The 230,686-nt window shown below is 73.2% G+C and carries 187 protein-coding genes, 1 tRNA gene, 1 pseudogene and 1 riboswitch (2 of these 190 only partly in view); of the genes and pseudogenes, 73 read left to right on the top strand and 116 right to left on the bottom strand.

Annotation, left to right across the window (positions count from 1 at the left end; genetic code table 11):
* The 3 genes in view from ACSNOA_RS14590 to ACSNOA_RS14580 are tightly spaced (each overlapping or abutting the next) and all read right to left on the bottom strand, a layout consistent with a single transcriptional unit that may run on beyond the window.
* Positions 1-565: the 5' portion of an amino acid ABC transporter ATP-binding protein gene (locus ACSNOA_RS14590; protein WP_436658695.1), read on the bottom strand. The gene continues 200 nt to the left of window position 1, outside the view; 565 of the gene's 765 nt are visible here — the first part of the coding sequence; the start codon lies at positions 563-565; the stop codon falls past the left edge of the window.
* Positions 562-1,527, bottom strand: coding sequence for an amino acid ABC transporter permease (locus ACSNOA_RS14585; protein ID WP_436658693.1), 966 nt, complete (start codon positions 1,525-1,527; stop codon positions 562-564). The genes ACSNOA_RS14590 and ACSNOA_RS14585 overlap by 4 nt, the downstream gene beginning before the upstream one ends.
* Positions 1,524-2,408 (bottom strand): ABC transporter substrate-binding protein, encoded by an 885-nt coding sequence (locus ACSNOA_RS14580; protein ID WP_436658691.1) that lies wholly within the window; start codon positions 2,406-2,408, stop codon positions 1,524-1,526. The genes ACSNOA_RS14585 and ACSNOA_RS14580 overlap by 4 nt, the downstream gene beginning before the upstream one ends.
* A 319-nt stretch (positions 2,409-2,727) precedes the next feature.
* On the opposite strand from ACSNOA_RS14580, the gene ACSNOA_RS14575 reads away from it, so the two are divergent.
* From ACSNOA_RS14575 to ACSNOA_RS14550, 6 genes are read left to right on the top strand one after another with little or no spacing between them, the layout of a single operon-like run.
* Complete coding sequence (locus ACSNOA_RS14575; RefSeq protein WP_436658689.1) at positions 2,728-4,809, top strand: septum formation family protein; 2,082 nt, start codon at positions 2,728-2,730, stop codon at positions 4,807-4,809.
* On the top strand, positions 4,806-5,588 hold the full coding sequence (locus tag ACSNOA_RS14570) for an FHA domain-containing protein (protein WP_436658687.1): 783 nt from the start codon (positions 4,806-4,808) through the stop codon (positions 5,586-5,588). Before ACSNOA_RS14575 ends, ACSNOA_RS14570 begins: the two co-directional genes overlap by 4 nt.
* Entirely contained in the window at positions 5,585-6,709 is a 1,125-nt protein-coding gene (locus tag ACSNOA_RS14565; RefSeq protein WP_436658685.1) for a serine/threonine-protein kinase, read from the top strand. The genes ACSNOA_RS14570 and ACSNOA_RS14565 overlap by 4 nt, the downstream gene beginning before the upstream one ends.
* Complete coding sequence (locus tag ACSNOA_RS14560) at positions 6,706-7,272, top strand: hypothetical protein (RefSeq protein WP_436658683.1); 567 nt, start codon at positions 6,706-6,708, stop codon at positions 7,270-7,272. Before ACSNOA_RS14565 ends, ACSNOA_RS14560 begins: the two co-directional genes overlap by 4 nt.
* A complete protein-coding gene (locus tag ACSNOA_RS14555; RefSeq protein ID WP_436658681.1) occupies positions 7,265-9,751 on the top strand; it encodes an Hsp70 family protein in 2,487 nt (828 codons plus the stop codon). Before ACSNOA_RS14560 ends, ACSNOA_RS14555 begins: the two co-directional genes overlap by 8 nt.
* Positions 9,748-10,671 carry a hypothetical protein gene (locus ACSNOA_RS14550; RefSeq protein ID WP_436658679.1) on the top strand — a complete coding sequence of 308 codons (924 nt, stop codon included), beginning with the start codon at positions 9,748-9,750 and terminating at the stop codon, positions 10,669-10,671. The genes ACSNOA_RS14555 and ACSNOA_RS14550 overlap by 4 nt, the downstream gene beginning before the upstream one ends.
* A gap of 10 nt (positions 10,672-10,681) precedes the next feature.
* Here the strand turns inward: ACSNOA_RS14550 and ACSNOA_RS14545 are convergent, their stop codons facing one another.
* Together ACSNOA_RS14545 and ACSNOA_RS14540 are read right to left on the bottom strand one after the other, a co-directional pair.
* Positions 10,682-11,014 carry an EthD domain-containing protein gene (locus ACSNOA_RS14545; protein WP_436658677.1) on the bottom strand — a complete coding sequence of 111 codons (333 nt, stop codon included), beginning with the start codon at positions 11,012-11,014 and terminating at the stop codon, positions 10,682-10,684.
* Positions 11,015-11,078: 64 nt separating this feature from the next.
* Complete coding sequence (locus ACSNOA_RS14540) at positions 11,079-11,837, bottom strand: SDR family NAD(P)-dependent oxidoreductase (protein WP_436658675.1); 759 nt, start codon at positions 11,835-11,837, stop codon at positions 11,079-11,081.
* A 163-nt stretch (positions 11,838-12,000) separates the two neighbouring features.
* Between ACSNOA_RS14540 and ACSNOA_RS14535 the strand changes: the two genes are divergently transcribed.
* The gene (locus ACSNOA_RS14535; protein WP_436658673.1) at positions 12,001-12,906 is read left to right on the top strand and encodes an AraC family transcriptional regulator; all 906 of its coding nucleotides are present in this window, start codon (positions 12,001-12,003) and stop codon (positions 12,904-12,906) included.
* Between the two features lie 20 nt (positions 12,907-12,926).
* Here the strand turns inward: ACSNOA_RS14535 and ACSNOA_RS14530 are convergent, their stop codons facing one another.
* Positions 12,927-13,877: an NADP-dependent oxidoreductase gene (locus ACSNOA_RS14530; RefSeq protein WP_436658671.1), complete on the bottom strand. Its 951-nt coding sequence runs from the start codon at positions 13,875-13,877 to the stop codon at positions 12,927-12,929.
* Positions 13,878-14,023: 146 nt separating this feature from the next.
* Here ACSNOA_RS14530 and ACSNOA_RS14525 point away from each other — a divergent pair, with 146 nt between their 5' ends.
* Positions 14,024-14,794 (top strand): SDR family NAD(P)-dependent oxidoreductase, encoded by a 771-nt coding sequence (locus ACSNOA_RS14525; RefSeq protein WP_436658669.1) that lies wholly within the window; start codon positions 14,024-14,026, stop codon positions 14,792-14,794.
* Between the two features lie 95 nt (positions 14,795-14,889).
* Here ACSNOA_RS14525 and ACSNOA_RS14520 read toward each other — a convergent pair whose 3' ends face one another.
* Complete coding sequence (locus ACSNOA_RS14520) at positions 14,890-16,530, bottom strand: hypothetical protein (protein ID WP_436658667.1); 1,641 nt, start codon at positions 16,528-16,530, stop codon at positions 14,890-14,892.
* Positions 16,523-18,370, bottom strand: a complete 1,848-nt coding sequence (locus ACSNOA_RS14515) for a hypothetical protein (RefSeq protein ID WP_436658665.1) — start codon at positions 18,368-18,370, stop codon at positions 16,523-16,525. Before ACSNOA_RS14515 ends, ACSNOA_RS14520 begins: the two co-directional genes overlap by 8 nt.
* 519 nt (positions 18,371-18,889) lie before the next feature.
* Here ACSNOA_RS14515 and ACSNOA_RS14510 point away from each other — a divergent pair.
* Positions 18,890-20,437 (top strand): hypothetical protein, encoded by a 1,548-nt coding sequence (locus ACSNOA_RS14510; protein WP_436658663.1) that lies wholly within the window; start codon positions 18,890-18,892, stop codon positions 20,435-20,437.
* Here the strand turns inward: ACSNOA_RS14510 and ACSNOA_RS14505 are convergent, their stop codons facing one another.
* Entirely contained in the window at positions 20,438-20,905 is a 468-nt protein-coding gene (locus tag ACSNOA_RS14505; RefSeq protein ID WP_436658661.1) for a DUF1348 family protein, read from the bottom strand.
* Positions 20,906-21,110: 205 nt separating this feature from the next.
* Between ACSNOA_RS14505 and ACSNOA_RS14500 the strand changes: the two genes are divergently transcribed.
* From ACSNOA_RS14500 to ACSNOA_RS14480, 5 genes are all read left to right on the top strand, one after another.
* Entirely contained in the window at positions 21,111-22,085 is a 975-nt protein-coding gene (locus tag ACSNOA_RS14500; RefSeq protein WP_436658660.1) for a hypothetical protein, read from the top strand.
* 63 nt (positions 22,086-22,148) lie between these two features.
* The gene (locus ACSNOA_RS14495) at positions 22,149-23,324 is read left to right on the top strand and encodes a sensor histidine kinase (protein ID WP_436658659.1); all 1,176 of its coding nucleotides are present in this window, start codon (positions 22,149-22,151) and stop codon (positions 23,322-23,324) included.
* Positions 23,321-23,974, top strand: coding sequence for a response regulator transcription factor (locus ACSNOA_RS14490; protein ID WP_436658657.1), 654 nt, complete (start codon positions 23,321-23,323; stop codon positions 23,972-23,974). The genes ACSNOA_RS14495 and ACSNOA_RS14490 overlap by 4 nt, the downstream gene beginning before the upstream one ends.
* Before the next feature lie 117 nt (positions 23,975-24,091).
* The gene (locus ACSNOA_RS14485) at positions 24,092-24,919 is read left to right on the top strand and encodes an SDR family oxidoreductase (RefSeq protein WP_436658655.1); all 828 of its coding nucleotides are present in this window, start codon (positions 24,092-24,094) and stop codon (positions 24,917-24,919) included.
* Between the two features lie 76 nt (positions 24,920-24,995).
* A complete protein-coding gene (locus tag ACSNOA_RS14480; RefSeq protein WP_436658653.1) occupies positions 24,996-26,048 on the top strand; it encodes an SEC-C metal-binding domain-containing protein in 1,053 nt (350 codons plus the stop codon).
* Positions 26,049-26,076: 28 nt separating this feature from the next.
* Here the strand turns inward: ACSNOA_RS14480 and ACSNOA_RS14475 are convergent, their stop codons facing one another.
* Positions 26,077-26,277 (bottom strand): AfsR/SARP family transcriptional regulator, encoded by a 201-nt coding sequence (locus ACSNOA_RS14475; protein ID WP_436662299.1) that lies wholly within the window; start codon positions 26,275-26,277, stop codon positions 26,077-26,079.
* Positions 26,278-26,573: 296 nt separating this feature from the next.
* On the opposite strand from ACSNOA_RS14475, the gene ACSNOA_RS14470 reads away from it, so the two are divergent.
* Positions 26,574-27,410, top strand: coding sequence for an aldo/keto reductase (locus ACSNOA_RS14470; protein ID WP_436658652.1), 837 nt, complete (start codon positions 26,574-26,576; stop codon positions 27,408-27,410).
* 19 nt (positions 27,411-27,429) lie between these two features.
* Here ACSNOA_RS14470 and ACSNOA_RS14465 read toward each other — a convergent pair whose 3' ends face one another.
* The gene (locus ACSNOA_RS14465) at positions 27,430-28,014 is read right to left on the bottom strand and encodes a hypothetical protein (RefSeq protein ID WP_436658650.1); all 585 of its coding nucleotides are present in this window, start codon (positions 28,012-28,014) and stop codon (positions 27,430-27,432) included.
* Between the two features lie 402 nt (positions 28,015-28,416).
* Positions 28,417-29,094: a transglycosylase family protein gene (locus tag ACSNOA_RS14460; RefSeq protein ID WP_436658649.1), complete on the bottom strand. Its 678-nt coding sequence runs from the start codon at positions 29,092-29,094 to the stop codon at positions 28,417-28,419.
* Positions 29,093-29,278, bottom strand: a riboswitch (cyclic di-AMP (ydaO/yuaA leader). It overlaps the preceding gene by 2 nt.
* Positions 29,279-30,173: 895 nt before the next feature.
* On the opposite strand from ACSNOA_RS14460, the gene ACSNOA_RS14455 reads away from it, so the two are divergent.
* The 3 genes from ACSNOA_RS14455 to ACSNOA_RS14445 all read left to right on the top strand — a co-directional run bounded on the left by ACSNOA_RS14455 (position 30,174) and on the right by ACSNOA_RS14445 (position 33,375).
* Complete coding sequence (locus tag ACSNOA_RS14455) at positions 30,174-30,512, top strand: hypothetical protein (protein WP_436658648.1); 339 nt, start codon at positions 30,174-30,176, stop codon at positions 30,510-30,512.
* A gap of 237 nt (positions 30,513-30,749) precedes the next feature.
* On the top strand, positions 30,750-31,082 hold the full coding sequence (locus ACSNOA_RS14450; protein WP_436658646.1) for a putative quinol monooxygenase: 333 nt from the start codon (positions 30,750-30,752) through the stop codon (positions 31,080-31,082).
* Between the two features lie 70 nt (positions 31,083-31,152).
* Positions 31,153-33,375, top strand: a complete 2,223-nt coding sequence (locus ACSNOA_RS14445) for an FUSC family protein (protein ID WP_436658645.1) — start codon at positions 31,153-31,155, stop codon at positions 33,373-33,375.
* Here ACSNOA_RS14445 and ACSNOA_RS14440 read toward each other — a convergent pair.
* From ACSNOA_RS14440 to ACSNOA_RS14430, 3 genes are read right to left on the bottom strand one after another with little or no spacing between them, the layout of a single operon-like run.
* Positions 33,311-33,916 carry a TetR/AcrR family transcriptional regulator gene (locus ACSNOA_RS14440; protein WP_436658643.1) on the bottom strand — a complete coding sequence of 202 codons (606 nt, stop codon included), beginning with the start codon at positions 33,914-33,916 and terminating at the stop codon, positions 33,311-33,313. The genes ACSNOA_RS14445 and ACSNOA_RS14440 overlap by 65 nt on opposite strands.
* A complete protein-coding gene (locus ACSNOA_RS14435) occupies positions 33,906-34,367 on the bottom strand; it encodes an SRPBCC family protein (RefSeq protein ID WP_436658642.1) in 462 nt (153 codons plus the stop codon). The genes ACSNOA_RS14440 and ACSNOA_RS14435 overlap by 11 nt, the downstream gene beginning before the upstream one ends.
* 30 nt (positions 34,368-34,397) lie before the next feature.
* A complete protein-coding gene (locus ACSNOA_RS14430; protein WP_436658640.1) occupies positions 34,398-35,018 on the bottom strand; it encodes an L-threonylcarbamoyladenylate synthase in 621 nt (206 codons plus the stop codon).
* Between the two features lie 551 nt (positions 35,019-35,569).
* Here ACSNOA_RS14430 and ACSNOA_RS14425 point away from each other — a divergent pair.
* Positions 35,570-36,343 (top strand): hypothetical protein, encoded by a 774-nt coding sequence (locus ACSNOA_RS14425; RefSeq protein WP_436658639.1) that lies wholly within the window; start codon positions 35,570-35,572, stop codon positions 36,341-36,343.
* A gap of 40 nt (positions 36,344-36,383) precedes the next feature.
* On the opposite strand, the gene ACSNOA_RS14420 is transcribed toward ACSNOA_RS14425, so the two are convergent.
* A complete protein-coding gene (locus ACSNOA_RS14420; RefSeq protein ID WP_436658638.1) occupies positions 36,384-37,580 on the bottom strand; it encodes a CynX/NimT family MFS transporter in 1,197 nt (398 codons plus the stop codon).
* A 305-nt stretch (positions 37,581-37,885) separates the two neighbouring features.
* Positions 37,886-38,473: a TetR/AcrR family transcriptional regulator gene (locus ACSNOA_RS14415; protein WP_436658636.1), complete on the bottom strand. Its 588-nt coding sequence runs from the start codon at positions 38,471-38,473 to the stop codon at positions 37,886-37,888.
* Positions 38,474-38,586: 113 nt separating this feature from the next.
* On the opposite strand from ACSNOA_RS14415, the gene ACSNOA_RS14410 reads away from it, so the two are divergent.
* Complete coding sequence (locus tag ACSNOA_RS14410) at positions 38,587-39,822, top strand: low temperature requirement protein A (protein WP_436658634.1); 1,236 nt, start codon at positions 38,587-38,589, stop codon at positions 39,820-39,822.
* Positions 39,823-39,870: 48 nt separating this feature from the next.
* On the opposite strand, the gene ACSNOA_RS14405 is transcribed toward ACSNOA_RS14410, so the two are convergent.
* Complete coding sequence (locus ACSNOA_RS14405; RefSeq protein WP_436658633.1) at positions 39,871-40,479, bottom strand: TetR/AcrR family transcriptional regulator; 609 nt, start codon at positions 40,477-40,479, stop codon at positions 39,871-39,873.
* A gap of 152 nt (positions 40,480-40,631) precedes the next feature.
* Between ACSNOA_RS14405 and ACSNOA_RS14400 the strand changes: the two genes are divergently transcribed.
* Positions 40,632-41,189: a hypothetical protein gene (locus ACSNOA_RS14400; protein WP_436658631.1), complete on the top strand. Its 558-nt coding sequence runs from the start codon at positions 40,632-40,634 to the stop codon at positions 41,187-41,189.
* Positions 41,190-41,209: 20 nt separating this feature from the next.
* Here the strand turns inward: ACSNOA_RS14400 and ACSNOA_RS14395 are convergent, their stop codons facing one another.
* From ACSNOA_RS14395 to ACSNOA_RS14375, 5 genes are all read right to left on the bottom strand, one after another.
* Complete coding sequence (locus tag ACSNOA_RS14395) at positions 41,210-42,415, bottom strand: hypothetical protein (protein ID WP_436658629.1); 1,206 nt, start codon at positions 42,413-42,415, stop codon at positions 41,210-41,212.
* Positions 42,412-43,383 carry a carbohydrate ABC transporter permease gene (locus ACSNOA_RS14390; RefSeq protein ID WP_436658628.1) on the bottom strand — a complete coding sequence of 324 codons (972 nt, stop codon included), beginning with the start codon at positions 43,381-43,383 and terminating at the stop codon, positions 42,412-42,414. Before ACSNOA_RS14390 ends, ACSNOA_RS14395 begins: the two co-directional genes overlap by 4 nt.
* Positions 43,380-44,246, bottom strand: coding sequence for a carbohydrate ABC transporter permease (locus ACSNOA_RS14385; protein ID WP_436658626.1), 867 nt, complete (start codon positions 44,244-44,246; stop codon positions 43,380-43,382). Before ACSNOA_RS14385 ends, ACSNOA_RS14390 begins: the two co-directional genes overlap by 4 nt.
* A 168-nt stretch (positions 44,247-44,414) precedes the next feature.
* Entirely contained in the window at positions 44,415-45,725 is a 1,311-nt protein-coding gene (locus tag ACSNOA_RS14380) for an ABC transporter substrate-binding protein (protein WP_436658623.1), read from the bottom strand.
* A 148-nt stretch (positions 45,726-45,873) separates the two neighbouring features.
* The gene (locus ACSNOA_RS14375; RefSeq protein ID WP_436658621.1) at positions 45,874-46,752 is read right to left on the bottom strand and encodes an AraC family transcriptional regulator; all 879 of its coding nucleotides are present in this window, start codon (positions 46,750-46,752) and stop codon (positions 45,874-45,876) included.
* Between the two features lie 91 nt (positions 46,753-46,843).
* Here ACSNOA_RS14375 and ACSNOA_RS14370 point away from each other — a divergent pair, with 91 nt between their 5' ends.
* A complete protein-coding gene (locus ACSNOA_RS14370; protein ID WP_436658620.1) occupies positions 46,844-47,869 on the top strand; it encodes a LacI family DNA-binding transcriptional regulator in 1,026 nt (341 codons plus the stop codon).
* 41 nt (positions 47,870-47,910) lie between these two features.
* Here the strand turns inward: ACSNOA_RS14370 and ACSNOA_RS14365 are convergent, their stop codons facing one another.
* From ACSNOA_RS14365 to ACSNOA_RS14345, 5 genes are all read right to left on the bottom strand, one after another.
* A complete protein-coding gene (locus ACSNOA_RS14365; RefSeq protein ID WP_436658618.1) occupies positions 47,911-48,858 on the bottom strand; it encodes a zinc-binding dehydrogenase in 948 nt (315 codons plus the stop codon).
* Between the two features lie 28 nt (positions 48,859-48,886).
* Entirely contained in the window at positions 48,887-51,019 is a 2,133-nt protein-coding gene (locus tag ACSNOA_RS14360) for a hypothetical protein (protein WP_436658617.1), read from the bottom strand.
* A 20-nt stretch (positions 51,020-51,039) separates the two neighbouring features.
* Entirely contained in the window at positions 51,040-51,957 is a 918-nt protein-coding gene (locus ACSNOA_RS14355) for a sugar phosphate isomerase/epimerase family protein (RefSeq protein ID WP_436658615.1), read from the bottom strand.
* Complete coding sequence (locus tag ACSNOA_RS14350; RefSeq protein WP_436658613.1) at positions 51,954-52,688, bottom strand: phytanoyl-CoA dioxygenase family protein; 735 nt, start codon at positions 52,686-52,688, stop codon at positions 51,954-51,956. Before ACSNOA_RS14350 ends, ACSNOA_RS14355 begins: the two co-directional genes overlap by 4 nt.
* 126 nt (positions 52,689-52,814) lie before the next feature.
* Positions 52,815-53,888: a Gfo/Idh/MocA family protein gene (locus tag ACSNOA_RS14345; protein WP_436658611.1), complete on the bottom strand. Its 1,074-nt coding sequence runs from the start codon at positions 53,886-53,888 to the stop codon at positions 52,815-52,817.
* Between the two features lie 191 nt (positions 53,889-54,079).
* Between ACSNOA_RS14345 and ACSNOA_RS14340 the strand changes: the two genes are divergently transcribed.
* From ACSNOA_RS14340 to ACSNOA_RS14330, 3 genes are all read left to right on the top strand, one after another.
* On the top strand, positions 54,080-55,336 hold the full coding sequence (locus tag ACSNOA_RS14340) for an endo-1,4-beta-xylanase (protein ID WP_436658609.1): 1,257 nt from the start codon (positions 54,080-54,082) through the stop codon (positions 55,334-55,336).
* A complete protein-coding gene (locus tag ACSNOA_RS14335; RefSeq protein ID WP_436658607.1) occupies positions 55,333-55,995 on the top strand; it encodes a ThuA domain-containing protein in 663 nt (220 codons plus the stop codon). The genes ACSNOA_RS14340 and ACSNOA_RS14335 overlap by 4 nt, the downstream gene beginning before the upstream one ends.
* Before the next feature lie 124 nt (positions 55,996-56,119).
* On the top strand, positions 56,120-57,373 hold the full coding sequence (locus tag ACSNOA_RS14330; protein ID WP_436658605.1) for an MFS transporter: 1,254 nt from the start codon (positions 56,120-56,122) through the stop codon (positions 57,371-57,373).
* A 50-nt stretch (positions 57,374-57,423) separates the two neighbouring features.
* Here ACSNOA_RS14330 and ACSNOA_RS14325 read toward each other — a convergent pair whose 3' ends face one another.
* Together ACSNOA_RS14325 and ACSNOA_RS14320 are read right to left on the bottom strand one after the other, a co-directional pair.
* Positions 57,424-58,305, bottom strand: coding sequence for a nucleoside hydrolase (locus ACSNOA_RS14325; RefSeq protein ID WP_436658604.1), 882 nt, complete (start codon positions 58,303-58,305; stop codon positions 57,424-57,426).
* Positions 58,306-58,415: 110 nt separating this feature from the next.
* The gene (locus ACSNOA_RS14320) at positions 58,416-61,538 is read right to left on the bottom strand and encodes an amidohydrolase family protein (RefSeq protein ID WP_436658602.1); all 3,123 of its coding nucleotides are present in this window, start codon (positions 61,536-61,538) and stop codon (positions 58,416-58,418) included.
* 599 nt (positions 61,539-62,137) lie between these two features.
* Between ACSNOA_RS14320 and ACSNOA_RS14315 the strand changes: the two genes are divergently transcribed.
* The 4 genes from ACSNOA_RS14315 to ACSNOA_RS14300 all read left to right on the top strand — a co-directional run bounded on the left by ACSNOA_RS14315 (position 62,138) and on the right by ACSNOA_RS14300 (position 63,937).
* Complete coding sequence (locus ACSNOA_RS14315) at positions 62,138-62,347, top strand: YbaB/EbfC family nucleoid-associated protein (RefSeq protein WP_436658601.1); 210 nt, start codon at positions 62,138-62,140, stop codon at positions 62,345-62,347.
* A gap of 109 nt (positions 62,348-62,456) precedes the next feature.
* Positions 62,457-63,221, top strand: coding sequence for a hypothetical protein (locus ACSNOA_RS14310; RefSeq protein ID WP_436658599.1), 765 nt, complete (start codon positions 62,457-62,459; stop codon positions 63,219-63,221).
* Positions 63,218-63,562, top strand: a complete 345-nt coding sequence (locus ACSNOA_RS14305) for a transcriptional regulator (RefSeq protein ID WP_436658598.1) — start codon at positions 63,218-63,220, stop codon at positions 63,560-63,562. The genes ACSNOA_RS14310 and ACSNOA_RS14305 overlap by 4 nt, the downstream gene beginning before the upstream one ends.
* Before the next feature lie 57 nt (positions 63,563-63,619).
* Positions 63,620-63,937: a hypothetical protein gene (locus ACSNOA_RS14300; RefSeq protein ID WP_436658597.1), complete on the top strand. Its 318-nt coding sequence runs from the start codon at positions 63,620-63,622 to the stop codon at positions 63,935-63,937.
* Here ACSNOA_RS14300 and ACSNOA_RS14295 read toward each other — a convergent pair.
* The 4 genes from ACSNOA_RS14295 to ACSNOA_RS14280 all read right to left on the bottom strand — a co-directional run bounded on the left by ACSNOA_RS14295 (position 63,934) and on the right by ACSNOA_RS14280 (position 69,109).
* Positions 63,934-65,499 (bottom strand): bifunctional 3-(3-hydroxy-phenyl)propionate/3-hydroxycinnamic acid hydroxylase, encoded by a 1,566-nt coding sequence (locus tag ACSNOA_RS14295; RefSeq protein WP_436658595.1) that lies wholly within the window; start codon positions 65,497-65,499, stop codon positions 63,934-63,936. The genes ACSNOA_RS14300 and ACSNOA_RS14295 overlap by 4 nt on opposite strands.
* A 110-nt stretch (positions 65,500-65,609) precedes the next feature.
* On the bottom strand, positions 65,610-66,626 hold the full coding sequence (locus ACSNOA_RS14290; protein ID WP_436658593.1) for an alpha/beta hydrolase: 1,017 nt from the start codon (positions 66,624-66,626) through the stop codon (positions 65,610-65,612).
* An 11-nt stretch (positions 66,627-66,637) separates the two neighbouring features.
* Positions 66,638-67,867, bottom strand: coding sequence for an SGNH/GDSL hydrolase family protein (locus ACSNOA_RS14285; RefSeq protein WP_436658591.1), 1,230 nt, complete (start codon positions 67,865-67,867; stop codon positions 66,638-66,640).
* Positions 67,868-68,197: 330 nt separating this feature from the next.
* Positions 68,198-69,109, bottom strand: coding sequence for an NADP-dependent oxidoreductase (locus ACSNOA_RS14280; RefSeq protein WP_436658590.1), 912 nt, complete (start codon positions 69,107-69,109; stop codon positions 68,198-68,200).
* A gap of 140 nt (positions 69,110-69,249) precedes the next feature.
* On the opposite strand from ACSNOA_RS14280, the gene ACSNOA_RS14275 reads away from it, so the two are divergent.
* On the top strand, positions 69,250-69,729 hold the full coding sequence (locus ACSNOA_RS14275; RefSeq protein WP_436658589.1) for a MarR family winged helix-turn-helix transcriptional regulator: 480 nt from the start codon (positions 69,250-69,252) through the stop codon (positions 69,727-69,729).
* Between the two features lie 34 nt (positions 69,730-69,763).
* Here ACSNOA_RS14275 and ACSNOA_RS14270 read toward each other — a convergent pair whose 3' ends face one another.
* Together ACSNOA_RS14270 and ACSNOA_RS14265 are read right to left on the bottom strand one after the other, a co-directional pair.
* Positions 69,764-69,895, bottom strand: coding sequence for a hypothetical protein (locus tag ACSNOA_RS14270; RefSeq protein WP_436658586.1), 132 nt, complete (start codon positions 69,893-69,895; stop codon positions 69,764-69,766).
* A gap of 146 nt (positions 69,896-70,041) precedes the next feature.
* Positions 70,042-71,382, bottom strand: coding sequence for a nicotinate phosphoribosyltransferase (locus tag ACSNOA_RS14265; RefSeq protein WP_436658584.1), 1,341 nt, complete (start codon positions 71,380-71,382; stop codon positions 70,042-70,044).
* A gap of 277 nt (positions 71,383-71,659) precedes the next feature.
* Here ACSNOA_RS14265 and ACSNOA_RS14260 point away from each other — a divergent pair, with 277 nt between their 5' ends.
* Positions 71,660-72,886: a PucR family transcriptional regulator gene (locus ACSNOA_RS14260; protein ID WP_436658582.1), complete on the top strand. Its 1,227-nt coding sequence runs from the start codon at positions 71,660-71,662 to the stop codon at positions 72,884-72,886.
* 177 nt (positions 72,887-73,063) lie between these two features.
* Here the strand turns inward: ACSNOA_RS14260 and ACSNOA_RS14255 are convergent, their stop codons facing one another.
* From ACSNOA_RS14255 to iolC, 11 genes are all read right to left on the bottom strand, one after another.
* Positions 73,064-74,092, bottom strand: coding sequence for an aldo/keto reductase (locus ACSNOA_RS14255; protein ID WP_436658580.1), 1,029 nt, complete (start codon positions 74,090-74,092; stop codon positions 73,064-73,066).
* Between the two features lie 89 nt (positions 74,093-74,181).
* Entirely contained in the window at positions 74,182-74,628 is a 447-nt protein-coding gene (locus ACSNOA_RS14250) for a nitroreductase/quinone reductase family protein (protein ID WP_436658578.1), read from the bottom strand.
* Between the two features lie 154 nt (positions 74,629-74,782).
* Positions 74,783-75,694, bottom strand: a complete 912-nt coding sequence (locus ACSNOA_RS14245; protein WP_436658576.1) for an AraC family transcriptional regulator — start codon at positions 75,692-75,694, stop codon at positions 74,783-74,785.
* 124 nt (positions 75,695-75,818) lie between these two features.
* Positions 75,819-76,517: a hypothetical protein gene (locus ACSNOA_RS14240; RefSeq protein WP_436658574.1), complete on the bottom strand. Its 699-nt coding sequence runs from the start codon at positions 76,515-76,517 to the stop codon at positions 75,819-75,821.
* A gap of 463 nt (positions 76,518-76,980) precedes the next feature.
* The gene (locus ACSNOA_RS14235; protein ID WP_436658572.1) at positions 76,981-78,894 is read right to left on the bottom strand and encodes a Xaa-Pro dipeptidyl-peptidase; all 1,914 of its coding nucleotides are present in this window, start codon (positions 78,892-78,894) and stop codon (positions 76,981-76,983) included.
* Positions 78,895-79,449: 555 nt separating this feature from the next.
* Positions 79,450-82,860, bottom strand: coding sequence for a S8 family serine peptidase (locus ACSNOA_RS14230; protein WP_436658570.1), 3,411 nt, complete (start codon positions 82,858-82,860; stop codon positions 79,450-79,452).
* Between the two features lie 245 nt (positions 82,861-83,105).
* The gene (locus tag ACSNOA_RS14225) at positions 83,106-85,535 is read right to left on the bottom strand and encodes a M14 family zinc carboxypeptidase (RefSeq protein ID WP_436658568.1); all 2,430 of its coding nucleotides are present in this window, start codon (positions 85,533-85,535) and stop codon (positions 83,106-83,108) included.
* A gap of 495 nt (positions 85,536-86,030) precedes the next feature.
* Positions 86,031-87,875 (bottom strand): 3D-(3,5/4)-trihydroxycyclohexane-1,2-dione acylhydrolase (decyclizing), encoded by a 1,845-nt coding sequence (iolD, locus tag ACSNOA_RS14220; protein ID WP_436658566.1) that lies wholly within the window; start codon positions 87,873-87,875, stop codon positions 86,031-86,033.
* Positions 87,863-88,777: a 5-deoxy-glucuronate isomerase gene (gene iolB, locus ACSNOA_RS14215; protein WP_436658564.1), complete on the bottom strand. Its 915-nt coding sequence runs from the start codon at positions 88,775-88,777 to the stop codon at positions 87,863-87,865. The genes iolD and iolB overlap by 13 nt, the downstream gene beginning before the upstream one ends.
* Complete coding sequence (locus ACSNOA_RS14210) at positions 88,774-89,661, bottom strand: Cgl0159 family (beta/alpha)8-fold protein (protein WP_436658562.1); 888 nt, start codon at positions 89,659-89,661, stop codon at positions 88,774-88,776. Before ACSNOA_RS14210 ends, iolB begins: the two co-directional genes overlap by 4 nt.
* On the bottom strand, positions 89,658-90,641 hold the full coding sequence (gene iolC, locus ACSNOA_RS14205; protein WP_436658561.1) for a 5-dehydro-2-deoxygluconokinase: 984 nt from the start codon (positions 90,639-90,641) through the stop codon (positions 89,658-89,660). Before iolC ends, ACSNOA_RS14210 begins: the two co-directional genes overlap by 4 nt.
* A 182-nt stretch (positions 90,642-90,823) precedes the next feature.
* Here iolC and ACSNOA_RS14200 point away from each other — a divergent pair, with 182 nt between their 5' ends.
* The 9 genes from ACSNOA_RS14200 (at position 90,824) to ACSNOA_RS14160 (ending at position 102,042) form a co-directional block, all read left to right on the top strand.
* Positions 90,824-91,561: a GntR family transcriptional regulator gene (locus ACSNOA_RS14200; RefSeq protein WP_436658559.1), complete on the top strand. Its 738-nt coding sequence runs from the start codon at positions 90,824-90,826 to the stop codon at positions 91,559-91,561.
* 151 nt (positions 91,562-91,712) lie between these two features.
* A complete protein-coding gene (locus ACSNOA_RS14195; protein WP_436658558.1) occupies positions 91,713-93,110 on the top strand; it encodes an extracellular solute-binding protein in 1,398 nt (465 codons plus the stop codon).
* Between the two features lie 4 nt (positions 93,111-93,114).
* A complete protein-coding gene (locus ACSNOA_RS14190; RefSeq protein WP_436658557.1) occupies positions 93,115-94,032 on the top strand; it encodes a carbohydrate ABC transporter permease in 918 nt (305 codons plus the stop codon).
* Positions 94,029-94,910 carry a carbohydrate ABC transporter permease gene (locus tag ACSNOA_RS14185; RefSeq protein WP_436658556.1) on the top strand — a complete coding sequence of 294 codons (882 nt, stop codon included), beginning with the start codon at positions 94,029-94,031 and terminating at the stop codon, positions 94,908-94,910. Before ACSNOA_RS14190 ends, ACSNOA_RS14185 begins: the two co-directional genes overlap by 4 nt.
* The gene (locus ACSNOA_RS14180; RefSeq protein ID WP_436658555.1) at positions 94,910-96,043 is read left to right on the top strand and encodes an ABC transporter ATP-binding protein; all 1,134 of its coding nucleotides are present in this window, start codon (positions 94,910-94,912) and stop codon (positions 96,041-96,043) included. The genes ACSNOA_RS14185 and ACSNOA_RS14180 overlap by 1 nt, the downstream gene beginning before the upstream one ends.
* Before the next feature lie 2 nt (positions 96,044-96,045).
* The gene (locus tag ACSNOA_RS14175; RefSeq protein WP_436658553.1) at positions 96,046-97,254 is read left to right on the top strand and encodes a CehA/McbA family metallohydrolase; all 1,209 of its coding nucleotides are present in this window, start codon (positions 96,046-96,048) and stop codon (positions 97,252-97,254) included.
* Positions 97,245-98,156, top strand: a complete 912-nt coding sequence (locus ACSNOA_RS14170; protein ID WP_436658551.1) for a sugar phosphate isomerase/epimerase family protein — start codon at positions 97,245-97,247, stop codon at positions 98,154-98,156. The genes ACSNOA_RS14175 and ACSNOA_RS14170 overlap by 10 nt, the downstream gene beginning before the upstream one ends.
* Positions 98,153-99,301: a Gfo/Idh/MocA family protein gene (locus ACSNOA_RS14165; protein ID WP_436658550.1), complete on the top strand. Its 1,149-nt coding sequence runs from the start codon at positions 98,153-98,155 to the stop codon at positions 99,299-99,301. Before ACSNOA_RS14170 ends, ACSNOA_RS14165 begins: the two co-directional genes overlap by 4 nt.
* Positions 99,298-102,042, top strand: coding sequence for a hypothetical protein (locus tag ACSNOA_RS14160; protein WP_436658548.1), 2,745 nt, complete (start codon positions 99,298-99,300; stop codon positions 102,040-102,042). The genes ACSNOA_RS14165 and ACSNOA_RS14160 overlap by 4 nt, the downstream gene beginning before the upstream one ends.
* 97 nt (positions 102,043-102,139) lie before the next feature.
* Here the strand turns inward: ACSNOA_RS14160 and ACSNOA_RS14155 are convergent, their stop codons facing one another.
* Positions 102,140-104,059 carry a GTP-binding protein gene (locus ACSNOA_RS14155; protein ID WP_436658546.1) on the bottom strand — a complete coding sequence of 640 codons (1,920 nt, stop codon included), beginning with the start codon at positions 104,057-104,059 and terminating at the stop codon, positions 102,140-102,142.
* Positions 104,060-104,304: 245 nt separating this feature from the next.
* On the opposite strand from ACSNOA_RS14155, the gene ACSNOA_RS14150 reads away from it, so the two are divergent.
* On the top strand, positions 104,305-105,267 hold the full coding sequence (locus tag ACSNOA_RS14150) for a hypothetical protein (RefSeq protein ID WP_436658545.1): 963 nt from the start codon (positions 104,305-104,307) through the stop codon (positions 105,265-105,267).
* Between the two features lie 213 nt (positions 105,268-105,480).
* On the opposite strand, the gene ACSNOA_RS14145 is transcribed toward ACSNOA_RS14150, so the two are convergent.
* Complete coding sequence (locus ACSNOA_RS14145; protein WP_436658544.1) at positions 105,481-105,939, bottom strand: SRPBCC family protein; 459 nt, start codon at positions 105,937-105,939, stop codon at positions 105,481-105,483.
* Positions 105,936-106,298: an ArsR/SmtB family transcription factor gene (locus tag ACSNOA_RS14140; protein ID WP_436658542.1), complete on the bottom strand. Its 363-nt coding sequence runs from the start codon at positions 106,296-106,298 to the stop codon at positions 105,936-105,938. The genes ACSNOA_RS14145 and ACSNOA_RS14140 overlap by 4 nt, the downstream gene beginning before the upstream one ends.
* A gap of 191 nt (positions 106,299-106,489) precedes the next feature.
* On the opposite strand from ACSNOA_RS14140, the gene ACSNOA_RS14135 reads away from it, so the two are divergent.
* On the top strand, positions 106,490-106,918 hold the full coding sequence (locus tag ACSNOA_RS14135; RefSeq protein ID WP_436658541.1) for a hypothetical protein: 429 nt from the start codon (positions 106,490-106,492) through the stop codon (positions 106,916-106,918).
* 66 nt (positions 106,919-106,984) lie between these two features.
* On the opposite strand, the gene ACSNOA_RS14130 is transcribed toward ACSNOA_RS14135, so the two are convergent.
* The 6 genes from ACSNOA_RS14130 to htpG all read right to left on the bottom strand — a co-directional run bounded on the left by ACSNOA_RS14130 (position 106,985) and on the right by htpG (position 120,163).
* A complete protein-coding gene (locus tag ACSNOA_RS14130) occupies positions 106,985-110,932 on the bottom strand; it encodes a ThuA domain-containing protein (protein ID WP_436658538.1) in 3,948 nt (1,315 codons plus the stop codon).
* A 232-nt stretch (positions 110,933-111,164) separates the two neighbouring features.
* The gene (locus tag ACSNOA_RS14125; RefSeq protein WP_436658536.1) at positions 111,165-112,352 is read right to left on the bottom strand and encodes a multicopper oxidase domain-containing protein; all 1,188 of its coding nucleotides are present in this window, start codon (positions 112,350-112,352) and stop codon (positions 111,165-111,167) included.
* On the bottom strand, positions 112,349-113,314 hold the full coding sequence (locus ACSNOA_RS14120; protein ID WP_436658534.1) for a sugar phosphate isomerase/epimerase family protein: 966 nt from the start codon (positions 113,312-113,314) through the stop codon (positions 112,349-112,351). Before ACSNOA_RS14120 ends, ACSNOA_RS14125 begins: the two co-directional genes overlap by 4 nt.
* A gap of 17 nt (positions 113,315-113,331) precedes the next feature.
* Positions 113,332-116,451, bottom strand: coding sequence for an OmpL47-type beta-barrel domain-containing protein (locus ACSNOA_RS14115; RefSeq protein ID WP_436658532.1), 3,120 nt, complete (start codon positions 116,449-116,451; stop codon positions 113,332-113,334).
* A 784-nt stretch (positions 116,452-117,235) separates the two neighbouring features.
* Positions 117,236-118,168 (bottom strand): diacylglycerol/lipid kinase family protein, encoded by a 933-nt coding sequence (locus tag ACSNOA_RS14110; protein WP_436658531.1) that lies wholly within the window; start codon positions 118,166-118,168, stop codon positions 117,236-117,238.
* An 81-nt stretch (positions 118,169-118,249) separates the two neighbouring features.
* Positions 118,250-120,163 carry a molecular chaperone HtpG gene (gene htpG, locus ACSNOA_RS14105; protein WP_436658530.1) on the bottom strand — a complete coding sequence of 638 codons (1,914 nt, stop codon included), beginning with the start codon at positions 120,161-120,163 and terminating at the stop codon, positions 118,250-118,252.
* A 166-nt stretch (positions 120,164-120,329) separates the two neighbouring features.
* Here htpG and ACSNOA_RS14100 point away from each other — a divergent pair, with 166 nt between their 5' ends.
* Both ACSNOA_RS14100 and ACSNOA_RS14095 read left to right on the top strand, forming a co-directional pair.
* Positions 120,330-120,815, top strand: a complete 486-nt coding sequence (locus ACSNOA_RS14100) for a winged helix-turn-helix transcriptional regulator (protein WP_436658528.1) — start codon at positions 120,330-120,332, stop codon at positions 120,813-120,815.
* Positions 120,816-120,871: 56 nt separating this feature from the next.
* A complete protein-coding gene (locus ACSNOA_RS14095; RefSeq protein WP_436658526.1) occupies positions 120,872-121,570 on the top strand; it encodes an SDR family oxidoreductase in 699 nt (232 codons plus the stop codon).
* Between the two features lie 58 nt (positions 121,571-121,628).
* On the opposite strand, the gene ACSNOA_RS14090 is transcribed toward ACSNOA_RS14095, so the two are convergent.
* The 3 genes from ACSNOA_RS14090 to ACSNOA_RS14080 all read right to left on the bottom strand — a co-directional run bounded on the left by ACSNOA_RS14090 (position 121,629) and on the right by ACSNOA_RS14080 (position 125,953).
* The gene (locus tag ACSNOA_RS14090) at positions 121,629-123,494 is read right to left on the bottom strand and encodes a bifunctional metallophosphatase/5'-nucleotidase (protein WP_436658525.1); all 1,866 of its coding nucleotides are present in this window, start codon (positions 123,492-123,494) and stop codon (positions 121,629-121,631) included.
* A 272-nt stretch (positions 123,495-123,766) separates the two neighbouring features.
* Positions 123,767-124,270, bottom strand: a complete 504-nt coding sequence (locus ACSNOA_RS14085; protein WP_436658524.1) for a hypothetical protein — start codon at positions 124,268-124,270, stop codon at positions 123,767-123,769.
* Positions 124,271-124,459: 189 nt separating this feature from the next.
* Positions 124,460-125,953 (bottom strand): M28 family peptidase, encoded by a 1,494-nt coding sequence (locus tag ACSNOA_RS14080; protein WP_436658523.1) that lies wholly within the window; start codon positions 125,951-125,953, stop codon positions 124,460-124,462.
* A 1,424-nt stretch (positions 125,954-127,377) separates the two neighbouring features.
* Between ACSNOA_RS14080 and ACSNOA_RS14075 the strand changes: the two genes are divergently transcribed.
* From ACSNOA_RS14075 to ACSNOA_RS14065, 3 genes are all read left to right on the top strand, one after another.
* Complete coding sequence (locus ACSNOA_RS14075) at positions 127,378-128,025, top strand: C39 family peptidase (protein WP_436658522.1); 648 nt, start codon at positions 127,378-127,380, stop codon at positions 128,023-128,025.
* A gap of 275 nt (positions 128,026-128,300) precedes the next feature.
* Positions 128,301-129,230, top strand: a complete 930-nt coding sequence (locus ACSNOA_RS14070; protein WP_436658521.1) for a DUF1996 domain-containing protein — start codon at positions 128,301-128,303, stop codon at positions 129,228-129,230.
* A 75-nt stretch (positions 129,231-129,305) separates the two neighbouring features.
* Positions 129,306-129,968: a DUF305 domain-containing protein gene (locus ACSNOA_RS14065; protein ID WP_436658520.1), complete on the top strand. Its 663-nt coding sequence runs from the start codon at positions 129,306-129,308 to the stop codon at positions 129,966-129,968.
* Positions 129,969-130,059: 91 nt separating this feature from the next.
* Here ACSNOA_RS14065 and ACSNOA_RS14060 read toward each other — a convergent pair whose 3' ends face one another.
* Entirely contained in the window at positions 130,060-130,587 is a 528-nt protein-coding gene (locus ACSNOA_RS14060) for a winged helix-turn-helix transcriptional regulator (protein WP_436658519.1), read from the bottom strand.
* Positions 130,588-130,672: 85 nt separating this feature from the next.
* Between ACSNOA_RS14060 and ACSNOA_RS14055 the strand changes: the two genes are divergently transcribed.
* Positions 130,673-132,130: an MFS transporter gene (locus ACSNOA_RS14055; protein ID WP_436658518.1), complete on the top strand. Its 1,458-nt coding sequence runs from the start codon at positions 130,673-130,675 to the stop codon at positions 132,128-132,130.
* Between the two features lie 89 nt (positions 132,131-132,219).
* Here ACSNOA_RS14055 and ACSNOA_RS14050 read toward each other — a convergent pair whose 3' ends face one another.
* The 9 genes and pseudogenes from ACSNOA_RS14050 to ACSNOA_RS14010 all read right to left on the bottom strand — a co-directional run bounded on the left by ACSNOA_RS14050 (position 132,220) and on the right by ACSNOA_RS14010 (position 138,214).
* On the bottom strand, positions 132,220-132,453 hold the full coding sequence (locus ACSNOA_RS14050; protein ID WP_436658517.1) for a hypothetical protein: 234 nt from the start codon (positions 132,451-132,453) through the stop codon (positions 132,220-132,222).
* A 152-nt stretch (positions 132,454-132,605) separates the two neighbouring features.
* A complete protein-coding gene (locus ACSNOA_RS14045) occupies positions 132,606-132,794 on the bottom strand; it encodes a hypothetical protein (RefSeq protein ID WP_436658516.1) in 189 nt (62 codons plus the stop codon).
* A gap of 49 nt (positions 132,795-132,843) precedes the next feature.
* On the bottom strand, positions 132,844-133,539 hold the full coding sequence (locus ACSNOA_RS14040) for a hypothetical protein (RefSeq protein ID WP_436658515.1): 696 nt from the start codon (positions 133,537-133,539) through the stop codon (positions 132,844-132,846).
* A gap of 166 nt (positions 133,540-133,705) precedes the next feature.
* Positions 133,706-134,398: a S1 family peptidase gene (locus tag ACSNOA_RS14035; protein ID WP_436662297.1), complete on the bottom strand. Its 693-nt coding sequence runs from the start codon at positions 134,396-134,398 to the stop codon at positions 133,706-133,708.
* Positions 134,399-134,416: 18 nt separating this feature from the next.
* Positions 134,417-134,890 (bottom strand): annotated as a pseudogene (locus ACSNOA_RS14030) (snapalysin family zinc-dependent metalloprotease); the annotation flags it as partial.
* A gap of 117 nt (positions 134,891-135,007) precedes the next feature.
* Positions 135,008-136,156, bottom strand: a complete 1,149-nt coding sequence (locus ACSNOA_RS14025) for an ABC transporter ATP-binding protein (protein WP_436658514.1) — start codon at positions 136,154-136,156, stop codon at positions 135,008-135,010.
* Complete coding sequence (locus tag ACSNOA_RS14020; RefSeq protein WP_436658513.1) at positions 136,153-136,989, bottom strand: ABC transporter permease; 837 nt, start codon at positions 136,987-136,989, stop codon at positions 136,153-136,155. The genes ACSNOA_RS14025 and ACSNOA_RS14020 overlap by 4 nt, the downstream gene beginning before the upstream one ends.
* A gap of 2 nt (positions 136,990-136,991) precedes the next feature.
* Positions 136,992-137,792: a molybdate ABC transporter substrate-binding protein gene (gene modA / locus ACSNOA_RS14015; protein ID WP_436658512.1), complete on the bottom strand. Its 801-nt coding sequence runs from the start codon at positions 137,790-137,792 to the stop codon at positions 136,992-136,994.
* Entirely contained in the window at positions 137,789-138,214 is a 426-nt protein-coding gene (locus tag ACSNOA_RS14010) for a TOBE domain-containing protein (RefSeq protein ID WP_436658511.1), read from the bottom strand. The genes modA and ACSNOA_RS14010 overlap by 4 nt, the downstream gene beginning before the upstream one ends.
* A gap of 249 nt (positions 138,215-138,463) precedes the next feature.
* Here ACSNOA_RS14010 and ACSNOA_RS14005 point away from each other — a divergent pair, with 249 nt between their 5' ends.
* From ACSNOA_RS14005 to ACSNOA_RS13970, 8 genes are all read left to right on the top strand, one after another.
* On the top strand, positions 138,464-139,042 hold the full coding sequence (locus ACSNOA_RS14005) for an AMIN-like domain-containing (lipo)protein (protein WP_436658510.1): 579 nt from the start codon (positions 138,464-138,466) through the stop codon (positions 139,040-139,042).
* Between the two features lie 98 nt (positions 139,043-139,140).
* On the top strand, positions 139,141-139,821 hold the full coding sequence (locus tag ACSNOA_RS14000; protein WP_436658509.1) for a response regulator: 681 nt from the start codon (positions 139,141-139,143) through the stop codon (positions 139,819-139,821).
* A 10-nt stretch (positions 139,822-139,831) separates the two neighbouring features.
* Complete coding sequence (locus tag ACSNOA_RS13995; protein WP_436658508.1) at positions 139,832-141,307, top strand: ATP-binding protein; 1,476 nt, start codon at positions 139,832-139,834, stop codon at positions 141,305-141,307.
* Positions 141,304-142,209 carry a Gmad2 immunoglobulin-like domain-containing protein gene (locus tag ACSNOA_RS13990; RefSeq protein WP_436658507.1) on the top strand — a complete coding sequence of 302 codons (906 nt, stop codon included), beginning with the start codon at positions 141,304-141,306 and terminating at the stop codon, positions 142,207-142,209. The genes ACSNOA_RS13995 and ACSNOA_RS13990 overlap by 4 nt, the downstream gene beginning before the upstream one ends.
* A gap of 212 nt (positions 142,210-142,421) precedes the next feature.
* Positions 142,422-143,912, top strand: coding sequence for a DHA2 family efflux MFS transporter permease subunit (locus ACSNOA_RS13985; RefSeq protein ID WP_436658506.1), 1,491 nt, complete (start codon positions 142,422-142,424; stop codon positions 143,910-143,912).
* A gap of 158 nt (positions 143,913-144,070) precedes the next feature.
* A complete protein-coding gene (locus ACSNOA_RS13980) occupies positions 144,071-144,352 on the top strand; it encodes a zinc ribbon domain-containing protein (RefSeq protein ID WP_436658505.1) in 282 nt (93 codons plus the stop codon).
* A gap of 88 nt (positions 144,353-144,440) precedes the next feature.
* Positions 144,441-145,694 (top strand): formamidase, encoded by a 1,254-nt coding sequence (fmdA, locus tag ACSNOA_RS13975; RefSeq protein ID WP_436658504.1) that lies wholly within the window; start codon positions 144,441-144,443, stop codon positions 145,692-145,694.
* A 71-nt stretch (positions 145,695-145,765) separates the two neighbouring features.
* Complete coding sequence (locus ACSNOA_RS13970; RefSeq protein ID WP_436658503.1) at positions 145,766-146,152, top strand: UBP-type zinc finger domain-containing protein; 387 nt, start codon at positions 145,766-145,768, stop codon at positions 146,150-146,152.
* A gap of 32 nt (positions 146,153-146,184) precedes the next feature.
* Here the strand turns inward: ACSNOA_RS13970 and ACSNOA_RS13965 are convergent, their stop codons facing one another.
* Both ACSNOA_RS13965 and ACSNOA_RS13960 read right to left on the bottom strand, forming a co-directional pair.
* Entirely contained in the window at positions 146,185-147,384 is a 1,200-nt protein-coding gene (locus ACSNOA_RS13965; protein ID WP_436658502.1) for an RtcB family protein, read from the bottom strand.
* A gap of 23 nt (positions 147,385-147,407) precedes the next feature.
* Positions 147,408-147,479 (bottom strand) — tRNA-Glu (locus ACSNOA_RS13960).
* Between the two features lie 392 nt (positions 147,480-147,871).
* On the opposite strand from ACSNOA_RS13960, the gene ACSNOA_RS13955 reads away from it, so the two are divergent.
* On the top strand, positions 147,872-148,465 hold the full coding sequence (locus ACSNOA_RS13955) for a DUF6058 family natural product biosynthesis protein (protein ID WP_436658501.1): 594 nt from the start codon (positions 147,872-147,874) through the stop codon (positions 148,463-148,465).
* A gap of 51 nt (positions 148,466-148,516) precedes the next feature.
* Here ACSNOA_RS13955 and ACSNOA_RS13950 read toward each other — a convergent pair whose 3' ends face one another.
* The gene (locus ACSNOA_RS13950; protein ID WP_436658500.1) at positions 148,517-148,939 is read right to left on the bottom strand and encodes a VOC family protein; all 423 of its coding nucleotides are present in this window, start codon (positions 148,937-148,939) and stop codon (positions 148,517-148,519) included.
* Between the two features lie 87 nt (positions 148,940-149,026).
* Between ACSNOA_RS13950 and ACSNOA_RS13945 the strand changes: the two genes are divergently transcribed.
* Together ACSNOA_RS13945 and ACSNOA_RS13940 are read left to right on the top strand one after the other, a co-directional pair.
* A complete protein-coding gene (locus ACSNOA_RS13945; RefSeq protein ID WP_436658499.1) occupies positions 149,027-149,998 on the top strand; it encodes a helix-turn-helix transcriptional regulator in 972 nt (323 codons plus the stop codon).
* Between the two features lie 91 nt (positions 149,999-150,089).
* Positions 150,090-150,914 carry an alpha/beta hydrolase gene (locus ACSNOA_RS13940; protein ID WP_436658498.1) on the top strand — a complete coding sequence of 275 codons (825 nt, stop codon included), beginning with the start codon at positions 150,090-150,092 and terminating at the stop codon, positions 150,912-150,914.
* Between the two features lie 7 nt (positions 150,915-150,921).
* On the opposite strand, the gene ACSNOA_RS13935 is transcribed toward ACSNOA_RS13940, so the two are convergent.
* The 6 genes from ACSNOA_RS13935 to ACSNOA_RS13910 form a co-directional block, all read right to left on the bottom strand.
* Complete coding sequence (locus ACSNOA_RS13935; RefSeq protein WP_436662295.1) at positions 150,922-151,380, bottom strand: DinB family protein; 459 nt, start codon at positions 151,378-151,380, stop codon at positions 150,922-150,924.
* Between the two features lie 133 nt (positions 151,381-151,513).
* On the bottom strand, positions 151,514-152,386 hold the full coding sequence (locus ACSNOA_RS13930; protein WP_436662293.1) for a M15 family metallopeptidase: 873 nt from the start codon (positions 152,384-152,386) through the stop codon (positions 151,514-151,516).
* Positions 152,387-152,458: 72 nt separating this feature from the next.
* Entirely contained in the window at positions 152,459-154,828 is a 2,370-nt protein-coding gene (locus tag ACSNOA_RS13925) for a beta-glucosidase family protein (RefSeq protein WP_436658497.1), read from the bottom strand.
* A 38-nt stretch (positions 154,829-154,866) separates the two neighbouring features.
* Positions 154,867-155,682, bottom strand: coding sequence for a carbohydrate ABC transporter permease (locus ACSNOA_RS13920; protein ID WP_436662292.1), 816 nt, complete (start codon positions 155,680-155,682; stop codon positions 154,867-154,869).
* A gap of 47 nt (positions 155,683-155,729) precedes the next feature.
* On the bottom strand, positions 155,730-156,728 hold the full coding sequence (locus tag ACSNOA_RS13915; protein ID WP_436658496.1) for a carbohydrate ABC transporter permease: 999 nt from the start codon (positions 156,726-156,728) through the stop codon (positions 155,730-155,732).
* Positions 156,725-158,032 carry an ABC transporter substrate-binding protein gene (locus tag ACSNOA_RS13910; RefSeq protein WP_436658495.1) on the bottom strand — a complete coding sequence of 436 codons (1,308 nt, stop codon included), beginning with the start codon at positions 158,030-158,032 and terminating at the stop codon, positions 156,725-156,727. The genes ACSNOA_RS13915 and ACSNOA_RS13910 overlap by 4 nt, the downstream gene beginning before the upstream one ends.
* A gap of 140 nt (positions 158,033-158,172) precedes the next feature.
* Here ACSNOA_RS13910 and ACSNOA_RS13905 point away from each other — a divergent pair, with 140 nt between their 5' ends.
* On the top strand, positions 158,173-159,231 hold the full coding sequence (locus ACSNOA_RS13905; protein ID WP_436658494.1) for a LacI family DNA-binding transcriptional regulator: 1,059 nt from the start codon (positions 158,173-158,175) through the stop codon (positions 159,229-159,231).
* Between the two features lie 73 nt (positions 159,232-159,304).
* On the opposite strand, the gene ACSNOA_RS13900 is transcribed toward ACSNOA_RS13905, so the two are convergent.
* The 3 genes from ACSNOA_RS13900 to ACSNOA_RS13890 all read right to left on the bottom strand — a co-directional run bounded on the left by ACSNOA_RS13900 (position 159,305) and on the right by ACSNOA_RS13890 (position 162,967).
* Positions 159,305-160,177, bottom strand: a complete 873-nt coding sequence (locus tag ACSNOA_RS13900) for an alpha/beta fold hydrolase (RefSeq protein ID WP_436658493.1) — start codon at positions 160,175-160,177, stop codon at positions 159,305-159,307.
* Between the two features lie 109 nt (positions 160,178-160,286).
* Positions 160,287-161,147 carry a peptidylprolyl isomerase gene (locus ACSNOA_RS13895; protein WP_436658492.1) on the bottom strand — a complete coding sequence of 287 codons (861 nt, stop codon included), beginning with the start codon at positions 161,145-161,147 and terminating at the stop codon, positions 160,287-160,289.
* A gap of 551 nt (positions 161,148-161,698) precedes the next feature.
* Positions 161,699-162,967 (bottom strand): D-alanyl-D-alanine carboxypeptidase family protein, encoded by a 1,269-nt coding sequence (locus ACSNOA_RS13890; RefSeq protein WP_436658491.1) that lies wholly within the window; start codon positions 162,965-162,967, stop codon positions 161,699-161,701.
* Between the two features lie 282 nt (positions 162,968-163,249).
* On the opposite strand from ACSNOA_RS13890, the gene ACSNOA_RS13885 reads away from it, so the two are divergent.
* A complete protein-coding gene (locus ACSNOA_RS13885; RefSeq protein ID WP_436658490.1) occupies positions 163,250-165,523 on the top strand; it encodes an ATP-binding cassette domain-containing protein in 2,274 nt (757 codons plus the stop codon).
* Positions 165,524-165,587: 64 nt separating this feature from the next.
* Here the strand turns inward: ACSNOA_RS13885 and ACSNOA_RS13880 are convergent, their stop codons facing one another.
* The 4 genes from ACSNOA_RS13880 to ACSNOA_RS13865 form a co-directional block, all read right to left on the bottom strand.
* Positions 165,588-166,007: a protein-tyrosine phosphatase family protein gene (locus tag ACSNOA_RS13880; RefSeq protein ID WP_436658489.1), complete on the bottom strand. Its 420-nt coding sequence runs from the start codon at positions 166,005-166,007 to the stop codon at positions 165,588-165,590.
* A gap of 338 nt (positions 166,008-166,345) precedes the next feature.
* A complete protein-coding gene (locus ACSNOA_RS13875; protein WP_436658488.1) occupies positions 166,346-167,134 on the bottom strand; it encodes an SDR family NAD(P)-dependent oxidoreductase in 789 nt (262 codons plus the stop codon).
* 51 nt (positions 167,135-167,185) lie between these two features.
* A complete protein-coding gene (locus tag ACSNOA_RS13870) occupies positions 167,186-167,761 on the bottom strand; it encodes a TetR/AcrR family transcriptional regulator (protein ID WP_436658487.1) in 576 nt (191 codons plus the stop codon).
* Positions 167,762-167,847: 86 nt separating this feature from the next.
* On the bottom strand, positions 167,848-168,273 hold the full coding sequence (locus ACSNOA_RS13865) for a MarR family winged helix-turn-helix transcriptional regulator (protein WP_436658486.1): 426 nt from the start codon (positions 168,271-168,273) through the stop codon (positions 167,848-167,850).
* Between the two features lie 109 nt (positions 168,274-168,382).
* On the opposite strand from ACSNOA_RS13865, the gene ACSNOA_RS13860 reads away from it, so the two are divergent.
* The 3 genes from ACSNOA_RS13860 (at position 168,383) to ACSNOA_RS13850 (ending at position 171,424) form a co-directional block, all read left to right on the top strand.
* Positions 168,383-169,276, top strand: coding sequence for an MBL fold metallo-hydrolase (locus ACSNOA_RS13860; RefSeq protein WP_436658485.1), 894 nt, complete (start codon positions 168,383-168,385; stop codon positions 169,274-169,276).
* A gap of 191 nt (positions 169,277-169,467) precedes the next feature.
* Positions 169,468-170,445, top strand: a complete 978-nt coding sequence (locus ACSNOA_RS13855) for an aldo/keto reductase (protein ID WP_436658484.1) — start codon at positions 169,468-169,470, stop codon at positions 170,443-170,445.
* A gap of 25 nt (positions 170,446-170,470) precedes the next feature.
* A complete protein-coding gene (locus tag ACSNOA_RS13850) occupies positions 170,471-171,424 on the top strand; it encodes a D-2-hydroxyacid dehydrogenase family protein (protein ID WP_436658483.1) in 954 nt (317 codons plus the stop codon).
* Positions 171,425-171,451: 27 nt separating this feature from the next.
* On the opposite strand, the gene ACSNOA_RS13845 is transcribed toward ACSNOA_RS13850, so the two are convergent.
* From ACSNOA_RS13845 to ACSNOA_RS13810, 8 genes are all read right to left on the bottom strand, one after another.
* On the bottom strand, positions 171,452-172,096 hold the full coding sequence (locus tag ACSNOA_RS13845; RefSeq protein ID WP_436658482.1) for a response regulator: 645 nt from the start codon (positions 172,094-172,096) through the stop codon (positions 171,452-171,454).
* Positions 172,087-173,223 (bottom strand): sensor histidine kinase, encoded by a 1,137-nt coding sequence (locus ACSNOA_RS13840; RefSeq protein WP_436658481.1) that lies wholly within the window; start codon positions 173,221-173,223, stop codon positions 172,087-172,089. Before ACSNOA_RS13840 ends, ACSNOA_RS13845 begins: the two co-directional genes overlap by 10 nt.
* Positions 173,220-174,014: a DedA family protein gene (locus ACSNOA_RS13835; RefSeq protein WP_436658480.1), complete on the bottom strand. Its 795-nt coding sequence runs from the start codon at positions 174,012-174,014 to the stop codon at positions 173,220-173,222. The genes ACSNOA_RS13840 and ACSNOA_RS13835 overlap by 4 nt, the downstream gene beginning before the upstream one ends.
* Before the next feature lie 249 nt (positions 174,015-174,263).
* The gene (locus tag ACSNOA_RS13830) at positions 174,264-175,796 is read right to left on the bottom strand and encodes a protein kinase domain-containing protein (RefSeq protein WP_436658479.1); all 1,533 of its coding nucleotides are present in this window, start codon (positions 175,794-175,796) and stop codon (positions 174,264-174,266) included.
* Positions 175,797-175,921: 125 nt separating this feature from the next.
* On the bottom strand, positions 175,922-176,125 hold the full coding sequence (locus tag ACSNOA_RS13825; protein WP_436658478.1) for a hypothetical protein: 204 nt from the start codon (positions 176,123-176,125) through the stop codon (positions 175,922-175,924).
* Positions 176,126-176,127: 2 nt separating this feature from the next.
* On the bottom strand, positions 176,128-177,192 hold the full coding sequence (locus tag ACSNOA_RS13820) for a LacI family DNA-binding transcriptional regulator (RefSeq protein ID WP_436658477.1): 1,065 nt from the start codon (positions 177,190-177,192) through the stop codon (positions 176,128-176,130).
* Between the two features lie 92 nt (positions 177,193-177,284).
* Positions 177,285-178,166: a helix-turn-helix domain-containing protein gene (locus tag ACSNOA_RS13815; RefSeq protein WP_436662290.1), complete on the bottom strand. Its 882-nt coding sequence runs from the start codon at positions 178,164-178,166 to the stop codon at positions 177,285-177,287.
* A 129-nt stretch (positions 178,167-178,295) separates the two neighbouring features.
* The gene (locus tag ACSNOA_RS13810) at positions 178,296-178,535 is read right to left on the bottom strand and encodes a DUF397 domain-containing protein (RefSeq protein WP_358176320.1); all 240 of its coding nucleotides are present in this window, start codon (positions 178,533-178,535) and stop codon (positions 178,296-178,298) included.
* 261 nt (positions 178,536-178,796) lie between these two features.
* On the opposite strand from ACSNOA_RS13810, the gene ACSNOA_RS13805 reads away from it, so the two are divergent.
* Positions 178,797-179,444 (top strand): GGDEF domain-containing protein, encoded by a 648-nt coding sequence (locus ACSNOA_RS13805; RefSeq protein WP_436658476.1) that lies wholly within the window; start codon positions 178,797-178,799, stop codon positions 179,442-179,444.
* A gap of 37 nt (positions 179,445-179,481) precedes the next feature.
* Here the strand turns inward: ACSNOA_RS13805 and ACSNOA_RS13800 are convergent, their stop codons facing one another.
* Positions 179,482-179,955, bottom strand: a complete 474-nt coding sequence (locus ACSNOA_RS13800) for an SRPBCC family protein (protein ID WP_436658475.1) — start codon at positions 179,953-179,955, stop codon at positions 179,482-179,484.
* Positions 179,939-180,283 (bottom strand): ArsR/SmtB family transcription factor, encoded by a 345-nt coding sequence (locus ACSNOA_RS13795; RefSeq protein ID WP_436658474.1) that lies wholly within the window; start codon positions 180,281-180,283, stop codon positions 179,939-179,941. The genes ACSNOA_RS13800 and ACSNOA_RS13795 overlap by 17 nt, the downstream gene beginning before the upstream one ends.
* A gap of 146 nt (positions 180,284-180,429) precedes the next feature.
* Here ACSNOA_RS13795 and ACSNOA_RS13790 point away from each other — a divergent pair, with 146 nt between their 5' ends.
* Positions 180,430-181,080, top strand: a complete 651-nt coding sequence (locus ACSNOA_RS13790) for a flavodoxin family protein (RefSeq protein WP_436658473.1) — start codon at positions 180,430-180,432, stop codon at positions 181,078-181,080.
* Positions 181,081-181,083: 3 nt separating this feature from the next.
* Here the strand turns inward: ACSNOA_RS13790 and ACSNOA_RS13785 are convergent, their stop codons facing one another.
* The gene (locus tag ACSNOA_RS13785; protein ID WP_436658472.1) at positions 181,084-181,569 is read right to left on the bottom strand and encodes a type II toxin-antitoxin system PemK/MazF family toxin; all 486 of its coding nucleotides are present in this window, start codon (positions 181,567-181,569) and stop codon (positions 181,084-181,086) included.
* 205 nt (positions 181,570-181,774) lie between these two features.
* Here ACSNOA_RS13785 and ACSNOA_RS13780 point away from each other — a divergent pair, with 205 nt between their 5' ends.
* The gene (locus ACSNOA_RS13780) at positions 181,775-182,458 is read left to right on the top strand and encodes a hypothetical protein (RefSeq protein WP_436658471.1); all 684 of its coding nucleotides are present in this window, start codon (positions 181,775-181,777) and stop codon (positions 182,456-182,458) included.
* On the opposite strand, the gene ACSNOA_RS13775 is transcribed toward ACSNOA_RS13780, so the two are convergent.
* Positions 182,455-183,210, bottom strand: coding sequence for a class I SAM-dependent methyltransferase (locus ACSNOA_RS13775; protein WP_436658470.1), 756 nt, complete (start codon positions 183,208-183,210; stop codon positions 182,455-182,457). The two genes, ACSNOA_RS13780 and ACSNOA_RS13775, sit on opposite strands and share 4 nt — an antisense overlap.
* A 93-nt stretch (positions 183,211-183,303) precedes the next feature.
* Here ACSNOA_RS13775 and ACSNOA_RS13770 point away from each other — a divergent pair, with 93 nt between their 5' ends.
* Entirely contained in the window at positions 183,304-184,581 is a 1,278-nt protein-coding gene (locus tag ACSNOA_RS13770; protein ID WP_436662288.1) for a hypothetical protein, read from the top strand.
* 783 nt (positions 184,582-185,364) lie between these two features.
* Here ACSNOA_RS13770 and ACSNOA_RS13765 read toward each other — a convergent pair.
* The 15 genes from ACSNOA_RS13765 to ACSNOA_RS13695 all read right to left on the bottom strand — a co-directional run bounded on the left by ACSNOA_RS13765 (position 185,365) and on the right by ACSNOA_RS13695 (position 221,299).
* Positions 185,365-190,902 carry a non-ribosomal peptide synthetase/MFS transporter gene (locus tag ACSNOA_RS13765; protein ID WP_436658469.1) on the bottom strand — a complete coding sequence of 1,846 codons (5,538 nt, stop codon included), beginning with the start codon at positions 190,900-190,902 and terminating at the stop codon, positions 185,365-185,367.
* Positions 190,899-194,021, bottom strand: coding sequence for a non-ribosomal peptide synthetase (locus ACSNOA_RS13760; protein ID WP_436658468.1), 3,123 nt, complete (start codon positions 194,019-194,021; stop codon positions 190,899-190,901). The genes ACSNOA_RS13765 and ACSNOA_RS13760 overlap by 4 nt, the downstream gene beginning before the upstream one ends.
* On the bottom strand, positions 194,018-194,206 hold the full coding sequence (locus tag ACSNOA_RS13755) for an MbtH family protein (protein ID WP_436658467.1): 189 nt from the start codon (positions 194,204-194,206) through the stop codon (positions 194,018-194,020). The genes ACSNOA_RS13760 and ACSNOA_RS13755 overlap by 4 nt, the downstream gene beginning before the upstream one ends.
* A gap of 1 nt (position 194,207) precedes the next feature.
* Positions 194,208-195,161 carry a TauD/TfdA family dioxygenase gene (locus tag ACSNOA_RS13750; RefSeq protein WP_436658466.1) on the bottom strand — a complete coding sequence of 318 codons (954 nt, stop codon included), beginning with the start codon at positions 195,159-195,161 and terminating at the stop codon, positions 194,208-194,210.
* 72 nt (positions 195,162-195,233) lie between these two features.
* Complete coding sequence (locus ACSNOA_RS13745) at positions 195,234-200,693, bottom strand: SDR family NAD(P)-dependent oxidoreductase (protein ID WP_436658465.1); 5,460 nt, start codon at positions 200,691-200,693, stop codon at positions 195,234-195,236.
* Between the two features lie 11 nt (positions 200,694-200,704).
* Positions 200,705-204,220, bottom strand: a complete 3,516-nt coding sequence (locus tag ACSNOA_RS13740) for an amino acid adenylation domain-containing protein (protein WP_436658464.1) — start codon at positions 204,218-204,220, stop codon at positions 200,705-200,707.
* Positions 204,217-204,411: a hypothetical protein gene (locus tag ACSNOA_RS13735; RefSeq protein ID WP_436658463.1), complete on the bottom strand. Its 195-nt coding sequence runs from the start codon at positions 204,409-204,411 to the stop codon at positions 204,217-204,219. Before ACSNOA_RS13735 ends, ACSNOA_RS13740 begins: the two co-directional genes overlap by 4 nt.
* Positions 204,408-207,575, bottom strand: a complete 3,168-nt coding sequence (locus ACSNOA_RS13730) for a thioesterase domain-containing protein (RefSeq protein WP_436658462.1) — start codon at positions 207,573-207,575, stop codon at positions 204,408-204,410. Before ACSNOA_RS13730 ends, ACSNOA_RS13735 begins: the two co-directional genes overlap by 4 nt.
* On the bottom strand, positions 207,572-211,048 hold the full coding sequence (locus ACSNOA_RS13725) for an amino acid adenylation domain-containing protein (protein WP_436658461.1): 3,477 nt from the start codon (positions 211,046-211,048) through the stop codon (positions 207,572-207,574). Before ACSNOA_RS13725 ends, ACSNOA_RS13730 begins: the two co-directional genes overlap by 4 nt.
* 326 nt (positions 211,049-211,374) lie before the next feature.
* A complete protein-coding gene (locus tag ACSNOA_RS13720; RefSeq protein ID WP_436658460.1) occupies positions 211,375-211,776 on the bottom strand; it encodes a DUF2267 domain-containing protein in 402 nt (133 codons plus the stop codon).
* A 130-nt stretch (positions 211,777-211,906) separates the two neighbouring features.
* Entirely contained in the window at positions 211,907-212,305 is a 399-nt protein-coding gene (locus ACSNOA_RS13715; protein ID WP_436658459.1) for an NUDIX hydrolase, read from the bottom strand.
* A 130-nt stretch (positions 212,306-212,435) separates the two neighbouring features.
* On the bottom strand, positions 212,436-217,886 hold the full coding sequence (locus tag ACSNOA_RS13710; protein ID WP_436658458.1) for a biotin carboxylase N-terminal domain-containing protein: 5,451 nt from the start codon (positions 217,884-217,886) through the stop codon (positions 212,436-212,438).
* A 79-nt stretch (positions 217,887-217,965) separates the two neighbouring features.
* Entirely contained in the window at positions 217,966-219,447 is a 1,482-nt protein-coding gene (locus ACSNOA_RS13705) for an MGH1-like glycoside hydrolase domain-containing protein (RefSeq protein WP_436658457.1), read from the bottom strand.
* A complete protein-coding gene (locus ACSNOA_RS13700; RefSeq protein WP_436658456.1) occupies positions 219,444-220,262 on the bottom strand; it encodes a TIM barrel protein in 819 nt (272 codons plus the stop codon). The genes ACSNOA_RS13705 and ACSNOA_RS13700 overlap by 4 nt, the downstream gene beginning before the upstream one ends.
* Positions 220,259-221,299, bottom strand: coding sequence for a zinc-dependent alcohol dehydrogenase (locus ACSNOA_RS13695; RefSeq protein ID WP_436658455.1), 1,041 nt, complete (start codon positions 221,297-221,299; stop codon positions 220,259-220,261). Before ACSNOA_RS13695 ends, ACSNOA_RS13700 begins: the two co-directional genes overlap by 4 nt.
* A 117-nt stretch (positions 221,300-221,416) precedes the next feature.
* Here ACSNOA_RS13695 and ACSNOA_RS13690 point away from each other — a divergent pair, with 117 nt between their 5' ends.
* The 3 genes from ACSNOA_RS13690 to ACSNOA_RS13680 are packed head-to-tail and all read left to right on the top strand — an operon-like array spanning position 221,417 to position 224,633.
* A complete protein-coding gene (locus ACSNOA_RS13690; RefSeq protein ID WP_436658454.1) occupies positions 221,417-222,811 on the top strand; it encodes an ABC transporter substrate-binding protein in 1,395 nt (464 codons plus the stop codon).
* A complete protein-coding gene (locus ACSNOA_RS13685) occupies positions 222,808-223,767 on the top strand; it encodes a carbohydrate ABC transporter permease (RefSeq protein ID WP_436658453.1) in 960 nt (319 codons plus the stop codon). Before ACSNOA_RS13690 ends, ACSNOA_RS13685 begins: the two co-directional genes overlap by 4 nt.
* The gene (locus ACSNOA_RS13680) at positions 223,767-224,633 is read left to right on the top strand and encodes a carbohydrate ABC transporter permease (protein ID WP_436658452.1); all 867 of its coding nucleotides are present in this window, start codon (positions 223,767-223,769) and stop codon (positions 224,631-224,633) included. Before ACSNOA_RS13685 ends, ACSNOA_RS13680 begins: the two co-directional genes overlap by 1 nt.
* A 14-nt stretch (positions 224,634-224,647) precedes the next feature.
* Here the strand turns inward: ACSNOA_RS13680 and eccB are convergent, their stop codons facing one another.
* Positions 224,648-226,036, bottom strand: coding sequence for a type VII secretion protein EccB (eccB, locus tag ACSNOA_RS13675; RefSeq protein ID WP_436658451.1), 1,389 nt, complete (start codon positions 226,034-226,036; stop codon positions 224,648-224,650).
* Positions 226,037-226,171: 135 nt separating this feature from the next.
* On the opposite strand from eccB, the gene ACSNOA_RS13670 reads away from it, so the two are divergent.
* A complete protein-coding gene (locus ACSNOA_RS13670; protein ID WP_436658450.1) occupies positions 226,172-226,513 on the top strand; it encodes a hypothetical protein in 342 nt (113 codons plus the stop codon).
* Positions 226,514-226,673: 160 nt separating this feature from the next.
* Positions 226,674-227,390, top strand: a complete 717-nt coding sequence (locus ACSNOA_RS13665) for a spermidine synthase (RefSeq protein WP_436658449.1) — start codon at positions 226,674-226,676, stop codon at positions 227,388-227,390.
* Between the two features lie 128 nt (positions 227,391-227,518).
* On the opposite strand, the gene ACSNOA_RS13660 is transcribed toward ACSNOA_RS13665, so the two are convergent.
* From ACSNOA_RS13660 to hflX, 3 genes are all read right to left on the bottom strand, one after another.
* A complete protein-coding gene (locus tag ACSNOA_RS13660; RefSeq protein ID WP_436658448.1) occupies positions 227,519-229,333 on the bottom strand; it encodes an acyl-CoA dehydrogenase in 1,815 nt (604 codons plus the stop codon).
* Positions 229,334-229,543: 210 nt separating this feature from the next.
* Positions 229,544-229,996, bottom strand: a complete 453-nt coding sequence (locus ACSNOA_RS13655) for a DUF4383 domain-containing protein (RefSeq protein ID WP_436658447.1) — start codon at positions 229,994-229,996, stop codon at positions 229,544-229,546.
* 100 nt (positions 229,997-230,096) lie between these two features.
* On the bottom strand, positions 230,097-230,686 hold the 3' portion of the coding sequence (gene hflX / locus ACSNOA_RS13650; protein ID WP_436658446.1) for a GTPase HflX. Its footprint extends 559 nt past the window's final position; the window shows 590 of its 1,149 coding nt (coding positions 560-1,149); its start codon lies beyond the right edge, outside the window; it ends in the stop codon at positions 230,097-230,099.

Below are 230,686 nucleotides of genomic sequence, written 5' to 3'. Positions count from 1 at the left end.
CCTCGCCCACCAGTTCGGGGTCCAGCGCCGACGTCGGCTCGTCGAACAGCATGAGATTGGGCGACATCGCCAGCGACCGCGCTATCGCCACCCGCTGCTGCTGCCCGCCCGAGAGCTGCGCCGGGTAGTGGTGCGCCCGGTCGGCGAGCCCCACCCGGTCGAGCAGGTCACCGGCCCGCTCGCGGGCGGCCGCCGCCCGTACGCCCTTCACCGCGACGAGGCCCTCCATCACGTTCTCGAGGGCGGTGCGGTGCGGGAAGAGGTGGAAGCGTTGGAACACCATGCCGATCGACTCGCGCTGCCGGCGCAGCCGGGCGTCCGGCAGCGGCCGCAGCCGCCCGCCGCGCTCCTCGTAACCGATGAGCTCGCCGTCGACGTACACCCGCCCGGCCTGCGGCTCCTCCAGGTGGTTGAGGCAGCGCAGCAGGGTGGACTTGCCGGAGCCCGAGGGACCGACCACGCAGACCACCTGGCCGCGCTCGATGACCAGGTCGATGCCGCGGAGCACCTCGAGGCGGCCGAAGCTCTTGCGCAGCTGCCGGCACCGCACCATGGGCGCGGTCATCGCGCGCTCCCGGTGAACCGCAGGTTGCGGCCGATCCGGCCGCGCAGGGTGCCCGGGACGGCGGTGCCGAAGCCCCGGCTGAACCGGCGTTCGAGGAAGTACTGCCCGACGCTGGCGACGGTGGTGAGCACCAGATACCAGATGGACGCCACGATGAGCAGGGCGATCACCTCGAAGTTGGTCAGGTAGAGCCGCTGGGCCACGGTGAGCAGGTCGGCGCCGGCGATCACCGAGACCAGCGAGGTGGTCTTGAGCATGGAGATGAACTGGTTGCCGGTGGGCGGGACGATGATCCGCATGGCCTGGGGAAGCACGACCCTTCGCATGATCTTCGCGCGGGACATGCCCAGCGCCGCCGCGGCCTCCTGCTGACCGGGGTCGACCGCCCGCAGCCCGGCCCGGACGATCTCGCTCATGTAGGCGCCCTCGTTGATGCTGAGCCCGAGCAGCGCGGCGACGAAGCCGGTCACGAGGGTGTTCGTCTCCCAGGTCACCAGCTTGGGGCCGCCGAACGGCACGCCGAGGCCGATCTCCGGGAAGATCAGCGCGATGTTGAACCAGAAGATCAGTTGCACCAGCAGCGGCGTGCCGCGGAAGAACCACACGTAGGCCGCCGCGCCGGTGCGCAGGATCCGGCTGCGGGATATCTGCATGAGGGCGGCCACCACGCCGAGCACCACGCCGATCAGCATCGACGCGACGGTGAGCTGGATGGTCACCCACAGCCCTTCGAGGATGACCCGGTCGAACTGGTAGGCGACGACGATGTCCCAGTGCAGGTTGGGGTTGACGGCGATGGTCCAGCCCAGCCAGACCAGGACCAGGGCGGTCAGCCCGGCGGCCAGCCACCGCCCGGGGCGCACCGGGTGGCTGATCCGGTTCGCCTCCGAGATGTCGGGCCCGTCCGCCGGGTCCGCGGCACGTACCCGCTCGTCGGCCGAGGGGTTCACGGGCGTGCTCACTTCTGGTCGTTGACGGTGGCCGCCGGGACGGCGCTGCCCGTCACGCCCCACTTCTCCAGGATCTTCGTGTACTCGCCGGTGTCGATCAGCTCCTGGAGCGCGCGCTGCACCGCGTCACGCAACTGGCTGTCCTTCTTGTCGACCGCGATGCCCCACGGCCCGGCCTCGTACTGCGCCTCCAGCACGTCGTACTTGCCGCTTTCCGTCGCGAGCAGCTTGGCCACCGGGTAGTCGACGATGGTGGCGACGGCCCGCCCCGCGTCGATCTGCAGCAGGCCGGTGGGAGCGTCCTCGCTCTGGGAGATCGTCATCTTCTTCGCGCACGCGGCGTTCTGCTTCTCGCCGATGGCGAGGTTGGAGCTGCCCTTGGCCAGCACGACGGCCCGGCCGCACAGGTCCGCCAGGTCCTTCACACCGGCGGGGTTGCCCTTGGCCACCATGATGGCGCCGCCGGCCTGGAAGTAGTCGACGAAGTCGACCGCCTTGCGCCGCTCCTCCGTGTCGCTCATGGAGGACATCGCGAGGTCCCAGCGGTCGGCCTGAAGGCCGGGGATGAGGCCGGGGAAGCTCGCGTTGGTCATCTCCAGCCGGAGGCCGAGACGCCCGGCGATCGCCGCGGCAAGATCCGGGTCGACGCCGATCAGCTCCTGGGTGCCCTTCTTGTACATCTCCATGGGCGGGTAGCCCTCGGCCGTGGCCACCCGGAGCACACCCTTGTCCTTGATGGCAGCGGGCACGAGGTCGGCGGCCTTGGCGTCGGCGGCGACCGAGGCGACGCCGGGCTGCGTCGTCTGGCCGCTCGTCGAACGGCCGCATCCCGCTGCGGCGACCGAGAGTGTGAGGAGACCGATGACGAGGGGGAGCGCACGCTTTCTGAGCACCGTGAACCTCCTGGCTGGGCGACTGGCGGGGACCCTATCCGGGATCGGCCAGCGTGAACAGCCAGAGGGCTTTGCATGGTGAGCATCGAACGGATCGGCGCTCGGCGAGGCGGCCGGAAGCCGTACATCTGATTTCCAACTGTTTTCCGTCGCTTCGGAGGCGGACGTCCTGCGAGACTCGGACGGCAGCCGGAACACGGGTTCCATCATGGACGATGATGTTCGGCGAGCCGCACATCGTCGGGTTTCGCTGGGGACGTTACGTTCTCAGGGAATGAGCCGATCTGTCGCGTAGGTAGTGCGTTCCTGGGGAGCCGGCGTGGATGAGACGGTACTGACGGGCCTGCGCGAGCTGGCCGGGCCGGAGCTGTACCGGCGCAACGCGTTCCGGGTCACCGGCCTGCCGGTCGACGTGGACCGGCCGACGGCGCGGCGCCGGCAGCAGCGGTTCACGGCGGCGCTCAAGGTGGGTGCGGACGTCGAGGGTCTGGGCCCGTCCGTCGGCCCCGAGGAGCTGCGGGCCGCGTTCGACGTCGTGTTGGGCGATCCGCGGCGTCGCCTGCTCCACGAGATCTTCGCCCCCTGGGGCACGCCCGACGGCTGTGGGTGCCCGAAGACCACGCACGCCGACCACGACCGCGCGGCGCAGGCGCACGCCGACGCGTTGGGCATGGAGCCGGCCGAGGTGCTGGCGCTGGCCATGGCGGGCCGCGTGGACGAGCGGTGGACGACGGCGGCCGCGGCCTGGACGTCCACCCTGCGGTCCGCCGCGTTCTGGCGCCACCTGCACCACCGCATCGAACGGCTCGACGACCGCCAACTCGACGCGTCGGTCGTGGACGCGCTCCGCGCCGAGCTGCCCGCGGCGCTCGTGCAGCCGCTGCTGCGGATGGCCGCGACCGCGGACTACCCGGCCCCGCTGCGCAGGAGCCTCGCCGACTGGCCCGTCGCGGAGCGGGACCGCGACCGGCTCATCGAGGAGGCCGCCGGCCCGCAGTACGAGAAGCTCGACGAGATCGTGGGCGACCTGCACCGGCTCGTGGACTCCGGCGACGTCGAGGACGCCGTGGCGCGGGTCCACGCGCAGGCGAATCCCGCTCTCGCCCGCCTGGAGGGGCTGGCGCCCGCCGACCGCCACCGCCGTACGAGCACCGTACGCAACCGCATCGCCGTGGTCCTCAACAACTGCGCCGTGGCCCAGCACGCGAGGAGCGGGCGGTACGAGGGCGACGTGCGCACCTGGCTGGCCGAGGCCGAGAAACTCGCAACCGACCCGGAGACCGTGCGGAGGATCCGCGACAACCGCGACGGGTTCGTCGGTGAGGAACGGGCGCTTCGGGAGTTCCGGGCGACGGTGAAGCAGCTGGAGCGGAACCACGGACGGTACGCGGCCGGGCAGTTCCTGCGTACCCTGCTCGCCCGTACCGACGACGAGGCCCTGGCCGCGGTGATCCGGCAGATGCTCGCGGAGCTGAACGCCGGCTCCGGGTCGGGCTACCGGCCGGCGCAGACCCCGTACCGACCGGCGTACGCGGGGCCGCGCCGCCGTCGGGTCTTCGGGGTCGTGGCGGTGTGCGCGTTCCTGGTCCTGTTCTACCTGCTGTACCAGCGGGTCACCGGTCCGTCCGAGCCGCAGCGGGTCAATCCGCACGGCCCGCGTCCGGCCGACAATCCGGCGCTGGTCGCCTGCGTGGCCGACGGTGACGACTGGCGCGACGGCGACGGGGCCGTTGGCGTCGTGGACTGCGCGGAGGAGCACTGGGCCGAGGTGGTGGCGTACGTGCCGCTGGCGACGGGCGCGTCGGCGGACCCGGGCACCGAGGTCGCACGGCTGGCCATGTTCCTGTGCACGGAGAAGGTCATGCAGTCCCGGTTGTCCCCCCACACCTACGCCACCGAGGTGATCTATCCGATGGGAGCGGACTGGAAGGAGGGAGACCCGGAGGCGAACTACGCGACGTGCGCGGCGCGCCGGATCGACGGCACACGGTGGAGCGGCCGGGCCGCCCTGGCGAGCCCGAGCCAGGCCGAGGTCGCCGCGCTGATGCCGTTGACGTCGCGCCAGGGCAGCCTCGAAAATCCTCCGATCGGCTCCTGCGTGCAGATGGCGCAGTCCGGCCGGTGGGACGAGGTCGTGCCCATCGTGCGCTGCGACGAGCCGCACTGGGCGCAGATCCTCGGCTATCCCCAGGTGTCCGGGCCGTGGCCCAGCGAGGACGCGGTGGCGCAGGACGCCGGCCAGGCGTGCCGCAAGCTGGCGGAGGCGCACAGGCTGCCCGGCCGGTACACCGTCACCGCCGCCTGGCCGCCGTGGTGGAGCGAGCCCACACCGCCGGACTACGTGGCCTGCCTGGCGCACCTGCCGGACGACGAGCTCTTCCAGGGAGGGATCTGGCGATGACCGCCACGCCACCGACCAGGATGCTGCGCGTCCGCTCGCCCGAGGGAAGGGTCGCCGGGGTGGAGCTGACGGACGGCCCGGTCACCGTCGGCCGCACCGCACCCGACCACGCGCCCGACGTGACCCTGGAACCGGACCCGCAACGCTGGGTGGGCCGGCTGCACTGCACGCTGGACGTGGTGGACGGCGGGTGGTCGGTGACCGACAACGCGAGCGTCAACGGCACCCTGCTGCGGACGCTCGACGGGCGCACCGAACGCCTGGTCGGGCGCCGGCGCCTACGGCACGGCGACACGCTGCTGGTCCTCGGCGACATGTCGCCGGAGGGCGAGCCGCTCTACTGGGAACTGACGCTGCTCGACCCGCACACCACGCAGCCCGCGCCGTTCGAGCCGCCGCCCGCCGTGCCCGTACGCGGGCCCGCCCTGCGCTACGACTGGGTGGAGGCGCGCGCGTACCGCTGCGACGCCGACGGCGAGACCGCGGTGACCGGCCTGCGGCCACAGGGCCACCAGTTGCTGCGGTACATGGTGGGTCGCAGCAGCAACGGCGCCGCCGTGGCGTGCGGCCACGAGGAGCTGATCACGGCGTTGTGGGGCCCGCCCGAGGAGTGGCCTCCGAGCCGGTCCTACACGCGTGCCGATCTGGCCGGCGTGGTGCGCGCCGTGAGGCGCAGCATCGAGGCCGACCCGTCCGCGCCGCGCATCCTGGAGACGGTCACCGGCATCGGCTACCGGCTCAACGTCCACACGCCGGGCGCGGCGGAGGACGGCCGGTGACCCTGCTCGACAACGGCGACCGGGTGACCGAGACGCTGGTCGTGGACCGGATGCTCGGGGAGGGCGCGTTCGCCGAGGTGCACCGGGTCCGTCACGAGTACCTCGGCTGGCAGGCCATGAAGGTCTTCAAGCGGGTCGCGTCGCTCGACGAGACCCGGACGCTGCTCGAGGAGGCCCGCCTGTTGTCGACGCTGGGGCATCCGAACATCGTCCGCGTGTTCGACGCCGGCACGGTGCGCACGGCCAGAGGTGTCCGCGGCTTCTTCACCATGGAGTACGTCGCGGGCGGCAGCCTGGAACGGCTGGCCCGCGCCCACTCCCCCACCGTCCCCGTCGATCTGGTGGTCAACGTGGTCGAGCAGATCGCCGCCGGCCTGACCGTCGCGCACGACCAGGACCCGCCGATCCTGCACCGGGACGTCACGCCCGCGAACATCCTCGTGGGGTACGACAGCACCGGCATGCGGGTCCGCATCAGCGACTTCGGGCTCGCCAAGCGCGCCGACCCGTTCACGATGCTCGCGAGCGCCCAGGGGACGTTCGCCTTCATGGCGCCCGAGGTGCTGCGCCGGGAGGGCTACTCGCGGGCCAGCGACGTCTGGTCCGTCGGCACCATCGCCTACCTGCTGCTCACGAACCGCCTGCCGTACGACGACGGCGGACCGCTGTCGTCGTACTCGCCGAGCCGGTTCGCGCGGGCGCCGCTGCCGCCCAGCCGCTACAACCCGGACGTGGACGCGGACCTCGACGAGATCGTGCTGGCCACGCTCGGGACCGCTCCGGCGGACCGGCCCGCCTCCGCGGGCGTCCTGGCCGCGGAGCTGCGGGCCCGGCGGCGAAGCGGCGCCGCGCTGGGCGTGAGCGGCGGCGCGGTGGGCGCGAGCGGCGCCGCGTTCGGCCCGAGCGGCGGCGCGGTGGGCGCGGGCGCGGGAGCGTCGGCGCCTCCCCCGCCGAGCGCGCGTGCCCTCCGGCTCGCCGAGGAAGCCCTGGGCCTGTCCCGGCGCGCCGGGCAGCTCGACCGCGCCGCAGACCTCATGGAGGAGGCGGTGAACCTGTCGCCGGAACTCCGTGCGCGCTACCTGCCCATGCTGACCCTGTGGCGACGAGGGGTGACGATGTGACACGGCTGACCCGGCTCCGCGAGGACCTGCGCCAGCGCCGGCACCACCGGGCGTTTCGGATCCCCCCTCCCGTGTTGACGGACGAGCAGTGCCGCCTGGTGGAGCACCTGCTGGCGCAGGCACGGGCGGCCGCTCCCCCGCCGGAACCGGCACCGGCAGCGGCACCGGAGCCGGAGCCGGAGCCGGAGCCGACCACCGAGCCGGCGCCCGACGAGGCCGCGCTCGCGACGGCCGCCACGAACCTGTGGCGCGCCGAGCGCAAGCTCACCCCGACGGGCGAGCGGCCCACCGCCCGCGACCGTCAGGCCGCCCGCTACCTGCGCACCTGCGGCGACGCGCTGGCCGAGGCCGGTCTGGTCGTGCAGGACCACGACGGCGACCCCTTCAACCCCGGCCGGGCGCTCGAGGTGCTCGTCTACCAGGAAAACCCGGACCTGACGGCGGAGACCGTCCTCGAGACCGTACGACCCTCGGTGTACCTGCACGGCCGTCTGATCCAGATGGGCCAGGTCATCGTCGGCACCCCCACCCCGTCCCCCGACCCGAGGAGTGACCATGCGTGACACCATCGACTTCGGCATCGACCTCGGCACCACCAACAGCGCCATCGCGATGGTCGAGGACGATGGCGCCGTCGCCGTCATCAAGAACAACGACGGCTGGGACATCACGCCGTCGGCCGTCTGGATCCGCAAGCCCGGCGTGGTCGACGTCGGCCGGAAGGCGCGGGAACGGGCGGAGAGCGATCCCGACAACGCGGCCGCCGAGTTCAAGCTCGAGATGGGCCTGGCCGACGCCGGCAAGACCTTCGACAAGGGCGGCGTACGGCTCACCCCGCCGCAGCTCTCCGCCGAGGTCCTGAAATCGCTGCGCGCCGACGCGGCGCACCACGCCGGCAGCCCGCCGAGCGCCGCCGTGATCACCGTGCCGGCCGCGTTCTCGCTGAACCAGAACAAGGCGACGCTGGAGGCGGCGACCCTCGCGGGGTTCAGCTCCGCGTGCCCGCTCATCCAGGAGCCCACGGCGGCCGCGTTCGCGTACGGCTTCCACGACGCCGACGACCGGGCGTACTGGCTGGTGTTCGACTTCGGTGGCGGCACCTTCGACGCGGCCGTGGTGAGCAAGCGCGACGGCGACCTGCGGGTGCTCAACCACGCCGGCGACCCGTACCTCGGTGGCAAGCTCATCGACTGGGCGGTCGTCGAGCGGGTCCTCGCCCCGGCGGCCGCGGCCGCGTTCGGGCTGGCCGACTTCCGGCGCGACAACAACGCCTGGCGGGCGAACTTCGCGAAGCTGAAGGGCGCCGCCGAGGACGGCAAGATCCAGCTCTCGCGGCGGGACGCGGTCGACCTCACGGTCGAGCTGACGGTGGGCGACGGCGACACCGAGACGTTCGAGTACACGCTGCGGCGCGACGAACTCGACCGCGTCGCCGAACCGTTCTACGCGCGCGCCGTCAACCTCTGCCGACAGGCGCTCGCCGACGGCGGGCTGCGACCCGACGACATCGACAAGCTGCTGCTCGTCGGCGGCGTCACACTCGCCCCCGGGCTGCGGGAACGTCTCGCCGACCCGCGTGACGGCCTCGGCATCGCGCTGGACACCAGCCTCGACCCGACCACCGTGGTCGCCCGCGGCGCCGCGATCTTCGCGAGCACGGTCCGGCACCCCGAACCGGCGTCGTTCCAGCCGGCCGCCGACGAGTTCGGGCTCGAACTGGCCTACGAGCCGAGCGTCACCACCACGACACCCACGGTCGCCGGGAAGCTGCACGCCGCGACCGCTGTGGACTGGACCGGCTACGGCGTGGTGCTCGACAACCCGAACGGCCAACCGCCGTTCCGGACCGGCCGGATCGCGGTGAACGCCGCGGGCGCGTTCGTGGCCGAGGTCGACATCGACCCGCACCGGGCGTCCCGCTTCACCGTGCAGCTCACCGACCCGACCGGCGCGCCGCGGAAGGTGGTTCCGGACTCGCTGACCATCACCCACCGGGAGGTCGAGTTCGGCGGGGCACGCCTCACGCACTCGCTCGGCATCCAGTTGGCCGACCGGGCCTTCGCGCCGCTGCTTCGCAAGGGGGCGACGCTGCCGGCGCGGGCGCGCGAGGTGTTCCGCACCGCGGGCACCCTGCGCCGGGCCGACGGCGAGGCCGTCGTCCGCATTCCCGTCGTGCAGGGTGAACGTCGCCGCGCCGACCGCAACCGGCAGGTCGGCATGCTGGAGATCCGCCCGGTGGACCTGCGGATCGACCTGCCGGCCGGCACCGAGGTCGAGGTGACGTTCGAGGTGGACTCGTCCAATCTCGTCACCGTGGTCGCGGACGTCCCCCTCATCCAGACCCAGTTCGACGCGGAGATCAACCTCGACGACGTACGCGCGCCCAGGCCGGAGGACCTCGTGAAGACCCTCAGCGAGGTCGAGGGCCGGGTGGACTCCCTGCGCCAGTCGCAGGCCGCGCGGACGCCGGAGGTCCGGGAACGGCTGGACCGGCTGTCGGAGGAGGGCACCCTGACCACGGCGCGTGAGCAGGTGCGCGCGGCCGGCGTCGACGTCGGCGCCGCGGCGACCGCCGAGGACCGGCTGCGCGAGGTGCAGGCCCAGCTCGACGACATCGAGGAGGCCGCCGACCGGCCCGCGCTGGTGCGCGAGCTGCGGGAACTGCTCGCCGAGACGGCGGACCTCGTGGCCCGCACCGGGCAGCCGGCCGACCGGCAGGAGCACGCCGAGTTGGAGCAGCGGGCGGCCGATGCCGTCGACAGCGGCAGCTCGGCGCGTATCCGATCGGAGATCGACCGGGTCACGTCGTACCTCGTCGAGCTGCAACGCCGCCAGCCGGGCTGGTCGGTGCAGGTGTTCTACTGGCTCTGCGAGCAGCAGGGGCGCATGCGCCCGGCCGGCGAGGCGGCGAAACTGGTCCAGGAGGGCCGCGAGGCGCTGGCCGGAAACGACGAGCGGGCGCTCGACGCAGTCAACAGCAGGCTGGTCCGGCTCCTTCCCGACGAGGAGCAGGACAAGGTCATCGGGTTGACGCTCCGATGAGCGCGCCCACCGTCGACACCGACCTGGCGGTGAGCCGGGCCGCCGCCGCGGCACGCCGTGGCGAGTTGGAGGCCGCGGCGAACGTGCTCACCGGGCTGGCCGCCCAGGAGGATCCGGCGGCGCTCGACCTGCTCGCCCGGGTCCGCGCCCAGCAGGGCCGCTGGCACGACGCGGACGAGTGTTGGGCGCGGGTGCAGGCCGTCGACCCGGAGCACGCGGGCGCCGCCGAGGGCCGCCGCGCGGTCGCCGGCATCCTGGCCGGGAAGCGTCGGCCACGACCCGTCGCCCAGCCGGCGCGTGTCGCCGTGCTCGGCGGTGTGCTGGCGGCCGCCGCCCTCGCCGGTGGCGCCGTCGCCGTGGATGGCGGCGACCCGGTGCGGCCGGGGTCGACCGCGCCCGCTGCCGCCGCCCCGTCGCCGGCGGGCATCGACGACGCCGAGCGGCGACGCGCCGAGGAACTGGCCCGCCAGGTGGCCCAGGCCGAGGCCGAGCGGGCGGCCGCCGCCCAGCGGCTGACCGCCCGGCTCGACGGGATCGCCGCGCGCCTCACCATGCCCGGTGTCGTCGTGAAACGCCGGGCCGGCACGGTCGAGGTCTACTTCCGGGAGGGTCTGTTCAGCCGGGACGCCCGCCTCACGGACGACGGCGCCGTGCTCCTCGCGGACGTCGGCCGCCGCCTCGGCCGGCTCGACGACGTGTCGATCACCGTGGTGGGCCACAGCGTTCCCGTCCCGGGCGGACGGACCAGCGGCGGAACCGGGACGGCGTTGAGCCGGGCCCAGGTCGCCGCGCGGGAACTCGCCGAGGCGAGCGACCTGCCGCTCACGGCGTTCACCCTGAGGTCCGCCGACCAGTCGCAGCGTCCGTTCGCGCAGGAGACCCGCAACCGTACGGCCAGCCTCGTCCTGGCCCCGACGTGAGGGCCACGGATCAGACGAGCCGGAGTTCCTGGTCGAGCACGGCGGAGTGGATGCCGACCGACGTCTCACGCAGGTACGCCTTCCGCAGCTCGTGAGCGTTCTTGTAGCTCTCCGAGCGGAGCGCGTCCTGCATCTCCTCCCGCGACTCGAAGCTGATCCGCACGATCGCGTCGATCGGCGGTTCGGCGTCGTCGGTCATCGCGTCGGAGAGGAAGTACTGGACGTACTCCCGGGTCTGGGGCAGGCCGACGTACGTCGGCCCGTACTCGACCTGCATGAAGCGCCGGAAATCCTCGGTGGAGATCTCGGGCTTCTTCCGGATGACGGTCAACATCGTGAACATCGGTCTCCCCGTCGTGTGTGCCCGACCACCGGATCTGGTCGGCTGAGGTCGAACGTACGCCCCATCAGAGGTGGTAACCCCCGGAGACCTCGATGTTCTGGGCCGTGATCCAGCGCCCCTCCTCGGAGGCCAGCGCCGCGATCACCAGGCCGATGTCGTCCGGCTCGCCGATCCGGCCGAGCGCCGTCTGCGCCGCGAGGGCCGGGACCACCTCGGGAAAGCGCGCGAAGGCGTCGTCGGCGATCCGGGTGCGGGTGGAGCCGGGAGCGATCGAGTTGACCCGGATGCCGCGAGGGCTGAACTCCTTGGCCATGTACCGGGTCAGCACCGTGAGGCCGCCCTTCATCGAGCCGTACGCCGAGTAGCCGGCTTCCAGGCCGGAGAACAGCGCCGAGTTGCTGGTGACGTTGACGACGGCGCCGCCGTCGGCGAGCAGCGGCAGCAGGGTCTGGGTGAGGAAGTACGGCCCCTTGAGCAGCACCCGCATGAAGCGGTCGAAGAGTTCCTCGGTGGTGTCCTCGAACATGGCCATCTGGCCGAAGCCGGCGTTGTTCACGAGGATGTCGAAGGTGTCCCGCTGCCAGGTGTCGCGCAGCGCCGCGACGACCGCGTCACGGAAGGCCGGGAAGGTCTCGCTGCGGCCGACGTCCAGCGGCAGCGCGACGGCCGCGCCGCCCTCCTTCTCGATGTCCGCGACCGTGTCCAGCGCACCGGCGCGGTTCCTGCCGTAGGTCAGGATCACGCCCACCCCGCGCTTGGCGATCTGGATGGCGGCGCTCTGCCCGATGCCGGAGCTGGCGCCCGTGACGATTGCGACCCGCATGCTTCGCCTACCTGTCCGTTCGTGGAGCGCCGCGGCGCCCCGGGGGAATTGGTCTTGGCCCAATACCACCACCATGGCTGCGGAACCGGTAGAACGATGCTCTTGCGCCCTTGCACGATCCTCCAAACATTTGGGCTATCGGGCGCGTGGTTCAATTGCTGCCATGCGCCTCGACGAGCTGCGGGACCTGATCAGCCGCCACGCCCGCCCGGACGGCACGACGGCCATCGAGGGCGTCCTGCTGTCGAAGGTCGAGCGGGTCGGCCCGCCCACCGCCTCGATGTCCGGCACGGTCTTCGCGCTCATCGTGCAGGGCGCGAAACGTCTCGCGCTGGGCGAGCGGGTGTACGAGTACCACGGCGGGCAGTACCTCGTGGCGTCTGTCGACCTGCCGGTCACCGGCCACTTCACCGAGGCCAGCCCGCATCGGCCGGCACTGGGGTTCGGCCTGGTGCTGCAACCGGCCGCCGTCGCCGAGCTGCTGTTGCAGGCCGACCCCGCCGATCTGCCACCGGTGGGCGGCACGCCGCCGACCGGCATCGCGGTCAGCGACGCGTCCGACGACCTGCTCGACGCGGTGATCCGGCTGCTGCGACTGCTCGACCGTCCCCGCGACGTCACGGTGCTCGCCCCGCTCATCAGGCGGGAGATCCTGTGGCGGCTCGTGAGCGGCGAGCAGGGCGCCGCGGTCCGCCAGCTCGGCCTCGCCGACAGCAACCTGGCGCACGTCGCCCGCGCGGTCCGGTGGATCCGCGACCACCACACGCGGTCCTTCCGGGTGGAGGACGTGGCGCGGCGGGCCGGCATGAGCGTGTCCGCGTTCTACCGCAACTTCCAGTCGGTCACCGCCATGAGCCCGATCCAGTTCCAGAAGCAGATCCGGCTCCAGGAGGCCCGGCTGCTCCTGGCCACCCATCCGCACGACGTCATGGGCGTGGCCCGCCGGGTCGGCTACGACAGCGCGTCACAGTTCAGCCGCGAATACCGCCGCCAGTTCGGGGCGCCGCCGAGCCAGGACGCGGCGCGACTCCGCGCGTCCGCGCCCGACGCCACCCCAGCCCTGCCGTAGCGGCCGCTCCCCCGGTCACGTCAGTCGGCGACGTGGATGACGACCTTGCCACGGCGTTTGCCGGTCTCGAGCACCTCGTAGCCGGCGCGCGTCTCGGCGAGCGGCAGCACGCGGTCCAGCACCGGCGTCAACTGGCCGCCGTCGACGCGCTCGGCGATGGACCGCAACGCGTTCCGGTCGGGCTCGACGACGAAGAACACCCCGCGCGCGTCGTGTCGGGCCGCCTCCTGCTGGTCGGGAGGCCCCGGAAGGCTGACGAGGACGCCGCCCGGCCTCAGCACCGACCAGGACCGTGACTGCGTGGCCCCGCCGACGAGGTCCACGACGACGTCCGCGTCCCGGACATGGTCCTCGAAGCGGTCGTGCGCATAGTCGATCACCTGCTCAGCGCCCAGGCCCCGCACGAAGTCGAGGTCGTCCGCCCCCGCCGTGGCGCTCACCTGGGCGCCGAGCCCGGCCGCGAGCTGCACCACGTAGCTGCCCACGCCGCCGGCGCCGCCCTGCACGAGCACGCGCTGGCCGGCCTGCAGGTCCGCGTGATCGACCAGTGCCTGCCAGGCGGTCAACGCCGCGAGGGGAAGTGCCGCGGCGTGGTCGTGGTCGACCGTGGCGGGTTTGGTCGCCACGGCGGTCGCGGGCAGGGCGACGTACTCCGCGGCCGCGCCGTCGCGGGTGAACGGGACCAGCCCGTAGACGGCCTCCCCCACGCCCGGGCCGTCCACCCCTTCACCGGTCGCCGCGACGACTCCGGAGAACTCGTGCGACGGGATGATGGGCGTCCGCTCGGGCCCGCTCCCGTCCATGTTGTGCGTCCACGTCGCCCCCCAGGTGAGCTCGTGGGGGGTCACCGAGGCGGCTTTCACGGCCACCAGCACCTCGCCGGCCCCCGGCTCCGGCCGCGGCGCCTCCTCGTAGACGAGCTGCTCGGGCCCTCCCCTGCGGTGCGCCCGCACGGCGCGCATCGTGTCCATCCCGACCGCTGCTCCCTCCCGATCTCCCATCCCGACCCATGGCGGCCCGCCACCCGGTCCGCGCACGTTTCAGGGCGCTGACACCGGCTACCCCGACTACCCGCCCTGCGGGAAAGCGAACGCGAAGAAGGGGAAGGGGTCGGACAATGCGCGGACTCCAGGACAAGGTCGCTGTCATCGCCGGCGCCGCCCCGGGCAACATCGGTGGGGCGTCGGCGAAGCGCCTCGCCGAGGAGGGCATGCGGGTCGTCGCGGCGGACCTCAACGAGGGCGCCGCCCAGGCGGTGGTCGACGAGATCAACGCCGCCGGCGGGACATCCGTGGCCCGCGGCCTCGACATCACCGACGAGAATTCCTACCGGGACCTCGTCACCTTCACCGTCGACCGGTTCGGTGGACTACACGGCCTGTTCAACGTGGCCGCCGACCTCTCGGCGGCGACCATCGGGCGCGACAGCGACGTCACCTCCGTCCCGGTGGACGTCTGGCAGCACACGATCGACGTGACCCTCACCGGTTACATGTACGGGATCCGGCACACCCTGCCGGTCATGATCAGGCAGGGCGGTGGCTCCATCGTCAACACCATGTCGAGCGCGGTGTGGTTGGGCGAAACCGAGCGGGTCGCGTACCAGGCCGCGAAGAGTGGCCTCATCGGGCTGACCCGGCACACCGCCAGCCTCGGCGGTCGGCACGGCGTGCGTGCGAACCTCGTGTCGCCCGGCGTGATCCTCACCGGTGCGGCGCTCAGCACCACGACCGCGCAGTGGCGGGACGAGATGCTCGCGACCGTACGGTCACCGAGGCTGGGAAGGCCGGACGACCTCGCCGCGATGGTGGCCTTCCTCTTCTCCGACGACGGCGCCTACGTCAACGGCCAGTCGCTGCTGGTCGACGGCGGTGCCAGCTTCACCTGACCCGTGGTCGTGGACTGGCCCGCCCGGCCGTACGGGAGGCCGCGGTGGTCGAGGTGCCGGTGGCTGACGAACACGGCGTCGACCCGGTCGGCGCGTCACAGGCTGCTCGAGTTGTTCAACCGATACTCGACCCACGCCACGGAGACCTCCACCCCACCCGGCAGTGTCTGTTGACTCAACTCGGCGCGCCAAGCGTCCTCCAAACTGGTGGAGATGCGAGCACCGAGGACGTCCGCCTTCACGTCCGAGTGCTTGCCGAGGACGTCCCGGGACAGCGTTATCTTGCCTCTCCCACGCAGGGTCGACTCGCCAACGTCACGACACACCAGGTAGTCGAGGTTCGGCGGGTGCTCGCCGCCGTCGTTGGCGTCACGGGACGGGGCGAGTCCGACCGCCTCGAGCGCGTTCATGAAGGCGGTCAGCGGCACGGCCAGACCATCGGGACCGACCGCGCGCCAAGAGAACCAGAGCGGGATCCGGTCGCTGCCTTCACCGAGCCGTATCGGCAGGGCCGGTCCGGTAAGTGTCTGGTAGTCGCCTGCCCGTGAAGCGAGGCTGGCGAGCTTCTTGCCGTCCGAGTTGCTGATGCCGTTGCCGGTCACCAAAGGGAGGATCTTGGGGAGGATCTCCTGCGGACCGTTTGTCCTGCCCTCGGTGTCGCCTCCGTGAGCCGATCGGATCCGCTGCCGCAGTTCCTCGTCGAAGTCCTCGTCGCCGCCGGGCGGCATCTTGTTGATCGCGAGCTGCACATGGATGAAGGCGAGATCGTCAAGGGAGATGATCGAGCACGCCATGACGCCCAGTCCGGGGAACTCCCGGAGATAGGACATGATCGCGCTTGTCGAGCCCACGCGGGCGGGGCCGACGAACGTTACCGGGAGACAGAAGGCAGGTCTGGGAGCAGGGGATCGTCGTCGCATCGCCTGCTTTTCCACCTTCCGGCGTTGGTACGGGCTGACCAGATACCAGTTGCCCTGTCGATAGCCCACGCGGGCGTCGCCGAGCCAGAACCCGTAGCCGCGCTGGTCGGCGAGGTCGGCGAACGTCCGGGCGAGGCCGAGCCGGCGCTTGGTGCCAGCACCGCGAAGTGCCATCGAGAAGCGCAACGCGACGGCGGATGGGACCGGCCAGTCCTGGGTGCCGGCCTCCGTCGGCATCTGAGCCGGGCTCTGCAGGGACAGCAGTGGCGCCTGGTGCTCAGTCGCCGTTCGCGAGATCTCCGCGATCAGCTCGGCGATCGCCCGCGGGTGGAAGCTCGACCAATCGGCAATGTCGTCCTCGATCAGGATCAGACCCTCGAACCTCTGCGCCGACTCGTAGATGAAGGTGGGGTTCGGCCAGGCGGTGCCTTGGAACACCTGACGGTCCGCAGCCAGGTGGTTCACCCTCAACGCCACCGGCAGATCGCTGCCCTGGTGTCGACGCTGCATGATCCGCGGAAGCGCTCCGGCGTACGTCGCGATGACGAGGCCTACGCCGTTGGCGGCTGACGACAGGGTTTCGCGCGGCGCCTCTTCCGGCGACAGCAGCAGCTCGTCGCGGTTCCCCGGTGCTGTCGGGCCGGCATCGGGTCGCGCCGCGCCGACCCTCCGGTCGAACACGTCCCGCAGGTAGCCGGGCGCGTCCCGGACGTGGTGAACCTCGAAGTTGACCTGCATCAGGGACTGCCGGGCCATGAGGAATCCGGCCCGAGCGAGGTCGGCGAGGGCGGCAGGTGACGTGTGTTCCTCAGTCATATCGCGATCCAGACGATTGGAAGACGGCGTCCATGGACACTTCGATGCCGTGCGCTGGCATGAGCCAGCCGGGTGCGGAGAGCCGCACTGGTGCGAGTTCGTGCTGCTTGACAAGTTGCCGGTGAAGCCAGGCCGCGGCTATCAGCGGGACGGCGGTTGCCACGCCGAGCATCCAGTTCAGTGCGGCGGCATGGACGCCAGCGGCGATGGCAGCGGACGCGCCGACCGCCGCGCCGATGGACAGGTGGGCGAGCCACCGCGACAGGCGGCGGAGGTGTCCGAGGATCGTGTGTCGAAGCGGCAGATCCAGTCTCGTGTAGAGAAAGCCGGGCACGAGCAGCAGAACGGCGACGACGGCGTCCGCGTCCCTCGCGCTCGTGCCGGCGGCGCCAAAGGGCCAGACGCTTCCGGTCAACAGGGCGGCGACAAGATAGATGGTGGCCGACACCGCTGCTGCGAACGCGATGACGCTGCCAGGGCGCGCCCCCGTGGCGTCCCGAAGGACGAGCGTGCATTTCACGGAGGTGTTCCCGTTGGTGGACGGGAGGGCCAGGCTACGGCGCCAGTAGGCATGTGCCCGACTGCTCGCCGGATCGTTCTCGACGGAGAAATCGGAGCCCACGTCGTATTCCGTGAGCGCTTCGGCGGCTCGTTCGAGCATGACCGGGTTGAGGGACCTGTCGTTCAGCAACGGTGTCGAGCCCGGGTCCTGCGCGTTGATCAGTGATTCGGCAGCAAGATACCGGTCGACCAGCCGGCGGGTTTCGGGGAAGGCGTCGTCCCCGATGTCCAAGCCCGCCTCGTTGGCATCCCACTGCCGACTGCGGAACAGCTCGGAAAGCCGGCCGAGCGCACCTTGCAGCTCAAGCTCCAGCAGCCGCCTATCGCTTGGCCTCTCCGACTTGTGCTTGCGTAACCGCTGGGCCAGGGACTTCAGATCTGCGCCCAGGTCCTTGGCCCGAGGTGAGTCCACATCGCTGACGAGCGACATCGCCTCGATGTGGACGCCGGCTTCGGTCTCGGCGACGACATGGTACGACCGCAGCCCGGCTGGTATCTGGGCCAGATACTGGACGCAGTACCGCCCGGAGGTGGAACGCGACCAGGCCCGAAGCCAATTTTGGACCGGCGCTCGTTCCCGCAGGTGCACGGGCGCGTCGTAACTCAACAGGTGGTCGTCCTTCGTCACGTCGAGTGCGGCGACGAGCAGGTAGTCGTTGAGCGCCACGTCGAGCAGCTTGAAGTAGGGCTCCAGCTGGGATTCGTATTCACGCAGAAGTGAGAGGACGAGCTCGCGGCTGTCCGGATCATCGGACTTGTCGAACGACGAGAGGGAAAAACTTCGCACGGGGTCGTCGGGCCCATCGTTCAGCGGCCTGCTGCGTTCGGTGAGGAGGGCGATCAGCGCGGCCTGAATAAGCCAACGGGCCCGCTCCTCCCGCAGAAACCGGTTGATCCCGGACTCCCGCCGGGACTCCGGCTGACTGGAGAGAATCCCTTTCAGCAACCGGTAGAGGCCGGACGCGAGCAGCCTCGACGTCTCATACTGGGTAAGTCGGGGAAGCTTGCTTCCCGCCGCGTCGACGACGTCGATCGGCGAGACACTCAGTCGGGAGATCCGCGTGACCGGCACCCAGATGGTCGGCGTCGCTGCCTCCTCTTCCTTCTGGGTGCGACCGCTACGACTGGTGAGCCGTTGGAAGAGGTAGCTTGCCTCGCGTTGACGCGGGTCCAGGAGGCTCAGCCGGACGTCGACCTCGGTGGTTCTGCTCGCCACACCGTGTTCGACGAAGCTGAGACGTTCGGTCAGCCGGCGGATGTGATTCTGGCGCAGGGCCATGTCGAGGAAGGCCAGACCGACGGCACCGCCTTCCCGGGACAACGGTGGCGGAGCCCCCGGGATGGGGACCGTCAGGACGGCCCTCTCCAGCGCCGGCACACGTGGCTCATGCTGGGGCGTGTCGATGGTTGGCGTATCGCCCCTCTGGTGCGGAATTCGCAGTGATCTCTCCGAGGATCCCGGCCGGTTGAATCCGCTTTTTCGTCGGAATATGTCCATCCGTCCCCCTGTTGATGTGCGACGTCGAGGAACGACGTCAATTCGCTGGGCGAGCGGGTCCCGGTTCGCTGGGCATCAACTCGGATATCGGCGAACTGCCTGCGTGGTCAGTCAAACGTAGGCTCAGTGTCGGTTCGTAGCCGCTTTGTTGCACTCCGCTGCGGGGCGTGCAATAAATGCGCGATGGGGACCGAAAATGGACGCCCGGGTCGGCGTGGCCGCCCGCCCGGTTCGCCCCGCCCGACGGCCGTCCGCCGGGGCTGGCCCCCACACCACGATCGCATCGCCTGGTTGTTGCGGGTGAATCGGCTGTACGGCAGAAACAGCAGATGGGCGTCGGCGAACGCGTTCGCCGACGCCTTCCAGGGCGGTTGTTGGCCGGAACGTACCAGCGTCTACCGCATCTCCCGCTGGGAGACCGCCGTGGTGCGGATACCGCACCTGGCCGTCCGTCGCTACGAGCAGCTGCTCGACCTACCACCGGGGTCGCTGGTTGCGCTGCTCGACACCGTCTACCGGTACTTCGCCCCCGCCGTCCCCTCATCGCCCCTACTGGCCAGGCGGCCAACGTCGCCGGAGGCGGACCGCCCGAGCCGAATGGACGAGTTGCTCGATCTCGTGCTTTCGGGCAGCACCGTGACCGGTTCGGACTGGGACGAGCTGACGGCCACACTCGCGGCCGCGCCTCGTCAGGTCATCGCCCCACGAAACGCGTGGCGCATCATGGCCGAGCGCCTGCTTGCCGAGATGATCATCGCCGATGGTCTTCCGTGGATGCAGCGCCACGAGGCGATGCACCGCTTGCTCTCCCACCCGATCGCGCAACAGGCCGCCGTCGCGGCCTGCGCCGACCTGGCCGCTGACGGGACCGGGCAGGTGTTCGTCGAGACGGTCAGCATCCTCGACGGCAGCCCACATCCGGACGCCAGCCGTCACCTGCTCGCACAACTGGTGAATCCCACCAATGACCGGGCGCAGTACGGTGCACTGCTCGGCGCCATCCGGAAGCTGCAGTACGGACACTTCACCAAGCCACAGACCACACAACTCGTATCGATCGCTCACGCGATGCTGATCGACAGCACTCCGAACGTGAGTACCCAGCCGTTGGCGGCCGAACTGCTACGACGGGTGCCCGACGAGTGCGCCGCGACGATGCAGGCCAGACAAGTGCCGGGGAGCCACGCCTCGGCGGCGGGCGCCAACGCCGGCCGCACCGAGAGGGACGAGGCGACCCGCGCGGTCGCGCGGAGAATCGCTCGCGCGACGGTGGCGTGGATGCCCTTCGACGTGCTCAATTTCCGGGATCGTCTGTTACCGGTCGTACTGCACGAGATGCTGTTCAGCCCGGTTTTCGACGTACGGATGTATGCCGCGATGCTGCTCGCGGGCACGCCGTACCGTCGGCCGCTCGCCGCGATACTGGGAACCGAATTGTCGGCCAGCGCCCCGGGCGGCCCGGTGCGTTGGACGCTCACCCTCATCGAGGCGCTCCGGATCATCGGCACAGCGCAGCAGCGGCCGATGATGGAACGACTGACCATCGCGGCCGGACTGCCGCCAGCCATCACGCTGTCCGCTATCCAGGCGATCGGGCATATCGGCGGCGAAAGCGACAACCGCTACTGGCGCGCGGCGATCGCACACCACGTCCTGCGGTGGCGTCAGACCCGCACGGGGACACCTGTCCCGGCGCTGGTCGGGCTGGTCTACGCGCTGGGCATCGCCCGCAACGAACACATGCTGCAACTCGTACGTCGCGACATCGCCAGTCCCGGCGAATGTCGTGCGGCGGCCTCATGGTGGCTCAACCTGCCGACATACATCCTCGACAGCGCCGCACGCTGATCATTGCAGGCTGATGTCGTGGCCCGCGCCCCGCTCCTCCTCCGGCCGGGGCCCGAAGTAGCGGCGGTCGCCCTCGCTGATCTCCACGTCGTTGATGCTGGCCTCGCGACGCCGCATGAGCCCACGGTCGTCGAATTCCCACAGCTCGTTGCCGTAGCTGCGGTACCACCGGCCGCCGGCGTCGTGCCACTCGTACTGGAAGCGCACGGCGATACGGTTCTCCCGGAAGGCCCACAGGCTCTTCCGCAGCACGTAGTCGAGTTCGCGTTCCCACTTCGCGGTGAGGAACTCGACGATCGCCGGCCGGCCCGTGAAGAACCGGTGGCGGTCGCGCCAGGCGGAGTCCTCCGTGTAGGCGAGGCTCACCCGCTGCGGGTCACGGCTGTTCCAGGCGTCCTCGGCGGCCTGCACCTTCGCCGTCGCGCTGTCGAGGTCGAACGGCGGAAACGGCGGGCGGGCGTCGCTCATGGTGGGCCCCTTTCGTTCCACGGTCATCCGCTGCGCCACGCCACAGGCGTGACGAGCGCGGACGCATTCCCCGACACGGCGGGACGAAACGTGCCCACCGCCGCCCGACTCCTCCTCCTTCGGGAGGAGGCCCGCTCGTACCGGGGGCCGCCGGCCGGGACCTCGGGTGGGCGCGGGAGCGCGGCCGCTGCACGAGCGTGGGGGCATGACGTACGCACCGACATCACTGCGCCAAGCCGTCCGCTGGCATCGGCCGCTCATGTTCACCGCCGCCACCATGGCGGCGCTCGCGGTCGTCGCGCTCGTCGGACTGGTCGTGGACGACCGGACCCTCGTCGGCGCCCCGATCTGGCTCAAGCCGTTCAAGTTCGCCGTCTCGTTCTTCGTCTACGTCGTGACCCTGGCCTGGCTGGTCTCGCTGCTGCGGCGCGGCCGGCGGGTCGGCTGGTGGGCCGGCACGGTCGTCGCCGCGGCCGGGCTCCCGGAGGTGGGCCTGATCGTGGCACAGGCGGCCCGGGGGCGGCAGAGCCACTTCAACGTGGCGACCCCGCTGGACACCACCATCTTCCTGCTGATGGCCCTGCTGGTCGCCGTCCTCTACACCGCCACGCTGGTCGTCGCCGTCGTCGTGATGATGCAGCGGCTACCCGACCGGGCGATCGCCTGGACCCTGCGGCTGGGTCTGCTCATCGCGCTGGTCGGGATGGGACTCGGCTACCTCATGGTGATGCCGACGCCGGCGCAGGAGGCCGCCGACCCGGTCACGCTGGTGGGCGCACACAGCGTGGGGGTGCCCGACGGCGGTCCGGGACTGCCGTTGACCGGATGGAGCACGACGGGTGGCGACCTGCGGATCCCGCACTTCGTGGGGATGCACGCCCTGCAGGTGCTGCCGCTGTTCGCGATCGCGCTCGGCGCGCTGGCCGGTCGTCTCCGCCGCCTGCGCGACGGCCGGGTCCGGCTGCGGCTGGTCGTGGTGGCCGCGGCCGCGTACGCCGGTCTGGTCGCGCTCGTGACGTGGCAGGCGCTGCGCGGCCAGGCGCTGATCCACCCGGACGGCGCCACGCTCGCGGCGGCCGGGCTGCTCGCCGCGGCCACCGCCGCCGGCGCGGTGCTGGCGCTGCGCCGACCGGCGCCGGCACCGTCGCGGCAGGACGGTCGGCCCGAGGTGTACGCGTGAACCGCCCGCCGGGGCGGCCTTCCCGTGCTCCCGGAGCGCGTCCGGCCGGCCTACGCTGACATGGTGGTCACACGGTGGGTGGCGCGGCTCTTCGACGACAGGTACGCGTGGGTGCGGCTCACCCTGCTGGCCCTCAGCGGCATCGGTTACCTGCTGCTGCGTCCGCACCCCACAGACCCGTACGCCCCGGTCGACTGGGCCTTCGCCGGTCTCGCCCTCGCGCTCACCCCGTTCGGCGTCCGGTGGCCGCTGCTCACGGCGCTCGGGTCGGCGCTGGTGTTCGGCCTCGCCGGGTGGTGGGGCGAGGCCGAACCCGTCGTGCCCCAGGTCGGCGCGATCTGGGCGGTCCTCGAGCTGACGCTCCGGGTGCCCAGCCGCCAGGTGGCCGCCGGCGTGGCGGCGCTGCTGGCCGCGTACCTCCTCGACGCGCACGACGACCTGCCGGCCGGGCTGCCCACCTGGCTCTACGGCATCGCCGTCACGGTGGGGGTGCCGCTGCTGCTCGGGCTCAACATCCGCGCGAGCCGCCAACTCGCCCGGCAGGCCGAGCAGCGGGTGGCCGTCGAGGCGCGCGCGGCGCGCGGCAGCGAACGCGCCGCCATCGCACGTGAACTGCACGACCTGGTGGCCCACCACGTCGCCTCGATGGTGCTGCGGGTCGGTGTGGCCCGGCACGTCCTGGGCGACACCGACCCCCGCGTCCGCGAGGTCTTCGACGACCTGCACGCCAGCGGCAGCGCCGCGCTGGCCGACCTACGCCGGCTGGTGGCCGTGCTGCGCAACCCCGCCCTCGTGGGGGACGGCACGGGGTACGTGCCGATCGACCCGGGTGCCCTTCCCGGGGCGCTCGCCGAGGCGGTGGACCGCGCCGAGAAGACCGGCCTCACGGTGGACGCCACGATCGATCCGGAGGTGGCGACGCTGGATGCCGTCCGCGGGCTGGCCGTCCTGCGGCTCACCCAGGAGGGGCTGGCCAATGTGGCCCGGCACGCGGGCCCGGCCGCACGGGCCCGCGTATGCGTGCGGATGCGCGACGGCGCGGTGCACTGGGAGGTCAGCGACGACGGCGGCACCTCCCGCCGTGCGGCGCGGCCCGCCGACGCGGGCGTCGATGGTGCGAACGGGCACGGACTGACCGGCATGCGGGAGCGCGTCGAGCTGCTCGGCGGCACGCTCGTCGCCGGCCCGGACGGCTCGGGCTGGCGGTTGCGGACCGTCCTGCCGGCGGCGGTCCGATGATCCGCGTGCTGCTCGTCGACGACCAGCGGCTCGTCCGCGCCGGTTTGCGCATGCTCTGCGACTCCGCGCCCGACATGACGGTGGTCGGGGAGGCGGAGAACGGACAGCAGGCGATCCGGCTTGCTGAGCAGGCGGCGCCGGACGTGGTGCTCATGGACCTGCGGATGCCGCTCGTGGACGGGACGGCCGCGACCGCGCGGATACACGCTCACCGTCCCGCCGTCCGGGTCGTGGTGCTCACCACCTTCGACGACGACGACCATCTCTTCCCCGCGCTCGCCGCCGGGGCCTGCGGATTCCTGGTCAAGGACGCCTCCCCCGACGAGCTGCTGGCGGCGATCCGCACGGCGGCGGCCGGTGAGACCCCGTACAGCCCGGGGGTGCTGCGCCGCCTCGTCGACCAGGCGGTCCGGGCCCGGGTCGGCGAGGCGCCCGTCGCGTCCCTGCCGCGGACGCTGACGGCCCGGGAGCGGGACGTGCTGGCGCTGGTCGGCGCGGGGTTCTCCAACCGGGAGATCGCCGAGCGGCTGCACCTGGGGGTGACCACGGTCAAGACGCACGTCACGAGCCTGCTCGCCAAGACCGGCACGGGAAACCGCATCCGCCTGGCGCTGCTGGCCGCGCAGTCCGGCCTTGTCGTCGAGGAGTGACGTCGGGGCGGATACCCGACGTAGCTGATTGGCGACAGCCCGTATCGCTTCACCCGGACCGTCGGCGGTGACACGCTGCTTCCGTTGTGTCACTGTCGCGATGGGACGGTCGAGGGCATGAGCAGACGTTGGTTGGTCACGGGTTGTTCGAGCGGACTCGGTCGGGCCCTCGCGGCCCGCCTCGCCGCCGAGGGAGAACGGGTGGTGGCGACGGCCCGACGGCCGGAGGCCCTCACCGAGCTGGCGGCCCGCTATCCCGGCACGGTGGTGACCGCGGCGCTGGACGTGACGGACCCGGCCCAGTGTCGGGCCGCCGTCGAACGGGCCGTGGCCGCCTTCGGCGGCATCGACGTCCTCGTCAACAACGCCGCCTACGGCCAGTTCGGCACCTTCGAGGAGGTCACCGACGCGGACCTGGCCGCGCAGTTCGACACCAACGTCTTCGGGCCGTGGCGACTCACGCGCGCCGTGCTCCCGCTGTGGCGCGCCCAGCGCCACGGGCACGCGGTCTTCGTCAGCTCCGTCGCCGGCGTCGTCCCCTTTCCGGGGCTCGCCGCGTACACCGCGAGCAAGTTCGCGGTGGAGGGGGCGGCCGAGTCGCTCGCCGCCGAGGCGGCGCACCTCGGCGTGAAGGTGACCATCCTCCAGCCGGGCGGCTTCGCGACCGGTTACAGCGCCAACCTGGCCATGCCGGAGACCCGGATCGAGGACTACTCCCCGATCAGCGAGGGCATGCTCGGCGCGCTGCGAGGTATGAACGCCAACGCGGAGGTCAATCCTCCCGAGCTCTTCGCCGACGTGGTCTGGCGGCTCGGCGGGATGGAGTCCCCGCCGCTGCGCCTACCCGTGGGCCCCGACTCGGAGGCCTTCCTCGAGCCCGCGTACGACGCCCGGCGCAGCGAGTACGACCAGGTCGTGAAGGCCGGGCACCACACCCTCGCGTGACCGGGTCGGCGGCGTGAGACGGGCGTAACACGTGATCAGCCGGTGTTCCGGGCGAGCCCCGACGTACCGTGAGATCGTGCCGACGAAAGACGTGATCACCAGCGCCGACCTCGCCGAAATCCGCCGCTCGGCGCTCGGGGCGGCCAACCCGCTCGGCGTGGCCGCCGAGCTGGCCGACGCGGTGGAGCAGGGCCGGCTCGCGGAGCCGGGTGACGCCGGGGACGCGCTGACCCTGGCCGCGGAGATCGCCGAGGTCCGGACGCGGCTCGACGCCGCACTGCGGTACGCCGACCGCGCCGTGGCCGCGTACCCGTCCGGGGACGACCCCCGGGCCGGCTTCGCCCGCGCGCTGCGCGCCCGGATCCTGTTCCGCACGGGCGGCCGCGACGACGAGGCGATGGCGGACCTCACGGCGCTCCGGCCGCTGCTGGTCGAACAGCCCGACGCGCCCGCGTACGTGAGCGCGGCGCTGGACGCCGGCGGCCGGTCGGCGACCGCCGAGGAATGGCTGAGCGAGGCCGTCGACACGCTGCTCGGCCAGCGCGAAACGGCCGCCGGGGAGCCGGCGGAGGCGGTGTCCACCGCCGGTCACGAAGCGGTGGAGGTCGGCCCGCCCGAGGCCCCCGGTGTCCTGTTCTTCCTGCTCCAGCAGCGGCACCGGGTCCGGCGCGACCTGAACCTGCCGCACGACCGCACCGACGACCTCGCCGACCGGGTGGAGAGTCAGCTGCTGCGCCGGGCCCAGCAGCAGCAGACCGCCGAACCCGACCTGCTGTTCTTCCCGCAGGCCGAGTTCGACCGGCTGCTCGCCGACCAGGCGGGCCTCACCGAGGCGTACGGGCCGGACTGGGACGCGCACCGCGCCCGGCTGGAGAAGGAGCTGGTGCGCCTCGCGGGAACCGGCCCGGCCGGGCTGCACGTGCTCCGCGCGTCGGTGAACGGGCTGACCGGGTACGCCGGCCGCCAGGGCGGCGACCCCGCCGAGCCGCAGGTCCGGGCCGGGTACGTACGCGAGTTGGAGGCCCGACCCGACGCGCGGGTCGCCTGGCCTCCGGAGCGCAACGACGCGTGCTGGTGCGGCTCGGGCCTCAAGTACAAGAAGTGCTGCCTGCCGCGCTCCCGTAGCTGACGGCCGCCCGGGCCGGTCCGGGCGGCCGTCAGCGGCGGGCCGGCGCACGGCGCTCCCGGGCCGGCTCCAGCAGGCGGCGCAGGTGGGACACGTACGCCTGGAGGGAGGCGATCGCCCGGGGCGGCGCCTCGCCGCGCCACGCGTCGTGGATCATCCGGTCGACGGGCACGACCTCGCCGCGGGCCGACAGCAGCAGCGCGAGCACCGCACGTTGGCGGGGACCGCCCAGGTCGACGGCGGCACCCGTGTCGATCTCGACCTCGAGGGGACCGAGCCCCGCAGCAGCATGACGCGCACGATCGTATCGGTGGCACGCCCTGTCGGGACGCGTTCTCCCAGGTGGCGGTCGTCGACGTCACGGCGGCGCCGCGTCCGGTGGCGAGGACCGTCACGATGCGGCCCGGCCGGGCCGGCCCTGCGGGTAGGGTCACGGGGCCGGCGGCGACCCGACGCCGCCGGGCCGGGCGCCGACCCGGCGACGCGGCCCGGGGGCCGGGCCCCCGGTCGAGGAGAGGCAGACCGACGATGGCGATTCCCAGCCTGACGGCCGCCGACGGCACCGTCCTGCCAGCGATCGGGTTGGGCACGTACCGGCTCAAGGGGTCCGACGGGGTCGACGCGGTCACCCACGCGATCCGGGCCGGCTACCGGTTGCTCGACTCCGCCGTGAACTACGAGAACGAGGGCGCGGTGGGTCGGGCCGCCCGCGCCGAGGGCGGCGTGCGGGACGAACTGGTGGTCACCTCCAAGCTCCCGGGACGCCACCACCGGTACGCCGAGGCGCTCACCACGATCGAGGAGAGCGTCTACCGCACCGGGCTCGAACGGATCGACCTGTACCTGATCCACTGGCCGAACCCGAGGGTCGACCTGTACGTGGAGGCGTGGAAGGCGTTGATCGAGGCGCGGGAGCGTGGCCTCGTCCGGCACATCGGCCTGTCCAACTTCCTGCCCGAGCACGTGGACCGGCTGGTGTCCGAGACCGGTGTCGCACCGGTGGTCAACCAGATCGAGGTGCACCCGTACTTCCCGCAGCAGGAGGCCATCGACTACCACCGCGAGCACGGCATCCTCGTCCAGGGCTGGAGTCCCCTCGGCCGGGGCAACGACCTCCAGGAGAACCCGGTCGTCGCGGAGGTCGCGGCCGCGCACGGCGTCACCCCGGCGCAGGCGATCCTGGCCTGGCACGTGGCCCGCCAGGTGATCCCGCTGCCGAAGGCCGCGTCCCCGCAGCGGCAGCGGGAGAACCTCGACGTCTTCGACATCACGCTCACCGACGCCGAGGTCGATGCCATCACGGCGCTCGGCCGCCCCGACGGGCGCCTGGCGGATCAGGACCCGGCGGTGTACGAGGAGTTCTGAGCGTCCGTGCCGCGCCCTCTCAGGCGGGGCCGGGCGCGGGCTCCGCGCGGAACACGATCGTCACGCTGAACGTGGTGCCGTCGACCTGGTACGCGTAGCAGCCCGGGCCCGCCACCGTCGTGGTGCCCGGCAGGTCGCTGTCGGTGTGGGTCAGGAGCGCGTAGTGCCCGCCGTCGCGCGGCTCGCCCGTGTACGCGAACCGGGCGCTCGCGCTCCCCGGCCCGTCGATCCGCGCCGCACGCACGAGCACCGGCCCCTGGTAGCCCTCGGCGATCCACCGCACCTTCTTCTCGTACGTGCCGTCGCGCTGGCGGTCGGCGTCGCGCAGGCCCAGCACCGCGCCACCTCCGAAGTAGTCGGCCACGGGGTACACGGGCCCGGGGCCGAGCACCCGGACGGCCTGGTCCGGCCGGGACCAGGGACGCGCCTCACTGGTCGGGCAGGCGCCGCCGGCGCCCGCGTCGGGAAGCCGTAGCGGCGGGGCGGCGAACGCGGACGGCGATCCCGGAGCGGCCGCGGGAGGAACGTCGCGCGCCGAGCCGTCGCAGGCGGCCGACACCGGCAGGAGTGCGGCGACGGTGGCCGCCCGGAGCGCTTTCGTCACCGTTCCAGTGTCGACCATCGATGGATGCGCGCGCGACCCCGCTACGGACCGGGTACTGACTGCCTCCGCTGAACGACCCCGCGGGGCGGGCAACCTACACCGTCCTGTCACAGCGGTGCGGTGTGGTACGACTGCGGAAAGGTGGTCGGAACCGGTAGAAACGGGCGGGTCGATGACGAGTGGGGCAGCCGCGGAGCGCCCGCTCTCGTCCTGGCCGGGATCGCGGTGGCCGGCGCCGCGCACTCCCGCGGACGCCCACCGGAGCCGCCCGCGCCCCCGCGCTAGCCGGGACGTGTCGCGGACGACGCGGCCGAGGGTCCAGCGACGGCGCCGGGCACCCACCGGTGGTGGGTGCCCGGACGCACGCTGGTACGCCACCGGCGATCACCGGCGCGAGGTGGATCAGAGGCCGAGGCGCTGCCCCGGGAAGATGAGGCCCGGGTCGTCGCCGACCACGCGCCTGTTGCGCTCGTACAGGGCGTGCCAGCCGCCGGAGACGTCCTGCGCCTCGGCGATCCGCGACAGGGTGTCGCCCGCCTTGACCACGTAGGTGTCGCCGCTGGCCGGTACCGTGGTGCGCCGCTCGGTCCGGGTGGTGGACTTCTCCGTGCGAGCCGTCGACCTGCTGCCGCCGGACGAGCGCTCGCTCCCGCCCGTGGACTTCGACGAGGAGCCGGTCGACTTCGACGAGGAGCCGGTGGACTTCGACGAGGTCGAGCCACCCTTCTTGCCGCAGGTCGGCCAGGCGCCGATGCCCTGGCCGTCGAGCACCTTCTCGGCGATGGCGATCTGCTCGCCGCGGCTCGCGAGGTCGGCGCGGGCGGCGTACCTGGTGCCGCCGTAGCCCTTCCAGGTGCTCTGGGAGAACTGGAGGCCACCGTAGTAGCCGTTGCCGGTGTTGATGTGCCAGTTGCCACCGGACTCGCACTGGGCGATGGCGTCCCAGTTGACCGCGGCCTGGGCGGGCGCCGCCGCGCCGAACACGGCGACGGCGCCGGTTACCGCACCGGCGGCGAGGGTGCCGACGGCGACGCGACGGGTGCTGACGGCACGGTGGCGGGCGTTGTACGAAGATGTCATGGATGTCCTCCACGCCGGCGAGGTGAGCTGTCGGGTTCGGGCTGAGGTGCCCGGCCGCCCTGGGCGGCTTCACCCCGAGGTGCCGCAGCGCGGAATCGCTGGGCGCCGGAGAACGGTGGGTCCCCCGCTCCTGCCTGGGTGACGAGTGCCGGCGACCGGCGGCAGGATTTGGCGTTACCGGTCGCGGTGTCCGCGTTGGCGGACCTGACCGACGTTAGGCACCGTTCGGGGGGATCGCCCACTTCGTGTGAAGTTGTTCACCGGCTCACGCGGGGCGCCCCGGTGTCGAGTTGCGACCGTGGCGGAAGCGTGCGATACGGCGCGCGCGACGGACCGATGTGGACGAAGCGGAGCACACTCGGGCGAGCCTTCTCGCCTGGGCCGGGGCCCCTGTTTCCCCAGCTCGGCGTCCCGACCGACGTGGTCGGCATCGGCCTGGACGGGCTGGATCCGCCCCTGTCGAGCTGCCCCGGTTCTGGGGCGGCACGGACGTCCGTCGGGGCGGCCATTCGGAAGCTTGATCGACTTCCTGTCTCTGAAGCCTGATCGACTCCATATCGCCGATGTGGCGGGGTCCGGGTGAGCGGGATGCCGCCAGCTCGGCGATCTGGTGCGGATCATGTCGACCGGTCGGGGCTCATCGTCCGCAGGGTCACCGTGGGGCACCGGCCGCCGGCACGGCCGCACCCGTGCGCGGCGCGGGGGCGCTCTGGCACCCATCGCCCTCGTGGCGCCGGGCTGGACGGCGGCACCGTCACCCCGCGGCGCCGGACTGGGCGTTCGGCATCGCCACCCGCGCCGCCGGGCTGGACGGCGGGCACCGTCAGCTCCCGCGGCGACCCGGGCGGTCCGACATCGAAATCGGACCGCGGAGGGCGGTCGCGGGAGCGCGGATGACGGCGCCCGCGCTGTGGTGACGACCGTGACACCCGGCCGCACAGCAGGTGAGCCGGGTCGCCCCGTCGGCAAGAATCCAGGACGGGAACTCTCCGACGGCCGATGTCGCCCGGTGGCCGGGGGTTTACCCGGGGGGCACAGCGGTGAAGGTAGGGCGGCACAGGAACCGAGGGGGGAGAACCATGTCCGAAACAGACCGTACCGAGGGCGTCACAGATCGTCCCGAGGGGGTGGCCGACCCGCTGCTGTGGAAGCTCGCGGTGGGAGTGGCCGACGCGCACGAGCCCGACGGCGAGGGGGGCTGCCGGAACCTGCTCTGCGCGGGCGAGCCCTGGCCGTGCACGGCGTGGAACAACGCGCAGCGGGCCCTGCGCGCGGCACAGGGCGAGAGCGCCGATACGCCTCCGGCGCCGGCCGAGCAGTCGACCGGCTGGTCCGGTGCCCCGGTGGTGCCGGCGGCCCGACGCGCCACCGCGCAGCCGGCGCAGCGTGGAACGGGAGCGACCGCGTCCGCGGCGTGACCGCCCGGTAGGACGACACGAGGCCGGGCCGGGCTGCGGACCGATCGGCGACGCCGGAGCTGAGCGGCGCTGACGACCCGTGGCCCGGCCGGGGCGCGCCACGGCAGGCGGAATTCGGCGTGCGCTCACCGGCACGGCCCTCTCCGGCCGGACCGCACGCGGTCCACCCGACGACTACCGTGGACGCCGTCCGGCGCCCCGGTCGGGGGGCGCCCCAGCGGTGTCCGGAGGAACCAGATGATCTTCATTACCGCCAAGTTCCGGGTGCTGCCCGAGCACGCCGACCGGTGGCCGGAGATCGCCGCCGAGTTCACCCGGGCCACCCGGGACGAGCCGGGCTGCCTGTGGTTCGACTGGTCTCGCAGCATCGACGACCCGACGGAGTACGTGCTGGTCGAGGCGTTCCGCGACGGGGACGCCGGCGCGGCGCACGTGCAGTCCGCGCACTTCACCACCGCCCAGCGCACCCTTCCGCAGTACCTGGCCGAGACGCCCCGCATCGTCAACGTGACGGTCCCGCAGGACGACTGGTCGGAGCTGGGCGAGATGGCCGTGCCCGACCGGGGGTAGCCGCCGGGATTGTCCCGAAGCCGTCCCGCGCCCCGCTGCGGGGAGGAAGAATGACCCGGGGATGAGGTGCGTGCGACGGGGGTCCAGCGTGCTCGGAACCGGCCTCCTGGCGTGGGTGCGGCACCGTGACCCGGGGTACGTGGTCCTGCGGCGCGCCGTACGGCTGACCCTCGTCGCCTCGGCCGTCTTCTACGGCGGTCGCTACGGCGTCGGCGACGCGACCCTGGCCACGTACGGGCTCTTCGGCGCGATCGCGATGGGCGCGTTCGCACAGGTGCCGGGCTCCGCCCGCAAGCGTGCCGGAATCCTGGTGGCGGCGCTGCCGGTGGCCTGGTCGCTCGTCGTGGCGGGCACCCTGCTCGCGGGGAACACCTGGGCTGCCACCGCCGGCATGCTCGTCATCGGGTTCGCCGTGGCGTTCGCCGGCGTCGGAGGGCCACGCCTGATCGGCCTGGTCGGCGCTCTGCAGCTCTTCTACATCCTCGCCTGTTTCCCGCCGTACCAGCCGGAGACGCTCCCGCAGCGACTGATCGGCATGACGCTCGGCGTCGTGCTGCTCGCCGCCGCCGAGATGCTGGTGTGGCCCGACCCGCCGCCCGTGCCCTACCGGCAGCGGTTGGCGGACGCCGCGGACCACCTCGCGGTGTTCCTCGACCTGACGGCGGCGACCGTGTGTGGCCAGCGCGATCCGCACGAGTGGGAGGCCGGGCACGCCGCGGCTTCCGAGGCGGTGGCCCGGCTGCGGCTGGCCGACCTGCCGCCGGAGCAGCGGCCGACCGCCGCCGACGTCGAGGACCGGGCGCTGCGCGCGTGCGTGGCGTCGATGCAGGTGCTTCTCATCAAGACCGCACGGCTGGCGGCGAAGACGCCACCACCGGGGCCCAGCCCCGACGTGGCGGCGCGGCTGCTCACGGGCTGCGCCGGCACGACGCGGGCGGCGGGCCGCGCCCTGCGTCACGGCGCACCCGCCGTGACGCTCGACGGCCTGGACGCGCTGATCGCCGCGTCCGAACGGGCCGAGCCCAGAGTTCCGACGGCGCGGGACGGCACCGTCCTCGTACCGCAACTGTGTCTGGACGCGGCCACCCTGAGCGTCGCCGAGCAGGTGCGGATCCTCGCCATCTCCGCGCGGGTGGCCGCCGGGGCGCCGGCCGGGCGCGAAGACGCCGCGGCGGGGGCCTACCAGGACCTGTTCGCCAACCGGCGGCGCGACCCGTGGACGCTGTACTGGCAGCAGTTCCGGGCACATCTGACGATCCGGTCCGCGCCGTTCCAGTCGGCGCTGCGGCTGGCGGTGGCCCTGGCCGTCGCGCGCGCGGTCGCCGGGGCCCTGTCGCTCATGCACGGGTTCTGGGTGCTGCTCGCCACCCTCACCGTCCTGCGCACCTCGGCCGTCGACACCCGCACCGCGCTGCGGCCCGCCGTGCTCGGCACGATCGCCGGCGCCGTCGCCAGCGGCCTGCTGATGCTGTTCGCCAACCGGTCGATCATCTACGTCGTCGCGCTGCCGGTCACCATGGTGCTGGCCTTCACCGTGGGGCGGCTGCTCGGGCCGGCGTGGGCGCAGGCCGCCTTCACGTTGCTGCTCACGTTCGTGTTCGCGCAGCTCGCCCCCGGCGGGTTGCAGCTCGCCGAGGCCCGCTTGGTCAACGTCCTGCTCGGCGGTGCGGTCGGCGTCCTCGCGGGCGTGCTCATGTGGCCGCGCGGCACGCGGCGCGAGCTGCGGCACAACGCCGCCGCGGCGCTCCGGGCCAGCGGCGAGGTGGTCGTGGGCGTCGTCGAGGCGGCGCTCGGGGGTGAGCGACCGGACGGCGCCCTGGAGCGGGGCCGCCGGGCGGTCGTGCTGGCGGACGCCTCCTACGCCCAGTACCACGGCGAACGTCCGGACCCGAGGACCAGCCGGGTCGACTGGCCCTCGGTGCTGGCCGCGGGACACCACGCCCTGCAGGGCGCGGAGTCGACGCTGTACCGGAACCCGCCCGGATGCCTGGCCGGCTGGCCCGAGGCGGCGGCGCAGTTGCGCGGCGTCGTCGGGCGGTTGCGGTCGGCGTACGACCGCGCCGCGGAGCAGGTGGTCCGCGGCGACGTCCCGGAGCCGGGGCTCACGCCCGTGCACTGCGTCGACGAGCTGGGCGCGATCCGTCCGATACTCGGCGAGCGCGGGCGCGGGCCTTCGATGCGGCACCTCGCGGAGATCCAGATGTTCCTCGCGAACTGCACGGACGGCCTCACGCGGCTCCGGCCGCCGGCGCCCCTGCGGCCGGAGGTCGCCCGTCGGGGCAGCGGGCCGTGACGAGCCTCGCGAACAGGTCGGCGGCGTCGTCGAGAAGGTCCCGGTCGCCGGTGACGAGCAGGTCGAGCAGCAGGCCGCGGGTCGCGGCGAGGCCGAGCCGGGCGCGGCGGCGGGCGTCCGCCTCGTCGAACCCGAGCCGCACGAACAGGTCCTCCACGGGGCCGGTCCAGGCGGCGATGACCGATGCCCGGAACGGCTCGGTCCAGGTCCGGTCGAAGAGCGCGTGCGCGTAGATCTCGAAGAAGAGCCGTTCGGCCGCCGCCAACTCCGGATCGGCCAGCCGACGCCAGAACCGCCGGCTCACCTCGACGGGATCGTCGGACACGGCGGCGAGCGACACGAGCGCCGCCCGCTGCTCCTCCTCTACGCGCCGGACGACCTCGGCGAGCAGCCCCTCGCGGCTGCCGAAGTGGTAGATCAGCATCCGGTGGCTGGTGCCGGCGCCCGCGGCGATCTCGCGCAGGCTGCGTTCGCTGAACCCGTTTCCCGCGAGGAAGTCGAGGCACCGGTCGAGCAACGCCGCGCGGGCGTCAGCGGCCACCGGGCGCCGCTCCCGCACCCGGCGTCGGGCTTCCGGCCTCGGCGGCCGCCTTGAGACCGGCCGCCTCCATCCGCACGTACCGCCGGGTCTTCGCCCCGATCAGCAACGCGACCACGCCGGCGAGGACGCCGGTCTGCCGGATGCCGATGCTGATCCGGGTCGTGCCGTCGGCCTCGGCCGTCACCCGGTGGTACCCCACGGTGTGCACCCCCGGGGCGTGGGCCTCCCAGGCGTACGAGTGCCCGTCGTGCAGTTCGCAGACACGCCACACCGTGGGAGGCAGGCCGGGCTGCCGGATGCGGAACCGGTGGCCGACCGCGAGCGCGGGGTCGTCGAGGGGCTGCACCGACGACATGGACGCCGTCCAGCGCGGATAGGTCGTCACGTCGGCGAGCGCGGCCCAGGCCCGGTCGACGCCGGCCGTCGTGGTGATCGTCTCTCCGTACTCCATGTACCGGATGGTACATAGACGTCCGCGACGCTACTCGAAGCGGGAGGTGTCCCCGGCGCCGCGGCGCAGCACCTCCGGCTCGTCCTGCGACAGGTCGACCACGGTCGTCGGCTCCTTGCCGCAGTCGCCCGCGTCGATCACCGCGTCGACCAGGTGGTCCAGCCGCTCCTTGATCTCCCAGCCCTGGGTCATCGGCTCGTCCTCGCCCGGCAGGATCAGGGTGCTCGACACGAGCGGCTCGCCCAGCTCGGCGAGCAGCGCCTGGGTGACCGCGTGATCCGGAACGCGGACGCCGACGGTCCGCTTGCGGGGATGCAGCATCCGGCGCGGCACCTCCTTGGTGGCCGGCAGGATGAACGTGTAGCTGCCCGGGGTGGCCGCCTTCACCAGGCGGAAGACCGCGTTGCTGACCTTCACGAACTGGCCGAGCTGGGCGAAGTCCCGGCACACCAGCGTGAAGTGGTGCCGCTCGTCCAGGCGGCGGATCTCCCGGATGCGGTCCAGCCCGTCCTGGTTGCCGAGCCGGCAGCCGAGGGCGTAGCACGAGTCGGTCGGGTAGGCGATGAGGCCGCCGCCGCGGATCAGGTCGACGACCTGACCGACGGCCCGGGGCTGCGGGTTGTCCGGGTGAACGTCGTAGTACCTCGCCATGGGTCGAGACTAGTGCGGCTCGGCCGACCCGCCGACCGACACGGCACCGCATCCGGATTGCCGGAATCGCACCCCGACCCGCACCGGATCAGCGACCAGAGGGCAGGAGATCCTCACCTCCCGTGCACCTGCCGTTCGCCGACCGCCGCTAGCTTTCCCGCTGGAATCGACACAATCCAACCGGAAAGCCGATCAACATGACCGAAATTCTCGTCGCCGTCGCCGCCGAGGCCCTCGCCGGCGTGGTGCTGGCGCTCCTCGCGGCGCTCGCCCGACGCCTCCTGCGCACGGCCTGACCGGCCCGCGGGCGCGCCCCGCCGGCGGCGCGGGCCGCCGGCGGGCACCCCGCACGCCACCTAGCGGTGCTGTCCAGGGAGGTTGGTCGAGCCGCCCAAGGGCTGGAATCCCGCCAGGCCCCGCATGAAGAACGGCGGCCACGACGACGCCTACGGTTACCTGTGGCGCACGCACCGACCGGCCGGATCACCCACTGACGGTTCTTGAATAATGGGGCCTCGTTTCCCAGGCCCCATTTCCGGCAAGGAGCACTTGTGGCGAAGGACAAGCCACCGTTCGCGATGAAGGCGATGCTCAGGCTGGAACGCGGCACCGCGAACGCCGCCGACACTCTGCGCCGGTACGCTCCGCTTGCCGACGAGATCGGCGCCGACGGGATAGACGTCGACGTCGAACGCGCGGACCTGCTGCTGTCGGGCTACCGCGTTGCCGTTAACGAGGAACGCGCCATGCACGCCATGGCACACCCGCTGCTGCACCGCTTCGGCTGGCGCGAGCAGGACTTCGGCTACTCGCCGAACGTCCGCTACGCCGAGACCAACGTGCCCCCGTCCGGCCCGCCGGCCACCCGCCTGGTCATCGACCGAGCCGACCAGGAGCTGGGCTGGGAGGGCGCGAGCCACGGCACCGGCCTCACCCCCGACCGCACCCTGGAGATCGGGCCGACCGAGGGGGACGTCGTCGCCCGGCTCTTCGTCGCCGTTCCGGCGACGACGATCGCCGGGACCGTGGAGGCGCTGGAACCGTGGCTGTCCCGCGTCGAGCCTGCCGCGGTCGGTGTGGACCCGGGCCGCGCGGCCCTGGTGTTTCTCGCCCGCGCCGACCTGCGGACCGAGGCGGAGAGGCTCGGCCTGGGCCCGGTCGAGACCGGCCGCATCGAGGCGGACGCCGAACACGTCATCGAAACCGCGACGGCCACCGCCGGCACGACCCTCTGGCTGCGCCGCGGTACCGACCCGGTCTCCCGGCTCTGGCCCGGCATCATCGAGATCCGGGAAATGGTGATCGACGACTCCTACCCGGACTAGACGGTATGAGCAGCCCGGGTGACCGGGCTGCTCATACCGTCTAGCTCGTCACGCCGACCTCGCGGGACGCGTACCGGTCCCGCGCCGAACCGATCCCGCAGGCCACCGTGGGCACGCCGAGGACGATCAGCACCGCGAGCGGAAGGGTCCAGCCTCCGGTCATCTCGTGCAGCGCACCGAGGGCGAACGGACCGATGGCGGACAGCACGTACCCGGCGCACTGCGCCATGCTCGACAACTGTGCGGCGTGCCGGGAGTCGGGCGCGCGCAGCACGATGAACAGCACCGACAGGCTCAGGCCGGCGCCCTGTCCCACTCCCATGAGGGCCATCCACAGGTAGGCGCCCGCGGCCGGCGCGACCAGGAGGCCGGCGAAGGCGACCATGGTCAGCAGCGCGCTCAGGAGCACGAGCACCCCGGGGTGCACGCGCCGGGCGGCCAGCATCGGCGTGAACAACGCCCCCACGATGGCGGTCAGGCTGGAGAAGGAGAGCATCCAGCCGGCGACGCCGGACGACATGCCGGCGCCGGTCAGGATGCTGGGCAGCCAGGCTGCCGAGGAGTAGAAGACCAGCGCCTGGGCCGCGAAGTAGAAGGCCACGAGCCATGCCACGGGGTGGGTCCAGAGTCCGCGTACCGGCCGGGTTGCCGCGCCGCCGCGCGACGACCGCGTGGTGGTGGCCCGGGAAGCCGCGGAGCGCCGCACCTGCGGCAGCCACACGAGGGTGGCCAGGAGGGCGAGCAGACCCCACATCGCCAACGCGGGTCGCCATTCGAGGTGCAGGGCGTTCTGGACCGGCAGGGTCAGGCCGGCGGCAAGCGCCGCGCCTCCGAACAGCGACATGCTGTAGACGCCGGACATCAGCCCGACCCGGGCCGGGAACTCCTGCTTGATGACGCCGGGCAGCAGCACGTTGGCGACGGCGATCGCCGCGCCCGCGACGACGGTGCCGATCAGCAACGTGGCCGTCGGGTGCAGCAGTCGCAGGGCCGTGCCGGCGGCCAGCAGGAGCATCGTGAGCAGGAGGACGCCGTTTACATGGAACCGGCGCCCGAGGCGCGGTGCGAGCGGGGCCAGCAGGCCGAAACACAGCACCGGGAGGGTCGTGAGCAGCCCAGCCATCGCGGTGGACATACCGGTGTCGGCGCGGATCGTGTCGAGCAGCGGCGCGACCGCCACCACCCCGGGGCGGAGATTCACCGCCACCAGCACCAGACCGACGGCGAGGAGGACCACCGACCCTCTTGTGGCATGCGGTCGCCCGGGCCGGTCGGTCAGAGCGCGTCCCGGATCGGGCCGGTCGCCGGGCGGCGGCACCGCCGACGGGTGTGGCGCGCGGCGATCCGGCCGGCCGGCCACGGGCGTTTCTGTCGTCATGTCACAGTCTCCTTGGGCCTCCGAATGGAGGCTTGATCGATTAATATCGATGCATTGGCGCGGGACGCCCCACGGGTGGGGCGGCGGGCGTACGCGTCGGCGGTGCGCCAGCGCCTGGGCGTCAGCAGGGCGCCGGCGGCACCCGGAAACGGCGCGCGAAGGGTTCAGCCGGCGTCCGGCGCGCTCGCCCGGAGCAACGCGAGAGCACCACGAACGGCTCGTTCGTAGGGCTCCACCGACTGTTCCGCCCGCGCCAGGGCGTACCCGCCCTGGATGACGGCCGCCAACGTGGAAGCCGTCTCCTCGGCGTCGAGCGCCGGGGCGAACTCGCCGGCCGCCCTGCCCTCCTCGATCACCCGGACCAGAAGTCGGTGCAGGAGGGCGAAGGTCTCCCGGACCGGTTCCCGCAGCTCGTCGCTGACGACGACCTCCGGGTCGGCCACGAGCCGCCCGACCCGGCACCCCCGGAGGGCGTCGCGCTCCCGGAGCAGGTAGGCGGCGATCCGGTCGAGGGCCGAGCCCGGCGCCGTAAGGACGGCCGTGAGCTCCTGCTGCATCAACTCGGCGCTGCGTCGCTCGGCCGCCAGGACGAGGTCGGCCTTGCCCTGGAAGTGGTGGTACATGCTGCCCTGTCCAACTCCGGAGCGCCGCAGGATCGCTGCCGGGCTGACGCCCACGTAGCCGCGTTCCCAGAGCAGCTGGGACGTTCCCTCGATGAGACGCTCACGCGCGTCGTCCTGTCGCTTCGCCACGGCGCAACCATACCTACTAGTACGTATGGCGGCGACGTGACGTGCGTCAACCACGCGCGCAACCCGACCGGCAGCCGATTCGTTGCCGCCACAGAAGCGGACGGGGGCCGACGATGGTGGCGGGACGTGGTGCCGAGCTGCTGCGCCCTGCCACGAGTTCGGGGCGCGCCACATTTTTGGAGCTCTTCTTCGACCTGGCCTTCGTCGTCGCCCTCACGCGAGTCTCGCAACGGTTCGCCGACCTCGGCGGCGAGGCCGGCGGGCCGCTCGTTGCCGGGCTCGGTCGTACGCTGCTGCTGTTCCTCGCGCTCTGGTTGATCTGGTCGCACACCACCTGGATCACCAGTCGCTACGAGCCGGAGCGACCGATCATCCAGGCGGTCGTGGTGGGCACCATGTTCGCCGCCCTGGTGATGGCGGTGACGCTGCCGCGCGCCGTCGAGGAGCGCGCCTTGCCGTTCACGGTCGCGTACCTGATGGTGATGGTGGTGCGGCCACTGGTCGTCGCCGCCGCGCTGCGCGGGCATCCACGTCGGCGCGTGCCGTATCGGCTCGCCGCATGGGCGGCGGCATCCGCGCCGCTCTGGCTGGTCGGCGCGTTGGGCCCGGACCGGCTTCGCCTACCGCTGTGGGCTGCGGCGCTCGCCGTGGACTACCTCGCCTGGGCGCTGGGCTGGCCGCTGCCGCGGCTCGGGGCGGCGGCGGTGCGTGGCTGGCGGATCGCCGGGGAGCATCTGGCCGAACGTCACCAGCAGATGTTCCTCATCGCGCTCGGCGAGTCGATTTCGATCATCGGCATCGTCTTCAGCGGGGCGGGCTACTCCGGGGAGCGCGCCGTCGCCTTCGCGGTCGCGTTCGCCACGAGCGCGCTGCTGTGGCGGATCTACTTTCACCGCGCCGGCCTGCTGCTGACCAGGGCGTTGGGTCGGGCACCCATGCCCGCCCGGTTGGGTACGGCGTCGGAACGGACGCACGCGTTGACCGTGCTCAGCGTGCTCGTCACCTCGGTTGGCTACGATCTGGCGATCGCTCACCCGTTCGGGCCGCTGCGGCCGACCTGGCTCCTGTTCGTGGTGGGCGGTCCGGTGCTCTTCCTCGCCGCCCGGGTGTGGCTGGAGTACGAGGTCTTCGGCCGGCTCTCCCGGTCGCGGCTGATCGCCCTGGCGGTCCTGCTGCTGGTCACGCCGGCGTTGGCCCGCTGGTCGCCAATGGTCGGGCTGAGCGTGGTGGCCGGAGTGCTGGCCCTCGCCGCGCTGTTCGACGGGTTGCAAAACCGGCGGCGGCCGCTGGAGGAGCCCGCTTCGCCGAATGGGCGGGAGACGCCCGGCACTTCAGGCTCCGAGGCGTGATCGTGCGGGTCGCCTGAAGAGCCGCGTCGCTCCGGAACCGCGGCGGGATCAGGCGACCGTCGACTCGGCAGGCGCGGACGCGGCATGGGCGCGCAGCAGTCCCTCGACGCCGTGCAGGAAGGTGTCACAGACCAGCGTCGGGTCGAACAGGCAGCCGGCGGCCATGGCGCCGTCGCGCAGCATGACGAAGTGCCGCGCGGCGAGGTCGGCTCCGGGTTTCCGGATGCTCGCCATCAAGGTGCCGACCGTGTCGAGGAACCACTGCCGATGCGCGAGGACGGCCTGGTGCACGGGGTGGTCGGGATCGGGATATTCGGCCACGGCGTTGAGGAAGGCGCAGCCGCGGAAGCCGGCGGACCGGATGCCCTGGGCGATCGACTCCGCGATGGCCCGGAGGGCGTCGGGTGCCGGCAGGTCGGCGGGGATGGCGTCCACCGGGCCGCGGATGGCCTGATCGGCCGCCCGCAGGTAGGCGAGGACGAGATCCTCCTTGCCGGGAAAGTGCCGGTAGAAGGTGGCCCGTGTCACGTTCGCCTCGGTGATGATCCGGTCGACACCGACCGAGTGGATCCCCTCCCGGTAGAAGATCCCGGTCGCCGTCTGAAGGAGCCGTTGTCGCGCCTCGGACGGTCGGATCTCGCCTTCGCCACGTGCCATGAGCCCATCATAGTGACAGAACGTTCGGTCTTGACAGGTAGGCAAAGCGTCGTCATTCTTTGCGAGACAGAACGTTCGTTCTACAGCGTGGTTGCACCGGCCGTGCCATCGAAAGGCCGCGGTCCCCCTCGGCAACCACCGGAAGGATCACCATGACCACCGTTACCGCGCCCCGCACCTCGACGACGGCGTCCACCCTTCGACGGCTGTACTTCGTCCGCTTCGCGTTCGCCATGGCCTGGGCCCTCGTGACGTTCACGACCGCCAGGCACCTCGGCCCCCTCACCGTGACGCTGCTCGTGCTCTACCCCCTGTTCGACGTGGTCGCCGCCGTCATCGACGCCCGCGCGTCGCGCGCCACCGGCTCGCCCACCCTGCTGTACGTGAACGTCGCGGTCAGCCTGCTCGCCGCGGTCGGCCTGGCCATCGCCGGCGCGTCCGGCATACCGGCGGTCCTGGCCGTGTGGGGTGCCTGGGCGGTCGTGGCCGGGCTCGTGCAGCTGACCGTGGCGGTCACCCGGCGCGGGATGGGTGGCCAGTGGCCGATGATCATCAGCGGTGGTATCTCCGTACTCGCCGGTGGGTCGTTCATCGCCAGCGCCTCCGCGGACGACCCGGTGCTGACCAACGCGATCGGCTACGCCGTCCCCGGCGCCATCTTCTTCCTCATCTCGGCCATCCGCCTCGGCCGCGCCGCCAAGGCGAACTGAGGACCGGGCCCGCCCTGCGGTCAGCCGGCGGCGTACCGCGGGATGGTCGGGGTGTCGTTGATGTCCGGGCCGAAGAACAGGAAGACCACGAGGTCGCCGTCACCGGTGTTCTCCACGGTGTGCGGGGTGGTGGCCACGGCGTGACTCACCAGCAGCTCGTCGGCGTCCGCGTCGCCGCCGCGGACGTCGTGGCCGGCGTACCGGCCGCTGCCCGACCAGACCAGCAGCGAGTAGACGCCGTTCTCCGTCACGGTGTGCCGCGCGCCGGGCGGCACCACGAGCTTCTTCCCGCTGAACTTCGGGGTGTTGTAGAAGATCCACGACTCACGGCCGCCGCCCGGGCCCGTCTCGATGGGTTGCGGCGTGAGGTGGTTGTTCTCGTAGAAGAACGGGTCGCCGTTGAGGTCCCACTCCACGAAGTTCAGCGGGAACCGCTCGCCGTAGGCGTCGCGGTCCTCCGGGCGTACGTCGTGGAAGAGCAGCTCCTTGTCGATGATCCGGCCGGCGTTGAGGGCCTGGAACATGGCGAAGACGTCCGAGTCCTCCTGAAGTTCCACGGTGAGGGCGGTGCCCGGCCCGTGCAGCACGCCCGACGGGACCTGGAAACCCTCGTCGGGCACCTGCAACTCGGCGCGCGAGTGCCGCAGGATGAGGTCACTGTCCCAGTCGACGAGGTACGGCAGCAGCACGTCGTACGCGCGCTCGCGGACGATCCACGGGTGCACGCCGAAGAACGTCTCCGGATGCGGGCCCCTGTCGACGCCCCCGGGGAAGTAGTACGCCTCGTCCTTCGAGCGGCTGCCCACCAGCTCGGCGAAGCGCTGCGGCGGATGGATGTGGTACGGGATGCGGGCACCGTAGTCGAGCAGCTTCGCGAGGCGCCCGAGACCCTGCGGGTGGCTCGCCGCGTACGCCTCGCCCATGATCGCCGCGGGGTCGGCGGCCACGGCGTCCCGGAGCGTCATCCGCGGCCGGCCTCCCGGGTCGACGACGTGGCTGAGCCCCTCGTCGGGCGGGCCGATCCGGTTGTCGGCCTTCGTGGTCGAGCCCAGCCAGCGCTCGCAGAGGTAGCCGCGCTCACCGAGGTCGTACGCGTCCTCGGGCAGGCCGAACCGGCGTCCGGGCGGCACCAGGTCCCGTGCCACGAAGGCCGGCGCGAGGCGGAGCACTCCCCCGCCGTCGTTGAGCAGCTCCTCGACCAGCTGCCGGGGCGATGCGGCCGTCATCCCTTGAGCCCACTCATCGAGATGCCCTGGATGAACCGGCGCTGGAAGACCAGGAACGCGACGATCATGGGAAGCGTGGCCACGACCGAGCCGGCCATCAGCAGGTTCCACGACGTCCGATTCTTGACCACGAACAATGCTAGGCCGAGCGGCGCGGTGTATTTGTCGGAACTGGAGATGACGATCAGCGGCCAGAGGAAGTCCTCCCACGCGTAGGTGAAGGTGAAGATCGCGGTGGCCGCGAGCGCGGGTGTGCACAGCGGCAGCACGACCCGCCAGAAGACCCGGAACTCGCCGGCGCCGTCGATGCGGGCGGCGTCGAGCAGCTCGTCGGGGATCGACATCATGTACTGGCGGAGCAGGAAGATGCCGAACGCGCTCACCGCCCCCGGCAGGATGAGTCCCCAGTACGAGTCGAGCCACCCGTGACCGCCGTTGCCGAGCGCGTCGTTGCCGCCGAAGAACGGGACGTGCTTGAGCACCAGGTAGTTCGGGATGAGTGTCACCTGGGGCGGCACCATCATGGTGGCCAGGAACAGCAGGAAGATGGCGTCCCGGCCGGGGAACCGGCGCTTGGCGAAGGTGTAGGCGGCCAGCGCGTTGAAGAACAGCTGGAGCACCGTGACCGAGGTGGCCACGAAGGCGCTGTTGAGGAACCAACGCCAGGCGCCCTCGCTGCCCTGCGCGTGCTCGCCGGCCTCGCCGATGCCGAAGAAGCCCCGGTACCCGTCGAGCGTGGGATTTTTCGGGATCCACTGCGGCGGCCAGGAGAAGATGTCGCCCATGTGCTGGAACGAGGCGCTCACCAGCCAGGCGAACGGCGCCACGAACAGGATCGCGCCCGGCACGAGGATGGCGTAGCAGGTCGCGAGCCAGACCCGTCGCCGCCAGACGGGGCGGCGGGACCCGGCCGTCGCCGGCGGCGGGGACGCGGGGGGCCGGGTGCGGGTAGCGGTCGACCGGGTCACAGGTCCGCCTTTCGGTACAGCCTCAGCTGGAAAGCAGTGAAGACCAGCAGGAGGACGAACAGGCCGTAGGCGAGCGTGCTCGCGTACCCCATGTCGTAGAACTTGAAGGCCGCCTCGTAGATGTAATAGACCATCGTCGTGGTCCGGTTGACCGGGCCGCCGCTGGTCATCACGTAGATCTGGGTGAACACCTGGAACGAGCCGATGATGCCCATCACGGCGAGGAACAGCGTCGACGGGGCGAGCATGGGCAGCGTGACGTAGCGGAACCGCGCCCAGGCGCCCGCCCCGTCGAGGCGGGCCGACTCGTAGAGCTGTTCCGGGATCGCCTGGAGTGCCGCGAGGTACACCACCATCGAGAACCCGACGCTGGCCCACACGCTCATCAGCACGACGGCCGGCATCGCGAGGTTCTTGTTCGACAGCCAGACCAGCGGCTCGCTGATGAGATGGGTCTTGAGGAGGTAGAAGTTGAACAGCCCGAAGTCGCCGTTGTAGAGCCACTTCCAGACGATGGCCGACACGACGAACGGTGTGATGGTCGGCAGGAAGTAGAGCGTGCGCAGCAGTCCCCGGCCGCGGATCGGCTGGTTCAGCAGGAGGGCGACGCCGAGCCCGACGGCCATGCCCAACGGGACGGAGGCGCCCGTGAAGTAGGCGGTGTTGATGATCGACCGGCGGAAGTCCTCGTCCTGCACCATGTCCCGGTAGTTCTCGAGGCCGACGAACGGCTTCTCGGGTTCCAGGATGTTCCACTCCCGGAAGGTCAGGTAGAACGCGAACAGCAGCGCGAACACCGTGAAGACCGAGAAGACGATCAGGCCGGGCGCGAGGAACGCGTACGCCGACCGTTCGCGCCACATGAGCCGCGCGGTCCCGCGGACGCCCCGCCGTCGGCGCGGTCCGCCTCCGCGGGCGCCGCGGCGCCGGGTTCCGTCTCCCCTGTCCGGCGCCGGGGGCGGCGTCGTCGCCACCGCGGTCATCCCCTCATCACCGACCCACCCGCCTTCCGCACCGGCCCGACCGTCGGCTCACCGGAGGATCTTCTCGGCCTCGGACGCCGCGTTGTCGAGCGCCTCGGCGGCCGTCTGCTCGCCGTAGATGGCCTTGGCGAGCTGCTCGTTGAGCCCTTCCTCGATCTTGGGCCAGTCGGGGTGGACGATCACGTTGCTCACGCCGCACTTCATGGCCTCCGCGAAGCCCTTCAGGATCGGCTTCGTGGACACCAGGTCGGGCGAGTCCAGCAGGCTGTTGATCGGCGGCAAAAGGGTGCCGTCCTTGGACTTGTAGGTCCACTGTGCGACGTTGTCCGGCTTGGACAGGAACTCGACGAACTTCCACGCCGCGTCGGAGTTCTTGCTCTGGCTGAAGATGACCAGCGCGTCACCGGCGATCGTCGTGCCGCAGCCGGCGGAGCCCTCGGGCAGCGGTGCGGTGGCCCACTTGCCGTTGATGGCGGGGAACTCGTCGGTGAGCGTGCCGGCGAACCACGAGCCCGCGACGTACATGCCGACCTGACCGTTGGCGAACGCCTGGCGGCCGTCGTACGAGTTGGAGTTGAGGTAGTCCTTCGGGGCGTACTGGGCCAGCTTCACGTAGAACTCGGCGGCCCTCTTCGCCTCGGCGCTGTTGAACAGCACCTCCTTGCCGTCGTCGGAGAGCACCTTCCCGCCGGCCTGCCAGAGCCAGGGGTACCAGTAGTAGGCGGCCTCGGGCGAGCCGGTGAACATGGCGTGCCCGTAGGTCCGCTTCGCGGGATTAGTCAGCGCCTTCGCGGCCGCCTCGTACTCCTCCCACGTCGTGGGGGGCTTGCTGAGGCCGGCGGCCGCGAACATGTCGGTCCGGTAGTAGAGGGCCGTCGACTCGCCGTCGAACGGCAGCCCGTACATGCTCTTCTCGAACGTGGTGAAGGTCTTGAACGCGGGCACGTAGGCGTCGGCCTTCACGACGTCGCTGCGGCGGATGTAGTTGTCGAGGTTCACGAGGGCCTTGCGGGAGGCGAACGCGGCCACCGTGCTGGCGTCGATGTAGGCGACGTCCGGCGGGTTGCCGCCCGCGACCTGCGCGGTGAGCTTCTCGTTCGCCTCCTCGGCCGGTACGTTCTGCGCCTGGATCTTGATGTTGGGGTGCTCGGATTCGAACTTCTGGATGAGCCCCTTCATCTCCGGAATCTCGCCGACCCAGGAGGCGAACGTGATGGTCACCGGCGCCGTGGGCTCGGGGACCGGGCCCTCGCCGGCACCCTGGCCGGTGGCGGAGGAGCCCCCGGTCGAGCAGGCCGTGAGGGCCACCACGGCGGCCGTCGCCGCCGCCATCGCCAGGAAACCGCGGGAGTGCTTCATCGGATCAGCCCCCAATGTCGTTGCCGGCAGGTGATGCGCGGATCACACGTCGGATGCCCGGTGCAAAACGTTTGGCATGCTGCGGCTAGGGTCTTCCGCCCGCGGTGGCCTTGTCAAGACATCGGCGGTAACGAACGAAACATGCGCGTCATCGAATGTTCTTTTGCGCCGCGCCCGTGACGGCGCCGTCGCCCTGCGTCCGGCCGGCCGACGGGGACTCGCCGAAGCGGCGCCGGTACGCGCGCCCGAAGTGCGACGGGCTGTTGAAGCCCGCCGCGTGACAGATCTCGGTGACCCCGAGCGTGGTGGAGGCCAGCAGCGACCGCGCGAACCGCAGCCGCCGGTGTTGCAGGTACGTCTGGAAGGGCACACCGACCAGGCGGCTGAACCGTTCGCTCAGGTAGTTCGGCGACAGATGCACGTACGCGGCCACCTCGGCGAGGGTCAGTGCCTCCCGGAAGTGCCGCTCGACGTACCGCACGGCGGCCCGGATGTCCGCGGCCGCGTCCCCCGGCACGGGCGGGCCCGGTTCGCGGCCGCCGGGCGCCCCGCACCGCCGGGCCAACTCGACGAGGACGCAGCCGAGCACCGCGTCGGTGAGTGCCGCCGACCCGGGACGGCGGCCGTCGGACTCACGCCAGAGCCGGTCGAAGTCGGGTCCGAGGTCGGCGCAGTCGTCAGCCAGCCACGGCGGCCCCGCCCCCGTGGCCGGGCCCGAACCCACCGCGTCCAGCCACCGCTCCACGACGGCCGGTTCGACGACGACGTTGTAGCAGGTCAACGGCACGTCCGAGGTGAGCGCCAGTTCGTGGAAGTCGGTGGGCGTGAGCAGGAAGGCCGAGCCCCGCGCGAGCGGGCGGGACGCCCCGTTGACGACGTGCCGCGCCGACCCGTCGACCACGTACCCGAGTTCGTAGTAGTCGTGCCAGTGGGCCGGCACGTCGCCCAGGAGCGGGCGCATCACCCGGACGCCGGCCTCCCCCGCCGCCAGACCGTCGATCATGTACCGGTCGAGGAGCCGGGTCATCCGCCCTCCGAGGACGATCTCCGTGGTGAAAACGTTTTGCTACCGTACGAGGTCGGATTGCAGTGGTCAACGGCGTGAGAGGTCGAGGTCGATGTCCGACAAGGGGTCACCGGCACGCGACGAGCCCCGGGTGACGCTGGTCCAGGTGGCCAAACTGGCCGGGGTCAGCCCGACCACCGTCTCGCACGTGCTCTCCGGCAAGCGCTGGGTCGCGGAGGCCACCCAGGAGACCGTCCGCAACGTGATCCGGGAGCTGGGCTACCGGCCCAACAACGTGGCGCGGAGCCTGCGCACCCGACGCTCGCGGATGGTCGCCGTCGTCGTACCGGACATCACCAACACGTTCTACGCCGTGCTGACGCGCGGGCTCGCCGACGCGGTCGACGGCGCGGGCTACGGCACGTACGTCTGCAACACCGACGGCAATCCCGAGCGGGAGGACGCCTTCCTCGCCGACGTGCTCGACCGGGGCGTCGACGGGGTGGTCATGGCCGCCGGACCGGCCGGGAACCAGGTGCGGACGGGTCCGCCCGCGCCGGGCGTGCCCACGGTGTGCGTGGGCGGTTCCCCCGAGGACGCGCCCCGCGTCGACCGGGTGACGCCGGACGACACCGTGGGATCCCACGCCGCCGTCACGCACCTGATCGCGCGCGGGGCGCGCCGGATCGCGATGATCGAAGGGCCGCTGCCGTCCGGCTCGGCCCGCGAGGACGGCTACCGGCAGGCGCTCGCCGAGCACGGCATCCCGTTGGAGCCCGACCTCCTGGCCCGTGGCGACTGGACGCGGCCCGGGGGTCGCAGCGCCATGCACCGGCTCATGGCAGCCGAGCGCCGTCCCGACGCGGTGTTCTGCGCCAACGACCTGACCGCGATCGGGGCCATCGACGCCGTGCACGAGCTGCGGCTGACGGTGCCCGGCGACGTGGCCATCGTCGGCTTCGACGACGTCGACGCGGCCACCATCGTGAACCCTCCGTTGACCACCGTCCGCAACCCCGCGTACGACATCGGCCGCACGGCCGGTGAGCTGCTGCTCAGCCGGATGGACGGCCGGTACGACGGCACCGGGCGCACGGTCGTGCTGCCCTGCCCGCTGGTCGTCCGGGAATCCGCCTGACCGGTGCGTCCGCCGCCCGCACCGGCCGGGCGCTCCCCGTCTCAGTCCACGGTCACCGTCGCCTTCACGAAGCCGGCCGGCTTGTCGCGGGCGGCCCGGAACGCGGCGTCGATCTCGTCGAGGGGGAACCGGTGCGTCACCAGCGTGTCCAGGGACAGCACACCGGAGGCGAGCAGGCGCATGCCCACCGTCATCCCCCGCATGATGACGTCGACGTCCCGGTAGTGGGCGTTCACGATGGCGAACGCCATCCAGTTCCAGTACGCCAGGTTGATGCTCCGCGGCCCGCCCTGGTGGAACCCCACCAGCACGATCTTCCCGCTCATCCGCGTGACGTCGCCCACCGCGTCCAGCGCGGCCTGCCCGCCGGTGCACTCGAACGTGACGTCCGCGCCGCGACCGCCGGTCAGCTCCCCCACCACCTCGGCCAGGGACTCGCCGCGCACGTCGACCACCCGGGTCGCCCCCAGCTCGCGCGCCCGCTGCAATGCGTCCGGCCGGGTGTCGGCCACCACGAGGTGCCGGACGCCGCGCAGGCGCACCAGCTTCTGCACGAGGTTGCCCATGAAGCCCGCGCCGATCAGCACCACGTCGTCGCCGAGCCGGACGTCGGCCTCCTCCACGGCGTTGACCGCGCACGCGAGCGGCTCGGCGAGGGCCTCGTCGAGCGGGACGTCGCCGGCCGGCCGGCAGTGCGCCGCCTTCGCGGCCACGTACTCGGCGAAGCCGTGCGAGGTCACCCACACGCCGACCGGGTCGCCCGGCGCGAACGACGTGACGTCGGCGCCGACCGCGGCGACCGTCCCGCTCACCTCGTGCCCGAGGTGCCGGGGGTACTCGGCCGCCGGCTCGCCGCGCCACGCCGGAAGCTCGGAGGTGCAGACCCCGCAGGCGCGAACCCGGACGAGAACCTCGTCCGGCGCGATCTCGGGTGGCGGCACCTCGGCGATCTCGAACCGCTCCGGCCCGGTGAGTACCGCAATCCTCATCTGACCCCACCCTCCGCTCTCCGCGTGCTCATGCGGCCACCGGACCCGTCCGCGCCGGGGACGCGGAGAACACCACGATGGCGTACGGGCCGAGCGCGTCCAGCGTCACCGTGTGGACCGCGCCGTCGACGCGTACGTCCAGCGCCGTCACCGTGCCGTCGGCGGAGTGCGCGGTAGCCTCCGGTCGGGTCTGCGGGAGCCGGACGCGCAGCTCCAGCCCGGCGAGCGGGCGTACCGCGTCGTCGTCGGCCCGGTAGTCGTAGTTGACGAGGTGGACGGCCACCGAGCCGTCCGCCAGCTGCGCGGTGTTGACGGCGACGTCCGCGGTGCCCGCCTCGGCCGCGAGATCGACCTGCCGGCCGTGCGGCAGCAGCGCCGACAGGTCGGTGGGCTCGGCGAGGCTCACGCCCGGGTGCGCGGACAGCCCGGCCCGCTCGTCGGCGGGGAGGTTGTCGCCGAGCCCGCCGGTGCGCACGATCCGACCGCCCCCGTCGAGGTAGCCACGCAGCGCGGCGACCTGCCCTGACGTGAGGTACGTGCAGGCGGGCAGCAGCACGGTGTCGTACCGGCGCAGGCTCTCGACGGTGACCCGGTCGGGCGCGGTGCGGGGATCAGGAAACAGGACCACGTCGAACGGCACGGCGGCCCCCGCGAGCGCCTCCGTGACCTGCCGGTACGGCACCTGTACGCGGTCGTCGCGGGCATTGCGCAGGTTGTCGCCGACGTCCTGTCGGGAGACCAGCTCACGGTTGCTCTCGACGCTGTAGACCACGGCGACCTCGTTGGCGCTGCGCCGGTCGTAGAGCGTCTCGTGGTCGGCGAGGAACGCCTGGACCTCGGCGGCCACCTCGTGCGGGGCGTAGAACGCGTCCTGGATCGTGGCGCCCATCCACGAGCCGTACGGCACGGCCATGTTGACGCCGAACGCCGCCGCCTCGTAGCAGGACAACCGCAGCAGGTCGTGCCCCCGGCCGGCGCGCAGCAGCTCCACCAGCTCGGGCACCACCCCGCCGTACGGGTTCTCCACGACGATGACGTCCTTGTCGCCGGCGAACCCGGCGACGTACCGGTACCACTCGGGCTGCCGGTAGGTGGTGTTCCGCATCTCCGTCACGATGACGTCGACGTCGTCGGCGAGGCCCAGGTACTGCGGGTCCATGTTGAAGAAGTTGCCCGACACGAGCACCTCGCGGCCCTTCGCGCGGGCGTAGTCGCGAGCGTGCGCCGCCAGCTCGCCGAAGTGCCGCCGGATCGCGGCGCACTGGAACCGGTAGTACTCGGGGTAGAGCGGAATCTCGTGGTGGCCGCCCTTGAAGTCGTGGCCCCGGTCGAGCAGCCACTGCCCGTAGTGGAAGGTGTCCAGGTCGACGTCGGCCAGGTGCGGGCTGCGCTCGTCCGCCGGCAGCTCCCGCAGGTACGCGCGGAAGCCCTTCATGCAGTCCTTGCAGAAGCAGCCGCCGTACTGCAGCGCGCCCAGCGGGAGTTCCGTCTCGTCGAGTTGCACGCCGTCGACGCCCGCGTCGATCTGGATGCGGATGACGGCCTTGAGGTACTCGCGCCAGACCGGGTTGTTGCGGTCCATGTAGTAGCACTGGTGGTCGCGGTCGGGGCACTCGACCCAGCGGGCGTGCAGCGCCGTGGAGTGGATGTCGCGGGCGCAGCACTCCTCGATGAGGTCGGTGACCGGTTCACCGTCGCTGTTGACCAGGCCGCCGGGAAAGTAGTGCTCGAACGGCTTCCACAGCTTCGGGTAGCGGTTCCCGCTGAACTCGCGCAGCCCGATCCAGTCGCGGCGCCCGCCGTCGCGCAGTTCGTTGAGGGCGAGGATCTCGTCCTCGTCGGCGGAGAGCTCCACGGGGAACTCCCAGCCCTGCGCCTCGAACACGATGCCGAAGACCTTGATGCCCCGCTGCTGTGCGGCGGCGATGAACTCGCTGTCGTTGACGAAACCGTAGAAGCGGGACCGGGCGTCGACCGGGCCGAACGCCTCCTGTTCGAGGTAGGGCAGCGAGATCGAACCGCCGCCCAGGGATGCCCAGACCAGGCTCGTCGCGCGGTAGTCGACGAGATCGTCGATCATCCGCAGCCGTCGTGGCGGGAGGCTCGGGTGGTAGCAGTGCTGCCGGGGGAACCAGGCGTCGAAGTACACGCCACGCTGCATGCCTCGGGCTCCTTCTCTCGTCAGGCGACGATCAACGGGCCGAGCGTGCGCCCGGCGACGACCAGACCGTGGCGGACCTTCTCGGGTGAGCCGGACCAGACCGGGTCCTCGTGCTCGACGGAGACGAAACCGTCGTACCCGCCCTCGTAGAGCACGTCGACCAGCCGGCGCCAGTCCACCTCGCCCAGCCCCGGGACGCGGTAGCGCCACCACCCGCTGGACCACGGCTCCCGGCCGATGACCTGGCCGAACACCCCGAACCGGTTCCGGGCGCGCGGGTCGACCTGGGCGTCCTTCGCCTGCACGTGGCGGACCAGGTCGAGGTTCTCCGCGAGCGCCGCCACCGGGTCGATGCCGAGCCACACGAGGTGGGAGGGGTCGAAGTTCAGGTGCAGGCCGAGACCGCCGAGCCACCGCCACAGCTCCGGCGAGTACGCGAGGTTCGCCGGGTAGCCGTCGGGATGCCAGCCCTCCATGGGGCAGTTCTCCACGACCAGCCGTACGCCGCGCTCCTCGGCGTACGCGACGAGCGGCGGAAGGACCTCCTCGGCCAGCCGCAGGTTCGCCGACACCGGAAGCGTCACGTCCCGGCCCACGAAGGTGCCCACGTACCCGCAGCCGAGCAGCGCGGCCGCGTCGACGCAGCGCCGCAGGTGCCGATGGATCCGCTCCCGGGTCTCCGGGTCGGTGTGCAGGTTGTTCTCGTAGTAGGCCACGGCCGAGACGGTGAGGCCGTACCGGTCGAACAGGTCGCGTACGTCCGCGGCGGCCGCCTCGTCGAAGCCGTCCACGTCGAGGTGGCTGGCCTCCCACGGGCGACCGGGGTCGCGGGGCCACGCGGCCACCTCCAGGCCCCGGTATCCGTGGGCGGCCGCCCACCCGGCGATCTCGTCGAGAGACTCGCCGGGCAGGCAGGCCGTCAGGAAACCGAGCTTCACCGCGGGTCCGGCTGGTAGGTGTTGCCGGCGCTGTCGCGGCCGCGGGCCAGCCAGATCTTCCAGCCGTCGTTGGCCGGCACGGGGAGCACCTTCACCGACGCCGGGAAGTACCGCATCGTGTAGCCGGTGCGGCGCAGGTCGCTGGTGTTCGGCTCCGCGCCGTGGATGATCCGCCCGTCGTGCAGCGAGCACTGCCCCCGCTCGAGTTCGAAGTAGACGGCCCTGCTCTCGTCCACGCCCGGGATCTCGGCGTGGAACGTCTGCGTCGTCTTGTCCGTCGGCACGTACTCGGAGAAGCCGTTGTCGTGGGTGCCGGGGATGACCCGCATGCAGCCGTTGCGGCGGTCGCTCGGGCCGAGCGCGAGCCAGACGGTGACGATCCGGTCGTACTCGCTGAGCCGCCCGTTCCAGTACGCGCTGTCCTCGTGCCACGGGGTAGCCCGACCCACCTGCGGGTCCTTCGAGATGAAGTGGCTGGTCCACAGCGCGATGTCGGGCCCCACCAGGGGCTCGACGAGGTCGAGCACCTCGTCGGAGAGCAGGAAGTCGAGCAGCCGCGGGTCCCGGAAGTGCGGGGTGTCCAGCTCGTCGGAGAGCTTGTCGCCCTTGTCGGCGAGGTGCTCGTCGAAGATCTGCTCCAGGGTGTCGAGCTTCTCGGCGGAGAAGAGCTGGTCTCGATGGAGGTAGTAGCCGTTGGTCCGGTAGAAGTCGATGGCCTGTTGGTCCAGCACCTGTGCACCTCCTGTTGCCGTCGCCGCCGCACTCGGCGCGGCGTCGTCGGGCTCGACGCTAGTTGCGGCCCCGCCGCCGCGGCGGCACCTGTCTCCGGCGGGACTCGACGTATCTTCCGGTCCGGCTCAGGCCCGGGCGCCCGGCTGCTTGCCCATGACCCGGATCAGCTCGGCGAACAGGTCGAGGTCCTCGACGAAGTCCTCCGGATCCGTCTTCGGCCGGCCGTTCTGGGTGACGACGCTGTGGAAGTACTCCAGCTCGTGGGTGTACGGGTCCTTCAGGTGGGGGCGGGACACCGTGCGGTGCAGCCCGTCGCCGCGGGTCTCCTCGGTGACGAGCACGGTCGGCAGGTGCCGGATGTACGGGGTGTCGTACTGCACCCGCATCGTGGCGCGCTCCCCGTAGACCTCGATGTGCGCGTCGAAGCGCAACTGCTCGTCGACGCCCGTCTCGTAGGTGACCAGGAAGTCGTCGTACTCGAGCAGGGCGGTGATGAACCGACCGTCGCGCCACTGGCGGGCCGCGGCCACGCCGCGCGGCCGGCCGATCAGCTCCCGCATCGCGGACAGGTCGTGGCTCCCGAGGCCGCAGAGCAGCCGGTAGGCGCCGGCCAGCACATCGGGCACGTCACCGAGCGCGTCCGCGACGAGCGCCCGTCCCTTGGCCCAGCGCGCCTCGATCGCCGACCGGGGCACGTCCGACGGCCGGTCCACGAGGACGGTCTGGTCGATCATGAGCTGGTTACGGCCGATGACGTCGTGCACCCGGACGTAGTTGAGCGGGCCCAGGGCGTCGATCTGCCGGGTGGCCTCGACGAACGCGGGCGCGAAGCGGCGCATGTACCCGACCATCACCGTCGCGCCGGACCGGTCGCGGGCGGCGATGATGGCCTCGGCCTCCCGCGGGCTCAGGCACATGGGCTTCTCCACCAGCACGTGGATGCCCCGGTCCAGCGCGGCGACGACCGCCTCGGCGTGGTACTCGTCGCTGTTGAGCACGAGCACGCAGTCGAGGTCGTTCTCGTCGAGCAGCTCGGTGACGTCCGCGTGCCGGCGCTGGACGCCGTAGGCCCCGCCGACCCGGTCGAGCAGGCCGGGCGAGATGTCGCAGACGGCGGTCACCTGGAAGAGATCGGGGAGCGACCGGAGGGCCGGAAGGTGCACGACCTGCGCCACCTCCCCCAGTCCGATGATGCCCATGGATAGCCGGCTCACGGCGAACCCCCTCGATGCAAAACGTTTGGCAACGGGTTGCGGGCAGCGTAACCGCCGCAAAACGCGAGAGGCAACCATGTCTTGTCGGGCCCAACCGCAGGGTCGTACGCTGCTCGGCAGCGACACGGCAAAACGTTTTGCAATTTCGCGGCCCGTCTATCGAAGGAGGCGGCACCATGAGTGACGTCCACCCCGTGTCCCGCCGGTCCCTGCTGCTCGGCGCGGCCGGCCTGGCCACCGCCGGCGCGCTGGGCATACCCCGTGCGGCGAACGCGGCGCCCCTCGCGGGCACCGGCCCTCTCGCCGGCACCGGGCCGCTCGCCGGCACCGGGCCGCTCGCCGGCACCGGACCCCTCGCCGCGGCCGGAGCCAATCGTCCTCCAATGTGGAGGCTGGCGCGGCCGAACGGCCTCGCCTTCGGCACCTCGGCGGCCACCTGGCAGCTCACCGACGCTCCCTACTCCCAACTGGTCGGCCGCGAGGCCGCCCTGCTCTTCACCGAGGACGACCTGCTCTGGTACCGGCTCAAGCCCACACCGGACGCCGACCTCGACTTCACCTACGCCGACCAGGTCGTCGCGTACGCCGAGGCGCACCAGATGGCCGTCTTCGGCGCCCACCTCGTCTGGGACGAGGGCTTCGGCGAGGGGTGGACCGAGGACGACCTGTGGGGCCTCGGCCGGCAGGAGGCCCGCGACCTGCTCTACGGCACGATCGAGGCGGTCGTACGCCGCTACCGGGGCCGGGTCGGCGCGTGGAGCGTCGCGAACGAGGTCACCAGCCCCGAGGGCCGGCGCGGCTACCGCACGGACGTGCCCTGGTGGGAGACGATCGGCCCCACGTATGTGGCCGAGTCGTTCCGGGTCGCGCACGCCGCCGACCCCCACGCCACCCTCGTGCTCAACGAGTTCGGGTTCGAGACCGTCAACGAGTGGGGCGACGAGGCCGCGCCCCGCCGCCGCGCCACCCTCCAGGTCGTCGACGACCTCCTCCGCGACGACGTGCCGGTGCACGCCCTCGGCGTCCAGGCGCACCTGCTCGCCGACCGGTTTGCCGACCGGTTCGACGCGCGGGCGTACCTCGACTGGTTCTCCGCCGTGGCCGACCGCGGCCTGGACATCCTCATCACCGAGCTGGACGTGCTCGACGACGGCCTGCCCGCCGACATCGCTCCCCGCGACGCCGCCGTGGCCGACGTCTACCGTCGCTACCTCGACGTGGCGCTCTCCCACCCCGCCGTCAAGGCCGTGATGGCCTTCGGCCTCTCCGACCGCTACACCTGGCTGGAGGAGGACTACCCCCGCGAGGACGGCGCCCCGCGGCGACCGCTCGCCTTCGACGACGAACTGGCCCCGAAGCCCGCCTACCGCGCGATCGCCACCGAGCTCGCCGCCGCGCCGCGGCGCGCGCCCCTGCGGAGCCTGCTGCCGTGACCACCGACCGCCACGCGCTCGTCGTCCGGGGTGGTTGGGAAGGCCACCAGCCGGTCGAGGCCACCGACCGGTTCGTGCCCTTCCTCCGCGACAACGGCTTCACCGTCGAGGTGAGCGACGACCTCGCCGTCTACGCCGACACCGACCGCATGACGCGGGCCGACCTCGTCGTGCAGTGCTGGACCATGGGCACCGCCACCGACGAGCAGGTCGACGGGCTCGTCGCGGCGGTACGCGCCGGCACCGGCTTCGCCGGCTGGCACGGCGGCATCGTCGACGCGTTCCGCACCTCGACCCCGTACCTGCAGATGACCGGCGGCCAGTTCGCCGAGCATCCCGGCGGCTTCGTCGACCACGAGATCGAGGTGGTGCCCGAGCGCGCGGACCATCCCGTCGTGCGCGGGCTGCACCGGTGGACCCAGCACACCGAGCAGTACTGGATGCTCACCGACGCTGGCAACGACGTGCTCGCCACCACCCGGTTCCCGGCCACACCCGACACACCCTGGCGGCGGGACGTGGTGTCGCCCGCGGTGTGGACGCGGCAGTGGGGTCACGGCCGCGTCTTCGTCTCGACGATCGGTCACCGCGTCGAGGACCTCGACCGCCCCGAGGTGCGAACGCTCACCGAGCGCGGCCTGCTCTGGGCCAGCCGGTAGCCGAGCCGTTCGGTAGCCGAGCCGGCCGGGCAGCCGGGCCGGCGGGTCGGTCGTCCCCGGGCGCGTCACCGCCGATCCCCTTCCCGACGGGAGTTCCCGGCCGGGCAGGGGTACATCGGTGCCCATGACGAAGACCGCGCGAGCGCCACTGTGGCGCGCCCGGGACTTCCGACTCGTCACCGCCGGGCAGACGGTCACCCAGGTGGGCACCGAGATCAGCGCCATCGCGTTTCCGCTGACCGCCGTGCTCCTGCTGGACGCCACGCCGTTCGAACTCGGCGTGCTGGTGGCCGTCCAGAACGGGGCCTTCCTGGTCGTCGGCCTGCCCACCGGCGTGTGGCTGGACCGGCGGCGTCGCCGTCCCGTGCTGATCGGCACCGACGTCGTCCGGGCGCTGGCGCTCGTGGTGGTCACCGTCGCGGCGGCGACCCACCAGCTCAGCTTCGCCCTGCTGCTCGTCGTCGCCGCGGTGATGAGCGTGATGCGGGTCGTCTTCGAGATCGGATTCCAGACCTACCTTCCGTCGATCGTCCGCACCGAGGACCTCGTCCAGGGCAACTCGACGGTGGAGGCCATCCGGGCGGCCGGCCAGATCGCCGGCCCGGGCGCGGGCGGCTGGCTGGTGCAGATCGTGGGCGCGGCGAACGCTCTCCTCGCCGACGCCCTCAGCTTCCTCGTGAGCGCGCTCTGCCTGTGGCGCGTCAAGACCGAGGAGCAGGCGCCGCCGAGCACCGCGCAGCGAGGGATGTTCCACGAGGCGCGGGAGGGCATCCGCTTCGTGTGGGCCAACCCGGTGCTGCGGGGCATCGCGGCCACGAGCGCCCTGTCCAACCTGCTGTTCACGGCCGCCACCGCGCTCACGGTGCTCTTCCTCGTCGAGACGGTCGGCCTGAGTCCCGGTGCGGCCGGCATCATCTTCTCGATCGGCTCCGCGGCGGCCCTGGTCGCCGCCGCGATCGCCACGAAGCTCGCCCGGTGGATCGGCTCCGCACGGATCATCTGGCTCTCGGTGGCCGTGACCAGCCCCGTCAACCTGCTCATCCCGTTCACGTACGACGACTGGCGGCTCGTCCTCTTCGTACTGGGCATCACCATCGGAGGCGGCGGGCAGCTCGTCTACGCCATCACCCAGCTCAGCTACCGCCAGTCGGTCGTCCCGTCGGCGATCCTCGGGCGGGTCAACGCCAGCATGCGGTTCCTGGTGATGGGCGCGCTGCCCCTCGGTGGCCTGCTCGGCGGAGGCCTCGGCTCACTGGTCGGCGTCCGCGCCACTCTGCTGGTCATCGGCGTCGGCCTGGCCGTGGCCCCGATCTTCGTGGTCCTCTCCCCGCTGCGCCGGGCCCGCGAGGTCGCCGAGCTGCTGCCCGCCTCGCCCTGAGCGCGCCCGGTGATCGCCGGCGCGTCGGCTCCGCCGGCGGCGGTGACCCGTCAGCGCCGGCCCTCCCCGACGATCGCGAAGTAGTGGTCGAGGAAGGCGTCCGGCCGGACGTCGACCGCGATCTCGTGCGGCCCGCCGGCGTCGGCCCGCCACGTCGTCGTGCCAGCGGCCGGCCCCGGGGACCGGTCGACCGTGACCTCCCCCGGCGCGAACTCGCAGAGGGACGGGTCGAACAGCGTCGCGGCGGCCAGCGGGTCGTGGAACGTGACCTCCGGCCGGTCGGCGAACCACGACGCCGCCATGTCGGCGACCGGCCGCAGCAGCGGGCCGGTGCAGCACTCCAGGAAATCGTCGGCCGGCAGGCGCACCCGGGTCGTGACGTCGAGGCCCACCGAGCGGTGCGCCGGCACCCGGGCGGCGTACACACGGGCCGCCGCGTGCGGATCGCAGTGGATGTTCCACTCCGGGCCCGCCGCCGTCGTGAACGCTCCGCCCATGAGGACCAGCGAGCCCAGCAGCGACGGGATCTCCGGGTCGACGGCGAACAGCAGCGCCACGTTCGTCAACGGGCCGATCGCCAGCAGCGTGACCTCGCCGGGGTGGGCGCGGATCGTCCGGCGCAGGAACTCCACGGCCTCCCCGGCCGGGAACCCGGTGTCGTGGTCCCACCGGGCCAGTGCCGCCGCCTGCGGCGGCGGGGCCTGCACCGGCGGGCTCGCCAGCGGCTCGGCCGCGCCGGGAAGGATCGGCAGCGTACGACCGGCCGCGCGGCACAGCACGCTGGCCAGCGCGGCCCGCTGCGCCGGCTCGGCGGTCACCGTGGTGATGCCCAGCAGCTCGCAGCGGGGCTGCGCCAGCAGGTACGCGAGGCAGACGGCGTCATCGATGTCGTTGCCGATGTCGGTGTCCAGCAGGACCAGGCTGCGCTCCATGCCGCTGGATTATCCGACCTCGAGCGCCGACCGGCAGCCCGGCTCGGGCACGTCCTCCTCCCGCCGGGCGGCGCGCGGGCCTACGGGAGGAGGACGGCCTCGGGCGTGCCTCAGACCTCGGCGCAGCAGGAGTGCCGGCCCGCCTCGACGTAGTGCGAGTCGTGCCACCAGTACCGGGCGTTGTCCGGGTGGTCCGGCAGCGGCGGCAGCACCCGGCTCACCGCCGCCGTGGTCCGCGCGTCCGCCGCGGCCGCGAACGGCGCGAGCAGCTCGTCGACGCCGTGCAGCACGCCGTTGACCATGGTCTGCCGGACGTCGGCCGCCGCGTCGATGTCGCGCAGCGGATCCGCGCCGAGGACGACCACGTCGGCGTACATGCCGGGCCGGATCTGCCCGATCGGCTCCTCGAGGAACTCCCCCGGCGCCCGGGTCGCCGTCGTCAGCGCCTCGTACGGGGTGAGGCCGTACGCCACCATGGCCCGCAGGTTGAGGTGCAGGCTCACCGCGTTGAACGCGATCGGCGAGTCGGTGCCGGTGAGCACCCGCCCGCCGCCCCGGATCATCGCGGCGGCCTGGGCCACCTGCCGGGCGAGGTTCTCACGGTTGGCCGTCTGGTCGGTCGTCTGCGCCGTGGTGACCGCCGCCTGCAGAGCCGCGTACTGCCAGGAGGGGTAGAGGGTGCGGACCCGGCGGTCGGTGACCAGCGACGTGTCCTCGCGCAGCAGCGTGTTCGCCCCGAACAGGGTGGGCGTCCGGGCCGCCCGGGAGGTGTTGAAGATGTCGATGACGTCCTGGTAGCCCGCGCCGATGGCGGTGACGGTGCGGGAGTAGCCGAACCGGTTCGTGGCGCCGGTGTGCTCCATGCCGTCGCTGCCGAACGCGAACGCCGGGTAGTGGTAGTGCGAGGTGGAGTGCACGCCGTGCCGGTGCGACCACTGCACCACCGCCCGCTGCCACGCGACCGGCAGCCGCACGTACGCCTTCATGAGGTCGTAGTCGAGGGCGCCGGCCCGCTCCAGCTCCAGCGCGAGCTGCCGCTCGTCGAAGGTGGGGCGCATGAAGTTGTAGTAGATCCGCGGCCCGTCGATCGCCTCACCCGTGCCGAAGTACCGTGGCCCGATCCGGGCGCCGGACTGGATCGACTCCCGTTCCTCCACCATGTGGTACGCGGGGCTTCCCGGCGACCGCGTCGTGGTCACGCCGAGGGAGAGCCAAAGGGCGTTCTGCCGCGCGCCGTAGCCGTACCCCTGCATCTCGCGGTGGTGGTGCATGTCGACGAGGCCGGGGATCACCACGCCGTCGCGGGCGTCGACGATCCGCCCGTCGCGGCCCGGCCGGGACGGCTCGACGGCCACCACCCGGTGCCCCTCGACCACCACGTCGACGTCGTGGCGCAGCTTCGGCGCGGCGCCGTCCCACAGGCGTCCGGCCCGGATGACCGTACGCCCGCGCGGCCGGCTGTTCGTCCATGTGAGACCCACCGGCACGGTGCGCGGCGACCCGCCGTCGGCGGACACCATCCGCAGTCGGCCGTTGTTCAGGTACAGCAGCCGCGCCGAGTCGCCGCTCCAACTCGGCGCGTCGGTGACCTCGCGGGTCACCTGGCGGGGCGCGCCGGCGAAGGTGCCGTCGGGGTGGACGTCCACCACCCAGAGCACGCTGGCCACCACGAACGCCATCCGCCGGCCGTCCGGCGACCACACCGGGCCGTCGTCCCCGCGGGTCTGGATCGACCGGTGTGGCATCGGGTCGACGTAGCGGCCCGCGCCGGTGGTCCGGTCGACCAGCAGGATCTTGCTGAGCCCCTCCCGGTAGCGGGCGGAGTACGGTACGACGGCCGCGAGGGCGATGGTCCGGCCGTCGGGCGACCAGGTGGGACGGCCCGGCTCGAAGGTGGCCGTGAAGACCGGCTGCACGTCGCCCGACGCCACCTCCACCGTGTAGAGCGCGCCGTTCTGGTCGAGGAACGCGAGCCGCTCGCCGTCCGGCGACCAGGTCCCCGACACCGCGGCGGCGTCGGGCAGGTCGGTGAGCTGCCGCTCGGCGCCGGTGCGCAGGTCACGCAGCCAGATGTCCAGCGTCCCGCCCCGGTCGGTGGAGTAGGACAGGTAGCGCCCGTCCGGCGACCAGGCCGGGTCGCACTTCCACCACTGGTCCCGGGTGAGCGGGCGCGGCGGCTGCCCGATCGTCATGAGGTAGATGTCGTTGAGGGCCCGGAACGCCACCTGCCGGCCGTCCGGCGACAGCGTCGGGCTGCCGATGCCGACGACCGGCCGGCGGAGGGTCGAGTCGAAGTCCCGCCGCCGCTTGCGGTACCGCGGAGTGGCGACGGTGACCGGTGCGACGAAGCCGATGTCCGACCGGCGCTGACCGTCGAGGGTGCGGCGCCGGATCCGGCCGTCGGCCGTGTAGACGAACTCCCGGTCGGAGCGCCAGGAGACCCGGAACGGATAGGCGTCCTCGCCGGTGACGAGGGGCGCGTCGGCGCGCCACAGCTCGCTGCGGCCGTCGAGCAGGCGGTGGTAGACCAGGTCGCGGCCGTCCGGCGTCCAGGCCGGGTTGTGCAGGACCGCGCCCGTGGGCGCGGTGACGGCCGTGGTCCGGGCGCCGGTGGCGAGCTCGACGACGTCGATGCGGGTGTTGGCCACCACGAACGCGATCCGGCTGCCGTCCGGCGACCAGGCCGGCTCGTACTCCTCGGCCGTGGTGTCGGCCACGACGCTGGTCGCCCCGCTGGCCAGGTCCAGCACGTGGATGCCGTAGCTGCCCGTCCGGTCGGAGGCGAACGTGATCCGCCGCCCGTCCGGGGCGAAGCGCGGCTCCCGGTGGTCGTACGGGCCCTCGGTGAGCCGGCGCAGGCCGGAGCCGTCCGGGCGGATCAGCCACAGGTTGAAGACCCCGTCCCGGTAGGACTGGAAGACGATCGTCGAGCTGTCCGGCGCCCACTCGGGCTGGGCGATGTCGTACAGGTCGCTCGTGAGGCGGCGGGCCGGCCCGCCGGAGGCGGGCAGCACCCACAGCACACTCACCAGGTCCATCGCGATCAGCCGCCCGTCCGGCGACAGTTGCGCGGCCACGTCGGTGCCCTGCCGCAGGGCGACGCGCCGACTCCGGTCGCCCGGCCCCTGCCGCTCCCCCGCCAGCGCCTGCTCCCCGACGGCGATCCCGCTTCCCGCCAGCGCCGCCGCGCCGGCCGCTCCCGCCAGCAGATCCCGTCTCCGAACGCCCGTCATGATGCCTCCCCGGCGAAGCCACTGATCGAACAACTCCGATCGTTGCCGTCGCCCGACGCCCGGGACAGCTCCCGCCAGCGGGCGAGCGGCCAGCGGACGGGCCGGCGCGGTGACCGGCCGCTTGGGAGCGTCGAGCGGCGCCGCGCGCGCGTCGGCCCTCGCCCAGCGGCGTGATCGACACGAAGATCCCCAGCGTGGCGGCATCCGGCGCGGCGGGATCCCGCCCATCGGCGAAACGGGGCCGATCAGGCGCCGGCCGTAGCGCCGGCGTGAAATCCCGGGCCCCGCGCGTACCGGCCGCGTGAAGATCCTTGTCGCGAGGTGGCCGGGCGCGCTGTGCTGGTCAGGTCGGGCCAGGTGGGGCCCGACTCCCCCCAGGATGGAAGGACGACGGTGGTCCCCTCGATACGGCGCGCCTCGACCGGCACCCCGGTGCCGGAGCCCACGCGGACGGCCGTCGGTGCGGCCCAGACAGCGCACCGATCCGCGCCGCGCCCGGGCGTCGGAGGCCGCTGACCGTCCCTTCCACCCTCCGCGGCAGGTCCCGGCCGGTTCGGTCGGGGCCTGCCGCGCCCCGTTCCGAACAAGGAGCACCGATCATGAACGACCACACCGACGCCAAGCCCGTCACGGCGGCCGACCCCGCCGGGTACGTCGAGGCCACCGTCCGTGCCGACGGACGCCTGGCCGCGCTGCGGATCGATCCCCACGCCATGTACGACCTGACCGCCGCCGAGCTGGCGACCGCCTGCATCGAGGCGATCCAGCGGGCCAGCTCGGCCTGTGCCGGGCCGGCCCGGGCGGCCTGAGCGGGAGATCGGAAACCCGGCGGGTCGGTCATTTCTCTTGCGCAGAATGGTTTGGGATGCAAACCTATTGGCAGTGCAGCATCCACGCCGGACCATGCGGGAGGGCGCCATGTCGAACGAGCCGAACGCCGCGTCACGCCACGAGGACGGCCCGCGGGAGCTGCTGGCCACCGTGACGGCCCTACGCCGCCGCGCCCGCGCCGCCCGGCACGCGTACTGGCTCCCGCTCCTGCTGTTCGGTCTGCTCATGGCCGCGGCCGCGCCGCTGTACGTCGAGTCGCAGGCCCCGCCCGCCGTGCGCGCGACCATCGCCAACCCCCCGCTCACCGGGCTCGGCGGGGATCTCCTGGAGCGCTCGGCGGCCCTCGGTTGGTACTGGCTCGTGGCCCTGATCGGCGGCTACCTACTGAGCCTCGCCTGGTACCGGTGGCACGCCCGGCGGGTGGGCGTTCAGACCTCGACGCGTGCCTACCTCGTCGCCGGGATCGCGGGCACCCTGGTGGCGCTCGTGCTGCCGCTCGTCCTGAGCTTCCTGCTGCGGAACACGGCGACGGGCGTGTCGGAGGCGACGCGGTGGCTGACCTCGCCCCTGCTGGGCGTCGCCGGCCGGGGCATGCTGCCCCACCTGGTCATCGCGCTGGGGTTCGCCGTCCTCGCCCACCTGGAGCGCAGCCGCGTCCTGTGGGCCGTGGTCGTCGTCTACGCCGCCGCGCTGCTGCTCGTGAACCTCTACTTCCACACGGCCGACCTCGGCCCCGGCGACGTGAACCGGCACACCTACATGCTGGCGGCCCTGCTGCCCGCGCCCATCCTCGTCGCGGGCGGCGCCGTCGCCCTCCTCGTCACCCGGAACACCGCGAAGAGAGCAGAGTGAACGCCGAACCCACCCCGCCCGCCGGCGCCGCGCGACACCCCACCAACGGTCTCAGCGACACCGTCCACCAGCGACACCGCCTCGGAATCCTCACCATCGCGGCGGAGACCGAACGGGTCGAGGTGTCCTACCTCCGCACGGCGCTCGAACTCACGGCCGGCAACCTCTCCCGGCACCTCGCCGTGCTCGAGGAGGCGGGCCTGGTCGAGGTGGAACGGGGCTACCACGGCCGCCGGCCCAAGACCTGGATCCGGATCAGCCGCCGGGGACGGCAGGCGCTCGCCGCCGAGATCCACGCGCTCCAGGAACTCCTCCGCCGGCACCAGGCCGCGCCGTCCTGACCGCACCACGGGCCGGGCCCGGTTGCCCACGGGGCCCGACCCGACGACCCTGAGGGCATGGCCGCGGGCGACATCGTGCTGACCGCTCTCCGCGTGGTGCTCGCCGTGGCCGGCCTCGTCCTGATCGTGGCCGGCGTCCGCATCGCCGTGACGCGGCGGCTTCCCCGCCGGTTCCGCATCGGTCGTCCCCCGGCCGACCAGCGGCCGCAGCCGGTCCGCGTCGGCGGTGGCGTCGCGCTCGTCGCCACCGGCCTGCTGATCCAGCAGGTCGCCCAGCTCGTGCCCATGCCCCGGGCGCTCGCGATGGGCCTCATCCTGACCGCGCTGGCCGTCACCCTCGTGGCGGTGGGCTGGTTCGCGCTCCGCCGGGGCTAGCGCCCCCGTTCCCGGTGGGCCGGGCGCACGTGCAGCACGTTGCCGTCCAGTGGCACGGGAAAGGTGCCGAGCAGGAACCGGTCCGGGCGTACGACCGTGGCGGCGGGCCGCCGCGGTGCCCGGAGCACACCGTCGAGGTCCTCGACGACCGTGCAGCCGGCGTCGGCCGTCGCCGGCCGGCCCGGCTCCGCGACGGTCAGGACGACGGCCCGGCGCGCGGCCGCCCACTCGCGGGCTGCCGCGTCCATGTGCGCCCGCGGGTCGACGCCGTACCCGAGAACGCCCCACCGGTCCGCGAGCAGGTCGTCGAGTCGGACCACGTCACCGTCGCGGACGCGCACCCGCGTGTCCGGCAGCAGCCGGCCGGCGTCGGGCCGGGAACCGGCGGCCGGCCGCGCGAGGCGCCGGGCGGGCTGGGCGCGCTGCGCGCGACGGCTCACGAACGTCTCCACACCGGGCACCGCGCCCGCCGTACGCAGCACCGCGCGCAGCAGCGCCGAACCGAAACGGCTGCGGCTCTGCACCACCCGGCCGGCCCGCAGCGCCATGAGCGTGGTGGCCCGCACGTCGGGGCGGCGCTCCCGCTCGTACCCGTCGAGCAGCTCGTCGCCGTCGAGCCCCCGCGCGACCTGCGCGAGCCGCCAGGCCAGGCTCGCGGCGTCGCGGATGCCGCTGCCCAGCCCCTGCCCCACGAACGGGGGCATCGAGTGCGCCGCGTCGCCGGCGAGCAGCACCCGCCCCCGGCGCCATCGCGCCGCCGTCCGGGCGTGGAAGGTGAACACGGCGGCACGCCGTACCCGCACCGTGTCCGGGTCGACCCAGGCGCCGACCAGTGACCGGACGGTCGTCTCCCCGGCGACCCGCTCCGGGTCCTCGCCGGGCAGCAGCATCCACTCCCACCGGTACGCGCCCGGACGGGACATGGTGACCAGCGGCCGGCGCGGATCCAGGACGAAGGACACGGTCGGCGGACCGGGGACCTCCGCGTCCGTCGTGGCGTCGACCACGAGCCAGGGCTGCGGGAAGCTCACCCCCTCGTACGGCACGTCGAGCAGTCGGCGGACCGTGCTGGACGCGCCGTCGCAGCCCACCACCCAGCCCGCGCGGACGCGCGTGCCGTCGTCGAGGGACACCAGGACGCGGTCGTCGCCCTGTTCGAGTTCCACCACCGACCGCCCGGTACGCAGCTCGACCGTCGGCAGGGCGGACAGGCCGGCCCGCAGCGCGACCTCCAGCGCCGGTTGGTCGATGAGCGCCGGCTGCGGCGCGGTTTCCCCGCCGTCGGGGACGTCGACGGTGAACAGCGGCCGGTGATCGGGGGCGAGCACCCGGGACCGGCGCACCGTCGTGGCCCACGAGTCGGGGTCGGCCAGCCCCGGCACACGGCCGAGGATGCGCATCACCTCGGCGTCGAGACTGGCGGCGCGCGGCCGGGGATGCGGCTCGTGCTCGGGATCGACCACCAGCACGCGGACGCCGTGGCCGCCCAGGAGCGCGGCGAGCACGCCACCGACCGGTCCACACCCGACGACGACCACGTCGACGCTGTCGCTGTCACCCATCGCCGCTCCCCCCGTCCAGGCACCGCGCCGTGCAGGTCCATGGTGGCCCGTCGCGGCCGGCGCGTGGGGGCGCCCGCCGGCGGAACGGTCACCGGCGGGCGCCCGCGGGCCTACCGCGCGACGGCGTGGGCCGCCGCGCCGCGCCCCGTTCCCAGCGCGTCGAGCAGCATGGGCAGCGCCCGGTGCAGCTCCCGCTGCCAGTACGGCCAACTGTGGGTGCCCGGACCGTAGAAGTCTGTCTCGACGGTGACACCCACCTCGCGGAGCCGGTCCACGACGTCGACGTTCTCCTGGTAGATGAGCGCCTCCAGGCTGTCGGTCGCGCCCGGCGGGTCGAACGGCCCGCCCGGGGTGCCGTCACCGCTGGCCACGAAGAGCGCCGTGTGCCGCAGTCGCTTCGCGAGATGGTACGGGTCGTGCGCCGCCCAGATCCGCCGCTGCGCCACCGGGTCACCCCAGAGGGCGTACGGGTCGAGCCCGGTGCGCCCGAAGAACGGCAACCAGAACGACGCGTCGCGCAGCGGGTGCAGGACACCGCTGAACGAGGCTGCCGCCCGGAACATCCCCGGGTTGCGGCCCGCGTACGACAGGGCCCCGAACCCGCCCATCGACAGCCCGGCCACGGCCCGCTTCTGGCCGGCGCCGTAGCCCCGCTCGATGATCTGCCGCACCTCGCGGAGGTGGAACGTCTCCCACGCCGGGGCGCCGCCCCGGCCGCCGTTCCACCAGTCGCTGTACCAGCCTGCGGCGCCGGCCTCCGGCATGACGACGAGAACGTCCCGCAGCTCGGGGATGCTCGCCACGTCGGTCGAGCGGGTCCAGCTCACGTACGAGTCGCAGCAGCCGTGCAGCAGGTAGAGCACGGGCCAGCGATCCCCCCGCCGGCGCTGCTCCCACCCGTCGGGGGTGAGCAGCCGCACGTTCGCCGTGCCGCCCAGCGCCGGTGACTGGATCGTGAGGTCGACCAGGCGCGGGCCGACGACGGTCTCCCCGGTCACGTACGCCCCGTCGGAGGCCCGGACGGGCGCGGAGGTGGCCTCGGCCGACGCGGCCGACGCGGGAGCGGAGAGTCCGGCCAGGACGAGCCCGACCACCAGGGCGGCGCGTAGCATCGATGATCTCCTCATGTCCTCGCTCCTCAGCAGATCTCGCGGAGGTCCACGGCGCGGGCCATGGCCGTGAAGCCGGCGTCGCCGGGGTGCAGGTGGTCGCCCGAGTCGTACGCGGGATTCAACCGGCCCGGGTCCGCCGGGTCGCGGGTGACGGCGTCGAGGTCGACCACCGCGTCGAACTCACCGGACGTGCGGATCCACCGGTTGACGGCCTGCCGGTCGGCCTCTCCGGCCTCGCTGTAGTAGCCGGCGCCCCCGTACGGCAGGATCGTGGCACCCACCACGCGGATCCCGGCCTGGTGCGCCCTCGCGATGAACTGCCGGTACACCGCGATGAGCTGCTCCGGCTCGAGCGCGCCGCGGCTGTTGCCGATGTCGTTGATCCCCTCCAGCAGCACGACCGAGCGGACGCCGGCCTGCCCGAGCACGTCGCGGTCGAACCGCGCGAGCGCCGAGTCGCCCGCCGAGCCCGCGTCCGCCAGCAGCCGGTTGCCGCTGATGCCGGCGTTGAGGACGCCGCACCGCCGCGCCTCGGGCCGCTGCGCCAGCCGGTCGGCCACCTGGTCCGGGTAGCGCAGGTTCGCGTCGACGGTCGAGACGACCCCGTCGGTGATCGAGTCACCGAAGAACACCACCGACCCGGCGGCGCGGGAGACGACGTCCACACCGGAGAGGAAGTACCGCGCGGTGTCCAGCGGGGCGAAGGCGCCGCCGGCGTCGGAGGTCGCGTCGCCCGTCGCGCGGAAGGAGGTGGCGTAGCCGACCGGGTGCCAGGTCGTCGGGCCGGTGGGGCCGGGGAGGTACATGCTCACCACGAGATCGGAGTCCGCGGCGACCCGCGCCCGCACGGGGTCGGACAACCACTCGACCCCGGCGGGGATCGTCACGGACCGTTCACCGTCGAACGTCACCGGGCGCAGCGCCCGCGCGTCGACCTGCAGAGTCCCCGTACCGCCGGTGCGCGGGGCCACCGTGACGGCGGCGACGGTCAGCGGCGCGCTGCCGTAGACGTTGCTGATGCGGACGCGCACGCCGTCACCACCGATCGACAGGTGCGCCACCTGCCGCAGGGTCGTGTCGGTGAAGCCCGTGGCCGACGTGCCGGTCGTGCGCGGCTCCGCGACCGCCGCCGACCAGGTGCCGATCCAGTCGTCGCGGCCGTGGGACTGCGCCATGGCGCTCGCGGGCAGGAGGCCGATCGCCGTGGTGAGCGCCGCGGCGGCGGCGAGACGCACTCGTAGACGTTTCGATGTCACACCCAGCTCCTCGTCTCGAGTTCCCGATGGGATGCCCGGCCGGCGGGGTGATGACATCACGTACCGTGATCGATGGACAACACATAGACAGCCATCGGTGGATTCGACACGACGAGCGGGCGGCTGCCTGAGCCGAGCGGCCGCCGCCACCGCGACCAGCGGCTACCGACGAGAATCGATCAAGCGACACCTCGGACCGGCCGGCAATGTCCGGTGACCGCGGCGGTCACCGGCCGGCGGGTCCCGTGAGCCGACGGCGGAGGGCCCGCGGAACATCGCCGCAGGCCCTCCACCGTCGGTGCCGGCCCGTACTGTCCGCCCTGAGCGGACTCAGGGAACCAGCACGATCTTGCCGCCGGCGTGGCCGCCGTCGCTGAGCCGGTGCGCCGCCGCAACCTGCGCGAACGGGAACACCGCGGCGACGGTGGCGATCAGCTCACCGCGGGCGAGCCGGTCGGCCACGGCGGCCAGGTCGGCCGCGGAACGCTGCTCCGGGCCCGCGCTGAACACGACGCCGAACTGCTGCGCCGCGGCGTCGGCGATCGTGACGATCCGGTCGGTGCCGCCGCGCAGTTCGATGGAGTCCGGCAGAGCGCCCTTGCCCGCCGCGTCGAGCACGGCGTCGACGCCGTGGGGAGCGAGGGCGCGCACCCGGTCGACCAGGCCCGGCCCGTAGACGGTGGGGGTGGCGCCGAGCGCACGGACCCGATCCTGGTTCGCCTCGCCGGCGGTGCCGATGACCGTGGCGCCGCGGTCGGCCGCGAGTTGGGCGGCGATCTGGCCGACCGCACCACTGGCGCCATGGATGAGCAGGGTGTCCCCGGCGCCCACCTTGAGCAGGTCGAGGGTGCGGGTCGCGGTCTCCACGGCGACGGGCAACGCCACCGCCGCCGAGAAGTCCAGGCCGTCGGGGAGCCTGCTGTACGTGCTGGCGAGCGCGAACTCCGCGTACGCCCCGGCGGGCGCGTCGGCCCAGCCGACCACCCGGTCGCCGACGGCGACACCGGTGACCCCGTCGCCGAGGGCGTCGACGATCCCGGCCACGTCGACCCCGAGCACGGCGGGCAGCGGCGTCCGGAGAGCCGCCCTCATCGCACCGCTGCGGATCTTGCCGTCGATCGGGTTGACGCCCGCGGCGCGTACCCGCACCCGGATCTGGCCCGGGCCGGGTTCCGGCAGCGGCACCTCGGTGACACGCAGCACCTCGGGCCCGCCGAACTCGTTCAGTGTGATCGCCTTCATCATCAGCTCCTGATTTCCGCAGGGTACGGCCCTGCGGGCTGAATAGCTGTCCAAGACAGGTAAGCGCGCCTCCACTGGCCGATATTTCCTGGCTGGCAGTGACGACGGACACCGCTGACCACGACAGGTAATCTCCCCTCGTGGAGACAGGGAACACCCCGGCCGGGTCCAGCCCGCCGAGCGCCGCCGCAGGTGGCCCGATCAGCTACGCCATCGTGCGGCTCACCCGGATCCACCGGATTCGCGCCGCCCAGCTGCTGCGCGACGTTGGTCTGCACCCCCTGCAGGAGCTGCTGATGATGCGCCTGTGGGAGTCCGGCCCGCAGCGTCAGGTCGACCTCGCCGCCGAGTTCGACACCGACTCGGCCGTCATGACCCGGACCGTCCAGCGTCTCGAACGTGCGGGCTACGTGCGCCGAGTGCCGGATCCCGGCGACCGCCGGGCCACGCGGGTCGAACCGACTCCGGCCAGCCTCGCCCTCCGCAGCCGGGTGGAGCAGGTGTGGGCGGACCTGGAACGCCTCACCGTCGGCGGGATGACCGACGAGCAACAACGCGACGTCCTCGCCGGCATGCGGCGGATGGAGGCGAACCTCCTGGCCGCCTCCACGGGCGAGTAGCACGGACGCCGCCGGCGACGAACTGCCCCGACCGTCAGGGCAACGCCGGACGAGGAGGCGCCGCCGCGAGGAAATCGGTGACGAGGGTGGCGAGCTCCCGGGGGCGTTCGGCGACCATCGCATGGCTCGCGTCGGCGAGGTGGGCGCAGCAGCCGGCTGAGGCCATCGTCGCACGGCACGAGGTTGCGCTCGGAGGCCGCCACCCAGTCGTCCGGCCCGGCGCCATACCGTCGGGCGGCCCGCTGGGCACCCGGGCCGCCGTCACCTGGTCGGCGTAGAGCGAGCGCGTGTCAAGCGCGAGAGCGGGCACGGTCAGGACGAGCCGGCGCGTCTCACCTCCGCCGCTACGCGGTCGTGCAGGGCGGCGAGCGCGGGGCTCACCGCGACGGGCAGCGGCTCCGGATCGGCGAGCCGCCGCGCCCGCGCGGGCAGCCACCGCAGGTCGGCGTCGAACCGGCCCCGGGCTGCGCGCACCGCCTCGGCCGGGTCGGCCGGGTCGAGACGACGGCCGTCGCGCATGACGGGCACGAGCAGCGGTTCCCGTCCGTCGGGCGCCGGCTCGTCGCGCAGGCCCACCACGTCGCCGGTGGCGCCCGTGGGATCCCGGAAGACCTGTTTGGGGCCCGGCAGGGTCGCCTTGCCGGGTGACAGCTTGAGCACCGGACGATCACCGACGGCCACCAGCTTGTACGCGCTGTCCAGGGACGGCGCGTCGTACGAGACGCCCATCTTCGTGCCGACGCCGTACCCGTCGATCGGCGCGCCCGCGGCCACGAGCCCGGCGATGACGTCCTCGTCGAGGCTGCCGCTCGCGATGATCCGCGCGTCGGTGAGCCCGGCGCCGTCGAGGATCGCCCGGGCCTCCCGGGCCAGCGCCGCGAGGTCGCCGGAGTCGAGCCGTACGCCGAGCGGACCCGTGAGACCCAGCTCGGTGGCCACGTCGACGGCGGCCCGCACCCCGGCGGGCGTGTCGTACGTGTCCACCAGGAAGATCGGGTTGGTCGGGAAGTCGGCGGCGAAGGCCCGGAACGCGGACCGTTCGTCGGGAAACGCCTCGACGTACGAGTGGGCCATCGTCCCGGACGGGGCGAGGCCGTAACGACGGGCCGCCTCGACGTCGCTGGTCGCCGCGAAGCCCGCGATGGCCGACGCCCGGGCCACGGCGGCGCCCGCCTCGATGCCGTGGGTACGCCGGAACGCGAAGTCGACCAGCTCGGCGTCGCCCGCGGCGAGCCGGCAGCGGGCCGCCTTGCTGGCGATCGAGGTGTGGAAGGTGATCAGGTTGAGCACGCCGGTCTCGACCAGTTGCGCCTCGGCGATGGGCGCGGTGACCTCCAGCAGCGGCTCGTCGGCGAACACCACCCGCCCCTCGGGCACGGCCCGGACGTCGCCGGTGAACCGGAGCGTCGACAGCGCGGCGAGCGCCGGCTGGTCGAAGCCCACGGCGTCGCGCAGGTAGCGGAGGTCGTCGGCGTCGAACGCGAAGTCCTCCAGGAAGGTGAGCGCCTCGGCCAGCCCGGCGGCCACGAGGAAGCCCCGCCGGGGCGGCAGCCGGCGGGAGAAGAGACTGAACGTCGCCCGCCCGGTCATCCCGCGGCGCAGATAGCTGGCGGCCATCCGCAACTCGTACAGATCGGTCCGCAACCCGGTCATGCCATCACCTCGACCACGGCACCACTGTGGAGGACACGGCGCGGCCGTGTACGGCAAATCGGAAGATCTCGGGCGCCTCGCCGCATGTCGACCCCGCAAACGCCCGATTGCCGGGACGCGAACCCCCTACGGCCCGGTAGGCGGTTGTCCCGGTCGATGCCGACCAGCATGATCGTCTTGTGCGGCCGCCGATCCGCAGGCCCGCGGGGCTTGTGAGGCCGCCCAGGTGGGGTACCTGTCCAGTGGACGCTCCAGGGAGGAGGCGAGCGAAGATCTCATGCAGGACGAGTTGCAACGCCTCGTCGACGCCCTCGCCGCGTACGCGGGCCGGCCCGCGCTGATCGAGGACCGCCGCCAGCGCGTGGTCGTCTACAGCGAGCACACGGGGCTCATGGACGACGTCCGCCGGGCGTCGATCCTGCGCCGGCAGACCACCCCCGAGGTGATGGCCTGGTTCCGCAACACCGGGATCATGGACGCCCGCGAGCCCGTACGCACACCGCCGTCGGAGGAGCTGGACCTGCTGCCACGCGTGTGCGTCCCGATCCGCCACCAGGACCTGCTGCTGGGCTTCGTCTGGTTCATCGACCCCGACGGCACCATGCCGGACGCGGACATCGCCGCCACCGGTCTCATGAGCGAGCTGTCGCTGGCGCTGTACCGCGAGAACCTCCTCGGCGAGCTTGCCTCGCAGCGGGAGATCGAGGCTGCCCGCACCCTGCTCTCCGACAGCGAGGCCACCCGCGACCGGTCGGTGCGGGCCCTGCGCGAGGCCGGCATGATCGCCGACGGGCCGGCCACCGCCCTCGTGGCGCAACTCGTGCCACCCGAGGGCGAGCCGCTCGACGAGGTCGCCCGTCTCGCGCTGGAACAGGCGCTGGTCGCCAGCCGGCGCTGGGTCGGCCCCCGGGAGGCTCTGCACCTGGCTCGGGACGACCACGGCGTGCTTCTGCTGACCGGCGGCCGGGGCGCCGGTCGCCCCTCCCCCGAGGTCGCCGCGAAGCTGCTCGACGACAACCTGCGCCACGCCGTCCGCGGGCTCGGCTCGGTGGAGCGCACGGTCGTCGGCATCGGGCAGACACGGTCCGGGCTCACCGAGGTCTTCGGGTCGTACGGGGAGGCGCTCCAGGCCGCCAAGGTCGGCGTCCGGCTGCCCGCCCTCGGCGGGGTGGTCTCCTGGTCGGGGCTCGGCGTCTACCGGGTGCTGTCCCGCCTCGAGGGCCGGCGTCTCGACATGGCCGACGTGCACCCCGGGCTGGAGCGGCTGCTGCGCGAGCAGCCGAACCCGGTGCTGTTGCAGACTTTGGAGCGCTACCTCGACCTGGCCGGCAACGCCCACGCCACCGCCGAGCAGCTACGGCTGCACCGCACCACCCTCTACTACCGCTTGCAGCGCATCGAGGAGCTGGCCGAGACCGACCTCAAGGACGGCAACGAGCGGCTCTGCCTGCACCTCGCGCTGAAGCTGGGCCGGCTCACCGGCGCGTACCGCCCGGACGACTGAGCGAGACCGGCCCGGGGCTTACACCTCACGCGACGCGAGGACCTAGCGGATCAGCGAGCTGCAACGGCGACGTCACGGGCGCGTGCCCGCGGGCGGGGACGGCGTCGGACGGTCGCGGTGACCCTGGCGCCTGGTCGCGCCGGGAGCTGATGCTCCCGGCGCGACCGAAGCGTCGCCTCAGGCCGCGGAACGCTCGGCGATCGGCCGGCGGCGCAGGCGCACGTCCGAGACGGCCGGCGGTGTGTACACCGCCTGGTTGGGGCCGGCGTCGGTACCGGGCGGGGCGATCTCGTCGATCCGGTCGAGGATCTCGTCGTCCAGGGTGACGTCGGCGCCGGCGAGCAGGTCGTCGAGCTGTTCCATGGTGCGTGGCCCGAGGATCGCCGAGGTCACGCCCGGGTGGGCGATCGCGAACGCCATGGCGAGGTGACTCAGCGGCAGGCCGGCCTTCTCGGCGAGCGGGACGAGTTGTTCGACCACGTCGAGCTTGCGCTCGTCGCTGAAGTACTGCGGCGTATGGCCGGACCGGTGGCTGTCGGTCTGCTTGCCCTTCCGGTGTCGGCCGGTGAGCAGGCCCTGGCCGAGCGGACTCCACACCAGGGTGCCCATCCCGTAGCGCTGAGCGACCGGCAGGACCTCGCGTTCGATGCTCCGGTTGACGATCGAGTACGGCGGCTGCTCGGTGTGGAAGCGCGCGAGGCCGCGCCGCTCGGCGACCCACTGCGCCTCGACGATCTCCGAGGCCGGGAAGGTCGACGTACCGATCGCGCGGACCTTGCCGCTGTGGATCAGGTCGGTCAGCGCCGACAACGTCTCTTCGATGTCGACAGTCGGGTCGGGGCGGTGGATCTGGTAGAGGTCGAGGTGGTCGGTCTGCAGGCGGCGCAGGGAGTTCTCGACCGCGGTCATGATCCAGCGTCGTGAGTTGCCGCGGTTGTTCGGGTCCTCGCCCATCGGGTAGTGCACCTTGCTGGCGAGCACGACGCCGTCGCGGCGGCCCTTGAGTGCCTTGCCGACGATCTCCTCGGATTCGCCGTAGGAGTACACGTCGGCGGTGTCGATGAGGTTGATCCCCGCGTCGAGCGCCCGGTGGATGATCCGGATCGACCCGTCGTGGTCGGGGTTCCCCAGGGCACCGAACATCATGGTGCCGAGGGCGTAGGGGCTGACCTGGATTCCGGTCCGGCCCAGCGAGCGGTATCTCATGGTTCTGTCTCCGTGAAGGGGTGTGTTGAGTGGCCGGCGTTGGCGGACGGCGCGCGGCGGCAGGTTGTGACGGTTTGTGTGAGCCCCGGCTACCCGGTTCGCGCCGAGGACGCTGTCCGCAGGTCCTCGTCGTCGAACACGATCTCGACCAGCGGGCTACGCGCGAACCAGTCGTCGAACTCCTGGCGCCGGGCGACCCGCGCCGCGATCTCGGGCCGGTTCTGGAGGTCGAGGATCGCGGTGATCACTCGCCGTCGCGTCGGCTCGTCGTCGACGGGCACCGCGGTCGCGGGCAGGTCGGCTCTGACCCCGTGCTTGAGATGCACCACGAACCGCGGGTTGGCGCGCAGGTTCGCGTACCAGCTGCGGGGCCCGGGCATGCCGCTCAGGTACCAGCGACCGTCGACGCGGTGGAACCAGATCTCGATGCGGCGCGGGATGCCGGTGCGCGCGCCCCGCGTGGTGATGTCGATGGTGCGCTCAGCCGGGGAGGAGTCCGGGCCGATGGCGAGGGCTCGCGCGACGGCGTCATCCATGGTTTCCGCCGAGCTTCATTCCTTGCCTCCTGTTTTGCCGGCAATGGTCCGGAATCAGGTGCGTTCCGGGTGATTCCAGCAAAACAAAGCCGCGGACCCCGTGCTAGCAGAATCGTCGCGGTTGGTTGCACGATCCTCTTCCGCGCGGGCGATCTCACGGCAACGCCGGCGCGCCGGCAGCGGGGCCGGCTCCGCCGCGGATGCGTGCCGCATCGATGCTGGGCGGAACACCGAACAGGCGCCGATACTCCCGGCTGAACTGGGACGGATTGTCGTATCCGACGCGACTGCCCACACCGGTGACGTCGTGGGGGTTGTTCGCCAGCAGCAGTCTCGCCGACTGCAGGCGGATGTATTTCTGGTACTGGATCGGGCTCATCGCCGTCACCGCGTGGAAGTTCCGGTGGAAGGCGGACACACTCATCCCCGAGAGCCGCGCCAGCTCCTCGACCCGGAACGGCCGGGCGTAGTTCTCCCGGATCCACCGCACGGCCCGCGTGATGTGGCTCAGGCTGCTGTCCACGAGGCCGAGCTGACGGACGAGGTCACCCTGTTCCCCGGTCATCAACCGCCAGAGGATCTCGCGCTTGAACACCGGGGCGAGCGCCTTCCGGTCCCAGGGCCGGTCGAGCAGGCGCAGCAGCCGCACGACAGCGTCGAGCAGCTCGTCCGGGGCGTCACTGACCGCGATTGCCGGCCGCGCGTTACCGGGGGAACCAGGCAGGTCCCCCGGCCCGACCTCGAGCAGCAGCTCCGCGACGGCAGCCGGGTCGAGGGTCATCCCGAAACCGAGTGTCGGGTGGCCCGGACCCGCGTCGACGACGTGCCCCGTCACCGGGAGATCGACCGAGGCCACGAGGTACTGGCCGACGCCGTACTCGTACATCCGGTCCGCCAGCGCGAGGCGCTTGCCGCCCCTCGCGATGATCGCCAGAACGGTGCCCGACATCGAGGTCACCGGCGGAGCGCCGGGGTCGATCTTGCAGATCCGGACGCCGTCGATCGCGGTGGTCAGGTCGGGACGTGCATGCCGTTCCAGCAGGTCGCGCAGCTCGTGCAGGGACATGCCACGAGTGGAACACAGAACTCGCGGCGATCACCCGGCAGGGAGGATCGTGCATGAACGCGTCCCCACGACGGGGTCGGGGTGCTGAGCAGCGCCGCTCTCGCCGGAGCACGACCACGGTCCGTCATGTGGTCACGAGCTTGCGCAGGGCCGCGAGAAGGGCCTTGTCGCTGACCTCGGCGTAGATCTTCTTGTCGGCGTAAACCATGACGACCAAGGGACAGGCGTGGTCGTCGCCCGGCATCGACTTCTCGAGGAGCTTGCGGCCGGTCGCCACCTCGTACACGCGCAGGCGCCAACCCGTCCGAACGAGCGTCGCCGTGTCAGGTTTCGGGTCGTCGTACTTGCAGCGGCGGATCGTTGAGCCGGTGCTGACCCGGTCCAGGCAGGCGACCATCTGCACGTTCCGCGGATCCTCCGACGCCCAGGTCCGCTCGACCCGGTCGGACAGGCCCTGGGAGTAGTAGTAGGTGCCGTTCTGGAAGCGGATGCCCGGCTGGCTCGCCACGAGCAGCACCACCGGATGCGGCGCCTTGCCGGCACGCTTGGGTGACTGCGGGTAGTAGACGTTCTCGTCGCACACCCGGTTCAGGTCCTGGATCTCCGTCGCCGCGTACGCGCTGGCCTCCGGTCCCTGCTGCACCGGCTGCTCGCTGGCGTCCGGCTCCACCGTCGCCGTCCGGCTGCTGCTCGCCGTGGGCACGGCCCGCGCCGCGGACGCCGTAGGCGTCGGGCTGGACGCCGCGGTCTTCGTGGAACGGCCCAGAAGGAAGCCGCCGCCCACGCCGACGCAGGCCGCCAGCAGCACCGCGCCAGCGGCCACGGCGGCGATGACGCCGGTGCGGTTGTGGCCCGGCTGGGCCGGCGTGGGAGGTGGGCTCGACGGCGGCTGCGGCCCGAACGGCGGAAAGGCGGCAGGCGGCCCGGCCGGCAGCGGGGCCTCCAGAGGCGCGTACGCAGAGGGCGGACCGTCGGTCGGGGTCGACGTGGTTCTCGTCGACGGGGCGGCCCACTCGCTACGCGGCTGGGCGCCGGCCTGCGAAGGGGTGGACGGCGACGGTGGCGTGGCAGCCGACGGCGCTGTCTCGCCCGGGGCCGGTGCGGGCTCCGGCGTCGCGCTGTCACCAGGTTCGGCCCCCGTGCCAGTCATGCTGCGTCCCTCTTCCCCGATCATGGCGGAGCGCGACTGTAGCAGAGGCGGGCATCGCGACGGTGCCCGCGAAAGGGCGACGGCGGGCGGGGCGAATCGTCACCCCGCCCGCCGTCGCCGTCGGGCAGACCTGTCGTTACAGGCCGGCCGCCTGGGCGGCCGAGCGACCGCCGACCACCGGCAGCTCGATCCGGCTGCTGTCGAAGTGGACGGTGATCTCGGCCTGGTTCTGCTTGGCCCGGCTGCTGTAGCCGGAGTACGAGCCGAGCAGGACGACACCGATCTGGTGGCCCGCGTCGAAGACGTAGTCCTCGGGGAGCAGCGGCACGTCGACGGCGTTCTTCCTACCCGGCACGAGCGGGGTCGACCGGCTGAGCGACCGGAGGTTCAGCCCGTCCCGGATGCCCTTGGTGACCAGCGCCTGCGGCTCGGTGACCACGTTCTTGGCGGTCTCCCGGTAGCAGGCGTCCTCGGCGTAGCCGCCCCAGGTGGCGCCCTCGCCCCAGCAGTCCTCCTCGGTCAGCGTCCGGATGCCGTCGCCGGCCGTGCCGAACCGCTCCTTGGTGCCGTAGTCCACGAGCAGGCCCGCGAAGCTCGTGTCCTCGCCGTTCACCGAGGCCTTGATCTTCACGACGGGCGTGCCCGAGATGTGCAGCGGCTTCCGCAGCGCCCCGGAGAGGAACACCAGCCGGTTGGCCGTGTTGGCCTGCGGGTCCGACGGGTGCCGGATCGCGTTGGTCTGGCTCATCGAGGGGGTGTCCTGGAACGTCCGGGACTCGCTGCCGTGCGACGGGCGGACCGACAGCGCGCCGGCCGCGCCCTCGGCGCCGGGCCGCAGGAACACCTCGGTCGACCGGGTGCCGGGGATGGGCCAGTCCCGGTGGGTCTCCCAGACGTCCGGCGCCCGCTCGATGTCGACGCGGGGCTCGGACATGATCCCGTTCTTGACGCCGTGCAGCCAGTAGTCGAACCAGCGGTGCAGGGTGTCGACCCACTCGCCGCGCCGGAAGTCGAACGGGTCGACGTGGCCGGTGCCGGTCATCCAGAGCTTGCGCGCCACGCCCTCCTTCGCCAGGGCGTTCCACCCCTTGCTGAAGTGGTCCGGCCGGACGTTGTCGTCGTTGATGCCGTGCACCACGAAGACGCTGGCGCGCACCCGGTCGGCGTGCGGCACGTAGTCCCGCTCCGCCCAGAAGGCGTTGTAGTCGCCGGTGACGTCGTCGCTGTCCACGCCCAACTGGGCGCGTACCGGGGCGCAGTAGTCGCGGCGGTCGGGGTTGGTGACGGTGTTGGAGAGGCTGCCCGAGTAGTTGTTGCCTCGGGTCACCAGGCCGTTGCTCCGCGAGTAGTCGTACCAGCTCGAGATCGCCGAGATGGGCACGATCGTGGTGAGCCCCTTGACGCCGGTGGCGGCCGCCGCGTTGGCGAGCGTTCCGTCGTACGACTTGCCGATCATGCCGGTCTTGCCGTTGTGCCAGTCGGCGACGACCCGCTGGCCCGCGGCGTTCCGGCCGGAGCGGCGGCCGTTGAGCCAGTCGATGGCGGTCGGCGCGCTGATGTTGTCGGCTCGGCCGCCGGTGACCGGGCAGCCGGTCGAGTTGTTCGTGCCGATCATGTCGAGCAGGATCACGGCGTAGCCGCGCGGCACGAAGTAGTTGTCGTAGAACAGGGGCCACTTGTCGTTGAGGCCGTCGCCGTCGGCGTCCTGCTTGCACTCGCTCTCGTTGCCGCGGCACACCGTCGAGTAGTACGGGCTGGCGTCCATGATCACCGGTACCCGCAGCCCCTTGTCGCTGGCCTTGGGCCGGATGATGTCCATGGAGACGACGTCGCGGGCGCCGTCGCCGTCGGTGTCGACGTCGGAGGTGACGAATACGCGCTCGCGGATCGCGTCGGCGTACCCGAACACCGGTTGGGTGACTCCGTTCCTGATGACCGGCTTGAGACGGTCGGCGGCCGGCTGCGCGGTCGCGACGGCCGCCGGCAGGCCCACGACGGCGGCCGTCACGACCACCACCGATGCTCGCCACCAGCTCCTCGTGGTTCGCATGTGCTCCTCCCCTGGTCCGGCACCGGGCCGTGATCCGGCCGTCCCGGGGTGGGGACGGTCGGCCGCCGGTGCGGCAGATGCACCGAACCCTAGGAATCCGATTCCGACGGGTCATCGGACAGGTGCGGGAGGTGATCGCGTTCGTCTCCTACGTCTGTCGTATGAGGGCGGTCCCGTCCCCGCGCCGGGCCGTCACCGGGGGTCACGGACGGACCGTCACGGTACGTCGTCGCAGGCACGACCCTCCCGTACGCCAACCCGGATCCTTGCTCTGCACCCTCATACGCACCACCGGGCCGACCTGGGAACTCCTGCGCGGGCAGCGGCGTCGACGGGGGCCGCTGCCCTCGCGGAGCGTGACTGGTGCATCGGTGGGTGCAGAGCAAAGGATCCGCACGAGGGTGGTGGCCTCCGGGCCGTCCGTCGCGCTGCGTGACCGGCGCGACGGGCGGGGCGCCCGCCCGGTCGGCCTTCGTGCGAGCACCTCCACGCCGCGTGCCGGGAACGGTCGCGGCCCCGGCACGTCGTGCCGGGGCCGCATCCGTTCCTCGACGATCAGCCGGCCTTGTACGCCCGGATCACGGTCTGGTCGATCCCGCTGCCGGCGCTGCCGTCGGCCTTCACGCGCAGGGAGACGGCCTGCCCGTCGGTGACCGTGGGCAGGTCGGCCCGGTAGCTCGAACCGTCACGCGTGACGGGGGCCGCCTTCCAGGTGGCACCGTCGTCGGTGGACGTCCAGACCTGGAACGAGGTCACCTTCTGCGCCGGCACGCCGCGGGCCTGCCGCACCGTGAACTCGCCGCTGCCACCGGTCACGTGGTTGGCGGCGTCCATCGGCAGCGCGTAGTCGACCGCGAGCAGCGGCAACGGCACACTTCCGGTCCCGGTCGGGCCCACCGAGCGGAACGTCCACGCGGTGCTGACCTTCGTCGAGACGGGCAGCACGAGGCCCGTCTCGACGTCGAGGGTCACCCGATAGTCCGCGGCCTGCTGCGGCACCGTGACGTCGGCCCGCGACGCGTCCTGCTCCTCGACCAGCGTGCCGTTCCGGTAGACCGACAGCTTCCGATTGATGCCGATCGACCCGCCCTGGAGGCAGTCCGCGCGCCCGTGCTGATCGGTGAGCATCACCATGTCGAGGTGCAGGTTGCCCCGCGTCCGCGACGGCGCCGTGGCGCACGGGATCGCGTCGCCCGTGGTCACGATCCCGTCGACCCAGTCGGAGTGCAGCGGCTGCCGCGCCCAGATCCGGCTCTGCCGGCTACCGGCCTCGTAGCTGCGCATCTGCTCCTGGGCCGGCAGGCCCCCGTAGACAGCCTCGTCCATGTAGAGGAAGCCCGGCGACAGGTAGGACCTGCGGTTGGTCGGCAGGCCGAACGTGCGCAGCTGCGTGAGGTACAGCCCGTCGGGCGCGAACATGTAACGCCGCAGCGAGGTGAACATCTCCGGCGAGTCCACCTGGTTGAACCGCTCGTCGACGCGCGCCAGGCGGGCCTGCTCGGCCTTGCTCACCCGGTACGACGGGTCGGCCGGAACGCCGCCGGCGTACTCGTGGGCCAGGTCGTAGCTGTAGGGGTCCGCCACGCCCTGCGGCGACTGGAGATAGAAGGCGGCGTACGCCCGCAGCGATCCGATACCGGGCTCGCGCAGCGCCGACACCGAGACCTTCGCGCCGTCACCGAGGCCGGTGACGCTGTTCCACCAGGACAGGCCGTTCTTCGTGGTCTGCTGGAGGACGAACGAGGTGAGGATCGGCGTGGTGGGTGCCCCGTCGACGGTCGCCGTCACGGGTCGGGCGGTCGCCGGGTCGAGCGTGATGCTGCGCGCACCGCTGATCGGGATGTCCGTCTCGGCGACGTACACGCCCGCCTGCGCGTCGGTGAGCGGGTCGTAGGAGCTGTACCCGGCGCTCACCGCGTACCGACCCGCTGCCACCCGCACCGTCACCGTCTCGCCCGCCTGGCCGAACCCGCCGCCCGCGGAGATGTACGGGTCGTCGAGGTTGGTCACCGCGATGCCGACCCAGGTTTCTGCGCCCTCCGGTGCGCCGGTCATCGGCTTCGTCTGCACGGTCAGGTCGAAGCTGCGCGGCTCGACGTAGAACGCGACCGGCGTGGTGGTGACCGCGCGGTGCCCCGCGGCGCGGGCCGTCACGGTGGCCATGTAGTAGCCGGGCCGCGCCGCGAGCGCCGCCCGGTTGATCCGCAGCGTGGTGCCCGCCGTGGAGCCACGCTTGACCCGCACCGTGCTCGAGCTGAGGCTGACGGCGCCGCGCCGGGCGACGGTGCCGTCGTGGTTGACGACCGTGACGTCGAGGTCGAGGGTGACCGTGGCCGGGGTGGTGTCGCCGGTCCAGGTCAGATCCGTCTCGGCGGTCCCGGACTGCGGGTACGCGAACGTGCCCAGGTTGACCACGGGCTGGTCGCCGACCGGACCGGACAGGGCGCGGGCGGCGTTGAGCCGGCCGGCACCCACGGCGTACGGGTCGACGCCGGTCATGGGGTCGGCGGCGCCGACGAGGGCCGCCTTGAGCCGGTCGGCGTTCCAGTCCGGGTGCCGCTGGACCAGCAGCGCGGCGGCGCCCGCCACGTGCGGGGCGGCCATCGACGTGCCCGACATGCCCTCGTAGTACCGGTCGATCGGGTCCTGGAGGTTCGTCCCCGCCGCCCGGCCGGCCACGACATCCACGCCGGGCGCCGTTAGCTCCGGCTTCGCCACGTTGCTGCCCACCAGCGGTCCCCGGCTGGAGAAGTCGGCGAGCCGGCCGTTGCGGTCCACGGCGCCCACGGTCAGGGCGGAGGCGGCCGAGCCGGGCGCGGACGGCGCGCCACCGCTGTTGCCGGAGGAGATGACGAACAGCGCCCCGTGCTCGCGGCTGGCCTGGTCGACGGCCAGCGCCAGCGGGTCGTTGCCGTCGTCCGGCGCCTCGCCGCCGAGGCTCATGTTGACGACGTCGGCCCGCTCGGCGGCCCACTCGACCGCCCGGATGATCTGCGAGTCGTCGCCGAACCCGTTGTCGTCAAGAACCTTGCCGATCACGAGGCGCGCGTCCGGCGCCACACCGCGGCGCTGTCCGTCCGCCGCCGCGCCCGTTCCGGCGATCGTCGACGCGACGTGCGTACCGTGGCCGAAGCGGTCCACGGCGTCCCCGCCGTCCACCGTGAAGTCGGCCTTCTCGACGACCCGTCCGGCGATGTCGGGGTGGGTGAAGTCCGCGCCGCTGTCGAGCACGGCGACCCGGACGCCCCTGCCGGTGTAGCCGGCCTTCCACGCGTCCGGCGCGGAGATCTGGGTGAGGTTCCAGTCGAGGTCACCGCGGGAGCCCTTGTCGGCCCCGGCCGTCCCCGTGCCGGTCGGGCCGGTGGTGCGGGGCGCGGCGGCAGGTAGCCCGGTGGCGCGCACCTTGCGGTCCAGCCACACCTTCTTCGCGCCGGCGAGCAGCGAGTTGGTGGCCAGTTTGGCGGCGGCCTCGCTCTTCTTCGGCACGTGACCCGCCACCGCGTCGATGATCGGCAGGTCGACCACGCCGTCCAGGGCGGCCACCCGGGCCGCCTTCGTGGCGGGCTGCACGATCACCGGTAGGGACGTCGTCTTCTCGTCGTCGTACCCGTCGGCGATCAGCGCGGTCACGTCGAACAGGTCCGGGTCGAGCACCGAACCGATCCGCGACGCCACGCTGGCCGGTACGACGTGCAGGTGTCCGTCCGGGCCGCACGACTGGTGGAACACGGCGTCCGACCGGCTCGGCTGCACCGACGCCTGCGGGCACCCCTTCCCGGCGCTGCGCACCGTCACCACGTCGCCGGTGAGCAGCGTGACCGTGTGCGTCTCCCCGCCGGCCGGGGCGCCGGTCGCGCCCGTGGACGCCGGGCCGCTGGGATCGGCCAGCGCCGGCCCGCCCGGCACGGCCCCGAGAGTTGCGGCCGTGACGGCGATGGCCAACAGCCATCGCGATTTCCTGAGCATGTCGCTCCCTGTTGGACAGACCCGGCCAGCCGGCCGGGTCGCGAAGTTGATCTCACGCTAGTCCGCCGGAGGCGTCCCCGGTATGGCCATCGCGTAGGCGAAGCGGTCACCGGGCGTGAGGCCGCACCACCCCCCGTGCGGATCGGCGGTCGGCGGCCGGAGGGAAGTCGTCGCTGGTCAGGGCCCAGGCGGCCGACGGCCGCGGCGCCGGAGGAGGCGCCGCGGCCGTCGAACAGGAGATGGCGTCAGCTCGTCGGGAGGACCGCCGTGCCCTTGCGGTAGTTCTTGCCGTTGCCGTCCGGCCGGTAGTTCTTCTCGACGTTGCCGGCCGCGTCGACGGCGAACCAGTTGACCGTGGTGCCGACGGGAACGGTCAGCGTCTCGCCGCCCTCCCGCACCCCGGCCGAGCCGTAGAGGGTCGACTCGTACGTCGGCGCGGCACCGTCGAGGGTGTAGAACACCGACGCCGGCTCCGAGACGTCGAAGGTCACGTTCACCATGCCCGCGGTCGAGCTGGGCGCCACGGCGAGCGTGCTCGTGGGCCGTTGACGGTCGGTGTCGAAGTCACGGGCGACCCGCATCAGCTCCACGAGACCGTTGGAGAACTCCATCGTCTCGGCGTGCGCCTCCTCCCAGTCCGGTTGGAAGGACGTGCCGACCTCGAAGTTCCAGGCGTAGATGCCGTACTTGTACCAGAGCATGTCGCCGGAGTTGCCCGCCGCCGAGTAGAGGACGTCGGAGATCGGGCCGGTACGGGCCGGCGTGACGGCCATGTTCCGGTGCTGCTTGATCGCGGTGAGGATCCGCGACGAGGCGCCCCAGAAGAACGACTCCTGGGCCAGGGTCGGCCGCGGCGCCGACGTGCGGTCCGGCAGGGCGTACGCCCCCGGCGACCACATGAAGTAGTTGCCGGAGGAGTGCAGGTTCATCGAGAACTTGATGTTCGGGCGGGACGCCAGCCAGTCGAGGTTCCTGTTCTCCGGTTCCGACAGCTCGCTCGGCCCGGCGTACGTGCCGCTCGTGCAGCTCGACGAGGCGCCCGAGTAGCCGTCGAAGAGGCTGTACTCGGTGTAGTTGCGGTTGTTGTCCACGCCCCAGGAGTCGCGACCGAGGAAGTCTGCGGCCCCGGTCAGCGGGCAGTGGTTGGTCATGTTCTTGCGCTGGGAGTTGAAGTCGTAGAACGAGTAGTGGCCGCCGTCCGGGTTGATCGACGGGGCGATCCAGATGTCGAGGTTGTTGAGCAGCTGCCTGGTCCGACCGTCGTGCCCGTAGTTGCGCAGCAACCGCTCGGCGGTCTCGATGGTCACCAGCGGCGGCACCCATTCCCGCGCGTGCTCCTGGGCGTACGCGAGCACGCCCGGCTTGGACCCGTCGCGGTGCTTGCCGATCCGGATGGCGTACACGGGGTGCGGGTCGCGGGAGACCGTGGCCGGTGCGCTCAGGTCGTCGGTCAGCTGGGTCCGGGCCGCCGGCGCCACGACGCCGGTGCCGGTGCTGCCGCGGTAGGTGTACGCCCGCACGAGCGACCCGGCCCCGCTGTTCAGCGCGGCGACGACCTGGGCGGCGGTGCTCGTCACCGTGCCCGCGCCGTCGGTGGCGAGGTTGACCCGGATGTGCGTGCCGCTGACGCTCACTCCGAGCGCGGCGTTGCCGGCGCCGGGGTTGACCAGCTCGACGGAGATGCCGTTGCCGCCCTCGTGCCCCCAGGCCAGCGAGTCCACGGCGACGCGGCTCGCGTTGGCGGTGCCCAGCACCGCCTGCGCGTGCCGCCGGTAGCCGTTGGTCTTGTACGGCAGCTCGACGATCTCGGCCAGGTCGGGGAACTGGGCGGCGAGCTCGTGGATGCGCGCGTACAGCTCCGTCGGGGTCAGGTAGCTGGTCACGAAGTCCTTCTGGTAGCCCGGGCCCTCGGGGCTTGTCTCCGGGGTGGGCAGCCACTCCCGCACCTTGGCGACCGCCACGTCACCGGTGGGGCTGGTGATCCGGACGTACTCGGGACGGCTGGTCACCGTCGCGGCGCCCCGGTGGTAGAGGTACACGCCGGCGTCGACGAAGCGGGAGATGGTCTGCGTGCCGCCGGAGCCGATGGCGGTGCCGGGCCCGCTGTCCCGCTCCACGGTGAGCGTGTTGGCCGCGGTCTGGCCCTGCGCCCACTTGGCCTCGACCGAAAGGATCTGGCTGGTGCCCGAGGTGTAGTAGTCCGCCCGGATGATCTTGACGTCTGAGACGTCGGGTGCGGTCGGGTCGGCCGCGGCGGCCGCGAACTCCCGGTTCTCCGCGGCGTGCTCGGCGATGGTCGCGTCGCGCTCCGCGACGCGGGCCCGCGCGTCCGCGGGCCGGTAGAGGACCTCGCCGAGGGTGAACCCGGCGGCGGCGAGCCGCCGCGCCTCGCTGGGCGTCACGACGGCGTGCGCCACCACGCCGCTCTCCGTGCGTTCGACGTGGTGATCGAGGTCGACGCCGGTGGCGACCAGCGCGTCCAGCTCGGCGGTGCCGTCGAGCAACACCTGGACGACGTCCGCCTGCTCACCGGCGATCGGGCCGGTATCGGCGGGCGGGGCGACCGGCGTGGTCGCGGTCGCGGGGCTGACCAGCAACATGACGGCTGTGGCGGCGGCCAGCGCGGTCGGAACGGGGAGGCGACGTCGCCACCCGGGGGACAGGGGGTTCGGCATGGGTAGATCTGCCCTTCTGGCGTGGCCGGCCGGCAGGCCGACGGGAATGGCCGAGGGGCACGCCCGGGGTACGCGGCTCCATCCGGTGGGTCGGGTGCGGTCGTTGCGGCAACCGGGCACACGACACGGTGAAGAGGGACAGGTGGTGGGCCTGACCGCCGGGTGGACGCCGCGGCATCGCCGAAGTGCGCAGCATCACTGGTTGGTGATCGTGCGGTGGCGGTCGGTGAACTGGGATCATCCTCAGCGCCGCAATGTCGTCTGTCAATCCTCTGACGACACCGTCAGCCGCCCGGTCACGTTGCGCCGGCCGAGCGGCCAGATCCCCTCGTCGACCGGTCGCGTCAACGGTGCGCGGCGCCGTCGTCCTCGAGGATCCGTGGTCACGGTCGCCCCGACACCGACCCACGCGGCCAGCCCCAGGCCGTCGCCGAGCACGCCGACCACGGCCCAGAGCAACGCCCCCGCGGCGGGCCGGAGACGGCGGCCGCGAGGTCAGACCGGGCCCAGGTGGTTGCGCCGGGTCTTGCGGCCGGCCTCGTACCCGGCGCGGGCGGAACGCGCCGCGTCGGTGGTGGACACCTCGGCGACCGGGACGTCCCACCACGCGCCGCCCTCCGGGCCGGCCTCGAGGCGGTCGGTCTCCACGTGGATGACTGTCGTGTGCGCGGCGGCCCGCGCGGCCGCCAGCGCGTCGCGCAACTCCGCCGTGGTGCCGGCCCGGATCAGCGCGGCGCCGAAACTCGCGGCGTTGGCGCCGAGGTCGACCGGCAGCCGGGCGCCGGACCGGTCGGTGTAGGCGGTGCCGAGCCGCTGGGCGCCGACGCTCTCGGACAGCCGCCCGATGGAGGCGAAGCCCTGGTTGTCGACGAGCACCACGATCAGCTTGACCCCGTCGGCGACCGCGGTGACCAGCTCACTGGGCAGCATGAGGTACGAGCCGTCGCCGACGAGCACGAAGACCTCGCGATCCGGCGCGGCCAGCTTCACCCCGATCCCGCCGGCGATCTCGTAGCCCATGCAGGAGTAGCCGTACTCGACGTGGTAACTCTTCGGGTCCACGGCGCGCCACAGGCGGTGCAGGTCGCCCGGCATCGACCCGGCCGCGCAGACCACCACGTCGCGGGGTCCGGCCGCGTCGTTGACCGCGCCGATGACGGCGGTCTGGCTGGGCCGCGCGTCCGGCGCCGACCGCCGGGCCGCCTCGGCCACGGCCGCCCACCGCCGCGCCAGCCCCGCGATCTCGGTGCGGTACGCCGGCTCCGTCGCCCACCCCGCGCAGGCGGTGTCGAGCGCCGCCAGGCTCTCCCGCGCGTCGCCGACCACCTGCGCTCCGGACAGCTTCGCGGCGTCGAAACCGGTGACGTTCAGGTTGACGAATCGGGCGCCGTCGCCGAAGAGCGTGCCGGAGGCCGTGGTGAAGTCGCTGTACCGGGTGCCCACCCCGATCACCACGTCGGCGCCGGCGGCCACCGCGTTCGCCGCCGTGGTGCCGCTGACGCCGATCGCCCCGAGCGCCAGGGGATGGTCGTACGGCAGGGCGCCCGTGCCCGCCTGCGTCTGCGCCACCGGCACCCCGTGCGCCTCGGCGAAGGCGCCCAGCGCGTCACACGCCCCGCTGTAGATCACCCCACCCCCGGCGACCAGCAGCGGCCGGCGCGCCGCCGTCACGAGCCCGGCGGCCCGGGCCACGGCCGCGTCGTCGGGGCGGGACCGCGGCACGTGCCACACCCGGTCGGCGAACAGCTCGTCGGGCCAGTCGTACGCCTCGGCCTGCACGTCCTGCGGGAGCGCGAGGGTGACGGCGCCCGTCTCCACGGGATCGGTGAGCACCCGCATGGCGGCCAGCAGCGCCGCCGGGAGCTGCTCGGGGCGGTTGATCCGGTCCCAGTACCGGGAGACCGGTCGCAGCGCGTCGGTGACGCTCACGTCGTACGAGCGGGGATCCTCCAGCTCCTGCAACACCGGGTTGGCCACGCGGGTGGCGAAGATGTCGCCGGGCAGCAGCAGCACCGGCAGCTTGTTGATCGTCGCCCCGGCCGCGCCGGTCACCAGGTTGGTGGCGCCCGGCCCGATGGAGGTGGTGCAGGCCAGCGTGCTCAACCGGTCGGTCATCCGGGCGTACGCGGCGGCCGTGTGCACCATGCCCTGCTCGGTGCGGCACAGGTGGTACGGCAGGTCCACGTCGGTGCTGGCGAGCGCCTCGCCGATCCCGGCGACGTTGCCGTGGCCGAAGATGCCGAAGCAGGCGGGGACGAGCCGCCGCCGCGCACCGTCGCGTTCGGACCACTGCCGCGCCAGGAACGTCACCACGGCCTGCGCCACCGTCAGTCTGGGCATCCCGCCTCCCGGGTCGTCGGGCCGGCCAGCGGCAGCCGCGGGTCGACCGGCTGGTCGGTCCAGCTCTCCCGGATCCAGCCGTGCCGCGGGTCGTCCACGCACGCCATCGTCCGGGCCGACCCGGGCCCGGCCAGCACGTTGAGGTAGTACAGGTCGTAGCCGGGAGCGGCCATCGACGGGCCGTGGTAGCCGTACGGGACCAGGACCACGTCCCCGGCGCGCACCTCGGCGAGCACGTCGATCGGCCGGCGGTCGGTGCCGTAGACCCGCTGGTAGCCGACCGGGCCGGCCGGGTCGCCGGGCACCCCGCGCGCCACCTCGAAGTAGTAGATCTCCTCGAGTTCCGCCTCCGCCGTGCCGTCGTCGTGCCGGCGGTCCTCCTCGTGCTTGTGCGGCGGGTACGACGACCAGTTTCCGCCGGGGGTGAGCACCTCGACGGCGAGCAGCCGGTCGCAGTCGAAGGCGTCCGGGGCGCAGAAGTTGTTGACCTGCCGGCTGGCGGGGCCGGCGCCGCGCAGCTCCACGGGCACGTCGCGGGCCGCGCCGTAGCGCGGTGACAGCCGGCGGGTGGCCCGCGCCGACGGCAGCGCGAAGCGGCCCTCCCCCTCGACGGTGACGGTGGCGTCGCGGGGCAGGTAGGCGAAGTCGGTGACGGCGGCGAAGACGGACGGGCGGCCGGCCAGCGCGAAACGCGCGCCGTCGCAGTGGACGGTCGCCGCGCCGGCCAGCGGCAGCACCAGCATCTCCTCGGCGTCGGTGGCGAAGGTGACCGTTCCGCCGGGTGGCAGGGTGAGCACCCGCAGGCCGGCGTAGCGCCAGCCGGCCCGCTCGGGGGTGACCTCGAGCGCCCAGGGCACCCGGGCGGTGCCGCCCCAGGGCAGGTGCGCGTCGGCGGTCCTCACGCGTCCTGCCCGGTGGGCAGCAGGGCGCCGGCGAGGTCCACGGCGGCGGCCACGTCGTCGTCCGGCGGGTAGAGCAGCGCGCGGCCCACCACGAGTCCGCGTACGCCGGGCAGTCGCAGCGCCCGCTCCCAGCGCGCGTACACGACGTCGGGCGCCTCCACCGGGTCGCCGCCGAGCAGCAGCACGGGCAGGGTGGTCGCGGCCAGCACCGGCTCCATGTCGTCGATCGCCGGCAGCTTCAACCAGGTGTACGCGCTGGTGGCGCCGAGGGCCTGGCCGACGCTGACGCCCTTGATGACGGCCTCGGGCCGCAGGTCGGTGTGCACCCGACCGTCGGTACGCGACACCCACAGCGGCTCGACGAGCGCCACGGTGCGGTGCGCCGCGAGGTCGGTGACCGCCCGCGCGCACGCCTGGAGGGTGGACGCGGTGCCGGGGTCGTCCGGGTCGATGCGGCAGAGCATCTTGCCCCCGTCGTAGCGCATGGCGGCGATGCTGTCGGCGTCGTACGCCGTGAACCGGTCGTCCAGCTCGAAGGTCGCGCCGGAGATGCCGCCCCGGTTCATCGACCCGATCGCCAGCCGATCCTCGAGCGCCCCGAGCAGCAGCAGGTCCTCCAGGATGTCGGGCGTGCCGAGCACGCCGTCGACGCCGGGGCGGGACAGTGCCAGGCGCAGCCGGTCGAGCAGCTCGGCGCGCCCGGCCATGGCCATCGGCCGGTCGCGGACCGCGAGGGAACCCCGGGCCGGATGGTCGGCCGCGATGATGAACAGCGGTCGTCCCGGCTCCGGCCACTGCCGGCGGGCGCGGCGTGCGGCCGCCTCGGCGATCGCCTGTGGCCGGTGGGCGCGGGTGCGGGTCAGCGTGTCGTACTCGGTGCTCACCGGTCTTCTCCTCCCCCGGCGCCGGTGCGCGACGCCGGTTCCGGCTCGACGGTCTGGAGCAACGCCAGGGTCTCGGCCTGGTCCGGCATGGCCGCGGAGCACGCCAGCCGGGAGGCCACGATCGCGCCGGCGGCGTTGGCGAAGCGCAGCGTCCGCCGCAGCGGCCAGCCGCGCAGCAGCCCCAGGCAGAGCGCGCCGCCGAACGCGTCGCCGGCGCCGAGCCCGTTGACCACCGGCACCGGCACGGGTGGCACCCGGACGGTCTCGGTGGCGGTGCGGGCCAGCACCCCGCCGGGGCCGAGCTTCACCACGGCGAGCCGGGGTCCCCGGTCGAGCAGCAGCGCGGCCGCCCGCTCGGGGTCGCGGGTGCCGACGGCCACCTCCACCTCGTCGAGGTTTCCCACGGTGACCGTGACCCGCGGCAGCACCTCGGCGATCGCGGCGGTGGCGGCCGCGGCGTCGGGCCAGAACATCGGCCGGTAGTCCAGGTCCAGCACGGTGTGCGGGCGGCCGGCGCGGACGGCCAGCGCGGCGGCGTGCGCGGCCCGGCTCGGCTGCTGGCACAGGCCGGTGCCGGTGAGCCAGAAGACGCGGGCGGCGGCGATCGCGTCGGTGTCCAGCTCCTCGGGGCGGATCTGGAGGTCCGGCGCGGTGGGGGTGCGGTAGAACCAGAGCGGGAAGTCGTCGGGCGGGAAGATCTCGCAGAACGTGACGGGCGTGGGCAGCCCGTCGACGGGCTGCACCTGGCTGTCGTCCACCCCGAACTCGCGCAGCGCCCGGTGCACGTACGCGGCGAAGGCGTCGGCCCCGGTGCGGGTCACGACCCCGGCGCGCAGGCCCTGGCGGCTGGCCGCGACGGCCACGTTGGTGGGGCTGCCACCGAGGAACTTGCCGAACGTCTCCACCTCGGCCAGCGGCCTGCCGACCTGCAGCGGGTAGATGTCCACCCCGACCCGGCCGATCGTGAGCACATCCAGCATGCGGCGTCCTCCGTCCCGGCCGGCACGGCGTGCGCGTCGGCGCTGTCCATTGGTAACAGCGCCGCTGAGTTGTGTCAATGTGTTGTCATGACATCCGTCCCCTGCGGTGGGTGACCGTTTCGGTACAGTGACGTCCGTCGTCGTGCCCCCGATAACCCGCGTTCTGCGAGCGAGGAGATGCCGTGAGCGGCCCCGACATCGCGGTCGACCGGAGCAGCCCGGTCCCGCTCTACTTCCAGGTCGCCGAACAGTTCGCCGCGGCCATCCAGCGCGGCGAGCTGGCCCCCGGCGACCGGCTCGACAGCGAGTTGCAGCTCGCGGACCGGCTCGGCCTGTCCCGGCCCACCGTCCGGCAGGCGATCCAGCACCTCGTCGACAAGGGGCTCATCGTGCGCCGCCGGGGCGTCGGCACGCAGGTGGTGCGGGGCGAGGTACGCCGGGCTGTCGAGCTCACGAGCCTGCACGACGACCTGGTGCGCGCCGGGCAACGGCCGTCCACCTCGGTGCTGGAGCTGGCCACCGTGGCGTGCCCGGCCGCCGTGGCCACCGCCCTCGACGTGCCCACCGGCAGCGAGGTGTGGCACCTGCGACGGCTGCGGTTCTCCGACGGCGATCCCCTCGCCGTGATGGAGAACTGGCTTCCCGCCGATCTCGTCCGGCTCAGCCTCGACGCGCTGCAGGCCCGGGGCCTGTACGCCATCCTGCGCGCGGGCGGCATGCGGATCCGCGGCGCGCACCAGCGGATCGGCGCGCGGGCCGCCACGGCCGCCGAGGCGCAGATGCTCGGCGAGCGGCGGGGCGGCCCGCTGCTCACCATGACCCGCACCGCGTACGACGACCAGGGGCGCTACGTCGAGCACGGCGCGCACATCTACCGGGGCACCCGCTACTCCCTCGAGGTGACCGTCGCGGAGCGGTGACGGTGCTGTTCCGCGTTCAATTCAGTGACAGGTATTTACGTCGTCAGGCTGTCATGACATTGTGGCCGCTAAGCACGCCGGCCTGTGACCTGCGGCCGGCGGGCGACCCGCGAGTCTCTTCGAAGTCTCTCCTTGCGAAGGGAAGCAGCCCATGTCAGCCAAGCCGAGACACGCGGCGGGCGTGCTCGCCGCGTTCACCGCCGTCGCCCTCGCCGCCACGGCGTGCGGCGACTCGTCCGAACCTGCCGGCAAGGACGCCAAGAACATCACCCTCACCATCGCGGCCAACTCCATCGTCGGCGGCAAGAGCTCCGCCGGCGCCGAATGGATCCAGAACTGGGTCATCCCCCGGTTCGTCGAGGCCCAGAAGGCCAAGGGCGTCACCGCGAAGGTCACGTTCGCGCCGAGCGGCGTCGACGACGAGCAGTACAAGACCAAGCAGGCTCTCGACCTGCGCTCCAAGGGCGGCGCCGACGTCATCGCGCTGGACGGCATCTGGGTGGGCGAGTTCGTCCAGGCCGGCTACCTCAAGCCGCTGTCCGACGTGGCCGGCTCCGAGGTGGACTCCTGGGAGGGCTGGTCGCAGATCCCGGAGACGGTGCAGGGCCTCGGCTCGTTCGAGGGCAAGCGCTACGGCATCCCGCTCGGCACCGACGGCCGGGTCCTCTACTACAACAAGAAGCTGTTCACCCAGGCCGGCCTGCCGGCCGAGTGGCAGCCCACGAGCTGGCAGGAGATCCTCGACGCCGGCGTCAAGCTCAAGGCGCTGCCCGGGGTGACCCCCATCCAGATCAACGCCGGGACGGCGATGGGCGAGGCCACCAGCATGCAGGGCGCCCTGCCGCTGCTCGCCGGCGCCGGGGGCGAGATCTACAAGGACAACAAGTGGGCCGGCGCCACCCAGCCGGTCCGGGACATGCTCGACTTCTACACCAAGGTCTACGGCGGCGGCCTCGGCGACCCGAAGCTCCAGCAGGAGGCGAAGGGCCGCGACAAGTCCTTCGCCGAATTCGCGGCCGGCAAGATCGGCATCCTCGCCGAGGGCGACTACTTCTGGCGCAGCGTCGTCAACCCGAAGGGCGGCATCGCCAAGATGGCCGACCGCGACACCACCGTCGGCTACGCGATGATCCCCGCCAAGCAGCCGGGCGCCGGCCTCCGCGGGCAGGACTTCGTGAGCATGTCCGGCGGCGGCGTACGGGTGCTCAACCCGAACTCGAAGTTCCCGTCGCAGGCGTGGGAGCTGCTGTCGTTCATGCACTCGGCGGAGGGCGTGAAGGCCGAACTCGCCGGCGAGAAGCGGATCACCGCACGGACGGACGTCAACAAGGAGGTCCTCGCGGGCGACCCGATGCTGAGCTTCATCACCGACAAGGTGCTGCCCGTCACCGCGTACCGGCCGCCGCTGGCCGTCTACCCGCAGGTGTCCGTGGCGCTCCAGGAGGCCACCGCGGACGCGACGGCCGGCAAGAGCGCCGACGAGGCGGCCGCCGCGTACCAGAAGAAGGTCGAAGGGATCGTCGGTGGCCCAGGCAACGTCACCTCCTGAACCGGTGGTGAAGGGGAGGCGCCCGGTCACGGGCGCCTCCCCGGCCCCCGACGCCGCCGGTCTCGGCCGGGCCCGGGCCACCGGGTTCCTCGTGCCGAGCATGGTGCTGATCCTGCTCTTCCTCGTCATCCCGGCCGCCTGGACGATCTACCTGGGCGTCACCAACTACCGGCTCACCGGCCTGGCCGCCGCCAACCCCGAGATCGTCGGCCTGGACAACTACACCCACGCGCTGGGCGACGAGCGGTTCCGCACCTCACTGCTGCTCACCCTCCAGTTCGTGCTCGGTTCCGCGGTCATCGGGCAGGCCGGCCTCGGCTTCGCCATCGCGTACGCGCTGCGCGACCGCCGCGGCCCGCTGCGCCGGGTGGTCGAGGGGTTCGTCCTGCTCTCCTGGATCCTGCCCAGCTCGGTGGTGGCGTTCCTGTGGATCGCGCTGCTCGACCGCGACGGCGGCACCCTCAACACGCTGCTCGGCATCCCCGGCACCGCGTGGCTGCTCGACCACCCGATGCTGTCGATCATCGTCTTCAACACCTGGCGCGGCACCGCGTTCTCGATGATGCTCTACGCGGCGGCGCTGGAGAACGTGCCCCGCTCCCATCTGGAGACCGCCCGGCTGGCCGGCGCCTCCATGTGGCAGCAACTGCGCGACGTGGTCTTTCCCCGCATCCGCGGGCACGTGCTCACCAACCTGCTCCTGATCAGCCTGTGGACGTTCAACGACTTCGCGCCGTTCCTCATCACGGCGGGCGGACCGGAACAGCGGTCGGAGATCCTGCCGGTCTACGTCTACAAGGTCGCGCTCTCCGGCGGGGAGCTGGGCTTCGGGGCCGCCATCTCGTTCGTGATGCTGCTGATCAACCTGGTCATCGCCCTGGTCTACCTGCGCATGCTCGGCCGGCGGAAGGAGGCCGCGTGAGCACCACCACCGCACCCGCGCCCCACCGGGAGGCACCGGCCGTCGACGGCGGGCACGTCGCCGTCCGCCACGTGCTCGCCCGCATCGGCCGCTACGTCTTCCTCTGCGTCGTGCTCGGGTTCTTCGCGCTGCCGCTGCTCTGGCTGGCCACCGCCCCGTTCGACGAGACGCCCACCATCACCGCGTCGCTGCCGCGGTTCACGCTCGACAACTTCCGGGCGCTGCTCGACAACCCGTACGCGCTCAGCTCGCTGCTCAACTCGGTCTACCTGGCCGCCGGCACGGCCGCGCTCGTGGTGACGTTCGCGGCGCTGGCCGCGTACGCCCTGAGCCGGGTGCGGGTGCCCGGCCGCGACGCGCTGCTCTACGGGCTGCTGCTGCTCTCCTCGATCGTCACCGGCACGGCCACCATGGTGCCCCTGTTCGAGCTGGCCTTCCGGCTCAACCTCATCGACTCCCGGCTCGGCGTCGTCCTGATCCTCAGCGGCGGCCTGTTGCCCGCCGCCATCTTCATCCTCAAGGACTTCATGGACGCCACACCGACGTCCTACGAGGAATCCGCCCGCGTGTTCGGGGCCAGCCCGCTGCAGATCGTGCGGCACATCGTGGTGCCGCTGGTCCGGCCCGGCCTGGCCACCGTCGGCGTGTGGGCCGTCGCCAACGTCTGGGGCAACTTCCTCGTGCCGTTCCTGCTGCTGCGCGGCCCGGAGAAGGCCCCCGCCGCCGTGATCATGTACACCCTCTACACCGAGGGCGGCCAGGCCGACCTGCGGCTGCTCTCGACGTTCTCGCTGCTCTACTCGCTGCCGGTGGCGCTCATGTTCGTCTTCGTCAGCAGCCGGTACGGATTCCGCTTCCACGGAGGGATCAAGCGCTGATGTCCGCCATCACCATGCGCGAGCTGACCAAGGTCTACCCCAACGGGGTACGCGCCCTGGACGCCCTCGACCTGGAGATCGCCGACGGCGAGTTCTTCGCCCTGCTCGGCCCGTCCGGCTGCGGCAAGACCACCCTGCTACGCACCATCGCCGGCCTGGAGCTCGCCTCCGGTGGCAGCGTGCACATCGGCGACCGGAACGTCACCGGTCTGCCGCCCGGGAAACGCGACGTGGCCATGGTCTTCCAGGACTACGCCCTGTTCCCGCACATGACGGTGCGGGACAACATCGCGTACCCGCTGCGGATCAAGAAGGTCGACCGCCGCGGCCGCGGCGAGAAGGCCGCCGAGACCGCCGAGGAGCTGGGCCTGTCCGCGCTGCTGGACCGCCGCCCGGGGCAGCTCTCCGGCGGCCAGCAGCAGCGGGTCGCGCTCGCCCGGGCGATGGCGTGCTACCCGCAGGTCTTCCTGCTCGACGAGCCGTTGTCCAACCTGGACGCCCGGCTCCGACTGGAGGCCCGCACCTTCCTCAAGCGGCTGCAACGCGAACTCGGCGTCACCACCGTGTTCGTCACCCACGACCAGGCCGAGGCGCTCGCCCTCGCCGACCGGATCGCCGTCATGGAGGGCGGCCGGATCCGGCAGGTCGGCACGCCCGCTGACGTGTTCCGCCGGCCCGCCAACACCTTCGTGGCCGGGTTCATCGGTTCGACGCCGATGAACCTCGTCGACGCCGAGGTCCGCGACGGCCACCTCGTGGTGGCCGGCACCCCGCTGCCGGTGCCCGACGACGTTGCGGTCGTCGACGGCGAGAAGCTCGTCTACGGCGTACGACCCGAGTACCTCGACCACAGCGCCGAGCCCACGCCGGGCGCCCTGCACGGGCAGGTGGTCGTCGTGGAGAACCTGGGCAGCTTCTCGCTGGTCTCCCTCGACCTGAACGCCACCGGCGACACCGACGCCCCCACCGTGCAGGTCGTGGTGCCCGAGGGGCGGGAGCCGCAGCCGGGCGACGCCGGCTGGGTGGTGCCCCGGCCCGGCCGGTCACTGCTCTACCGGGACGGCGAACTCGTCACCCCCGCACCGGCACCGGCCGTTCCCGCCGCCCGCGCCGCCTCCGCCGCGGAGCAGTGACCGTGGCCGTGCACCGCGGCCGGTGGACCCTCGCCGACCGCGCCGACGGCGTCCTGCGTGCCCTGCCCGTCACCGTGCCGCCGGGCGCCGCCGCGCTCACCGTACGACTCGCGTACCCGCGCGAGGCCGGTGTGCTCGACCTCGGGTGCGTCGGGCCGGACGGCTTCCGCGGCTGGTCCGGCGGCGCCCGCGACGAGTACACGATCAGCGCCGGCTGGGCCACCCCCGGCTACCTGCCCGGAGAGCTGGAACCCGGGGAGTGGCAGGTGCTGCTGCGGCTGCACCGGATCCCGCCCGGCGGGCTCCCGTACGAGGTGACCGCCACCACCGCCACCAGCGCTCCGCCGGCGCCGCCCGGGCCGGCGGCCCCACCCCGGCCGGAACGACCGCCCCGGCGCGCGCTGCCCGGTGTGGACGGCCGCCGCTGGCTCGCGGGCGACCTGCACGCGCACACCGTCCACAGCGACGGGACGAGCACCATCGACGAGCTGGCCGCGCTCGCCGCCGGTCGGGGCCTGGACTTCCTGGCCGTCACCGACCACAACACGGTGAGCCACCACCCGTGGCTGCCCGCGGCCTCCGCCCGGTACGGCACCACTCTCGTGCCGGGGCAGGAGGTGACCACCGACCGGGGGCACGCCAACGTGTTCGGCCCGGTCGGCTGGGTCGACTTCCGCGAGCCCGCCGACGAGTGGCTCGCCGCCGTCGAACGGGCCGGCGGGCTGATGTCGATCAACCACCCGCTCGGCGGCGACTGCGCCTGGCGGCAGCCACTCACCACCCGCACCCGCCTGGCCGAGGTGTGGCACTCCGGCTGGTGGGACCGCACCTGGGGCGCTCCTCTCGCCTGGGCGCGGGCCTGGCGCCCCGACGTGGTGCCGGTGGGCGGCAGCGACTTCCACCGCCCCGGCGACGACGCGCTCCCCGGCTCCCCCACCACCTGGGTGCTGGCCGACACGGACCGGCCGGTCGAGACCGCGGTGCTCGACGCGCTGCGCGTCGGCCGCACCGCCGTCTCCGCCGGCCCGGACGCGCCGCTGCTGCTCCGCCTCGGCGACGACCTGCTGGCCCTGGACGCGGACGGCGCGCTGCTCGGCTACCCCGACGGACGCCACCGACTGGTCCGCGGCGACCGGTGCCGGTTCCCGGCCGGCGACGGCCTGCACGTCCTGGAGTCCCACCGCATGGAGGTGATCGCACTGTGCAGCTGACCGGACGCACCCGGGTGGCGGGCGCACCCGTCAACCACGGCATCTACCGGCCCGACGAGCCGGAGTTCGGCGCCGAGGATCTGCTGGCGTCCCTGGCCGGGGACGGGTACGACGGCATCGACTCCGGACCGATCGGCTACCTCGGCACCGGCGACACCCTGGCCCGTCGCCTGTCCGCGGCGGGTCTCGGGCTCGCCGGCGGCTGGGTCGACCTGCGTTACGACGACCCGGACGGGTTCGCGGCCGACCTCGCGGGGCTCGACGCGGCGCTCGACGCGTTCACCGCGGTGCCCGTCGACGACTCCCGCTTCGCGCCCCGTCCGACGCTCGCCTGCCCGGGCGACCCGTTCCGGATGGCCCGGCCGGGCGTCCCCCGCGACGCTGGCTCGGGCCTGGCGGCCGACGCCTGGCGGGGCTTCGCCGCCCGCGTCCAGCGGGCCGCCGACCGCTGCCGCGAACGCGGCCTGGAACCCGTCTTCCACTACCACCTCGGCACCGTCGTCGAGAGCGAGGCCGAGGCCGACCGGCTGCTCGACCTCACCGACATCGCCGTCTGCCTGGACACCGGTCACCTCCTGCTGGCCGGCGGCGACCCGGTGTCGGCCGCCCGTCGCTGGGCCGGCCGGATCGGCCAGGTCCACCTCAAGGACGCCGACCTCGCGGTCCACGAACAGGTCCGCGCGGCCGGCGGCGGGCTCACCGACGTGGTGGCCGCCGGCGGGTTTTGCCCGCTCGGCGCCGGCGACGTCGACTTCTCCGGCGTCCTCGCCGCCCTCGACGAGACCGGCTACACCGGCTGGCTGGTCATCGAACAGGACGCGCCGGCGCGGGGCCGCGACCTCGACCGCACCCGCGCCGACCAGGCCGCCAACCTCCGCTGGCTCGACGGGGTACGGCGATGACCGAGGCGGGCAAGCGCATCCGGATCGCCGTGGCCGGGCTGGGCGTCATCAGCCGTACGGTGCACCTGCCGCTGCTGCAACGCCGCGGCGACCTGTTCGACGTCGTGGCCCTCTGCGACCTCTCCCCCACCCGGGCCGCCGAGCTGGGTGGCCGGTACGGCGTCCACCCCACCCGCCGCTACACCGACGCGCCGGCCCTGCTCGCCGACGGCGGGTACGACGCCGTGCTGCTCGCGACCTCCGGCTCCCACGGCGACCTGGCCGCGCAGGCCCTGCGTGCCGGCCTGCCGGTGCTCTGCGAGAAGCCGCTCGCCTACACGCGCGCCGAGGCGGACCGGCTGGCCGAGCTGGGCGGCGGGACGCCCGCGCTGATGGTCGGCTACATGAAGCAGTACGACCCGGCGGTCGCCGAGGCCGCCCGGCTGCTCGACGAGGTCGGCGGCCCCGAGCGGGTGCACGCCGTCGAGGTGACCGTGCTGCACTCCGGCAGCGACCGGCAGCTCGCCTTCGCCAACCTGCCGCCGTTCCCGGGTGACCTGCCGGCCGGTGAGGTCGCCCGTCTGCGCGCGGCCGACGCCGCGCTGCTCGACGCGGCCGTGGGCACGGACCGGAGCGCCCGCACGCTCTACCAGATCCTCATCAACAGCGTCTGCCACGACCTGTCCCTGCTGCGGCTGTTCACGGGCCCGCCGGCCACCGTCGAGCACGTGGCCACCTGGCCCGTACGTCCCGACGGTCCCGCCGAGCCGTCGGTGGAGGTCAGCGGGACGCTCCCCGGTGGGGGCCGGTACGGCATCCGCTGGCTCAACCTGCCCGACTACCCGGCCTACCGGGAGATCGTGACCGTGCACCACGCGCGCGGCTCGCTGGAGCTGGTCTTCCCGTCGCCGTACCTGCTCAACGCGCCGACCGCGCTCACCGTGGTCGACGCGCACGGCGGGGGCGAGCGACGGGCGGTGTTCCGGTCGGTGACGGAGGCGTTCGAGCAGCAGCTGGTCGCGTTCCACGCGATGGTCACGGCGGGCGCGGCCCCGCTCACCGGCGTCGCGGAAGGCGCGGCGGACGTACGGACCAGTCAACAGGTGGTGCGCCGCTACGGTGAGCTGACCGGGGCGGCGATCGGCGGAGAGGCGGCGGGCTCATGACGCGACCGACCGAGATCATCGTGGTGCCGCACACCCACTGGGACCGCGAGTGGTACGAGCCGTTCCAGCGGTTCCGGCTGCGGCTCGTGGCTCTGCTCGACGACGTGTTCGAGCGGATGGCGCACGACGAGCGGCAACGGTTCACCCTCGACGGCCAGCTCGCGGCCGTCGACGACTACCTGGAGGTCCGCCCCGAGCGGCGCGACCAGGTCGTGGCCCTCGTCCGCGCGGGACGGCTGGCCGTCGGCCCGTGGCAGATCCTGCTCGACGAGTTCCTGTGCAGCGGCGAGAACATCGTGCGCAACCTGGAACGCGGCCTGGCCCGCAGCGCCGACCTCGGCGGGGCCATGCCGGTCGGCTACCTGCCCGACATGTTCGGCCACGTCGCGCAGATGCCGCAGATCCTCGCCGGAGCGGGCCTCGCCCACGCCTGCGTGTTCCGCGGTGTCCCGGCCCGGGTGCGGACGCACGCGTTCGCCTGGCAGGCCCCGGACGGCACCGCCATCCGCACCGAGTACCTGCCCGGCGGGTACGGCAACGCGGCGGGGCTCATGGACGACCCCGCCCTGGTCACCCGCCGGGCCACCGACCTGGCCGCGAAACTTGCCGCCTGGCGTCCCGAGGGCGACGGATCGCCGGTCCTCGCCATGTACGGCACGGACCACGCGGCGCCCGCCCCGGACGCGCCCGACCTGCTCGCCGCCGCCGACGTCGACGGGGTCGCGCTGCGGCTCGGCACCCTCGCCGAGTACTTCGCCACCCAGCCCGACACCGTCGACGGCCTCGCCGTCGTGCGCGGTGAGCTGCGCTCGCACGCGCGAGCCAACATCCTGCCCGGCGTCATCTCGGTGCGGGCGCACCTCAAGCAGGCGATGGGCCGCGCCGAGCGCCGCGTCGAGCGGTACGCCGAACCGCTCGCCGCGCTGTTCCACGACCCGTCGGTGCAGCGCTTCCTCGACATGGCGTGGAGCCGGCTCATCGACGCGAGCTGCCACGACTCGGTGACCGGGTGCGGCTGCGACGAGACGGCCGACCAGGTGGCCGCCCGCCTCGCCGAGGCCGACCAGCTCGGCCGGGCGGTCTGCGACCTCGTCGGCGCCCGGCTCGCCGCCACCGTGCCGCACGACGGGTACCTGCTGTTCAACCCGAGCCCGACGCCCCGGCCGGCGCTCGTGCGCCTCGACGTGGAGGCGCACGGCGACGCGGTGGCGCTGGCCACGGCCGACGGCGTGACCGTACCGGCGCAGGTCCTCGACCGGGCCCGGACGCTGCTCGCCGACGATCTCGTGCCGGCCGCCGACCTGCCGGCGGTGCTGACCCGTGTGCACGGCACCGAGCTGTACGGCCAGGAGGTCGCCCGCTGGTCGGTGTCGCCGGCCGACGCCACCCTCACGTTCGAGGTGGCCCGGCACGGCGACCCGACCTTCGACGTGGAGGACGTCCGCCTGGCGCTGGCCGGCGCCGCGCACGTCGACCGGTGGCGGGTCCGCATCGTGGCGGCGCCCCGGGCGACCGTCGCGGCGCGGGTCGACCTGCCCGCGCTCGGTCACACGGCCGTGCGGCCCGTGACCGGTCCGGCGCCGGACCCGGCGGACGCGGTGCGCGTGGTCGACGACCGGGTCCTGGACAACGGGCTGCTCCGCGTGGACGTCGCCGAGGACGGCACCCTGCGACTCACCACCCCGGACGGCGTCCGCGTGGAGGGCGTGGGGCGCATCGTTGACGGCGGCGACGTGGGCGACAGCTACAACTACGCGCCGCCCGCCGCGGACGAGCTGGTCGACAAGCCCCGCGCCGTACGCGTCGTGCCCCGCCGCCGGGGTCCGCTGGTGGCCATCCTCGACGTGGTGCGCGAGTACCGCTGGCCGGTGGCGGCCGACGTGGACGCCGGATCCCGGGCCGTGGACCGGGAGACGATCGTGGTGGGCACCCGGGTCGAGCTGCGCGCCGGCGAGCGGTTCGTGCGGCTGCGGGTCGAGTTCGACAACCGCTGCGACGACCACCGCGTACGCCTGCACCTGCCGCTGCCCTCGCCGGCCTCCGTCTCGTACGCCGAGGGGCAGTTCGCGGTCGTGGAGCGCGGGCTGACCGCGGAGGGCGGCGGCGGTGAGGTGCCGCTGCCGACGTTCCCGGCATCCGGGTTCGTGGCCGCGGGCGGGCCGGACGGGGCCCTCGCGGTGCTGCTCACCCAGCCCACCGAGTACGAGCTGACCGACTCCGGGCGGGAGCTGGCCGTCACCGTGCTGCGGTCGATCGGCATGCTGTCGCGCAACCGGCACGCGCTGCGCGACGAGCCCGCCGGCCCGCAGGTGCCGACCCCGCAGGCGCAGTGCCGTGGGCGGCGCGACGTCGAGCTGGCGGTGCTGCCGTTCCGCGGCGACTGGCACACCGCGGGCGTGATCGAGGCGACCGAGACGTTCCGGCACGAGCCGGTCGCCTTCGCGGGCAGGGCCGCACCGGCCACCGCCCTGCCCGCGCCGGTCACCGGGCTCACCGTGACCGGCACGGGAGTGGCGCTCACGAGCGTCCGGGACCGGGCGGGCCGGATCGAGGTGCGGGTGGTGGCCGAGGCCCCGGAGGCGACCACGGCGGTCATCGGGGCGGGTCGTTCCGTGCGCGCCGCGTGCCGGGCCGACCTGCTGGGCCGGCCCGGCGAGCCGCTGACCGTCGACGCCGACGGCCGGCTCCGGCTGCCGCTGCGCGCCTGGGAGATCGCCACAGTCCAGCTCGACCTGGCCTGACGGCGATCCCGGCGCGGGCGCCCGCTCGTCCGCCGGTCGACCGGTGATCAAGAGCTTTGCGTCGCGCAGGCCGCGATTCCTGACGCAAACCTCTTGATCACGCCACCGGCGGCTCGCCGCGGACCGGCCGGTGGTGGTCGAAGGTGGACTCGAAGATCCCTTCGCCGCGGGTCAGCGCGGGCAGGCGGCGTTCCACGGCGTGCACCTGCCGTGCCGGCACCACCCCCTCCACCACGGCCGACCCGCCCTGGTTGATGGTCGTGTGCGGCACCGCGTCCAGGCGGGCGAGCACGGACAGCACGGCTGCCAGGACGTCCCCGGGCGCCTCCAGCCGGAACCGGTGCACCGGCTCCTCGACCCGGGTGCCGGCCTGCCGCAGCGCCGCCATCAGCACGAGCGGCGTCAGGTTGCGGAAATCGCCCGCCGTGCTCGACATGCTCTTGTCGAACGTGCCGTGGGAGTGGCTCTGCCGCGCCCAGTACCCGGAGTGCGTCATGGTCACCACGCAGTCGAGGACCGGCCAGCCGTACGGCCCCTGGCGCAACGTCTCCCGCACGGTTTCTTCGACCGCCGTGAAGAACGCCGGCGGCATCGAGCCCAGCTCGACGCCGAGCCGGAACGTCGTCCCGCTGCCGGGGTCGCCCGGCGCCACCCGCAGCCCCACGGTCGCGAGGAACGGGTTCGGTGCCACGCCGATCAGCTCGACGGCCGCGCCGGTGCCGACGAGCCGCTCCACGTGGACGGTCGTCGTCTCGCGGAACGTCACCGGAATGCCGTACTCGTCGGCGAGCGTCGCCTCGATGACCTCCTTCTGCACCTCGCCGTAGAGCGACACGGTGATCTCCCCCCGGACGGCGTCGCGCCGGACGTTGATCAGCGGGTCCTGCTCGGCCAGCTCGCTCAGCGCGGTGTAGAGCGCGGCCTGGTCAGCGCCCCGCGCGGGCGCCACGACGGTCTCCAGGCTGGGCGGGGCGAAGTGCCGGGCGGGCGCCCCGGCGCGCGCCGGGCCCACCCGGTCGCCGATCCGGACGTCGCCGAGGCCGCGCAGCAGCGCGATCCACCCGGCGTGGACCGCGTCGACGCGTACGGTCGACCCGCGGTCGAAGACCTCGATTCCCGTGACCGTGGCGACGCGCCCGCCGACGGGAAGCCGGTCGCGGACGCGGACCGTGCCGTCGAACATCCGCACGTACGCGATCTTCTCCCCCGACGGCGCCCGTTCGACCTTGAAGACCGTTCCGCAGGGCGCGCCGCCCGCGCGCTTCGCGGCCACCGGCAGCAGCTCGGGAAGGGCACCGACCAGGGCGTCCACCCCCGCGCCCGTGATCGCCGAACCGGCGAACACCGGGTGCGCCACCGCCCGGCGGGTCTGCGCCGCGAGGGCGGCCCGCAGCCGGGGGCCGGTGAGCCGGCCCGGATCCTCGACGTACGCCGCGAGCAGCGCGTCGTCCCCGGCGGTGAGCAGGTCGAGCAGCCGATTGGTGAACGCCGGGTCGGTGTCGGGATGCGGCAGGAAACGGGCGTCCGCCGTGCCGGCGGCGTGCACGGCGCCGGTCGCCACGACCGCCGGCGTGAGCCGGGCCGCGACCTCGCGCAGCACCCGGTCGGGGTCGGCCCCCGCTCGGTCGATCTTGTTGACGAAGAGCAGGGTCGGCAGCCGCAGGCGCTGGAGCGTCCGCATGAGCACGCGGGTCTGCGCCTGCACGCCCTCGACGGCGGACACCACGAGCACCACGCCGTCGAGCAGGTCGAGAACACGTTCCACCTCGGCGATGAAGTCCGGGTGACCGGGCGTGTCGATGAGGTTGACCGTGACGCCGTCGACGACGAACGACACCACGGCGGAGCGGATCGTGATGCCGCGTCGCCGCTCCAGCGCGAGGCTGTCGGTGCGGGTCGTGCCGTCGTCCACGCTGCCGATCTCGTCGATGACGCCGACGGTGTGCAGCAGGCGTTCGGTCAGGCTGGTCTTTCCGGCGTCAACATGCGCCAGGATCCCGACGTTGAGAGTTTTCACGAAGCGTCATGTCCTTGGGGTAGGTGAGCGTTCCCGGGCGGTTGGACATGAACGCAGCGCGCATCTCTCGTTTCCTCTCGGTCGGTTGCCGTTGCCCATCCAGTTGATCAGCGCGTCCCGGCCGGGACAACTGATTAAGCCCGGCGCTTCAGGGTGCCGGTGCGGGCCGGCCCGCAGTCGAAGGCGGCCGTCGGCCCCCGCTAGCCTCGGTGGCCGGTGAGATCCCCCGATCGCTGGAGGCGCCCGTGGACCGCGTACTCACGCTCGACGAGGTGGCGACCTGGTCCGGGCCGCCGCTGATCCTCTTCGTCGGCATCGACACCGGCGGGTCCCTCGTCCACACCGTCTTCGACCGGTGGGCCGCGGTGCTGGGACGACCGTGGGTCCTGCGCGGCGTCAATCTGCCGCCGGACACCCCCGCCGCGACCTACCGGCGGCTCGTGCACACCATGCGGGACAACCCGGCGGTCCACGGCGCGGTCGTCACCGCGCACAAGCTCCGCCTCCACCGCGCCTGCGCCGCCGACATCGACGTGGCGGACCCGCTCGTGGGCCTCACCCACGAGGTCAACGCCCTCGCGACCGCCGACGGCACGGTCACCGCGTACGCCCAGGACCCCGTGGCCCTGAGCCACGTCCTGCCCGGCCTGCTTCCCGCCGACCGCGCCGGCCTCGACGTCCTCTGCCTCGGCGCCGGGGGCGCCGCCACCGCGCTGCTGCTCACCCTGCACCTCGACGTCACGGGCGGCGGCGCGGCCCGCCTCACTCCGCCCGCCCGGGTCACGTTCACCGACACCCGCCCGGAGGCACTGGCGGACCTGCGTCGGGTCGCGGACCGGGCGGGCGTCGCGGCGTCGCTGTCGTACGTGGCCGTGAGCGACCTCGCGGACAACGACGCCCTGCTCGCCGGTCTGGCCACCCCGGCGCTCGTGGTGAACGCGACAGGGCTCGGCAAGGACGCCCCGGGAAGTCCGCTCACCGACAAGGCGCCGTTCGGGACGGGCATGGTGGCCTGGGACATGAACTACCGCGGCGACCTGGGCTTCCTTCGTCAGGCCGCCGGCACCGGCGCCCGTCCCGTGGACGGCTGGGACTACTTCGTCGCCGGCTGGGCGGCCGCGCTCACGGCCGTCGCGGCGATCCCGCTCACCGGCGACCTGTTGACCCGGCTCGCCGACGCGGCCGCCGAGAGCCGACCGGGTCGCTGAACGCGCGCTGCCGGCGGCGGAACGGCGCGCGCTGGCGGAACGGCGCGCTGCCGGCGGAAGGGGAAGCCGTGCCGCCTGTCGAGCTGCCCCGGATCTGGGGCAGCTCGACAGCCCCTGAGCCCCGCCCCTGATGGCCGCCCGAGGAGGCCCGGACGGGTCCGGCACCCGCACCGTCGCCGCCGAGCGGAGGGCTGGGCGCGCCGAGCGCCCGCGTCAGCCGGCGGTGCGGGCCGCGTCCAGCTCGGCCGCGAGGGAGTCGAGCTGGGTCGCCGTGCCCTGCTCGCGCCAGGCCGGCTGCTCGTGACCGTCCAGGTACGTCCCCTGCTCGGTCAGCACCAGGTGGGTGCCGTCGCCCTCCGGCGCGAACTCGACAGTGGTGATCGACACGGTCGACAGGGTGTCGTCGAACGACAGGGTGGAGCTGAAGACGATCCGCTCCCCGGCGACGATGTCCTGGTAGCGGACCTCGAAGAGCAGCGCCTTGCCGTCGAACCGGCCCCGCACCCGCTCCCGGCCGCCCACCCGGAAGTCGAGCTCGTGCTCGGCGTCCCGACCGGCGTACCAGCGGGCCTTGACGCCCGGGTCGGCCCAGGCGGAGAAGACGGTGGCGGGCGGTGCCGCGTAGTGGCGTTCCAGGGTGAACGTCGAGTGGATGGTTTCGGACTGGGTCATGGTCGGTCCTCTCCGTGTGTCGGTGGATCGCTGGGGCCGTGCCCGGTCAGCACCTCGTCGAGCCGGTCGAGACGCCGCTCCCAGGTGGTGCGCTGGGCGCCGAGCCAGGTCTCGGCCGCGCGCAGCACGGCCGGCTCCAACCGGCAGGTGCGGACCCGGCCGGCCTTCTCGGAGACGACGAGACCGCTGCCCTCGAGCACCTGGAGGTGCTGGAGGACGGCGGGCAACGACATCTCCAGCGGGCGGGCCAGCTCGCTGACGGACGCCGGCCCGCGTACCAGGCGCTCGACGATCCGGCGCCGGGACGGGTCGGCGAGCGCGTGGAACACCCGGTCCAGCGATCCCTGATGGTTAGGCACATCCTTAACTTTCCACGGTCGCCCACGGAAAGTCAAGCGGTTGCTTAACCATTGCCGTCGCGCCCCGACGCGGCGTTTGCCCTTCCGGGTCGTGGGAAGACCGGCCGGACCGAGCCGGCCGCGCCGACGGGACCGCCGCGGCCGGGGTCGGCGGTGCCGGCTGACCGGGGCAGACCTGAGGAGGAGCGAGGATGACCGCAGGCAGGAGCGCCGTCCCGCCGGGCAGCCGCCCGACCGGGGCCCGGAAGGCCACCGGGGCGAAGAAGGCGCCGATGAGCCGGAAGGCGGCCGCGAAGAAGGTCGCCGCCGCCACGAAGCGGGCCACCGGCGCGAGCGCGGCGAAGTCCCCCGGCGAGAAGCCCACGGCGACCAGCACCCGCGTGGCCCGGAAGAAGGACACCTCCGCCACGACCGCCACGCCCACCCGCAGGCCGACGGCGAAGGCGGCCACCGCGAAGAACGCACCGCCGAAGAAGGCGCCGGCCACGCCGGCCGCGGCCAAGAAGGCCGCGAAGAAGGCGCCGGCCCGCGCCCGCACCACCTCCGCCGCCCCGGCGCCCGCGAAGAAGGCGACCACCATGGAGTCGTTCGGCAACCGGCGTACGGCCCGCAAGGCGTGACGAGGCGGACACGGCAGTGCCGGGTACGGAGGGTGGGTCCTCCGTACCCGGCACGCTCTCTTTCGGTTACAGCTCCCGGACCCGCACGTTGCGGAACTCGATCAGGTCGCTGTTGCTGTGGTTCTGCAGGCCTACGTATCCGCTGAGGAACTGGCGCAGATCCGTGGGCGGGTCACCCGCGCGGGACGACGCCTTGCCCGGCGTGTTGTCGAACTCGTTGATCACCACGCCGTTCCGGATGATCGTGTAGTGCTGGCCGACCACCCGCACCTCGTACTCGTTCCACTGACCCTTCGGGGTCACCCGCGCCTGGGCCAGCGTGTTCGGGTCGAAGTTGTAGATCGAACCGGTCTTCTGCGGCTCACCGGTCGGTCCGTCGTAGATCTGGATCTCGTGACCGCAGTAGATGGCCACCCAGGCCGGTGAGCCCGCGGCCGAGCCGACCCTGCCACACTCGGGCCGCTGGTCGACCGGCTGCCTCGGATCGGGGAACCGGGCGAAGACGCCGGTGTTGGCGTACGTGGAGCCGGTGGAGACGTCCCGGAACTGCAGCCGCAGCGAGAAGTCGGCGAACTCCTTCCCCGCGTACCAGAGCATGCCCAGACCACCGGAGCTGCGGATCGAGCCGTCGCTGCGCAAGCCGAACGACCCGCTGGGCGCCTGCCGCCAGTCGGCGAGCGACTGTGCCGTGCCGTCGAAGATGGCCCGGTAGCCGGGGCTGTTGCCCACGTCCGAGTTCCGGGCCGCCCGGTTCAGGCGGTTGGCGTCCTGCTTGTCGATCTCACCGTCGGCGAGCAGCTGCGCCACCACGTCCTCCACGTGCCGGACGAACTCGGTGTGGTTGGCCCAGTCGCGCTCGTCGTCGATCAGGTCGTTGACGGTGCAACCGCCGCCGACCGCGTAGTTCGCCACCTGGGTGTCGGTGTCGAGCATCCGCACGGTCGAGCGGGTGTCGGGCGCGGAGCAGCCGACGGACGCGGGCAGGACCGTGGTCGCCACCTCGCCGTTGGCGTAGGTCACCTTGAGGGTGACCTGGTAGGAGCCGTAGTCCGCGTACCGGTGGAGCGGGTTGGCCTCGCGCGACACGGCGCTGCCGTCGCCGAAGTTCCACTCCCACGCCACACCGCCGGCCCGGGCGCTGGAGAACTGGATCGCCTTGGGGTCGCTCTGCGCGACGGCCCGCACGCCCGCGTCACTCGGGTTCGGCGTGGCCGGCCCGCCGGTGTAGGCGATCCGGATCAGCTTCTGGTTCGGGTGCAGGCTGAAGAACCCGCCGGCGTAGTCGAGCATGTAGAGGGCGCCGTCGGGCCCGAACTTCGCGTCCATCCACGACTGGAGCTGGTTGCCGCCGCTGCCGGAGCGGATGATGGCGCGCAGGTCCTCGGCGAACGCCGGCGGGCCGTGGCTGTCGACCTTGCTCTTGTCGACGGTCACCGCGATCCGGTTGTTGGCGTTCGACTGGTCACCGATGAACCACTTGTCGTCCCAGTACTCCGGCCACGCCACGCCACTCGTGGTGTCGACGTTCTCCCGCTGGTACGTCGGGCCGTCCATGATGGCCTGCCCGCCGCCCTTGAGGTACGGCTCGGTGAAGGTCTCGTCACCGGGCACGTACGTCGGCAGGCCGCTGCCGTCGGCGCGCTCGGGGAAGACCGGCCCGCCACCCTGCGGCGAGTACCAGATCATGTTGTCGCGGATCGGCGGGAGGTTGACCAGACCCGTGTTGCGCGGCGACTCGTTCTTCGGGTGGTCGCAGTCGTACCAGCCGGTCAGCACGGTCGCGTCGGTGTTGCTGCGGTCCCGGTACGGCTGCCGGTTGCCCATGCAGTACGGCCAGCCCTGGTTGCCCGCGGACTTGATGATCGTGGCCGTCTCGTACTTGGCCGGACCGAGCTCCGGGTTCGGGCCGCCCGCGTCCGGGCCCACCCACGCGGCGGTCAGCCAGTCGTTCACCGGGTCCCAGGCGATCCGGGCGATGTTGCGCACGCCCATCACGTAGATCTCCGGGCGGGTCTTGCCGCCGCCCTCCTCCTGGCCGGTGAACAGGTTGCCCTCGGGGATCGTGTACGTCCCGTCGGGCTCCGGGTGGATGCGCAGGATCTTGCCGTTGAGGTCGTTGGTGTTGCCGGCCGTACGACGGGCGTCCTGGAACGAGGTGCCCTTGTACTCCTGCGTCCAGTTGTTGCCCGAGTAGCCGTCCGAGCCGCCGGAGGAGTTGCTGTCACCGGAGCCGATGTAGAGGTTCCCGGACTCGTCGAACGTCATGCCGCCGCCCGCGTGGCAGCAGCTGTGGATCTGGGTGTCCCAGTGCAGCAGGTCCTTGCGGGTGCTCTGGTCGATCGTCTTGTTCGCGGCGTCGTACGTGAACCGCGAGACGGTCCGCTGGCCGATGCGCCGGTCCCGGTCGATCGACTCGTGCGGCATCCAGTAGACGTAGATCCAGCCGTTCTCCGCGAACTTCGGGTCGAGCGTGATGCCGACCAGACCCTCCTCGTTCTTCACCAGCTCGCTGCCACTGCCCCGGTTGCCCATGACGGCGAGGGTGGTGAGCAGCTTGACCTGGTTGGTCTTCGGGTCCCACTGGTGGATGGTGCCGCAGCCGAGGCCGACGTTGGGGTCGTCCCAGCTGGCGATCGGCCCGGTGGCGCAGGCCGCCTTGCCGATGTAGAACACCGTGCCGTTCGGGGCGATGGTGAGGCCGTGCGGCTCACCGATCTGGTCGAGCTGCCCCGGCTGGTTGGTGGTGGTGAGCCGGTCGATCCGGTAGTTAGAGGCGATCGTCGCCTGGCAGTCACCGCGCACCATGCCGGTGGTCCACTTGATGGCGCCCGTCAGGTGCTTCTGGAACTGGGTGTCGTCGGTCCAGCTGACGGCGGTGCGGCCCATGCCGGTGTAGAACGACCGACCACCGTCGTAGTCCTGGCACCAGGAGATCGGGTGGAAGGGGCCGTTGCCGCTCAGGCCGGCGTCGTACGTGCCCTCCTCGACCTGGGCGACGGTGTGCACCCGGCCGGTCGGGCTCGGGTCCCAGTTGATCCACTGGTCGGACCGCTTCACCGTCAGCGGCATCCCCTTGTTGGCCGGGTGCTGGCGGTCGGTGAAGTCGACGACGGCCGGCTGCACGGTGGCCTCCGGTGGCGGGCCGGAGTCCGGCCCGATCAGCCACAGCTCGGCGAGCTGGATCAGCGGCTCCCCGCTGTTGGCCGTGATGTTGAGCCGGTAGTGCTGGTACGCCTTCGTGTTCGTGAAGGTGTACTGCTTGGTCTGGAACCGCTGCGGGAACGTCTCGTCGGTGCGGGTGTCGAGGTCGGTCCAGGTGCTGCCGTCCTCCGAACCCTGCAGCGTCCAGTTCTTCGGGTCCCGGCCCGGGAAGTCGTTGGCCGACGTGAGCGCGTAGCGGCTCACCACGACCGGCTGCGCGAGCTTCGCGGCCAGCCACCCGGTCGTCGTACGGGCGAGCCACTTGGTGCCGGTCGACCCGTCGATCGCCATGGCCGCGGTCTCGTTCGGCGGGTTCTCCCCACTGGCCGTGGCGGAGACCGGCCTCTCGGCGTTCGGCAGGCCGGCCGCCGGGCGGCTGCCGATCAGCCCGGTGAACCACGAGGAGTTCGGCTGGGCGCGCGCCGCGTCGTGGACGCCGACGAATCCGCCGCCGCCCTTGACGTACGCCTGGAAGGCCGCCTCCTGGGCGTCGTCGAGCGTCACCCCGTTGGCGGACAGGAACACGACGCTGCGGTACTGGGCCAGGTTGGCGAAGGTGAACACGCTCGGGTCGGTGGCCACCTCGACGGTGAAGCCGTTCTGCCGACCCAGCCTGGTGATCGCGTTGGCGGCCCGGTTGACCGGGTCGTCCTGCTGCGCGGCGGGACCGTGGAAGACCAGCACCTTCACCGACGCCGCGGCGGCGGCCCCGGCGGCGGGAACGATGGTGGGCGCCGCCGCGGCGGCGGGCACGGCCAGCGAGCCGAGCGCGAGCGCGGCGCCGGTGGCCAGGGTGAGGAGGCGACGGGACACGCCAGCGCGGCGAGGCCCGGTCGGTACGGGGTCGGGGCGGGCTCCGGTCGGGTGGAACCGGAGTCGCCCGAGCCAAGGGGAGAACCGGGAATGGCGCGGATGAGCCATCTCGACTCCTTTTCGGGTTGAGGCGGACCTGGGATGACGAGGGTTGCCGGGGGCGGTGGCCGCTCGTCCGCGAGGGGATTCGCGGCCACCGCTGCCGGGGGTCGGGGCGCGGCGGCGCCGACGGTCACTTGTGCTGGTGCGCTCCCGCGCCGGCCGGCTGTTCCTGCCCGGCGTCCGCCGGGGCCACGGCCTTGGCGGCCGTGGCGTGGTCGTGGCCGCCGGGCGGCATCTGCCCGTTCTCGTCCAGGACGTGCATCGTGGTGTACATCCCGGCGTCGGAGTGGAACTGCATGTGGCAGTGCACCATCCAGTGGCCCGGCCCGACCGAGTCGCCGGCGATGAACTGCACGCCGAACGAGTCACCCGGCCCGAGTGTCTTGTTGTCGATGGTCGGCACCTGGTCGGCCTCGGCGTTGGTGCCGGTCACCACGCCGGTCCGCGTGTCGGCCCACGAGTGCCCGTGCACGTGGAAGGTGTGCATGTCGTTGCCGATGCCCACGACGATGAACTCGACCCGCTCCCCCTTCTTGGCCACGATGCACGTCGGGCCGGGCTGCGGGTTGACGGGGTCGCACGTGTCGGCGGCCGCGCCACGACGCAGGTTGATGCTCTGCTGGTCACCGAAGACGGTCGTGTAGGTGCGGTCCGGCCGCAGGTCACCCGGCCGCCGCACGACCAGGCCGCCGAAGAGCCCGGCACCGATGCCCTTGGTGCCGTGCGGGCCGCCCACCACGTGGTCGTGGTACCACCAGTAACCCGCCGTGCCCGGGGTGCCGGCCGTACGGTCGCGCTTCTTCGCGTACCAGGTGTAGGTGCGCGACTGGCCCGGCGGGACGTACGAGAAGCTCTGCGACGTGCCGTCGGACAGCTGGGTGTACTTGACCCCGTGCACGTGCAGCGAGACGCCCAACGGGTGGGTCGGGTCGGTGCGCAGCTGCTCCAGGGTGGCCGCGGGCACCTGGTTGTGCAGCGTGACGGCGAGGCACTCCCCCTCGGTCATCTCCATGGTGGGGCCGGGGTAGGAGGCCGTCTCCGGCGTGAGGCCGTAGCCGAGCCGGATCTGGGTGCCGTCACGGGGCAGCTCCACGGCGTACAGCTGGATGCTGCGGTCCGGGGTGTCGCAGCCCTCGGGCCGTTCGGGGAGCAGGGCGGCGGCCCCTCCCGCGACCGCGAACCCGCCCGCCCCGACGAGGGTCAGCAGCACGGTCGCGGCCACGACCAGGAAACGGCGGGTCCGGAAGCCGGTGCGGGCCTGCGGCGCCGGTCCCGGTTCCGGTGGAGGACCGTCGTCGGTCAGTCGCCAGGCGCTCACTTGTCCCCCCGAAGGTTGCGCATCCGCCGGTAGCTGCGCGCGGCGGCGCCCAGCGATCCGGGCGGGTTGGGCTGGGCGTTGGGGGCGCTGTCCTGCTCCCACAGGTACTCGAACCGGCCCCGGTCCTTCAGCTCGCCGAAGAACTCGGTGAACGGGATGTTCCCGGCGCCGAACTCCACGTCCAGGTAGGAATTGCCCTGCTGCGGGTCCGGCAGGGGCACGCCGTCCTTGACGTGGAACAGCGGGAACCGCTCCGGGTGGGCGTTGACGTAGTCCACCGGCCGGAAGCCCGGGTACTTGCGGGCCCCGCCGTACGCCCACAGGATGTCCATCTCCAGGTACACGAACCGGGGGTCGGTGAGCTCGAGGAACAGGTCGTACAGCCGGACGTCGGGCCGGTCGGTCGCGAAGCTGAACTCGATCGTGTGGTTGTGCTGGTAGAGCTTGAGGCCGCGGGCCGCAGCGGCGGCGCCCCACGCGTTGAACTCCGCCGCCGCCGCCTTGTAGCCGTCGATCGTGCGGTTGCCGGTGGGTGCCTCGGCGGTGCCGATGCACGGCATGCCGAGGGTCTCGGCGATGTCCAGCTCCTGCTCCAGGTTGTTGCGGAAGTCGCCCAGGCCGCGGTGGCTGCCCACGGCCTTGAGGCCGTTGTCGTCGAGCAGCTTGCGGATCTGCTGCGGGGTGATCGCGCCGACGTTCCCCTGGGTGTAGCCGGCGAACTCGACCTCCCGGTAGCCGATCCGGGACAGCTCGTCGAAGACGTACGAGAACCCGAACTCGGCGATCTTGTCGCGGACACTGTAGAGCTGGATGCCCATGTGCCCCTGGGGGATCAACCGGCCCCGGCCGCCCGCCTCGGCGAAGGCGGGGAGGGCCCCGGTGAGGCTGGCCGCGCCGACCGCGACCGTGGAACCGGCGAGACCGCGCAGCAGCGCCCGACGGTCGATTCTCTGCTTTGCCATGGTGGTGTTCCCTTCGCTCAGTTGCCGGGGGCGGCCGGGGTCAGCGGCGCGATCCGGACGTTGCGGAAGCTGATGACGTCGCCGGCGCTGTGGTTCTGGAGGCCGATGTAGCCGGTGGCGCTCTGCCGCCCGGCGCCGCCCGGGTCGTCCGCACGGGGCGGGTTGAAGACCGCGTCCGCCGGGTTGAGGTACTCGTTGATCAGCTCGCCGTTGCGGAAGATCGACCAGTGCTGGCCGACCACGCGGATCTCGTAGTCGTTCCAGGTGCCCTTGGGCGTGACCTGCGCGCCGGAGAGGTCGACCCGGTCGAAGCCGTACACCGAACCGCTCTTGTACTGGTCGCCGCCGGGCCCGTCGAAGATCTGCAACTCGTGGCCGTACTTGATGGCCACCCACTCCGGTCGGGACTCGTCGGGGTGGTCGTGGACCTGCGGGAACCGGGCGAAGACACCGCTGTTGGCGCGGCCGTCGCCGGGGGCGTCGTCGCGCCACTGCAGCTTCAGGGAGAAGTCCCCGAACGTCTGCTTCGGGAACCAGAGCATGCCCATCCCGTCCACGGCCTTGCTGGTGATCGACCCGTCGGCGTTGCGGACGAACCCGCCCCCACCGACGTGCTCCCACTGCTTGAAGGACGCCGCCGTGGAGTCGAGCAACGGCTGGTAGCCGCTCCTGGCCTCGGGCTTTCCGACGCCCGAGTCGCGGGCGGCCTCGACGAGCCGGTTGCGCTCCCGCTGGCTGAGCACCTCGAGGTGGACCAGCTGGTCGGCGACCACCTTGACGTGGTTCACGAACTCGGCGTGGTCGAGCCAGGTCCGCGGGCCGTCGAAGAGGTTGTTGACGGTGCACTCGCCCTTGACCTGCCGGTTGGGCACGCCGCTGTCCAGCGTGCCGAACCAGACGGTCGGCCGGGTGTCGGGCACGCGGCAGTTCACGCCGGACCCCAACGAGATCACCGTGAACGTGAGCGAGCCGGTGCCGGAGGTGTTGCCGACCTTGTCGGTGGCCCGGAAGCTGAGCGTGTGCTCGCCGGCCTGGTCGACGGTGACCGGCCGGGCGTAGCGGGTGTACTCGGCCCCGTCGAGGGCGTACTCGATCCGGTCGACGCCGGACCCGGCGTCCGAGGCGAACAGCGTCATGGTGGCGCTGCCCAGGTAGGCGCCCTCGTCGTCGACCTGCCCGGACACCGACGCGGTCACGGTGGGCGCCGTGGTGTCGTCCGACGGGGGCGCGACCACGCTGAACGACACGGACTTCACCGTCGAGGTGTTGCCCGCCTTGTCGGTGGCCCGGTAGTTCACCGTGTGCTGGCCGGGCTGGTTCACGGTGACCGGCGCCGAGTAGGCGGCGTACGGCTGCCCGTCGAGTGAGTACTCGATCTTGTCGACGCCCGATCCGGAGTCGCTCGCCGTCACCACCACCGTGGCGCTGCTCACGAAGGCGCCGTCGGCGTTCTTCTGGCCTTGGAGCACGGCGGAGGTGGTCGGCGCCGTGGTGTCCTGCGGCGGAGGCGCCACCACGGTGAACGACACCGACTGCACGGCCGAGGTGTTGCCCGCCTTGTCGGTCGCCCGGTACGTCAGCGTGTGCTGACCGACCGCGTTGACGCTCACCGGCGCGGTGTAGGCGGCGTAGGCGCCACCGTCGAGCGAGTACTCGATCTTGTCCACGCCCGACTCCGTGTCGGTGGCCGACACCGTGACGGTGGCACTGCCCACGTACGCGCCCGTGGCGTCCTGCTGGCCGGTCACCGCCGCGGTGGCGGTGGGCGCCGTGGTGTCGTCGGGCGACGGCTGCGCCACCGTGAACGACACCGACTGCGCGGCCGAGGTGTTGCCCGCCTTGTCGGTGGCCCGGTAGTTCACCGTGTGCTGGCCGGGCTGGTTGACGGCGAACGGCGCCGAGTAGGCCGCGTACGGCTGCCCGTCGAGCGAGTACTCGATCGTGTCGACGCCCGACCCCGAGTCGGTCGCCGACAGCATGACCGTGGCGCCGCCGACGTAGGCGCCGTTCCCGTCCTGCTCGCCGTGCAGCATGGCGGACACCGTGGGCGCCGTGGTGTCGTCGGCCGGAGGCGGGACCACGGTGAAGGACACCGACTGCACGGCCGAGGTGTTGCCCGCCTTGTCGGTCGCCCGGTACGTCAGCGTGTGCTGACCGACCGCGTTGACGCTCACCGGCGCGGTGTAGGCGGCGTAGGCGCCACCGTCGAGCGAGTACTCGATCTTGTCCACACCGGACTCCGTGTCGGTGGCCGACACCGTGACGGTGGCACTGCCCACGTACGCGCCCGTGGCGTCCTGCTGGCCGGTCACCGCCGCGGTGGCGGTGGGCGCCGTGGTGTCGTCGGGCGACGGCTGCGCCACCGTGAACGACACCGACTGCGCGGCCGAGGTGTTGCCCGCCTTGTCGGTCGCCCGGTAGCTGACCGTGTGCTGGCCCGGCTGGCTCACGCTCACCGGCGCCGAGTAGACGCCGTAGGGCCCGCCGTCGAGCGAGTACTCGACCTTGTCGACGCCCGACCCGGAGTCGGTCGCCGCGAGATTCACCGTGGCGCTGCCCACGTACGCGCCGCTGCTGTCCTTCTCACCGGTCACCTCGGCCGTCACGGTCGGGGCCGTGGTGTCCGAGCCTCCGCCGGTCACCACGAGGAGGCCCGTCATCGAGCCGTGGCCGGGAATCGCGCAGAAGTACCGGTAGGTGCCCGGGGAGAGCACCACGTCGACGGTCCACCGGCCACCGTTGGCGTCGTTCGGATCGGCCAGGATGTTCACGTCGACGTCGCTGTTGTACTGCGGGTTGCCGGTGTCGAAGGTCAGCGTGTGCTGCATGCCGGTGGTGTTGCCGGTGGCCGCGCTGTTCTCGAAGACGATCGTCGTCGGCCCCGCGACCGCCGTGGTGGGCGCGGAGCGGTACGCCAGGAAGTCGTTGCCGGCCGTCCAGGTGAGCACCTGGGCCTGGAGCTGGCGCTGCTGCGTGGCGGCGGCCGTGGCCGGGCGCTCCGGGTCGACCGGGCGTGCGCTGGCCGGTGCCGCCATCGGCCCGGCGGCGACCCACATGAGGGCGGCCGTGGCGACGGCCGTGATCGATCTCCGGAGCCGGGCGGCCGGGAGCCGGCCGGGGGGTGAGTACCCGTTCATCAATGCCTCTCTCCCAGGTCGAGGCGCCCACCGCCGGGGCTGGACCTCCCCCGTCGATGTCAGGTCACCTCATGTCCAGATATGTCGCCGATCGGCGGGACCGTGGGCCCCTCCCTGGCCGCACGGAATCACCGGCCGTGGCGGCGCCACGGTCGTGCTGTGTGGTTGGAGTCCGCCCGCCGCGCGGGCGAGCCGGATGGCCCACGTCGCCGGGCAGGTTTCAGCGAGAGCTGACGGGGTTGTGCTGGACCTCGGAGCCGGCCGAGGTGTCATCGGGGACGGGACGGACGTCGGTCACCCACGGCGCTTCTTCAGCACCGGGTCGCTGGGTGCCACCGGCCAGGGGTGCCGTCCCTGGTCGGCCGGTGGCCGCCGGACGTGTCGCGCCGCCTGCGGGCCACCGTTCGAGACTCACCGCGCCGCCGGTTCATCTCGCGGAAACATATCGATGGATCCCGACACTACTAAGTTGGCACGGACGTGTCCAGAGCTTTCGTCTGCCTCGCCTGTACTTTCCTTCAAACAAACGAAAGTCCGTAGCGTCAGGCGCATCCGGCACGTTACGCCGGCTTCCGCGTCCTGTGTAGACGTGGCGAGAGCGGCCGCGTGACCCGCCGGCCGGCCCGGGACGGCGGGGTCGACCCCGACGGTGCGCCCTGCGTGTCGCGGCCCGGCGGGACCACCGCAGCGACCCCGATGCCTCAGAGGCATCGCCCTGGATGTCACATGGGCCACCGGCGGGCTGGGAACGTCGTGCTCCGCCGGCGGTGGCGTGCCCGTGACGTCAGGCCGGCGGCTCGGGGCAGCACACCGTGAGCGCCCCGGGCACCGAGCGCACCTTGAGCTTCCGCACCGCGTCGCGCGCGCCACCGTCGAGCTCGTACGTCCGGGCCGCGGCCAGGCGCACCCGCACCTTCCGCCCCCGGGTGATCCGCACGAACGGGGACTCGTCCGATCGGCCGGCCGCCATCCGGCCCAGCGTGCGGGCCCAGTCGATCGCGCCGCTCGCCGTCGACACCCCCACCTCGAGGTAGCCGTCGTCCGGCCGCGCGTCGTCGAAGGCGGGGATGCCGCCGGTGATCGTGCCGACGTTGCCGAACAGGACGCAGCTCGCCTCGCCCTCGAACCAGGTGGTGCCGTCGACCCGGATCCGGGTGTGCACCAGCTCACCGCGGACGTGCCGCAGGCCCGTCCAGACGTACGCGAGCCGGCCGAACCGGCCCTTCAGGTCCCGGTCCGCCTCGCGGATAAGGTCGCCGTCGAACCCCGCGCCGGCCATCACCGCGAAGTGCTCGCCGTTGATCCGGCCGAGGTCCAGCCGGCGGCGCCGGCCGTGCAGCCCGATCCGCACCGCCCCCGGCAGGTCCTGCGGGATGCCGAGGTTCGTGGCGAAGAGGTTGGCGGTGCCGGCGGGAAGGATGGCCATGGGCGTTCCCGACCCGGCGAGGGCGTCCGCGCACCGCTGCACCATGCCGTCCCCGCCCCAGACGAAGATCAGCTCGGCGCCCTTCTTCAGCGCCTTGCGGACCTTCTTGGGCGCCTTGCGGCTCTTCGGCACCTCGTACCAGAGCAGGTCGTCCACACCCGCGCCGGCGAGGGTCGCCCGCAGCTCGTCGAGCCCCCCGCCGAAGGTCTTCCGGCGGTGGGCCACGACGGCGACGGTGCCCGGTCGGGCGGTCGCGGTCACGGGCGGGGACGGCGCGGTGCTCGTGCTCATGGCCGCGGTGGTACCCGGCCCGGCGGAATCCCACGCCTGGCGGGCCGGTGAGGGTGGTCTCCCCCACCGGCCCGGTGCGCGTCAGAGGGTACGGGAGAGCCGGTCGGCGAGGATCCGGGTGAACCGGGACGGATCGGCCAGCTCGCCGCCCTCGGCGAGCAGCGCCATCCCGTACAGCAGCTCGGCGGTCTCACGCAGCTCGGCCTGGTCGCCGCCCTGCTCGTACGCCTTGCGCAGCCCGGCCACCAGCGGGTGGCCCGGGTTCAGCTCGAGGATGCGCTTGACCGACGGCACCTCGTGCCCCATGGCCCGGTACATCTTCTCCAGCGTCGGGGTGAGGTCGTGCGCGTCGCCGACCACGCAGGCCGGTGAGGTGGTCAGCCGCGACGAGAGGCGGACCTCCCGGACGCTGTCGGCGAGCGCGCCGCCCATCCAGGTCAGCAGCTCGGCGTGGTCCCGGCGCTGCTGCTCGCGCTCGGCCTCGGCCTGCTGCCGATCCTCCTCGGTGTCCAGGTCGACCTCGCCCTTGGCGATCGAGCGCAGCGGCTTGCCGTCGTACGCGCCGACGCGCTCGACCCACACCTCGTCGACCGGGTCGGTGAGCAGCAGCACCTCGAGCCCCTTGGCGCGGAACGCCTCCATGTGCGGCGAGTTCTCGAGCATGGCGCGGGACTCGCCGGTGGCGTACCAGATCTCGGACTGACCGTCCTTCATCCGCTCGACGTAGCCGCGCAGGTCGGTCGGCTCGGCCGGGTCGTGCGTGGAGGCGGCGCTCACCAGCTCCAGCAGCGTGTCGCGGTTCTCCGTGTCGTCGATGAGGCCTTCCTTCACGACCGCGCCGAACTCGGTCCAGAACGTGCGGTACCGCTCGGCGTGGTTGGCCTTCAGGTCCTTCACCGTGGCGAGGATCTTCCGGACCAGCCGCCGCCGGACGACCTGGATCTGCCGGTCCTGCTGGAGGATCTCCCGGGAGATGTTCAGCGACAGGTCGTGGGCGTCCACCACGCCCTTGACGAAGCGCAGGTACGCCGGCATCAACGCCTCGCAGTCGTCCATGATGAAGACGCGCTTGACGTAGAGCTGGACTCCGCGGCGGCCTTGGGGAGAGAAGAGGTCCAGGGGCGCGTGGGCCGGGACGAACAGCAGCGCCTCGTACTCGAAGGTGCCCTCGCCCTTCATGTGCACGATCTCGAGCGGATCGGCCCAGTCGTGGGCGACGTGCTTGTAGAACTCGTGGTACTCGGCCTGGTCGACCTCGTCGCGTGGACGCGCCCAGAGGGCCTTCATCGAGTTGAGCGTCTGCACCTCGCGGGTGGTCGCGCCGTCCTCGCCGGCCCGCTCCGCGGCCATGCGGATGGGCCACGCGATGAAGTCGGAGTACCGCTTGACGATCTCCCGGATCGTCCACTCCGCGGTGTAGTCGTGCAGGTTGTCCTCGGTGTCGGCCGGCTTGAGGTGCAGCGTGACGGCCGTGCCCTGCGGGGCGGTCTCGACCGGCTCGATCGAGTAGGTGCCCTCGCCGGTGGACGACCAGCGCGTGCCGCCCGGCTCACCGGCCTTGCGGGTCACCAGCTCCACCCGGTCGGCGACCATGAACGCCGCGTAGAAGCCGACGCCGAACTGCCCGATCAGCTCCTGCGAGGCGGCGGCGTCGGCGGACTCCCGCATCGCGCGCAGCAGCTCGGCGGTGCCGGACTTGGCGATGGTGCCGATCACCGAGACCACCTCGTCGCGGGACATGCCGATGCCGTTGTCGCGCACGGTCAGGGTGCGCGCCTCGCGGTCGACCTCGATCTCGATGTGCAGGTCCGAGGTGTCGACATCGAGGTCCTTGTCGACCAGGGCGGCCAGCCGCAGCTTGTCCAGCGCGTCGGAGGCGTTGGAGATCAGCTCGCGGAGGAAGACGTCCTTGTTCGAGTAGATCGAGTGGACCATCAACTGGAGCAGCTGACGCGCCTCGGCTTGGAACTCCAACGTCTCGACCGGGTTGCCCACGCCGTCTCCCTTCTGCGTTTCCGTGGGGGGTTCGCGCACAGGATACGAGCCGTCACCGGGGCGGCCCGTGCCGGCGTCCCGCCCCGGTATTCCCGGTCCCGGGACCACGGGACCGTGAGCTAGCTGACTTTGGCTTTCCTAAGTCAGGTCGGATAGCGTTCCCGTCATGACCGATCTCCGCGCCGACCGGGACGCCTGGCTGACGACCAACTGCTCGATCGGCCGGGCGCTCGACGTGGTCGGCAACCGCTCGACGCTCCTGCTGCTGCGGGAGGCGTCCTTCGGCACCAGCCGCTTCGACGACTTCGCGGCCCGCGTGGGCATCAGCGAGCCCGTCGCCGCGGCCCGGCTCAAGCAGCTCGTGGCCGACGGCCTGCTCGAACGCCGGCCCTACCGCGAGCCCGGGCAGCGGACCCGGGACGAGTACGTGCTCACCGCCAAGGGGGCCGAACTGCTGCCCGTGCTGACCGCGCTGCGGCAGTGGGGCGACACCTGGGCGGCCGACGCCGCCGGCCCCTCCGTGCGGATCGAGCACGACGACTGCGGTGCCGAGGTGCACGCCGTGCTCCGGTGCACCGCCGGACACGACGTCGAGCCGGACGACATCGCCGTACGCCCGGGCCCCGGCCTGCGCCGCGCGGACCGCGACTGAACTCCGGGCGGCGCACCGCCCGGCTGCCCCTCCTCACCACACCCGGGAGCAACCATATGAAGATCGCCGGAAGTACCGCGCTCGTGACCGGCGCCAACCGGGGCTTCGGCCGGCACCTCGCCGCGGAGCTCGTCGCCCGGGGCGCCACCGTCTACGCGGGCGCCCGCAACCCGGAAAGCGTCGACCTGCCCGGCGTGACGCCCGTGCGGCTGGACATCACCGACCCCGCCTCGGTCGCCGCCGCGGCCGAACTGGCCCGCGACGTGACTTTGCTGATCAACAACGCCGGCTCCCTCACGGGCGCCGACCTGCTCGACGCCGATCTGGACCTGATCCGGCTGGAGATGGACACCCACTTCTTCGGCACGCTGTCGATGGTCCGGGCGTTCACACCGGTCATCGCCGGCAACGGCGGCGGCTCGATCCTGAACGTCCACTCCGTGCTGTCCTGGTTCGCCCTGCCCACCAGCGGCGCGTACAGCGCGGCCAAGTCGGCCGAGTGGGCGCTCACCAACGCCCTGCGGGCACAGCTCGCCGAGCGGAACATCCGGGTGGCCGGCCTGCACGTCGGCTACATGGACACCGACATGGCGGCCCACGTGACGGCACCGAAGGCCGATCCGGCCGACATCGCCCGGATCACGCTGGACGGCATCGAGGCGGACGCGTACGAGATCGTCGCCGACGACATCAGCCGGCAGGTCCAGGCCGGCCTGTCCGGCGGCGTCGCCGCGCTCTACCCGCAGCTCCCCTGACGGAACGGCAGAGCGGGTGCGGTCCTCGCGACCGCACCCGCTCGTGGGACCGCGACCGTCAGCCCGCGACCACCGGCCGGGCCCGGACGCCCAGCGCCGGCGGACGCACCGGCGACTGCCGCTCCAGGTAGCGCCACAGGGCGTCGCCGCCGTTGTAGATGCTCCGGTCCTGCTTCGCCGCGCCGAGCAGGGCCGTGAAACCCGGGGTCACGACGTTGGGCAGGAAGTTGTTGGCCAGCGTGGCGATCCGGTACGTGGCCTTCGGGTTGACCGGCCGGTTGCCGAGCCGGATGCTGCCTGCCGCCACGCGGTCGCCCACCGGACGGCTGACGTCGTACGTGTAGCGGACGTTGGCCGACACGGCCAGGTGCCGGTAGGTCACCGTGCCGTCGGCGCCCTGCTGCCACTGGCTCTCCAACAGCTCGTCGAGCTGCTGGCCGGTGACGTTGCCACGCACGAGGCCGACGCCGATGCCGCTGTCGTACACGGTGCCGAGCGCCAGCTCCGAGAAGAGCACCCGACCGGGCGCGTCCGCCGGGTTCGCGGCGTCGGCGGCGTACGTGACGTCGCGGCGCAGGATGCCCGGCATGGCCACCGCGAGGTCGGCCCGCCCGTCGGTGTTCGCCGCCCAGTGGAAGGCGTCGGCGGCCACGTCGTACAGCGTCGACTCACCGGTCGGGTTCGGCGCGCGGGTCAGGTCGGCGGTGACCTCGGCCACCGGGCTGGCCCCCCGCTTGGCCATCTGGTCCCGCCAGTACGCCGCGATGCGCAGCGTCTCCGGATCGGGCGTGACGTCCTGCGTGTTGGCGTGGTTCACGGACGTCGTCCGGTCGCGCAGCACCTCGCCCGTGCGTCGGTCCAACTGAAGGTTGATCTCGTTGATGAGGCGGCCGTGGTTCGCGGCCTCCACGACCGGGCGGGCGTTGCCGGCCGGGTCGGGCAGCATGCAGTTGACGAGGGCGTGCCAGTGCCCGGTGACGATGGCGTCCACGTCCGGGGTGATGCGCTGGTTGAACTCCACGGCCGGGCCCGACGGGTCGACGCAGTCGTTGTACCCGGAGCCGTTCTTCTGCGAGAAGCCCTGGTGGATGACCGCGACGATGGCCTTGACGCCCCGCCGCTTCAGCTCGGCCGCGTACCTGTTGATCGTGTCGGCCTCGTCGAGGAACTCGTACCCCTTCGGGGTGTAGGACATCTGCTCCTCGGACAGGCCCTTGAGGGTCGCGTGGACGAAGCCGACGGGCAGCCTGCCGCCGCGACCGTCGTCGACGTACTCGACGTGGTACGGCTCGCGGATCGGCTTGCCGGTGTGCTCGTCGACCACGCTGCCGGTGTAGTAGTCGTAGTCGGCGCCGTGGAAGCGCCGGCCCGTCGAGTCGGGAAAGCAGACGTCCCGATCCGGTACGCCCTCGCACGTGCCGTCGTCCATGTGCCGCAGGAACGGGTAGCCCCGGTCCATCTCGTGGTTGCCGACGGTGGAGAACTGCAGACCGATCGAGTTCAGGTACTCGACGGTCGGCTCGCTCCAGAACCAGCCCGTCTCGTTGGGCCAGCCCGAGAAGTCGTCGCCGGCCGAGAACAGGATGGAGTTCGGCTTCCCCTCCCGGAGCTGCTTGATGTGGGTGGTCAGGTACGCGCCGCCGCCGACCTGCTGCGCCGGCTCGCCGGCACGGGAGCCGGGAACCGTCGTGGTGTAGTCGCCGAAGTATCCGTGCAGGTCGGTGATGGACACCAGCTGGACCGGCACCGGTTGGGCCGCGCCCGCCGGGGTGGCCGCGGTGGCGCCCGCCGGGGTGGCCGCGGTGGCGCTCGCCGGCGTGGCCACGATCGTGGCGGCGAGGGCCACGGCGATCGCGCCTCCGAGCCTACGGCGGAGACCGCGCCGTACGCCGGAGGTGGGAACTGACTGTCCTGGGTCGAGCATGAACGGCACTCCTCAGCTGCGTGGCGACGATGACGTCCAGCCGAGCCTCATGATCGGGATTGAATGGCACGTGCACCGTCGTCGGAACGCAGTTTGAACACTTCGCACCGGCGGCGGTGCCGCCGGCGGCGCGCCGCCGACCGGGGCGGGGCCGCCGGACGACCGGGGCGCGCCGCCGGGCGCCGATCGGCCGAGGGCCGCCGCCGGTGTCCCCCGCGGCGGCCCGTCGGTCGCCCGGTCAGCTCCTCACCGGGCGTCCGTCTCGCTCCGTTTCAGCAGCCGCAGGTGTAGTAGAGGATGTCCCAGTGGTTGCCCTCCAGGGTGTAGAGGTTTCCGGAGGCCGCCCGGTACTGGTAACCCCAGCCGGAGATGTAACCCAGGTACGTGTAGTGCGACGAGATGTAGTTCTGGATACAGGTGCTCGGCGCGATGTCGAGCTTGTAGCCGTTCCAGTGGCTGTAGGTGCCGCTGGCGTGGCCGACCTCGGTGCCCGCGGTGATGGTGATCGCGCAGCCGCTGGCCCGCTTGAAGGTGATGATGCCGTCGATGGTCGCCTGCCGGATGCCGTCGAACGAGGTGCAGGTGGGAACGTTGCGGTCGCTGCATCCGCCGCTGGAGGTCCACGAGATGCCGGCGGCCCGCAACTGGGACGTCGCGCTGGAGTGGCTGATCGCGAAGGCGGGGGCGGCGAGACCGAACGTGACGCCGATCGTGGCGAGGGTGGCCACGAGCAGGGTGAGCAGGCGGCGGCGCAGGGTGGTACGCAGGGACGACATGGCTCTCCCGATCGCTTGGAAGGTGGGAATTTTGCGAAAGCGGAGGCCGGCCTTGAAGGATTTCTACCAGACATAGACGTCTGTGACTATGGCCCGGTCCGCCAGGGTCCAGCGGAACGGGGTGGGCGCGCCGCCCACCCCGTCCACGCACGCGCGTGCCCGGCGCGCTGGCCGCGCCGCCTCCGCGCGTCAGCTCAGCTGCACCGTCACGTCGTCGATCACGAAGCTCGTCTGCAGCGAGGAATCCTCGGTGCCGGTGAACGCGAGGCTCAGCGTCTGGCCGGCGTACGCCCCCACGTTGAGCGTGCGCTGCACGTAGCCGGCCGCGGCGTTCAGGTTGGACCAGGTCGCGAGCGTCGTGCCGCCCAGGCGCACGGTGAGCCGGTCGTACGCCGTGGACGTGGTCGTCTCGGCCGTGTCGATGTGCAGCCAGAACGACAGCGTCGCGGTGGCGCAGCCGGCCGGCAGGGTCACCGTCTGCGCGAGCGCGTCGGTCTGGGTGCTGCCGGCTCCGGCCAGCCACGCCTTCCACGTGCCGGTGCGCGCCGGCTGACGTGACGAGTTGGTGATGACCCCGGAGCTGGCCGTCCACGGGCTCGTGCCGTTCTCGAAGCCGCCGTTGACGATCGGCTGGCCGCCCGCACAACCGGGAGTGCCGCCGCCGACCGCGAGCTGCCAGATGGCGTACGCCACGCCGTCCGCCGACCGGTTCAGCACGGTCGCACTGACGTTGGCAGTCGTGTCGCAGGAGCGGTGGTAGCACGGGTCGTACGCCGCGTTGGCCGTCCCACCCCACTTGGCCGCCTGGGCGCTCGTCTTACGGGCGCTCGCCCCGGCCGCGTACCCCGACGTGGGGATGCCCGCCTGCTGGAACGGGTAGTCGTCGGACCGTCCCTGACCCTCCACGTTCTCCTCCGGCTGCAACCCCAGCGAGTCCCAGTACGCCCGCAGCGGCGCCGCGGTCGTGGAGGTGAGCCGGTTGATGAAGTAGCCGCCGTTGATGGACCCGACCATGTCGAAGTTGTAGTAGCCCTTGATGTAGCCGCGCTGGGTCGCGCTCAACGAGTTCACGTAGAACCGGGAGCCGTTGAGCCCCTGCTCCTCGTCCGTCCACCAGGCGAACCGCACCCGTTTCGTCATCGCAGGGTTCTGCTGGGCGAGCACGAGCGCGTTCTCCAGCAGCGCCGACGACCCGGACGCGTTGTCGTTGATGCCCGGGCCGGCGGACACCCCGTCGAGATGGGCGCCGAACATGACGACCTGGTCGGCCGGGCCGCCCGGCCACTCGGCGATGAGGTTGTTCGACGGGTACGTGCAGGAGGTGCACCGCTGCTCGGTCACCGTGTAGCCGGCGGCCTGGAGCCGGCTCTTCACGTACGCCACAGAGGCCGTGTGACCGGCCGAGCCGGCCCGCCGGTTGCCGCCGTTGCTGCTCGCGATGCTGTTGAACTGGCTGAGGTGTGCCTGCACGTTGGTCACGGAGATGTCCGGCGCGGCGGCGGTCTGCACGTTGGCCACGGAGATGTCCGGCGCGACCGCGGCCTGCACCGCCGGCGCGGCGACGGGCCGTGCGACGGCCGTGCCGGCGGACGGGGACGCGCCGACCGGTGGGGCGGCCAACGTCACCATCATCCCGGTGCACACGACGAGCGCGATCCGCGCGCTCAACGTTCTGCCTCTCATCGGGGCTCCTCGGGGTCGGAGGGAGTTTGACAGTGACATTCGTCGATGTCTTTGGGCAACGGTCGTTCGTCCGGAACAGTCACCGGTTGGCCGATGGCGTGGCGTGCCGGAGCCGCCCGAGGCCGGAGCGCGTGCTGATCCGTCGCCCCGGTAGGCCTTGATCGACTCCGTTGCGGCGATGTGGCGGTGTCCGGGGGCCCCGGATGCCGCCGTCTCGGCGAAGCGGTGTCGATCAAGCGCCTGTGGCGTCCTCTGCGAAGTCGCGGTTCCCGCCGGCGTGATCAACTCTGGTTCCTTGATGTCGCGGTGTCCCGAACGCCGCGACAGTCCAATTTCAAGGAAGTCGAGTGGATCATGCTCGACAAGGACCCCCGGGGGCGCCATCGGGGCGGACAGACCGCTGGGCCTCGCGCCCGCTGTGTCCGGATTCGCGATTTCAGGCCGAGTGGGGCGAGTGGCGTCAACACCCGCCGGCTTCGGCGGATCCCGACAGCGTGCGCGAGCCCCAGCGGGACGGACCTCGCGGACCGACAGAGGCGTGATCGACACCATTTCGCCGATGTGGCGGTGTCCGGCAGCACCGGATACCGCCATATCGGCGGAACGGAGTCGATCAAGGACGAGCGGGGCGGGGCTGACCCGAACCGCCGGCCCTCGGCAAGATCCGGACAGGATGACACGAGATCGCGGATCGTTACCGCCACTCGCCCCACTCAGCCGTGATCGACTCCGTTCCGGCGATATGGCGGGATCCCGGATCGTCCGATGCCGCGACATCGGCGAAACGGAGTCGATCACACACCTCAAGCCCCGCATGTCCGGTCGGCCTCGCCCTCGGGCCGTGTTGGATGTCCGGTTTCCGGTCGGTCGTCCCATGGCCGGGGCCACCCCACCGCCGGAATCATCGCCGACCCCGGGTCGTTGAACATGGTCGCGCCGCGCGACCCCCACCCCCGAGGCGCCGAGCACCGGCCGCGGCTGCCGGAACATCCGGCCGCCGCAGGTGGTTGACAACCCCGGGCCCGCAAGGCCGGCGCGAAGCCGAGCCCAGCCGGCGCGTGGAACCCCCGACCGCGGAGCCCCGGCGGAACATCCGACCGGCCCCGCCCGTTGAACCCCCGACCGCGGAGCCCGGGCGGAACATCCGACCGGCCCCGCCCGTTGAACCCCCGGACCGCGGGCCCACGGAACCCGCCCTCGGAACCCCGCCGGAACGCTCGGCCGGCGCGTTGGAATGCCCCCACCGGCCCGCGCGGCGGAATGCCCCGCCAGCCCCGCACCGTTACACCCCCCCGGCCGCCCGAGCAGGCCACCCCCGAGCAGGCCACCCCGCCCGGCCAGCCCCCTCGATCTTTCCGCCGCGCGACACCCCCCAGCCGTCGCGCAGGCACACCACACCCCCGAACCAGAAAGGCACACACCTCATGCGTACCGATCTGATCCGCAAGACCGCACTCACCACCGCCGGCCTCGCCGCCACCGGCATCGGCATCGCCGCCCCGGCGATCGCCGCCCACGCCGACGCCAAGCCCGCCGCCCAGACCCAGACCCAGCGCGGCCACGGCCAGCGTGAGCTCAACGTCCGCTACGAGGCCCAGCCGAACTTCTTCTACTGCGGCCCCGCCGCCACCCGCAACGCCCTCTCCGTCCAGGGCAAGGACATCAACGTCGACGCCATGGCCAAGGAAATGGGCACCACCGAAGCCGGCACCAACTCCATCAACGACATCACCCCCGTGCTCAACAAGGAAACCGGTAAGAACGCCTACCACAGCGTCGAAATCTCCAAGCCCACCGCCGACGACAAGCAGACCGACCAGCTCACAACCGATGTCGTCCGCACCGTCGACGACGGCCGCGCCGTCGTGGCCAACATCGCCGGCACCACCACCGACACCGACGGCAACACCCACTCCTACGAAGGCGGCCACTACATCAGCGTCGTCGGCTACCGCGACAACGGCCACCAGGTCAAAATCGCCGACTCCGCCGACCCCAACACCGCCTCCTACTGGGTCAGCGTCGACCACCTCGCCGACTGGATCGCCACCCGCGGCTACTCCACCAACTGACCCAACCGTCCAACCAAAAGGGCCGGCCCCCACCACGGGGGCCGGCCCTTTTCGTCGTTCCCGCCCGCCGCGACAGGCGGCCGCACGGAACCAGCCGTGGTTTCACCAACCGGAGACGTATTGACAATTGTCGACGCATACCCGACGCTGGCGTGAGAGCGCTCTCTCGCCCATTGGGGCACTGCTCCACCACCACCCGTCCCGGTCAGCGATCTCCGACGCCTTTCGGCGGCGGCGCCGGAACCGTCCCTGACCCACCCCGACAGGAGTACGAGATGGACAGGGCCGCAACCCTTCCCGGCACCCGCCGCCGGCTACGCCTCGCCACGGCGATCGGCACCCTGCTGGCACTGCTCGGCACGTACCTCGTCCTGGCCACGAGGCAGGCCGACGCCACCACGGCCGACGTCACCACCGCCGCCGGTGCCGACCCGGGCGTCAACGCCATCCGTGTGGCCGAGTTCCCCGCCGACTGTTCGTACAGCCACCGGCTCCCGGACGACCCGATCATCTTCCCGGGCCTGCCCGGCGCCTCCCACATGCACAGCTTCTTCGGCAGCACGGTGACGAACGCCCACACCACCCTGCCGGACCTGCTGGCCGCCCCCACCACCTGCAATCCGCGGGTGGACACGTCGTCGTACTGGGTGCCGACGCTCTACAACAACAATGTGCCGGTCGAGCCGACCATCGTCACGTTCTACTACCTCGGCGAGGGCGTACGCAGCGACGTCGTGGCCCGCACCGAGCCGCTCCCGCAGGGCCTGCGCATCGTCGCGGGGAACGCCCGGGCGACCGGCCCGGACGACGGCAGCATCGCCCGCTGGTCCTGCCTGCACGCCGGGCAGGTGCCACCCTCGAAGAACTTCGTGACCTGCCCGGCCGGCACCATGCTGGAGTCGTACCTGGACTTCCCGCAGTGCTGGAACGGCCGTGACCTGGACTCGCCGGACCACAAGAGCCACATGGCGTACCCGGTGAACCAGGCCTGCCCGGCGAGCCACCCGGTGCCGGTGCCGAAGCTGCGACAGGTGCTGCGCTACCCGGTGAGCGGCAACCCGGCCGGGTTCCGGCTCGCCTCCGGCCCGGGCTACACGATGCACGGCGACTTCTTCAACGCCTGGCCGGTGGCGGAGATGGAGCGCCGGGTCCGCGACTGCATCCGCCCGGTCATCAAGTGCGGTGCGGACGGGCGACCCCTCTGATCCGAGTCGTACGCCGCCCGGGGAGCGGACCCGCTGGCACGGGGTCCGCTCCCCCGGAGGCGGAAAGGAGCCGCCATGCGCATCGGTCCGGTGGGCCCGGTCGTACTGCTTACGGCGCTGCTCGCCGCGGGCTGCGGCACCGGCGGCGGGCCTCCGCCGGCCAACCCGGTCGGCTCCCGGCCCGCGCCGACCGGGTCCGCCGGCGGCCTACCGCGCGACGCCGGCGCGCCGCGCGCCGCCACGCCCTCCGGCGGTACGGCCACCGGGGCGTTCAGCGGCACGGACGTGGCCTGGCTCCAGCTCACCGTGGCGATGAACGAGCGGCTGCTGAAGGTCCTCGACCTGGTGCCGACCCGGACGACTGACCCGGCCTGGCGCGGGTTGGCCGCCCGCGTGGAGAACGTTCACCGGGCCGATCTGTCCCGCTCCCGCCGGCTGCTGGTCGGCTCCGGCGCGCCGGCCACCAACCCGCACGAGGGCCACGACATGCCGGGCATGGTGACGGCTGAGGACCTGGCGGCGTTACGGGCGGCGAGCGGGCCGTCGTTCCACCGGCTGGTCGCGCGGCACCTGCGCGCCCATCTGACACAGGCGGTCCGGGTCGCCGAGGCCGAGCGGCGGGGCGGCGTCAATCCGGCGACCACGGCGCTCGCGGCAGCCGTGGTCCGCAGCGGCACGGCCGAGCTCGCCCGCCTCGACCGGCTCGCCGCGCCGTCACCCGCGGGCACGGCGCCGTAGACGAGTCACGCCCGAGGCGGCCCGGTACCGGCAGGCCCGGCCCGAAGCGGGAGCCGGCCCGCGGCCGGTCACGATCCGAGGTCAGCGCGGCTCAGAACAGCGGCCGGAGAAGCCGGTGCGGGCGCTGGCGCAGCGCGACGCTCACCGCGTCCTGGCGCAGCTGGGCCGGGACGCCCGGCCCGGCGGAAACCTCGACGTCGCCGGGCGGCACGTCGACGTGCCCGCAGGTCGGGCAGCGGCCGGCCGGGTCGAGCTCGGTCCCGCAGGCGGCGTGCCGGAAGGTGCGCAACGGCTCGCCGACGGCGAAGTGTCGCTCGCTCCAGCTCATGAGCGGGTAGATCACCGACCAGAGTTGGCTGCCCCGGTCGGTGAGCAGGTACTCGTCCCGGGGCGGGGAGTCCTGGTAGCGGCGACGCTCGAGGATGCCCGCGTCGACGAGGGTGGCGAGCCGGTCCGCGAGCACGGCCCGGGGGATGTCCAGGTGGGTGAGGAAGTCGCCGTAGCGGCGTACGCCGTAGAAGGCGTCCCGGACGATGAGCAGCGTCCAGCGCTCACCGACCAGTTCCAGTGCCTTGGCCAGCGAGCAGTTCTGCCCCTCGTAGCTCTTTCCCAACGGCATGCTGTGATCCTACCCCCGGTCGGTTCGTTCAACGAACCTTCCCTGCTATTGTCGGTTCGTTCACCGAACCGAGAGGTCCTTCCGCATGTCGACAACCGCCGACGCCACCCCGTCGTCCGCCGACGCCACCGCGCCGTCCGCCGTCGCTCCGCCGCCGGCCGCGTCCCGTTCCGACTCCCGCGCCCTGTTCGCGGTCTGCGCCGCGACCCTGCTCGTCCTCATGAACTACACCGCGCCAGTGGCCGTGCTGCCGCAGACGGCGCGGAGCCTCGCGGCCGGCCTCACCACCCAGACCTGGCTGATCAACGCGATCACCCTCGGGCTCGCCGCGACCCTGCTCGTGGCCGGCAGCCTGGGCGACGACTTCGGGCGGCGCCGCGTGTTCCGCGCCGGCCTCGCCCTTCTCGCGGTGGGTACGGTCGGTGCCGCCGTTGCGCCCAACGCCACCGCCTTCGTGACGGCCCGCGTGGTGCAGGGCGCCGCCAGCGCGGCGATCCTCGCCGCCGGGCTGGGCCTGCTCGGGCACGCGTTCGCCACCCCTCATGGCCGGGCCCACGCCACGGCCCGCTGGGCGTCGATGCTCGGCGCGGGCATCGCGGTCGGCCCGCTGGCGTCGGCCGCCCTCACCTCGCTCGGCAGTTGGCGCTGGTTGTACCTGGTCCTCGCGGCCCTGGCCGCCGTGCTCGCGGCGCTCGGCGGTCGGCTGCTCGCCGAGTCCCGCGCCGCGCGGTCGTCCCGCATCGACGTACCCGGGGTGCTCACCCTCGGCGCGGGCCTCGCGCTGCTGCTCGTCGCCATCACGGCCGGACGCACCGGCTGGCTGCGGCCCGCGGTGCTCGTTCCCCTGGCGCTCGGGGTGCTCCTGCTCGCCGCCTTCGTGGCCGTCGAGGCCCGCGGCCGGGCGCCGATGCTCGACCTCGCCCTGTTCCGCCGGCCCGACTTCCGGGTCGCCACCCTCGGCGCGTTCTTCACCGGGCTCGCCGCGCTCGGCCCGAGCACTGTCCTCCCCACGCTGGTGCAGGGGTTGATCGGCGTCAGCGCGCTGGGCGCCGCCGGCCTGGCCTTCGTGTGGGCGGGAGCCTCGTTCGTGGTCAGCAACCAGGTGCGCCATCTCGGCGCACGCGTCGCGCCCACCCGGCAGCTCGTCCTCGGGTTCGCCCTCACCGCCGTCGGCTACCTCGCCATGCTCGGCTACGCCGACGCGCACTCCTGGGTCCGCACCATCCCCGGGCTGCTCATTTCCGGGGCGGGCAGCGGCCTGCTCAACGCGGCGCTGGCCCGGCTCGCCGTCGGCAGCGTGCCTCCGGACCGGGTCGCGATGGGCTCCGGCGCCAACAACACGGCCCGCTACGTGGGCTCCGCCCTCGGCGTCGCCGTCAGCATCACGGTGGCCTCCAGCCTGCTGCCGGCCGGCCAGACCGGCGGCTTCTCGGCCCACGGCGCGGACGCCGTGCTGCTGCTCGGCGCCGCGACCGCCGTACTCGGCGCCACGGCGGCCGTGATCCGCGGGAGGGCCACCGCACCGGCCCCGGCCACCACCTGACGCCGACGTGTGATCGACACCGGATCGCCGGTCCGGCGGCATCCAGCCACGGCGGATGCCGCCGGACCGGCGAGATGGAGTCGTGACCGTCAGGCGGCGTAGCGGGCCGCCAGGTCGACGGTTCGTCGGGCGGCGGCCACCATGGCCCGGTCGGCGAGCCGGCCGTCCGGCAGGACGACGGTCCCCGGGTCGCGCCGCTCCGCGTCGGCGACCGCTGCGAACCCCCAGCGCGCCGAACACCGCGTCGGTGTCCTGACCGTGCCGCCGTCCGGCGTGGCGGATTTCCCGGGCGTGCCGGGAAGCCGGAACGGGACGTTCTGCATCCGTACCTCGCCCAGGTTCTCGTCGGCACGGTGCGGACGGTGCCGAGCGCCGCGTACTGCGGGTCGGCGAGGATGTCGCGCACGTCGTGGACGGGAGCGACGGCGGCCTGCGCCTCCTCTTTGCCACCGGAAAACGCGCAGGCTGCGGCCGTTCAGCGCTCGCGGACGGCCGCCTCGATGCGCAGGCCGACCCCGGTCAGCACGAGCAGCGCCGCTACGAGGTACGGCTCCGCCCGCGACGTGTCCGCCGCCGCGGTCAGCAGGGATGTCGCGAGACCGGCGAGCACCGCGACGGTGCCTAGTATGCGGAGGGTGTCGATGCGCGCCGCGCGGGGATCCACGGCGGCAGCCTATCCGGGAAGGCCCGGCCCGCGGCGACCCGCAGGACGGTCAGGACCGGCGTTCCCGCTCCTGGGCGAGCCGCTCGTCGAGGCGGCCCAGCTCGTAGATGGCGTTGAGGTTGGTGGGCAGGCGGGTCACGTTCCCCTCGGTCCCGCCCGGCTCCGCGGGCGGTACCGGCCCGGCCCCGACGGCCGGCGCGGCCGGCGACGGGGTGACGGCCGGTCGGCGCCGGCGGACGACCAGGGCCGCCGCCAGCGCCAGCACGCCGACCGCGAGCATCATGACGGCCCACCGCATGAGCGGGTCCGGCGCGGCGACGGCCGGCGTGGCGAAGCCGTCGGAGGTGGTCGGAGCCCCCTGCCCCTCGGCCGCCGTCGGCGGCGGGACCGTCACCACGACCGCCGGGCCGTCACCCCCGCCCCGGGGCCCGACGGGGCCGGGGGCACCCGGGGCGCCCGGGGCGCCGGCCGGCCCGGGCACACCGGCCGGGGCACCGGTCGGCACGGCACCGGGTGCGCCGGTCGGCGGGACGGCCGTGGGTATCGACGTGACGGAGGGGCCGGGCGTCGTGGGCGTCGCGCTCGGCGGCGGCGTCGGGGTGCCTCCCCCCGCGCCCAGCAGGCCGTCGACGAGATCTCCGACGCCGCCGAGCAGGCCGCCGACCGGCCCCGTGGGCGAGGAGGGCGCCGGGGACGGCGCGGGAGCCAACGCGAGGGTCAGGGCGAGCGCGGCGACGACAGGCATGGGGTCACCTCGGAAGGGGTCGATATGTGAGGCACCGTACCGCACGCTGCGTCGCCTCGGGACTACCCCCCGGGCGGTGACGCGCCACACGGGTCGCGCGTCGTCGCCACGCACACCGGCGCGAGGGACGCCGCCACGTCCCCCGCGCCGGGTGCACACCGTCCGCTCAGGACGGCAGGCCGCCGACCTGGGTGTTGATCCAGGACCGGATCGCGGGCAGGTCGCCGTAGATGGACGGACCCGTCGCGCAGGTCGAGTTGTTGTTGCCGGCCCGGCTCGTGGCCCCGATCAGGTTCCACACGCCGTTGACCCGCCGCACCTGCGGGCCGCCCGAGTCGCCGTAGCAGGCGCCCGAGTTGCCGTTCGGGTTGTTGGTGCAGATCTCGTACGGGCCGTTGATGCCGAGGCACCGGCTGTCCGACACGATGGAGGTGTCCAGTTCGTACGCCGTGGTCGGTGCGGAGCCGCAGCCCCGGGGGGCGCACGTCTGGCCCCAGCCGATGATCCGGGTGGCCGTGCCCACCGCGCCCGAGGTCGTCGGGATCGGGGCCGGCGCGTGGCTGACCGAGCCGGACAGTTGCAGCAGCTTCACGTCGACGGTCGGGTGGTTGACCCCCCGGGTCACGCCGATCACGGTGCCGCCGCTGTTGCGGTAGATGCTGCCCACCCGCACCGACGAGGGGGTCGGGCAGTGCTTGGCGGTGACCGCCCAGTTGGCCTTGATGAGCGAACCGGTGCAGCCGGAGAGGTACACCATGAAGGAGTAGTTCTCACTTGCCGGTCGGCCGCCGACCACGAGCGGCTCGATCGCGTCCGCACCGGTCCACGTGTACGTGCGACCCGCGGTGGGCGAGGCCAGGCTGCCGGCGAAGAGCTGGTTGACCCGGCTCGCCTCGGTGCTGTTCGGGTACGCGTTGGTGCAGGACACCGGGGCGCTGCTGCCGGACATCAGGTCGGCGCACAGGCCGGTGCGCCGGTCCGGCAGCCCCAGGATGTGGCCGAGCTCGTGCGCGGCGATCCGGGTGCGGTGGTACCCCTGGTTGACGGCGGTGCGGCCCATCCAGATCCGGCCGGAGCCCAGCCCGGTCGGCTGCGCCCGCGGCCAGCCGTCGTCGACGTAGATGGTGATGCTGGCCGGCGTGCCCGGCAGCAGCCGGACGTTGGCGACCCGGCTGTTCCAGATCTGCGCGGCCTGGTCGAAGTTGGTACGGAACTCGCCGGTGCGGCTCGCGTCGTAGTAGACCGTCCGCACCGCGGAGGCTCCGGCCGCCGTGGCGACCTGCACCCCGGCCGCCGCGAGGACCCCCACCAGCGCGGCCACCGCCGTACGCAGCACTTGTCGTCGGAACATCACGCACTCCCCTGGTCCCGTGGCGGCAGCGCTGCCGCCATCGATGTACGTGAATGTAGATGGAGCGGCGTCGATATGCGACATAGCGGAAACGTCATACCGTGCCGCCGGCCGAGCTCAGGCGTGCGTGTCGCCGTCCGAGGGCTCCCGCCGGTCCGGCGGCGGCGCGGCTGGGTAGGCACGGGTCTCGGTGGCCTTGACGGCGGCCCAGACGGGCCGTCCCGGCGCGAGACGAAGCTGGGCGGCGGCCAGCGGGGTGACGTCGGCGGCCACCTCGATCGGGCCGGTGAGCTGGACCCGCAGGTTGTCGCCGTGTCGCTGGACGCCGCCGATCGTGGCCGGCCAGGTGTTCCGGGGGCTGCCGTCCGGGCGGTCGGGATGCAGGGCCACGGCCGACGGCGGGAAGGCCACGAAGACGTCGCCGCCGTGCGGATCGCCCGTGGTCAGCTCGAACCCTCCGGGAAGCGTGACGGCGTGGCCGGTGGCGTGGCCGCGGTAGAGGTTGAGGCCCACGAGCCGCGCCACGTAGTCGGTGCGCGGCTGGGCCGTGATGACGGCGGCGTCGCCCTCCTGGACGACCCGGCCGTGCTCGACGATGACGAGCCGGTCGGCGAGGACGAGGGCGTCGAGCGGGTCGTGGGTGACGAGCAGCGTGGCGCCCGGGTGTGCGGCGAGGTGGTGCTGGAGTTGGGCACGGGTGTCGAGGCGGGTGCGGGCGTCGAGGGCGGCGAGGGGCTCGTCGAGCAGCAGCAGCGCCGGCTCCACGGCGAGGGCGCGGGCCAGGGCGACCCGTTGCGCCTGACCCCCGGAGAGCTGCCGTGGCCTGCGGCGGGCCTGCTCGCCCAGACCCATCCGGTCCAGCCAGTCGGCCGCCCGCTCCCGCGCCGCGCGCCGGTGCAGACCCTGACGGCGGGGGCCGAACGCGACGTTGTCCAGCGCGGTCAGGTGCGGGAAGAGCAGGTAGTCCTGGAAGACCACGCCGATGGGCCGCCGCTCGGGCGGGCTCCACAGCCGGCGGCCGGGGTGGTCGAGGTCGCGGCCGGCCAGGGTGAGGTGCCCGGCCGAGAGTGGCAGCAGCCCCGCGAGCGCCCGGAGCGCCGTGGTCTTGCCCGCGCCGTTGGGGCCGAGGAGCGCCACGACCTCGCCGGGATTGACGGTGAGGGGCAGGTCGAGGCGGAAGGAGCCCCGGTCCACGACGAGGTGCGCGTCGAGCAGCGGAGCGCCGACCCGGGGGCCGGCGCCGCGTACGGTGACGTCCGTGGTCACGGGCCACTCATCCAGCGGTCGCGGAGGCTCGCGAGGATCACCACCGAGACGGTGAGCAGGACGAGGCTGAGCACGATGGCGGCCTGGAGGTCGGTCTCGAGCGCCAGGTAGACGGCGAGTGGCATCGTCTGCGTCCGGCCGGGGAAGTTGCCGGCGAAGGTGATGGTCGCCCCGAACTCGCCGAGCGCCCGGGCCCAGCAGAGGACGGCGCCGGCCGCGATGCCCGGTGCGACGAGGGGCAGGGTGACGCGGGTGAAGGTGGTCCACCGGCTGGCGCCGAGGGTGGCGGCGGCCTCCTCGTAGCGGGTGTCGGCGCCGCGCAACGCGCCCTCGACGGCGATCACGAGGAACGGCATGGCGACGAACGCCTCGGCGAGGACGACGCCCGCGGTGCTGAACGGGAGCGTGACGCCGAACGTCGCGTCGAGCCAGCCGCCGAGCAGCCCCCGGCGGCCGAAGACCAGCAGCAGGGCGACGCCGCCGACCACCGGAGGCAGCACGAGCGGGACGGTTACGAGCGCGCGTACGAGGCGACGGCCCGGGAAGTCGAGCCGGGCGAGCAGCCACGCGAGGGGCACACCGAGCGCGAGGCAGAGCAGCGTGGCGAGGGTGGCCGTCACCACCGACAGGCGCAGGGCGGCGAGAACGCCGGGCTCGGTGAGCCGCTGCGGCAGCGTGGTCCACGGTGCGCGGACGAGCAGACCGGCCAGTGGGAGGACGAGGAAGACCAGGCCGAGCACGGCGGGCAGCAGCAGCGCCACGGGCACGCGGCCGGTGCGTCGTGGCCGGCGCGGTGCCGGTGTCGGCGGCGCCTCGCCGTCGAGAAGGGACATCGCTACGGCTCCTGGAAACCGGCCTCGGTGAGGACGGCGCGGCCGGTGTCGGAGAGGACGTGGTCGACGAACGCCCGCGCGGCCGGCTTGTTGGCCGCGTCCTTCAGCACGACGATCGGGTAGTCGTTGACGGCGCCGGCCGACTCGGGGAACTCGACGCCGTCGACGTCGGCGGCCGCGGCCCTCACGTCGGTGCGGTAGACCAGCGCGCCGTCCACCTCGCCGAGCTTCACCTTGGCCAGGGCTGCCTTGACGTCCTGCTCCAGCGTGACCGGGGTGAGCCTCACACCGGCCGCATCGAGCGCCTTCCTCGCGGCCGCCCCGCACGGCACCTGCTCCGCGCAGAGCGCGACCTTCACGTCCGGCTTCGTGAGGTCGGCCAGGCCGGCCACGCCGTCGGGGTTGCCCTTCGGCACGGCGATGACGAGCTGGTTCCGGACGAAGGTCGTCGGGGCGCCGTCGCCGTTGCCGGCGTCGGTGACGGTCTTCATGCTGACGGGAGCGGCCGAGGCGAACACGTCGGCGGGAGCGCCGTGGTTGATCTGGGTGGCCAGGGCGGAACTGCCGGCGAAGCTGAAGGTGACCGTCGTGCCCGGGTGGGCCGCCTCGAAGTCCTTGCCGATCCGGGTGAAGGACTCGGTCAGCGACGCGGCGGCGAAGACGGTCAGGTTGCCGCTCACCGCCGTGCCGCCGCTGTTGCCCGGCCGAGAGCCGGCCGGACCGTCGCCGCCGCAACCGGTCAGGCTGGTCACCGCGAGCGCGACGGCGGCGGCCAGGGCGGTGCGGAGTCGTGGTGCGCTCACGAGCTGGTCCTCCCCCTGTTTCCGGTGGTCGCCGCGGGCCTCTCCACCACGACCGTGGTCGACTTGATCACGGCGACCGCCACGGAACCGACCTCCAGGCCGAGCTCGTCGACGGCCTCCCGGCTCATGAGCGAGACGACCCGGAACGGGCCGGCCTGGATGTCCACCTGCGCCATCACCGAGTCCTTCACGACGGCGGTCACGATGCCGCGCAGCCGGTTGCGCGCCGACGAGAACTCGGCGCGTTCCTCCGGCTCGGCGGCCTGCGCGCGCACGAACGCGGCGAGGTCGGCGCCGTCGACCAGACGGTGCCCCTGCTCGTCGCGGACGGCGGGGAGGCGGCCGGCGTCCACCCATCGGCGCACGGTGTCCGTGCTGACGCCGAGCAGTTCGGCGGCCTCGCTGATCCGGAACACCGTCACGGCAGTCACCGTATCCCATCGCAGGTGCCATGGATAAGAGGCTGAACATGCCGCACGCACGATGCCTTTATCCTCTTCCGGCCCGCACCTGCGGATGGTGACGACGGCGCCCGACCGGTTCGTTGCCCGGCTGTTACGCGGTCGCGAAACCGCGGTAGCGGTTCCGGCCGACCGTCGACGTCGAAGCCACCGCCCGGCGACGCGGCCGGCGGGGCGTCGAGACCGACACGAGCGGGACGGGAGACGACGATGAGGATCAGGAGCGCGGTGGCGGCACTGGCCGTCCTGCTGTCCGGGCTGGTGGCGGGCGCGGGCACCGGCACGGCGGCCACCACGCGGGCGGCGGCTGGCGGGTCGCCGTACTGCGGGATCACCTGGGGCAGCGCCACGAAGGAGGCCGGCGCCCTCGGCACCGGGCCGCTGATCGAGGTCCGCACCGGCCGGCACGAGTGCTACGACCGGGTGGTGTTCGAGTTCGCGGGGCCGGTGAGCGGCTACGAGGTCGCCTACGGCGAGACGTGGACCGAGGGCGAGGGGCTCCCGCTGTCGCCGTACACGGCGGGCGGCGCGCTGCTGCGGGTCTCCCTGCGGGCGCCGGCGTACGACGACGAGCGCGCGGCCACCGTGCCGTACCGGGTGGGTGAGCACGCGGCCACCGTGCTGCGGTACCCGACGCTGCGGGACGTGGTGTTCGGCGGCAGCTTCGAGGGCTACACGACGTTCGCGGTCGGGGTGCGCGCCCGGCTGCCGTTCCGGGTCCTCGTCCTCGACGATCCCGGCGCGCACAGCCGGATCGTGCTCGACGTGGCCCACCAGTGGCAGCAGTGACACCCCGCACGGACGAGGGCCCGGCGCCGGCCGGGCCCTCGTCACCGTCCGTTGCGCCAGGGTGCCACGGCGTCGTCCGGCACTACGCTGGTGGCGTCATGGACGGCCGCGTGCTGGTGGTCGAGGACGATGCCTCCATCCGGGAGGTCACCGCCCTCGGTCTGCGCCGGGCCGGATTCCGGGTGGCCACCGCCGTCGACGGCCGCGAGGCCCTCGCGGTCTGGCGGGCGCAACCGGTGGACCTCATCGTGCTGGACGTGATGCTGCCTGTCCTCGACGGCCTCGAGGTGTGCCGCGAGGTGCGGCGCGGCAGCGCGGTGCCGATCCTCATGCTCACGGCCCGCACCGACACGATCGACGTCGTGGTCGGCCTGGAGTGCGGCGCCGACGACTACCTGCGCAAGCCGTTCGACCTGCCCGAGCTGGTGGCACGGGTACGCGCCGTGCTGCGCCGCGGCACGGCGCCGCCGGAGCGGACCGTCCTCACCGTCGGCCCCCTGGAGATCGACTCGGGCAGCTTCGTGGCCCGCAAGGGCGGCCGGGACCTGCCGCTGACCACCACCGAGTTCCGCCTGCTGCTGGAGCTGGCCCGCCGTCCCGGCCAGGTCTTCACCCGCGAGCTGCTGCTGGACCGGGTGTGGAACCACAGCTACCTCGGCGACTCCCGGCTCGTGGACGTGGCCGTGCAGCGGCTGCGCGCGAAGATCGAGGACGATCCCGCGAACCCCCGGCTCGTGCGTACCGTCCGCGGCGCCGGCTACAAGCTGTCGACGGCGTGAGCGTGCGGCCATGGCGGCGGACCGCGTACCCCCGGGCCGGCTCCGGCGCCGGCTCACCGTCGCGTTCGTCCTCGTGGCCGGGGTGTCCGCCGGGGTGCTCGCCGGCGGGTCGTACCTGCTGCTGCGGCAGGCCCGGCTGGACGCGTCGGTGCAGCAGGCCGCGGCCGACGCCCGCTACCAGCTCGTCCTCGCAGGGCAGTTCCGACCCCTGACCGAGCAGCGCCGCGCCGAGCTGCTGCGCACCTTCGAGGGCAGTGGCCGGCACGTCCTGCTGGCCGGCGAGGAGGACGTGCGCGCCTCCAACCCCGCCTTCTCTCCCACGCTCGGCCCGGCGCTGCGGGCCACCGCCGCCGCGGGCCAGCTCGGGTACGAGCGGTCCACGCCGGCGACCCGGCCGCGACTGCTCGTGGTGGGCGGCCGGATCCCCGGGTCGACCAGCGAGCTGTACGTGGTCACCGACGAGGAGGAACTGCTCGCCGACCTCGACCAGCTCCGGACGGCGCTGCTGGCCGGCTGGGCGCTCGTGGTGCTCACGGCCGCCGCGATCGGCCACCACCTGGCCCGGCACACGCTCGAGCCCGTCGGCCGGGCCAGCCGGGCCGCGCGGGCGGTCGCCGAGGGGCTGCTCGCCACCCGCCTTCCGGTCCGCGGGCGGGACGAGTTCAGTGCCTGGGCCGCGTCGTTCAACAGCATGGCCGAGGCGCTCGAGGCGAAGATCGAGGCGCTGTCGCGGGCGCAGGCACGGGAGCGGCGGTTCACCGCCGACGTCGCGCACGAGTTGCGTACGCCGGTGACCGCTCTGGTGGCCGCGGCCTCGCTGCTGCGGGATCACACCGACCAGCTCCCGGGCGACGCCCGGCGCGCCGCCGAGCTGCTGCTGGCCGACGTCGTCCGGCTGCGCCGGCTGGTCGAGGACCTCATGGAGATCTCCCGGCTCGACGCCGGGCAGGAGGCGCTGGCGCTGCGGCCGGTCGACCCGCTCGCCCTGCTCCACTCCCTGGTCGCGGCCCGCGGTTGGCCGGACCGGGTGACCGTGGCCGGCGATCCGGCGTCGCTGCCCACCGATCCCCGCCGGCTGGAGCGGGTGCTCGCCAACCTCGTGGGCAATGCGGTCGAGCACGGCGGCCGCGACGTCCGGGCCACCGTGGGCCGGAACGGGCCGGACGTGGTCGTCGACGTCACCGACTGCGGGCCCGGCATTCCCGCGAGCCACCTGCCGCGGCTCTTCGACCGCTTCTACAAGGTCGACCCGGCCCGGTCCGGCCCCGGCAGCGGGCTCGGCCTGGCCATCGCCCAGGAGAACGCCCGACTGCTCGGCGGGCGGCTCACCGTGCGGAGCGAACCCGGTTTCGGCACCCGCTTCCGGCTCACGCTGCCCGCGGCCGGCCCCACCACGAAGGCCGCACCGGACGAGCCCGCGGGCGGCCCCACCGCGGAGGCCGCGTCCGACGACGGCGCGGCCGCGCGGCGGGGGGCGAGCCCGTGAGACGACCCCTCGCCGGCCTGCTGCTGGCCACCGCCCTGCTGGCGGGCTGCGCCCCGCCGCGGTCCGGGACGCTCGGCCCGGCCCCCACGGCCGCGCCGCCCGTCGCCGATCCCGCCACGCCGGCCACGCCCGCCGGCACCACGGCCGCCCCGCCGCCGGCCACGCCGCCGCCCCGGCCCAGGCCGACCACCCCGCCACCGGCGGCCACCCCCGCGCCGACCCCGACCGGCACGATCACCGTCGAGCTGTGGCTCGTCCGGGACGGGCGGCTCGCGCCCGTCCGGCGGACCCGGCCGAGCACCCCGGCCACGTCGCGGCTGGCGCTCACCGAGCTGGCCGCCGGCCCGACCCGCGCCGAGGCGGCCACCGGCCTCAGCACCCTGGTGCCCGCCGGCACCGAGCCGGTGGGCGTGGCGGGCGGCGTGGCGACCGTCCGGCTCGCAGGCACCGGCGACGCGGCCGCCGTACGGCTGCGCCAGGCGCAGGTGGTCTGGACGCTCACCCAGTTCCCCACGGTGCGCGCCGTGCGTTTCGACCCGCCGGCCGGAGCGCCCGACGGCCCGGTCCGGCGGGCCGACTTCGCCGACCTGCTGCCGCCGGTCGTGGTGACCAGCCCGACCGTGGGTCAGCGGGTCACCAGTCCGCTGACCGTCACCGGCACCGCCGACGTGTACGAGGCCACGGTGAGCCTGCGCGTCCTGGACGGGGACGGCCGGGAGGTCGCCACCACGTTCACCACGGCCAGTTGCGGCAGCGGCTGCCGGGGCGACTACCGGGCCACGGTCACCTGGCGGGTCCCCCGCGAACAGCCCGGCACCGTCGAGGCGTACGAGGTGTCCCCGCGCGACGGCAGCCGGGTGAACGTCGTGCGGGTGCCCGTGACGCTGGTGCCCGCCCGCTGATCCGAGCCGCCGTCGCCCGTGTCGGGACGGTTCCCGCAAGCCGCTGCGGGGACACGATCCCGGCCACTAGCGTCGGACGTGAGGCCGTTTCACGGCGCCCGACACCCCGTCGACCCGCCGACGACCGCAGCCCGTCGTCGGCGTCCCGCCGCCACGCCGGGCCGTCCCGAGCACACGCAGCCGGCACCGCGTCCCGCACGGAAGGCTTCGCCATGCCCGGAACAACCTCGACCACCCCCGGAACCCCGGACGCCGGGGCGACCACCGGGGCGTACCCGCGGCGCTGGCTCGCGCTGGCCGTCATCGCGGTCGCCCAGCTCATGGTGGTGCTCGACGCCACCATCGTGAACATCGCGCTTCCCCACGCCCAGGCCGACCTCGGCATCAGCGACGCCGACCGGCAGTGGGTGGTCACCGCGTACACACTGGCCTTCGGCGGTCTGTTGCTGCTCGGCGGCCGGATCGCCGACTACTGGGGCCGCAAGCGCGCGTTCCTGGTCGGCATGGTCGGGTTCGCGCTCGCCTCCGCCGTCGGCGGCCTGGCTGGCAGCGGCGGGATGCTCTTCGCCGCCCGGGCCCTGCAGGGCGCGTTCGGCGCGCTGCTGGCCCCCGCCTCGCTGGCGCTGCTCACCGTGCTGTTCACCGAGACCCGCGAGCGGGCCCGCGCGTTCGCCGTGTACGGCGCCATCGCCGGTGGCGGCTCGGCCGTCGGCCTGCTCCTCGGCGGCGTCCTCACCCAGTACACCTCCTGGCGGTGGTGCCTGCTCGTGAACATCCCGGTGGCCGCCGTGGCGGTCGTGGCCGCGCTGCCGCTGGTGCCGGAGAGCCGGGCGCACGGCAACACCCGGTACGACGTGCCGGGCGCGCTGGTGGTCACGGCCGGCCTGGTCTGCCTGGTGTACGGCTTCACGCTGGCCGCCGAGGACGGCTGGGACGCCACGGCGACGCTCGCGCTCATCGCCGTCGGCCTGGCGCTGCTCGCCGCGTTCGTGCTCATCGAGCTGCGCTCCGCCCATCCCCTGCTGCCGATGCGGATCCTCCTGGACCGCAACCGCGGCGGCGCGTACCTCACCTCCACGCTGATCGGCGCGGGCCTGTTCGGCGCGTTCCTCTTCCTGACCATCTACTTCCAGGTGGTGCTCCGGTACACGCCGCTGGAGGCGGGGCTCGCCTCGCTGCCGGTCACCGCCGGCGTGCTGATCTCCGCGGGCGGCGCCAGCCAACTGCTGCCCCGGGTCGGGGCGAAACCGCTGATGCTGGGCGGCGCGGTGCTCGCGGTGGCCGGCATGCTGGTGCTCACCCAGGTGGACGTCGACACGTCCTTCGTCACCCACCTCCTGCCCGCCCAGGTGGTGCTCGGCCTGGGGCTCGGCTTCACGTTCGTGCCGCTGTCCAGCCTCGCCCTGTACGGGGTGCCCGAGCACGACGCCGGTGCGGCCAGCGCCACACTCAACGCCACCCAGCAGGTCGGCGGCTCGCTCGGCACGGCGCTGCTCAACACGCTCTACACGAGCGCCGTGACCGGGTACCTGACGTCCCGGGCGCCGAGCCCCGCCACCCAGGTGAAGGCGCTCGTGCACGGCTACTCGGTGGCGTTCGCCTGGGCCGCCGGCCTCATCCTGCTCGCCGGCCTCGCGACCCTGCTGCTGATCCGGGTCCGACGGCAGGACGTGCCCACCGGCGGCGCCGTACACATGGGCTGAGCGGGCCGCCGCGCCTCCTTCCCGTCACCCGATCGGGCGTCCGCGCGGCCGACCTGCGACGTTGGCCTGCGGCACGGTCGGATGCGGCCGATCCTTGACCTGGCCGGCGCGGCCCGCAGGGGCGCACGAACGACGGTGACGGGCGCGGAGGAGACCACGTGGCGACGTACGAGTACCGGTGTCCCCGTGACGGCGACTTCGAGGTGCGGCTTCCGCTCGGCGGGGCCGGCACGGTCGTCCCCTGCCCCACCTGTCGTGGCGAGGCCGGTCGCGTCTGGTCCGCCCCGATGCTGGCCCGGACGCCCCGGGCGCTCGGCACGGCGCTCGACCGGGCCGCGGCGAGCGCGGAGACGCCGGAGGTCGTGTCGCGGATCCCCGGGCGGCGACCCGCGGCGGCCGCGCCGGCCGGGGCCGCCCACGCCCGGCTACCGCGGATCTGATCACCAGCGGCGGTCCGTCGTACGCGGGACCGCCGACAGAACGAGACATCGCCACCGTGGCGGGCGGTGCGACGAAAGGGAAGCGGCAATGCCCGAGGTCATCTTTCCCCTGGACTCGACGAAGAGGTTCAGGGAGCAGGAAAAGATCGGTCACAACCGGTGGCACCCCGACATCCCGCCGGTGGCGACCGTCAAGCCGGGCGCCACGTTCCGGGTGCACTGCCGGGAGTGGTTCGACGGCGAGATCCACAACGACGACTCGGCCGACGACATCCGTGACGCTCCCCTGTCCATCGTGCACGCCCTGAGCGGACCCTTCGCCGTCCAGGGCGCCGAGCCGGGCGACCTGCTGATGGTCGACATCCTCGACGTCGGGCCCATCCCGCAGGAGGACTCCGGGCCGCTCGCCGGGCAGGGCTGGGGGTACACGGGCATCTTCGCGAAGCAGAACGGCGGCGGGTTCCTCACCGACCAGTTCCCCGACGCGTACAAGGCGATCTGGGACTTCAGCGGGCAGCGGGCGACCTCCCGGCACGTCCCCGGCGTCTCGTTCACCGGCATGATCCACCCCGGGCTCATGGGCACGGCCCCCTCCGCCGACCTCCTCGACAGGTGGAACCGCCGGGAGCGGACCCTCGCGGAGACCGACCCGGACCGGGTGCCGCCGCTGGCGCTGCCGCCGTTGCCCCAGGACGCGATCCTCGGTTCGCTGACCGGCTCCGACTTCGAGCGGGCGGCGGCCGTGGCGGCGCGGACCGCACCGCCGCGGGAGAACGGCGGCAACCAGGACATCAAGAACCTCACGAAGGGGTCGCGGGTCTTCTACCCCGTCTACGTGCCCGGCGCCAACCTCTCCGTGGGCGACCTGCACTTCTCCCAGGGCGACGGGGAGATCACGTTCTGCGGCGCGATCGAGATGGGCGGGTACGTCGACCTGCACGTGGACGTCATCAAGGACGGGATGCGGACGTACGGGGTCTCGGAGAACGCGATCTTCCTGCCCGGCAACACCAACCCGCAGTACTGCCAGTGGCTCGCCTTCTCCGGGATCTCGGTGACCCTCGACGGTGAGCAGCGCTACCTGGACTCGCAACTGGCCTTCCAGCGCGCTTGCCTGCACGCGATCGACTACCTCACGAAATTCGGCTACAGCCCGGAGCAGGCGTACCTGATCCTGGGCGCGGCGCCGATCGAGGGCCGCCTCTCCGGGGTGGTGGACATCCCGAACTCGTGCGCCACGGTCTACCTGCCCACGGAGATCTTCGACGTCGACGTGCGGCCCTCGGCGAGCGGCCCCACGAAGATCAAACAGGGTGTGACCACCCCGAAGTCGACCTTCTGAGCAGTGCCGGCCGGCACACCCGGCGGGGGCGGAGTGGGCGTCGCCGCCGTCGCGTGCCAGACTTCGGCACCGTGGGTGACCAGACCAGGCCCGAGCCCGAGCCGCAGACCGTGACCGCGCCGATCGACCCGGCCGTGCCGCCGAGCGGCGCCGGCTGCGTGGACTGCGAATCCGCCGGCGGGTGGTGGTTCCACCTGCGCCGCTGCGCGGCCTGCGGCCACGTCGGCTGCTGCGACTCCTCGCCGAGCCAGCACGCCACGGCCCACTACGCCGCGACCGGCCACCCGATCATCCAGAGCTTCGAGCCGGGCGAGTCGTGGTTCTGGAACTACGCGAACGACGAGTTCTACGCGGACGGGCCGGCGCTGGCCGAGCCGCACTCGCACCCGCTCGACCAGCCCGCCCCCGGGCCGCAGGGCCGGGTGCCGCAGGACTGGAAGACCCACCTGCACCGCTGACGCACGGGCGGGCTCGACGCCCGCCCGTACGCTCAGCCCTTCACGCAGACGACCTGGCGGAGGTGCGCCACCACCTCGACGAGGTCCTCCTGCTGCGCCATCACCTCGGTGATGTCCTTGTACGCGCCGGGGATCTCGTCCACCACCCCGGCGTCCTTGCGGCACTCCACGCCCTCGGTCTGCGCCGCCAGGTCGGCGGTGCTGTAGGTCCGCTTCGCCTGTGCCCGCGACATCCGCCGCCCCGCCCCGTGGGAGGCCGAGCAGTACGCGTCCGGGTTGCCCCGGCCACGCACGACGTACGAGCCGGTGCCCATCGAGCCCGGGATGATGCCCAGGTCACCCCGGCCGGCCCGGATCGCGCCCTTGCGGGTCACGAGGACGTCCACGCCGCCGTAGCTCTCCTCCGCCACGTAGTTGTGGTGGCACGAGATCGGCTCGTCGTAGCTCACCTGCGGGAAGCGCTCGCGCACGACCTCGCAGAGCACGGCGAGCATGACCGCCCGGTTACGCCGCGCGTACTCCTGCGCCCACCACAGGTCCCGGCGGTACGCGTCCATCTCCGGCGTGCCGGCGAGGAAGACCGCGAGGTCCCGGTCGGGCAGGTCGGCGTTGTGCGGCAGCCGCCGGGCCACCGCCATGTGCCGCTCCGCCAGCTCCTTGCCGATGTTGCGGGAGCCCGAGTGCAGCATGAGCCACACCCGCCCGTCGTCGACGCCACCCTGCTCCAGGCACACCTCAATGAAGTGGTTGCCGCCGCCCAGGGTGCCCAGCTGCCGCTGGGCGCGTACCTCGAGCTGCGCCACGCCGCGGTCGAGGTCGGCGAACCGCCGCCAGAAGTCGTCCCAGCCGCCCTGCTCCAGGCCGCGCACCCGGCGCGGGTCGACGGCCCGCTCCCGCTGCGCGAAACCGACGGGGATCGCGGCCTCGATCGCCGAGCGCAGACCCGCGAGGTCGTCGGGCAGGTCGGTGGCGGTGAGCGAGGTGCGCACCGCCGACATGCCGCAGCCGATGTCCACTCCGACCGCCGCCGGGGACACGGCCTGCCGCATCGCGATCACCGAACCGACCGTGGCGCCCTTGCCGAAGTGCACGTCCGGCATCACGGCCACGCCCTCCACCCATGGCAGCGCGCCGATGTTGCGCAGCTGCCGGGCGGCCTGCGCCTCGATCGCGTACGGGTCGGTCCAGACCCGGACCGGCGCCCGGGTACCGGCGAGCGAAGTGAAACCCATCGTCGTCTCCTCGTGTCGTCCTGCAGGCCGTACGGGATTCGAACCCGTGACCTCCCGGGTGAGAACCGGGTGAGCTTCCGCTGCTCCAACGGCCCGAGCCCGGGCGGGCGACCCCCCGCCCCGCCCGGTGCCGGCGTCCGGACGAAAAAGCCGCCCGGACCCCGGCGGGGTGGGCGGCTGCGCGTGCGCGCGGGCGCGTCAGTCGCGCCGCCTCCCCCGACGCCGGCCCCCCACGAACCGGCGCTGACCCAGGGCTGGTTCACCCGTGGACAGCCACACACCACCGCGCGGCGCGGGCCGCCCGGTCCGGGTGCTGGTGAGCTGCGACACGGCGTACTCCCTGGGTCCTGGTCTGTTGACCTTGCGACGAGAACGGTATGCGGCCCGCCGGACGGCCGCAACGGATATCCATCCCCGCCACGTTTCGGCGGGCGCCGCACGATCCCCGGGCTAGCGTGCCGGACCAGGCTCGAACGAGGGAGGCAACGTGAATCTCGACCAGCGGGTGGCCGCACGGTTCCGGGAGGTCAACGGCGATCACCCGATGACGGAGGCGGACGACGCCTACGTGAGCCGGCAGTACCGGGTGCTCGACACGCTCTGCGCGGCCCACGGACGCGACCCCGACGACGTACGCCGGCTGATGCTCGACGGGCGGCTGCCGCTGCCGTCGTACCTGCGGTCCGACGGCGCGCAGATGGTGCCGGCCGACCTGTTCTCCCTCGCGGAGCGGGCCGGCGGCACGGAGCGTCTGGCCGAGTGGTTCGTGGCGCACTGGACGGACCGCACGGAGGGCGCGGAGGAGTGGGACGCCTACCTCAGCGGGCAGTACGTGTGCCTGCACTCGGTCACCCCGGCCACCATCCGACGCAAGGGCGAGCTGGTGGACGCCATCGGCGCCACCGTCGACGCGCTGGACGCCGGCCCGGCGGACGACGCCCGCCTGGCGCGGCTGCACGCGCTGGTCGACGAGTTGGACATGCTGGAGCCCTCGTTCACGGCGTACGACCGGCTGCGCTTCGACGGGCCGATCTCGCGGGACACCTGGATCGACGCGGTACGGGCGCGGTTTCCCCGGTGACCCCGGCGCGGCCGGGGAACCGGCGGGCCGACCCGCCGGCCCGGCCCGGGATCACCACCGCGTCGAACCGAGCATCTCCAGGTAGTGCGGGTTGCGCATGACGCCGAGGATGTTGCCGAACGGGTCCACGACCGAGGCGGTCACGAAGTCCCCGGCACCGCGCGGTGTGGGCGGCTGGTGCGGCCGCGCCCCGGCGGCGAGCAGCGCCGCCACGGTGGCGTCGAGGTCGTCGACGTGCCAGTAGACGATCGCGCCCCCGGGGGCGCCCGGCGCGCCGCCCGGGGCGTACCGGCTGTCGATGAGGCCCAGCTCGTGCTGGTGGTCGCCGAGCCGGAACTCGTAGTACGCGGGCCGGCCCTCGGCGTCGCGCACCTCGTAGTAGGGCTCCGTGCCGAACAGGTCCGCGTACCAGGTCTTCGCGGCGGTCAGGTCGGCGGCCCAGAAGCTGACGGTGGCCAGTCCTCGCAACTGCATCGGAATTCCTCTCGTCGGTGACTCTGCACCCGACGCTACGGAGGCTTGAGGAACCTCCGGTTCCGCGATTGCTGACAGACTTGCGGCATGCTCGAAACCTCGGTCCGGTTGCTGAAGCTGCTGGCGCTCCTCCAGGACGGCCGGGACCGGCCCGGGACCGACCTCGCCGAACGCCTCGGGGTGACGACCCGGACCGTCCGCAACGACGTCGAGCGGCTGCGCGTCCTCGGCTACCGGGTCGACTCCCGGCCGGGCACCGGCGGGGGCTACCGCCTCGGGGCCGGCTCCGCGCTGCCGCCGCTGCTGCTCGACGACGAGGAAGCCGTCGCCGTCGCGGTGGGTCTCCGCGCCGCCGCGGCCGGCACGGTGGCCGGCATCGAGGAGACGTCCCTGCGGGCGCTGGCCAAACTGGAACGCTCGCTGCCGTCCCGGCTCCGGCACCGGGTCGACACGCTGCGGGCGGCCACGGTCTCCGCCGCGGCCGGCGGGCCCACCGTGGACGTCGCCACGCTGACCGCCGTCGCGGTGGCCATCCAGCGCCGCGAACGCCTGCGCTTCGGCTACGTGGGGCACGACGGCACCGACAGCGTGCGCAGCGTCGAGCCGCACCGACTCGTCTACACCGGGCGGCGCTGGTACCTGCTCGGCTGGGACCCGGAGCGCGCGGACTGGCGGACGTTCCGCGCCGACCGGATGACGCCACGGGTGCCGACCGGCCCACGTTTCGCCCCCCGCGAGCCGCCCGGGGGCGACGCGGTCGCACACGTGCTGCGCGGCGTCGGGTCGGCGGCCTGGCCGCACCCCGCCACGGTGCGCCTGCACGCTGCCGCCGCCGAGATGGCGCGGCGGATGCCGTCCACGGCCGGCCTGCTCGAGGCCGTCGACGAGCGGAGCTGCCTACTGCACACCGGCGGCGAGTCGCTGGCCAACCTCGCCGCGTTCCTCGGCACCCTCGACGTGCCGTTCGAGGTGCTCGACCCGCCCGCGCTGCGCGACCTGCTGCGCCGGCTCGCCGACCGGTACGCCGCCGCGGTCGCCGCCGGCCCGGCGGCGCCCTGAGCCGAGAGGACCCGCCGCGTGGCTTGTCGGCCGGACGCGCGACGCCGCCCACTCGTGCCGGCCGCCGGCGCGGCGGCTACCGTCGACGATCGTGGCCCTGATGCGTGTGGACTTCCACTCGGAGGTGCTCACCCTCAGCACCTCGATGACCGTGATCCTGCCGCAGCGGACGTCGTCGCAGATCGGCATGGCCGGGGGCGCCACCGCCGGCGACCCGCCGGTGCTCTACCTGCTGCACGGCCTCACCGACGACGACACCATCTGGCTGCGCCGCACGGCCATCGAACGGTACGTGGCGCCGCTCGGAATCGCCGTCGTGATGCCTCAGGTCGGCCGGAGCTTCTACACCGACGAGGCGCACGGCAACCGGTACTGGACGTTCCTCAGCGCGGAGCTGCCCGAGCTGTGCCGGTCGTTCTTCCGGCTGTCCGACCGCCGGGAGGACACCTTCGTGGCCGGCCTGTCGATGGGCGGCTACGGCGCGGTGAAGTGGGCGCTGCGCGAACCCGACCGGTTCGCCGCGGCGGCCAGCCTCTCCGGCGCCCTGGACCTGGCGCATCGGGCGCGGGACCGCGACCACCCGGTCGACCCCGCGGTCTGGCACACCGTCTTCGGCGACCGCCCGGTCGCGGGCACGGACGACGACACGGTGGCGCTGCTGGACCGGGCGGCCAGCGCCGACCATCCGGCTCTCTACGTCGCGTGCGGCACCGAGGACTTCCTGTACGAGGACAACGTCCGCTTCGTGGCCGCCGCCCGCGAGCGGGGTGTGCCACTCACCGTGGACTTCTCCCCCGGCGCCCACGACTGGGCGTACTGGGACGCGAAGATCCAGGACGTGCTCGCCTGGCTGCCACTGCCCGCCGCGACGGATGCCGCGACCGGCCGCGGTCCGGAAGCCGGCACCGCGGGCTGACGCGCGTTCAGGCGCCGACGGTCCCGTCGATCGCCTCGCGCAGGAAGTCCGCGTGCCCGTTGTGCCGGGCGTACTCGTGGATCAGGTGCAGCATCACGAGGCGCAGCGACACGTCCTCGCCCCACCGGGCGTTGTGCCCCGTGACGTCGAGCGACTCCGCCTCCCGCTCGATGCGCCGGGAGTGCTCGACCTCCCGCTGCCACGCCGCGAACGCCTCGGCGCGAGTGGCCGAGCTGGCGTCGTACGCCTCCTGGAAGTCGCCGGTGGCCGACCACACCAGCGGAATGTCCTCGGCGTTGATGACCCGCCGGAACCACGTCCGCTCCACCTCGGCCATGTGCCGCACGAGGCCCAGCAGCGACAGCGTCGACGGCGGGGAGGACTGCTCGCGCAACTGCGCGTCGGAGAGCCCGTCGCACTTCATGGCGAGCGTCGCCCGGTGGTAGTCGAGGAAGGCGCGAAGCATCTCCCGCTCCCCGCCGGTCACCGGTGGGCCGATCCGTTCCGTGGTCACTGCCGTCTCCCTCCCCTGGGCGGCCGTCGCGTCGTAGCGCACTCGGCGGCACGGCTGATCATGCCCTACGCGTGACGGCGCCGGCTCAGCCCACCGACGACCGGGCCACCGGCGCGTCGAAGTAGCGGTTCGGGTAGGGCTCCTTTGCGTAGCGGTAGTGCCACCACTCGCGGTCGTAGTTGACGAACCCGCCCTCGGTCATCAGCCGCCGGAGCAGCATCCGGTTGTCCCGGGGCACACCGGTGACCGCCGGGTCGGCGGTGTGCGCCCGCGTGTCGAAGCAGTCGAAGCCGGTGCCCATGTCGATGCTGTTGTCCGGGAACCGCTGCGCGCGCGGGGCCGTGCAGGACACGAGCGGCTGGCCGGGCACGTACGGCGGCTGGCTGGGGGCGGGCACGTCCACGAGGGTCAGGTCCAGGGTGCTGCCCCTGCTGTGCGCGGTGGGAGACCCGATGTACCCGTCGGCGAACAGCCGTGACTTGGCCACCCGGGGATAGAACTCGCCCTTCATCTGCTGCTCCCCGGGGCGCCTGGCCCAGGCCACGAAGTCGTCCGCGGCCGGCACGGGGCGGTAGCAGTCGTACACCTTGAGGCTGTGCCCGCCGGCCAGCGCGGCGTCCTGCACGCGGCGCAGCGCCTCCGCAGCCTGTCGGGTGAGCAGGCAGAGCGGTTCGCGGTAGCCGGCGATGGGACGGCCCACGAAGTTGTGGGGGGTCGCGTACCGGATGTCGCTGAGGATGCGCGGGTCGGCGTCGCCGAGCACCACGAAACCGGGCAGCCGTGCGGCCGGGCGGCGGGTGGCGGAGGCCGACGGCGTTCGGCTGGGCGGTGCCGGCGGTGTGGGGCTCGCCGAGGTGGGCGCCGGGGCGGGCGGGCTGGGCGCCGGCCGGGGCTCCGGCCGCGAGCAGCCGCCGACCAGCAGGCCGACCGCGAGCAGGGCGGCGGCCGCCCGGGCCAGGCCCGGGCGGGCCGGCGGCGAGCCGGGAGTGGCCGGCCCGCCCGCCGGACCTGAGCTGCGCACCCGTCCTGTCTACCAGGCGCCGCCCGGCGTGACCATGAACCGGGGGTGCATCCGCCGGGTGTGATCGACGTGCCGGGCGGGGCCGCGCAGGTCGACGGCGGCCACGAGTCGGGGATCGGTGCTGGACGCGGCGAGCCGCAGCTCCACCTCGCCCGGCTCCACCACCCGCCGCCCGTCCCGCCCGGTGAACGAGAAGAGGTCGGCCGGCACGGTCACCGCGACCCGGCAGGACTCGCCCGGCTCCAGCGGCACCCGCAGGTAGCCGATGAGGCGCTGCACCGGCTGCACCACCGAGGCCACCGGGTCGTGCGCGTAGAGCTGCACCACCTCGCTGCCCCACCGCTCACCCGCGTTGCGCAACGTGAACGCCAGCCGCACCTCGCCGTCGGTCTCCACCACGGCCGGGTCGACCGTCAGCTCCGACCACTCGAAGCGCGTGTAGGTGAGCCCGTGCCCGAACCCGTACGCCGGGGTGGGGTCCAGGTTCGAGACGTCGGTGACCTGCCCGAGCCGGGCCGTGAGGTAGGTGCCCGGCTGGACGCCCGGCCGGCGGGGGACGCTGACCGGCAGCCGCCCCTGCGGCTCGACGCGCCCACCGAGCACACCCGCGATCGCCGAGGGGCCCTCCTCACCGGGGAAGAAGGACTGCACGATGGCGGCCGCCTCGTTGACGGCCCGGCCGAGCGCGTACGGACGGCCGGCCACGAGCGTCACGACGACGGGCGTGCCGGTGTCCAGCAACGCGTCGAGCAGCTGCTGCTGCACGCCGGGCAGGGCCAGCGACTCGACGTCGCAGCCCTCGCCGCTGGTGCCCCGGCCGAACAGCCCGGCGCGGTCGCCGAGGACGGCGATCACCACGTCCGCGTCCCGGGCCGCCGCGACGGCCGCGGCGAAGCCGTCCGTCTCCGGGCCGTCGACGCTCGCGCCGGGCTCGACGCGGACCTCGCTGTCCGGGAACTCGGCGCGCAGCGCCTGCGCCAGCGTCGGCAACTCGATGCCGATCGGCGTCTCGGGGTGGCGGGGGCCGACGTGCACCGGGAACGAGTAGCAGCCGAGCACCGCCGTGGGGCTCTCCGCCTGCGGCCCGACGACCGCGATCCGGGCCGGCGCGGCCAACGGCAGGGTGCCGTCGTTGCGGAGCAGGACGATGGCCTCCTCGGCGACCTGCCGGGCCAGCGCGCGGTTGGCCGGCGCGTCCAGGTCGACCCGGCCGCGCACCACCTCCGGGTCGTCGAGGTCGACGCCGTGCAGGGCCGGCGGCACCGGGTCCCACCCGGCGTCGAGGAGCCCGAGCTGCGCCTTCTGCGTCAGGACGCGGCGCACCGCCCGGTCGACCAGCGCCTCGGGCACCTCGCCGGCGGCGAGCGCCGCGCGCAGCGGCGCGCCGAACGTCTTCACGGTGGGCAGCTCCACGTCGACCCCCGCCGCCAGGGCGGCGCCGGCGGCCTCGCCCCAGGTGCCCGCCACCCGGTGCAGCGCATGCAGGAAGGCGATGCCGAAGTAGTCGGCCACCACGGTGCCGGTGAACCCCCACGTGTCGCGCAGCAACCCGGTGAGCAGCTCCCCGTCGGCGGCCGACGGGATCCCGTCGGTGTCCGTGTAGGCGTGCATGACCGAGCGGGCGCCGCTCTCGCGTACGGCCATCTCGAACGGCAGCAGCATGACGTCGGCCCGCTCGCGCGGGCCCATGCTGACCGGGGCGTGGTTGCGGCCGGCGCGGGAGGCGGAGTAGCCGGCGAAGTGCTTGAGGGTGGCCACCACGCCCGCGGACTCCAACCCCTGGACGTACGCGGTGCCCACCGTCCCCACGAGGTACGGGTCCTCACCGACGGTCTCCTCGACGCGCCCCCAGCGGGCGTCGCGGACCACGTCGAGCACCGGCGCGAGCCCCTGGTGCACCCCGAGGCGGCGCATGTCGGCCCCGATGGCGGCGGCCATCCGCCGGATCAGCGGCGGGTCGAACGTGGCGCCCCACGACAGCGGCACCGGGTACGCGGTGGCACCCCACGTGGCGAAGCCCGCGAGGCACTCCTCGTGGGCAAGGGCCGGGATGCCGAACCGGTTCGCGGCGACGATGCGCTGCTGGGTACGCAGCAGCGACAGGGCGCCCAGCGCCGGGTCCACGGGCGCCGTGCCGAACGGACGGGTCAGCTGGCCGAGGCCCGTCGCCAGTAGCGCGTCCAGGTCGACCGGATCCTCCATCTCGTGCTGGTACGGCGCGACCTCGCCGCCGTCGGCCGAGGCGCCGACCCAGACGCCGTACAGCTGGGCCAGCTTCTCGTCCAGGGTCATGGCGGCGACGAGGGCGTCGACGCGGGTGGCGAGGTCGTACGAGGGGTCGTTCCAGATGGCGGTGGTCGGTCCGCTGTCCACGGTCACGTTGTCGGTTCCTTCCCTTGTCCGGCTCGTGCCGCTGGTCAGCCCTTGACCGCACCCTGGAGGCCGCCGACGATCTGCTTCTCGGCGAGGGTGAAGAAGAGCAGCGCCGGCAGCATCGCCAGCGAGGTGAAGGCGAGGATCCCCGCCGTGTCCGAGGTGTACTGGCTGGAGAAGTTCTGCACGCCCAGCGGCAGGGTGTGCAGGTCGGCGTCGCCGAGGACGAGCAACGGCAGGAGGAATGCGTTCCAGCTCGCCACGAACGCGAGGACCCCGACCGTGACGAGCGCGGGCCGCGACAGCGGCAGCATGATGCGCCAGAGGAACCCGAGCCGGCCGGCCCCGTCGATGGCGGCCGCGTCCTCCAGCTCGCGCGGAACGGCGGCCAGGAAGGGCCGCAGGATCACGATCGTGAGCGGCAGCTGGAAGGCGACCTGCGGGAGGATCACCGCGTAGTAGGAGTTGATGAGGGTGAGGTCGCGCAGCATCAGGTAGAGCGGCAGGATCGCCGCCCCGGCCGGGAAGAGCAGGCCGAGGGTGAAGAAGGTGTACAGCGCCTCCCGGCCGCGGAAGGTGTACCGGGCGAGCACGAACGCGGCGCAGACGCCGAGCACCACGACGCCGAGCGTCGTACCGAGGGCGATCACCGCGCTGTTGAGCGCCTGCCGCCAGAAGTCGCTCTGCGTCAGCACCCGTACGTAGTTGTCCCAGACCCACGGGTCGGGCAGCCCGGCCGGGTCGGCGATGATCGCGGGCGTGGTGCGGAAACCCCCGACGATCACGTAGACCACCGGGGCGATGGACACGGCCGCGACGGTGAGCGCCAGCGCGTACGTGAGGGGACTGGCCCACGACATCGGGCGGCGCCGGGTGGACGGGTGAAGGACGGCGTCGGCGGCCACGGTCAGTTCACCCTTCCGGTGATGGCGCCCTCGATGTCACGGCGGAGGAGGAAGCGCTGGAACAGCAGCGCCGCGACGAACGAGATGACGAACAGGATCACGGCCACCGCGTTGCCGTAGCCCCAGAGCCGGGCGAAGAAGCCGTTGTCCACCATGTACGTGGCCATGGTGGCCGAGGCACCGAGCGACCGCACCGCGGGGACCGAGGTCACCCAGATCACGTCGAAGACCTGCAGCGAGCCGATCATGGACAGGAACATCCAGATCCGGATCGTGGGGCCCAGCAGCGGGAGCGTGACGTGCCGCTGCGTCTGCCACCAGCTCGCGCCGTCGATGGCCGCGGCCTCGGTCAACTCGGGCGGCACGTTCGACAGGCCGGCGAGCAGGAGGATGATGGCGAAGCCCACGTACTTCCAGGTCAGGACGAACAGCAGCGTCCAGATCACGACGTTCAGGTCGGCGAGCCACGCCTGCACGAGCCCGCCCAGCCCCAGTGACCGCAGCAGCGCGTCGACCGTCCCGCCGCCCGTCAGGAGCAGCTTCCACATGATGCCGACGGTGACCTCGGCGAGCACGTAGGGCACGAACACCAGCAGGCGGAACACGGTGCGCCCACGGAAGCGGCGGTTGAGCAGCAGGGCTATGCCCAGGGCGAGGGGCCCCTGGAGCACGAGGGAGCCGACCACGATGATCGCGTTGTTGCGCAGGGCGTCGAGGAAGATCGGGTCCTGGAAGGCGAGGACGTAGTTGTCGAAACCGACGTAGTCGGTGGGCGGCCCGACCCCGCGCCAGCGGAAGAGACTGTAGTAGAAGGCGAACCCCATCGGGACGAGCACGAACATCACGTACACGACGACCGCCGGCGTGGTGAGCCCGATGATCTCGTACCACTTGCGCCGGGTCTCCGCCGCGCGGGCGGACGACCGCCGCGCGGAAGGGGGCCCCGCCGGTGGCGCGTCCGCGCCGCCGGCGGGGCTGAGGGTCGGGTTGGTGGCCGTCACTTCTTCGCGGCCGCCTTCATCGCGGAGACGACCTGCTCCGGGGTGCCGTTGCCGGCGAAGATGGCGACGACCGCGTCGTTCATGGCGTTGCCGACGGTGCTGCCGAAGGCCGTGTCGAGCCAGAGCTGCACGTAGGTGGCGCCGGAGGTGGCCTCGAGGATGGACTTCAGGGAGGGGTCGGCGACGCCGGCCGCCGCGCCCTTGGCGACGGGCAGACCGGTGCCGGTCTCGGCGTAGCCCTTCTGCACCTCGGGGCTCACGATGTACTTGAGGAACTCGACGCACTCGGGCGGAGCGTTCTTGGCGCAGGCGAACCCGTCGCCGCCGCCGAGGGCGGCCTTCGGGTCACCCGCCGAGCCGGAGATCGCCGGCACGGGGAACCAGCCGAGGAACTTCGCGAGCGCCTCCTTGTTCTCGGCGGCGGTGTCCAAGGTCCCCCGGTTCCAGTCGCCCATGAGCTCCATCGCGGCCTTGCCGTTGGCGAGCAGGCCGTTGGCGCTCGTCGGGTCGTTCTGCCCCGGGGTGGCGATGTAGTTGGGCTGGAACGGGTTGGTGCCGATGAAGGTCTTCAGGTCCTGGCCGGCCTTGACGAAGCAGGGATCGTCGAAGACGAGGTCGACGGACGCCTTCTTCAGGGTGTCGACCGAGCAGGCGCGCAGCGCGAAGTTGTACCACCAGTGCGCGGCCGGCCACTTGTCACCGGCACCCAGGGCGATCGGGACGACGTTGATGGCCTTGAGCTTGGTGACCGCGTCGTTCAGCTCGTCGAACGTGGTCGGAGGAGTGGTGATGCCCGCTCGCGCGAACATGTCCTTGTTGTACCAGATGCCCTCGATGCCCATCCGGAACGGCAGGCCGTACTGCTTGCCGTCCACCTGCCAGATCTCGGCCGCGCTGCCGATGTCGGCAACCTCCGTCTTGACCTGGTCGGTGATGTCCTTCAGGTAGTCGGCCTCCACCTGCTCGCGCATCTCGCCGCCGCCCCACGCCGCGAAGATGTCCGGCGGGTCGCTGGTGAGCAGCGCGGCGGGGAGCCGGGTGCGCTGGAGCTGGTTGGTCTCGATCGCCTCGATCTGGATCGTGACGGTGGGGTGGAGCGCGGAGAAGTCCTTGGCGACCTTCTCCCAGTAGGTCTTGCCGGGCCCGTCCTGGGAGGCGTTGTGCCACCAGGTCAGGGTCACCGGGTTCTTGTAGAGCTCTTCCTCGCTGGGCGCCTCGCCGTCGCCGCCGTTACACCCGGCGACGAGGAGTGCGCTGGTCACGAACAGCGCCAGGACGGCGCCTGCACGGCGCTTCATCGCCATCGACACGTCTCCTCGACTAGCGGTCGCGGTACTCGGCCTGCCGGGGAGTTTTACAGCCGCGTAATGCGGTGTCAATCGATATCGATAACGTTTTCGAAACTCCGGTGACGGGGTCGGAGGCGGCCTCTATCATCGTCGGCGTGGCGTTTCCGCAGCGTGTGAAGATGTCGGACGTGGCCCGCACGGCCGGCGTCTCGGTGGCGACCGTGTCCAAGGTGGTGAATGGCCGCTACGGCGTGGCGCAGGCGACCGTGGAGCGCGTCCAGCAGGTGATCCGCCAGCTCGGGTACGAGGCGAGCCTGGGCGCACAGAGCCTGCGCAGTCACCGCACGAACGTGCTGGGAATCCTGGTCGCCGAGTTCGAGCCGTTCTCCACCGAGCTTCTCAAGGGAGCCTCCAAGGAGGTCACCGGCACCGGCTACCAGCTGCTGGCGTACTCCGGCGGCGACGGCGACGGCACGGCCGTCGGCTGGGAGCGGCGGTCCCTCGCGCGCCTGTCCGGAACGCTCATCGACGGGGCCGTGATCGTCACGCCGACCGTGGTCGAGACCAAGCAGGGCTTCCACGTCGTGGCCGTCGACCCCCACACCGGCCCGTCCGGCCTGCCCACCGTCGACTCCGACAACTTCGCGGGCGCCGTGCTCGCCACCGAGTACCTGCTGTCGCTCGGCCACCGCCGCATCGGCCACATCAGCGGACGCCCCGACCTCGAGTCGGCGCGCCTGCGCGAGGCCGGCTTCCGCAGGGCCATGGCCGACGCGGGTGTCGCCGTCGACGAGCGGTACGTGCGCATCGGCGGGTTCCGGGTCGAGAGCGCCGCCGCCACGGCCGCGGAACTGCTGGCGCTTCCCGACCGACCGACCGCGATCTTCGCGGGAAACGACCTCTCGGCCATCTCCACCATGGACGTCGCCCGGAGCATGGGCCTCGCGGTGCCCGGCGACCTGTCCGTGATCGGCTTCGACAACATTCCCGAGTCGGCCCTGGTCAACCCGCCGCTGACGACCATCGCGCAGCCCCTGCAGGACATGGGCGCCCAAGCGTTGCGGCTGCTCATCGACCTGATCGGCGGCGTCGACCGCGACCCGCACGTCCGGCTCCCCACGGAGCTGGTCCTTCGCGCGTCCTGCGCCCCGTGCCCTCCCTTCCCCCACGGCGGCCGGCCGTTGCCCGCCCCCGCCGCGACGGGCGGTGGCTGAGCAGCCCGCGGCGGCTCAGCCCGCGGGGTAGACGCGACGGCGGCTCAGCCAGCGGGGTGGACGCGACGGCGGCTCAGCCGGCGGGGTGGACGCGCCCGAGGAAGTCGCGCGCCCGGGACACGATCTCGTCGAGGTTGGTCTCCAGCGCCCAGTGCCCGCCGTCGAGCAGGTGCAGCTCGGCGTCGGGCAGGTCACGCAGGTACGCGCGGGCGGCCTCGGCCGGCATGTACCCGTCGTGCGGTCCCCACACGATCAACGTGGGCGGCCGGTGTTCCCGCAGGTACGCCTGGATACGCGGGAAGTCCGCGAGGGTGTTCGCCTGGTCGGTGAAGATGCCCAGGATGATCTCGGGCCGGGGCGGCGTACGCAGCTGCGCCCACGCCAGCGTCCACAGGTCGGGGCTCACCCGGTCGGCCAACCGCTCGGGCAACTCCCCCACGAACTCCGCGCGGAAGCCCTTCTCGCTCACGGTGGCGGCCAGCTCGGCACGCCGCTGCGGGGTCGGGTCCGCCCAGTACGTCCGCAGCGGCGCGTACTTCGGGCCGAACGCGTCGGCGTACACGTCCCCGTTCTGGACGATGAGGGCGGCGACCCGGTCGGGCGCCGACAGGGCCAGCCGGAACCCGTGCTGCGAGCCGTAGTCGTGCAGGTAGATGGCGTACCGGTCGAGGCCCAGGGTGTCCACGAAGCGCCGCAGGAACCGTCCGTAGCCGGCGAAGGTGTAGTCGAAGTCGGCCGGTGTGGCGCTGTAACCGAAGCCGGGAAGGTCCGGGGCGACGAGCCGCCACCGGTCACCGAGGGCGGCCATCAGGTTCCGGTACTGGAACGAGGAGCAGGGGTAGCCGTGCGGCAGCAGCACGACCGGCCCACGCGTGGGCCCCGCCTCCCGGTAGAAGACGTCGACGCCGTCCACGGAGACCCGCGCGTGCCGGACGTGTGCCGCCATCGTCCACCCCCTCGCCGTGACGAGGGTGATCCCCGCTCCGGCGCGGGTCATGCGACCCGGTCCGGGGAGACGGTGGGAGATTCAACCGCGATCTCCCACCGCGCTCCCGTCAGTGCAGGTGTCGCAGGGCCTTGCGGATCTGGACCGGCAGCGCGGGCGCTCCGTCGACCGGGGCCGGGTCCTCCTCCGTGGGGGCCACTCCCCCGGCCGCGATCCGGTCGAGGGTGGCGAGCCCGGCCGCGTCGACCGATCCGAAGACCGTGTAGTTCGGCCGCAGCGCCGAGTCGGCGTAGACGAGGAAGAACTGGCTGCCGTTGGTGTCCGGGCCGGCGTTGGCCATGGCGAGCGTGCCCCGCGCGTAGACGCGACGTTCGCCGGTCGGGTCGGTGGGCGCGGGCGGCAGGTCCGTCGGCAGCTCGTCCCGGTAGCGGTAGCCGGGCCCGCCCGAGCCGGTGCCGGACGGGTCCCCGCACTGCAACACGCTGAGCGTGGGGTACGCGGTGAGCCGGTGGCACGGGGTCCGGTCGTAGAAGCGGTGGCGGGTCAGGTGCAGGAAGCTCTGGACCGTGCAGGGCGCCGCCTCCCGGTCCAGAGTGAGCCCGATGGGGCCGTGGTTGGTCCACAACGTGACCCGGACCCGTCCCCGGTCCGGCGTCCGGCGCGGGTCGGGCGGCAGCGGCACGGGCCGGGCCGCCGGCTCCTCGGGCGTCCGGGTGTAGGCGCACGGGCCGTGTGTAGCGCGGCCGTCGGGCGCGGAGCCGGCGAGCGGCACGGACGCGGGCGCGGGGTCGGGGGCGGGGGCGGCGGGCGCGGGGGCGGCGGGCGCGGGGGCGGGAGCGGCGGGCGCGGCTACCGCGGCGGTGGCACCGGTGGCGAGCAGCGCGCCGGTGACGAGCGCCGCGCCGGTGAGCCGGGACAGCGTACGCAGCGGGCGGCCCCTGGCCGGTTGAGGTCGGGATTCACACGACACGGGGTTCCTCCTGGGACTCGTGGTGCCGGAGCGACCGGAGTCTATGAATCCCGCGGGCCCTTGTCGATGCGCCGGGCCGGTCCGGGCGCGCCCACGCACCCGAGCCAAGATCGCGCTCGATGCCGGTAGTAGTGGCCTCGCGGGGGTCGGGATGCCCCTGTTTCAGGGTCGAGCGCGATCATGTCGACCTCGCAGCGGCCCGCCGGCCAGGGAGACGATCGTCGGGCGGGGCCGCCTGCGTCGCCTCCCTGATTCACGCGCTCCCTGCGCCGGCCGCACCGAGACCGGCAAGATCCGCACACCTTCCCTGAAAGTGCTGCCTCGCGGACAGGAGAGGCAGCACGTTCAGGAAAGTTGTACGGATCATGGGCGCCCGCGCCCCGCGCCCCGCCTCCCGCGCTCCGCGCCCGCGCCCCGCGCCCCCACGCTCCGCGCCCCGCCTCACGCGGCATGATCGCGCTCGATCCCGGTAGTAGTGGCCTCGTACAGGTCCGGAGGCCCCTGTTTCCAGGATCGAGCGTGATCTCGTCGCTCTTCGCGTCGTCGGCGGGTCAGGGTGCGCCGCGGCGGGTGGCCCGGCGGCGCCACAGCAGCCCGGCCATCAGCAGGACGGCCGCCGCGGCGACCAGCCCGGCCACCGACCAGGCGATCGCCATCCCGCCCGCGACCGAGCTGCTGGCGGCGGCCGGCCGCGCCGCGGCGGGCTCGGCGCGCGGGGATGGGCTCACCGTCGGCGCGGCGGTCAGCTCTCCCGGCTCGACGAGCCGTCCGACGGCGGCCGACGCGGGCAGGGTGAAGCCCCAGTCCAGCAGGGCCGCGCCCTGCTCCCAGCCCCGCATCGGCTGCGGCTCGGCGCCGAGCAGTGTGACGACCAGCCGCCGACCGCCGCGTTCCGCCGCGCCGACGTACGTGTGCCGGGCCAGGTCCGTGAAACCGGTCTTGCCGCCCAGCGCACCCGGGTACTGGTAGATCAGCTGGTTCTCGTTCTGGATCTGGAAGCCCTTGGTCTTCTGCGCCGGCTGGGCGGGGATCTGGGTCCGTTCCGTGAGGGCGTACCGGCGGAACGTGGGGTTGGCGAAGCAGACGCGGGCGATCAGCGCCAGGTCGTACGCGCTGGTGAACTGTCCGCGTCCGTCGAGGCCGGACGGCGTGACCGCGTGCGTCTGGAGCGCGCCGAGCTGATGCGCGTACTCGTTCATGGCGCGGACGCCGCCGGCCGCGCCCTCGGCGCCACCGCCCAGCCGGGCCAGGACGTTGGCGGCCTCGTTTCCGGAGTTCAGCAGCAGCCCGAGCCAGACCGTCTCGACGGTGTACCGGCCGCCCTCCACCAGCCCGACGGCCGACGAGCCCGGCTCGATGTCCATGTCCTCGGCGGTGACCGTGACGACCCGTTTCGGATCGAGCCGGGGCAGCATGGTGGCGGCCAACAGCAGCTTCTGGACGCTCGCCGGCGTGCCGTACTCGTGCGGGCCGCACCCGCCGAGCACCTGTCCGCTGTCCAGGTCGGCCACGAGCCACGAGGTGGCGGTGACCTTCGGCGGCGCGGGCGCCCCGGCGGGCACCACCAGCCCGGAGGTGGCCAGGGCCGGGCCACCCACCACGCGCTCCTGCGGCACGGCCGGCGGCGGCGACGGGCGCGGCGGCCGGGAGACGTGCGGCGCCACGGCCCGCGGGCACGGCACGGTCGCCGCCGCAGCACCCGTCTGCGCCGCCCCGGCGGCGGTCGGGGCGGGGGTGGGCAGCGCGGCCGGGGCCGGAACGGCGGCGCCGACCGCGAGCAGGACGGCGGTCGCCGTGGTGGCCAGCAGCCGATCTCTCATGCGAGCACCCTAATCCGGCCCGGGATGCCCCGGGGCCGGAGCCGCCGCAAGTGGGCGCTGCCTGCCGTGCCCGACGAAAGGGGCGGCCGGCCGTGTGGCGTCCACTCGACCGGGCCCCGGCGGGCGGGCGTACCGCTTGACCCGTTGTTTGAAACTTCCTGTCGCCTTCACGTATGGGAACGTCCGGAAACCTTACACGGACGGTTCAATGGGAGAATTGAAGTGTCAGACCCCGGTGCCAGGGTGGGCGTACGCCTGCCCCCGATTCCGCGAAGGGTTCGCATGTCGCAGCCAGCACGGTCCACCGCCGACAGTCACGACATGATCGAGGTACGGGGGGCCCGGGAGAACAATCTGGCCTCCATGTCGGTCGACATCCCGAAGCGCCGGCTCACCGTCTTCACCGGTGTCTCCGGTTCGGGGAAGTCCTCGCTCGTGTTCGGCACGATCGCCGCCGAGTCGCAGCGCCTCATCAACGAGACCTACAGCGCGTTCCTCCAGTCCTTCATGCCGGCCCTCAACCGGCCCGACGTCGACTCGCTGCGCAACCTGAGCGCCGCCATCGTGGTCGACCAGGAGCGGATGGGTGTCAACTCCCGCTCCACGGTGGGCACGGCCACCGACGCGTACGCCATGCTGCGGATCGTGTTCAGCCGGCTCGGCACGCCGCAGGTCGGCGGGGCGGGCGCGTTCAGCTTCAACCTGGCCGAGGGCATGTGCCCGGCGTGCGAAGGGCTGGGCCGTGTCTCCGACCTCGACGTGCACGAGCTGGTCGACGTCGAACGCTCCCTCAACGACGGCGCCATCAAGGTGCCCAACTTCGCCGTCGACTCCTGGTACTGGCAGACCATCGTGGGGTCCGGCCTGTTCGATCCGGACGTCAAGCTGCAGGACTTCACGCCGCAGCAGTGGGCGGACTTCCTGCACAAGCCGGCCACGAAGATCAAGAGGGGCAGCAACAACTGGACGTACGAGGGCCTCGTGGTGAAGGTCCGGCGGCTGTTCCTCGCGAAGGACCGCGAGTCGATGCAGCCGCACATCCGGGCGTTCGTCGACCGGGCCGTCACCTTCACGACCTGCGCCGCCTGCGGCGGCACGCGGCTCAACGAGGCGGCCCTCTCCTCCCGGATCGCGGGGCGGAACATCGCCGAGTGCTCCGCCATGCAGATCAGCGACCTCGCCGAGTTCCTCCGCGGTGTCGACGATGCCTCGGTGGGCCCGCTCGTCGGCAACCTGCGCGAGTTGCTCGACTCGCTCGTCGAGATCGGTCTCGGCTACCTGAGCCTCGACCGGGAGAGCAGTTCGCTCTCCGGCGGGGAGGCGCAGCGGGTGAAGATGGTCCGGCACCTCGGTTCCAGCCTCTCCGACGTCACGTACGTCTTCGACGAGCCGACCGTCGGCCTGCACCCGCACGACATCGCGCGGATGAACGACCTGCTGCTCCGCCTGCGCGACAAGGGCAACACCGTGCTCGTGGTCGAGCACAAGCCGGAGACCATCGCCATCGCCGACCACGTGGTCGATCTCGGGCCCGGCGCCGGCGCGGCCGGCGGGCGGGTCTGCTACTCGGGCGACGTCCCCGGGCTACGCCGCTCCGGCACGCTGACGGGACGGCACCTCGACCACCGGGTCAGCCTCCGGACGCAGGTGCGCACGCCGACCGGGCAGCTGCCCATCCGCAACGCCGACCTGCACAACCTGCGCGACGTGAGCGTCGACATCCCGCTCGGCGTCCTGACCGTGGTCACCGGCGTCGCCGGCTCGGGCAAGAGTTCGCTCATCCACGGGTCGCTGCGCCGGCGCGACGGGGTCGTGATCGTCGACCAGTCCGCCATTCGCGGGTCACGGCGCAGCAACCCGGCCACCTACAGCGGGCTGCTCGACCCGGTACGCGCGGCGTTCGCGAAGGCCAACGGGGTGAAGGCCGCCCTGTTCAGCGCGAACTCCGAGGGCGCCTGCCCGGCGTGCAAGGGCATCGGCCTCATCTACACCGACCTCGCCATGATGGCGGGCGTGGCCACCGTCTGCGAGAAGTGCGAGGGGCGCCGGTTCACCGACGAGGTGCTCACCTACACGATGCGCGGAAAGAACATCAGCGAGGTGCTCGCGATGTCGGTCACCGAGGCGTACGACTTCTTCCCCAGTGGGCCGGCCCACGTCATCCTCCGCCGGCTGTCCGACGTCGGGTTGGGCTATCTCAGCCTCGGTCAGCCCCTCACGACGCTCTCCGGCGGCGAGCGTCAACGACTCAAGCTCGCCATCCACATGGCCGAGAAGACCAGCACCTACGTGCTGGACGAACCCACGACCGGGCTGCACCTCGCCGACGTGGATCAGCTTCTCGCCCTGCTCGACCGGCTCGTCGACTCCGGCAACACGGTGATCGTCATCGAGCACCACCAGGCCGTGATGGCGCACGCCGACTGGCTGATCGACCTCGGGCCCGGCGCCGGCCACGACGGGGGCCGGGTCGTCTTCACGGGTACGCCGTCCGAGCTGGTCGCGCGCGGTGACACGCTCACGGCCCGGCACCTGCGCGAGTACGTGGACGCCTGACACCGGCCGCCGGTCGAGGGGCGGGCCGATGCGCCACCCGGCGGGCTGCCCCTCGCCGGCCCGGTCACACCAGGCGGCGCAGCCACCACCGTTGCCACGGTGTCTCCACGGCCCGGGGCCGGTAGTTGGCGCGTACCCAGCTCACGGCCCGCTCGGCGGGCAGGCCGTCCAGCACGGCGAGCGCGGCCAACGCGGTGCCCGTACGGCCCTGGCCGCCGCGGCAGGCCACCTCCACCCGCTCGCCCGCCCGCGCCCGGCGCAGAGCCTCACCCAGGGCGTCGAGCGCGTCGGCCCGGTCCACCGGGATCCAGAAGTCGGGCCACCGGATCCGCCGATGCGGCCACGCCGGGTCGGGGCCCGGCGCCAACAGCAGCGCGAAGTCGGCCGGCGACGCCGGATCGGCGATCCGCCGCCCACGCACCGTGGCCCCGCTCGGCAGTGTGACCACTCCCGGCTGGTCGGCCCAGGACGGTTGCTCGCTCATCCCGGCATTCTGCCGTGGACCACCGTCCACCGTCCCCCGGGAACGTGTCCCGCGCTGCCGGCTGGTGCACAGACAGCGCCGCCCCGGGCCGGGTGGCTCGGGGCGGCGCTGGGGTGTCGGTGTGCAGGTCGCCTCTCGGCGCGTGGCACGAACGCGGCTCCAGCCGAACGGTATTCCGCGACGGCAGTTATCAGGTGAGGCCCGGGGACACTGGGCACACCGACACCCCACACAACCTACCCACGCCCCCGCTTGTTCCCACCTGCCGACACCGGCCGAGAACACCGCCGGCGAGCAACAGGAGACCGGTCCGGTGGCGCACTCCCAGGCCTTCCCTGTCAGATGCTCTTGACCTGGCCGCCGTCGAGGGTGAACTCGGCGCCGGTGGTGTTGGCGGAGCGGGCGGAGGCGAGGAACAGCACCAGGTCGGCCACCTCGCCGGCCTCGGTGATCCGGCCGGTGCTGATGGCCATGCTCTGCGGCACGACCTCGTCGAGCGCCTGCTGGGCGCTGACACCCGCGCCGGCGGCGACGGCGTGCGCGAAGCCGTCCGGGCCGGTCCAGAACGGGGTCCGCACCGGGCCCGGCGAGACGGCGTTCACCCGTACGCCGCGGGGCGCGAACTCCTCGGACAGCGCCTTGGTCAGGTTGCTCACCGCCGCCTTGGCCGCGGAGTAGTCGACCACCATCGGGAACGGTAGGCGGGCGTTGATGCTGCTGATGTTGACGATCGCCCCGCCGTTTTCCAGCAGGGCCGGCAGGGCAGCCCTGCTCGTGCGCACGGCGCTGAAGAACGTCACGTCGAACACCCGCGCCCACTCGGCGTCGTCGACGTCGAGGAAGCCGGTGCGGGCACTGCCCGCACCGACGTTGTTGACCAGCACGTCCAGGCGCCCGTACGTCGACAGCGCGGCATCGACGAGCCGCTGCGGGGTGCCCGCGTCGGTGATGTCGGCCAGCACGACGGTGGCGCCACGCTCGGCGAGGGCGTCGAGTTCAGGGGTGCTCGTGCGGCTGCTCGCCACCACGTGCGCGCCCTCGTCGAGCAACGCCGCCACGGTGGCCAGTCCGATGCCCTTGCTCGCCCCGGTGACGACGGCGACCTTGCCCTGTAGTTCGAGATCCACTACTACTCCCCAGTTATTGACTGATCAGTTCCAAATGCGGGCAGCAAAAAGTCAGTCGAGCGCGCCCATGGCGACCTCCACGGCGTGTTCGAGAAACGCGCGATCCGCCCGGGCCTTGCCCATCACCCGCAGGCCCTGCAGGAACGTGGTCAGGAACTGGGCCAGCTCCCGCGGCTTCTTGTCCGCCGCGATCTCCCCGCGGACCTGAGCCCGTTCCAACGCCCCGGCCAGGGCCGACTCGACCTGGCCCATCGTGCGGGAGACCTGGTCGACCGTGTCCGGGTGCGCCGAGCGCTCCGTGGCCGCATTGACGAGCAGGCACCCTCGCTCCGGATCGGCCAGGTCCGTCTCCACCAGTTCCAGGAGCGCCGCCCGGATCGCCGGACGCACCTGCTCCGCCCGATCCAACAGTTCGACGAGCCCTACCGCGTGACGCTGGCAGTAACGCCGAAGCGCCAGCGCGTAGAGCTGCTCCTTGGATCCGAACGCCTTGTACAGGCTGCCCCGGGCGATTCCGAGGCCCTCCACGAGATCCTCGGTCGAGGTCGCCTCGAACCCCTGACGCCAGAACAACTCCATCGCGCGGTCCACCGCCGTGTCGATGTCGAACGTCCGTGGCCTGCCCATGCCACAACCATAGGGGTAAGGAACTGATCAGTCCACAACTGTGGGCTCGGCCACCCGTTCGGGCCCCTCTACGCCGAGCTGGCGGGTCAGCGGTGAAGGGCGCGGTTGAGGAGGCGCTGCAGGACGTCCTGCTCCTCGGGGGCCAGAGGCGACAGGGGGGAGTCTTCGGAGAGCAGCTCGAGGAGTCGTTTGCGGAGTTCGGTGCCCTCGGGAGTCAGGACAAGCTGCTTGGCGCGGCGGTCGTCGGGGTGTGGATGGCGTTCGAGGTAGCCCTGCTCTTCGAGGCGATCGGCGACGAAGGTGACGTTGGAGGGCTCGCAGCCCATCCGGTCGGCGAGTTCGCGCAGGGTCAAGGGGTGAGTCAGCTCGCGCAGCGCGTTGCCCTGCGAGGCGGTCAGGCCGAGGGCGGCCGCCCGGACCCGAAGGTGGGCCTCGATGTGACTGGCCAGGTCCTTCACCAGCCCGCACAGCTGCCGGTCGTCTTGCCCTGGGGTATCGCGCTCGGTGGACACCTCACAACTTTACTCCAACTGAGATAGTTGCAGTTGAAGCTATTCAAGCTGTAACTTTCGGTTCGCGCCGCCTCCCGGCGGCACCTCTCCGAGCACGAGGTAGGACCATATGGGCACGACGACCAGTTTCGACCGCGTACGGCTGACCAGCGCACCCCGCGTCCGTTCGCTCCGTCTGGGTGACCTGAAGATCACCTACGTTCCGGACGGGTTGGCTCTGTGCAAGCCGCACGGCTGGCTGCCGGCCGCCACCGACGCGGACTGGGCGGCCAACCGCGATCATCTCGACGACGCCGGCTTCCTGCCCGCAGCCATCGGCGGACTGTTGGTCGAGCGGGGTGATCGGGCGCTGCTCATCGACACCGGGTTCGGACCCGAGTCCCACCCCGACGACCCGGCCAACCCGATGCTGGGAAGCATCTACGGCGGCGAGCTGCTGAACGGCCTGCGGCGGCTGGGCCGCGAGCCGCGCCAGATCGAGGCCGTCGCCATCACCCACCTGCACCTCGACCACCTGGGCTGGGCCTGGAGCGCCGAGCCTGGCACGGATACGCCGCCGTTCGCGCACGCCCCCCACTTCGTCGCGGCACCCGAGTGGGAGCGGCGCGACCTGGCCGCCGGGGCCGGGGCGACCGAGGAACGTCTGGCCGCCTTCGCGCCCCGCGTCCGTACGGTCGAGGACGGCGAGGAGATCTTCCCCGGCGTGCGGGCCTCGTTCTCGGTCGGACACACCGTCGGCCACATCACGTACACCATCACCGGAGGCGACCGGCGACTCGTCGCTTTCGGTGACGCGATGCACGCGCCGGTCCAGGTCGCTCACCCCGAATGGGGCTGCGGAATCGACCACGACCCCGCCGATGCCGCCGAGTACCGCCGCCGCCTGGTCGAGGAGCTGAGCCGCCCCGACACCATCGGTTATGGCAACCACTTCGCCGACGTGGTCTTCGGACGCGCCGAGCGCCGCCCCGATGGCCGGTTCACCTGGATCCCCGTCGCCTGACCGGTCCGCCCGGTGCGGCCCCTGTCGACAGGTAGGCCACATCACCGTTGTCCACCCATTGCCCGCCATCACCGCCCGGCGCGCTCACCCCTGCGCCAGCGCGGAGATGCGCATCAGTGCCGGCGATGAGCGGCGGAATCATTCACAGTGCCCAGCGAACGTACGAATCGGTAGAGAAAAGGAGAACTGTAATGAAGCACATCAAGCTGGGGGACCTGGACGTCTCCCGTATCGGTCTTGGCCTGGTATCGATGTCCTACGCCTACACGGGAGCCGGCACGGACGACGCCGAGTCGATCCGCACCATCCACCGGGCCCTGGAACTGGGCGTCACGTTCCTCGACACCGCCGAGGTCTACGGCCCGTACATCAACGAGGAACTCCTCGGCAAGGCGCTCAAGGGCCGCCGCGACCAGGCCGTGGTGGCAACGAAGTTCGGCATGATCTCGCATGCGGGCGGCGGGGCAGGGCACCTCGACAGCAGCCCGGCCAACATTCGCACCGCCGTCGAGGGCTCGCTCAAGCGGTTGGGCACCGACTACATCGACCTGTACTACCAGCACCGAGTCGACCCGAACACACCCATCGAGGACACCGTCGGGACGCTGGCCGAGCTGGTCACCGAGGGCAAGGTCCGCCACATCGGCCTGTCCGAGGCTGGACCGGAGACGATCCGTCGCGCCCACGCCGTGCACCCCATCGCTGCCGTCCAGTCGGAGTACTCCCTGTGGACCCGGCACCCGGAGGCACAGGTGCTGCCCCTGCTGCGCGAGCTGAACATCGGCTTCGTGCCCTACTCGCCCCTGGGTCGCGGCTTCCTCACCGGGCAGATCCGCTCGACCAGCGACTTCGACGACACCGACCTGCGTAAGAACAACCCGCGCTTCACCGGCGAGAACTTCCAGCGCAACCTGCGCATCGCAGACGAGGTCCAGGCCATCGCCGCCGAAGCGGGTGCCACCCCGGCGCAGATCGCACTGGCCTGGCTGCTGAGCCGGGGCGACGACATCGCGCCCATCCCCGGCACCAAGCGCGTGGCACGCGTCGAGGAGAACACCGCCGCCGACGCCGTTGAACTGACCGCGGAACAGATGGAGAAGCTCGACAACCTTCCCCCCGCCGTCGGTGACACCCACGACGAAGCCGCCCTGCGCATGCTGGAGCGTTGACCCAATGGAAGGCGGATCACCGGTCATGTCCCCTGAACTTCGCTGCGCCGTCCTGGACGACTACCAGGGGGTGGCACTCGGCCTGGCGGACTGGTCCCGGGTCCGGGCCACCAGCTTCCGCGAGCACTTCGCGAGCACCGACGAACTCGTGGCGGCCATCCATGACTACGAGATCGTGGTCGCCATGAGGGAGCGCACACCGTTCCCCGCCGAGGTGTTCGACCGGCTGCCCCACCTGCGGCTGCTCGTCACCACCGGCATGAGCAACGCCGCCATCGACCTGGAGGCGGCGCGGGCGCACGGCGTCACGGTGTCCGGCACGGGCGGCGGCTGGACCTCGACGGTCGAGCTGACGTGGGCGCTGATCCTCGGTCTGGCCCGCCACCTGGTGCCCGAGGCGACCGCGCTGCGCACCGGCGGGCCCTGGCAGCACACCCTCGGCACCGACCTGCACGGACGCACGCTCGGGCTGCTCGGTTTGGGCAGGATCGGGTCGCAGGTGGCGGCGGTCGGGCGGGCGTTCGGCATGGACGTGCTGGCCTGGAGCCAGAACCTGACGCGCGAGCGCGCCGAGGCGGGCGGCGCGCGGCTGGCCCCCGACCTGGACGCCCTGCTCGCCGGCTCCGACGTCGTCTCCGTCCACCTCGTGCTCGGCGACCGGACGCGCGGGCTCGTCGGCGCGCGGGAGCTCGCGCTGATGAAGCCCACCGCGCACCTGGTCAACACCTCGCGGGCGGCGATCGTCGACCAGTCCGCCCTGGCCTCCGCACTGCGCGAGGGGCGGATCGCGGGGGCCGGGCTGGACGTGTTCGACGAGGAGCCGCTGCCCGCCGGCCATGAGTTCCGTACGCTGCCGAACGTGCTGGCCACGCCACACCTCGGCTATGTCAGCGAGCGGAACTACGCGACGTTCTTCCGTGACGCCGTGGATGACATCGGCGCCTTCCTCGACGGCAACCCGGTCCGGGTGCTGACGTGACTCACTGACTGGCGCCCGCCGCCGGCGTCAGGTGCTCAGATAGCGGAGGATGGCGAGCACCCGCCGGCTGTAGCCCACGGCGTACGACAGGTCGAGCTTGTCGAAGATGCTGTTGACGTGCTTCTCGACGGCGCTCAGCGACACGTGCAGGCGCTCGGCGATCGCCGCGTTCGTGTGGCCCTGCGCCATGTGGTGCAGGACGTCCCTTTCGCGTGGCGTGAGCCGGGTGAGCGGGTCCGTACGCTCGGAGCCCGCCACGACCTGCCGGACCACCTCCGGGTCGAGCGCGGTGGCCCCGGCGGCCACCCGGTCCAGCGCGTCGAGGAAGTCGTCGACCTGGGCGACGCGGTCCTTGAGCAGGTACCCGACCCCTTCCGGGCGGTCGGCGAGCAGGCGGCTCGCGTACCGCTTCTCGACGTACTGGGACAGCACGAGGACGCCGACGGCGGGCCGGCGGCGGCGGATCTCGAGCGCCGCCCGCAGGCCGTCGTCGGTGTGGGTCGGCGGCATCCGTACGTCGGTGACGACGACGTCGGGCGGCTCCCGGTCGACGGCCTCGACCAGCTCGTCGGCGGTGCCGACCGCCGCCACGACCTCGTGGCCCTCCTCGGCGAGGAGCCGGACCAGCCCTTCCCGCAGCAGCGTGGAGTCCTCGGCGAGCGTTATCCGCACGGCAGCTCCGCCAGCACGGTGGTGGGCCCGCCGGCCGGGCTGTCCACGCGCAGCCGCCCGTCCAGCGCGGCGACCCGGCGGGCCAGGCCCGACAGGCCGCGCCCGGAGGGGTCGGCGCCGCCGGCGCCGTCGTCGCGTACCCGCATCCGGACCTGCCCCTGCCCCGCCTCGATGTCGATGGTCACGAGGGTAGCGGCGGCGTGTTTCGCGGCGTTCGTGAGCGCCTCGCAGGCCACGAAGTAGAGCACGGTCTCGACCTGGCGGTCGGGGCGTACGGGAAGGTCGCACCGGATCCGCACCGGCACGGCGGAGCGCTGCGCCACCATGCCGAGCACCGCGCCCAGGTCGCCGTCCTCCAGCGCGGAGGGGTAGACCCGCCAGGCCACGTCCCGAAGCTCCTCGACCGCCCGCTGGACGTCCTCGTGGGCCTGGCCGAGCAGGGCGTACGTCCGCTCGGGGTCGCGGCTGCGCCGCGCGCGCCCGAGCAGCATGCCGAGCGCGACCAGCCGTTGTTGCAGCCCGTCGTGCAGGTCCCGTTCGATGCGCTGCCGCTCGGCGTCCACGGCCGCGATGACGCCGGCCCGCGTGGTGGCCAGTTCCCGCACCCGCGCCTCGAGCGCCGCGCGGGTGCCCCGGCCGAGCAGCGCCCGCGCGAGCCGGACGTCCAGCGCGCCCACGCTCGCGACGGCCTGGACGTTGAGCAGCAGCAGCACCGCGCCGATGACGACCTGGAGCAGGAGGTCCGGAACCGTCACGTCGCCGCGCAGCGTGGCGGTCAGCAGGATCCCGGCCAGCACCAGGCCGATGGCGAGGACGCCGTACGCCAGGGCGCCGAGCAGGCCGGGGAGCAGCCGGGCGGCAAGGTAGCCGACCTCCCGCCGGCCGGCCGTACGCTCCGCCGCCGGCGGGTCGTCGACGCCCAGCAGCCCGCCGAGCCGCCGGCGTTCGAGGCGGACGAGGGCCGCGGCGTACGCCGTGGTCCGGGCGCCGAGCGGGCGGCGTGCCGGCGGCACGAGCGCGGCCACGGCGCCGGTCACGGCGGCGACGAGCAGGAAGATCAGTTCGACGGCGGCGGTCAGGATTCCGGCGGCGACGCCGAGCGCGACCCGTGCGGTCGGCAGCGTCAACGGGCCCCACCGTGGTCGTCGCCCCGTCCGCCGCTGCGGTAGAGGGTGCCTCGGCCGCTGGGATCGGGCCCCAGCATCGTCCCCGTCGGGATGGACGGTGTCGCCGGCTCGGGTTCCCGGGCGGCCCGCCGGGCCCGGCGGATCCGGGACACCACGAACCAGCCGACGGCCGCCGCACAGACCACGATGACGACGTTCTGGAGCACGCCGACGTAGCCCTCGACGAGGTGCCAGTTGTCGCCGAGCAGGTAGCCCGCGAGCACGAAGGTCGTGTTCCAGATGAGGCTGCCCAGCGTGGTGTAGAGGGCGAAGACGCCGATCGGCATCCGCTCCACGCCGGCCGGGATCGAGATGAGGCTCCGGAAGATCGGGATCATCCGGCCGAAGAAGACCGCCTTGACGCCGTGGCGGGCGAACCAGGCCTCCGTCCGGTCCACGTCGCTGAGCTTGACCAGCGGCAGCCGGGCCACGACCGCCCGCATCCGGTCCCGGCCCAGCGTCGCGCCGATGCCGTAGAGGGCCAGCGCCCCGAGGAGCGACCCGAGGGTGGTCCAGAAGATCGCCGCGACCACGCTCATCCGCCCCTGCCCGGCCACGAACCCGGCCAACGGCAGGATCACCTCGCTGGGGATCGGCGGGAAGAGGTTCTCCAGCGCCACGGCGAGGCCGGCGCCCGGACCGCCCAGCCGTTCGACCAGGTCCGTGACGTAGCCGACCACGCCGTCCTGGGGTGGCTCGGCGTCCGCCGCGAGGTTTCCCGTGGCGAGCAGGAGGTGGAAGGAACGAATCATGGCGCCCACGCTACGAAGCGAACCTGGGAGACCACCATGAGGTCACCCTCCCGACCGCGCCGGCCGACCGCACAATCCGGGGTGCGGAAAACCCCACCCGCGCCGCCGTCCGCCCCGCCCCATCCACCCGCCGATCATGCAGTTGTGGCGCCCGTTCAGGGCAGATTCGCGGCTTTTGTGAGGCACCAAAACTGCATGATCCACCGAGGTCCTGCGCGCGGCGCGCGGCGCGCCGCGCCGTGTGCGGGATCAGTGGTCGCGGCCGGACGAGTCGCGGCCGCGGCCCGACGAGTCGTTGCCGCCGGAGGAAGCGTCGCGGCCAAAGGAGGCGTCGTCGCCGTCGTCGGAGACGTCGACGCGGTCGAGCAGGTCGTCGAGCCGGTCCCCCACGCTGGACGGGAGGCGGTCACGCTCGACGGCCTCGTCGATCCGCTGGCGCAGCTCCTCGACCCGCTTGGCCCGGTCCTTCGGCTTGCTGCGGAACAGGTCGCTCAGGTCGTCGCGCAGGTCCTCGACGGTGCGCCGGTCGATCCCGCCCTGCGCCTGCGCGCTGGCCAGGACCGCGGCGAACTCGGTGGCCAACTGGCGCAGGCTGATGGGTTCCGGCTGTGCGCTGGTCGACGGGGGCGCCGCGCTCGACGGGGGTGGGGTGTCCGGCGCGGCCGAGGTCGTGGGCGGCGGGGGCGCCGGCGCGGTCGTACCGGCCGCCGACGGCGTTCCGTCGCCGTCGCCGAGTTTGAGCATCACCCCGAGGCCGACCAGGAGCACCAGCGCGGCCGCCACCAGGGCGGCGACCGGGCCCCGGGACCGCCGTCGCGGCTCGCGCGGCACGACGGCCGGCCGCGGCGCGACCGGGCCGCGGTCGACGAGCGTCGGCGGGTGCGGGGAGGCGACGGCCGCCCAGCCCGACGGTCGTACGGGCAGGACGGCGGTGGGCGGGTCGGCCGGCCCGACGGTGCCGAACCGGGTGGCGAGCTGCGCGGCGGTCGGCCGGCGGGCCGGGTCGGCGGACAGGCTGGCGAGGGTGAGGTCGGCGATGTCGGCGGGCAGGCCGGGAATCCGCAGCGGCGGCACCGGGGTCCGTCGCTGGTGCACCTCGAGGGCGTCCTCCCAGCTCTGCACGGCGCGGGGCGACCGACCGGTGAGCGTGCGGTAGAGCAGCGCGCCGAGGGCGTACACGTCGCTGGCCGGGTTGGGCGGGCCGGCCGAGAGCCGCTCCGGGGCGAAGTAGGCCGGGGTGCCCATGAGCAGCTCGCCGGTCTGCCCGGCGAGCGGGTGGTGCGGGCCCGCCAGCGCGGCGATGCCGAAGTCGAGGACCTTGGCGCCGGTCTCGGTGAGCATGACGTTGCCCGGTTTGATGTCCCGGTGCACCACGCCGATCCGGTGGGCCGCGGCGAGCGCCGCGGCCACCTGCCCGGCCACCCGGACCGCCTCGCGCCACGGGAGCGGGCCGCCCGCCAGCCGGTCGGCGAGGTTGTGCCCGTCGACCAGTTCCATGACGAGGTACGGCACGACCTCGCCGTCGGGCAGGGTCGCCTCGCCGTAGTCGTACACCTGGGTGACGTGCGGGTGGGTGAGCCGGGCGGCGGCGCGGGCCTCGCGCTGGATGGTGGCCCGCAGCTGCGGGTCGGTGGCGAGCTGCCCGGCGAGCGCCTTGACCGCGACGGACCGGCCGAGCACCTCGTCCTCGGCGCGCCACACCTCGGACATCCCGCCGAGGCCGATGCGCTCGCGCAGGACGTACCGGTCGTGCAGCCGGAGGGTGGGCGTGAACGGCGACATGGGCGTCCAGTGTGCCTGGCCCGGGTCGCCACCCACCACCCGCCGCGCCCGTTTGCGCGCCGCCCGGGCCGGCCGTGCCCCGATGACCGGTTGCCGCTGTGGCGCCGGTCACCCGGACGGGGCCGTCAGGAGCAGCGGGGGGCGGTCGGGACCGGCCGGGGCTGGATCCGGTCGGCGAGGCGGCGCAGGGCGCCCGCGGCGGCCAGTCGCGCCGGAGCCAGCCGAGCCGGGCGGGGGCGGTCGGCGCGTACCGGCGCGTCGGGCCGGGCCGAGTTCACGTGCCGGGTGACCGCGTCGACGGCGGAGACGAAGCCGGTGGGCTGTTCCATGGTCAACTCCTCGGTGCGGGTCCGGTGGAGGTCCGGACGACGAGTTCGGTGGGCAGCAGGACGTGACCGGCCGCCGGGTCGGCGGGCGGGTCGAGCAGCAGGTCGGCGGCGATCCGGCCCTTCTCCTCGGCCGGCTGGCGCACGGTGGTGAGGCCGGCCGCGGCCGCCTCGGCGATGTCGTCGAAGCCGGTGACCGAGACCGGTGGGTGGCCGGTGTGCTCCGGCGCGGCCAGGGCGTCGAGGACGCCGAGGGCGAGCACGTCGGAGCAGGCCAGCACGGCGGTGGGCGGGTCGGGTCGGTCGCGCAGGCCGGCGACCGCGGCGGCGGCGGCCGGCCGGGTGTTGGCGGCGGCGTTGAGGACGGTCAGCTCGGGCCAGGGCACCCCGACCTCCGCGAAGGCGTCGGCGAAGCCGCCGAGCCGGCCCCGGGTGGTGGGCTGCGGCACCTCGTCGACGGTGGCCAGCCGCAGCTCGCCGACCGGGGCGTCCGGCACCACGGTGTCGCCGAGCAGGGCGACACGCCGGTGGCCGAGGCCCGCGACGTGGGTGGCGATCTCCCGGGCGGCGGCGCGCTCGTCGATGCCGACGTACCGGAGGTCGGGGCCGGCGTCGAGCTGGGAGGCGGTGGTCACGAAGGGCAGCCCCCGGTCGCGGATGGCGTCCAGCGCCCACGTCTCGTCGCCCACGCAGTAGACGCAGAAGCCGTCCACGGCGGCGTTCTCGATCGCCCGCCGGGCGTCCGTGTCGCCGCTCGGCAGGGGCACGAGCAGCAGGCTGGTGCCGTGCCGCTCGGCGGCCTCGCTGACACCGGCGAGGAAGCGGACCGCGAAGGGGTCGGTGAAGGCGTACGACAGCCGTGGCGTGAACAGCACGCCGATGGCGCCCACGAAGCCGCGGCGCAGCGAGCGGGCGGTGGGGTTGGGGCCGGGGTAGCCGATCGCCTTCGCCGTGTCGAGGATCCGCTGCCGCAGCGTCGCGGAGAGCTGGTCCGGGCGGGCGTACGCGTTCGACACGGTGCTGCGGGACACGCCGACGGCGTCGGCCACGGCCTGGAGGGTTGGCTTCACCGGTCCCCCTCTGGATCGATTCAGAACTGGATCGATTCAGAGACTAATCGCACACGTCGACGCCCGTCAACACGACAGGGCGATGCTGGCGGTCAGGCCGGGTAGAGCTGGTCGCGCAGCCGGGCGAGCAGCTCTGGCGTCCGCTCGGGTGGCTCCGCCTCGATGCAGAGCCGCTCCATGGCGAGCGCGTAGTGGTCAAGGTCGTCCCGCTTGTCGAGGTAGATCGCGCTGGTCAGCTGCTCGATGTAGACGATGTCGGGCAGGTCCTGGTCGCCGAAGCGCAGGATGGTGAACGCGCCGCCGGCCGCCGCGTGGCCGCCGGCGACGAACGGGATGATCTGCAGCCGGACGTTCGGCGACCGTGTCGCCTCGATGAGCGCCGTCAACTGGCCGCGCATGACCTCCGCGCCGCCGATCGGACGCCGCAGCGCCGCCTCGTCCACCACGGCCCACAACTGCGGCGGGTCGGCCCGGCGCAGCAACTCCTGGCGCCGCATCCGCAGCCCCACCCGGCGGTCGATCTCGTCCGGCGCGGCCGCGCCGTGTCCGAGCAGCACCACCGCCCGGGCGTACGCGGGCGTCTGCAGCAGCCCGGGGACGAACTGCACCTCGTACGTGCGGATCAGCGCCGCCGCGGCCTCCAGCCCGAGGTAGGACTGGAACCAGGTGGGCAGCACGTCGCCGTACCGGTGCCACCACCCGGGGCTGTTCGCGTCCCGGGCGAGCTTGAGCAGCACCTCGCGTTCCTCGGCGTCGGTCACGCCGTAGAGGGTGAGCAGGTCGGCGACGTCACGCTCCTTGAACCCGACCCGGCCCAGCTCCATGCGGCTGATCTTCGACTCGGAGGCGCGGATCTCCCACCCGGCGCCCTCCCGGGTGACACCGCTGGACTCCCGCAGGCGGCGGAGCTGGGCGCCGAGCAGCATGCGCAGCACGGTCGGCCCGGTTGTCGGGCCACCGTCGGCGGGAACCATCGTCACGTGCCGACCTCCGCGTACCACGCACGGCCGGGCTCCGGCCCGGCCGACGAGTAGCATGCCATGGACGGACGGTGAGAGGTACTCCTCCGGACCGGCGACCCGGGGCACCGCCGGACGGGTCGCTCAGGCGATCAGGTGGTCGAAGTCCCCGTCCCGCGCGCCGAGGACGAAGGCGGCGATCTCGTCCACTGTGTAGATGAGGGCCGGCCCGTCCGGGTGCCGCGAGTTGCGTACGGCGATACCCGCCCCGCCGGGCAGCTCGGCGAGCTCGACGCAGTTGCCGCTCGGGTTGCTCCGGCGACTCTTCTGCCAGTTCAGCGGGGGAAGCTGGGTGGCGGGGACGCCGTTTCTCGGCTGCTGCATGAGGGGTCTTTCTGCTCAGGAGCCGGCCGATTGCCGTGGGGAGGAGCGGTGGGCGGCGCGGGGTGACTGTCGACATCGGACGGTGCTGCACGTGCATCTGCTATTGCATCTGCATCGGACGGCGAGCATGATAACCCATGTGTACGGTACTGATCCGTTCACGGTGAGTGACCTGACCTGGGCCTTGACCAGGGACAACGAGGGCCCGCACGGGCGCGTCGGCCACGTCGGGGCCCGGGCGGCGGCGTGACGGGAGGGCTCGTGCCGGATCCGGTGAGTGTCGCGTCCGGCATCTGTGCCGCGGGCGCGCTTCTCTCCTCCTGGCAGCTGCGCCGCCGGGCCGTACGGGCCGAGGCCGAGATCGAGCACCTGCAGGCCGAGCTGGCCGCCGAGCGGCACGCCGCGAGCCACGATCCGTTGACCGGGCTGCCCAACCGGCGGGCCTTCTACCGGCTGGCGGCCACGCTGCTCACCGACGCCGCGGGGCGACCGCTGATCGCCGTGGTGCTCGACGTGGACGACTTCAAACTGGTCAACGACCGCTACGGGCACGCGGCGGGCGACCAGGTGCTGATCAGCGTCGCCGAACGGCTCGCGGCGTTCGCCGGCGACAACCCGGTCGCCCGGCTCGGCGGCGACGAGTTCGCGGGGCTGCTCGTGAGCCCGAGCGTGGACCGCCGCTGGGTCGACCACGCCACTCGGCGGCTCTGCGAGATGCTGGCCGCGCCCATCCCGCTGGGCGGCTTCAGCCTGCGGGTGACCGCCTCGGTGGGGCTCGCGCCGGTGACCGGCCCGGCCCAGCTCACCGAGGCGCTGCGCCAGGCGGACGCGGCCATGTATCGGGCGAAGAGCGTGAGCGCCGACCGGGCCGCCCGCCAACTCGTCGACACCGTCGGCCTGCCGGACTGAGGCGGCGGGTCGCGCGCCGCGACCCGCCGCACGGCGGTCAGACGAGGGTGGCGAGGTGCCGGTCCAGAGCGGCGTACGACTCGGCCGCACCCTGCGTCATGCCGGAGTCGAGCATGCCGTCGCGCTCGTCCTTCGTGTCGAAGCGGGTCGTGCCGGTCACCACCGTGCGGCCACCCTCCTCGGTGAAGACCAGCGTCTCCACCGCCACGTGCCCGGGCATGCCCTCGTACTCGAAGGTCTGCACGATCCGCTCCGGCACCGCGATCTCCCGGAACTCGCCCCGGAAGCCGTACGCGTTGCCGTCGTCGGCGTGCTCCACGTAGCGGTAGCGCCCGCCCACCCGGAAGTCGATCTCGACGTCGAGCGGGTTGCCCCTCCCCCACCAGCGCTTCAGGTGCTCCGCCTGGGTGTGCGCGGCGAAGACCAGGTCGCGGGGGGCGTCGAAGCTGCGGGTGAGGGTGATCTCGTGGTCGGACGGCAGGTCGATCGCCATGTCACTGAGCTGGCCCATCGTTGCTCTCCTTCAGATCGCGTAGATAGCTGTCCAACGTGTCGTAACGCTCGTCCCAGAGCCTGCGGTACTGGTCCACCCACTCGCCGACGGTGCGCAGCGGTGCCGGGTCCAACCGGCACCGGCGCCACTGCGCCTCCCGCGTACGCACGACGAGCCCCGCCCGCTCCAGCACGTTGAGGTGCTTGGAGATGGCCTGGACGCTCACCGGAAAGGGCGCCGCCAACTCGTTGACCGTCGCGTCGCCGGCCGCCAGCCGGGCCAGGATCGCCCGCCGCGTCGGATCGGCGAGCGCGGCGAACACGACGCTGACCGGATCGTCCGCCACGGCACCTGTCCTCAACTAGATGGTTGATAAACCGATGAGTTGAATCTACAGGTCACCGGGCGGTTGTCAAGCGGAACCCGTGAGGTGTTCCGTGCGGTCGGCCGGGTAACAGACGAAGGACGCGGCACCGGCCGAGAGGAACGAACGTGGCGACGATCCGGGCGCTGGTCCTGAACTGCACCCTCAAGCGGTCACCGGCGGCGTCCAGCGCCGAGGCGCTCGGACGCGAGGTGCTCGACGCCCTGGCCGATCAGGGCGTCGAAGGCGAACTGATCCGCATCGTCGACCACGACGTACGCTTCGGTGTCTCCACCGACGAGGGCGACGGCGACGGGTGGCCGGCCATCCGCGCCAAGCTGCTTGCCGCGCAGATCCTCGTCATCGCCACGCCCATCTGGCTGGGGCAGCCCTCCTCCGTGACGAAGATGGTGCTGGAACGCCTCGACGCCGAACTGTCCGAGACCGACGACGAGGGACGCCTGCTCACGTACGGAAAGGTCGCCGGGGTGGCGGTCGTGGGCAACGAGGACGGCGCCCACCACACCATCGGCGAGGTGCAGCAGGCGCTCAACGAGGTGGGCTTCACCTGCGCCGCCGCCGGCGCGACGTACTGGGTCGGGGAGGCGCTCCACAAGGTGGACTACATCGACGCCGGCCCGAAGCCCGACACCACGGGCCGCTCCACGAAGGCGCTGGCGCTCAACAGCGCGCACCTGGCGCGACTGCTCGCCGAGAACCCGTACCCACCGCCGGACGCCCGGTCCGCCGCCGTGGGGCCGAGCCGCGAACCCGCCTGACCGTCAGCGCCAGCCGTAGCCGGCGCGCAACGCCCGGCCCACCCGGTCGAAGCGGGACCGGTCCAGGATCGCGCCCTCGCGGCGGATGCTGTCCTCCCGCATGGTCAGCACGCGGTCCAACCGGATCCAGCTCGGCCGGTTGTCCCGGTCCCACGCCCCCGGACCGAGGGCCAGCCAGTGCCGCTGGCCGTCCCGGTCGCTCTGGCTAGAAAGCATCAGCCCATACAGCGTGCGACTGTGCCGCCCCACGACCAGCACCGGGCGGTCCTTGCCCTGGCGGGGGTCGTCCTCGTACGGCACCCACGTCCACACGATCTCACCCGGGTCGGCCTGCCCGTCCAGCTCCGGGGCGTACGTCAACTCCCGGCGTTGCAGCGCGGCGACCTGGCGCCGGCGCGCCACCTGGGCCGGCGCCGGCCCGGAACGACGGGGACGGGGGACGACGGCGCCGCCGATGCGGGCCGCCACGCTCCTCAACAGTCCTGCCACGGCGGGGAGCCTATCCCTCCGGCCCGCGGCGCCCGCGCCCGGTGGAGTGCGGGCCCGAAAACCACTGGTCGCCCGGGGCGGGAACCCGCAGGATCGACGGCATGCCCGTCCCCGCCCACCAGATCCGCGCCCAGTTCGACGCCGACACCGTCGCGGCCGTCATCGGCGCTGACGGACCCCGCCGCTGACTCGGGAGGCGCGTCGAATGCACCGCTACGGGCCGGTCCCCCGGGTCACGCCGGCAGCCGACGTGGCCGACGTCGCCGCCGGCGACCTGCTGGACGTGACGCGAGCCTTCCTGGCGATCCTGGCGCTCCCCCAGTCGGCGGTCGACCACGTCGACGCGCTCGTCGTGCCCACCGGCCAGGGCGAGGAGTGGCGTCTCACCCACGCCATCCGTCGCTGGGAGGCGAACCCCGCCATCCGACACCTGCTCGTGGCGGACGGGAACCCGGCGGAGGCCACGTACCGGGAGATCACGCTGCCGTACCTCCGTGAACTCGGCCTCCGCCGCCGTGACGGGGTGCACCTGCAGGGCGAGCCGGCTCCGCACACGGGGCTCCAGGCCGCGTGGATCGCGGACAGGGCCGAAGAGCTCGGCCTCACGAGCCTCGCGCTCAGCGTCTCCCCGTACCACCTGCCCCGCGTGTACCTCACGGTCCTGAAGGCGTTGGGGCGGAAGGCTCTGCGCGTCGCCCTCGTCCCCGACCCGGTGGCGATCCCTCCCCACGTGGCCGCCCCGGAGACGCACGCGAACGCCTACGACCTGCTGCCGGGGGAAGCGGTGCGGATCCTCAGGTACGCCGACGAGGGCTGGGTGGCCACGCTCGACGAACTCCAGCACTACCTGCGGTGGCTGTGGAGCGGACATCTCCCCCGGGCCCGCTAGCGTTCGAAGACAAGCAGCTCGCTGGTCTCGTACTGCGGCCCGCCGTCCAGCGAGGGCAGCGCGGCCTCGATCCTCGCGAAACCCTCGTCGATCATCTCCTCGCTCAGGTGCGCGAAGACCGAGACGGCACGCATCCTGAGGCGTTCGACGTCTTCGGCCAGGCTCGCCGAGCGGGGCCAGGTGACTTCCTCCTGAGCGACGAGCGTCCACCCGGCGCGGACGAAGTCACCCTTCACCTCCCCCTCGGACCCGAACTGCGCCGTGTCGACGCTCTTCCATTCGGGAACCACGCGGAACCACCAGACGTCCGGCATCCGGTCGGAGAAGTTCGCCTGGACGAAGAGCCGGCCGCCCGGCCTGACGACCCGCCGCAACTCGCGAGCGGCGGCCTCGTGATCGGCCACGTGGTGCCAGACGAAGAACAGCAGGGCCGCGTCACACGAGGCGTCCGGCAACGGGATGCTCTCGGCGGAGCCAGCGGCGTACGTGACCGCGGGATGGCCGGCGGACGCGAGGGCCCGGGCACGCATCCGGTCCGACGGCTCGACCCCGTGAACGGGCCCACCGAAGGCGTCCGCCAGCGTGGGGGTCATCCGGCCGGTGCCGGAGCCCAGGTCGAGCCAGACCAGCGGCCGCGTCTCCGGCAGGTGGCGGGCGAACGCCGCCGTCCAGGTGCGCAGGGCCTCGGGCGACATCCGCCGCCCCGCCGTGTAGACCGCGTGCAGGCGCGCGTCGTAGTCGAGCTTCTCCACGCCGCCTCCCCGTTCGCCCCGACCGGCCCAGCATAGGTCGGAAACCCTCGCGGGGCTGACGCCGGCGCGGCCAGCGGGCACAGTGGAGCGGTGATGGTTCTTCGCGGGCCGGTGGCCCGATACGCCGAGCGTGTGCACGGCCTCGTCGCAAGCGGGCACCACGTCGCCTCACCACTCGGCGCCTGGCTGCTGCTGGCCCTCGTGGCCCCGGCCGCCACCGGCGCCGCCCGTGCCGAGTTGGAGGAGGCGCTCGGCGTCGACGCGGAGCGCGCCGCCGAGACCGCCCGCGCCCTGTTGTCGACGCCGCATCCGCTGGTGGCCTCGGCGAGCGCCCTCTGGGAGCGGGCCGCCGCCGAGGGTCCCGCCGGGCAGCGGGCCGCCGGCGAGGGTATGGCCGGGTGGCGGGCCACGCTGCCGGAGACCACCGAGACCGGGCCGCTACCCGGCCAGGCGGCGCTGGACGCCTGGGCGCGCGAGCGGACGCTCGGCCTCGTCGAGACGTTCCCGCTCACCGTGCAGCCCGAGACGGTCCTGATCCTGGCCACCGCGCTGGCCACCCGCGTCTCGTGGGCGGATCCGTTCCAGGTCGCGTCGGGCCGCGAGCTGGGCCCGGGCAGCGCCTGGGCGGGCCGGCTGCGCCGCGTGCTGCGTACGCCGTGGCACGGGCACACCTGCTGGATCGCGAGCACCGCGCGAGCCGGCGACGTGGCCGTACACGCCGCGCCCGCCCGGGCCGAGGTCGCCGGCGGCCGGGAGGCCGGGATGCTCGTCGTCTCCGTCGCCGCCGCGCCGGACGTTCCGCCCGCCGACGTGCTCGCCGCGGCGCACGAGGTGGCCACCGACGCGACGCGGTCACCGCTCGACGCCAGCGCCGCGCGACGCAGCCTCTACGATTTGCCGCTCGGCGCCACCCCGCTGTGGACACTGCAGGAGGAGCCGACCCGCACGTACGGCGGCCGGGAGGAGCGGTTCACGGCAGTGCTGCCCTGCTGGTCCGCGGAGAGCCGGCACGACCTCACCGCGGGCGCGTTCGGCTTCGGCGCGGCCGCGCGGGCCCTCGGCGAGCTGATGGGAATGCCGGAGCTGCGCTACGAGGCGGCGCAGGCGGCGACGGCCCGCTACGGCCGGTACGGCTTCGAGGCCGCCGCGGTGACCGCGTTCGCCGCGGCGACCGGGCTGCCACCGGAGGGCGTCGCCCGCATCGCCGAGCTGCGGTTCGGCCATCCGTACGCCGTCGTCGCGGTGGCCACCGACACGCGAGACGGCGCGCCGGCCGGCCCGTGGCACGGCCTGCCGGTCTACTCGGCGTGGGTGGTCGAGCCGTCGGAGTTGCCGGACGAGGACCTCACCGATCCGGCGACCGCCTTCTGACGGTGACCCCGGCCTTGCTCGGACGCGAGTGTCCCGCGCCGGGCCCACACGTGAGGCCGGCGCGTGAGGCGCGCACGCGAGGCGTGGACGTGGGGGGCGCGCCAAGATCCGCACAACTTCCGTGAAGTAGTGGCCTCCGTCGGCGCCGAGGCCACTACTTCAGGGAACTTGCTCGGATCTTGGCCCCGACGGATGGATCGCGCTGCCGGATTAGCCCGCCTTCCCCGGCAGCGGGCGGCTCGCGCTACCCAGGCTCAGGGAGACGTCGGCGCCCCGCCGGCCAGCGCGTCACACCCGACACGAAGATCCGCGCAACGTCCGGGAAGTAGTGCCCTCCGTCGGCGCCGAGGCCGCCATTTCGGGGAAGTTGCGCGGATCTTGGACCAGCCCGAGGGCACCGGCCCGCTGGCCGCCCGGGCGCAGGCAGACGTCGCGCTCCGCGACCCGGCCCGCGCATGACGCTCGCGACGAAGATCCGCACAGCTTCCCGGAAGTAGCCGCCTCCACCGGCGCTGAAGCCACAACATCCGGGAAGGTGTCGCCTCCACCGGCGCTGAGGCCACAACATCCGGGAAGTAGTCGCCCTCCGCCGGCGCTGTAGCCACAACATCCCGGAAGTAGCCGCCTCCACCGGCGCTGAAGCCACAACATCCGGGAAGGTGTCGCCCTCCGCCGGCGCTGAGGCCACAACATCCGGGAGACACTGCATCCGCCGGCTCGGGTCGGGGCCTCCGGTCACCCGGAGGCCCCGATCGCCGCCGTCGTGACCGGCGACCGCTCGTTTCACACCCCGACCGGCACCTTCCCCCCGTCCTGCTCGGCGGCGCGGGCGGCGAGGCGCCGCTCCCGCTCCTGCGCGCCGATCAGGTCGTCGGGCAGGGAGTCCTCCACCTCGATGTCGAAGCGACGCAGCATCCGGATGGCGAAGCCGCCGAGCGTGATGAGGACCAGGGCCGCGCCGAAGCAGACGTACGCGAACCCGATGCCCCGGCCCGGACCCGTGCCGATCACCGCGCCCACCGAGCCGGCCAGCGCGCCACCCGGAGCGAGCATCGGCTCGAAGAGGTTGGTGGCCGCCGGGGCCAGCAGCGCGAACCCGATCGGCAGGGTCGACCAGGAGATGGTCTGGTTGAGGCTGAACACCCGGCCGTGGAAGCGCTGCGGCACCTTGACCTGCACGATGGTCGCGTAGATCGACTGCGCGGTGGTCATCGCCATGGCCAGCCAGAACGCCCCGACGCAGATCATCGCCACCGAGGCGTCCAGGCCTACGAGGACGCAGCCGATCGCGGTGCCGAGGTTGCCGATCAGCACGCCGATCATCCGCCGGTGCCGCGGGCCGCCCCAGAGCGACATGAGCACGCCCCCGGCCACGGCGCCGGACGCCTCGGCGAGCGCCACCTGTGCCACCTGGGTCGCCGTGCCGAAGGACAGCACCAGCGGGGTGGTGAGCACCAGGGCGGGCGCCAGGAAGATGTTGCCCAGCGCGAAGTAGCCGAGCATCAGCCGGAACCCGCGGTGCTGCCAGGAGTAGCGCAGGCCGTTGGCGATCGCCACGAGCAGCCGCTCGCGTGGCCGCCAGCCCAGCGAGTCCGGGAAGCGGACCACGGCCAGGGTGAGCACCGCCACCAGGTAGCTGGCCACGTCGAGGAGCAGGATGCCCTTCAGCTCGATGGCGGCCAGCAGCCCGGCCGCGAAGACCGGCATGAGCAGCATCGCGAAGCCGTTGGAGAGCTGCGTGATGCCCATGGCGTGCCCGAGGTAGCGCTTCGGCACGAGCTGCGGGACGGCCGACTGGAACGCGATGCGTTGGAAGGAGCCGGCCACCTGGCTCAGCGCCACGAGACCGTAAATGTGCCACAGCGCGAGGTTGTCCGTCCAGAGCAGCGCGGCGAGGACCACCTGAATGGAGCCGGCGCTGCTGCTGGCGATCATCATGATCTTCCGCCGGCTGACCCGGTCGGTGACCGCTCCGGCGATCGGCAGCATCAGCACACCGCAGATCAGCGCGAGGGCCCAGAGCAGGCCGAGGTCGGCCACCGAGCCGGTCTGCGTGAACAGCCAGATGGGCAGCGCGAACGCGGTGAGCGCCGACCCGGTGGTCGAGACCAGTTGCCCGGCCGTGACCGCCACGAAGCGGGCCATGCTCGGCTTGACCGTGTCCCGTGTCGGCCGCTCGTCCGCGCCGACGCGCATGGTGTCGTACACCGCCCAGGCGGCGTCCTGGCCCCGCGCCTCGCGGGTGAGGTCGGTGACGTCCCCGTCGGCGACGGCCCGGTGCGTCCGCGTGACGATCTCGGCCAGCTCGTCCGCGCGGTACTTGAGGAAGAAGTGGCCGGCCTGGTCGAGCACCACGAGCGCCACGGTGTCGCTCAGGAACTGCCACTCGGTGTACCGCTCGGTGTAGTAGTCGGTGACCGGGTCCTCGGAGCCGACGACCGAGACGATCGGCGCCCGCAGCTTCGTGGCCCGCCGGTCGAGCAGGCCCGTGAAGTACTCCTCGGAGGCCCGGGAGTCGGCGCGCATGTTGCTGATGATCCGGTCCGCCTGCTCCGGGTCCAGCTCGTCGGTGTCCACTCCCATCGACTTGAGCCAGCTCGCGTAGTGCCGGTTGCTGCGGAGCTTCTCGAGCCGGGTCCGCACCGCGGCGAAGAGCCCCTTCGGGCGCGCGAAGGGGAACATCGCCCCGATGTAGAGCGCCTCCAGGTCGCGGCCGGCGGCCTCCACCTTGCGGGCCACCTCGGTGACGATCGCGCTGCCGACCCCGCAGTGGCCGTAGAGCACGAGGGGGCCCTCGACGCGCTCCAGGATCTCCTCGGCCACGCGGGTGGTCAGCTCGTCGAACGGCAGGGCGTCCTCGCTGAGCCCCACGTCGTGGCCGGGGATGGCCAGCGACCAGAGCGCGTGCCCGGCCGGCAGCGCGTCGGCGAGCGGCTGGTAGACGATGGCGCTGCCGCCGCCGTACGGCACACACACGTACGACACGACCCGCTGCGCCACCGGGATCGGCTTGGTCAGCTCGTACAGCAGTCGGCGCGGCCCCTTGTCCCCCGCGGCGCCGGTCATGAAGGCGGCCAGCTCCCGGATCGTGCGCTGCTGGAACAGGTCCATGACGCCGACCGGGCGGCCACCGGACTCCGCCTTGCGGATCTTCGCGACCACCTGGGTGGCGAGCATGGAGTGCCCGCCGAGGTCGAAGAAGTCGTCGTCGATGCCGAGCGTCGCCACGCCGAGCACCTCCGACCAGATCCCGGCCAGCAGGCGCTCGGTGTCGTCGCGCGGCTCGACGAGCGCCACGGAGGCCTCGCGGGTGACGACCGGCGCGGGCAGGGCCCTGCGGTCCAGCTTGCCGTTCGGGCTCAGCGGCAGCGCGTCGAGGGTGACGAACGCGGCCGGCACCATGTACTCCGGCAGCGTCGCCTTGAGCGCCGCCTTCACGTCGGCGTGCGCGGCCCCGCCCACCAGGTACGCGGTCAGCCGCTTGTCGCCGGGGGTGTCCTCCCGGACGATCACCGCGGCCTCGGTCACCCCGGGCTGCTCCCGCAGCGCGCTCTCGATCTCTCCCAGCTCGATCCGCAGGCCGCGCAGCTTCACCTGGTGGTCGATGCGCCCCAGGAACTCGATGACACCGGAAGGGGTGTCAGCCACGGCGCCCGGGCCGGCGTCGGAACCCGGGGCGATCCGCCAGCGGGCCAGGTCGCCCGTGCGGTACAGCCGGGCGCCGGGCTCGCCCGAGAACGGGTCCGGCACGAACCGCTCGGCGGTCAGGGCCGGCCGGCGGTGGTAGCCGCGGGCCAGACCGACGCCGCCGATGTGCAGCTCGCCGGCAACGCCCACGGGGCACTCGTTGCCGGCGGCGTCGAGGACGTGCAGCCGCAGGTTCGCGATGGGCGCGCCGATCGGCACGCTGGTCAGATCGCCGAGCAGCGCCGGGTCGCAGTGCCAGGAGCTGACGTCGATGGCCGCCTCGGTCGGCCCGTACAGGTTGTGCAGGCCGCACCAGGGCAGCCGTGCCGTGAAGTCGGTGGCGGTGGGCAGCGGCAGTTCCTCGCCGGAGCAGATGACCCGCCGCAGCGCCGTGGCCGCCTCGACGCCGTCCTCGGCGAGGAAGACCGTCAGCATCGACGGCACGAAGTGGCCGGTGGTCACCTCCTCGGCGACGAGCAGGTCCCGCAGGTAGCCGGCGTCCTTGTGGCCGCCGGGCTTCGCGAGCACGAGCCGGGCACCCTCGCGCAGCGGCCAGAAGAACTCCCACACCGACACGTCGAAACTGGCCGGCGTCTTCTGGAGCACCGCGTCGGCCGGGCCGATCCGGTAGGTCTTCTGCATCCAGTCGAGCCGGTTGACGATGCCCCGGTGGGTGTTCGGCACGCCCTTCGGCCGGCCCGTGGAGCCCGACGTGTAGATGACGTACGCGAGGTGCTCGGGGCCGGCCACCGGGCTCGGGTCGGTCGCCGGCTGGTCGGCCCACACGGCCTCGTCGTCGAGGGCCAGCACCGTGGCGCCGGTCCGGGGCAGCACGTCGCGGAGCTGCTCCTGCACGAGCACGACGGGCGCGGCCGCGTCGGTGAGCATGAACGCCAGCCGGTCGGCGGGGTACTCCGGATCCAGCGGCAGGTAGGCGCCGCCGGCCTTAACCACACCGAGCAGGGCGGCGACCAGCTCCACCGAACGCTCCGCGCAGACCCCGACGAGGGTCTCCGGGCCCACGCCGGCGGCGCGCAGCCGGTGGGCGATCCGGTTGGCGGCGGCGTTGAGCTGGGCGTACGTCACCGAGCATCCCTCGAAGCGCAGCGCCACCGCGTCCGGGGTGCGGGCGGCCTGCTCCTCGATCGGCCCGTGCAGCGTCTGCGTACGAGGGAAGTCGGTGGTCGTGTCGTTCCAGGCGGCCAGCAGGGACCGCTCGTCCGGCGCCAGCAGGTCGAGGGCGGAGACCGGGGTGCCCGGCGCGGCCACCACGGCCCGCAGGAGCGCGCCGAGCCGTCCGGCCATCCGCCGCACCGTGTCGCGGGTGAACAGATCGGTGTTGAAGACCAGCTTGCCCCAGAGCCCGTCGGCCGTCTCCACGGCGTGCAGCTCGAAGTCGAACCGGGTGGCCCGCAACTCCATGGGCGTCCAGTCGAACGTGACGTCGCTGCTGCCGGGCACTTCGGCGTACCGGCCCATGTCGTAGTTCTGCAACACGAACATGGCCTGGAACACCGGCGAGCGGCTCACGTCGCGGGGCAGACCCAGCTCGTGCACCACCCTGGCGAACGGCACCTCGCCGTGTTCCAGCGCGTCGAGCACGCCGCGCCGCGTCCGCTCCAGCAGCTCGCCGAACGTCGGGTCGCCGGCCAGTTCGGCGCGCAGCGGCAGCATGTTGACGAACATGCCGACCACGTTCTCCAGCTCCGGCGCGGAGCGCCCGGCCACGGAGGCGCCGACGGCGAAGTCGTCCTGGCCGGTGTGCCGGGCGAGGAAGACCTGGTACGCCGCCAGCAGCGTCATGAACAGCGTCCCGCCGTACGCGCGCGTGAGCGCGTTCAGCCCGTCCGTGGTCGCCTTGTCGACGGTGAACTCGACGAAGTCGCCCCGGTAGGTCTGGGCGGCCGGGCGGGGCAGGTCCAGCGGCAGCTCCAGCGGCGGAATCCCGGCGAGCCGCTGCTTCCACCACTCCAGGTGCGCCTGCGCGGCGGGCCCGTCCAGCTCCCGCGCCTCCCAGACGGCGAAGTCGCCGTACTGCACGGGCAGCGCCGGCGGCTCGCCGCCCCGGTAGAGGGTGACGAGGTCGCGCAGCAGCACGTCCACCGACCAGCCGTCCCCCACGATGTGGTGCTTGCCGAGGAAGAGCACGTGCTCGTCGGGCGCGAGCCGGATCAGCAGGGCGCGCAGGAGCGGCCCGCGGGCCAGGTCGAACGGCTCGGCCGCCGCCGCCTCCACCAGTTCCTGCGCGGCGGCGCGGTCGACGGCGTCCACGATGGTCAGCGGGACGCCCACCGTCTCCTCGACGACGACCGTCGGCCGGCCGTCGGCGTCCGCCGGGAAGCGGGTGCGCAGGGACTCGTGCCGCCGGGTCAGCCCGTCGAGCGCCGCGCGCAGCGTCGGCACGTCCAACGGGCCGCGCACCCGCAGGGGCACCGCGATGTGGTACGCGGCCTCGCCGGGGGCGAGCTGGTCCATGAACCAGACCCGCTCCTGGGCGTACGACAGCGGCACCTCGGCGTCCGGCGGGCGCGGGGCGATCCGGGCGGCGGCCGCGGTGGCCTGCCGCCGCCGCAGCCGCTGGGCGATCAGGGCCGTCCGGGCGGCGTCCCGGGCCGGGTCCTTCAGGTCGGTCATGAGGGGTCGTCCTTCTCCGCCGCGAGCAGCGCGGCGACCTCGGTGTCGGAGAGCTCGTCCAGCTCGGCGGCGATCCGTTGCTCGATCTGAACTGCCAGGTCGGCCACCACCGGGCTGCTGAACAGCGCCCGCATGGGCAGCTCCACCTCGACCTCGGCCCGGATGCGGGCCATGGCGCGCATTCCGCGCAGCGAGTTCCCGCCGAGGGCGAAGAAGTCGTCCAGCGCGCCGACCTTCTCCACCTGGAGGATCTCGGCGTACACCTCGGCGACCAGCGCCTCGGCCTCGGTGCGCGGGGCCACGAACCCGTCGGCGGTCGAGTCGGCCGCGGGCGCCGGCAGCGCCGCCACGTCGAGCTTGCCGTTCGGGGTGAGCGGCAACGCGTCGACCACCACGAACGCGGCCGGCACGAGGTGCGCGGGCAGCTCGCGGGCCAGGTCCGCGGCGAGCGCCGCCGGGTCGGCGGCGCCGACGAGGTAGCCGACCAGCTCCGGCTCGCCGGAGTCGGTGCGGACCACCACGGCGGCCTCCCGCACGTCCGCGCGGGCGAGCAGGGCCGACTCGATCTCGCCGAGCTCGATCCGCATGCCCCGGACCTTCACCTGGTTGTCGCGGCGGCCCAGGTACTCCAGCGTCCCGTCGGCCCGCCACCGGGCCAGGTCGCCGGTGCGGTACATCCGCTGCCCCGGCCCGCCGTACGGGCAGGGCAGGAAGCGGTCCGCGGTCAGGGCAGGCCGGCGCAGGTAGCCGCGGGCGAGCTGGTCGCCCGCCACGTACAGCTCCCCGACCACACCGGGCGGCACCGGGTTGAGCGCCGCGTCGAGCAGGTACGCGCGGGTGTTCCAGGTGGGGCGGCCGATCGGCACCGGGCCGGCCGGCGCCGTCTCCCCGGGGGCGATCCGGGCCGCCACGCACCCGACGGTCGCCTCGGTCGGCCCGTACTCGTTGATCACGGCGACGTCCGGGTGTGCGGCCCGCCAGCCGGTGAGCTGCTCGCCGGTGAGCGCCTCGCCGCCGATCACCAGGTCGGTGGTGGGCGACAGCTCCGGGCCGAGCAGCGACAGGTGGCTCGGGGTGACCTTGAGGAACGACGGCGGGCCGCCCGCCCGGGCCGCCGCGTCGTCGAACGCGGCGAGCCGAACCGTGCCGCCGGCCGTGAGCGTGCCGAGCAGGCCGGTCACGGTCAGGTCGAACGAGACCGGCGAGTGCAGCAGCGTCGTACCGGTCAGGCCCGGGTAGGTGTGCCGGGCCCAGGCCAGGTAGGCGGCCACCGCCCGGTGCTCGACCACCACGCCCTTCGGGCGCCCCGTCGAGCCGGACGTGTAGAGCACGTACGCCGGATGCCCGGGACGCAGCGGCGCGAGCCGGTCGGCGTCGGTCAGGTCCGTGTCGGGCTGGTCGACGCCGGTGCCCGCGTCGAGCACCAGCGCGCCGTCGGGGACCAGGCCGGCGGTCTCGCCGGTGGCCAGCACGAGCGCCGGCTCGGCGTCCTCGAGGAGGTACGCGATCCGGCCGGCCGGGTAGCCGGTGTCCACCGGCACGTACGCGGCGCCCGACTTGAGCACCGCGAGGATCGCCACCACCAGCTCGGTCGAGCGGGGCAGCGCGAGCGCCACCCGGGTCTCCGGGCCGGCGCCCCGGGCCACGAGCAGGCGGGCCAGCCGGTTGGCACGGGCGTTCAGCTCGGCGTACGACAGTGTGACGCCCTCGTGGACCAACGCGGTGGCGTCCGGGGTGGCCGCCACCTGCCGCTGCACCTGCGCCACCACGGTCGCGGCCGTCGCCTCGCGCGCGGTGTCGTTCCAGCCGTGCAGCACCCGCTGCCGCTCGGCGTCGTCGAGCAGAGGCAGCGCGGAGACCCGCTGCCGGGGATCGGCCACGGCCGCCTCCAGGAGACGGACGTAGCGCGCGGCGAGGGTCTCGGCGGTGCCGCGGTCGAACAGCGCCGTGCGGTACACGAGTCGGCTGGTCGTCGTGGTGATGTCGAAGGCCAGGTCGTCCTTCGTGGTGCCCAACGCCACCGGGTCCAGGCCGGAGTCCGGGATGAAGTTCAACGCGGTCTGGAAGATGGGCTGCACGGACGGGTCCCGCTGCGGCGCGACCGCCTCCACGATGCGCTGGAACGGGGTCTGCCCGTGCTCCATGGCGTCGACGAGCCCGCCGCGCACCCGCCCGAGCAGGTCGGCGAAGGCGGGGTCGCCGCCCAGGTCGCAGCGGAGCGCCACCGGATTGACGAACATGCCGATCAGCGACGCCACCTCGGGGTTGTCCCGGCCGGCCGTCGAGACACCGACCACCACGTCCTCGTCCCCGGAGATCCGGGACAGCAGGGCGGCGAACGCGGCCAGCAGCACCATGTACGGGGTGGCCGCGTGAGCGGTGGCCAGCTCGCCCACCTGGTCGAGAAGCCCCTCGGGCAGGTCGAAGTGGACCTCGTCGCCCGCGAAGCCGAGCTGCGCCGGACGGGGTCGGTCCAGTGGCAGCCCGGTCACCGGGGGCGCGCCGGCCAGGTGGTCACGCCAGAACGCGAGCTGCCGGTCCAGTTCCGCCCCGGCGAGCTGCTCGCGTTGCCAGACCGCGAAGTCGGCGTACTGGACGGGCAGCTCCGGCACCTCGGCGGGCGCGCCGGTCGGCACCGCCCGGGCGAACGCGGCAAGCTCGGCGGCGAACAGCACTGCCGAGCGGCTGTCGAAGACGGCGTGGTGCACCACGAACAGCAGCGCGACCTGGTCGTCGGCGAGGCGGGCCAGCCGGGCCCGCCACAGCGGCGGGGCGTCCAACGGGATCGGCGTGCGGGCCAGCGCCGTCAGCTCCGCGTCGAAGCGGCGCACCTGCTCGACCCCGGAGAGGGCGCGGAGGTCGACCTCCGGCAGGTCGAACCGTTCGGCGGCGCGGACCACCTGCACGAGCACGCCGTCGTCCACCCGCAGGTGGGTACGCAGCACCTCGTGCCGCGCCACCACCCGGTTGAACACCTCGGTGGCCTGGGCGCTCGTCATGCCCACCGGAAAGCGCCAGGGGCTGGAGACGTTGTAGACCGGCGAGGCGGCGTCGAGCTGGTTGGCGATCCAGACGCGCTCCTGGGCGAACGAGGCCGGGAACGTCCACTCCCGGGTCATGACACACCCTCGCGGACGGAACGGGGACGCATGTCGGTCCACACGGTGTCGACGTGCGCGAGGCACTCCTCCCGGGTGCCGGCGAACCCGGTGTCGTGCCAGCCCGCCGGGAGCTCCCGGTCGGCCGACCAGATCGAGTACTGCTCCTCGTCGTTGCGGACGACCAGGAATCGCGATTCGACCATGTCAGTTCGCTCCGTTGCTCTCGGGGGTGTGCGGTTCCGCCATCGCCACGGCGATCTTGCGGGCGCCGGTGAACGGCTCCCGCCCGTGCGCGGCCGTCATGTTGTCCACGACCAGCACGTCGTCGCGCTGGTAGTCGAAGCGCACGCTCGCCGCCCGGTAGGCGGCACGCAGGTGGTCCATGACGTCGGCGGGGATCTCGCCGCCGTCGCCGTAGTAGGTGTTCGACGGCAGCTCGTCGGCGCCGAACATGGCCAGCAGGCCCTCCTGGTAGTCCTTGGGCAGGGTGCTGATGTGGAAGAACGTCGCGTGGTTGAACCAGCGCGGGGTGTCCGAGCCGGGTCGGTGGTGCACGACGTCGCGCACCGCCCGGGTGCGCAGCCCGTCCCTGCCGCGCCACTCCAGCTCGATGTGGTTCGCCGCCGCGTACGCCTCGACCTCGGCCCGGTCGTCGGTGTTGAACACGTCCTGCCACGGGGTGCCGAAGTCGGCGTGGAAGGTGCGCACCAGCATCCACCGACGCCGGACGAACTCCTCCCGCACCGCGGGGTCGATCTCCCGGTAGACCCGGCGGATGTCGGCCAGGGGCGTGGCCCCCCGCGTCTCGGGCGGCGTGATGCAGTAGAAGAACAGGGTGAGCGGCCAGCGGGCCTGGTACGAGTTCTCGTTGTGCAGGAAGATCTCCTCGTCCGGTGGGTAGTCGGTCGAGGTGTAGACCCGGCCCTTGATGGCGTGCCGGGGTGAGGACCGCTCGGTGTAGGTGAGCGGCTCCCCGGACAGGGCGCGCACCACCCCGTCGAAGCCGTCCACCCCGCCGACCTCGAAGCCGCGGAACAGCAACCCGCCGTGCTCGGCGAGCGCGGCGCGCAGCTCGGCCCGGCGGTCGGTGATGAGGTCGGTCAGGGCGCGGCCGTCGTTCTCGACGACCACCGGCAGCGTGGCGATCGTGTCGCTCATGGCTCTCTACTCCTGGTCTCTCGTGGTCAGGCGCGCGGCGTCTCTCGTGGTCAGGCGCGGCGTTTCTCGTGGTCAGGCGCGCGGCAGCCGGGGGATGGCGGGGATCGCCGCGGGGGCCGTCGGTTCGTCGGTGGTGGGCGCCGCCCGCAGCTCCTCGATCCGGGCGGCGAGGCCCGCCACGGTGGGCGTCTCGAAGAGGCTGCGCATGGGCAGCCGCACGCCGGTGGCCTTGCGCATCGCGGCGATGAGCTGCACCGCCACCAGCGAGTTGCCGCCGAGGGAGAAGAAGTCGTCGTCGACCCCGACCTCGGTCACGCCGAGGGCGTCGCGCCACACCTGCGCGATCGTGATCTCCAGCTCGGTGCCGGGCGCCGAGCCGCCGCCGGTCACGGCCGGCGTTGCGGCGGCCGCGTCCGGCTCCCCCTCGATGCTCTCCGTGGTGACCCGGCCGGCCCGATCCCGGATGTCGGCCACGGTGCGGGTGGCGATGACCACCTGGGCGCCGAGGCCGGCGGTGAGGCTGCGGCGGAACGCCTCCGCCCCGTCGACGGGCCGGATGTCCTCGCCCGGCAGGGCCGGCGTCTCCGTGGCCGGCGCCGCGGTGGCGAGCCCGCCGGTCACCGCGCCCTGGTCGACCCGGCGCAGGACGAAGTCGCTGATGGCGACCAGTTCCCGGCCCGCCTCGTCGCGCAGGCTCAGGTCGGCGGCCACCACCTCGTCGGTGGCGCTGGACCGGTGCCGCAGGTGGCTCGTGAAACGCGCCGGCAGCGGCCCGCGTACGACGATCCGGCCGTACGACAGCGGCAGGTAGGTGCCGCTGCCCTGGCCGCGCCCGAACGCCGTGGCCACATCGAGCAGGGCGGGGTGCAGGCCCCACGAGGCCAGGTCGCCGGCCGCCTCGGCGGGGGCCTCGACGCGGGCCAGTTCCTCGCCGTCGCCCAGGTGGTGCTCCCGCAGCGCGTTCCACCGCGGCCCGAAGGTCAGCATGCTGGTGCGTCCCCGGCCGAACGACGCGTCGTCGTCGACCCGGCGGCCCGCGACGGTCACCTCGACGGCGGCCGGCGCCGGCTCGACCGACCAGCCGGCCGCCCCGCGCACGTGCGTACGCGACTGCCCGCCGGCCAGACTGCGGACCGTGAAGTCCACGCCGTCCTCGGTCGGGGTCAGCTCGACCCGGTACTGGGCCACCGCCCCGTCGGGCACCGCGAAGGGCTCCAGGAAGACCACGTCGCGCAACTCGACGACGGCGTCCGGCGCGGGGGCGGGCACCGCGGCGGCCACGGCGGCGCGGACCGACTCGAGGTGCGCGGTGCCCGGCACCACGGGCACGCCGCCGATGCGGTGCTCGTCGAGCACCCAGTGCGTGGCGGCGGAGACCAGGCCGTGCAGAACCGTGCCCTCCGGCCCGCTCACGTGGGTGGTGAGCACCGGGTGGTCCACCGCGGTGGTCGTCGTGTCCCGCCCGGCGGCGCGGAAGCCGGCCGGCGCGTCCGTCTCCACGGCCATGCCGACCTCCGCCCAGCCGCCCCAGTTCTGCGACAGCACCGGGGCCTGCCAGCCCGCGCCGGCCCGGGCGTGCGCGTCGAGGAACGCGTTGGCCGCGCAGTAGTCGACCTGACCGAAGCCGCCGATCACCGCCGTGATGGACGAGCACAGCACCACGAAGTCCAGCGGCAGGTCACCGAAGACCTGGGCGAGCGCCAGGGTGCCGGCGAGCTTCGGGGCGAGCACCCGCTCGGCCTCGGCCCGTTCCTTGACCTCGGCCATGCCGCCACCCGGCAGGCCGGCCGCGTGCACGACGCCGTCGACACCGCCGTACGCCTCCTCGGCCGCGGCCCGCACCCGGCGCAGGTCGTCGGGGTCGGTCACGTCGGCGGCGAGCACGAGCACCCGGGCGCCCGCGGCCTCCATCCGGCGGATCGCCGCGATGGCCCGGCCGGCCCGGTCGTCGCTGCCGTGCACCGCGAGGTGCTCGTCCCACTGCTCGCGCGGCGGCAGCCCGGAGCGGGCCAGCAGCACGAGCCGCGCCCGGGCCCGCTGCGCGAAGTCCTCGGCCAGCGTGATGCCGATGCCGCCGAGGCCGCCGGTGATGACGTAACGGCCGCCCTCACGCAGCGCGCCGGGCTCACCCTCGGCGTCGAGGGTGACCTGCTCGTGGTCGGCCACCCAACGGCGGCCTCCGCGCAACGCCACCTCGGCCCGGCGCGGGTCGCGCGGCCGGCGCAGCTCGGCCACCAGGTCACGCGCGCCGTCGTCGGCGGGGTCGGCGTCGACGAGCCGGACCGCGAGCCCGGGCAGCTCGGACGGAAGGACCCGGGCCAGCCCCGCGAGGGTGGCGTGCTCCGGGCGGACGAGGTCGTCGCCGCGGACGTCGCCGATCCCGGCCGTCACCAGGTCGAGGGCGAGGCCGTCGTCGCCGGTGAGGCCCGCGCCGGCGAGCGCCTGCACGAGGTGCAGGGCGCTGAAGAAACCCCGGTCCTGGGCGGCCCAGGTGGCCGCGACGTCGGTGCCGGTGGCCGCGCCGTCGAGGGCGAACGCGTGCACCAGCCGGGCCGGCACACCGTCGGCGGCGAGCGCCGCGACGAGGGCGTCGTAGTCCTCCCGCGCACCGGGGCGCAGCCGGTAGCCGGTCGTGCCCGCGGCGAACCCGTCGCCGGGGCGTACCTCGACCGGCTCGGCTCCCGCGGCGCGGAGGCCGGCCAGCAGGGCGTCGCCGCGCGGCCCCCCGGTGAGGACGAGGCACCGGCCCAGGGGTTCGGTACGCGGTTCGGGGGCGGCCTGCCGCCAGACCGGCACGGCGAACCACTCGGCCAGCGGTCGCGGCCCGGTCTCTGCGGGTGCGGCCGCCCGCTGCTCCGGATCCGGGTCGACCCAGTACCGGCGCCGCTCGAACGGGTACGTGGGCAGCGGCACCCGCCGCGCCTGCGGGTCGCCGCCGAGCCGGACCGGCGCACCCGCGCACCACAACGCGGCCGCCGTGCCGAGCAGCGTGGCCAGGTCACCGGCGGTCTCGCCGGGGCCGGGCAGGCTGCCCAGCGGGGTGAGCGCACGCTGCTCCGGCGATGCCTTGGCGACCTGCATCCGGGCCAGGTTGGCTAGCTGCTTCCCCGGCCCGCACTCGACGAGCTGCCACGTGCCCTCGGCGAGCAGGGTGGCCACGCAGTCGCCGAAGCGCACCGGCTGGCGCAGGTGCGACGCCCAGTACGCGGGGTCGGTGGCCTGCGCGTCGGTGATCCAGGTGCCGGTGACGTTGGACAGGAACGGCACCGACGGCGGGCGCAGCGGCACCGACGCCATCAGCGCGGTGAACTCGCCGAGGATCGGTTCCATCATGGGCGAGTGGAAGGCGTGCGAGGTGCGCAGCGCCTTGCTCTTGCCCTTCATCGCCTCGGCAAAGGCGGCGACCGCCGCCGGCTCGCCGGCCACCACGCACGTGCCCGGACCGTTGACCGTCGCGATCGACAACCCTTCGGGCAGCCGCTGGGCGACCACCGACTCGTCGAGGGCGACCGCGAGCATCGAGCCGGCCGGCAGGGACTGCATGAGCCGGCCGCGGGCGGCGACGACGCGGAGCGCGTCGGGGAGGCTCAGCACGCCGGCCACGGTGGCGGCCACGTACTCGCCGATCGAGTGCCCGATCATCGCGGCCGGCCGGGCTCCGGCGTCCTGCCAGAGCCGGGCCAGGGCGTACCCGACCACGAAGAGCGCCGGCTGGGTGTAGCGGGTCTCGGTGAGCTTCTCCCCCGCCTGCGGGTCGCGGCCGAGGATCAGGTCGCGCAGGTCCAGCCCCAGCTCGGGGCGCAGCAGCTCGGCGCACTCGTCGACGGTGGCCGCGAAGCCGGGCTCCTCGGCGTAGAGCTGCGCGCCCATCCCGGCGTACTGCGCGCCCTGCCCGGAGAACAGGAGAGCCAGGCGGGGCGCGGGACCGTCCGCGGCGCCGCGTTGCACGCGACGCGGCGCGGCCAGCGCCGCCAGCGCGTCCGGCACGTCCGTGGCGACCACGGCGGCCCGGTGCGGGTGTTCCCGGCGACCCACCCGCAGCGTGTGCGCCACGTCGGCGAGGTGTTCCGGGCCGGCGTCGACCGCGTCGGCCAGGTGCGCGGCGAGCCGCTGCACGGCGGCGTCCAGCGCGGTGGGCGTCCGCGCCGAGAGGTGCAGCAGCTGGGCGGGCCGCACCCGCCGCGCCGCCCGGTACGCGGCCGGCGCCTGCTCCAGCACCACGTGCGCGTTGGTGCCACCGATGCCGAACGAGCTGACCCCGGCCCGGCGCGGCCCGCCGTCGGTGTCCCACTTGGTCAGCGTGTTCGCGACGTAGAACGGCGTGTCGGCGAACTCGATGGCCGGGTTCGCGGTCTCGTAGTTGATCGTCGGCGGGATGAGCCCGTGCTCCATGGCGAGCACCGTCTTGATGACGCTCACGATGCCGGAGGGCTGGCTCAGGTGGCCGATGTTGGACTTCACCGAGCCGATGCCGCACCAGCCCCGGTCGTCGGTGTCCTTCGTGTACACGGCCGACAGGGCGGCGACCTCGATGGGGTCGCCCATCGCGGTGCCGGTGCCGTGCGCCTCGACGTACGTGATGGTGCGCGGGTCCACGTCGGCCATGGCCACGGCCTGCGCGATGGCCTCCATCTGCCCGTCGACGCTGGGCGCCGTGAAGCCCACCTTGCCGGCGCCGTCGTTGTTGATGGCGTTGCCGAGCACGACCGCCCGGATCGGGTCGCCGTCGGCGATCGCGTCGGAGAGGCGCTTGAGCAGGGTGACGCCCGCCCCGCTGCCCCACACGGTGCCGTTGGCGGCGGCGTCGAACGGCCGGCACCGCCCGTCCGGCGAGGTGAAGCCGTCCATGCCGAGGTAGCCGACGTGGGGCAGCTCGATGTTCACCCCACCCGCCAGCGCCATGTCGCACTCGCCGTTGCGCAGCGCCTCGCAGGCCAGGTGGAACGCGACGAGCGAGGTCGAGCAGGCGGTGTGCACGGTGAGGCTCGGCCCGCGCAGGTCGAGCCGGTACGACACGTTGGTCGCCACGTAGTTCGGCGAGTTGCCGGTGGCGATGGACACGGCGCCGTGGGGACTGCCGCCCACGCGCCTGTTACGCAGCACGTGACGGTGCAGGTACGTGTTGCCGCCCGTGCCGGCGTACACGCCGATCGCGCCGTCGTAGCGGGACGGGTCGTAGCCCGCGTCCTCCAGGGCCGTGTGGCAGGACTCGAGGAACAGCCGGTGCTGCGGGTCGGTGATCTCCGCTTCCCGGGCGGTCATGCCGAACAGCCCGGCGTCGAACTCGTCGTACCCGTCGACCAGCGGCGCCCGGTTGACCCAGCCCGGGTCGTCGACCTCCTCGGCGGTGGCGCCCCGGGCCAGCTGCTCCTCGCGGGTCAGCTCGGTGACCGACTCCACGCCGTCGACCAGGTTGCGCCAGAACTCGTGCACGTCGGCGGCCCCGGGCAGGCGGGCGGCCAGCCCGACGATCGCGATCGGCTCGATGCCGTCGCCGTCGCCGGACAGTTCGGTTGCGGTCGAATCGTCCATCACGGTGTCCTTCATTGCGCGGTGCCGCCGGGGCGGCGGGGCGGGTTACGGCGGGTACGGCTGCGTCGGGCGGCGGCCCGCAGCGCGGCACGGGCCAGCTCGGGCCGGTCGGCGGCGCCGTCGAGGCTGGCGGCGAGCGCCCGGATCGTGGGGTGGCGGAACAGGTCGAGCATCCGGATCGAGCGGCCGGTGGCGGCCGTCAGCCGGGCGTGCACCTCGGCCAGGGCGAGCGAGTGTCCGCCGATGTCGAAGAAGTTGTCGGTGACGCCGACGCGGTCATGGCCCAGCACCTCCCGCCAGATGCCGGCGATCAGCTCCTCGGTCTCGGTGAGCGCGTCCGGGCCGGCCGGCAGCACGGCCCGTGGCGGCTCGGTGGCGGCCACGGTCATGGCGCCGAGCTGCGCGACCCGCACGGTGGGCCGGGGCAGCTCGGCGGCCACCTCGCGGGCGGGCGCGTCCGGTGCGGCGGCGAGCGCGCCGACCAGGGCCGCGAGGTCGGCGAGCAGGGCGTCGATCCGCTCGCCGTCGAACAGGTCCGGGTTGTGCACCACCTCGACGGCGACCCGGCCGGCCCGCTCCACCACGTACACGGTGATGTCGAACGGTGAGCCGGGCTTGGGCACGGGGACCGGCTCGCCGGCCAGGCCGGTCAGCGCCAGCCGGGGCGGGGTGAAGTTGAGGACGTTGAACAGCACCTGCACCAGCGGTGCGCGGGACGTGTCCCGGCCGACGCCGAGCGCCTCGACGATCCGTTCGAGGGGCGCGCCCGGGTGGGCGGTCACCTCGTGCAGCTCGGCCGCGCACCGGTCGACCAGCTCGGCGAAGCTCGCCTCGCCGGTGCGGACCCGCACCGGCACGGTGTCGATGAAGAAGCCGACCACGTCGTCGAAGGCGGCCAGCCGGCGGTCCGCGACGATCGCGCCGAGCACGTGGTCGTCGCCGCCGGTGAGCCGGGAGAGCAGCTCGCCGAAGCCGGCCAGCAGCACGGCGGCGACGGTGGTGCCGCGCCGCTCGGCCAGCGCACGCACCGCGAGGTCGGCGGCCTCGGGCAGCCGTACGGCCGCCTCGGCGCCCGCGTACGTCTGCACGGCCGGCCGGGGCCGGTCTCGCGGCAGGTCGAGCACCGTCGGCGCGCCGCGCAGGTGCGCCGTCCACCAGGACAGGTCCGCGTCGCCGCGGCGGGCGTCCCGCTCGGCCCGCCACACCGCGTAGTCGGCGTACGTGGCGGGCAGCGCGGGCAGGCGTGGGGCGTCTCCGGCCAGCGCCCGGGCGTACGCGGCCGCGAGGTCGTCGTAGAGCACCGCCTCCGACCAGCCGTCGAAGACCGCGTGGTGCAGCGTGATGGCGAGGACGTGCTCGGCCGCGCCCAACCGGTACACGGTCACCTGCCAGGGCGGCCCCGTCGCCAGGTCGAACGCGTGCCCCGCCCCGGCCGCCAGCATCGCGGACAGCTCGGCCTCCGGGTCGGCGCCGCCGGTCAGGTCGACCACGGGCACGGCCACGTCGGTGGGTTCCTCGCGGACCGCGTACGGCACGCCGCCGGTCTGTGGGATGCGCCATCGCAGGACGTCGTGCCGCTCGACGACGGCCCGCAGCGCGGCGCCGAGCGCGCCCACGTCGAGCGTCCCGTGCAGCCGGTGCGCCACTGCGATGTTGTACGGCGCGCTGGAGGGCGCGAGCTGGTCGACGAACCAGAGCCGCCGCTGCGGCGGCGAGAGGGTGGGCGGGTTGCCGGTGGTGAGGCCGTCCCCGGGGGCCGGCGAGGCTGCCGCGACCCGGTCGAGCAGGCCGGCGAACGTGCGGCCGGTGAAGACGTCGCGGGTGTCGACGTGCCGGCCCGCCTCGGCCCGGAGCGCGGCGACCAGCCGCATGGCCGCGATCGAGTTGCCGCCCGCGGCGAGGAAGTCGGTGTCCGGGCCGGGCGTCGCGCCCAGCAGCCGGGTCCAGATCCGGCGCACCGCCTCGTCGAGCGGCGCGTCCGGGGCCGCCGGCGGTTCGGCGGGGCCGGCGGCGCGGTCGGCGGCGGCCAGCGCGCGCAGCGCCGGCCGGTCCAGCTTGCCGGTGGTCGGGCTGACCGGCAGCGCGGGCAGGCGCCGCACCCGCGCCGGCAGCATGGCGCTGGTCAGCCGCGACCCCGCGTACGCCCGCAGTTCCTCGTCGTCGGGCGCCCCGTCGGGGGTGAGGAACGCGACCAGCTCGGTGCCGGCCGGGCCGGGCACCGCCTCGACGGCCACCCGGTCGACGCCGGGCAGGCCGGCGAGCACCGCCTCCACCTCGCCCAGCTCGATGCGCTGGCCACGGATCTTGACCTGCCGGTCGGCCCGGCCGAGGTAGACGATCCGCCCGTCCGGGGCCTGCCGCACGAGGTCACCGGTGCGGTACAGCCGCTCCCCCGGCAGGCCCGAGTACGGGTCGGGGACGAACCGCTCGGCCGTGAGCGCGGGCCGGTTCAGGTAGCCGTCGGCGAGGCCGGGTCCACCGATCAACAGCTCGCCGGTCTCGCCGGGCGGCACCGGGCTCAGGTCGGCGTCGACCACGTAGGCCCGGTGGTTCGGCAGCGGCCGGCCGATCGGCACGGGGTCGGTCTCGCCGGCCGTGAGGGGGCCGCTGACCGCAAGCACCGTGGTCTCGGTCGGCCCGTAGCCGTTGAGGAGGGTGCGCCCGGGCGCCCACCGGGCCGCCAGTTCGGCCGGCACCGCCTCGCCGCCGCAGAGCAGCACCCGCCAGCCGGGCAGCTCGGCCGGGTCCAGCATGGACAGCACGGTGGGGGTGATGAAGCCCCAGTTCACCTCGTGCGTGGCGATGAACCGGGCCAGCCGGACCGGGTCGGCCCGGTCGTCCGCGCCGAGCAACTGCACCGAGCCACCGAGCAGCAGCGGGACGAAGAGGTCCATGGTGGCCGCGTCGAAGCCGAGCGACGCGATGCCGAGACTGCGGACGTCGGCGTCCGCGCCGGTGAGCGCCACGACCCCGTGCACGAACTCGACGGCGTTGCGGTGGGTGGTGAGCACGCCCTTGGGCCGCCCGGTCGAACCGGAGGTGAACAGCACGTACGCCGGGTCGCCGGGGAGCGCCGGGCACGGCGCGAGCGGCGCGGGGCCGGGCAGCCCGACCGCCTCGATCCCGGACGCGTCGGCGAACTCGCTCCCCGCCGCGTCCCCGACCACCACGGTGACACCCGCGTCGGCGGCGATCTCCCGCAGCCGGCGGCGTGGACCGCCCGGCTCGAGCGGCACGTAGCAGGCCCCGGCGAGGAGCACGCCGAGCACGGTGGCGACCAGCTCCGGCTTCCGCCGCCCGCAGACCCCGACCCGGCTCTGCCGGCCCACGCCGCGCGCCCGCAGCGCCGCGGCCACCCCGGCGGCCCGGTCCAGCAGGTCCCGGTAGGTGAGCCGGTCGTCCCACTGGCGCACCGCCACCGCGTCGGGGGTGCGGGCGGCCTGGGCGACGACCAGCTCGGCCAGCGTGGCGTCCGGCCAGGGCAGCGGCTCGCCCCGCACCGTGCTCGTGGACAGGATGTCGGTCACCCGTTCGCTCCCCCGTACGTCGTCGGATCGGTGATCTGCAGGCGCAGCTCGCTCACGTAGCCCCGGCCTCCCGCGTCGGTCACCCAGGCGTCGGACGGCGCCAGCCCGGCCGCGGGGAATCCGGCGGTGCGCAGCACGACGTCGCGCCAGACCCACCAGTCGGTGTCGCCCAGCGGGATACGGTGGTTCACCGGGCCACCTCCGCCCGGTCGTCGACGACGTGCAGGCGCAGTTCGCTGAAGTAGCGGCGGCCGTCGGCGTCGGGCACCCACGCGTCGTCCGGGGTGGGCAGCATCTCGCTGACCACCAGGGAGATGCAGTCGCCGCCGTCGCCCCGGGCGGCCCGGACCATGGCGCAGAACATGTTGGCGAACGCCGGGCTGCTCAGGTCCACGAAGCAGGGCTTCGTCTCGGTGCCGAGCTTCACGTACACCTGCTCGGGCAGGCCCAGCCGGCGCCGCCAGGCGCGCACGGCCAGGAACCGCTTCCGCTCCCCGGTCACCGTGGCGAGGCCGCTCTCCCCGACCGTGGTCCGCCAGGTCCGGCGGGCCACGACGAGCCGGTCTAGGGTGATGCGCGGGGTGTAGGGCGCGGCGGCCACCAGCTTGAACCCGTCGACGGCGTGCGCGGCGAGCAGGCCGGCGAAGATCTCGGTCAGGGGCCAGCTCTGCCCGTCCGGTGCGGTGGCGACGAGCCGGCCCGCCTCCTCGGTGACGGTGAGCGCGACCGTGGGCAGCACGCGGCCCGGCTCGGCGCCGGGCGCGGGCAGGAACGCGAGCTGCCGGTCGGTCGGCCCGACGAGCGCCTCGGCGACCCGGCTCGTGCGGCGGGGCCAGTCGGTCGGGAAGAGCAGCCGGATCCGCCGCTCGCCGAGGTCCTCGGCGAGCGCCGTGCGCAGCCGCTCCACGTCCGGGTGCGACCGCGTGAACACCTGGCAGTCGAACGACGGCCAGGCGGCGTGCAGCTCGCCGAGCACCACGGTGTAGTCGCCGCGGGCCAGGGCCGCCGCGTCCGCCGCGCAGATCTGCAGGTCGGGGCTGTGCAGGCGGGAGTTGCTCCACTCGGGACGTACGGCCGGAAAGACCTCGGCGACCCGGTCGGCGAGGTCGGCGACCGTCAGCCGGACCTCCGTCGCGTCGGCCGGCACGGCGTCCAGCCCGAACAGGCCCGCCCACCGGCCCGCGAACTCCGCGGCCACCGCGTCGACGGGGCGCTCGCCGTCGCCCCAGAACAACCCCTGCACGAGGAACCACAGGTCGGACAGGGCCACGGGGCCGCCGCCGGCCTCGGCCCGCAGCTCGTCGTGGAGCTCGCGGAACACCGCCCCGTACGCCTCCTCGAGCGCGGCGGTGAGCCACCGGGCGGCCCGCAGCAGCACGCCGAGCGGCGCGGCGATCCCATCCAGCAGGGGCGCGCCGAACACCACATCGAGGTCCCGGCTCGTGTCCTCGTAGCAGAGCGTCCGCCCCGCGTACATCTGGCCCTCGCGGCGCTGGGGCGGCAGGCCGGTCAGTGCCGTGAAGGTCTCGTCGAGCGCGTCCAGCGCGGCGCGCAGCCGGTCCGGGTCGCCGGCCGCGGCGGCCACCGCGTCGCGGGCCGCGCGGAGCCGGTCGAGACCGGCGCGCGCCGCGTCCCGGGCGGCGGCGTCGCCGATGGCGTCGATCCGCGCCTCCAGCACGCCCTCGGCGGCGGGGCTGACCGGAAGCCCCGCGTCCCAGGTGAGCAGTTCCCGTTCGACGAGGCGGTCGAGCAGCGCGTACCCGTCCTCGGGGCGGCGCAGCCCGATGCCCGGGTCGGCGACCAGGTCCCGCGCGGGCCGCCGGCCGTCGGCGGCGCTCACGAGCGCCGCCTCCACCGGTGACAGCGCCACCGGCGGCCGGCCGGGCCGCAGCACCGCGCGGTCGACGAGGCGCAGGTGCGGGGCCAGCGTCGGCGCCCACCAGGACCGCACCGCGAGGTCCCGGCCGATGTGCGCGGCGTACGCGGTCAGCGCCCACGACTCGAACAGCACCCAGCGGCGGCGGGTGAGCGACGGGCCGGGACGGACCTCGGCGGCCACCGGCCGGGCCGGGTCGAGGGTGGCCCAGCAGCTCGGGCCGAAGAAGCCGACCGTCTCGTTCTTGCCGCAGTAGCGCTGCCAGTACTTGAGCAGGGCCCGTTCCCGGTCCCGCCGGCGCACGTTGCGGGGCGCGTCCGGACCGCCCCGGCGCAACCGGTCGAGGGCCAGCAGCGCGTTGCGGTTCTGCCAGGTGACCGCCTCACGCAGCAGGGGATCCCCGGCCAGCTCGGTGAGCCGCCGGCCGCCCGCCGCGACCGCCTCGGCGAACTCCTTGTCGAACTGCTCCTCGCCGGCGCCGGTCGCCAGCAGCTCGTCCGCGGCGGCCGCGGCCTGCGGGGCGGAGAGCAGGGTGAGCCCGTCGGCGGGGAAGCCGGTGGTGCGCAGGATGGCGTCGCGCCACACCGACCAGCCGCTGTCGCCCAGCGGCACCCGGTGCCCGCCGGTCCCGGCGGCAAGGTCCGCGTCGCCCGTCGCGGCGGTGACGCGCGCGCCGGTCACGGCGGCGGTGACGCGCGCGCCGGTGGCAGTGGCGGTCCGGTCGGCGCCGGTCGCGGCGGTGGCCTCGGCGAGCGCGCCGTCGAGGTCGGCCCGGATCGCGGCGAGCAGGTCGCCCAGCGCGTCGTGCAGGAAGAAGTGCCCGCCGTCGATCTCGCGCAGGGTGAAGCCGGCCGCCGTGTGTTCGCCCCAGGCCGCGCTCTGCGCGCGGGTGACCGCGCGGTCGTGCCGGCCGCTGAACGCCACGATCGGCACCGGCAGCGGCTCCTCGGTGACGTACCGGTAGCTGTCCACCCGGCCGAAGTCGGCCCGCAGCAGGGGCAGCAACAGCTCCACCAGCTCGGGATGCGCGAGCACCTCGGCGGGGATGCCGCCGCCCGCGCCGAGCCGGCGCAGCAGCTCGTCGTCGTCGACCGTGGAGAGGCCGTCGAACAGGCTGGGCGCGGTCACGTGCGGGGCGCGGGCCCCGCCCACGTAGAGCCGCAGCGGCAGCGGCCGCCCTTCGCGGCGCAGCTCCCGTACGACCTCGAAGCCGACGCGGCCGCCCATCGAGTGGCCGTAGAGGGCGAACGGTCCGGTGACCCGGGCGGCGATCGCCCGTGCCACGTCGGGCACCCGGAACCGGGCGTCCTCGGTGATCCGGTTCTCCCGGCCCGGGAGCTGTACGGGCAGCACCTCGACGCCCGGGCCGATCCCGTCCTGCCACCGGCGGAACGCGCTGGCCCCCGCGCCGGCGTACGGCAGGCAGAAGAGCTGGACCGGTGCCGCGTCACGGCCTCCGGCGGAGACGAACCAGTTCACCGCGCGCCTTTCTGAGGGGGGTCGATCCAGTACCGCTGACGCTGGTAGGGGTAGGTCGGCAGCCCGGTGCGGCGGATCGCGCCCGCGGGGTGCAGGACGGTGAGGTCCACGTCCCGGCCGGCCACCCAGGCGGTGGCCAGCTCGCGCAGCTCGCCGGGCTCGCCGGCCACCCGGGCGCCCGTGTCGAGCAGGTCGTCGAGGGCGGCGGTCGCGTCGGCCAGGTCGGCGGCCACGACAGCGGCCCGGCACGCGAAGGCCCGCCGGCCGAGCGCCAGCGTGGCGGCGACGTCGGCGAGCGCGGGGGCGGCGCCGGCGAGGTGCCCTCGCAGCCGGGTCAGCGCGTCCCGCAGCGCCGCCGGGGTGCGCGCGGAGACCGGTAGCAGGTGCGGGCCGCCCGGCGGCGGCCCGTCGACCGGCTCGGCCGGCGGCGGCTGCTCGACGATGACGTGCGCGTTCGTCCCGCCGAGCCCGAAGGAGCTGACGCCGGCGACCCGGCGCGGCGCCTCCGGCCAGTCCCGCACCTTGGTGGGGACGTAGAACGGGCCGGCCGCCAGGTCGATCTCCGGGTGCGCGCGGGTGTGGTGCAGGTTCGGCGGGATGACGCCGTGCTGCACGGCGAGCACCGCCTTCACGAGCCCGGCGATGCCGGCGGCGGCGTCCAGGTGCCCGATGTTGGTCTTCACCGATCCGAGGGCGCAGCTCTCGGCGGGCCCGACCGCGTACACCTCGTGCAGGGCGGCCACCTCGATGGCGTCGCCCAGCGGAGTGCCGCTGCCGTGCGCCTCGACGAACCCGACCTCGCCGGGCGCCACCTCGGCGGCGGCGAGGGCGTTCGCCACGGCGGCGGCCTGCCCGGCGGGGCCGGGCACGGCGAACCCGGCGCGGTCCGGGCCGTCGTTGGTGACGGCCCAGCCGGGCAGGATCGCGTAGATCCGGTCACCGTCGGCCTGCGCGTCGGCGAGGCGGCGCAGCGCGACCACCCCGACGCCGGAGCCGAAGCCCGATCCGTTGGCCGCCTCGTCGAAGGCGCGGCAGCGGCCGTCGGGCGAGGCGAGCCCGCCGGGGGTGTGCCGGTAGCGGGGCCAGGTGACGTTGACGCCGCCGGCGAGGGCGATGTCGCACTGGTAGTCGGCCAGGCTCTGCGCGGCGAGGCAGACCGCGACCAGCGAGCTGGAGCAGGCGCTCTGCACGGCGACGGCCGGCCCGGTCAGCCCCAGCCGGTACGCCACCTGCCCGGGGAGGTGGTCGGTGAACTGCCGGCCGACGAGCCGGGCCTCCCAGTCGTCGGGGTCGACGTCGCCGACCACGGCCGGGTTGTCCATGAGGTGGAAGAGGAAGTAGCGGTTGGCGGAGGTCGCCGAGAAGACCCCGACGAGACCGGGGAACCGGGCGGGGTCGTGCGCCGCGTCCTCGAGGGCCTCCCACGCCGTCTCCAGGAAGAGCCGGTGCTGCGGGTCGGTGCGGGCCGCCTCCTGCGCCCCGAACGAGAAGAACTCCGCGTCGAAGTCGGCGACGCCGTCGAGCCGGCCGGCGGCCCGTACGTGACGGGGGTCGGCGCGCAGGGCCGGCCCGATGCCGAGGGCCGCGAGCTCGGCGTCGGTGTGGTCGTGGATCGCGTCCACCCCGGCGCAGAGGTTCCACCAGAAGGTCGCCACGTCGGGGGCGCCGGGAAACCGGCCGGCGATGCCGACCACGGCGATCTCGTCACCGGTGTACTCGCGGGCGGGCACCGACGGCGCGGGCGGCGGCGCGAGCGCGGGGACCGGCGCCCGGTCGGTCACCGGCGGGTCGTCGAGCAGCCGGGCCTGTGCGGCCACCGTGGGGTGTGCGAACAGGCGGAGCAGGGGCAACCGCACCCCGAACCGCTCGGCGAGGCGCTGCTGCACCTGACCGAGCAGCAGGGACTGGCCGCCCACGTCGAAGAAGCTGTCGGTGCGGCCGACGGCCGCGCGGCCGAGCACCCCGCACCAGATGTCGTGCACGGCCTGCTCGGTGGGGGTGGCCGGCGCCGCCCCGGCCGGCACCCGGTCGACCGGGTCGGGCAGGGCGCGCTCGTCGATCTTGCCGGTGACGGTGAGCGGGAACTCGTCGACCGGCACCACGGCGCGCGGCAGCGCGTACTCGGGTAGCTGCCGGGCGAGCGCGGCGCGCAGCGCGGCCGGGTCGAGCGGGCCGGCGGCCGGCCGCACGTACGCCAGCAGCTCGCCGTCGCGGGCGATGGCCCGCGCCGCGGCGACGTTCGGCTCGGCGGCGAGCAGCGCCTCGATCTCGGTGAGTTCGACCCGGAAGCCGCGCACCTTGACCTGCCGGTCCAGCCGGCCGAGGCAGCGCAGCTCGCCGGTGGGCAGCCGCTCGCCGAGATCGCCCGTCCGGTACGCGGGCACGCCGTCGGCGTCGGTGAAGAACCGGTCGCTGTCCCGGTCGAGGTAACCGGGGGCGAGGTGGTCGCCGCGCACCACGATCTCGCCGTTCTCGGCCAGGCGCAGCTGGTAGCCGGGCAGCGCGGTGCCGATCGGCAGCGGGCCGCCGGCGGCCGGGTCGGCCTCGGCGAGCGGCAGCGCGTACCGGGCCGCGAACGTCATCTCGGTGGCGCCGTACCCGTTGACCAGCAGGCAGCCGGGCGCGAAGCGGCCCCGGGCCCGGGCGGCGTCGGCGGCGGTGGCCTGTTCCCCGCCGAGGAGCACCACGCGCACCCGGTCGAGCCGCTCGACGCCCGGGGTGTCGAGCAGGAAACGGAAGACGGTCGGTGTGGAGTGGTAGACGGTGACGCCGTGCCGCGCGAGCTGCTCGACGGCGTGCGCGAGCCCGTGCCGGCGCAGGTCGGCGGGGACGACCGCGGCGCCCGTGAGCAGCGCCGGGTAGAGGTCGGGGATGGCCGCGTCGAAGCTGAACGACGCGAGCAGGCTGAGCCGGTCGGCCGGGCCGATGGCGAGGGTGTCGATCTGGTTGCGCACGACGTGCAGCAGGTTGCGGTGGGTCTGGCCGACCGCCTTGGGCACGCCGGTCGAGCCGGAGGTGAACAGCACGTACGCGAGCGCGTCCGGGTCCACCGCCCGCGGCCGGAGCGGGGCCGGGCCCGGGTCGTCCACCACGACGACGCGGGGGCCGGACGGCACGTCGCCCAGGTTCCGGGCGAGGTCCTCGTGCTCGGCGCCGCAGAGGACGGCGGTCACGTCCGCGGCCTTGAGCATGTGCCGCAGCCGCGCCAGCGGGAAACTCGGGTCCAACGGCACGTACGCGCACCCGGCCGCCAGCGTGCCGAGGATGGCGGCGATGGTGCGGGCGCCGTGCGCGGTCAGCAGCGCGACCCGGTCCCCCGGCCGGGCCCCGGCCGCCTCCAGCGCTCCCGCGTGCCCGCCGGCGAGGCCGGCCAGCTCCGCGTACGTGAGCGGGGTCTCGCCGAGGACGGCGGGGTGGTCGGGGCAGGTGGCAGCGACATCGCCGAAGCGATGGATCAGCATCTCGTAGGGCATGTCAGAACGTGTGCGCTCCACAGAGGACGGACGCGCAGCAATTGACAAGCGTGATCATGATCCCCCCCAGGACTTCACAATGGAAGCAGCATATGGCTCGATGCCCGGGTTAAATGATCATCGATGAGAGTCCGGCCGAAGGGCCGATCAGAGCCTCGGACGACAGACGGCAAGGTTGAGCCGATCGTCCGGCAATCGATGGGAGGAATTGCCGCATAAAGGCGTACTGGCAAGTAATCTTACTGTTATCGGGACCGCCGACGGGCAAATTTCCCACAAGGTGGGCGCATGTCGGACCTTGGACAGGATGGGTCGGGTCCGCCCGGTCAGCCATCGTACGGCGAGGGCGGGACAGGTTCGATTCCACCGCTGCCGCCACGTGGAAGCCGCGTCACCATCTCCCGGAACTCGGCGACCGTCAGCGCCTCCCGCAGGGTCGCGAACACCGCGCCCGTCCCCACCCGCGCCGTCCGTTCGTCGACCCCCGCGCGCTCCCCCACCCGGCGCAGGAACTCGGCCGGCCCGGCCACGGAACCACCGGGCGCCGCGGCCGGGCCGGCCAGGTAGTCGTCCACCTCGTCCGGCAGCTGGCCCGCGAGGTCGTCCGCCGGACCGCCGGTGACCCGCTCGGCCATCGTCTGGAGCACGGCGCGGGCGACGGCGGCGGCCTGCTCCGGCGGGAGCCCCGACCGCCGGGACACCGCGTCGACGAAACGCGGAAAGCGCACCCCGCCCCTCCTTCGTTCACCGGCCCCCGCGCTTACCCGGCGGCGGGGGCGCCAAACGACGGGCCGGACCGGGGCGCCGCCGGGCTCGTCCGGCCGGGTCGGGTGGCGTGGCCGTGGAGGTGACCGGCGCTCAGCGCAGCAGGTCCGCGTCGTGCAGGTGATCGAAGATGATCTGGTCGACCGGCGAGACCCGGGGACGGTCGGCGTACGTCAGCCACGCCGCCTCGGCGATCTCCGCGGCCGGCCGCAGGGTCCCCTGGTAGCCGGCGCGGTAGCAGGTCATCCGCACCGTCGTGCCGGCCGGTTGGCCGTGCGCGGGCGCGGTGAACGTGCCGAGCCGCACCGCGCCCTCCGCGTCGACCGCCACACTCAACTCCTCGGCGATCTCCCGGCGCAGGGTGTCCCGGTCGGTCTCGCCCGGCTCACGCTTGCCACCCGGCAGGTACCAGACGTCCCGGCCGTGCGAGCGGGTGCTCAGGATCCGCCCGTCCACGAGCAGGATCCAGGCCACCTTGTCGATCTCGCGCACCGAACGTCTCCCCCTCCGCCGCGGCCGTTCCCCCGGCCCGCGCCCGCGGCACGCGCGCGGACCGTCGTGGTCACCGGCCGCACCGGGGCCGCCGTGGCGAACCCCGGTGCGACCGGCACCGCCCGTCCCGTCAGGCGACGGCGAGACCCCGCTCGATGGCCGCGATGATCTGCGGACGCAGCTCCTCGGGCCGGACGATGGCGTCCACGGAGCCGACCTCGACCGCGCGCTGGATGCTGTGCACGCTGTCGAACTCCGCGGCCACCTCGCCCAGCTTCTCGGCCCGGACCGCGGCCCGGACCTCCATGAGCTCCGCGGCCAGCGCCGCCCGCTCGCCTCCGGTGGCCGCGGCGATCCGCGCCTCCAGGTCGACCACGCGCGGGTCCTTCGCCGTACGGGCGTTGACGTCGCCGGCGAACACGACGGCCGCCGCGGGCGCCCCGCCGATGACGGAGGCGAACGAGCCCTCCACGGCGAGCACGGTCATGTTCGGGTTGAGCGCCTTCGAGAACACCACGAACGCGCCGCCGTGGTACCGCGAGATCACGCAGAACACGATGGGGCCCCGGAAGTTCACGATGGCCCGGCCGATCTCCGCGCCGTACTCCAGTTGCAGCCGCCGCATCGACTCGGGCGAACCGTCGAAGCCGGACAGGTTGGCGAGCACGACGAGCGGCCGGTTCCCGCTGGCCGCGTTGATCGCCCGGGCGGCCTTCTTCGACGAGCGCGGGAAGAGGGTGCCCGCCGTGTACGTGTCCGGGCCGTCGGTGGGCGGGAACCCGCGCCGCGGCACGGACCGGGACTCGATGCCGAGCAGGCAGACCGGGATGCCGCCGAGGTGCACGTCCTGGACCACCGCGGTCTCCGCGTCGGCCATGCCCGCCCAGCGTTCGAGGACCGTGTGGTCCTGGTCGGCCAGGGCGCGCATCAGCGTACGGATGTCGAACGCCTTCTTCCGGTCCGGGTTGCGCTCCCGGGAGAAGATCTGCCCGACGGTCGTGAAGTCGCTGTCCGGCACGTCGTGCGGGTAGTCGGAGATGTCCCGGTCGACCGGGTCGGACGTGACCGCGCGACGCGGCCGGCTCTCTCCGGGCGCGATGTACGCGTGGTCGTGGTGCGCCATCAGCAGGTTGCGGGCGGCCCGCAGGTCCGGCGCCCAGTACTGGGCCTGGCCGTTGGGGCCCATGACCCGGTCGTAGCCGCCGATGCCGAAGTTGTCCTCGGCCGACACGCCGCCGGAGAAGTCCAGCGACTGCTTGCCGGTGAGCACCATGGCCGAGTCCGGGGTCATCACGAGGATGCCCTTGGTGTGCATGAGCATCGTGGCCTCGGCGTTCCAGTACGGCTGCGCCCCCACGGTGATCCCGGCGACCACGATGTTGATCTCGCCGCCGTCCTGGGTGAACTCGACGATCCGCTTGAGCGCGGCGGCCACCCAGTCCATGTTCTCGGTGCCCGAGCTCATCGAGATCCGCGCGCCCGCCGACAGGGCGAACCAGTCGACCGGTACGCGCATCCGCTCGGCCAGGTCGAGTGCGGCGATCACCCGCGCGCACTCCGGCTCGGCCAGCGCGCCCAGCGCCCGGGTCGGGTCGCCGAGCAGCACGACCCGGGTGACGCCCTCGGGGTACCGCTCGGTCGGCGTGCTCACCACGCCGGCCACGATGCCCGCCCGGTTCTGCCCCTTCGGCCGTTCGACGGGGACCAGCTTCCCGGTGTCGTCCAGGTCGTACTCGGTGAAGGTGCCGCCCTGGCCGGCCAGCATGTCGGTCAGCTCGTACGGGTACGTCGTGCCGCGCCGGCGCGCCGAGAGCACCTTCTGCCGGTAGCCGTCGACCGGCGGGATCAGCTCGGCCGTCGGCTCGGTGACCGACACCCGCATGCCCGCGTCGTAGGAGATCTTGACGGCGATGTCGATCAGCTCGCCCGTGGTGTCGTCACGCTGGCGGCCGAGGAACAGGACCTCCTCCAGGCCCGCGCCGGCGGTCCTCGGCAGCACGCGCTGCGCGACGGCCTTCAGCTCCTCGATGGTCAGCTCGCTCGGCGGCCAGACGTAGATGGTGATCCGGTTGGTGTCGAACCGCTTCTTGGCGGGCCGCTGCGCCTGGACCGTGCGGATTGCGTCGAGACACGCGTCCAGCGCGCCCTCGGCCGCAGGCAGCGCGAGGATCCGGCCGTCGGCGTCGCGCAGCGGGGTGAGGTCCCGGACCTGGGCCATGGCCGCGAGCCGCTCGTCGGCCGGGTTGTCCGGGGCCACGCAGTGGAAGACGTAGACCTCCTCGTCGGCGGACGGCAGGCGGGTCAGGTCGAAGTTCCGCAGCCGCGGCAGTTGCAGGCGCTGGGCGATCAGCGGGTGCAGCCCGCGGATGACGCGGTCCTCGCCGAGCCCGGGCCGGAACGTGAAGTGGTGGTGCATGGCCGTGCCGTTGCGCCCGGCCACCGAGATCGTCACCCGCTGGAGCACGTCCAGCAGCCCGGCACGGTCGACGACCTCCCGCAGGGTCGCGGCCATCGTGTCGGTGTCGGGCTGGTCGGTCCAGGCGACATACACGTCCACGACGGACTCGGCGGTGCACAGGCCCGCGATCGTGGCGAGGACGGCGGGCAGCTCGTCGACGTCCGTGGCCGCCGCGACGAGCCGGAAGCGCTCGCCGTCACGGTCGTACTCGGCCGTGAAGAACGAGTGGCCGGCCACCTCGACGCACCGCGCGTCGCTCGAGCCCCGGTTGCCGTAGTACCGGCGGCTCAGCACCTCGAGCATCGGGCCGTGGTCGACGTGCGGCTTGCCGATGCGCTGGCCGAGCAGCCGGACCAGCGGCTCGGGCGAGGCCACCATCCAGGCGATCCGCTCGGCGCGGTCCGGCGCGTCGGGGTTGCGGTCGAGGTGGCGGAGGTGACCGCGGACGGCCGCGTACACCTCGGCGCGCTTGCGGCGCAGCATCGGCTGGGCGGCCCAGCGGAACACGATGCTGCGGGCCAGGTCGCCGACCACCGGGAACCGGAGCTGCGTGGCGAAGATGAGGTGCTCCAGCGCCTGGCCCACCAGCTCGCGCAGCCCGTCGGCGGGAACCGGCTCGGTGAGCCACCGCTGCAGGAACGTGACGACCACGGTGACGTCGGCCGACGCCCGCTGCTGGGCGAGGAAGATCCGGAACACTGCCTCTTCCAGCTCCGGCGTGCGCTCGAAGTCGTCCACGCCGTAGTGGGCGAGCACCCGGGCGAGCCGGTTGCGGAAGGTGTCCGACAGCCCGGCGCGCTCGACGTCGAGGCTCTGCAGGTAGGTGTGGAAGTACTCGCGCGGGCTGTGCACCCGGGTGTCGGCCCGGGTCTCCTCACCGGCCGGCCGGTTGCGGCTCAGCTCGGACAGGTCGGCGAACACCTGGAGCAGCTCGACCTCCTGCTCCAGCGGTCGGTGGTCGAGTTCGGCCCGCGCGGCCAGGTAGCTCGACAGCGCCCGCCGCTCGTCGTGCGGGTCGGCGTCGTAGCCGAGCAGCAGGCTGCGCAGGTCGGCGATGCCCCGGGCGACCCGGGCCTCGGCGGACAGGTTGGCCGGCTCGGGCGGCAGGTCCAGGTCCACGGCCTCGGTCTCGGCGGCCTCGCCCGCGGCCTCGTCGCCGACCGGCTCCAGCCGCAGCAGCGGCGCCCCGGTCTCGACCTGGCTGCCCACGGCCACCAGGCACTCCCGCACCTTGGCCGTGAACGGCGCGCGCAGCACCGTCTCCATCTTCATGCTCTCCAGGACGAGCACGGGCGCGCCCGCCTCGACCTCGTCCCCCACCTCGAGCGGGGTCGCGACGACCAGCGCGGGCGCCGGGGAGCGCAGCACGCCGCCCTCGTCCCGGCTGACGCGGTGGGTGACGCCGTCCACCTCGACGAGGTGGATCGGGCCGTGCGTGTCGGTGACGAGCCGGAAGCGCCGGCCGTTGACGAGGATCCGGCCGGTGTGCTCGTCGAACCGCTCGATCTCGACGTCGACGCTGGCGGCCGTTCCGACGCCGACGCGGAACCGGTGCGGCCCGGTCTGCGCGACGGTCACCCGGTAGCTCGCGCCGCGGAGCTTCAGGTCGATCGGCCGGCCGCTCTCGTGCTGCACCTGCGGGCGGCCGCCGTGCGCCGTGGAGAGCAGACGCTGCCGCTCGACGAGCGCCTCGTCCTCGTACGCCTCGATCGCGGCCGCGGCCAGCGCCACGCCGGAGTGCCGGGTGGACACCAGCCGGCCCTCCGCGCGGACCCGGTCGATCCAGCCGGTGTCGGCGGTGGCGTCGACGACCTCGGGCTGGTCGAGCAGGTCGAGCAGGAAGCTCTTGTTGGTGGCGCCGCCCTCGATGATCACGGTGGTCTCGGCCACGGCGCGGCGCAGCCGGCCGAGGGCCTCGTCGCGGGTACGGCCGTACGCGATGATCTTGGCGATCATCGAGTCGAAGTCGGCGGGGATCACGTCCCCCTCGCTGACGCCCGTGTCCACCCGGATGCCCGGCCCGCTGGGCAGCACCAGCCGGACGATCCGCCCCGGCGACGGCGCGAAGTCGCGGTCCGGGTCCTCGGCGTTGAGCCGCGCCTCGACGGCGTGCCCCGCCTCGGTGGGGAGCCGCTCGCCGAGCCGGCCGCCGGCGGCCACGTGGATCTGCGCCTTGACCAGGTCGAAATCGGTGGTGGCCTCGGTGATCGGGTGCTCGACCTGGAGCCGGGTGTTGACCTCGAGGAACGCGAGCAGCTGCTCGCCCGGGTGGTAGAGGAACTCGACAGTGGCGGCGCCCCGGTAGCCCACGGCCAGCGCGAGCCGCTCGGCCGCCGCCTTCAGCTCGCGGACCTGCTCGGGGGCGAGCACGGGCGAGGCGGACTCCTCGATGACCTTCTGGTTGCGCCGCTGCACCGAGCAGTCCCGGACGCCCAGCGCCCACGCGGTGCCCTGGCCGTCGGCGATCACCTGCACCTCGACGTGCCGCGCACCGGTCACGAGGCGTTCCAGGAACACGACCCCGCTGCCGAAGGCGCGCTCGGCCTCCAGGCTCGTACGCTCGTACGCCTCGGTCAGCTCCTCGTCGCTGCGGACGACCCGGATGCCCCGCCCGCCGCCGCCCGCGGTCGCCTTGAGCATCAGCGGATAGCCGATCTCCGCCGCCGCGCGCTTGGCCGCGTCGAGGCTCGCCACGGCGCCGCGGCTCCACGGCGCCACGGGGACGCCGACCTCCTCGGCGATCAGCTTCGCGCCGATCTTGTCACCGAGCGTGCGCATCGCTTCGGCGCTCGGCCCGATGAAGGTGACCCCGGTCTTCTCGCAGAGCTCGGCGAAGGCCGGGTCCTCCGCCACGAAACCCCAGCCCACCCACGCCGCGTCGGCGCGCGTCTCGACCAGCGCACGCTCCAGCACCCGGTGGTCCAGGTATGGGCGCGCCGACGCGGGGCCGAGACAGTAGCTGTCGTCGGCCTCGCGGACGAAGGTCGCGGTGCGCTCGGCCTCGGTGTAGAGCGCGATGGTCTCGATCGGCGGGGCACCGGTCTCGGCGTTGAGCTCGCGGACGGCGTGGATCAGCCGCATGGCGGCTTCTCCCCGGTTGACGATGGCGATGCGGCTGAACACCGAGTAAGCCTCCCAGAGGTTCCGTCACAACAGAACGGGGACTCCCTCGGTCAGGAATCCCCGCCTACCACCTTCGCCGCTACCGCCCGGTACGGAAACCGCCGGACCCTCCACCTGCCGGCGGCGAAGTTTGTGGACTCCCGCCAACTCGGTGGTCCGCGTCACCACGGCGTGCCGGGGTGCAGTTGATCACGTACTCGTCCCGGCGGCCCGGTTCCCGCTCGTCGGCCAGCAGGTCGAGCAGGAGCGCGGCGGTCCAGCCGAACGCCGGCGAGCCGAGGCCCGCGCCGGTGTCCGGATGGAAGTACTCGTGGCAGCCGGCCGTGGCGACCAGGCCGGCCATCGACCGGCCCAGCCCCGCGGCCAGGTCCGGCCGGCCGTGTGTGAGCAGGCCGCGGCGGACCAGCCAGTTGATGTTCATCCAGCTCGGGCCCCGCCAGTAGCGCAGCGGCTCGAAGTCCGGCGCCGTGCGGTCGTAGCTGGGCAGCGGCCGGTCCATCCGCCCCGCCAGACCGAACCGGACCGAGCAGGCCTCGGCGACCACCGCCTCGGCGTGGGGCGCCGGCAGGTCGGGCAGGATCAGCGGCGCCAGCCCCAGCACCGTACGGGCCGGCACCAGCCGCCCGGTCCGCAGGTCGCGGGGCTGGAAGGTCCCGGTCGCCGGGTCGTACAGCCGGCGCACGAGCGCCTCGGTGATCCGGGCCGCCCGCTCGCGGTGCGGGCCCGGGTCCGCGTCGACCAGCGGGGCGATCCGGGCCAGGGCGTGCTCGGCGGCGCCGGCCGCGGCGTTGAACAGCGGGCACTCCACCAGGAACGGGTGCCGCCCCGCGAGGTCGTCGTCGCGGTAGCCGCCGTCGCGGTAGGAGGCGACGATCGCCACGTACCGCGCGTAGTCGAGGTCCGTGGGGCGGTGCGCGGCCGGTGCGTGCGCGGTGTCGTGCCGGCGGTACGCGCGCATGACCGCCGCCTCGGCGGGCACCGCCGCCATGGGCGCGTCCCAGGCGGGGCTGTTGTCCAGCCCGGACTCCCAGGGGTGCACGAGGCAGGCGAGGCCGCCGCCGCCCACGTTGCGGCGCGTGGCGAGGTAGCGCTGCTGGGCCACCAGTCGGGGATAGAGCCGGCGCAGCGCGGTGCGGGCCGCGTCCGAGGGCGCCCGGGAGTACGCGAGCCAGGCCGCGAGCCCGTGCACGGGCGGCTGGACGATCCCCGAGGTGGGCGCGGCCGGCGCGGCGTCGGCCCGCGTCGACGCCCAGAACTCGGGCCCGGGAAAGTACGCGCCGACCGGCAGCCGCGGGTTGAACACGATGTGCGGCACGCGGCCGTCGGCCCACTGGGCCCGGAACAGGCTCTCCAGCTCCCGCCAGGCGCGCTCGGGGCGGACGTGGGCCAGCCCGACGGCGGTGAACGCGGAGTCCCAGCTCCACTGGTGCGGGTAGAGGGTCCGCGACGGCACCGTGTGGTCGTGCTCCCAGTTGGCGTCGAGAGTCGCCACGGCGAGCCGCCGCAGCAGCTCGGGATCCCCGCCGGGGCCGCCGGCCGCCGTACCGGCTGCCGGGCTCACGCCGCCGCCGCTCGGGGCTCGGCGTGCCGCAGCACCGTGGCGGCCTGCTGCAACGCCCGGACCGGGTCGCCGCGCAGCCGGCACTCGAGCGCCAGCCACCCCCGGTAGCCGATCTCGAGCAGGGTGCGCACGAGCGCCGGCCAGTCGAGGTGCCCGGCGCCCGGCTGGTGCCGGTTGGAGTCGCTGACCTGGACGTGCCCCAGGTACGGCGCGGCGCCGCGCAGCGCCCGGTGCACGTCGTCCTCCTCGATGTTCATGTGGAACGTGTCGGCCACGACCCGCACCGTGGGCAGCCCGACCGCGGCGCAGAGCGCGACGGCCTCGTCCAGGCGGTTGACCATGTGGTCCTCGTAGCGGTTGAGCGGCTCCAGGAAGAGCGTCACCCCCTCGGCGCGGGCGTGTTCGCCGAGGACGCCGAGGGCGTCGACGAGCACCTGCCGGTCGCCCGCGGGAGGTCGGGGCGGCTCGAACGGCGGCAGCCGCCGGGAGAACATGCCCCACGCGGCGGGGGTCATGACGCCGACGCCGCCCAGCTCGGCGATGACGGAGAGCTGGGACCGCAGGTTGCGTACGGCGTCGGCGGCACGGCCCGGGTCGAAGTCGCCGATGAAGTGGTCCATCTCGACGCAGACGGTGGGCATCACTACGCCGGCGGCGCGGGCCCGGCGCAGTTCCGGCAGCCGGCGGGCGAAGGCCAGGTCGCCGCGCCCGCGCAGCTCGATCCCGTCGTAGCCGAGCGCGGCCGCGAGCGCGTACTTCTGGAGCAGGTCGGTGCCCGGCAGGAGCTGCTCCTGGCAGGCGATGGGAATGGTCATGGGAACTCCAGCACCACTTGGAGGACGTCACCGTCACCGCGGTCGAGCAGCGCCAGCGCGTCGGCCACCGCGCCCGCCTGCACGACGTGACTCACCAGCGGCAGCGGGTCCACGTTGCCCTCGGCCACCAGCTCCATGAAGGTCTGCGCGACCCGGGCCCCGGTCCACCGGCCGGCCATGCCGGGCACCGGGGTGGGCCCGGAGACCTGGGCCGCCACGAGCTGGATCCGGTTGTGGTGGAACTCCTCGCCGAGGCCGAGGCCGTCGGCCTGCCCCTGGTAGAAGCCGGCGGCCACGACGCGGCCGGCGTGGGTGGTGGCCCGGATGGCCTCGTGCAGCGCCGGGTACGCCCCGGACAGTTCGAGGCAGACGTCGGCGCCCCGGCCACCGGTGGCGCCGCGCAGCACGCTGGCGGCCGACCCGCTGTCCGCGTCCACGGTCATCCGGGCGCCGTAGCGGGCGGCGTGGTCGAGCCGGCTGGCGACACGGTCGACGGCGACCACGCGGGCCCCCGAGAGCACCGCGAGCCGGGTGGCGAGCAGCCCCATGACGCCCTGCCCGAAGACGCCCACCCAGTCGCCGAGGTGCAGGTCGCCGGCGAGCACCGCGGTGAGCGCGATGGCGCCGGGGCGGGCGAAGACGGCGGCGAGCGGGTCGAGCCCGGGCGGCAGGGGCTGGACCGCGTCGGCGGGCAGGACGGCCTCGGCCCGGTGCCCCCAGATGCCCCACACGACCTGCCCGGGGTGCCGGTCGGCCACCTCGGGCGCCACCTCGACGATCTCGCCGACCTCCTCGTAGCCGAAGCCCACGAGCGGGTACGGCACGGGCGCCTGGCGCGGCACGAACATCCGGGCGACGTCGTCCCAGTCCTTGTTGAGGCGGGGGTTGCTGCCCCGGTAGAGGGTCAGCTCGGTGCCGGCCGAAATGCCGGAGAAACGGGTGCGGACGCGGACCTGGCCCGGGCCGAGCGGATCCGGGGCGCAGGGCTCGAGGCTGATCCTGCGGGGCCCGGCCAAGGAGACAACCCAGTTGACCATGAGTCACATCCCGGTAGCACTGGGTTCCATCCTAGAACAAAAAATCGGCATATGTCTTGTAATTGATCAATCGAAGGGGTTCAATCCCGGTTGTACCCTTCGAGAGGAGTGCCGTCGATGTCATTCACTCCGATGCGGACCCTCGCCGCCACCCTGATCATGGCACTGGCCGGGACCACCCTGCTGGCCTGCGGTGACGACGAGCCCGAGAGCAACGACAAGAACATCACCGTGTGGAGCCTGGAGGACGTGGCCGACCGCGTCACGGCCACCCGGGCGATCATCGCCGACTTCACCGCCCGGACGGGGATCAAGGTCGAGCTGGTCACCGTCAACGAGGACCAGTTCCCCTCGCTCATCGCGTCCAGCGCCGCCGCCGGCGAGCTGCCCGACGTGGTGGGCTCCGTCTCGCTGGCCGGCATCCGCACGCTCGCCGGCAACGAGCTGCTGCACCCCGACGCCAACGGCGAGGTCGTCGAGGCGCTCGGTCGGCAGACCTTCTCGCCCCGCGCGCTGGAGCTCACCGCCGACGGCGGCCGGCAGCTCGCCGTCCCCAGCGACGGCTGGGGTCAGCTGCTCGTCTACCGCAAGGACCTCTTCGCCGCCGCCGGCCTCCCCGCCCCCGACACGTACGAGCGCATCGCCACGGCCGCCGCCCGGCTGAACACCGGAGGGGTCGCCGGGATCACCGCGGCCACCGCGCCCGGCGACGTGTTCACCCAGCAGACGTTCGAGCACCTCGCGCTCGCCAACGGCTGCCAGCTCACCGACGACTCCGGCGCGGTGACCCTCGACTCGCCACCGTGCGTCGAGGCGTTCCGCTTCTACGGCGACCTGATGCGCACCACATCCGTCAAGGGCGGTCAGGACGTCGACACCACCCGGGCCACCTACTTCGCCGGCAAGGCCGCCATGCTCATCTGGTCGCCGTTCATCCTCGACGAGCTGGCCGGGTTGCGTAACGACGCGAAACCGAGCTGCCCACAGTGCGCGGCCGACCCCGGCTTCCTCGCGAAGAACAGCGGCTTCGTCACCGCCATCAAGGGCCCCAACGGCGCCGAGCCCGCCCAGTACGGCGAGATCAGCTCGTGGGCGGTGCTGGACGGCGCGGCCGACGCCCCCGCCAAGAGCTTCGTCGAGTACATGCTCGGCGACGCCTACCCGCGCTGGTTCGGCATGTCACCCGAGGGGCGGTTCCCGGTCCGCACGGGCACCCCCGACGCCCCGGAGAAGTTCCGCGACGCCTGGAACACCAGCCAGGCCGGCGTGGACGCGAAGAAGCCGCTCGCCGAGGTCTACGGCGACGACGTCCTCGCCACCCTGCGTACCAGCCCCGACACTTTCCAGCGCTGGGGCCTGACCCAGGGCCAGGGGAAGCTCGTGGGCGCCATCCTCGGCGAGCTGCCCGTGCCGAAGGCGCTCGCCGACGTGATCGCCGGCAAGTCCGACGCCGCGGCGGCCGCCAACCGGGCCAAGAAAGACGTGGAAGCGATCAAGGCGGGCGTCAATTGACCACCACCGCGCCGGGCACCGGCCGCTCCCCCACCCGGGAGCGGCCCGCACCGCCCGGCCGCCGCCGGCCGCTGACCCTGCGCCGGCGCGAGGCCCGGGCCGGGCTCGCGCTGGTCGCGCCGACCCTGCTCGTCGTCATCGCGGTCATCGGCATCCCGATCGTGTGGACCGTGGTGCTGGCCTTCCAGCGCGTACGGCTCGCCACGCTGCGCCGCACCGGGCTGTTCGGCGAGTTCACGCTCGACAACATCGACCGGGTCCTGCACACCCCCGGCTTCGCCGACTCGCTGGTCACCACGCTCATCTACAGCGTGGGCAGCACCGCCGGCTCGATCGTGATCGGTCTCGTGGCGGCGCTGGTCGTCCGCCGCCCGTTCCGCGGCCGCACCCTGGTCCGCGCGTCGATGCTGCTGCCGTACGTGGCCCCGGTGGTCGCCATGACCTTCGTCTGGCAGGTGATGCTCGACCCGCAGCTCGGCATCGTCAACCACTGGGGCCAGCGGCTGCTCGGCTGGGACAGCCCGATCCCGTTCCTGACCCAGGACTCCACGGCGCTCGCCACCGTCATCGCCTTCGAGTCGTGGCGCTACTTCCCGTTCGCGTTCCTGTTCCTGCTCGCCCGACTCCAGGCGGTGCCCGGCCACCTGGAGGAGGCCGCGCTGGTCGACGGCGCCACCCCCACCCAACGGTTCCGCCACATCCTGCTGCCGCAGCTCATGCCGGTGATCGCGCTGCTCGGCGTGCTGCGGTTCATCATGACCTTCAACAAGTTCGACGACGTGTACCTGCTCACCGGCGGCGCCGCCGGCACCGAGGTGGTGAGCGTCCGGGTCTACGAGTTCCTCACGGCCCGCACCGACATCGGCGCCGCCGCAGCGCAGGCGGTCGTGCTGGCCGTCGTACTCATCGTGTTCGTCCTGATCTACCTACGCTTCTTCGCCCGGAGGGTGGACTGATGGACCGCGACCGGGTCGAGACCGTGACCCTGCGCTGGCTGCGCCGGCTGGTGATAGCAGCCTTCCTGCTGGTCACCGTCTTCCCCTTCTACTACATGCTGATGCTGTCGGTGCGCCCCATCGAGCGGCTGCTGCTCGACCCCGGCGCGCTGGTGGTCGGCCTCGGCGAGCTGACCGTCGCCACGTACGCCGAGGTGCTCAAGGCCACCGAGGACGGCGGGCAGGGCTTCCTCACCTTCATCGGCAACAGCGGTCTCGTGGCCCTCGCCGCGACCCTGCTCACCCTGGTCGTGTCCATTCCCGGCGCGTACGCCGTGTCCCGGCTACGCTTCTTCGGCCGCCGCCAGGTCGACTTCCTGTTCCTGGCGGTCTACCTGTTCCCGTCGATCGTGATCGCGATCCCGCTCTTCGTGGTCTTCACCCGGGCGGGGCTGCGCGGCTCACTGGTCGGGCTGGTCCTCGTCTACATCTCGCAGACCCTGCCGGTGTCCGTCTACATGTTGAAGAACTACTTCGAGACCATTCCGCTGAGCCTCGAGGAGTCCGCCGCCATCGACGGCGCCGGGCGGCTCGGCATCATCCGCCGCATCAGCCTGCCGCTCGCCGCCCCGTCGATCATGGCGGTCGCCCTCTACGACTTCATGATCGCGTGGAACGAGTTCCTGTTCGCCCTGCTCTTCCTCGTCGACAAGCCACACCGGTGGACCGTGTCGCTGGGGCTCGCGCAACTCGCCGACGGGGTGGAGGTCCCCAAGACCGTGCTGATGGCCGGCTCGGTGATCCTCACCCTGCCCATCGTGCTCCTCTTCTTCGCCAGCGAACGGCTGCTCACCGAGGGCCTGACCGGCGGCGCGGAGAAGGGCTGACCGGCGGGCCCGTCTCAGCCAGGCACGGCGACGGCCCGCGCCGCCGCCGGGTCGAGCGGGGCCCCCGCGGGCACGAGGCTCACCAGGCCGGCCGGCAGGCGCGCGGGCCGCACGTCCCGGTAGCCGAGCATGCCGAGCACGCTCGGGTCGGCTACCACGTGCCGCCGACCGAGGTCGGTCACCACCGAGACGGCGCCGCCCGAGGCGCCCGGAGCGGCGACCGCCTCCACGACGGCGCCCCGGCCGGCCTCGACGAGCACGTGGTCGGCGCGCACCCCACGGTCCGCCGGGTCCGCGCTCCGCGGCGCGCCGGTGAGCGCCGGCAGGGCGACGCCCACCCGGACCTCCGCCACGCCCGCGTCGTCACCGACCCGCGCGCAGACCCCGCCACCGTCGACCGCCGCGAGGCGCGGCGGCGCGGGAGGCGGCGCGGCCGGTCCGGACGGCGCCAGGTCGGGCACGGACGGCAGCGCCGCGAACCGGCCGAGCGTGATGTCCTCGGGCTCGCCCTGGCCCGTGCGCGCCAGCAGCAGCCCCGCCTGCCACTCGGTGATGCCGGCCAGGCCGTCCCGTACGGCGACGGCGTACTGCCGTCCGCCACCGGAGTTGCGCACCAGATAGACGTCGCCGATGCGGGCGCCGGGAACCCGCTCGGACTCCTCGCCGAGGCCGGGCGGCGCGAGCGGGGCCAGGTCGGCGCCCGCCGGCAGGGTGTTGAGCAGCGCCGGCGCGACCGGCACGGCCCGGGCCCGCGTGGTGGCCAGGGCGGCCAGCACGCGGGTGGGATCGCGGACCAGGTGGCGGCGCTGACGCCAGACCAGGTGCAGCCCACCGTCGGGGTGGCGCACCAGCAGCGCATCCTCACCCAGCGGCCGGCCCCCGCCGCCACCGCCGCCGACGAGCAGCGCGGACCGCGGGCCGGACGGCTCGGTCTCGCCGGGCGGCGCCGAGCAGACCGTCCACGGCGCCGTCGACAGCCGGGCCGGCGCCGGCAGCGAGTCCGGCGCGTCGGGAATGCCCAGCGGCAACCCGCGCGGCACCCCCTCGATCGACCGGCGGGCGACCAGCACCGTGCGCGGGCGTTCGGCGCCCACGATGAGCAGCGCCGACGCGTAGTTGAGCACCGGGTGCAGCTTCTGGTCGCGGAACACGTACCGGGCCCCCGACTCCTTCTCGACGATCACGGCACCCGGATCTCGCCAACTGCTGCCCCCGCCCGTGAACAGACCGTGGAGCGCGAAGCCGCCCAGGCCGATCGCGGCCACCAGCACGCTGGCCAGCGCGGCCCCGGCGAGCCGCAGGAACGGCGACTGCGCCGGGTCGGTCTCCCGCATGACCAGCGCGGCGACCGCCCGCTGGACCGTGAACTGGTACGAGTGCAGCTGGTCCTGCCGCGACGCCATGACATCCCTTCCGGTGTCTCGGTCGGCGCACAGGATATGCGCTGCGTCGATCCGGTGTGGACCGTCCGTGTCGCCGCCCCGGTCTCCGCCCGCCCGGCCGATCCGCGGCGGCGCGTCGGCGCGTACGGTCACCGGGTGACTTCCGTCGACGGTGGCCGGCCATGGCAGCGGTCCGACCGCAGCGACCCGGTGCTGCCCGGTCCGGCGCACGGCGCTGCGGCGTTGGCCCTGCTCTGCGCGCTGGTCGCCCCGGTGAGCTGGTTGGCGCTGCTCAGCAACGCGGCGGCGGTGGGGGATCCCGACGCACCGGTGATCGCGGACCTGGTGTGGCTCGCCGTCGCCGCGGCTCTCGCGCTGTCGGCGACCGGCACCCTGGTGGTGGTGCTCGCACGGCGGCCGCCGCTGCGCCGCCCGGTCGGCGCGCTCGCCGTCACGCTCGCGGCGGCGGCGACCCTGGTCGCGCTCGTCCTCGGCTGAGGTCCGGTCAGGGCCGCAGGACGAGCCCGATCGGGTTGCCCTGCTCGCTCCGCACCCGCCCGCGGCCGACCGATGCCTGGGGGCGGCGCCGCGTGGCCGGCCGTCGCCCGTTTCGCGCCGGAGTAGCATCCGGCGCGGAACCGGCGGAGAAAGGACCCGCGTGAGCGCGCGCTTCGAGGAACTGGCCTGGCGGGCGACGCCGATCGGCGACATCAGCCTGCGGCGGCGCCGCGACCCCGCGCTGCAGGTCGAGGTGTACGAGGTCAAGCTCGACGACGCGTTCCTCATGTCCAGCCTGTTCCCGGTCGCGGAGATCGAGCTGGCCCGGCTCGGGCTGGCCCCGCTGGCCGGCGCCGCCCTGGACGTCGTGGTCGGCGGTCTCGGCCTCGGCTACACCGCCCGCACCGCGCTCGCCGACGACCGGGTGGCGTCGCTGCTCGTGGTCGAGGCGATCGAGGACGTCATCGACTGGCACCGCCGGGGCCTGCTGCCGTTCGCCGCCGGGCTGGCCGACGACCCGCGGACCCGCCTCGTACGGGCCGACTTCTTCGCCGCCGCGGAAGGCGACGGTTTCGACCCCGACCACCCGGGCCGTCGCTTCGACGCCGTACTGCTCGACGTCGACCACTCGCCGCGCAACCTGCTGCACCCGCGGCACGCGCCGTTCTACACTCCGGCCGGGTTGCGCCGTCTCGCCCGTCACCTGCGTCCGGGCGGGGTGTTCGCGCTCTGGTCCGACGACCCGCCCGACCCGGAGTTCGAGCGGGCCCTCGCCGAGGTGTTCGCCACCGCGCGGGCGCACGTCGTGCCGTTTCCCAACCCGCTCACCGGCGGCGAGTCGGCCAACACCGTCTACGTGGCCCGGCTCGGCGGCTGAAGGGCCGTCCCCGCCCGGCTCGGCGGCTGAAGGGCCGTCCCCGCCCGGCGCGGCTGGTGGGCCGGCCCCCGCGGAGCCGGCCGGCGCACGTCGGCTGCCGGGCACCCGGGCGCCCGGCTGCCGTCCCCTCAGAACCAGGAGTCGCGCATCTCCACGGTCGTCCGGTCCAGGCTCTCCAGCAGGTCGAACTGCGGGCCGGTGCGGGGCAACTCGTAGCGGAAGAACCAGCGCGCGGCGTGCCGCTTGCCCGCGTACAGGTCCGCGTCGCCCCCGCCGGCGGCCGCCGCCGCGTCGGCGGCGAGCAGCTGCTCCAGCCACATCCAGGCGATCACCACGTGGCCGACCGCCTCGAGGTAGAGGCTCGCGTTGGCGAGCGCGGTCTCGGGGTCACCGGTGCCCCAGAGCCGGCGGGTGACGGCGCCCACCCGCCCCACCGCGTCGTCGAGCCGGCCGGCCAGGTCGGCGGCCTCACCGCCGGCCCGCCGGGCTCGCTCGACGGTCGCCCCGATCGCCGCGGCCAGCGCCGCGAGGCCGGCGCCGTTGCGCATGACCACCTTGCGGCCCAGCAGGTCCAGCGCCTGGATGCCGTGGGTGCCCTCGTGGATCGGGTTGAGCCGGTTGTCGCGCCAGTGCTGCTCGACGTCGTGGTCGCGGGTGTAGCCGGCGCCACCGTGCACCTGGATGGCCAGGTCGTTGGCGGCGAGGCACCACTGCGACGGCCAGCTCTTCACGATCGGGGTGAGCACGTCCAGCAACAGCCTCGCCCGGTCCCGGTCGGCCGCCTCGGGCGCGGTCCTCTGCTCGTCGAGCAGCCGACCGCAGTAGAGCACGAGCGCCAGCGCGCCCTCCACGTAGCTCTTCTGCGCGAGCAGCATCCGTTTCACGTCGGGGTGGGCCACGATGGGCACCTGCGGCGTGGCGGGATCCTTGGCGGCGAGCGGACGGCCCTGCGGGCGTTGCCGCGCGTACGCCAGGGACTTGAGGTAGCCCGTGTAGCCGAGCGCCGTGGCGCCGGCGCCCACCCCGATCCGCGCCTCGTTCATCATGTGGAACATCTGCGCGAGCCCCTGGTGCGGCTCGCCCACCAGGTAGCCGACCGCGCCGGGCCGGCCGTGCGGCTCGTGCCCGCCGTCGCCGAAACTGAGCAGGGTGTTGGTGGTGCCCCGGTAGCCCATCTTGTGGTTGAGGCCGACCAGCACGACGTCGTTGCGGGCGCCGGGCGCGCCGTCGGGGCCGGGCAGCACCTTGGGTACGACGAACAGCGAGATGCCCTTCACGCCGGGCGGGCCGCCGGGAATGCGGGCCAGCACCAGGTGGACGATGTTCTCGCTCAGCTCGTGGTCGCCACCGGAGATCCACATCTTGGTGCCGTACAGCCGGTAGCTGCCGTCGTCCTGCGGCTCGGCCCGGGTCGTGATGTCGGCCAGCGAGCTGCCCGCGTGCGGCTCGGACAGGCACATGGTGCCGAAGTAGCGCCCCTCCAGCATGGGGCGCACCCACGTGTCCACCTGCTCCGCGGTGCCGTACGCGAGCAGCAGGTTGGCGTTGCCGAGGGTGAGCATCGGGTACGCCGAGGTGGCGACGTTCGCCGCCTGGAACCAGGCGAAGCAGGCGGCCGCCACGGAGTGCGGCAGCTGCATGCCGCCCACCGACTCGTCGAGTGTGGATGCGAGCAGTCCGGTGTCGGCGAACACGTCCAGCGCGGCCTTGACCTCGGGGACGAGACGCACGTGCCGGCCGTCGAAGGTGGGTTCGTCGAGGTCGGCGGCGCGGTTGTGCGGGGCGAAGTGTTCGGTGGCCACCCGCTCGGCGAGGTCCAGCACCGCGTCGAACGTCTCCCGGGAGTGCTCGGCGTACCGCGGTCGGGTGGTCAGCGCGGGCACGTCCAGCCAGTCGTACAGCAGGAACCGCAGGTCGCGGCGGGAGAGCAGGGTGGACGACACGGGTCTCCTTCCACGGCGTCGCCCCGAGCGCGTCGGGGCCGGCGGCGGCCCGCGGCCACCGCCCGCAACCATCCTGCTGCTTGCGGGCGACTCACGCATCACCGGTCCCACGGCCGCGGCGCTACGCCCGGGTCCGGACGTGCGCCGGCGCCGCACCGGGGGTGGGTGCGGCGCCGGCGGACGGTCGTGACCGGGTGGCCGGGGAGGCGGTCAGCTCCGCTCGACGGCGCGGCCGCGGGTCAGCGCGACGCCCAGGGCGATCATGCCGAGGCCGAGGAGCAGGTGCAGCCAGTTGTCGGCGCCGTTGAGCGGGACGAAGTTGGCCCCACTCTCGTGGTCGATGACCAGGCCGTAGAGCCAGAGCACCAGGTAGACGGCGCCGCCGCCGATCAGGTAACTGCGGGCGCCGGAGACCGTGCGGGCCAGCGCCAGCCCCGCCACGCCGAACGCGAGGTGGACCAGGTTGTGCAGGATGGACACCTGGAACACGCCGAGCAACTTCGCCTCGGATTCGTGGCCGGCGAACGTCAATGTGTCGTAGTTGCTGGTGATGCCGGGGATGAAGCCGAGCACACCGACCAGCAGGAAGACCACGCCGACGACCTGGGCGGCCGTACGGACGGGGTGCTTCGTGCCAGCGGCGGTGCCGGAGCTGCTCACCATGTCGGGTCCTTTCATCGAAGGGTGCGACATGATGTATCCGTCACGTTCGGGGCCGAAACTTCACAGCCGACCGCAAATGTCCCGGCACGACCGTGGACGGTCAGCGCCGGCGCAGCCGCTCCGCCAGCGTCGTCCGCAGGTCGGCGATCCCGGCGCCGGTCAGCGCCGAGACGGGCACCGCCTCCGGGTGGACCCGGCACAGGCAGTCCACCCAGTCCGACGGCGCCACGTCGATCTTGTTGAGCACGAGCAGCTCCGGCACGTCACCGGCGCCGATCTCGCTGAGCACCCCGTGCACCGTGGTGATCTGGTCGAGCGCGTCGGGCGCGGACGCGTCGACCACGTGCACCGCCAGGTCGCTTCCGGTGACCTCCTCCAGCGTCGAGCGGAACGCGTCCACCAACTGGTGCGGAAGGTGCCGGACGAAACCCACCGTGTCGGTGACCGTGAAGGCCAGGCCGCCGACGGTCAACCGGCGGACCGTGGGGTCCAGCGTCGCGAACAGCACGTCCTGCACCTGGGCGTCCGCACCGGTGAGCCGGTTGAGCAGCGCCGACTTCCCGGCGTTGGTGTAGCCGGTGATGGACACCGACGGCACCTGGTTGCGGGCCCGCCGGTTACGGGTGCGCTCCCGCCGCCGCGCCAGCTCCGCGGCGTTGCGGCGCAGGCGGGTCGCCCGCTGCCGCAGCC

Source organism: Micromonospora sp. URMC 103, from assembly GCF_051386435.1.
Lineage (GTDB): Bacteria > Actinomycetota > Actinomycetes > Mycobacteriales > Micromonosporaceae > Micromonospora.
Note: the sequence above shows the minus strand (reverse complement) of the source record. Positions and strands in the feature narration are given on the sequence as shown.

Excerpts from the sequence above, each read along its gene's own strand:
- ACSNOA_RS13770 (WP_436662288.1), top strand. The coding sequence starts at position 183,304 with ATGGTTCTTCGCGGGCCGGTGGCCCGATACGCCGAGCGTGTGCACGGC.
- ACSNOA_RS14370 (WP_436658620.1), top strand. The coding sequence starts at position 46,844 with ATGTCCGACAAGGGGTCACCGGCACGCGACGAGCCCCGGGTGACGCTG.
- iolC (WP_436658561.1), bottom strand. The coding sequence starts at position 90,641 with ATGCTGGATGTGCTCACGATCGGCCGGGTCGGGGTGGACATCTACCCG.
- ACSNOA_RS14250 (WP_436658578.1), bottom strand. The coding sequence starts at position 74,628 with ATGGATGACGCCGTCGCGCGAGCCCTCGCCATCGGCCCGGACTCCTCC.
- ACSNOA_RS14365 (WP_436658618.1), bottom strand. The coding sequence starts at position 48,858 with ATGAGGATTGCGGTACTCACCGGGCCGGAGCGGTTCGAGATCGCCGAG.
- ACSNOA_RS14060 (WP_436658519.1), bottom strand. The coding sequence starts at position 130,587 with ATGCCGTTGGGAAAGAGCTACGAGGGGCAGAACTGCTCGCTGGCCAAG.
- ACSNOA_RS13765 (WP_436658469.1), bottom strand. The coding sequence starts at position 190,902 with ATGACCGACCTGAAGGACCCGGCCCGGGACGCCGCCCGGACGGCCCTG.
- ACSNOA_RS14290 (WP_436658593.1), bottom strand. The coding sequence starts at position 66,626 with ATGAGGAGATCATCGATGCTACGCGCCGCCCTGGTGGTCGGGCTCGTC.
- ACSNOA_RS14405 (WP_436658633.1), bottom strand. The coding sequence starts at position 40,479 with ATGGCACGTGGCGAAGGCGAGATCCGACCGTCCGAGGCGCGACAACGG.
- ACSNOA_RS13725 (WP_436658461.1), bottom strand. The coding sequence starts at position 211,048 with ATGCCCTACGAGATGCTGATCCATCGCTTCGGCGATGTCGCTGCCACC.
- ACSNOA_RS14450 (WP_436658646.1), top strand. The coding sequence starts at position 30,750 with ATGATCTTCATTACCGCCAAGTTCCGGGTGCTGCCCGAGCACGCCGAC.
- ACSNOA_RS13655 (WP_436658447.1), bottom strand. The coding sequence starts at position 229,996 with ATGGTGAGCAGCTCCGGCACCGCCGCTGGCACGAAGCACCCCGTCCGT.
- ACSNOA_RS13815 (WP_436662290.1), bottom strand. The coding sequence starts at position 178,166 with ATGGTTCCCGCCGACGGTGGCCCGACAACCGGGCCGACCGTGCTGCGC.
- ACSNOA_RS13690 (WP_436658454.1), top strand. The coding sequence starts at position 221,417 with ATGTCATTCACTCCGATGCGGACCCTCGCCGCCACCCTGATCATGGCA.
- ACSNOA_RS14055 (WP_436658518.1), top strand. The coding sequence starts at position 130,673 with ATGTCGACAACCGCCGACGCCACCCCGTCGTCCGCCGACGCCACCGCG.
- ACSNOA_RS14515 (WP_436658665.1), bottom strand. The coding sequence starts at position 18,370 with ATGGCCCTGCGCCAGAATCACATCCGCCGGCTGACCGAACGTCTCAGC.
- fmdA (WP_436658504.1), top strand. The coding sequence starts at position 144,441 with ATGCCCGAGGTCATCTTTCCCCTGGACTCGACGAAGAGGTTCAGGGAG.
- ACSNOA_RS14020 (WP_436658513.1), bottom strand. The coding sequence starts at position 136,989 with ATGTCCCTTCTCGACGGCGAGGCGCCGCCGACACCGGCACCGCGCCGG.
- ACSNOA_RS14295 (WP_436658595.1), bottom strand. The coding sequence starts at position 65,499 with ATGGGTGACAGCGACAGCGTCGACGTGGTCGTCGTCGGGTGTGGACCG.
- ACSNOA_RS13700 (WP_436658456.1), bottom strand. The coding sequence starts at position 220,262 with ATGACCATTCCCATCGCCTGCCAGGAGCAGCTCCTGCCGGGCACCGAC.
- ACSNOA_RS14500 (WP_436658660.1), top strand. The coding sequence starts at position 21,111 with ATGACGTACGCACCGACATCACTGCGCCAAGCCGTCCGCTGGCATCGG.
- ACSNOA_RS14195 (WP_436658558.1), top strand. The coding sequence starts at position 91,713 with ATGTCAGCCAAGCCGAGACACGCGGCGGGCGTGCTCGCCGCGTTCACC.
- ACSNOA_RS14120 (WP_436658534.1), bottom strand. The coding sequence starts at position 113,314 with ATGGCAAAGCAGAGAATCGACCGTCGGGCGCTGCTGCGCGGTCTCGCC.
- ACSNOA_RS13745 (WP_436658465.1), bottom strand. The coding sequence starts at position 200,693 with ATGGACGATTCGACCGCAACCGAACTGTCCGGCGACGGCGACGGCATC.
- ACSNOA_RS14040 (WP_436658515.1), bottom strand. The coding sequence starts at position 133,539 with ATGCCTGTCGTCGCCGCGCTCGCCCTGACCCTCGCGTTGGCTCCCGCG.
- ACSNOA_RS14530 (WP_436658671.1), bottom strand. The coding sequence starts at position 13,877 with ATGGACACGATGCGCGCCGTGCGGGCGCACCGCAGGGGAGGGCCCGAG.
- ACSNOA_RS13855 (WP_436658484.1), top strand. The coding sequence starts at position 169,468 with ATGAAGCACATCAAGCTGGGGGACCTGGACGTCTCCCGTATCGGTCTT.
- ACSNOA_RS14345 (WP_436658611.1), bottom strand. The coding sequence starts at position 53,888 with ATGGGCATCATCGGACTGGGGGAGGTGGCGCAGGTCGTGCACCTTCCG.
- ACSNOA_RS14270 (WP_436658586.1), bottom strand. The coding sequence starts at position 69,895 with ATGGCCTCAGCCGGCTGCTGCGCCCACCTCGCCGACGCGAGCCATGCG.
- ACSNOA_RS13890 (WP_436658491.1), bottom strand. The coding sequence starts at position 162,967 with ATGAGAGATCGGCTGCTGGCCACCACGGCGACCGCCGTCCTGCTCGCG.
- ACSNOA_RS13860 (WP_436658485.1), top strand. The coding sequence starts at position 168,383 with ATGGGCACGACGACCAGTTTCGACCGCGTACGGCTGACCAGCGCACCC.
- iolD (WP_436658566.1), bottom strand. The coding sequence starts at position 87,875 with ATGCCCAGACTGACGGTGGCGCAGGCCGTGGTGACGTTCCTGGCGCGG.
- ACSNOA_RS14115 (WP_436658532.1), bottom strand. The coding sequence starts at position 116,451 with ATGAACGGGTACTCACCCCCCGGCCGGCTCCCGGCCGCCCGGCTCCGG.
- ACSNOA_RS14525 (WP_436658669.1), top strand. The coding sequence starts at position 14,024 with ATGCGCGGACTCCAGGACAAGGTCGCTGTCATCGCCGGCGCCGCCCCG.
- ACSNOA_RS13885 (WP_436658490.1), top strand. The coding sequence starts at position 163,250 with ATGTCGCAGCCAGCACGGTCCACCGCCGACAGTCACGACATGATCGAG.
- ACSNOA_RS14320 (WP_436658602.1), bottom strand. The coding sequence starts at position 61,538 with ATGACGGGCGTTCGGAGACGGGATCTGCTGGCGGGAGCGGCCGGCGCG.
- ACSNOA_RS13695 (WP_436658455.1), bottom strand. The coding sequence starts at position 221,299 with ATGGTCAACTGGGTTGTCTCCTTGGCCGGGCCCCGCAGGATCAGCCTC.
- ACSNOA_RS13920 (WP_436662292.1), bottom strand. The coding sequence starts at position 155,682 with ATGTCGTGGGCCAGTCCCCTCACGTACGCGCTGGCGCTCACCGTCGCG.
- ACSNOA_RS14110 (WP_436658531.1), bottom strand. The coding sequence starts at position 118,168 with ATGAGCACGAGCACCGCGCCGTCCCCGCCCGTGACCGCGACCGCCCGA.
- ACSNOA_RS14255 (WP_436658580.1), bottom strand. The coding sequence starts at position 74,092 with ATGAGATACCGCTCGCTGGGCCGGACCGGAATCCAGGTCAGCCCCTAC.
- ACSNOA_RS13995 (WP_436658508.1), top strand. The coding sequence starts at position 139,832 with ATGGCGGCGGACCGCGTACCCCCGGGCCGGCTCCGGCGCCGGCTCACC.
- ACSNOA_RS14135 (WP_436658541.1), top strand. The coding sequence starts at position 106,490 with ATGACCGCAGGCAGGAGCGCCGTCCCGCCGGGCAGCCGCCCGACCGGG.
- ACSNOA_RS14545 (WP_436658677.1), bottom strand. The coding sequence starts at position 11,014 with ATGTTCACGATGTTGACCGTCATCCGGAAGAAGCCCGAGATCTCCACC.
- ACSNOA_RS14430 (WP_436658640.1), bottom strand. The coding sequence starts at position 35,018 with ATGGCGAGGTACTACGACGTTCACCCGGACAACCCGCAGCCCCGGGCC.
- ACSNOA_RS14550 (WP_436658679.1), top strand. The coding sequence starts at position 9,748 with ATGAGCGCGCCCACCGTCGACACCGACCTGGCGGTGAGCCGGGCCGCC.
- ACSNOA_RS13950 (WP_436658500.1), bottom strand. The coding sequence starts at position 148,939 with ATGCAGTTGCGAGGACTGGCCACCGTCAGCTTCTGGGCCGCCGACCTG.
- ACSNOA_RS14050 (WP_436658517.1), bottom strand. The coding sequence starts at position 132,453 with ATGCAGAACGTCCCGTTCCGGCTTCCCGGCACGCCCGGGAAATCCGCC.
- ACSNOA_RS14485 (WP_436658655.1), top strand. The coding sequence starts at position 24,092 with ATGAGCAGACGTTGGTTGGTCACGGGTTGTTCGAGCGGACTCGGTCGG.
- ACSNOA_RS13910 (WP_436658495.1), bottom strand. The coding sequence starts at position 158,032 with ATGGCGATGAAGCGCCGTGCAGGCGCCGTCCTGGCGCTGTTCGTGACC.
- ACSNOA_RS14075 (WP_436658522.1), top strand. The coding sequence starts at position 127,378 with ATGCGTACCGATCTGATCCGCAAGACCGCACTCACCACCGCCGGCCTC.
- ACSNOA_RS14230 (WP_436658570.1), bottom strand. The coding sequence starts at position 82,860 with ATGCTCAGGAAATCGCGATGGCTGTTGGCCATCGCCGTCACGGCCGCA.
- ACSNOA_RS14100 (WP_436658528.1), top strand. The coding sequence starts at position 120,330 with ATGACCGATCTCCGCGCCGACCGGGACGCCTGGCTGACGACCAACTGC.
- eccB (WP_436658451.1), bottom strand. The coding sequence starts at position 226,036 with ATGGCGTCGCGGCAGGACCAGCTGCACTCGTACCAGTTCACGGTCCAG.
- ACSNOA_RS13680 (WP_436658452.1), top strand. The coding sequence starts at position 223,767 with ATGGACCGCGACCGGGTCGAGACCGTGACCCTGCGCTGGCTGCGCCGG.
- ACSNOA_RS13825 (WP_436658478.1), bottom strand. The coding sequence starts at position 176,125 with ATGGAACAGCCCACCGGCTTCGTCTCCGCCGTCGACGCGGTCACCCGG.
- ACSNOA_RS14325 (WP_436658604.1), bottom strand. The coding sequence starts at position 58,305 with ATGGAGCGCAGCCTGGTCCTGCTGGACACCGACATCGGCAACGACATC.
- ACSNOA_RS14070 (WP_436658521.1), top strand. The coding sequence starts at position 128,301 with ATGGACAGGGCCGCAACCCTTCCCGGCACCCGCCGCCGGCTACGCCTC.
- ACSNOA_RS14570 (WP_436658687.1), top strand. The coding sequence starts at position 4,806 with ATGACCGCCACGCCACCGACCAGGATGCTGCGCGTCCGCTCGCCCGAG.
- ACSNOA_RS14330 (WP_436658605.1), top strand. The coding sequence starts at position 56,120 with ATGACGAAGACCGCGCGAGCGCCACTGTGGCGCGCCCGGGACTTCCGA.
- ACSNOA_RS13935 (WP_436662295.1), bottom strand. The coding sequence starts at position 151,380 with ATGCTTCGCGCCTTCCTCGACTACCACCGGGCGACGCTCGCCATGAAG.
- ACSNOA_RS14375 (WP_436658621.1), bottom strand. The coding sequence starts at position 46,752 with ATGACCCGGCTCCTCGACCGGTACATGATCGACGGTCTGGCGGCGGGG.
- ACSNOA_RS14160 (WP_436658548.1), top strand. The coding sequence starts at position 99,298 with ATGACGCGACCGACCGAGATCATCGTGGTGCCGCACACCCACTGGGAC.
- ACSNOA_RS14260 (WP_436658582.1), top strand. The coding sequence starts at position 71,660 with ATGCAGGACGAGTTGCAACGCCTCGTCGACGCCCTCGCCGCGTACGCG.
- ACSNOA_RS14460 (WP_436658649.1), bottom strand. The coding sequence starts at position 29,094 with ATGACATCTTCGTACAACGCCCGCCACCGTGCCGTCAGCACCCGTCGC.
- ACSNOA_RS14300 (WP_436658597.1), top strand. The coding sequence starts at position 63,620 with ATGGCCGCGGGCGACATCGTGCTGACCGCTCTCCGCGTGGTGCTCGCC.
- ACSNOA_RS14540 (WP_436658675.1), bottom strand. The coding sequence starts at position 11,837 with ATGCGGGTCGCAATCGTCACGGGCGCCAGCTCCGGCATCGGGCAGAGC.
- ACSNOA_RS13835 (WP_436658480.1), bottom strand. The coding sequence starts at position 174,014 with ATGATTCGTTCCTTCCACCTCCTGCTCGCCACGGGAAACCTCGCGGCG.
- ACSNOA_RS14535 (WP_436658673.1), top strand. The coding sequence starts at position 12,001 with ATGCGCCTCGACGAGCTGCGGGACCTGATCAGCCGCCACGCCCGCCCG.
- ACSNOA_RS14470 (WP_436658652.1), top strand. The coding sequence starts at position 26,574 with ATGGCGATTCCCAGCCTGACGGCCGCCGACGGCACCGTCCTGCCAGCG.
- ACSNOA_RS14555 (WP_436658681.1), top strand. The coding sequence starts at position 7,265 with ATGCGTGACACCATCGACTTCGGCATCGACCTCGGCACCACCAACAGC.
- ACSNOA_RS14165 (WP_436658550.1), top strand. The coding sequence starts at position 98,153 with ATGACCGAGGCGGGCAAGCGCATCCGGATCGCCGTGGCCGGGCTGGGC.
- ACSNOA_RS14380 (WP_436658623.1), bottom strand. The coding sequence starts at position 45,725 with ATGAAGCACTCCCGCGGTTTCCTGGCGATGGCGGCGGCGACGGCCGCC.
- ACSNOA_RS13850 (WP_436658483.1), top strand. The coding sequence starts at position 170,471 with ATGTCCCCTGAACTTCGCTGCGCCGTCCTGGACGACTACCAGGGGGTG.
- ACSNOA_RS14505 (WP_436658661.1), bottom strand. The coding sequence starts at position 20,905 with ATGAGCGACGCCCGCCCGCCGTTTCCGCCGTTCGACCTCGACAGCGCG.
- ACSNOA_RS14245 (WP_436658576.1), bottom strand. The coding sequence starts at position 75,694 with ATGTCCCTGCACGAGCTGCGCGACCTGCTGGAACGGCATGCACGTCCC.
- ACSNOA_RS13760 (WP_436658468.1), bottom strand. The coding sequence starts at position 194,021 with ATGACCCGGGAGTGGACGTTCCCGGCCTCGTTCGCCCAGGAGCGCGTC.
- ACSNOA_RS13880 (WP_436658489.1), bottom strand. The coding sequence starts at position 166,007 with ATGAGCGAGCAACCGTCCTGGGCCGACCAGCCGGGAGTGGTCACACTG.
- ACSNOA_RS13985 (WP_436658506.1), top strand. The coding sequence starts at position 142,422 with ATGCCCGGAACAACCTCGACCACCCCCGGAACCCCGGACGCCGGGGCG.
- ACSNOA_RS14225 (WP_436658568.1), bottom strand. The coding sequence starts at position 85,535 with ATGCCGAACCCCCTGTCCCCCGGGTGGCGACGTCGCCTCCCCGTTCCG.
- ACSNOA_RS14005 (WP_436658510.1), top strand. The coding sequence starts at position 138,464 with ATGAGGATCAGGAGCGCGGTGGCGGCACTGGCCGTCCTGCTGTCCGGG.
- ACSNOA_RS14235 (WP_436658572.1), bottom strand. The coding sequence starts at position 78,894 with ATGCGAACCACGAGGAGCTGGTGGCGAGCATCGGTGGTGGTCGTGACG.
- ACSNOA_RS14410 (WP_436658634.1), top strand. The coding sequence starts at position 38,587 with ATGGTGGCGGGACGTGGTGCCGAGCTGCTGCGCCCTGCCACGAGTTCG.
- ACSNOA_RS13945 (WP_436658499.1), top strand. The coding sequence starts at position 149,027 with ATGCTCGAAACCTCGGTCCGGTTGCTGAAGCTGCTGGCGCTCCTCCAG.
- ACSNOA_RS14490 (WP_436658657.1), top strand. The coding sequence starts at position 23,321 with ATGATCCGCGTGCTGCTCGTCGACGACCAGCGGCTCGTCCGCGCCGGT.
- ACSNOA_RS14385 (WP_436658626.1), bottom strand. The coding sequence starts at position 44,246 with ATGTGGCGCGAACGGTCGGCGTACGCGTTCCTCGCGCCCGGCCTGATC.
- ACSNOA_RS14280 (WP_436658590.1), bottom strand. The coding sequence starts at position 69,109 with ATGAAGGCGATCACACTGAACGAGTTCGGCGGGCCCGAGGTGCTGCGT.
- ACSNOA_RS14360 (WP_436658617.1), bottom strand. The coding sequence starts at position 51,019 with ATGCAGCGTGGCGTGTACTTCGACGCCTGGTTCCCCCGGCAGCACTGC.
- ACSNOA_RS14095 (WP_436658526.1), top strand. The coding sequence starts at position 120,872 with ATGAAGATCGCCGGAAGTACCGCGCTCGTGACCGGCGCCAACCGGGGC.
- ACSNOA_RS13750 (WP_436658466.1), bottom strand. The coding sequence starts at position 195,161 with ATGAGCGACACGATCGCCACGCTGCCGGTGGTCGTCGAGAACGACGGC.
- ACSNOA_RS13780 (WP_436658471.1), top strand. The coding sequence starts at position 181,775 with ATGCACCGCTACGGGCCGGTCCCCCGGGTCACGCCGGCAGCCGACGTG.
- ACSNOA_RS14180 (WP_436658555.1), top strand. The coding sequence starts at position 94,910 with ATGTCCGCCATCACCATGCGCGAGCTGACCAAGGTCTACCCCAACGGG.
- ACSNOA_RS14435 (WP_436658642.1), bottom strand. The coding sequence starts at position 34,367 with ATGGAGTACGGAGAGACGATCACCACGACGGCCGGCGTCGACCGGGCC.
- ACSNOA_RS14455 (WP_436658648.1), top strand. The coding sequence starts at position 30,174 with ATGTCCGAAACAGACCGTACCGAGGGCGTCACAGATCGTCCCGAGGGG.
- ACSNOA_RS14065 (WP_436658520.1), top strand. The coding sequence starts at position 129,306 with ATGCGCATCGGTCCGGTGGGCCCGGTCGTACTGCTTACGGCGCTGCTC.
- ACSNOA_RS14000 (WP_436658509.1), top strand. The coding sequence starts at position 139,141 with ATGGACGGCCGCGTGCTGGTGGTCGAGGACGATGCCTCCATCCGGGAG.
- ACSNOA_RS13965 (WP_436658502.1), bottom strand. The coding sequence starts at position 147,384 with ATGGGTTTCACTTCGCTCGCCGGTACCCGGGCGCCGGTCCGGGTCTGG.
- ACSNOA_RS13755 (WP_436658467.1), bottom strand. The coding sequence starts at position 194,206 with ATGGTCGAATCGCGATTCCTGGTCGTCCGCAACGACGAGGAGCAGTAC.
- ACSNOA_RS14310 (WP_436658599.1), top strand. The coding sequence starts at position 62,457 with ATGTCGAACGAGCCGAACGCCGCGTCACGCCACGAGGACGGCCCGCGG.
- ACSNOA_RS13800 (WP_436658475.1), bottom strand. The coding sequence starts at position 179,955 with ATGGGCCAGCTCAGTGACATGGCGATCGACCTGCCGTCCGACCACGAG.
- ACSNOA_RS14145 (WP_436658544.1), bottom strand. The coding sequence starts at position 105,939 with ATGACCCAGTCCGAAACCATCCACTCGACGTTCACCCTGGAACGCCAC.
- ACSNOA_RS14400 (WP_436658631.1), top strand. The coding sequence starts at position 40,632 with ATGACCACCGTTACCGCGCCCCGCACCTCGACGACGGCGTCCACCCTT.
- ACSNOA_RS14265 (WP_436658584.1), bottom strand. The coding sequence starts at position 71,382 with ATGACCGGGTTGCGGACCGATCTGTACGAGTTGCGGATGGCCGCCAGC.
- ACSNOA_RS13830 (WP_436658479.1), bottom strand. The coding sequence starts at position 175,796 with ATGTCGCCGTTCACGCCCACCCTCCGGCTGCACGACCGGTACGTCCTG.
- ACSNOA_RS13810 (WP_358176320.1), bottom strand. The coding sequence starts at position 178,535 with ATGCAGCAGCCGAGAAACGGCGTCCCCGCCACCCAGCTTCCCCCGCTG.
- ACSNOA_RS14395 (WP_436658629.1), bottom strand. The coding sequence starts at position 42,415 with ATGACGGCCGCATCGCCCCGGCAGCTGGTCGAGGAGCTGCTCAACGAC.
- ACSNOA_RS13900 (WP_436658493.1), bottom strand. The coding sequence starts at position 160,177 with ATGGCGGCACACGTCCGGCACGCGCGGGTCTCCGTGGACGGCGTCGAC.
- ACSNOA_RS13870 (WP_436658487.1), bottom strand. The coding sequence starts at position 167,761 with ATGGGCAGGCCACGGACGTTCGACATCGACACGGCGGTGGACCGCGCG.
- ACSNOA_RS14340 (WP_436658609.1), top strand. The coding sequence starts at position 54,080 with ATGAGTGACGTCCACCCCGTGTCCCGCCGGTCCCTGCTGCTCGGCGCG.
- ACSNOA_RS14080 (WP_436658523.1), bottom strand. The coding sequence starts at position 125,953 with ATGAGAGGCAGAACGTTGAGCGCGCGGATCGCGCTCGTCGTGTGCACC.
- ACSNOA_RS14520 (WP_436658667.1), bottom strand. The coding sequence starts at position 16,530 with ATGACTGAGGAACACACGTCACCTGCCGCCCTCGCCGACCTCGCTCGG.
- ACSNOA_RS14315 (WP_436658601.1), top strand. The coding sequence starts at position 62,138 with ATGAACGACCACACCGACGCCAAGCCCGTCACGGCGGCCGACCCCGCC.
- ACSNOA_RS14085 (WP_436658524.1), bottom strand. The coding sequence starts at position 124,270 with ATGTCGTCCCTGCGTACCACCCTGCGCCGCCGCCTGCTCACCCTGCTC.
- ACSNOA_RS14090 (WP_436658525.1), bottom strand. The coding sequence starts at position 123,494 with ATGCTCGACCCAGGACAGTCAGTTCCCACCTCCGGCGTACGGCGCGGT.